The 220,029-nt window shown below is 70.3% G+C and carries 218 protein-coding genes, 3 pseudogenes and 1 riboswitch (1 of these 222 only partly in view); of the genes and pseudogenes, 94 read left to right on the top strand and 127 right to left on the bottom strand.

Going from position 1 to position 220,029, the window contains the following annotated elements:
* Positions 1–47, top strand: partial view of a cyclic pyranopterin monophosphate synthase MoaC gene (moaC, locus tag BHU06_RS13750; protein WP_302622819.1) — the end only. The gene continues 421 nt to the left of window position 1, outside the view; 47 of the gene's 468 nt are visible here — the last part of the coding sequence; the start codon falls outside the window, past its left edge; the stop codon is at positions 45–47.
* Between the two features lie 340 nt (positions 48–387).
* On the opposite strand, the gene BHU06_RS22140 is transcribed toward moaC, so the two are convergent.
* From BHU06_RS22140 to sucC, 7 genes are all read right to left on the bottom strand, one after another.
* A complete protein-coding gene (locus BHU06_RS22140) occupies positions 388–2,175 on the bottom strand; it encodes a PglL family O-oligosaccharyltransferase (protein WP_083293230.1) in 1,788 nt (595 codons plus the stop codon).
* Positions 2,175–2,657, bottom strand: a complete 483-nt coding sequence (locus tag BHU06_RS13745; RefSeq protein WP_070399867.1) for a pilin — start codon at positions 2,655–2,657, stop codon at positions 2,175–2,177. Before BHU06_RS13745 ends, BHU06_RS22140 begins: the two co-directional genes overlap by 1 nt.
* 187 nt (positions 2,658–2,844) lie before the next feature.
* Positions 2,845–3,636 carry an MBL fold metallo-hydrolase gene (locus tag BHU06_RS13740; protein WP_070399748.1) on the bottom strand — a complete coding sequence of 264 codons (792 nt, stop codon included), beginning with the start codon at positions 3,634–3,636 and terminating at the stop codon, positions 2,845–2,847.
* Between the two features lie 138 nt (positions 3,637–3,774).
* Positions 3,775–4,401 carry an FHA domain-containing protein gene (locus BHU06_RS13735; protein WP_070399747.1) on the bottom strand — a complete coding sequence of 209 codons (627 nt, stop codon included), beginning with the start codon at positions 4,399–4,401 and terminating at the stop codon, positions 3,775–3,777.
* Between the two features lie 50 nt (positions 4,402–4,451).
* Complete coding sequence (locus tag BHU06_RS13730) at positions 4,452–5,237, bottom strand: Stp1/IreP family PP2C-type Ser/Thr phosphatase (RefSeq protein WP_070399746.1); 786 nt, start codon at positions 5,235–5,237, stop codon at positions 4,452–4,454.
* A gap of 228 nt (positions 5,238–5,465) precedes the next feature.
* Positions 5,466–6,359, bottom strand: a complete 894-nt coding sequence (gene sucD, locus BHU06_RS13725; protein WP_070399745.1) for a succinate--CoA ligase subunit alpha — start codon at positions 6,357–6,359, stop codon at positions 5,466–5,468.
* 14 nt (positions 6,360–6,373) lie between these two features.
* The gene (gene sucC, locus BHU06_RS13720) at positions 6,374–7,537 is read right to left on the bottom strand and encodes an ADP-forming succinate--CoA ligase subunit beta (RefSeq protein WP_070399744.1); all 1,164 of its coding nucleotides are present in this window, start codon (positions 7,535–7,537) and stop codon (positions 6,374–6,376) included.
* A 168-nt stretch (positions 7,538–7,705) separates the two neighbouring features.
* Here sucC and argC point away from each other — a divergent pair, with 168 nt between their 5' ends.
* Positions 7,706–8,632 (top strand): N-acetyl-gamma-glutamyl-phosphate reductase, encoded by a 927-nt coding sequence (gene argC, locus BHU06_RS13715; RefSeq protein ID WP_070399743.1) that lies wholly within the window; start codon positions 7,706–7,708, stop codon positions 8,630–8,632.
* Positions 8,633–8,644: 12 nt separating this feature from the next.
* Here the strand turns inward: argC and BHU06_RS13710 are convergent, their stop codons facing one another.
* From BHU06_RS13710 to recA, 3 genes are all read right to left on the bottom strand, one after another.
* The gene (locus tag BHU06_RS13710) at positions 8,645–9,139 is read right to left on the bottom strand and encodes a hypothetical protein (protein WP_070399742.1); all 495 of its coding nucleotides are present in this window, start codon (positions 9,137–9,139) and stop codon (positions 8,645–8,647) included.
* Positions 9,140–9,214: 75 nt separating this feature from the next.
* On the bottom strand, positions 9,215–9,673 hold the full coding sequence (gene recX, locus BHU06_RS13705; RefSeq protein WP_070399741.1) for a recombination regulator RecX: 459 nt from the start codon (positions 9,671–9,673) through the stop codon (positions 9,215–9,217).
* A gap of 5 nt (positions 9,674–9,678) precedes the next feature.
* On the bottom strand, positions 9,679–10,803 hold the full coding sequence (gene recA, locus BHU06_RS13700; protein WP_070399740.1) for a recombinase RecA: 1,125 nt from the start codon (positions 10,801–10,803) through the stop codon (positions 9,679–9,681).
* A gap of 140 nt (positions 10,804–10,943) precedes the next feature.
* Here recA and BHU06_RS13695 point away from each other — a divergent pair, with 140 nt between their 5' ends.
* The 3 genes from BHU06_RS13695 to BHU06_RS13685 are packed head-to-tail and all read left to right on the top strand — an operon-like array spanning position 10,944 to position 13,623.
* A complete protein-coding gene (locus BHU06_RS13695; RefSeq protein ID WP_083293229.1) occupies positions 10,944–11,417 on the top strand; it encodes a MarR family transcriptional regulator in 474 nt (157 codons plus the stop codon).
* Between the two features lie 59 nt (positions 11,418–11,476).
* Positions 11,477–12,145, top strand: a complete 669-nt coding sequence (locus BHU06_RS13690) for a response regulator transcription factor (protein WP_070399738.1) — start codon at positions 11,477–11,479, stop codon at positions 12,143–12,145.
* Entirely contained in the window at positions 12,142–13,623 is a 1,482-nt protein-coding gene (locus BHU06_RS13685) for a sensor histidine kinase (RefSeq protein WP_083293228.1), read from the top strand. The genes BHU06_RS13690 and BHU06_RS13685 overlap by 4 nt, the downstream gene beginning before the upstream one ends.
* Positions 13,624–13,651: 28 nt before the next feature.
* Here the strand turns inward: BHU06_RS13685 and BHU06_RS13680 are convergent, their stop codons facing one another.
* Together BHU06_RS13680 and BHU06_RS13675 are read right to left on the bottom strand one after the other, a co-directional pair.
* Complete coding sequence (locus tag BHU06_RS13680; protein WP_070399737.1) at positions 13,652–14,296, bottom strand: glutathione S-transferase family protein; 645 nt, start codon at positions 14,294–14,296, stop codon at positions 13,652–13,654.
* A 31-nt stretch (positions 14,297–14,327) separates the two neighbouring features.
* The gene (locus BHU06_RS13675) at positions 14,328–17,267 is read right to left on the bottom strand and encodes a DNA topoisomerase III (RefSeq protein ID WP_070399736.1); all 2,940 of its coding nucleotides are present in this window, start codon (positions 17,265–17,267) and stop codon (positions 14,328–14,330) included.
* Between the two features lie 180 nt (positions 17,268–17,447).
* On the opposite strand from BHU06_RS13675, the gene BHU06_RS13670 reads away from it, so the two are divergent.
* From BHU06_RS13670 to BHU06_RS13660, 3 genes are read left to right on the top strand one after another with little or no spacing between them, the layout of a single operon-like run.
* Complete coding sequence (locus BHU06_RS13670) at positions 17,448–17,906, top strand: SET domain-containing protein (RefSeq protein WP_139147075.1); 459 nt, start codon at positions 17,448–17,450, stop codon at positions 17,904–17,906.
* A gap of 4 nt (positions 17,907–17,910) precedes the next feature.
* Positions 17,911–18,708 carry a biotin--[acetyl-CoA-carboxylase] ligase gene (locus tag BHU06_RS13665; protein WP_070399734.1) on the top strand — a complete coding sequence of 266 codons (798 nt, stop codon included), beginning with the start codon at positions 17,911–17,913 and terminating at the stop codon, positions 18,706–18,708.
* Positions 18,702–19,496 (top strand): SPOR domain-containing protein, encoded by a 795-nt coding sequence (locus tag BHU06_RS13660; protein ID WP_070399733.1) that lies wholly within the window; start codon positions 18,702–18,704, stop codon positions 19,494–19,496. The genes BHU06_RS13665 and BHU06_RS13660 overlap by 7 nt, the downstream gene beginning before the upstream one ends.
* A gap of 34 nt (positions 19,497–19,530) precedes the next feature.
* Here BHU06_RS13660 and BHU06_RS13655 read toward each other — a convergent pair whose 3' ends face one another.
* From BHU06_RS13655 to tkt, 5 genes are all read right to left on the bottom strand, one after another.
* Entirely contained in the window at positions 19,531–21,429 is a 1,899-nt protein-coding gene (locus BHU06_RS13655) for a S8 family peptidase (protein WP_083293227.1), read from the bottom strand.
* A gap of 94 nt (positions 21,430–21,523) precedes the next feature.
* The gene (locus BHU06_RS13650) at positions 21,524–22,426 is read right to left on the bottom strand and encodes an alpha/beta fold hydrolase (protein ID WP_070399731.1); all 903 of its coding nucleotides are present in this window, start codon (positions 22,424–22,426) and stop codon (positions 21,524–21,526) included.
* Complete coding sequence (locus BHU06_RS13645; protein ID WP_254668174.1) at positions 22,423–23,037, bottom strand: TetR/AcrR family transcriptional regulator; 615 nt, start codon at positions 23,035–23,037, stop codon at positions 22,423–22,425. Before BHU06_RS13645 ends, BHU06_RS13650 begins: the two co-directional genes overlap by 4 nt.
* A gap of 184 nt (positions 23,038–23,221) precedes the next feature.
* The gene (gene gap, locus BHU06_RS13640; protein ID WP_070399729.1) at positions 23,222–24,220 is read right to left on the bottom strand and encodes a type I glyceraldehyde-3-phosphate dehydrogenase; all 999 of its coding nucleotides are present in this window, start codon (positions 24,218–24,220) and stop codon (positions 23,222–23,224) included.
* A 42-nt stretch (positions 24,221–24,262) separates the two neighbouring features.
* Positions 24,263–26,311 (bottom strand): transketolase, encoded by a 2,049-nt coding sequence (gene tkt / locus BHU06_RS13635; protein ID WP_175442855.1) that lies wholly within the window; start codon positions 26,309–26,311, stop codon positions 24,263–24,265.
* 175 nt (positions 26,312–26,486) lie between these two features.
* Here tkt and BHU06_RS13630 point away from each other — a divergent pair, with 175 nt between their 5' ends.
* From BHU06_RS13630 to BHU06_RS13620, 3 genes are all read left to right on the top strand, one after another.
* On the top strand, positions 26,487–27,497 hold the full coding sequence (locus BHU06_RS13630) for a sodium:calcium antiporter (RefSeq protein WP_070399727.1): 1,011 nt from the start codon (positions 26,487–26,489) through the stop codon (positions 27,495–27,497).
* A gap of 42 nt (positions 27,498–27,539) precedes the next feature.
* The gene (locus tag BHU06_RS13625; protein ID WP_070399726.1) at positions 27,540–28,328 is read left to right on the top strand and encodes a nucleotidyltransferase family protein; all 789 of its coding nucleotides are present in this window, start codon (positions 27,540–27,542) and stop codon (positions 28,326–28,328) included.
* A 72-nt stretch (positions 28,329–28,400) separates the two neighbouring features.
* Entirely contained in the window at positions 28,401–29,798 is a 1,398-nt protein-coding gene (locus tag BHU06_RS13620; RefSeq protein ID WP_070399725.1) for an aminopeptidase P N-terminal domain-containing protein, read from the top strand.
* 5 nt (positions 29,799–29,803) lie between these two features.
* Here the strand turns inward: BHU06_RS13620 and BHU06_RS13615 are convergent, their stop codons facing one another.
* The gene (locus tag BHU06_RS13615) at positions 29,804–30,112 is read right to left on the bottom strand and encodes a hypothetical protein (RefSeq protein WP_139147070.1); all 309 of its coding nucleotides are present in this window, start codon (positions 30,110–30,112) and stop codon (positions 29,804–29,806) included.
* A 128-nt stretch (positions 30,113–30,240) separates the two neighbouring features.
* Here BHU06_RS13615 and bfr point away from each other — a divergent pair, with 128 nt between their 5' ends.
* The 5 genes and pseudogenes from bfr to BHU06_RS13590 all read left to right on the top strand — a co-directional run.
* Positions 30,241–30,717, top strand: coding sequence for a bacterioferritin (bfr, locus tag BHU06_RS13610; protein ID WP_070399723.1), 477 nt, complete (start codon positions 30,241–30,243; stop codon positions 30,715–30,717).
* A gap of 102 nt (positions 30,718–30,819) precedes the next feature.
* A complete protein-coding gene (locus BHU06_RS13605) occupies positions 30,820–31,044 on the top strand; it encodes a bacterioferritin-associated ferredoxin (protein WP_070399722.1) in 225 nt (74 codons plus the stop codon).
* Positions 31,045–31,197: 153 nt separating this feature from the next.
* Complete coding sequence (locus BHU06_RS13600; RefSeq protein ID WP_070399721.1) at positions 31,198–33,525, top strand: NADP-dependent malic enzyme; 2,328 nt, start codon at positions 31,198–31,200, stop codon at positions 33,523–33,525.
* A 178-nt stretch (positions 33,526–33,703) separates the two neighbouring features.
* Positions 33,704–34,132: a ribonuclease domain-containing protein gene (locus BHU06_RS13595; RefSeq protein ID WP_083293226.1), complete on the top strand. Its 429-nt coding sequence runs from the start codon at positions 33,704–33,706 to the stop codon at positions 34,130–34,132.
* A gap of 53 nt (positions 34,133–34,185) precedes the next feature.
* Positions 34,186–34,581 (top strand): annotated as a pseudogene (locus BHU06_RS13590) (barstar family protein); the annotation flags it as partial.
* A gap of 267 nt (positions 34,582–34,848) precedes the next feature.
* Here BHU06_RS13590 and rsmA read toward each other — a convergent pair.
* Genes rsmA through lptD form a run of 3 tightly spaced genes read right to left on the bottom strand, consistent with a single transcriptional unit; the run spans position 34,849 to position 39,357 of the window.
* Positions 34,849–35,610 (bottom strand): 16S rRNA (adenine(1518)-N(6)/adenine(1519)-N(6))-dimethyltransferase RsmA, encoded by a 762-nt coding sequence (rsmA, locus tag BHU06_RS13585; protein ID WP_070399719.1) that lies wholly within the window; start codon positions 35,608–35,610, stop codon positions 34,849–34,851.
* Positions 35,607–36,977 carry a peptidylprolyl isomerase gene (locus BHU06_RS13580; protein ID WP_070399718.1) on the bottom strand — a complete coding sequence of 457 codons (1,371 nt, stop codon included), beginning with the start codon at positions 36,975–36,977 and terminating at the stop codon, positions 35,607–35,609. The genes rsmA and BHU06_RS13580 overlap by 4 nt, the downstream gene beginning before the upstream one ends.
* Positions 36,970–39,357 carry an LPS-assembly protein LptD gene (lptD, locus tag BHU06_RS13575; RefSeq protein WP_070399717.1) on the bottom strand — a complete coding sequence of 796 codons (2,388 nt, stop codon included), beginning with the start codon at positions 39,355–39,357 and terminating at the stop codon, positions 36,970–36,972. The genes BHU06_RS13580 and lptD overlap by 8 nt, the downstream gene beginning before the upstream one ends.
* A gap of 120 nt (positions 39,358–39,477) precedes the next feature.
* Between lptD and BHU06_RS13570 the strand changes: the two genes are divergently transcribed.
* A complete protein-coding gene (locus BHU06_RS13570; RefSeq protein WP_070399716.1) occupies positions 39,478–40,569 on the top strand; it encodes an aminoglycoside phosphotransferase family protein in 1,092 nt (363 codons plus the stop codon).
* Between the two features lie 58 nt (positions 40,570–40,627).
* On the top strand, positions 40,628–41,332 hold the full coding sequence (locus BHU06_RS13565) for a 16S rRNA (uracil(1498)-N(3))-methyltransferase (protein ID WP_070399715.1): 705 nt from the start codon (positions 40,628–40,630) through the stop codon (positions 41,330–41,332).
* Positions 41,333–41,346: 14 nt separating this feature from the next.
* On the opposite strand, the gene BHU06_RS23135 is transcribed toward BHU06_RS13565, so the two are convergent.
* Entirely contained in the window at positions 41,347–42,900 is a 1,554-nt protein-coding gene (locus BHU06_RS23135) for a methyl-accepting chemotaxis protein (protein ID WP_070399714.1), read from the bottom strand.
* 248 nt (positions 42,901–43,148) lie between these two features.
* On the opposite strand from BHU06_RS23135, the gene BHU06_RS13555 reads away from it, so the two are divergent.
* Both BHU06_RS13555 and BHU06_RS13550 read left to right on the top strand, forming a co-directional pair.
* Positions 43,149–44,324 (top strand): MFS transporter, encoded by a 1,176-nt coding sequence (locus tag BHU06_RS13555; RefSeq protein ID WP_070399713.1) that lies wholly within the window; start codon positions 43,149–43,151, stop codon positions 44,322–44,324.
* Positions 44,325–44,357: 33 nt separating this feature from the next.
* On the top strand, positions 44,358–44,834 hold the full coding sequence (locus BHU06_RS13550; protein WP_070399712.1) for a YidB family protein: 477 nt from the start codon (positions 44,358–44,360) through the stop codon (positions 44,832–44,834).
* 45 nt (positions 44,835–44,879) lie between these two features.
* Here the strand turns inward: BHU06_RS13550 and BHU06_RS13545 are convergent, their stop codons facing one another.
* The 6 genes from BHU06_RS13545 to BHU06_RS13520 all read right to left on the bottom strand — a co-directional run bounded on the left by BHU06_RS13545 (position 44,880) and on the right by BHU06_RS13520 (position 53,150).
* Positions 44,880–45,737: an alpha/beta hydrolase gene (locus BHU06_RS13545; RefSeq protein WP_070399711.1), complete on the bottom strand. Its 858-nt coding sequence runs from the start codon at positions 45,735–45,737 to the stop codon at positions 44,880–44,882.
* A gap of 140 nt (positions 45,738–45,877) precedes the next feature.
* Positions 45,878–47,377: a M20 family metallopeptidase gene (locus tag BHU06_RS13540; RefSeq protein ID WP_070399710.1), complete on the bottom strand. Its 1,500-nt coding sequence runs from the start codon at positions 47,375–47,377 to the stop codon at positions 45,878–45,880.
* 112 nt (positions 47,378–47,489) lie between these two features.
* Positions 47,490–49,016 carry a methyl-accepting chemotaxis protein gene (locus BHU06_RS13535; RefSeq protein ID WP_070399709.1) on the bottom strand — a complete coding sequence of 509 codons (1,527 nt, stop codon included), beginning with the start codon at positions 49,014–49,016 and terminating at the stop codon, positions 47,490–47,492.
* A 10-nt stretch (positions 49,017–49,026) separates the two neighbouring features.
* Positions 49,027–50,586, bottom strand: a complete 1,560-nt coding sequence (locus tag BHU06_RS13530; RefSeq protein WP_070399708.1) for a methyl-accepting chemotaxis protein — start codon at positions 50,584–50,586, stop codon at positions 49,027–49,029.
* A 41-nt stretch (positions 50,587–50,627) separates the two neighbouring features.
* Positions 50,628–52,574 (bottom strand): methyl-accepting chemotaxis protein, encoded by a 1,947-nt coding sequence (locus BHU06_RS23130; RefSeq protein ID WP_070399707.1) that lies wholly within the window; start codon positions 52,572–52,574, stop codon positions 50,628–50,630.
* Between the two features lie 48 nt (positions 52,575–52,622).
* Positions 52,623–53,150, bottom strand: coding sequence for a chemotaxis protein CheW (locus BHU06_RS13520; RefSeq protein ID WP_070399706.1), 528 nt, complete (start codon positions 53,148–53,150; stop codon positions 52,623–52,625).
* A gap of 207 nt (positions 53,151–53,357) precedes the next feature.
* Between BHU06_RS13520 and BHU06_RS13515 the strand changes: the two genes are divergently transcribed.
* A complete protein-coding gene (locus BHU06_RS13515) occupies positions 53,358–54,017 on the top strand; it encodes a transglutaminase family protein (protein ID WP_070399705.1) in 660 nt (219 codons plus the stop codon).
* 9 nt (positions 54,018–54,026) lie between these two features.
* Here BHU06_RS13515 and metW read toward each other — a convergent pair whose 3' ends face one another.
* Positions 54,027–54,608, bottom strand: a complete 582-nt coding sequence (gene metW, locus BHU06_RS13510) for a methionine biosynthesis protein MetW (RefSeq protein ID WP_070399704.1) — start codon at positions 54,606–54,608, stop codon at positions 54,027–54,029.
* Entirely contained in the window at positions 54,605–55,855 is a 1,251-nt protein-coding gene (locus BHU06_RS13505; RefSeq protein WP_254668179.1) for a homoserine O-acetyltransferase, read from the bottom strand. The genes metW and BHU06_RS13505 overlap by 4 nt, the downstream gene beginning before the upstream one ends.
* Before the next feature lie 38 nt (positions 55,856–55,893).
* Positions 55,894–55,969: riboswitch (SAM riboswitch) on the bottom strand.
* A gap of 217 nt (positions 55,970–56,186) precedes the next feature.
* Between BHU06_RS13505 and BHU06_RS13500 the strand changes: the two genes are divergently transcribed.
* The gene (locus BHU06_RS13500) at positions 56,187–56,582 is read left to right on the top strand and encodes an RNA-binding protein (protein WP_070399703.1); all 396 of its coding nucleotides are present in this window, start codon (positions 56,187–56,189) and stop codon (positions 56,580–56,582) included.
* A gap of 64 nt (positions 56,583–56,646) precedes the next feature.
* Here BHU06_RS13500 and BHU06_RS13495 read toward each other — a convergent pair whose 3' ends face one another.
* The 4 genes from BHU06_RS13495 to BHU06_RS13480 are packed head-to-tail and all read right to left on the bottom strand — an operon-like array spanning position 56,647 to position 59,655.
* Positions 56,647–57,441, bottom strand: a complete 795-nt coding sequence (locus BHU06_RS13495; protein WP_070399702.1) for an SDR family oxidoreductase — start codon at positions 57,439–57,441, stop codon at positions 56,647–56,649.
* Positions 57,438–58,118, bottom strand: coding sequence for an LPS export ABC transporter periplasmic protein LptC (lptC, locus tag BHU06_RS13490; protein ID WP_239478211.1), 681 nt, complete (start codon positions 58,116–58,118; stop codon positions 57,438–57,440). The genes BHU06_RS13495 and lptC overlap by 4 nt, the downstream gene beginning before the upstream one ends.
* Entirely contained in the window at positions 58,115–58,660 is a 546-nt protein-coding gene (locus BHU06_RS13485; protein ID WP_070399701.1) for an HAD family hydrolase, read from the bottom strand. Before BHU06_RS13485 ends, lptC begins: the two co-directional genes overlap by 4 nt.
* Entirely contained in the window at positions 58,660–59,655 is a 996-nt protein-coding gene (locus tag BHU06_RS13480; protein WP_070399700.1) for an SIS domain-containing protein, read from the bottom strand. Before BHU06_RS13480 ends, BHU06_RS13485 begins: the two co-directional genes overlap by 1 nt.
* Positions 59,656–59,691: 36 nt before the next feature.
* On the opposite strand from BHU06_RS13480, the gene BHU06_RS13475 reads away from it, so the two are divergent.
* Positions 59,692–60,237, top strand: a complete 546-nt coding sequence (locus BHU06_RS13475; protein WP_070399699.1) for an adenine phosphoribosyltransferase — start codon at positions 59,692–59,694, stop codon at positions 60,235–60,237.
* Positions 60,238–60,264: 27 nt separating this feature from the next.
* Here the strand turns inward: BHU06_RS13475 and BHU06_RS13470 are convergent, their stop codons facing one another.
* From BHU06_RS13470 to rpmH, 7 genes are all read right to left on the bottom strand, one after another.
* Complete coding sequence (locus BHU06_RS13470) at positions 60,265–60,828, bottom strand: hypothetical protein (RefSeq protein WP_204743728.1); 564 nt, start codon at positions 60,826–60,828, stop codon at positions 60,265–60,267.
* Between the two features lie 175 nt (positions 60,829–61,003).
* On the bottom strand, positions 61,004–61,495 hold the full coding sequence (locus BHU06_RS13465; protein WP_070399863.1) for a Crp/Fnr family transcriptional regulator: 492 nt from the start codon (positions 61,493–61,495) through the stop codon (positions 61,004–61,006).
* A 107-nt stretch (positions 61,496–61,602) separates the two neighbouring features.
* Positions 61,603–62,982 carry a tRNA uridine-5-carboxymethylaminomethyl(34) synthesis GTPase MnmE gene (gene mnmE, locus BHU06_RS13460; protein WP_070399862.1) on the bottom strand — a complete coding sequence of 460 codons (1,380 nt, stop codon included), beginning with the start codon at positions 62,980–62,982 and terminating at the stop codon, positions 61,603–61,605.
* Between the two features lie 111 nt (positions 62,983–63,093).
* Positions 63,094–64,806, bottom strand: coding sequence for a membrane protein insertase YidC (gene yidC / locus BHU06_RS13455; protein WP_070399697.1), 1,713 nt, complete (start codon positions 64,804–64,806; stop codon positions 63,094–63,096).
* Positions 64,803–65,093, bottom strand: a complete 291-nt coding sequence (gene yidD / locus BHU06_RS13450) for a membrane protein insertion efficiency factor YidD (RefSeq protein WP_239478212.1) — start codon at positions 65,091–65,093, stop codon at positions 64,803–64,805. The genes yidC and yidD overlap by 4 nt, the downstream gene beginning before the upstream one ends.
* The gene (locus tag BHU06_RS13445) at positions 65,083–65,484 is read right to left on the bottom strand and encodes a ribonuclease P protein component (RefSeq protein ID WP_070399861.1); all 402 of its coding nucleotides are present in this window, start codon (positions 65,482–65,484) and stop codon (positions 65,083–65,085) included. The genes yidD and BHU06_RS13445 overlap by 11 nt, the downstream gene beginning before the upstream one ends.
* A 25-nt stretch (positions 65,485–65,509) precedes the next feature.
* Complete coding sequence (gene rpmH / locus BHU06_RS13440) at positions 65,510–65,644, bottom strand: 50S ribosomal protein L34 (protein WP_070399696.1); 135 nt, start codon at positions 65,642–65,644, stop codon at positions 65,510–65,512.
* 215 nt (positions 65,645–65,859) lie between these two features.
* Between rpmH and dnaA the strand changes: the two genes are divergently transcribed.
* The 6 genes from dnaA (at position 65,860) to BHU06_RS13410 (ending at position 73,844) form a co-directional block, all read left to right on the top strand.
* On the top strand, positions 65,860–67,272 hold the full coding sequence (gene dnaA, locus BHU06_RS13435; protein WP_070399695.1) for a chromosomal replication initiator protein DnaA: 1,413 nt from the start codon (positions 65,860–65,862) through the stop codon (positions 67,270–67,272).
* A gap of 114 nt (positions 67,273–67,386) precedes the next feature.
* Positions 67,387–68,493, top strand: a complete 1,107-nt coding sequence (gene dnaN / locus BHU06_RS13430) for a DNA polymerase III subunit beta (RefSeq protein WP_070399694.1) — start codon at positions 67,387–67,389, stop codon at positions 68,491–68,493.
* A 79-nt stretch (positions 68,494–68,572) separates the two neighbouring features.
* Positions 68,573–71,158, top strand: coding sequence for a DNA topoisomerase (ATP-hydrolyzing) subunit B (gene gyrB / locus BHU06_RS13425; protein ID WP_070399693.1), 2,586 nt, complete (start codon positions 68,573–68,575; stop codon positions 71,156–71,158).
* A 31-nt stretch (positions 71,159–71,189) separates the two neighbouring features.
* On the top strand, positions 71,190–71,777 hold the full coding sequence (locus BHU06_RS13420) for a TetR/AcrR family transcriptional regulator (protein ID WP_070399692.1): 588 nt from the start codon (positions 71,190–71,192) through the stop codon (positions 71,775–71,777).
* Between the two features lie 122 nt (positions 71,778–71,899).
* Positions 71,900–73,219: a sulfite dehydrogenase gene (soxC, locus tag BHU06_RS13415; RefSeq protein ID WP_254668173.1), complete on the top strand. Its 1,320-nt coding sequence runs from the start codon at positions 71,900–71,902 to the stop codon at positions 73,217–73,219.
* Entirely contained in the window at positions 73,206–73,844 is a 639-nt protein-coding gene (locus BHU06_RS13410) for a c-type cytochrome (protein ID WP_254668172.1), read from the top strand. Before soxC ends, BHU06_RS13410 begins: the two co-directional genes overlap by 14 nt.
* A 71-nt stretch (positions 73,845–73,915) precedes the next feature.
* Here the strand turns inward: BHU06_RS13410 and BHU06_RS13405 are convergent, their stop codons facing one another.
* From BHU06_RS13405 to BHU06_RS13370, 8 genes are read right to left on the bottom strand one after another with little or no spacing between them, the layout of a single operon-like run.
* The gene (locus BHU06_RS13405; RefSeq protein ID WP_239478217.1) at positions 73,916–74,854 is read right to left on the bottom strand and encodes a DMT family transporter; all 939 of its coding nucleotides are present in this window, start codon (positions 74,852–74,854) and stop codon (positions 73,916–73,918) included.
* A 1-nt stretch (position 74,855) separates the two neighbouring features.
* Complete coding sequence (locus BHU06_RS13400) at positions 74,856–75,545, bottom strand: EthD family reductase (RefSeq protein WP_070399690.1); 690 nt, start codon at positions 75,543–75,545, stop codon at positions 74,856–74,858.
* Positions 75,546–75,571: 26 nt separating this feature from the next.
* Positions 75,572–76,282 (bottom strand): ABC transporter ATP-binding protein, encoded by a 711-nt coding sequence (locus BHU06_RS13395; RefSeq protein ID WP_070399689.1) that lies wholly within the window; start codon positions 76,280–76,282, stop codon positions 75,572–75,574.
* Between the two features lie 11 nt (positions 76,283–76,293).
* Entirely contained in the window at positions 76,294–78,075 is a 1,782-nt protein-coding gene (locus BHU06_RS13390) for an ATP-binding cassette domain-containing protein (protein WP_070399688.1), read from the bottom strand.
* A 59-nt stretch (positions 78,076–78,134) separates the two neighbouring features.
* Entirely contained in the window at positions 78,135–79,058 is a 924-nt protein-coding gene (locus tag BHU06_RS13385; protein ID WP_070399687.1) for a branched-chain amino acid ABC transporter permease, read from the bottom strand.
* A 55-nt stretch (positions 79,059–79,113) separates the two neighbouring features.
* Entirely contained in the window at positions 79,114–80,307 is a 1,194-nt protein-coding gene (locus BHU06_RS13380) for an ABC transporter substrate-binding protein (RefSeq protein WP_070399686.1), read from the bottom strand.
* 56 nt (positions 80,308–80,363) lie between these two features.
* Positions 80,364–81,143: an SDR family NAD(P)-dependent oxidoreductase gene (locus tag BHU06_RS13375; RefSeq protein WP_070399685.1), complete on the bottom strand. Its 780-nt coding sequence runs from the start codon at positions 81,141–81,143 to the stop codon at positions 80,364–80,366.
* A gap of 9 nt (positions 81,144–81,152) precedes the next feature.
* Positions 81,153–82,913: an FAD-dependent oxidoreductase gene (locus tag BHU06_RS13370; protein WP_070399684.1), complete on the bottom strand. Its 1,761-nt coding sequence runs from the start codon at positions 82,911–82,913 to the stop codon at positions 81,153–81,155.
* Between the two features lie 159 nt (positions 82,914–83,072).
* Between BHU06_RS13370 and BHU06_RS13365 the strand changes: the two genes are divergently transcribed.
* On the top strand, positions 83,073–83,852 hold the full coding sequence (locus tag BHU06_RS13365; protein ID WP_254668171.1) for an IclR family transcriptional regulator: 780 nt from the start codon (positions 83,073–83,075) through the stop codon (positions 83,850–83,852).
* Here BHU06_RS13365 and hydA read toward each other — a convergent pair.
* From hydA to BHU06_RS13335, 6 genes are all read right to left on the bottom strand, one after another.
* Positions 83,824–85,272, bottom strand: coding sequence for a dihydropyrimidinase (gene hydA, locus BHU06_RS13360; RefSeq protein WP_070399682.1), 1,449 nt, complete (start codon positions 85,270–85,272; stop codon positions 83,824–83,826). The genes BHU06_RS13365 and hydA overlap by 29 nt on opposite strands.
* Before the next feature lie 61 nt (positions 85,273–85,333).
* Complete coding sequence (locus tag BHU06_RS13355) at positions 85,334–86,080, bottom strand: aspartate/glutamate racemase family protein (RefSeq protein ID WP_070399681.1); 747 nt, start codon at positions 86,078–86,080, stop codon at positions 85,334–85,336.
* Entirely contained in the window at positions 86,077–87,477 is a 1,401-nt protein-coding gene (locus BHU06_RS13350; RefSeq protein ID WP_070399680.1) for an amidohydrolase family protein, read from the bottom strand. The genes BHU06_RS13355 and BHU06_RS13350 overlap by 4 nt, the downstream gene beginning before the upstream one ends.
* Before the next feature lie 9 nt (positions 87,478–87,486).
* Positions 87,487–88,767: a TRAP transporter large permease gene (locus BHU06_RS13345; protein ID WP_070399679.1), complete on the bottom strand. Its 1,281-nt coding sequence runs from the start codon at positions 88,765–88,767 to the stop codon at positions 87,487–87,489.
* A complete protein-coding gene (locus BHU06_RS13340) occupies positions 88,764–89,318 on the bottom strand; it encodes a TRAP transporter small permease (protein ID WP_083293225.1) in 555 nt (184 codons plus the stop codon). The genes BHU06_RS13345 and BHU06_RS13340 overlap by 4 nt, the downstream gene beginning before the upstream one ends.
* Positions 89,315–90,310: a TRAP transporter substrate-binding protein gene (locus BHU06_RS13335; protein ID WP_070399678.1), complete on the bottom strand. Its 996-nt coding sequence runs from the start codon at positions 90,308–90,310 to the stop codon at positions 89,315–89,317. Before BHU06_RS13335 ends, BHU06_RS13340 begins: the two co-directional genes overlap by 4 nt.
* Positions 90,311–90,528: 218 nt before the next feature.
* On the opposite strand from BHU06_RS13335, the gene BHU06_RS13330 reads away from it, so the two are divergent.
* Entirely contained in the window at positions 90,529–91,260 is a 732-nt protein-coding gene (locus BHU06_RS13330) for a GntR family transcriptional regulator (RefSeq protein ID WP_175442854.1), read from the top strand.
* Between the two features lie 20 nt (positions 91,261–91,280).
* Here the strand turns inward: BHU06_RS13330 and BHU06_RS13325 are convergent, their stop codons facing one another.
* The 13 genes from BHU06_RS13325 to BHU06_RS13265 form a co-directional block, all read right to left on the bottom strand.
* Positions 91,281–92,957, bottom strand: a complete 1,677-nt coding sequence (locus tag BHU06_RS13325) for an FAD-dependent oxidoreductase (protein WP_070399676.1) — start codon at positions 92,955–92,957, stop codon at positions 91,281–91,283.
* The gene (locus tag BHU06_RS13320) at positions 92,947–94,386 is read right to left on the bottom strand and encodes an amidase (protein ID WP_254668170.1); all 1,440 of its coding nucleotides are present in this window, start codon (positions 94,384–94,386) and stop codon (positions 92,947–92,949) included. The genes BHU06_RS13325 and BHU06_RS13320 overlap by 11 nt, the downstream gene beginning before the upstream one ends.
* A 61-nt stretch (positions 94,387–94,447) precedes the next feature.
* Positions 94,448–95,911, bottom strand: a complete 1,464-nt coding sequence (locus tag BHU06_RS13315) for a mandelate racemase (protein WP_070399674.1) — start codon at positions 95,909–95,911, stop codon at positions 94,448–94,450.
* Entirely contained in the window at positions 95,912–96,739 is an 828-nt protein-coding gene (locus BHU06_RS13310; protein WP_070399673.1) for a sugar phosphate isomerase/epimerase, read from the bottom strand.
* Between the two features lie 29 nt (positions 96,740–96,768).
* Positions 96,769–97,584: an ABC transporter ATP-binding protein gene (locus BHU06_RS13305; protein WP_239478220.1), complete on the bottom strand. Its 816-nt coding sequence runs from the start codon at positions 97,582–97,584 to the stop codon at positions 96,769–96,771.
* Between the two features lie 5 nt (positions 97,585–97,589).
* Positions 97,590–98,606 (bottom strand): ABC transporter substrate-binding protein, encoded by a 1,017-nt coding sequence (locus BHU06_RS13300; protein WP_070399672.1) that lies wholly within the window; start codon positions 98,604–98,606, stop codon positions 97,590–97,592.
* A 61-nt stretch (positions 98,607–98,667) separates the two neighbouring features.
* Positions 98,668–99,444 (bottom strand): ABC transporter permease, encoded by a 777-nt coding sequence (locus BHU06_RS13295; protein ID WP_070399671.1) that lies wholly within the window; start codon positions 99,442–99,444, stop codon positions 98,668–98,670.
* Positions 99,445–99,467: 23 nt separating this feature from the next.
* On the bottom strand, positions 99,468–100,532 hold the full coding sequence (locus BHU06_RS13290; protein WP_083293224.1) for a dihydrodipicolinate synthase family protein: 1,065 nt from the start codon (positions 100,530–100,532) through the stop codon (positions 99,468–99,470).
* Between the two features lie 67 nt (positions 100,533–100,599).
* Positions 100,600–101,436 carry a GNAT family N-acetyltransferase gene (locus BHU06_RS13285; RefSeq protein WP_070399670.1) on the bottom strand — a complete coding sequence of 279 codons (837 nt, stop codon included), beginning with the start codon at positions 101,434–101,436 and terminating at the stop codon, positions 100,600–100,602.
* On the bottom strand, positions 101,423–102,502 hold the full coding sequence (locus tag BHU06_RS13280; protein ID WP_139147068.1) for an NAD(P)-dependent oxidoreductase: 1,080 nt from the start codon (positions 102,500–102,502) through the stop codon (positions 101,423–101,425). Before BHU06_RS13280 ends, BHU06_RS13285 begins: the two co-directional genes overlap by 14 nt.
* 129 nt (positions 102,503–102,631) lie before the next feature.
* Positions 102,632–103,282, bottom strand: coding sequence for a TetR/AcrR family transcriptional regulator (locus BHU06_RS13275; RefSeq protein WP_070399669.1), 651 nt, complete (start codon positions 103,280–103,282; stop codon positions 102,632–102,634).
* A gap of 92 nt (positions 103,283–103,374) precedes the next feature.
* Positions 103,375–103,773 carry a DoxX family protein gene (locus BHU06_RS13270; protein WP_070399668.1) on the bottom strand — a complete coding sequence of 133 codons (399 nt, stop codon included), beginning with the start codon at positions 103,771–103,773 and terminating at the stop codon, positions 103,375–103,377.
* A gap of 131 nt (positions 103,774–103,904) precedes the next feature.
* Positions 103,905–104,411: a hemerythrin domain-containing protein gene (locus tag BHU06_RS13265; protein WP_254668169.1), complete on the bottom strand. Its 507-nt coding sequence runs from the start codon at positions 104,409–104,411 to the stop codon at positions 103,905–103,907.
* A 139-nt stretch (positions 104,412–104,550) separates the two neighbouring features.
* On the opposite strand from BHU06_RS13265, the gene BHU06_RS13260 reads away from it, so the two are divergent.
* Positions 104,551–104,907, top strand: coding sequence for a hypothetical protein (locus BHU06_RS13260; protein ID WP_070399852.1), 357 nt, complete (start codon positions 104,551–104,553; stop codon positions 104,905–104,907).
* 6 nt (positions 104,908–104,913) lie between these two features.
* Here the strand turns inward: BHU06_RS13260 and BHU06_RS13255 are convergent, their stop codons facing one another.
* The gene (locus BHU06_RS13255) at positions 104,914–105,105 is read right to left on the bottom strand and encodes a hypothetical protein (RefSeq protein ID WP_083293222.1); all 192 of its coding nucleotides are present in this window, start codon (positions 105,103–105,105) and stop codon (positions 104,914–104,916) included.
* A gap of 2 nt (positions 105,106–105,107) precedes the next feature.
* Here BHU06_RS13255 and rhuM point away from each other — a divergent pair, with 2 nt between their 5' ends.
* Positions 105,108–105,518, top strand: coding sequence for a RhuM family protein (rhuM, locus tag BHU06_RS22535; RefSeq protein WP_139147067.1), 411 nt, complete (start codon positions 105,108–105,110; stop codon positions 105,516–105,518).
* Between the two features lie 330 nt (positions 105,519–105,848).
* The gene (locus tag BHU06_RS13245) at positions 105,849–106,427 is read left to right on the top strand and encodes a nucleotidyltransferase family protein (protein ID WP_070399666.1); all 579 of its coding nucleotides are present in this window, start codon (positions 105,849–105,851) and stop codon (positions 106,425–106,427) included.
* A 15-nt stretch (positions 106,428–106,442) separates the two neighbouring features.
* Here the strand turns inward: BHU06_RS13245 and BHU06_RS13240 are convergent, their stop codons facing one another.
* Positions 106,443–106,844, bottom strand: a complete 402-nt coding sequence (locus BHU06_RS13240) for a VOC family protein (protein WP_070399665.1) — start codon at positions 106,842–106,844, stop codon at positions 106,443–106,445.
* A gap of 103 nt (positions 106,845–106,947) precedes the next feature.
* Here BHU06_RS13240 and BHU06_RS13235 point away from each other — a divergent pair, with 103 nt between their 5' ends.
* Positions 106,948–107,451, top strand: a complete 504-nt coding sequence (locus tag BHU06_RS13235) for a GNAT family N-acetyltransferase (protein WP_070399664.1) — start codon at positions 106,948–106,950, stop codon at positions 107,449–107,451.
* A gap of 14 nt (positions 107,452–107,465) precedes the next feature.
* Here BHU06_RS13235 and BHU06_RS13230 read toward each other — a convergent pair whose 3' ends face one another.
* The 7 genes and pseudogenes from BHU06_RS13230 to BHU06_RS13200 form a co-directional block, all read right to left on the bottom strand.
* Entirely contained in the window at positions 107,466–108,386 is a 921-nt protein-coding gene (locus BHU06_RS13230; protein ID WP_070399663.1) for a MurR/RpiR family transcriptional regulator, read from the bottom strand.
* A 23-nt stretch (positions 108,387–108,409) separates the two neighbouring features.
* Positions 108,410–109,444 carry a C45 family peptidase gene (locus BHU06_RS13225; protein WP_070399662.1) on the bottom strand — a complete coding sequence of 345 codons (1,035 nt, stop codon included), beginning with the start codon at positions 109,442–109,444 and terminating at the stop codon, positions 108,410–108,412.
* Positions 109,445–109,452: 8 nt separating this feature from the next.
* A pseudogene (gene glnQ, locus BHU06_RS13220) lies at positions 109,453–110,179 on the bottom strand (glutamine ABC transporter ATP-binding protein GlnQ).
* Positions 110,176–110,832, bottom strand: a complete 657-nt coding sequence (glnP, locus tag BHU06_RS13215; protein WP_070399661.1) for a glutamine ABC transporter permease GlnP — start codon at positions 110,830–110,832, stop codon at positions 110,176–110,178. Before glnP ends, glnQ begins: the two are co-directional and overlap by 4 nt.
* 37 nt (positions 110,833–110,869) lie before the next feature.
* Entirely contained in the window at positions 110,870–111,622 is a 753-nt protein-coding gene (gene glnH / locus BHU06_RS13210; RefSeq protein WP_070399660.1) for a glutamine ABC transporter substrate-binding protein GlnH, read from the bottom strand.
* 182 nt (positions 111,623–111,804) lie between these two features.
* Positions 111,805–112,386, bottom strand: a complete 582-nt coding sequence (locus tag BHU06_RS13205) for a flavin reductase family protein (protein ID WP_070399659.1) — start codon at positions 112,384–112,386, stop codon at positions 111,805–111,807.
* A complete protein-coding gene (locus BHU06_RS13200) occupies positions 112,383–112,826 on the bottom strand; it encodes a VOC family protein (RefSeq protein ID WP_070399851.1) in 444 nt (147 codons plus the stop codon). The genes BHU06_RS13205 and BHU06_RS13200 overlap by 4 nt, the downstream gene beginning before the upstream one ends.
* 133 nt (positions 112,827–112,959) lie before the next feature.
* Here BHU06_RS13200 and BHU06_RS13195 point away from each other — a divergent pair, with 133 nt between their 5' ends.
* The gene (locus BHU06_RS13195; RefSeq protein ID WP_070399658.1) at positions 112,960–113,841 is read left to right on the top strand and encodes a LysR family transcriptional regulator; all 882 of its coding nucleotides are present in this window, start codon (positions 112,960–112,962) and stop codon (positions 113,839–113,841) included.
* A 45-nt stretch (positions 113,842–113,886) separates the two neighbouring features.
* Here the strand turns inward: BHU06_RS13195 and BHU06_RS13190 are convergent, their stop codons facing one another.
* From BHU06_RS13190 to BHU06_RS13175, 4 genes are all read right to left on the bottom strand, one after another.
* Positions 113,887–115,581: an AMP-binding protein gene (locus tag BHU06_RS13190; protein ID WP_070399657.1), complete on the bottom strand. Its 1,695-nt coding sequence runs from the start codon at positions 115,579–115,581 to the stop codon at positions 113,887–113,889.
* Between the two features lie 189 nt (positions 115,582–115,770).
* Complete coding sequence (locus BHU06_RS13185) at positions 115,771–116,382, bottom strand: DNA-3-methyladenine glycosylase I (protein ID WP_070399656.1); 612 nt, start codon at positions 116,380–116,382, stop codon at positions 115,771–115,773.
* A 52-nt stretch (positions 116,383–116,434) separates the two neighbouring features.
* Entirely contained in the window at positions 116,435–117,736 is a 1,302-nt protein-coding gene (locus BHU06_RS13180; RefSeq protein ID WP_070399655.1) for a TRAP transporter large permease, read from the bottom strand.
* A 16-nt stretch (positions 117,737–117,752) separates the two neighbouring features.
* On the bottom strand, positions 117,753–118,289 hold the full coding sequence (locus BHU06_RS13175; RefSeq protein ID WP_070399654.1) for a TRAP transporter small permease subunit: 537 nt from the start codon (positions 118,287–118,289) through the stop codon (positions 117,753–117,755).
* A 115-nt stretch (positions 118,290–118,404) separates the two neighbouring features.
* Between BHU06_RS13175 and BHU06_RS13170 the strand changes: the two genes are divergently transcribed.
* On the top strand, positions 118,405–119,358 hold the full coding sequence (locus BHU06_RS13170) for a LysR family transcriptional regulator (RefSeq protein ID WP_070399653.1): 954 nt from the start codon (positions 118,405–118,407) through the stop codon (positions 119,356–119,358).
* A gap of 29 nt (positions 119,359–119,387) precedes the next feature.
* Here the strand turns inward: BHU06_RS13170 and BHU06_RS13165 are convergent, their stop codons facing one another.
* Both BHU06_RS13165 and BHU06_RS13160 read right to left on the bottom strand, forming a co-directional pair.
* Positions 119,388–120,446, bottom strand: a complete 1,059-nt coding sequence (locus tag BHU06_RS13165; protein WP_083293220.1) for a TRAP transporter substrate-binding protein — start codon at positions 120,444–120,446, stop codon at positions 119,388–119,390.
* A 50-nt stretch (positions 120,447–120,496) separates the two neighbouring features.
* On the bottom strand, positions 120,497–121,720 hold the full coding sequence (locus BHU06_RS13160; RefSeq protein ID WP_070399651.1) for an aromatic ring-hydroxylating dioxygenase subunit alpha: 1,224 nt from the start codon (positions 121,718–121,720) through the stop codon (positions 120,497–120,499).
* Between the two features lie 203 nt (positions 121,721–121,923).
* Here BHU06_RS13160 and BHU06_RS13155 point away from each other — a divergent pair, with 203 nt between their 5' ends.
* Complete coding sequence (locus BHU06_RS13155; RefSeq protein WP_070399650.1) at positions 121,924–124,659, top strand: cation-transporting P-type ATPase; 2,736 nt, start codon at positions 121,924–121,926, stop codon at positions 124,657–124,659.
* Here the strand turns inward: BHU06_RS13155 and pncB are convergent.
* From pncB to BHU06_RS13130, 5 genes are all read right to left on the bottom strand, one after another.
* Positions 124,634–125,857, bottom strand: coding sequence for a nicotinate phosphoribosyltransferase (pncB, locus tag BHU06_RS13150; protein WP_070399649.1), 1,224 nt, complete (start codon positions 125,855–125,857; stop codon positions 124,634–124,636). The two genes, BHU06_RS13155 and pncB, sit on opposite strands and share 26 nt — an antisense overlap.
* A 54-nt stretch (positions 125,858–125,911) precedes the next feature.
* The gene (locus BHU06_RS13145) at positions 125,912–126,334 is read right to left on the bottom strand and encodes a VOC family protein (RefSeq protein WP_070399648.1); all 423 of its coding nucleotides are present in this window, start codon (positions 126,332–126,334) and stop codon (positions 125,912–125,914) included.
* A 62-nt stretch (positions 126,335–126,396) separates the two neighbouring features.
* Positions 126,397–127,374, bottom strand: a complete 978-nt coding sequence (locus BHU06_RS13140; RefSeq protein ID WP_070399647.1) for a tripartite tricarboxylate transporter substrate binding protein — start codon at positions 127,372–127,374, stop codon at positions 126,397–126,399.
* Positions 127,371–128,300, bottom strand: a complete 930-nt coding sequence (locus tag BHU06_RS13135; protein ID WP_070399646.1) for an alpha/beta fold hydrolase — start codon at positions 128,298–128,300, stop codon at positions 127,371–127,373. The genes BHU06_RS13140 and BHU06_RS13135 overlap by 4 nt, the downstream gene beginning before the upstream one ends.
* Positions 128,300–129,142, bottom strand: coding sequence for a TauD/TfdA family dioxygenase (locus BHU06_RS13130; RefSeq protein WP_070399645.1), 843 nt, complete (start codon positions 129,140–129,142; stop codon positions 128,300–128,302). The genes BHU06_RS13135 and BHU06_RS13130 overlap by 1 nt, the downstream gene beginning before the upstream one ends.
* 112 nt (positions 129,143–129,254) lie before the next feature.
* Between BHU06_RS13130 and BHU06_RS13125 the strand changes: the two genes are divergently transcribed.
* Both BHU06_RS13125 and BHU06_RS13120 read left to right on the top strand, forming a co-directional pair.
* Entirely contained in the window at positions 129,255–130,052 is a 798-nt protein-coding gene (locus BHU06_RS13125; protein ID WP_070399644.1) for an IclR family transcriptional regulator C-terminal domain-containing protein, read from the top strand.
* 53 nt (positions 130,053–130,105) lie between these two features.
* Positions 130,106–131,218: an HPP family protein gene (locus BHU06_RS13120; protein WP_175442859.1), complete on the top strand. Its 1,113-nt coding sequence runs from the start codon at positions 130,106–130,108 to the stop codon at positions 131,216–131,218.
* Here the strand turns inward: BHU06_RS13120 and BHU06_RS13115 are convergent.
* Both BHU06_RS13115 and BHU06_RS13110 read right to left on the bottom strand, forming a co-directional pair.
* Positions 131,215–131,964: a transporter substrate-binding domain-containing protein gene (locus tag BHU06_RS13115; protein ID WP_070399850.1), complete on the bottom strand. Its 750-nt coding sequence runs from the start codon at positions 131,962–131,964 to the stop codon at positions 131,215–131,217. The genes BHU06_RS13120 and BHU06_RS13115 overlap by 4 nt on opposite strands.
* 5 nt (positions 131,965–131,969) lie before the next feature.
* The gene (locus BHU06_RS13110; protein WP_070399643.1) at positions 131,970–132,965 is read right to left on the bottom strand and encodes a tripartite tricarboxylate transporter substrate binding protein; all 996 of its coding nucleotides are present in this window, start codon (positions 132,963–132,965) and stop codon (positions 131,970–131,972) included.
* Between the two features lie 229 nt (positions 132,966–133,194).
* Between BHU06_RS13110 and BHU06_RS13105 the strand changes: the two genes are divergently transcribed.
* From BHU06_RS13105 to BHU06_RS13085, 5 genes are read left to right on the top strand one after another with little or no spacing between them, the layout of a single operon-like run.
* Complete coding sequence (locus BHU06_RS13105) at positions 133,195–134,016, top strand: alpha/beta fold hydrolase (protein WP_070399642.1); 822 nt, start codon at positions 133,195–133,197, stop codon at positions 134,014–134,016.
* Positions 134,013–134,882: a xanthine dehydrogenase family protein subunit M gene (locus tag BHU06_RS13100; RefSeq protein WP_070399641.1), complete on the top strand. Its 870-nt coding sequence runs from the start codon at positions 134,013–134,015 to the stop codon at positions 134,880–134,882. The genes BHU06_RS13105 and BHU06_RS13100 overlap by 4 nt, the downstream gene beginning before the upstream one ends.
* Positions 134,879–137,179, top strand: a complete 2,301-nt coding sequence (locus BHU06_RS13095; RefSeq protein WP_070399640.1) for a xanthine dehydrogenase family protein molybdopterin-binding subunit — start codon at positions 134,879–134,881, stop codon at positions 137,177–137,179. The genes BHU06_RS13100 and BHU06_RS13095 overlap by 4 nt, the downstream gene beginning before the upstream one ends.
* 14 nt (positions 137,180–137,193) lie before the next feature.
* Positions 137,194–137,688, top strand: a complete 495-nt coding sequence (locus BHU06_RS13090; protein WP_070399639.1) for a (2Fe-2S)-binding protein — start codon at positions 137,194–137,196, stop codon at positions 137,686–137,688.
* Positions 137,689–137,707: 19 nt separating this feature from the next.
* The gene (locus BHU06_RS13085) at positions 137,708–138,370 is read left to right on the top strand and encodes a carbon monoxide dehydrogenase subunit G (protein WP_070399638.1); all 663 of its coding nucleotides are present in this window, start codon (positions 137,708–137,710) and stop codon (positions 138,368–138,370) included.
* Positions 138,371–138,498: 128 nt separating this feature from the next.
* Here BHU06_RS13085 and BHU06_RS13080 read toward each other — a convergent pair whose 3' ends face one another.
* The 4 genes from BHU06_RS13080 to BHU06_RS13065 all read right to left on the bottom strand — a co-directional run bounded on the left by BHU06_RS13080 (position 138,499) and on the right by BHU06_RS13065 (position 143,326).
* The gene (locus tag BHU06_RS13080) at positions 138,499–140,112 is read right to left on the bottom strand and encodes a GMC family oxidoreductase (RefSeq protein ID WP_070399637.1); all 1,614 of its coding nucleotides are present in this window, start codon (positions 140,110–140,112) and stop codon (positions 138,499–138,501) included.
* Positions 140,113–140,120: 8 nt separating this feature from the next.
* Positions 140,121–141,620, bottom strand: a complete 1,500-nt coding sequence (locus BHU06_RS13075; RefSeq protein WP_070399636.1) for an aldehyde dehydrogenase — start codon at positions 141,618–141,620, stop codon at positions 140,121–140,123.
* A gap of 104 nt (positions 141,621–141,724) precedes the next feature.
* On the bottom strand, positions 141,725–142,108 hold the full coding sequence (locus BHU06_RS13070) for a RidA family protein (protein ID WP_070399635.1): 384 nt from the start codon (positions 142,106–142,108) through the stop codon (positions 141,725–141,727).
* Positions 142,109–143,326: an ABC transporter substrate-binding protein gene (locus BHU06_RS13065; RefSeq protein WP_070399848.1), complete on the bottom strand. Its 1,218-nt coding sequence runs from the start codon at positions 143,324–143,326 to the stop codon at positions 142,109–142,111.
* Between the two features lie 229 nt (positions 143,327–143,555).
* Between BHU06_RS13065 and BHU06_RS13060 the strand changes: the two genes are divergently transcribed.
* The 4 genes from BHU06_RS13060 to BHU06_RS13045 all read left to right on the top strand — a co-directional run bounded on the left by BHU06_RS13060 (position 143,556) and on the right by BHU06_RS13045 (position 148,194).
* Entirely contained in the window at positions 143,556–143,963 is a 408-nt protein-coding gene (locus BHU06_RS13060) for a PaaI family thioesterase (protein WP_070399634.1), read from the top strand.
* Positions 143,964–144,123: 160 nt separating this feature from the next.
* The gene (locus tag BHU06_RS13055) at positions 144,124–145,056 is read left to right on the top strand and encodes a LysR substrate-binding domain-containing protein (RefSeq protein WP_070399633.1); all 933 of its coding nucleotides are present in this window, start codon (positions 144,124–144,126) and stop codon (positions 145,054–145,056) included.
* Between the two features lie 15 nt (positions 145,057–145,071).
* Positions 145,072–146,631 carry a class I adenylate-forming enzyme family protein gene (locus BHU06_RS13050; protein WP_070399632.1) on the top strand — a complete coding sequence of 520 codons (1,560 nt, stop codon included), beginning with the start codon at positions 145,072–145,074 and terminating at the stop codon, positions 146,629–146,631.
* A gap of 117 nt (positions 146,632–146,748) precedes the next feature.
* Positions 146,749–148,194 (top strand): NAD-dependent succinate-semialdehyde dehydrogenase, encoded by a 1,446-nt coding sequence (locus tag BHU06_RS13045; RefSeq protein WP_070399631.1) that lies wholly within the window; start codon positions 146,749–146,751, stop codon positions 148,192–148,194.
* Positions 148,195–148,218: 24 nt separating this feature from the next.
* Here BHU06_RS13045 and BHU06_RS13040 read toward each other — a convergent pair whose 3' ends face one another.
* From BHU06_RS13040 to BHU06_RS13000, 9 genes are all read right to left on the bottom strand, one after another.
* Positions 148,219–149,049: a TOBE domain-containing protein gene (locus tag BHU06_RS13040; protein WP_070399630.1), complete on the bottom strand. Its 831-nt coding sequence runs from the start codon at positions 149,047–149,049 to the stop codon at positions 148,219–148,221.
* Between the two features lie 40 nt (positions 149,050–149,089).
* Positions 149,090–149,779: an ATP-binding cassette domain-containing protein gene (locus BHU06_RS13035; RefSeq protein WP_070399629.1), complete on the bottom strand. Its 690-nt coding sequence runs from the start codon at positions 149,777–149,779 to the stop codon at positions 149,090–149,092.
* 10 nt (positions 149,780–149,789) lie between these two features.
* Positions 149,790–150,461 carry a molybdate ABC transporter permease subunit gene (gene modB / locus BHU06_RS13030; protein ID WP_070399628.1) on the bottom strand — a complete coding sequence of 224 codons (672 nt, stop codon included), beginning with the start codon at positions 150,459–150,461 and terminating at the stop codon, positions 149,790–149,792.
* Between the two features lie 21 nt (positions 150,462–150,482).
* Positions 150,483–151,238: a molybdate ABC transporter substrate-binding protein gene (gene modA, locus BHU06_RS13025; RefSeq protein WP_070399627.1), complete on the bottom strand. Its 756-nt coding sequence runs from the start codon at positions 151,236–151,238 to the stop codon at positions 150,483–150,485.
* 134 nt (positions 151,239–151,372) lie between these two features.
* Positions 151,373–152,191, bottom strand: a complete 819-nt coding sequence (locus BHU06_RS13020) for an alpha/beta fold hydrolase (protein ID WP_070399626.1) — start codon at positions 152,189–152,191, stop codon at positions 151,373–151,375.
* A gap of 86 nt (positions 152,192–152,277) precedes the next feature.
* A complete protein-coding gene (locus BHU06_RS13015; RefSeq protein ID WP_070399625.1) occupies positions 152,278–153,231 on the bottom strand; it encodes a branched-chain amino acid ABC transporter permease in 954 nt (317 codons plus the stop codon).
* 1 nt (position 153,232) lies between these two features.
* Entirely contained in the window at positions 153,233–154,117 is an 885-nt protein-coding gene (locus tag BHU06_RS13010) for a branched-chain amino acid ABC transporter permease (RefSeq protein ID WP_070399847.1), read from the bottom strand.
* Positions 154,118–154,122: 5 nt separating this feature from the next.
* Positions 154,123–154,842, bottom strand: coding sequence for an ABC transporter ATP-binding protein (locus BHU06_RS13005; RefSeq protein WP_070399624.1), 720 nt, complete (start codon positions 154,840–154,842; stop codon positions 154,123–154,125).
* Positions 154,842–155,612 (bottom strand): ABC transporter ATP-binding protein, encoded by a 771-nt coding sequence (locus tag BHU06_RS13000; protein ID WP_070399623.1) that lies wholly within the window; start codon positions 155,610–155,612, stop codon positions 154,842–154,844. The genes BHU06_RS13005 and BHU06_RS13000 overlap by 1 nt, the downstream gene beginning before the upstream one ends.
* A 255-nt stretch (positions 155,613–155,867) precedes the next feature.
* Here BHU06_RS13000 and BHU06_RS12995 point away from each other — a divergent pair, with 255 nt between their 5' ends.
* The 18 genes from BHU06_RS12995 to BHU06_RS12910 all read left to right on the top strand — a co-directional run bounded on the left by BHU06_RS12995 (position 155,868) and on the right by BHU06_RS12910 (position 174,056).
* On the top strand, positions 155,868–156,980 hold the full coding sequence (locus BHU06_RS12995; protein ID WP_175442852.1) for an aromatic ring-hydroxylating dioxygenase subunit alpha: 1,113 nt from the start codon (positions 155,868–155,870) through the stop codon (positions 156,978–156,980).
* Positions 156,977–157,984: a PDR/VanB family oxidoreductase gene (locus tag BHU06_RS12990; RefSeq protein ID WP_083293215.1), complete on the top strand. Its 1,008-nt coding sequence runs from the start codon at positions 156,977–156,979 to the stop codon at positions 157,982–157,984. The genes BHU06_RS12995 and BHU06_RS12990 overlap by 4 nt, the downstream gene beginning before the upstream one ends.
* A gap of 164 nt (positions 157,985–158,148) precedes the next feature.
* Positions 158,149–160,470 (top strand): hydrogen gas-evolving membrane-bound hydrogenase subunit E, encoded by a 2,322-nt coding sequence (mbhE, locus tag BHU06_RS12985; protein ID WP_070399622.1) that lies wholly within the window; start codon positions 158,149–158,151, stop codon positions 160,468–160,470.
* Positions 160,467–160,880, top strand: a complete 414-nt coding sequence (locus BHU06_RS12980; RefSeq protein WP_070399621.1) for an MnhB domain-containing protein — start codon at positions 160,467–160,469, stop codon at positions 160,878–160,880. The genes mbhE and BHU06_RS12980 overlap by 4 nt, the downstream gene beginning before the upstream one ends.
* The gene (locus BHU06_RS12975; protein WP_070399620.1) at positions 160,880–161,275 is read left to right on the top strand and encodes an NADH-quinone oxidoreductase subunit K; all 396 of its coding nucleotides are present in this window, start codon (positions 160,880–160,882) and stop codon (positions 161,273–161,275) included. Before BHU06_RS12980 ends, BHU06_RS12975 begins: the two co-directional genes overlap by 1 nt.
* The gene (locus BHU06_RS12970; RefSeq protein WP_070399619.1) at positions 161,272–162,840 is read left to right on the top strand and encodes a proton-conducting transporter membrane subunit; all 1,569 of its coding nucleotides are present in this window, start codon (positions 161,272–161,274) and stop codon (positions 162,838–162,840) included. The genes BHU06_RS12975 and BHU06_RS12970 overlap by 4 nt, the downstream gene beginning before the upstream one ends.
* Entirely contained in the window at positions 162,837–163,169 is a 333-nt protein-coding gene (locus BHU06_RS12965) for a Na+/H+ antiporter subunit E (RefSeq protein WP_070399618.1), read from the top strand. The genes BHU06_RS12970 and BHU06_RS12965 overlap by 4 nt, the downstream gene beginning before the upstream one ends.
* The gene (locus BHU06_RS12960) at positions 163,166–163,462 is read left to right on the top strand and encodes a monovalent cation/H+ antiporter complex subunit F (RefSeq protein ID WP_070399617.1); all 297 of its coding nucleotides are present in this window, start codon (positions 163,166–163,168) and stop codon (positions 163,460–163,462) included. Before BHU06_RS12965 ends, BHU06_RS12960 begins: the two co-directional genes overlap by 4 nt.
* Entirely contained in the window at positions 163,459–164,271 is an 813-nt protein-coding gene (gene mnhG / locus BHU06_RS12955) for a monovalent cation/H(+) antiporter subunit G (RefSeq protein ID WP_070399616.1), read from the top strand. Before BHU06_RS12960 ends, mnhG begins: the two co-directional genes overlap by 4 nt.
* Positions 164,272–164,311: 40 nt before the next feature.
* Positions 164,312–165,763, top strand: coding sequence for a sensor histidine kinase (locus BHU06_RS12950; protein ID WP_175442851.1), 1,452 nt, complete (start codon positions 164,312–164,314; stop codon positions 165,761–165,763).
* Positions 165,760–167,094 carry a sigma-54 dependent transcriptional regulator gene (locus tag BHU06_RS12945; protein ID WP_070399615.1) on the top strand — a complete coding sequence of 445 codons (1,335 nt, stop codon included), beginning with the start codon at positions 165,760–165,762 and terminating at the stop codon, positions 167,092–167,094. The genes BHU06_RS12950 and BHU06_RS12945 overlap by 4 nt, the downstream gene beginning before the upstream one ends.
* Positions 167,095–167,158: 64 nt before the next feature.
* Positions 167,159–170,080, top strand: a complete 2,922-nt coding sequence (locus tag BHU06_RS12940; protein WP_070399614.1) for a monovalent cation/H+ antiporter subunit A — start codon at positions 167,159–167,161, stop codon at positions 170,078–170,080.
* Positions 170,080–170,424, top strand: a complete 345-nt coding sequence (locus BHU06_RS12935; protein WP_070399613.1) for a Na+/H+ antiporter subunit C — start codon at positions 170,080–170,082, stop codon at positions 170,422–170,424. Before BHU06_RS12940 ends, BHU06_RS12935 begins: the two co-directional genes overlap by 1 nt.
* Positions 170,425–170,521: 97 nt before the next feature.
* Positions 170,522–172,165, top strand: coding sequence for a monovalent cation/H+ antiporter subunit D (locus BHU06_RS12930; RefSeq protein WP_070399843.1), 1,644 nt, complete (start codon positions 170,522–170,524; stop codon positions 172,163–172,165).
* Positions 172,162–172,710 carry a Na+/H+ antiporter subunit E gene (locus tag BHU06_RS12925; RefSeq protein ID WP_083293213.1) on the top strand — a complete coding sequence of 183 codons (549 nt, stop codon included), beginning with the start codon at positions 172,162–172,164 and terminating at the stop codon, positions 172,708–172,710. Before BHU06_RS12930 ends, BHU06_RS12925 begins: the two co-directional genes overlap by 4 nt.
* A 58-nt stretch (positions 172,711–172,768) precedes the next feature.
* Entirely contained in the window at positions 172,769–173,047 is a 279-nt protein-coding gene (locus tag BHU06_RS12920) for a K+/H+ antiporter subunit F (protein ID WP_070399611.1), read from the top strand.
* Positions 173,048–173,108: 61 nt separating this feature from the next.
* Positions 173,109–173,459, top strand: coding sequence for a Na+/H+ antiporter subunit G (locus BHU06_RS12915; RefSeq protein WP_070399610.1), 351 nt, complete (start codon positions 173,109–173,111; stop codon positions 173,457–173,459).
* Positions 173,460–173,495: 36 nt separating this feature from the next.
* Positions 173,496–174,056, top strand: coding sequence for a hypothetical protein (locus tag BHU06_RS12910; RefSeq protein ID WP_070399609.1), 561 nt, complete (start codon positions 173,496–173,498; stop codon positions 174,054–174,056).
* Between the two features lie 18 nt (positions 174,057–174,074).
* On the opposite strand, the gene BHU06_RS12905 is transcribed toward BHU06_RS12910, so the two are convergent.
* Both BHU06_RS12905 and cadR read right to left on the bottom strand, forming a co-directional pair.
* Positions 174,075–174,530: an AAC(3)-I family aminoglycoside N-acetyltransferase gene (locus BHU06_RS12905; protein WP_070399608.1), complete on the bottom strand. Its 456-nt coding sequence runs from the start codon at positions 174,528–174,530 to the stop codon at positions 174,075–174,077.
* A 1-nt stretch (position 174,531) separates the two neighbouring features.
* Positions 174,532–174,969: a Cd(II)/Pb(II)-responsive transcriptional regulator gene (cadR, locus tag BHU06_RS12900; protein WP_070399607.1), complete on the bottom strand. Its 438-nt coding sequence runs from the start codon at positions 174,967–174,969 to the stop codon at positions 174,532–174,534.
* Between the two features lie 117 nt (positions 174,970–175,086).
* Here cadR and BHU06_RS12895 point away from each other — a divergent pair, with 117 nt between their 5' ends.
* Together BHU06_RS12895 and BHU06_RS12890 are read left to right on the top strand one after the other, a co-directional pair.
* Entirely contained in the window at positions 175,087–175,407 is a 321-nt protein-coding gene (locus BHU06_RS12895; protein WP_070399606.1) for a YnfA family protein, read from the top strand.
* Positions 175,408–175,491: 84 nt separating this feature from the next.
* Positions 175,492–176,790 (top strand): NAD(P)/FAD-dependent oxidoreductase, encoded by a 1,299-nt coding sequence (locus tag BHU06_RS12890; protein WP_070399605.1) that lies wholly within the window; start codon positions 175,492–175,494, stop codon positions 176,788–176,790.
* A 15-nt stretch (positions 176,791–176,805) separates the two neighbouring features.
* Here the strand turns inward: BHU06_RS12890 and BHU06_RS12885 are convergent, their stop codons facing one another.
* The 9 genes from BHU06_RS12885 to BHU06_RS12845 all read right to left on the bottom strand — a co-directional run bounded on the left by BHU06_RS12885 (position 176,806) and on the right by BHU06_RS12845 (position 182,113).
* Positions 176,806–177,435 (bottom strand): LysE family transporter, encoded by a 630-nt coding sequence (locus BHU06_RS12885; RefSeq protein ID WP_070399604.1) that lies wholly within the window; start codon positions 177,433–177,435, stop codon positions 176,806–176,808.
* 87 nt (positions 177,436–177,522) lie between these two features.
* Positions 177,523–178,041: a hypothetical protein gene (locus BHU06_RS12880; RefSeq protein ID WP_175442850.1), complete on the bottom strand. Its 519-nt coding sequence runs from the start codon at positions 178,039–178,041 to the stop codon at positions 177,523–177,525.
* A gap of 128 nt (positions 178,042–178,169) precedes the next feature.
* Positions 178,170–178,421, bottom strand: coding sequence for a translation initiation factor IF-1 (gene infA, locus BHU06_RS12875; protein ID WP_035622498.1), 252 nt, complete (start codon positions 178,419–178,421; stop codon positions 178,170–178,172).
* 179 nt (positions 178,422–178,600) lie between these two features.
* Positions 178,601–178,861, bottom strand: coding sequence for a cell division topological specificity factor MinE (gene minE, locus BHU06_RS12870; protein WP_070399603.1), 261 nt, complete (start codon positions 178,859–178,861; stop codon positions 178,601–178,603).
* Between the two features lie 3 nt (positions 178,862–178,864).
* A complete protein-coding gene (gene minD, locus BHU06_RS12865) occupies positions 178,865–179,680 on the bottom strand; it encodes a septum site-determining protein MinD (protein ID WP_070399602.1) in 816 nt (271 codons plus the stop codon).
* A 31-nt stretch (positions 179,681–179,711) separates the two neighbouring features.
* Positions 179,712–180,473, bottom strand: a complete 762-nt coding sequence (gene minC, locus BHU06_RS12860) for a septum site-determining protein MinC (protein ID WP_070399601.1) — start codon at positions 180,471–180,473, stop codon at positions 179,712–179,714.
* A gap of 306 nt (positions 180,474–180,779) precedes the next feature.
* Positions 180,780–181,388 (bottom strand): Spy/CpxP family protein refolding chaperone, encoded by a 609-nt coding sequence (locus tag BHU06_RS12855; RefSeq protein ID WP_070399600.1) that lies wholly within the window; start codon positions 181,386–181,388, stop codon positions 180,780–180,782.
* 45 nt (positions 181,389–181,433) lie between these two features.
* A complete protein-coding gene (gene cueR, locus BHU06_RS12850; RefSeq protein WP_070399599.1) occupies positions 181,434–181,916 on the bottom strand; it encodes a Cu(I)-responsive transcriptional regulator in 483 nt (160 codons plus the stop codon).
* Positions 181,916–182,113 carry a heavy-metal-associated domain-containing protein gene (locus tag BHU06_RS12845; RefSeq protein ID WP_070399598.1) on the bottom strand — a complete coding sequence of 66 codons (198 nt, stop codon included), beginning with the start codon at positions 182,111–182,113 and terminating at the stop codon, positions 181,916–181,918. The genes cueR and BHU06_RS12845 overlap by 1 nt, the downstream gene beginning before the upstream one ends.
* Positions 182,114–182,270: 157 nt before the next feature.
* Here BHU06_RS12845 and BHU06_RS12840 point away from each other — a divergent pair, with 157 nt between their 5' ends.
* On the top strand, positions 182,271–182,852 hold the full coding sequence (locus BHU06_RS12840; protein ID WP_070399597.1) for a hemerythrin domain-containing protein: 582 nt from the start codon (positions 182,271–182,273) through the stop codon (positions 182,850–182,852).
* A gap of 3 nt (positions 182,853–182,855) precedes the next feature.
* Here BHU06_RS12840 and BHU06_RS12835 read toward each other — a convergent pair whose 3' ends face one another.
* Positions 182,856–184,220 (bottom strand): transaminase, encoded by a 1,365-nt coding sequence (locus BHU06_RS12835; protein WP_070399596.1) that lies wholly within the window; start codon positions 184,218–184,220, stop codon positions 182,856–182,858.
* Between the two features lie 129 nt (positions 184,221–184,349).
* Here BHU06_RS12835 and BHU06_RS12830 point away from each other — a divergent pair, with 129 nt between their 5' ends.
* From BHU06_RS12830 to BHU06_RS12820, 3 genes are all read left to right on the top strand, one after another.
* Positions 184,350–185,654, top strand: coding sequence for an AsmA family protein (locus BHU06_RS12830; protein ID WP_070399595.1), 1,305 nt, complete (start codon positions 184,350–184,352; stop codon positions 185,652–185,654).
* Positions 185,655–185,896: 242 nt separating this feature from the next.
* The gene (gene speB / locus BHU06_RS12825; RefSeq protein ID WP_070399594.1) at positions 185,897–186,820 is read left to right on the top strand and encodes an agmatinase; all 924 of its coding nucleotides are present in this window, start codon (positions 185,897–185,899) and stop codon (positions 186,818–186,820) included.
* A 108-nt stretch (positions 186,821–186,928) separates the two neighbouring features.
* Positions 186,929–188,239, top strand: coding sequence for an FAD-binding oxidoreductase (locus BHU06_RS12820; RefSeq protein ID WP_070399593.1), 1,311 nt, complete (start codon positions 186,929–186,931; stop codon positions 188,237–188,239).
* Positions 188,240–188,297: 58 nt separating this feature from the next.
* On the opposite strand, the gene BHU06_RS12815 is transcribed toward BHU06_RS12820, so the two are convergent.
* Positions 188,298–189,785 carry a PLP-dependent aminotransferase family protein gene (locus BHU06_RS12815; protein ID WP_070399592.1) on the bottom strand — a complete coding sequence of 496 codons (1,488 nt, stop codon included), beginning with the start codon at positions 189,783–189,785 and terminating at the stop codon, positions 188,298–188,300.
* Positions 189,786–189,898: 113 nt separating this feature from the next.
* Between BHU06_RS12815 and BHU06_RS12810 the strand changes: the two genes are divergently transcribed.
* From BHU06_RS12810 to BHU06_RS12760, 11 genes are all read left to right on the top strand, one after another.
* The gene (locus tag BHU06_RS12810; RefSeq protein WP_070399591.1) at positions 189,899–190,699 is read left to right on the top strand and encodes a gamma-glutamyl-gamma-aminobutyrate hydrolase family protein; all 801 of its coding nucleotides are present in this window, start codon (positions 189,899–189,901) and stop codon (positions 190,697–190,699) included.
* Between the two features lie 56 nt (positions 190,700–190,755).
* Complete coding sequence (locus tag BHU06_RS12805; protein WP_070399590.1) at positions 190,756–192,117, top strand: glutamine synthetase family protein; 1,362 nt, start codon at positions 190,756–190,758, stop codon at positions 192,115–192,117.
* 15 nt (positions 192,118–192,132) lie between these two features.
* On the top strand, positions 192,133–193,572 hold the full coding sequence (locus BHU06_RS12800) for an aspartate aminotransferase family protein (protein ID WP_070399589.1): 1,440 nt from the start codon (positions 192,133–192,135) through the stop codon (positions 193,570–193,572).
* A 148-nt stretch (positions 193,573–193,720) separates the two neighbouring features.
* The gene (locus BHU06_RS12795; protein WP_070399588.1) at positions 193,721–194,896 is read left to right on the top strand and encodes an extracellular solute-binding protein; all 1,176 of its coding nucleotides are present in this window, start codon (positions 193,721–193,723) and stop codon (positions 194,894–194,896) included.
* 80 nt (positions 194,897–194,976) lie between these two features.
* Positions 194,977–196,074: an ABC transporter ATP-binding protein gene (gene potA / locus BHU06_RS12790; protein ID WP_070399587.1), complete on the top strand. Its 1,098-nt coding sequence runs from the start codon at positions 194,977–194,979 to the stop codon at positions 196,072–196,074.
* A 14-nt stretch (positions 196,075–196,088) separates the two neighbouring features.
* Positions 196,089–196,994, top strand: a complete 906-nt coding sequence (locus tag BHU06_RS12785) for an ABC transporter permease (protein WP_070399586.1) — start codon at positions 196,089–196,091, stop codon at positions 196,992–196,994.
* Between the two features lie 12 nt (positions 196,995–197,006).
* The gene (locus BHU06_RS12780; RefSeq protein WP_070399585.1) at positions 197,007–197,843 is read left to right on the top strand and encodes an ABC transporter permease; all 837 of its coding nucleotides are present in this window, start codon (positions 197,007–197,009) and stop codon (positions 197,841–197,843) included.
* Between the two features lie 104 nt (positions 197,844–197,947).
* Positions 197,948–199,438 carry an aldehyde dehydrogenase gene (locus BHU06_RS12775; protein ID WP_070399584.1) on the top strand — a complete coding sequence of 497 codons (1,491 nt, stop codon included), beginning with the start codon at positions 197,948–197,950 and terminating at the stop codon, positions 199,436–199,438.
* A 10-nt stretch (positions 199,439–199,448) separates the two neighbouring features.
* Entirely contained in the window at positions 199,449–200,756 is a 1,308-nt protein-coding gene (gene gabT, locus BHU06_RS12770) for a 4-aminobutyrate--2-oxoglutarate transaminase (protein WP_139147065.1), read from the top strand.
* Positions 200,753–202,129: a type III glutamate--ammonia ligase gene (locus BHU06_RS12765; protein WP_070399583.1), complete on the top strand. Its 1,377-nt coding sequence runs from the start codon at positions 200,753–200,755 to the stop codon at positions 202,127–202,129. Before gabT ends, BHU06_RS12765 begins: the two co-directional genes overlap by 4 nt.
* A gap of 37 nt (positions 202,130–202,166) precedes the next feature.
* Entirely contained in the window at positions 202,167–202,913 is a 747-nt protein-coding gene (locus BHU06_RS12760; RefSeq protein ID WP_070399582.1) for a hypothetical protein, read from the top strand.
* A gap of 16 nt (positions 202,914–202,929) precedes the next feature.
* On the opposite strand, the gene BHU06_RS12755 is transcribed toward BHU06_RS12760, so the two are convergent.
* From BHU06_RS12755 to BHU06_RS12745, 4 genes are all read right to left on the bottom strand, one after another.
* Positions 202,930–203,700, bottom strand: coding sequence for a class II aldolase/adducin family protein (locus BHU06_RS12755; RefSeq protein WP_070399581.1), 771 nt, complete (start codon positions 203,698–203,700; stop codon positions 202,930–202,932).
* 97 nt (positions 203,701–203,797) lie between these two features.
* Positions 203,798–203,989 carry a DUF2892 domain-containing protein gene (locus tag BHU06_RS12750; protein ID WP_070399580.1) on the bottom strand — a complete coding sequence of 64 codons (192 nt, stop codon included), beginning with the start codon at positions 203,987–203,989 and terminating at the stop codon, positions 203,798–203,800.
* A gap of 74 nt (positions 203,990–204,063) precedes the next feature.
* Complete coding sequence (locus BHU06_RS23005) at positions 204,064–204,318, bottom strand: zinc/iron-chelating domain-containing protein (protein ID WP_083293211.1); 255 nt, start codon at positions 204,316–204,318, stop codon at positions 204,064–204,066.
* An 11-nt stretch (positions 204,319–204,329) separates the two neighbouring features.
* Positions 204,330–204,926, bottom strand: a complete 597-nt coding sequence (locus BHU06_RS12745) for an NADPH-dependent FMN reductase (RefSeq protein WP_070399579.1) — start codon at positions 204,924–204,926, stop codon at positions 204,330–204,332.
* Positions 204,927–205,051: 125 nt separating this feature from the next.
* On the opposite strand from BHU06_RS12745, the gene mnmG reads away from it, so the two are divergent.
* The 6 genes from mnmG (at position 205,052) to BHU06_RS12715 (ending at position 210,636) form a co-directional block, all read left to right on the top strand.
* Positions 205,052–207,034, top strand: coding sequence for a tRNA uridine-5-carboxymethylaminomethyl(34) synthesis enzyme MnmG (gene mnmG / locus BHU06_RS12740; protein ID WP_070399578.1), 1,983 nt, complete (start codon positions 205,052–205,054; stop codon positions 207,032–207,034).
* Positions 207,031–207,693 (top strand): 16S rRNA (guanine(527)-N(7))-methyltransferase RsmG, encoded by a 663-nt coding sequence (gene rsmG / locus BHU06_RS12735; protein ID WP_070399577.1) that lies wholly within the window; start codon positions 207,031–207,033, stop codon positions 207,691–207,693. Before mnmG ends, rsmG begins: the two co-directional genes overlap by 4 nt.
* 68 nt (positions 207,694–207,761) lie before the next feature.
* Positions 207,762–208,376: a LysE family translocator gene (locus BHU06_RS12730; RefSeq protein ID WP_070399576.1), complete on the top strand. Its 615-nt coding sequence runs from the start codon at positions 207,762–207,764 to the stop codon at positions 208,374–208,376.
* A gap of 6 nt (positions 208,377–208,382) precedes the next feature.
* The gene (locus BHU06_RS12725; protein WP_070399575.1) at positions 208,383–209,153 is read left to right on the top strand and encodes a ParA family protein; all 771 of its coding nucleotides are present in this window, start codon (positions 208,383–208,385) and stop codon (positions 209,151–209,153) included.
* A gap of 16 nt (positions 209,154–209,169) precedes the next feature.
* Entirely contained in the window at positions 209,170–209,715 is a 546-nt protein-coding gene (locus tag BHU06_RS12720; protein ID WP_070399840.1) for an alpha/beta hydrolase, read from the top strand.
* A complete protein-coding gene (locus BHU06_RS12715; protein WP_070399574.1) occupies positions 209,716–210,636 on the top strand; it encodes a ParB/RepB/Spo0J family partition protein in 921 nt (306 codons plus the stop codon).
* A gap of 20 nt (positions 210,637–210,656) precedes the next feature.
* Here BHU06_RS12715 and BHU06_RS12710 read toward each other — a convergent pair whose 3' ends face one another.
* The gene (locus BHU06_RS12710; protein ID WP_070399573.1) at positions 210,657–211,160 is read right to left on the bottom strand and encodes a cupin domain-containing protein; all 504 of its coding nucleotides are present in this window, start codon (positions 211,158–211,160) and stop codon (positions 210,657–210,659) included.
* Between the two features lie 176 nt (positions 211,161–211,336).
* Between BHU06_RS12710 and BHU06_RS12705 the strand changes: the two genes are divergently transcribed.
* Positions 211,337–212,251 (top strand): helix-turn-helix domain-containing protein, encoded by a 915-nt coding sequence (locus BHU06_RS12705; RefSeq protein ID WP_070399572.1) that lies wholly within the window; start codon positions 211,337–211,339, stop codon positions 212,249–212,251.
* A gap of 25 nt (positions 212,252–212,276) precedes the next feature.
* On the opposite strand, the gene BHU06_RS12700 is transcribed toward BHU06_RS12705, so the two are convergent.
* Both BHU06_RS12700 and BHU06_RS12695 read right to left on the bottom strand, forming a co-directional pair.
* Complete coding sequence (locus BHU06_RS12700; protein WP_070399571.1) at positions 212,277–213,704, bottom strand: FAD-binding oxidoreductase; 1,428 nt, start codon at positions 213,702–213,704, stop codon at positions 212,277–212,279.
* A 53-nt stretch (positions 213,705–213,757) separates the two neighbouring features.
* On the bottom strand, positions 213,758–213,970 hold the full coding sequence (locus tag BHU06_RS12695; RefSeq protein ID WP_070399570.1) for a hypothetical protein: 213 nt from the start codon (positions 213,968–213,970) through the stop codon (positions 213,758–213,760).
* A 193-nt stretch (positions 213,971–214,163) separates the two neighbouring features.
* Between BHU06_RS12695 and BHU06_RS12690 the strand changes: the two genes are divergently transcribed.
* Both BHU06_RS12690 and BHU06_RS12685 read left to right on the top strand, forming a co-directional pair.
* Positions 214,164–214,730 (top strand): cob(I)yrinic acid a,c-diamide adenosyltransferase, encoded by a 567-nt coding sequence (locus BHU06_RS12690; RefSeq protein ID WP_070399569.1) that lies wholly within the window; start codon positions 214,164–214,166, stop codon positions 214,728–214,730.
* Positions 214,727–215,059 carry a hypothetical protein gene (locus BHU06_RS12685; RefSeq protein WP_070399568.1) on the top strand — a complete coding sequence of 111 codons (333 nt, stop codon included), beginning with the start codon at positions 214,727–214,729 and terminating at the stop codon, positions 215,057–215,059. The genes BHU06_RS12690 and BHU06_RS12685 overlap by 4 nt, the downstream gene beginning before the upstream one ends.
* A gap of 88 nt (positions 215,060–215,147) precedes the next feature.
* Here the strand turns inward: BHU06_RS12685 and BHU06_RS12680 are convergent, their stop codons facing one another.
* The 3 genes from BHU06_RS12680 to BHU06_RS12670 all read right to left on the bottom strand — a co-directional run bounded on the left by BHU06_RS12680 (position 215,148) and on the right by BHU06_RS12670 (position 217,653).
* The gene (locus tag BHU06_RS12680; protein WP_070399567.1) at positions 215,148–215,579 is read right to left on the bottom strand and encodes a hotdog fold thioesterase; all 432 of its coding nucleotides are present in this window, start codon (positions 215,577–215,579) and stop codon (positions 215,148–215,150) included.
* 2 nt (positions 215,580–215,581) lie between these two features.
* A complete protein-coding gene (locus tag BHU06_RS12675) occupies positions 215,582–216,874 on the bottom strand; it encodes a solute carrier family 23 protein (RefSeq protein WP_070399566.1) in 1,293 nt (430 codons plus the stop codon).
* Positions 216,875–216,963: 89 nt separating this feature from the next.
* Positions 216,964–217,653, bottom strand: a complete 690-nt coding sequence (locus BHU06_RS12670; RefSeq protein WP_070399565.1) for a TetR/AcrR family transcriptional regulator — start codon at positions 217,651–217,653, stop codon at positions 216,964–216,966.
* Here BHU06_RS12670 and BHU06_RS12665 point away from each other — a divergent pair.
* On the top strand, positions 217,647–219,908 hold the full coding sequence (locus BHU06_RS12665) for an acetoacetate--CoA ligase (protein WP_175442849.1): 2,262 nt from the start codon (positions 217,647–217,649) through the stop codon (positions 219,906–219,908). The two genes, BHU06_RS12670 and BHU06_RS12665, sit on opposite strands and share 7 nt — an antisense overlap.
* Here BHU06_RS12665 and BHU06_RS22530 read toward each other — a convergent pair.
* Positions 219,905–220,029: pseudogene (locus BHU06_RS22530) on the bottom strand (IS481 family transposase); the annotation flags it as partial. The gene BHU06_RS12665 and the pseudogene BHU06_RS22530 overlap by 4 nt on opposite strands.

The following is a 220,029-nucleotide window of genomic DNA, read 5'->3' as shown; positions in this document are numbered from 1 at the left end:
TGAGGGAGAAGAGAGGGGGGAAGAGCGGCGTGTTTTTTGCGAATTGACCAACACCGGAATTCCTTGAACACATGCACCAAGGGAATCCGTAAGAATTCCATCTTGCACAGGAGGGGATTCATTTAGTTTTTTTGCAGTCGATGTCACACCACGGATCAAACGGCGCGTTAGCGTCGCGGCATGAAGCACATAGCAAGAATGCTCTGGTCATATGCCTCAACAAACATACCTTCATAAGTTCATATTTGCGTTTGGATGGTGCCCGAACGCCACGCAAAGCCGCGATCGAAATTTCAACCACACAGAAACAAAAACAGCCTCACCAATTAAGCCTGCCGCGCACATGAGGCGCACGAACCAAGAGAGGCAGAATCATCGCCCAGATCCTCAACTTGGCGGCAATTTCCAGACCAACCCCAGACGTTGAATATCGGCCTCCACTTGCGCCCTCAATGTGTCATGGAGCTTTTGCCCATGCTGAACGCGAAGAATGCGAAGCTGTCGCGCCGCTTCATCAACCTGACCATTAAGCGCCAACGCTGTCGCATATCGATAGCGGGTACCAGACCATGGATAATGCTCTGAAGCCAGCCTTAGGGCAGCAATATCGGCTTCACTCATGTTTGGCGACAACGCACCACGAGCGGCTCTATTTATTATCTCGAGCTGCGTGAGCAGGACGTACTTTGGTCGCTCTTGAGGAGGGTGAAGCACTCCGATACGAAGCATCGCGAAGCGAGTCGCACGAAAACTCGACTCCATGCGCAAATAGTCGACGACCGACCAGACTGCCACGGCGGACATCAATACCAATGCAACGACTACACCATTTACCGGCCACCGGATTGGACGCAAGCGACTGGCGTTAGCCTCCACAAGACCTGCGCCAATTAAAGCCGGAAACAGCAGATATGCATATGCAAAGGGAAACTCAAGCAGCGAGTGAACAACAAGCGGCAAAAGCAGAGCGAAGCCATACCAAGACAAAGACGATCTAACCAATAGGGCGCGGGTATAAAGCCAGTACAGCGAGGCGCCCAAAACCAGGAGCGCGAGCGGCCAGCCCAACCAAATTGCCAAATCGATAACAAGATTGTGACTGTATGTCAGGGGCAGACTTTGCACATACGCATCCAGCACGGCTGAATGTGCAGCAGCCGTATTGCGCACTCCCCACCCCCACAATGGTTTCTGCAGACTGGCCTCCAGCAACTGGGGCCAAATAGTCATACGCGCGTCGCCAATGGCTCCATCAACAGCAATGCGACTACCCTCGTATAGCACACCACCAAGCGCCTTGAAAACGCTCGGCCAAAGTGCCAGTATTATTAGATAAAAAACCACAAAGGGAAGCACTTTGAACCAATGCACGCGAGGAGAAATCAATGACTTTTTGCACATCCACCAAGCGGCAATCACAAACACACAAACCAAGCCGGTGCGCGACTCGGTGATGGCCAACCCCAATAATATATAAGCCAGCAATATGCCCACCGACATTGTCGACAGCCTGCCAAGCGAGCATAAATAGCTCACGCCAACTATCGCCATGATCAGCAATGTTGACAAATGATTTGGTTGCCCTAGATTTCCGCCCGGCCTTCGAATACCCGGACTTCTCAGTATCCACTCGCTGGACTCCCAAACCCGAAGCACTTGGGCCAACTCAATTCCAACCTGACAAATGGCGTTTGCCAGCAGCGCCCAGGCCAAGGTTTCTGCCAGGAGCGACGAGGCCGCACCACCATTATTCACTCCGTGGGCGCTGAAAGATGTGGCACCCCAAGTCACGCAAATCACCGCGAAGCAAAGATACAACGCGACAACCGCGGCTGTTCCAGAAAACGAGATCTTTCCATACAACCATTGCCCTCCCACAATCGCCAGCAACGCGATGAGCGCAAAAGCGATCCTGGGGATTTCGACGACCCGCAGCGACTGGAGCGGATGACGCCAAGCCCTAACAGCCGCCACCCATGCGGCGCTTATAGCCGCCAGAAAGAACGGCAGTTCGGAATGCCAACTCACCCATGGTGTGAAATGATTGGTTGTCAACCAACCGCTGAGCATCAGGATCGTCAGAGGAACCATGGGCCAGTACCGCATCAACAAAAAACGCCCCATAGGGGCGTTTTTAACTGCGGTATCTGCCTGCACAGAGGCCGCGAATTGCATTACGGCGTAGTAGCAACGAACGGACCGGCCGTGGCACCCACCGTCGTATCACGGCAGGAACCAGGCAAGAATTTTGCCTCCACAGTGCCAGGGCCGCACAGCCAAGCAGTCACCGTATCGCCACCCGCCGAGATTTGCGGGACCAGGAACACCGTGCCATTGGCGCCCGAGCCAATTGCTTGAGAGGTCACGCGCACAGCACCATCCGCGTTGGTGGCGATCTCTCTCACATATTGAGAGGTCGACACAGAGGCTTCGCAGCCCCAAGCGCCTGCTGCAGGAAGGGAAGCGGAAGTGTTCGACTGATAAATCTCAGTAATGCTGGTGCGGCACGCCGATGCCGCCAGAATCACCTCGGACATCTTGGCGCGCTTGGTGTAGTCCTGATACGCCGGCAGCGCCACAGCCGCCAGGATGCCGATGATGGCCACCACGATCATCAGTTCGATCAGGGTGAAACCTTTTTGAATCGTACGCTTCATTGAGAACTCCTCCAGAAGGGGGGTTGGGTTGAGACCCCTGCTCTTCTGCAGATGGCGTGCCAGCTTCGTGGACCGGATGAGCGTACCGGCTGCGAGGATGACCGGCCAATAGGCGATCAGACTCATCCTTTTGGCCTAATTTTGTCGGACAAATTTCGTCACCTCGCCGGGTGATCGACAGAATTTGTCAAACCTCGAAAACCTGCCCCGCGCTGAGCCAACGGATGTCTTGCGGCACGCCGGCGCCCAAGCGACGGATGTCGTCCGCGATCAATTCGGTTTCCGCCGGCTTGGTGTGGGTGATGTGGATCGGGTAGCGCCGGCCGGGCGCGATCTGGCCCAGCTCTTCGGCCAGCAACACGGGCGCCAGGTGCTGGCTGCGGCGCGCCAGTTCCGCTTCGCGGTCGCTGAAGGCGGTCTCGATGACCAGTTGCGCCACGTCGAGCTGATTGACCCGGCGCCAGAACGCCGGGTTGCGTCCGGTATCGCCGCTGAACACCCAGTGCGGGCCGCCACTGTCCCGCGCCACGGCGAAGCCCACCGCCGGCACCGTGTGCACCGCCGGCAGGGCTTCGAAGCACTTGCCATTGACCTTCACCACATCGCCCACGTCGAAAGAGGTGAAACGCATCAGCGGCGCCCCCTCCGATGGAATGCGTGAGAAATCCGGCCAGATGAGGTCATTGAAGATGTGCGCCCTCAGCGCCGCGATGGTGCCGGGCAGCGCGTGCACCTGCAGCGCCGGCCGGCCGCTGGCCAGACGGCGCGACGCCACTGCGTCCAGCATGAGCGGCAGCGAGGCCACGTGATCGAGGTGGGCGTGCGTGAGCAGCACATGGTCGATGCGCAACATCTCGTCGACGCGCAGGTCGCCGACGCCCGTGCCCGCGTCGATGAGCGTGTCGTCGTCGATCAGAAAGGCGGTGGTCCGGCATCCCTGGGCGATGGCACCGGAACACCCGAGTACGCGAACCCTCATCGGCATCGGGTGGAAAACATGGAGGGCCCCGAGGGTACCCCCCACCGCCCGCTCGGGATGTGACTTATTCCTCGGCACGCGCCCGCGCGTGGCGTTTCGGCGGTCGCGCCGGGATGGGCGCGAAGCGCCCCCTTGGGCTCAAGGCTGGACGAACTGCATCTGCGTACCGGCCAACTCCAGCAGGTCGCCGTTGTGCAGGTCGATCCCATCGGTGCCCAGCGGTTTGCCATTGACCGTGGGCTTGACCGTGCCTTCCACCATGGCCACCACGTAGCCATGCGGGCGGCGGGTGATGGCAGCCACCGCCACGCCGGGCTTGCCGATGGTGGTGACGACCTTGGTCAGCGCCACCTCGCGACCAGCGGCCGAGCCGCTGACCACCTTGATGGCCGCCGGGCCCAGGGCCGCGCCGGCAGGTTCCGCGCCAGACACCACCGTGCCGGCGTTGATCACCGTGGTCTTCTCCTGGGACTCGGCGCCGTCGTTGACAAACTTGATCTTGTACTTGCCGATCTCGACCGTGTCGCCGCCCTGCAACTGCTGCTTCTTGATCGCCTTGCCGTTGACGTAGGTGCCGTTGGTGCTGTTGAGGTCCTCCAGGAAGACGTCGGCGCCCGACATTTGCAGCACGGCGTGCTCGCCGCTGACGGCCAGGTTGTCGATGACGATGTCGTTGTAAGGACGGCGACCCAGGGTGGTCCGGTCCTTCGTGAGCTGGACCTCCTTGATGACGACGCCGTCAATGGAAACGATCATTTTCGGCATGGCCGACTCCTCTGGGATTCCTGTAGGACTTGGTGTGGGATCAGAGCGGATTATTGACCCAGCATGCGCGACAGCAGGCCGCGGCGGGTGGGTCGGGCGCGAGCAAACGCCAGTATCACAGAAATATTGTCGCGCCCGCCCGCGCCATTGGCGGCCTCCACCAGGGCCGTTGCCTTTTCCTCCAATGTGCCGGCGGTGACCAGCAGCGCGGCAATGCGTTCGTCGCTGAGCATGTCGTTCAGGCCGTCGGAGCAGAAGAGGTAGAGGTCGCCGTCCTCGACACGGTATTCGTTGACTTCGAGCAGCACGGTGTCTTCCACGCCGAGCGCGCGCGTGACCAGGTTGCGGTGCGTGGCGAACTGCGCCTGCTCCATCGAGATCAGGCCGGCGTCGATCTGCTCCTGCAGCAGGGAATGGTCGCGCGTCATCTGCACGAACTCGCCGCGGCGCAGGCGGTAGCAGCGGGAGTCGCCGACGTGGCCGATCATCACGCGGCCGTCGAGGAACACGCCCATCACCAGGGTGGTGCCCATGCCGGCGTACTGCGCGTTGGCGTTGGCGGCGTTGAAGATGGAGCGGTTGGCGTTGTCGATGCAGATTTCCATCGCCCGCTTCAGCTCGCGCGCGCTGGACTCGAAGCCGCCGTCGGCGATCCAACGCCCGAGTTCCGTCTTGATGAAGGTGGTGGCCATGGCGCTGGCCACCTCGCCCGCGTTGTAGCCGCCCATGCCATCGGCGAGGATGGCCAGGCGGTTGTCGGGGTCGAGCGCCACCGAGTCCTCGTTGTTGTCCCTGACGAGTCCTGGATCGGTCAGGGCGTGAAACTCGAAATTCATGAAGGTGGCGTTATACCGATGGGGGGATCGAGACGCGTTCGTCGGCGGACGACCGCTGGGGCTGGGGGCGCCGAAGGCAGGGCCGGCCGACGCGGCCCGAAAGGTGTTGCATTTTGTTGCAGCCACCCTCGCGGCGACAAGCTGTATCGGTGACAAGCGTCACGTTGCGCGCAACAGGCGAAAAAAAAGGCAACGCGCGCGTTGCCTTTTGCACACCCATACCGGTGATCAGATCAGGGCCTTGAGCAGCTTGGCCATCTCGGACGGGTTGCGCGTGACCTTGAAGCCGCACTCTTCCATGATGGCCAGCTTGGCATCGGCCGTGTCGGCGCCGCCGCTGATTAGCGCGCCCGCGTGGCCCATGCGCTTGCCGGGGGGCGCGGTGACACCGGCGATGAAGCCGACCACGGGCTTCTTCATGTTCGCCTTGCACCACAGCGCGGCTTCGGCCTCATCGGGACCACCGATCTCGCCGATCATGATCACGGCGTCGGTGTCCGGGTCGTCGTTGAAGGCCTTCATCACGTCGATGTGCTTCAGGCCGTTGATGGGGTCGCCACCGATGCCCACGGCACTGGACTGGCCCAGGCCGATTTCGGTGAGCTGCGCCACGGCTTCATAGGTCAGCGTGCCCGAGCGGGACACGACGCCGATGCGGCCCTTGCGGTGGATGTGGCCGGGCATGATGCCGATCTTGATCTCGTCGGGCGTGATCAGGCCCGGGCAGTTGGGGCCCAGCAGCAGGGTCTTCTTGCCGCCGGCGGCCTCCTTGGCCTTCATCTTGTTGCGCACTTCCAGCATGTCGCGCACGGGGATGCCTTCGGTGATGCAGATCGCCAGGTCCAGGTCGGCCTCGACGGCTTCCCAGATGGCGGCCGCCGCGCCCGCGGGCGGCACGTAGATCACCGAGACGGTGGCGCCGGTCTGCTTCGCGGCTTCCTTCACCGAGGCGTAGATCGGGATGTTGAAGATCGACTCGCCGGCCTTCTTGGGGTTCACGCCCGCGACGAAGCAGTTCTTGCCGTTCGCGTATTCCTGGCACTTCTCGGTGTGGAACTGACCCGTCTTGCCCGTGATGCCTTGGGTGATGACCTTGGTGTCTTTGTTGATGTAGATCGACATGGTTGTTCCTCGGCTCAGGCTTTGACGGCGGCGACGACCTTCTGGGCCGCTTCGGCCATGGAGTCGGCGCTGATGATGGGCAGGCCCGATTCGGCCAGCATCTTCTTGCCCAGTTCTTCGTTGGTGCCCTTCATGCGCACCACCAGCGGCACCTTCAGGTCCACCGCCTTGCTCGCGGTGATGACACCGGTGGCGATGGTGTCGCACTTCATGATGCCGCCGAAGATATTGACCAGGATGGCCTTGACCTTGGGGTTCTTGAGCATGATCTTGAAGGCCTCGGTCACCTTCTCGGGCGTGGCGCCGCCGCCCACGTCGAGGAAGTTGGCCGGCTCGGCGCCGAACAGCTTGATGGTGTCCATGGTGGCCATGGCCAGGCCGGCGCCGTTGACCAGGCAGCCGATGTTGCCGTCCAGGCTGATGTAGGCCAGGTCAAACTTGGAGGCCTCGATCTCGGCCGGGTCTTCCTCGTCCAGGTCGCGCAGCGCCACGATTTCGGGGTGGCGGAACAGGGCGTTCGAGTCAAAGTTGAACTTGGCGTCCAGGGCGATGATGTTGCCCTTGCCGTCGCGGTTGAGCGGGTTGATCTCGACCAGCGAGGCGTCCGTCTCCATGTAGCACTTGTAGAGCTTCTTGCAGACGTCGGTGAACTGCGCCTCGGAGTCGGCCGGCAGGTTGATACCCTTGGCGAGCTCCTTGGCCTGCGCGTCGGTCAGGCCGATCAGCGGATCGACGAAGACCTTGATGATCTTCTCGGGCGTGGCGTGCGCCACTTCCTCGATGTCCATGCCGCCCTCGCTGGAGGCGATGAAGGCCACCTTCTGCGTGCCACGGTCGGTGACGACGGAGAGGTAGTACTCCTTCTGGATGTCGGCACCGTCTTCGATGTACAGGCGGCGCACCTTCTGGCCTTCGGGGCCGGTCTGGTGGGTCTTGAGCTGCATGCCCAGGATCTGGCCGGCCAGCTCTTTCACCTGGTCGATGGTCTTGGCGACCTTCACGCCACCGCCCTTGCCGCGTCCCCCCGCGTGGATCTGCGCCTTGACGACCCACACGGGCCCGCCGAGCTTCTGCGCGGCTTCCACCGCCTCTTGCACCGTGAACGCGGGAATGCCGCGCGGCACGGGCACACCAAATTGGCGCAGGATTTCCTTGCCTTGGTATTCGTGAATCTTCATGAGGTCTCTCTCAGGGATGGATCGTGTGTCCGGCGCGGCAGCGGCGGCCGGTAGACGGGCTCTCGGACGGAGCAACCAGGGAATGTATCATGGTGCATCGCACCAATCCGGGTAGCGGCGGCGCCCGCCCAGGGCATTCGTCGGCCCGTCCCGCCACAGGAACCGCGCATGGCCCACCAGATTTTCATCGACGGCGAAGCCGGCACCACCGGCCTGCAGATCCGCGAGCGGCTCGTGCAGGAGCCGGGCGTGCAGCTGCTCAGCATCGCGCCCGAACACCGCAAGGACCCCGAAGCCAAGCGCGAACTCATGGCGCAAGCCGACCTGGTGGTGCTGTGCCTGCACGACGACGCGGCGCGCGAATCGGTCGCGATGGTCGACGCCTTGCCCGGCCACAAACCGCGCATCATCGACGCCTCCACCGCGCACCGCACCGCGGCGGGCTGGGTCTACGGCTTTCCCGAACTCACCGCCACGCAGGCGCAGGCCGTGCAGCGGGCCGACCGCGTGGCCAACCCCGGCTGCTATGCCACCGGCGCCATCGCGCTGATCCGCCCCCTGGTCGATGCCGGCCTGATTCCCCCGGATTTCCCGCTGTCGCTGCCCTCGGTCAGCGGCTATTCGGGCGGCGGCCGCTCCATGATCGAGGCCTACGAGGCCGGCACCGCGCCGCTGTTCGAGGCCTATGCGCTGGGCCTGTCGCACAAGCACCTGCCCGAGATCATGGCGCTCACGGGCCTGCAGCGCCGCCCCATCTTCATCCCGGCCGTGGGCAACTTCCGCCAGGGCATGCTGGTGCAACTGCCGCTGCACCTGGACGCGCTGCCGGGCCAGCCCAAGGCCGCCGACCTGCACGAGGCACTGCGCAAGCACTACGCCGCGAGCGCGGCCGCCGGCGGCTTCGTGAAGGTGCTGCCGCCCACGGACGACGGCAAACTCGACGCCACCGCGCTCAACGACACCAACCTGATCGAGCTGCGCGTGTTCGCCAACGAAGCGCACCGCCACGCGGTGCTGATCGCGCGCCTGGACAACCTGGGCAAGGGCGCCAGCGGCGCGGCGGTGCAGAACCTCAAGCTGATGCTCGGGCTGTGAGCGAAGGCCGGTTCAGAACCGGCTGAAGGCCGCCTCCGGGCTCAGCGCCAGCACGCCCGCGAAGCAGCGCTGCCAGGCCTGGTCGCGCTCCTGCGTGCCGCGCACGATGTTCTCCGCATAGGCCGCCAGCTTGCTTCGCTCGAGCGCGGCGTCGAGCGGCACCGGGGTGTCCTCGCAGGCCCACCGCGGCTCCCCTTCCTTGGTTTGGCACACGCGGCGGTTGCCCTGCGTTTCGCACACCTCCGTGGTGGCCGTCGCCACCCGGCGGCACTGCCGGTGTACGAGGTAACCGCGATCGAGCGCGGCCTGCGTCTGCGCGTGCAGCCGGTGCCATTCGGCCAGGCGCATGTCCTGCGCGCGGATGGCCGTGTCGCGTTCGCAGACGAGCTGCGCGCGCTGCTCGGGCGAATAGCGCCGGAAGTCGTCAATGGTGGTGCAGGCCAGCAGGCCGCACAGCCCCGGCAGGACAAGGCCGCGGCGCAGGGCGCGAAGGGGAGGCGGTTTCATGGGGCAGGGCGGTGAACAAACCGCCTGTGTGGCAGGACGCCCGGCCATCTATCCCAGCCGAATGACCAGTACCCCTCAGGGCATGTCGTCGCGCCCCGCGTCGCCGATGATGCGCCGCGCCACCCCGGCGTCGAAGCCGCGCGCCACCAGAAAGCGCGCCTGGCGCGCCCAGTCGGCCGCGTCGGCCGGGGCGCGGCCGAATTTCTTGCGCCAGACCTCGCGCGCGCGCTCCAGCTCGCTGCCGCGCAGGCCGTCCACGGCCTGGGCCACCGCCTCGGCCGGCAGGCCTTTGGCCTGCAGTTCCTGCCGCACGCGCGAGGCCCCCAGGCGGGCGGCGCGGCGGTGGATCACCGACTCGATGACCCGCTGCTCGTCGATGAAGCCCCTGGCCTGCAGCTCGTCGAGCGCCTGCGCCAGTTCACCGGGCGTTTCCTCGTGCGAGGCCAGCTTGCGCTGCAGCTCCGCGCGCGAGTGCTCGCGCTGCGCCAGCAGGCGCAGCGCGCGGCCCTTGAGGGAGGGCTTGTCGAAGCCCACGGCGCTCAGGCGTCGGCCGCCTCGGCGTCGGCGGCGTCGGCCTTGGCCTTGGATTTGCGGGCCTTGGCGGGCGCCACCTCTTCCTCGCCCGAAGCGCCATCCAGCGGCAGCAGCGGCACACCCAGGGCTTCGCGCACCTTGTTCTCGATCTCGACGCGCAACTCGACGTTTTCCTTGAGGAACTCGCGCGCGTTGTCGCGGCCCTGGCCGATCTTCTCGCCGTTGTAGGCGTACCAGGCACCGGACTTCTCGACCACGCGGTGCACCACGCCCAAGTCGAGGATCTCGCCCTCGCGGCTGATGCCCTCGCCGAACAGGATGTCGAACTCGGCCGTCTTGAATGGCGGCGAGACCTTGTTCTTCACCACCTTGACCTTGGTCTCGTTGCCGATGGCCTCGTCGCCCTTTTTGATGGTGCCGGTGCGGCGGATGTCCAGGCGCACCGAGGCGTAGAACTTGAGCGCGTTGCCGCCGGTGGTGGTCTCGGGGCTGCCGAACATCACGCCGATCTTCATGCGGATCTGGTTGATGAAGATGACCGTGCAGTTGGTCTTCTTGATGGTCGCCGTGAGCTTGCGCAGGGCCTGGCTCATGAGCCGCGCCTGCAGGCCGGGCAGCTGGTCGCCCATCTCGCCCTCGATCTCGGCCTTGGGCGTGAGCGCGGCCACCGAGTCGATGACGACCAGGTCCACCGCACCGGAACGCACCAGCGAGTCGACGATCTCCAGCGCCTGTTCGCCGGTGTCGGGCTGGCTGATCAGCAGCTCGGGCAGGTTCACGCCGAGTTTTTGCGCGTACTGCACGTCCAGGGCGTGCTCGGCGTCGACGAAGGCGCAGGTGCCGTTCAGGCGCTGCATCTCGGCGATGACCTGCAGCGTGAGCGTGGTCTTGCCGGACGATTCCGGGCCGTAGATTTCGATCACGCGGCCGCGCGGCAGGCCGCCGACGCCCAGGGCGATGTCCAGGCCCAGCGAGCCGGTGGAGACCACCTGGATGTCCTCGATCTGCTCACCCTCGCCGAGCTTCATGATCGTGCCCTTGCCGAACTGCTTTTCGATCTGGGCCAGCGCGGCCTGCAGGGCCTTGGCCTTTTCGCTGTTGAGGGCGGCGTTTTTCACGGGTGCGTCCATCGGTGGCTCCTGAGCGGTGAGTGGGTGTTGACTTAGGCTGACTGTGATCGCATCCAGTACTGGATGCATGGCCAGCAGTTTAGCCGCGTATTTCTCGCCGACAAGCCAATCTTTGGTCAGTTTGCCTGACAATCAGCGCCATGGTTTCCTTGCCCGACGACCGCTGGCGCGGCGGCCACCTGGGCCGCCTGCTGGGCGAGGCCCTGCGCCGCTTCGACGCCCGCGTGCTGCACCTGATGGCGCACGACGCCGAGGTGCCGCTGGCCCTGTCCAACCTGGCGGCGCGCCAGCAGGTCGGCGCGGCGCACGTGCACATCACGCGGCACCTGTCGCTGCGCGGCTCGCGGCTCACCGAGCTGGCGCAGGCGGCCGGCATGAGCAAGCAGGCCATGGGCGACCTGGTCGCGCAGTGCGAGGCCTGGGGCCTGGTGCGGCGCGAAAGCGACCCGAGGGACGCGCGCGCGCGCCGCATCGTCTTCACGCCCGACGGCCTGCTCTGGCTGGACGCCTTTCGCCGCGCCGTCGCCCAGGCCGAGGCCGAGTTCGCCGCCCAGGTGGGCCAGGAGGTGGCCACGGTGGTGGCGATCGGCCTGGAAGCCTATGCGCAGGCCTGAAGCGCCGCTCGGGGCGCGGCGCCGTCCCTACAATGCCCGACGACCTGAGGAGACAAGCCATGCGCATCCTGATCGCGGAGGATGACCACGTCCTGGCCGACGGCCTGCTGCGCAGCCTGCGCGCGGCCGGCGCGGCGGTCGATCACGTGGCCAGCGGCACCGAGGCCGATGCGGCCCTGATGACCAATAACGAGTTCGACCTGCTCATCCTCGACCTGGGCCTGCCGCGGCTGCACGGCCTCGAAGTGCTCAAGCGGCTGCGCTCGCGCGGCTCGGCCATGCCGGTGTTGATCCTCACCGCGGCCGACAGCGTGGAAGAGCGCGTCAAGGGCCTGGATTTCGGCGCCGACGACTACATGGCCAAGCCCTTCTCGCTGCAGGAGCTGGAGGCGCGCGTGCGCGCCCTCACCCGCCGCGGCATGGGCGGCAGCACCAACTTCATCCGCCACGGCCCGCTGGAGTACGACCAGGCCGGCCGCGTGGCCACCATCGACGGCAAGCCGATCGAGCTGTCGGCGCGCGAGCTGGGCCTGCTGGAGGTGCTGCTGCAGCGCGCGGGCCGCCTGGTCAGCAAAGACCAACTGGTCGAGCGCCTGTGCGAATGGGGCGAAGAAGTCAGCACCAACGCGATCGAGGTCTACATCCACCGCCTGCGCAAGAAGATCGAGAAGGGCCCGATCCGCATCGCCACCGTGCGTGGCCTCGGCTACTGCCTGGAGAAGGTGTGAGCCAGCCCGCGCCGGACGACGGCACGGCGCGCCAGACCACCCCCATCTCCTTCGGCCTGTTCCAGCGCGAGCAGCGCAGCCTGTTCGGCGAGATCCTGGACTGGATGCTCACGCCGCTGCTGCTGCTGTGGCCGCTGTCGCTCGCGCTCACCTGGGTGGTGGCGCAGGGCATCGCCAACAAGCCCTTCGACCGCGCGCTCGAATACAACCTGCAGGCGCTGGCGCAGCTGGTGGTGGTGGAGAACGGCGCGCTGCGCTTCGCGCTCGACCCGCAAACGCGCGACCTGCTGCGCGCCGATGACTCCGACCTGGTGTACTTCCAGCTCGTCGACGGGCATGGCCAGTTCGTCAGCGGCGAGGTCGAGCTGCCCGCACCGCCCCCCGACGAGGCGCCCGAGGCCGGGCGCGTGCGCCAGCGCGACGACGTGCTGCGCGGCGATGCGGTGCGCGTGGCCTATACCTGGCTCGCGCGGCCCGACCCGCGGCAGCCGGTGCTGCTGCAGGTGGCCGAAACCACGGGCCGGCGCTCCACGCTGGCCAACGAGATCATCAAGGGCGTGATGGTCCCGCAGTTCGTCATCCTGCCGCTGGCGGTGCTGCTGGTCTGGCTGGCGCTGGTGCGCGGCATCCGCCCGCTGTCGGACCTGGAGCAGCGCATCCGCGCGCGCCGCCCGGACGACCTGAGCCCGATCGAGGAGGCCGACATCCCGCAGGAGGTGGCCCCCCTGGTGTCCTCGATCAACGACCTGCTGGCGCGACTGAAGGCCTCGCTGACCACGCAGCGCCGCTTCCTGGCCGACGCCGCGCACCAGCTCAAGACGCCGCTGGCTGGCCTGCGCATGCAGGCCGAGCTGGCGCAGCGCGAGTCCGACCCGGCCGGCCTGCGCGGCTCGCTGCAGCAGATCGCGCGCGCCAGCGCCCGCGCCACGCACACCGTGAACCAGCTGCTGGCGCTGGCACGCGCCGAAACCACCGGCCGCACCCTGCCGAGCGCGCGCGTCGATCTGGCGCGGCTGGTCGCCACCGTGGTGCGCGACACCGTGCCGCGCGCGCTGGAGCTGGGTGTGGACCTGGGTGTGGAAGGCGACCACGAGGTGCCCGAGGAGTTGCAGCTCACCGGCAACCCCACCCTGCTGCAGGAAATGGTGCGCAACCTCGTGGACAACGCCATGGCCTACAGCGGGCCCAAGGGCGTGGTGACGGCGCGCGTGCTGGTGGACCGCTTCAGCGGCGTGCAGCTGGTGCAGGTGGAGGACAACGGCCCGGGCATCCCGGTGAGCGAACGGGCGCTGGTGATGCAGCCCTTCTACCGCGCGCTGGGCACCGACGTGGACGGCTCGGGCCTGGGCCTGGCCATCGTGCAGGAGATCGCCCAGCAGCACGGCGCCACCGTGCACATGGAAGATGCGCACCCGGAGCGGGGCCGCCCGGGGCTGCGTGTGTCGGTGCGCTTCGTGGCGAAGCAGGCGAGCGAGTGAAGCCCGCCGCCCGCCGCCCGCCGCCGCTTCAGCCTTTGTAGACGTTGAGCTCCAGGCGCTCGCGCTCCATGGCGCGCGCCACCGCCGGCAGCGCCGCGAAGCGCTGCACCAGCGCCCAGGTGGCGGGCAGGCTGTTGGGGTCGATGCCGGCGAAGCCGCCCCAGCGCAGCAGGGTGAGCGCGTAGGCGTCGAGCGCGCCGGGCTTGTCGCCGCCGAGCCAGGGGCTGGCCTTCTGGGCCAGCGCCTCGAGCTCGCCGAGCAGGCCGCGGTAGACCTCGACCGCGTGCGCCTTCACGGCCTTCTGCGCGGCCTCGTCGGCGGTGAACTTCTGCGGCATGAACACGTGCGTGAAGGTGGGGTGCACGGTGTTGTTCATCCAGGCCAGGGTCTGCAGCGCGCGCGTGCGCGCCACGCCCGAGGCGGGCAGCAGGCCGGCCTCGGGGAACCGGGCGTCCAGGTAGAGCACGATCGCCGGGATCTGGGTGATGACCTCGTCGCCGTCCACCAGCACCGGCACCTGGCCGCGCGGGTTGATGGCCAGGTACTCGGGCGCGCGCTGCTCGCCCTTGTGCAGCTTGACCGGCGACGGCTCGAAGCTGGCGCCAGCGAGCTCGAGCGAGCTGTGCGGAACGAAGGAACACGCGCCGGACGCGTAATAGAGCTTGAGGCCCATGGGATCGGTCTCCTGGAAGTGTTGAAGAAATTCAGCTCAGGTGATCGCCGACCAGGCCGGCGATCTCGAACATGGTGACGGCGTCCTTGCCGAAGACCGGGCGCAGCTTGGCGTCGGCCTTGATGCGGCGCTTGTCCGCCGGGTCCTGCAGGCCATTGGCCTTGATGTAGTCCCACAGCTTCTTGACCACCTCGGGCCGCGACACCGGCCCTTCGCCGATGACGGCGGCCAGCGCCGCGCTGGGCTGCTTGCCGGTGGCGGCGGTGGCCTTGCGCGGGGCCTTCTTCTCGGCCGGCGCCTTCTTGGCGGCGGCCTTCTTCGCCGGCGCGGTGGCCTTGGCGGCCGGGCGCGCGCCCGCCTTGCGCGGCGGGTACTTGCTGTCGCGCGGCTCGAATTCGAAGTTCACCTTGCCGGCCTCGGCGTCCCAGGCCAGGAAGGCCTTGAACGAGCGGCGCGTGCGCATGGAGACGAACTTGTCGAGCAGGTCGGTCTTGCCGGTGGCCAGCAGCTTGCTCATCTGCTCGCGCGCCACCGGCTGCTGCAGGATGACCTTGCCGCTCTTGAAATCGCAGCTCGGCGTGGGCTGCTGCGCCGTGGGCACGGCGCGCTCGCACACGTAGTTGGCGCCGTGCTCGTGCACCGCGCCGCCGCACTTGGGGCAGGCGCCCAGCGATTCGCTGCCGGAGAAGTCGACCAGTTCACCGGTCTCCTCGTCCTTGCGGTCGTCGCCGAAGTCGAATTCGAGCTTCCAGTTGCGGTCTTCCTCGCTGTGCTTGAGCACGAGCTCGGCCACGAACGGCCAGCCCGCCTTGGAGCGAAAGCCCTCGAGCGGGCCGATGCGCTTGTCGCGCAGGAAGGCGTCGGCCTCGGTGGTTTCGAAGGTGCGCCCGGCGGGCGACTTGGTGAACGAGAAGCCGCAGCCCTCGCCGGTGCCGTCGGCGCCGGTGCAGGCGAAGCGGCGGTAGTTCTCCTTCACCACGCCGCCGCAGTTGGGGCAGGGCGTGGACAGCGTGGCGTAGTCGCCCGGCACGGTGTCGCGGTCGTACTCCTTGGCCTTCTTCACCAGGCGCTCGGTCATGGACGCGATCTCGGCCATGAAGGCGTCGCGCGACAGCTTGCCGTGCTCCATCTGCGCGAGCTTGTATTCCCATTCGCCGGTGAGCTCGGGCTTGGACAGCTCCTCCACCTCCAGGCCGCGCAGCAGCGTCATGAGCTGGAAGGCCTTGGCGGTGGGGATGAGTTCGCGGCCCTCGCGCAGCATGTACTTCTCGGCCAGCAGGCCTTCGATGATGGCCGCGCGCGTGGCCGGCGTGCCCAGGCCCTTTTCGTGCATGGCCTCGCGCAACTCCTCGTCGTCGATGAGCTTGCCGGCGCCTTCCATGGCGGCCAGCAGCGTGGCTTCGCTGTAGCGCGCGGGCGGACGGGTCTGCAGGCCCTTGTGCTCCACCGACTCGGTGCGCACGGTCTCGCCTTCGCGCACCGGCACCAGGTTCTGGCCCTTCTCACCGGGCTTGGCGCCTTCCACCTCGTCGGCGGCTTCCTTGCCGTAGACCGCCATCCAGCCCGGGTTGACCAGCACCTTGCCTTCGGTCTTGAAGTGGTGGTTGAGCACGCTGCTGATGCGCGTGGTCACGGTGAACTCCGCGCTGGGGAAGAACACCGCGATGAAGCGGCGCACCACCAGGTCGTAGAGCTTCTGCTCGGCCTCGGACAGGCCACTGGGTGCCTGCAGCGTGGGGATGATGGCAAAGTGGTCCGAGACCTTGCTGTTGTCGAAGATGCGCTTGCTCGGGCGGATGTAGCCCTTGCTCAGCGCCGTCTTGGCGTGCGGTGCCAGGTGGCCCATGCCGCTGCCGGCCAGCATCTCGAAGGTGTCCTTGACCGTGCCCAGGTAGTCCTCGGGCAGGGCGCGCGAATCGGTTCGCGGGTAGGTCAGGGCCTTGTGGCGTTCGTACAGGCTTTGCGCGAGCTGCAGCGTGGTCTTGGCCGAGAAGCCGAAGCGGCCGTTGGCCTCGCGCTGCAGGCTGGTCAGGTCGTAGAGCTGGCCGCAGGCCTGGGTGGTGGGCTTGCTCTCTTCCTTCACGCTGGCGGCCTTGCCGCGCACCGCGTCCACGATGGCCTGCGCCTCCTGCAGGCTCCAGACGCGGTCGGCGCGCAGATCGGCGTCGGCGTCCTCGCCCGTGGGCTTCTTGAAGTCGGGGTTGAACCACTTGCCGGGGTACTCGCCGGCCTCGGCCAGGAAGCTGGCGTGGACCTCCCAGTAGTCGCGCGGGCGGTGCGCGCGGATCTTTTCCTCGCGCTCCACGACGATGGACAAGGTAGGCGTCTGCACCCGGCCCACCGTGGTGAGGAAGAAGCCGCCATCGCGCGAGTTGAAGGCGGTCATGGCGCGCGTGCCGTTGATGCCCACCAGCCAGTCGGCCTCGGAGCGGCTGCGCGCCGCGTCGGCCAGGCCGCGCATCTGCGCGTCGCTGCGCAGCTTGTCGAAGCCCTCGCGGATCGCGGCCGGTGTCATGGACTGCAGCCACAGCCGGCGCACCGGCTTGCCCAGGCCCTGGTACTGGCCACCCTTCTGGCCGCCGGCGTACTGCTCGATCAGGCGGAAGATCAGCTCGCCCTCGCGGCCCGCGTCGCAGGCGTTGATGAGATCGCCGACGTCCTTGCGCCGCGCCAGCTTGACCACCGCGTTGAGCCGCGACTTCGCCTTGTCGATCGGCTTGAGCTCGAAGTACGGCGGCAGCACCGGCAGGTGGGCGAAGCTCCACTTGCCGCGCTTGACGTCGAACTGCTCGGGCGCGGCGATCTCCACCAGGTGGCCCACGGCGGAGGTCACGACATAGCGCTCGTTTTCGAAGTGCTCGTCGTGCTTGTCGAACTTGCCCGCCACCGGCGTGAGCGCGCGCACGATGTCCTGCGCCACGGACGGCTTCTCGGCAATGACCAGTGTTTTGGCAGAACCTTCGGTTTTCATCTCTACAATCCGCTCCCACGCGCGCTCGCGCATGCACACACGTGCGCGCGCTTGTCGTGCGCGCACCCACGCGCGCACTCGCATGAAACAACCTTACCAAAGAAATCCGACGTGACGAAAACCCCGCGCTCGCCCTCGGCACGCACCCCATCCCCGGCCAAGTCCAGCGACGCGCGCCGCATCCAGACGCGCCGCTCCGGGGTGCACGGCAAGGGCGTCTTCGCGCTGGTGGACATCGCGCCGGGCGAAACGCTGATCGAGTACACGGGCGAGGTCATCACCTGGGCGGAAGCGCTGGACCGCCACCCGCACGACCCGAGCGACCCCAACCACACCTTCTACTTCCACATCGACGAAGAACATGTGATCGATGCGAAGTACGGCGGCAACTCGGCGCGCTGGATCAACCACAGCTGCAAGCCCAACTGCGAGGCCGACATCGAGGATGGCCGCGTGTTCATCCGCAGCCTGCGCGCCATCGAGGCCGGCGAGGAGCTGTTCTACGACTACGGCCTCGTCATCGACGAGCCGCTCACGCCCAAGCTCAAGGCCCAGTACCCCTGCTGGTGCGGCGCCAAGAAGTGCCGCGGCACGCTGCTGGCGCCCAAGCGCGGCGGGCGCGCCACCAAGCTGGGGTAAGACCATGAGCGCCTCGCTCGCGGGCGGTGCCGAGGCCATCTGGCAGGCGGTGGTGCCCGACCTGCCCGGCTTCACGGTCGAGGTGCTGGAAGAGGTCGATTCCACCAACACCGAGCTCATGCGCCGCGCGCGCACCGCGCCGCTGGACCCGGTGCTGCTGGTGGCCGAGCGCCAGACCGCCGGGCGCGGTCGGCTGGGACGCGGCTGGCACAGCCGGCCCGGCCAGTCGCTCACGTTTTCGCTCGGCCTGTCGCTGGCGCCGCGCAGCTGGTCGGGTCTGTCGCTCGCGGTGGGCCTGGTGCTGGCCGAGCAACTGCACCCGGACGTGCGCATCAAGTGGCCGAACGACCTCTGGCTCATGGGCCGCAAGCTCGGCGGCATCCTGGTCGAAACGGCGGGCCACGCCGATGACCGCGAAGGGCCACGCTCGGTGGTGATCGGCGCGGGCATCAACGTCGCGCGGCCGGCCGAATCGGCGCTCGCTGGCGCACCCGCCAGCCCCATGGGGGGCGTGCCGCCGGCCGGGCTGGCCGAGGTGGAAGTGGGCGTGACCCCCGCCGAGCTGCTGCCCCGGCTGGTGCCACCGCTGGTGCGCGGGGTGCTGAGCTTCGCCAGCGAAGGTTTTGCACCGTTCGCCGCGCGCTACGCGGCGCGCGACGCGCTGAAAGACCGCGAGCTGCGCCTGAGCGATGGCAGCACCGGCAGCGCCTGCGGCGTGGCCGAGGACGGCGCGCTGCTGGTGCGCGTGAACGGCCAGTTGCGCCGCGTGGACAGTGCGGAAGTGAGCGTGCGCCCATGTTGAGGTGGACGATCGCCGTGCTGCTGGCGGCCAACGGCCTGTATTTCGCCTGGACGCAGGGTCACCTCGCGGCCATCGGCTTCCCACCGACCAGCGAGCCGCGCGAACCGCAGCGCCTGACGCAGCAGATCGCGCCCGAGCACGTGCGCCTGCTCAATGGGCCGCGCGGCGCTGAGCCGCCCACCACGCCGGCCCCGGCGCCCGCGCCCGAATCCGCCATCCCGGCCCACCCTGCCGTGGCCGCGGCGCCAGCGTCCGTGGAGGCGCCGCCCCTCACGGCCCCGGCGGCGCCCACGGCCACGCCGACCGCTGCCGCACCGGCCGCGGCCAATGAGCCGCGCGCCTGCTGGCAAGCCAGCGGATTCAGCCCCGAGCAGGCCGAGCTGCTGCGCGCCGAGCTGCGCCTGCTCGGCCTGGGCGGCAGCGACTGGCAACTCACCGAAACACGCAGCCCCGGGCGCTGGATCGTCTACATGGGGCGCTACGACAGCGCCGAACAGGCCGCCCGCAAGAAGGCCGAGCTGCGCGCCATGGGTGTGGAATTCCGTGACGTCAACACCAGCGGCCTGGCGCCCGGCATCGCGCTGGGCACGTTTTCCAGCGAGGAAGCGGCGCGGGAAGGCCTGCAGCTGGCCGAGCGGCGCAACGTGCGCACGGCCCGCGTGGTGCAGGAGCGCGCCGAGGGCCTGAGTTATTCGCTGCGTCTGCCGGCCATCGGCGAGACCGTGCGCGCGCGCATCGAGGCCCTGGGCCCGGCCATGGCGGGCCGCAGCCTGCAACGCTGCAACTGACGCGTCCGATCCGGCGCGCGAAACCGGGTGGCGCTCAACGGCGGCGGCGCGAAGCCCGCGCCACGCCCAAGCCCCACAACGCCAGCCCCAGGCCCCACCAGGCCCCGAAGGCGCCGCCGCCGCCCCCCGTGGCTGGCGGCGTGGGCGGGGCCACCGCGCGCACGACGACGGCGTCGCTGCCGGTGCCGCCGTTGCTGTCGGTAACCTTGAGCCGGAACACCCAGCGGCCCTCCACGGCGGGCAGTTGCACGCCGGTCACGGACTGGGTGTTGTTGGGGATGGCGACGGCGGTGGTGCCGCTGTCCTGGGTCCATTGGTAGCCCGTGAGGGTCGCTGGCGCGAGCGCCACGCTGGCCTGGCCATCGAGCGTGACAAAAGCGCCCGGCACCACGACGTTCACCGCCTGGATCACGGCGGCAGGGCCCGTGGCCAGCTGCAAGGACCGGTCCGCGTCCAGCAGGCCGGCGCCGCAGGTGGTGGGGGTGCACTGGCACACCCCACCGTTGGCCGGGCCGCAGGCCAGCCCGCCCGCCACGGTGTGCGACCGCACCCCGGCCTGCATGCGCTCCATCAGCGCCTGCGGGGTGAGGTGGGGGTTGAGGGCGAGCATGAGGCTGGCCACGCCGGCGGCCTGGGGCGCGGCGAAGCTGGTGCCTTTCTTGTAGCCATAGGTGTCGCCGCCCGGCCCGGTGAAGCCGGCGTTCGTGGTCGAGTAGAGGTTGTCGGGGTCCAGGGGCGTGGTGCCCGACCCGCCCGGCGCGGCCAGGGCCACGTTGGCCCCGAAGTTGGAATAGTCCGCCTTGGCGCCGTCGCGCTGCACCGAGGCCACGGCCATCACCCCCTGGCAATCGGCCGGGCGCGTGAGCGGGCCCGACTCGTTGCCTGCGGCCACCACCAGCAAGGCGCCCGCCGCCCGCACGTCGTCCACGGTGGTCTGGTACGCCGGGCTGCAGGCCGAGCTGCCACTGAAACTCAGGTTGATCACACGCGCCGGCGTGGGATTGGCCGGCACCCCGGCCACCGGCAGGCCGGCGGCCCAGCGCACACCGTCGAGCAGGTCGGACACCAGGGCGCCGCACTTGCCCGACACCCGCACGGGCAGGATGCGCGCCTCCCAGTTGAGGCCCGCCACCCCGATGCCGTTGTCGGTCGCCGCGGCGATCTGGCCGGCGATGAAGGTGCCGTGCCAGGAACTGAAGGCCAGGTCGCAGCCGGAGAACAAGGGGTTGCCGAGATCGGTCGGAGAGATCCAGTCGCCGGGGTCGGTCGCATCGGCGTCCCGGCCGTTGCCGTCGTTGGCCACCTGCAACTCGCTCACGAAGTCGTACCCCGCGAGCAACTTGCCGGCCAGGTCGGGGTGGCTGAAGCGCACGCCGCTGTCCACCACGGCCACGACCGTGGATTGGAGTCCGGTGCGGAGATCCCACGCGGGCGGCAGGTTGAGCCCCGCCGGTTCGCCGTCGCCCGGGCCGCGCAGGTGCCACTGCAAGCCGTAGTTCGCGTCGTTGGGCACCAACTGCGGGCGCACGAGGACGTTGGGCTCGACCCAGGCCACATCCGGGTGCAGGCGCACGCGGCGCAGGGCGTCGGCCAGCGCGCGGCCCTGCATCGGGCGGTCGAAGCGCAGCAGGGCCGCGCGGCCCGCCTCGCCGACGGAGACGGCGCGCACACCGGTGTCGCGCGCCAGCCGCTCGGTTTGTTCGCGCGAGCGCTGGGTCGCCCGTTGCCAGGCGCCGGCCAGGCGGGCCTCGCGGTCGGCCCAGGGGCCGCGGTCGGTTTCCTCGCGGCTCAGCGGATTGGCGCCGTCGCGGTAGCCAACGATGAGGCCGAAGGCCGGTGCATCGCCACTGGCCACCGGCTGCGCGGCCAACACGTTCCCCAAGACCAGAGCGGCCAGGGCCAGCACACATCCGCGCAACAGCTTTGAAACCATGGGCGGGTTGTAGCACGCGGGCACACCAAATTTTCGGCGCCTCCGACCGGGCCCATGCGGAGTTACCCCAGAAGGAATTTGCAATTCCTTTTCATCACATGGCCGACGCCATTCTTTGGCCGTCGAACCAGGCCAGGGCCTCGTTCCAGAGGGGCTGGGCGCGCGGGCGGAAGTAGCCCATGTGCCCGATGGGACCCAGACCGTCGCGGCGCGAGTCCAGGGTCACGGCCTTCACGGGCGCGTTGCGGTAGCCGGCCATGAAGGCGTCGCGCGAGGCCGGCGGCGCCCAGGCGTCGTCGAGCGCATTGACCGCCACGATCGGAAAGCGCACGGCGTCGAAGCGCGCGGTCACCTCGCGCATCTGCGGGTCGTCGAAGAAGTAGCGCGGGAAGCGGCACCAGTGGCGCCACTGGCGGTAGACGTCGATCGGCAGGTCCTCGCCCATGCCGAGCTTGCTCCAGGGCAGGTAGCCGGCCAGGCGCGTGGCCACGGGGCCGATGAGGTTCCACATGATCTGCACGCGCAGGCGCTCGAGCGGCGGCATCCAGCCGTGCCAGCCGGCGCCGGTGGCGAAGGTGTAGGCCGCGTCCACGTGCTCCGGGTGCGGCAGCAGGCCCAGGGCGTGCCCGCCGTAGGAATGGCCCACCAGCCACAGCGGCACGCCGGGCGCGCGCATGGCGGCCACGGCCGCGGCCAGGTCGAGCCGGCCCCAGTCGAGGTAGTCCATGCGAAAGCCCTTGAGGCTGTTCGGCGCCGAGCGGCCGATGCCGCGGTAGTCGAGCGTGAGCACGTCGACGCCTTGCGCGGCCACGTGCTGCGCGAAGCGCTTGTAGAAACCCTGGGGCACCGCCGTGGCGCCGCCCACCACGAGGTGCGCGCGCGGCGGCGCCGGGCCGCGGTAGCGGTGGGCCGCCAGCGGGTAGCCGTCGGCGGCGTGCAGGGTCAGGGACTCGATGCGCACGGCGTCGGCCGCGCGGTCCTGGGTGAGGGGGTTCATGGCGAGGGCTCCTGAAAAGGGGCGCAGGACGGGTCGGCCGACAGCAGGGCCAACAGGGTGTCGGTGGCGCGCTGTATGGGCTCGGCGCTGTGCGCGACGCGCGACTGCAGCAGGCCACCTTCGTAGGCAGCGACGATGAGCGCGGCCAGGCCCTGGGCGCGCTCGGCGGGCAGGCCGGCGCCGGCCAGGCCCTGGGCGATGCGTTCGCGCACGCGCCCGAAGGCGCGCGCCAGGGCCTCGCGCAGGGCGCGGTCCTCGGGCCCGGATTCCAGCGCCACCGTGGCCAGCGGGCAGCCGGCCTCGAAGCCGGTCTCCTGCAGTCGGGCGGTGGCGCCGGCGATCCAGCGGCGCAGGGCCAGCAGCGGGTCGGGCGTGCCGGCGAGCAGCTTGTCCAGGCCGGCGGTCATGCGCTCCACCACCTGGTCGATGGCGGCCACGGCCAGCTCGGTCTTGCCGCCCGGGAAGTGGTGGTAGAGCACGCCCTTGGGCGCCTGGGCCGCCCGCAGCAGCTCGGTCAGGCCAATGCCGTGCAGGCCGCGCCGGCGCAGGGCGTCGGTCATGGCGGCGATGAGGCGCTCGCGGGCGGGCTCGACAGGCGGTGGGGCGGGCATGCGAGCCATTCTCTAGACCGATCGGTCTAGCGTCAATGACCCCCGGCGGTCAAGCTGTCGTCTGGGCGACGCGGCGACCGGTGCCGAGGCGAAGCGCCGGTCGCCGCTGTCTTGGCTGCTCCGGGCCTTTCCGCCCACAAAAAAAGCGCCCGAAGGCGCCTTTTCTGCGGACGCGAGCGACGGCTTACTTGGCCACCACGCGCGCCATTTCCAGGCACTTGTTGGAGTAGCCCCACTCGTTGTCGTACCAGCTCACCACCTTGATGAAGGTGCCGTCGAGCGCGATGCCGGCGTCGGCGTCGAAGATCGAGGTGCGGGCGTCGCCGCGGAAGTCGGTGGCGACCACCTTGTCCTCGGTGTAGCCCAGCACGCCCTTGAGCTTGCCCTCGCTCTGCGCCTTCATCTCGGCGCAGATCTCGGCGTAGGTGGCGGCGCTGTTGAGTTCCACCGTCAGATCGACCACGGACACGTCGCTGGTCGGCACGCGGAAGCTCATGCCGGTGAGCTTCTTGTTGAGCTCGGGGATCACGACGCCCACCGCCTTGGCCGCGCCAGTGCTGCTGGGGATGATGTTCTCCAGGATGCCGCGGCCGCCGCGCCAGTCCTTGTTGCTGGGGCCGTCCACGGTTTTCTGCGTGGCGGTGGCGGCGTGCACGGTGGTCATGAGGCCGCGCTTGATGCCCCACTTGTCGTTGAGCACCTTGGCCACCGGGGCCAGGCAGTTGGTGGTGCAGCTGGCGTTGCTGATGATGGCCTGGCCGGCGTAGGTCTCGTGGTTCACGCCGTAGACGAACATGGGCGTGTCGTCCTTGCTGGGCGCGGACATGATGACCTTCTTGGCGCCCGCGGCCAGGTGCTTCTCGGCGCCGGCCTTGTCCAGGAAGATGCCGGTGGACTCGATCACCACGTCGGCGCCAACCTCGCCCCACTTGAGCTCGGCCGGGTCTTTCACCGCGGTCAGGCGGATCTTCTTGCCGTTGACGATGAGGCTGGAGCCCTCGACCTTCACGTCACCGTCGAAGCGGCCGTGCACGCTGTCGTACTTGAGCATGTAGGCCAGGTAGTCGGGTTCGAGCAGGTCGTTGATGGCGACCACTTCGATGTCCTTGAAGTTGGCGACCGCCGCGCGGAACACCATGCGCCCGATGCGCCCGAAACCGTTGATACCGACCTTGATCGTCATGCTGTCATCTCCAGGGGTTGATTCGGAAAAACCGGAAAAGGATCACTGCCCGGCGAGCACGGCGCGCACCGTGTCCGCCACGTTCTGCTCGGTGAAGCCGAAGTGCTTGAACAGCACCGGCGCGGGCGCCGACTCGCCATAGGTGTCGATGCCGACCACGGCCGAGACACCGTACTTCCACCAAAAATCGGTGACGCCCATCTCGACCGCGATGCGCGGCAGGCCGGCGGGCAGCACGGCCTTCTTGTAGGCGGCGGCCTGGCGGTCGAAGCGGGTGGTGCTGGGCATGGACACCACGCGCACCGCGATGCCGTGCTCCTGGGCCAGCAGCGCCTGCGCCTTGAGCGCGAGTTGCACCTCGGAGCCGGTGGCGATGATCACCGCCTGGGCTTTCTGCTTGCCGGCGGGTTCGGCCAGCACGTAGGCGCCCTTGGCGATGTCGCCCAGGCCGTTCTTGGGCAGGTAGGGCAGGTTCTGGCGCGACAGCAGCAGCGCCGTGGGCCGGTCGCGGTTCTCCAGCGCCACGGTCCAGGCCACGGCGGTTTCCGCGGTGTCGGCGGGGCGCCAGACGTCCAGGCCCGGGATCAGGCGCAGGCTGGCGGCGTGCTCGATCGACTGGTGCGTGGGGCCGTCCTCGCCCAGGCCGATGGAGTCGTGCGTGAAGACGTGGACCACGCGCTGCTTCATCAGCGCGGCCATGCGAATGGCGTTGCGCGAGTAGTCGCTGAAGGTGAGGAAGGTGCCGCCGTAGGGGATGTAGCCACCGTGCAGGGCCACGCCGTTCATGATGGCGGCCATGCCGAACTCGCGCACGCCGTAGTTGATGTGGCGGCCCAGGCGGCCGGCCTCGTCGCGCACCACGTTGCCGGCGATGTCCAGGCGCAGCGGCGGCGTGGATTTGGTATTGGTGAGGTTGGAGCCGGTGAGGTCGGCGCTGCCGCCCAGCAGTTCGGGCAGCGCGGCGGTGAAGTGCTCCAGCGCGAGCTGGCTGGCCTTGCGGCTGGCCACGGTCTCGGCCTTGGCGTGGGCCTGGCGGGCCGCGTCGGCGGCCAGCGCGGCGAAGTCCTTCGGCAGCTCGCCCTTCATGCGGCGCTCGAACTCGGCGGCCAGCTCGGGGTGGGCGGCGCGGTAGGCGCGAAAGCGCGCGGTCCAGTCGGCCTCGGCCTCGGCGCCGGCGGCTTTCGCGTCCCAGGCGGCGTAGACCTCGTCGGGCACCACGAAGGGCGCGTGCGGCCAACCCAGGGCCTCGCGCGTGAGCTGGATTTCCTCGGCGCCCAGCGGCTCGCCGTGCGCCTTCGCGGTGTTGGCGCGGTTCGGGCTGCCCTTGCCGATGTGCGTCTTGCAGACGATCAGCGTGGGCTGCTCGGGGTGGCGGCGCGCCTGGGCGATGGCCTGGTCCACCGCGTCCGCGTCGTGGCCGTCGATGGGGCCGATGACGTTCCAGCCGCAGGCCACGAAGCGCAGGGCGGTGTTGTCGATGAACCAGGGCGTGACCTTGCCGTCGATGGAAATGCCGTTGTCGTCGTACAGCGCGATGAGCTTGTTGAGTTTCCAGGCGCCGGCCAGGGCCACGGCCTCGTGGCTGATGCCCTCCATGAGGCAGCCGTCGCCCAGGAACACGTAGGTGTGGTGGTCGACGACGGTGTGGCCGGGGCGGTTGAATTCGGCGGCCAGCAGCTTCTCGGCCAGGGCCATGCCCACGGCGTTGGTGATGCCCTGGCCCAGCGGGCCGGTGGTGGTTTCCACGCCGGGCGTGATGCCCACCTCGGGGTGGCCGGCGGTCTTGCTGTGCAGCTGGCGGAAATGCTTCAGCTCCTGCAGGGGCAGCGCGTAGCCCGTGAGGTGCAGCAGCGAGTAGATGAGCATGGAGCCGTGCCCGTTGGACAGCACGAAGCGGTCGCGGTCGGCCCAGTGCGGGTTCACCGGGTTGTGCTTGAGGTGGCGGCCCCAGAGCGCGACGGCCATGTCGGCCATGCCCATGGGTGCGCCGGGGTGGCCGGAGTTGGCGGCCTGCACGGCGTCCATCGCCAGAGCGCGGATGGCGTTGGCCATGACCAGGGGAGAGACGGTGACGCCGGCGGAGTCGCTCATGAAGACCTCGGGTGGGGTGGGGGCGCGGCGTGGGCGCGTCGCGCGCCGCCCAGCCTGGGGAAAACCCCGGATTTTAGCGACTGGGCCCGCGCCGGCCGCTCGCGCGGGGGGTATCGGCCCTGGCGGCCGGGCGCGCGGCCCACCGTACGATGGCCGCCACCGCCCACCCGAGCCCATGACCGATCTGCCTTCCCCCGCGCTGCTGGCGATCTTCGCCGGCGCGGCGCTGGTCGTGTGGTGGGCCGGCGTGCGGCTCACCCAGGCCACCGACCGATTGGACCAGGCCTTCGGCTGGGGCGACGAGATGGGCGGGCTGGTGTTGCTGGCGCTGGTGACCAACCTGCCCGAGATCGCCATCACCGCCAGCGCCGCGCTGGGCGGGCGCGTCGAGGTGGCCGTGGCCAACCTGCTGGGCGGCGTGGCCATCCAGACCCTGCTGCTGGCGCTGTTCGACGCCGTGGGCCACCGCGGCGCGGTGCCGCTGTCCACCCGCGTGGCCTCGCCCCAGGCGCTGGCCGAGGCGCTGATGGTGGTGGCGCTGCTGGCCCTGGTGCTGCTGGGCCACTGGCTGCCGGCCGACGCCCTCCGTTTCGGCGTCACGCCGGACGGCGCGCTGACCGTCTTCGCCTGGCTGGGTGGCCTGTTGCTGGTGCGCCGGCTCAGCCAACGCCCCTCGGCCGCGCCCCGCCGCCCTACCCGCCGTCCGTCGGACGGCCTGCGCGGCGCTGGTCTGCTGTTCGCCGCCTGCGCCTTGCTCACGCTCATCGGCGGCGTGCTGCTCGAGCGCAGCGGCGACGCCTTGGCCCGGCACTGGGGCATCGACGGCGTGCTCTTCGGCGCCACCGTGCTCGCCGCGTCCACCGCCTTGCCCGAGGTCGCCACCGGCCTGGCGGCCATGCGGCGCGACGAGCCCGCGCTGGCGGTGAGCGACATCCTGGGCGGCAACGCCCTGCTGCCCGTGCTGCTGGTGCTGGCCACGGCGCTGGCCGGCCAGGCCGTGATGCCTGGTGCCAGCGCCGAGACGCTGTACGTCACCGCCCTGGGCCTGCTGATGACCGGCGTCGTCGCGGCCGGCCTGCTGTGGCGCCCGCGCCGCAAGCGCCTGGGCATGGGGCCGGACAGTTGGGCGCTGCTGCTGGTCTACGCGGCCGGCATGGCCGGCCTGTTCGCCCTGACCGGTCGCTGAGCCACCGCAGGGCGGCTACAGTCGGGACCTAGCCCCTCCACCATGGCCCACCCTGCCCACGCCATCCTCCTGGCCGCCGGCCGCGGCAACCGCATGCGGCCGCTGACCGACCAGTTGCCCAAGCCCCTGCTGGTCGTGCAGGGCAAGCCGCTGCTGCAATGGCACGTGGACGCCCTGGCCGAGGCCGGCTGCGCCGACCTGGTGATCAACACCGCCTGGCTCGGCGAGCAGATCCCCGCGCATTTCGGCCCATACCCACGCAGCAGCGAAGGCCTGGCGCTGGACATCGCCTACTCGGCCGAGGGCGAGGACTTCGGCTACGCGCTGGAGACCGCTGGCGGCATCGCGCGCGCGCTGCCGCTGCTGGACGAGGTGTTCTGGGTCGTCGCGGGCGACGTCTTCGCGCCCGGCTTCCCCTTCGCGCCCGAGGCGCTGGAGCGCTTCGCGCGGGGCGAGCGCCTGGCCCACCTGTGGCTGGTGCCCAACCCCGAGCACAACCCCCGCGGCGACTTCGGCCTCAGCCCCGAAGGCCTCGCGCTCAACCTCGTTGCAGGCGCCGAGGCCCCGCGCCACACCTACAGCACCATCGGCCTGTACCGGCGCGCGCTGTTCGAGGCGCCGTGGTTCGACATCCCGCCCGGCAACCCGCAGGGCCGCGCCGAGCCGCTGGCGCCGCTGCTGCGCCGGGCCATGGACGCCGGCCGCGTGAGCGCCGAGCTGTACCCGGGGCCCTGGACGGATGTGGGAACGCCCCAGCGTCTGGCCGAGTTGAACCGGCAGGAGCCCCCACGCTCCACGGCGGCGCGGGTCGCGCCCCCCCAAGGGCGCTGATCCGGCGGCGGGCGGGCGGCGCCGGATCGCCTCTGGACCCCGCGCCCCGGCGCTTGCCGCCACAATGGCGCGATGGACGCTTCGACCCACTTCCGCCTCTACGCCGAGCGCCGCGCGCGCCTGGCCTCGCAACTCGGCCCCGGCGGCATCGCCATCGTGCCCACCGCGCTGGAACGTCCGCGCAACCGAGACACCGACTTCATCTACCGGCACGACAGCTACTTCTACTACCTGAGTGGCTTCGCCGAGCCGCAGGCCTGGCTCTTGATCACCGCCGAGGGCCGCACCACGCTGTTTTGCCAGCCCAAGGACCTGGAGCGCGAGATCTGGGACGGCATCCGCCTGGGCCCCGAGGCCGCGCCGGCCGCGCTGGGCGTGGACGAGGCCTTCTCCGTCGCCGAACTCGACCAGCGCCTGCCCCGGCTGCTGGAGAACCGCGCGGTGGTCTGGTACCCCTTCGCCACCCACACGGGCCTGGAGGGCCGCATCGACGGCTGGCTGCAGAAGGTGCGCGCGCGCGTGCGCTACGGCGCCCTGTGCCCCGAAAGCCAGCGCGACCTGTGCACCCCGCTCGACGAGATGCGCCTGGTGAAGGACGCGCACGAACTGGACATCATGCGCCGCGCCTCGCGCATCAGCGCGCGCGGTCACATCCGCGCCATGCAGCGCAGCGCCGCCATGCTGCGCGCCGGGCAGGACGTGCGCGAGTACCACCTCGACGCCGAGCTGCTGCACGAGTTCCGCCAGGGCGGCTCGCAGTACCCGGCCTACGGCAGCATCGTGGCGGCCGGCGCCAACGCCTGCATCCTGCACTACCGCGCCGACGCCGCGCCCATCCGCGACGGCGAGCTGGTGCTGATCGACGCCGGCTGCGAGCTCGACGGCTACGCCAGCGACATCACGCGCACCTTCCCCGCCAACGGCCGCTTCACCGGTCCGCAGCGCGCGGTCTATGAGCTGGTGCTGGCCAGCCAGGAGGCGGCCGTGGCCGCCACCAAAGCCGGCGCGCGTTTCATCGATCCGCACGAGGCCACCGTCAAGGTGCTCGCCCAGGGCCTGCTCGACCTGGGCCTGCTCGACAAGAACAAGGTGGGCGCGGTGGACGACGTGATCGCCCAGCGCGCGTACTTTCCGTTCTACATGCACCGCACCGGCCACTGGCTGGGCATGGACGTGCACGATTGCGGCAGCTACGTCGAGCCGTCCGAGGTCGGCCAGGTCAGCGAGCGCCAGGACCCGCTGTCCGGCGAGACCATCAAGGACCGCCCGAGCCGCATCCTGCGCCCGGGCATGGTGCTCACCATCGAGCCGGGGCTGTACATCCGCCCCGCCGAAGGCGTGCCCGAGCGCTTCTGGAACATCGGCATCCGCATCGAGGACGACGCCGTGGTCACCGAAACCGGCTGCGAACTGATCACCCGCGACGTGCCGGTGGCGCCCGACGCCATCGAGGCCCTGATGCGGGGCTGAGCCGACTACTGCAGCGTGCGGTGCTCCGGCAGGAGGGGCATCAGCCCGGCGGCGGGCGCCGCGGCGCTGCCCAGCTCCAGCAGCCAACGCGAACTCAGCCGGCCCAGCAACACCCGCATGGGCCGCGACAGCGCCGGGTGCTGCGCCATCTCGGTGAGATTGCTCACCACCTTGCCGACCATCAGTTCGCGCTGGCACACCGGACCGCTGTGCTGGGCGCAACCGGTCATGAGCGCGAGCGTGCCGGCCAGCAGCGCCTCGACGGGCGGCAGGCTGTATTCCTCGTCGGCGTGGGTCGGAAAGGACGGCTTCATGGGGTGCTCCGGCGGTGACAGGCTGGCCATCATGTGAGAACAATTCTCATTTGCAAAGGCCGCACCCCTTTTCCCCAGCGGCGATGGGCTCACAATCCCCCGGCCGCAACAACGACAAGGAGAGTCACATGCAAGGCGACAAGAAAGTGATTGCCCACCTTCAGGCGCAACTGAAGAACGAGCTGACGGCGATCAACCAGTACTTCGTGCACTACCGCATGCTCAAACACTGGGGCCTGGACAAGCTCGCGAGCAAGGAATACGAGGAATCGATCGGCGAGATGAAGCACGCCGACAAGCTGATGGACCGCATCTTCATGCTCGACGGCCTGCCCAACCTGCAGGATCTGGGCAAGCTCGGCATCGGCGAGGACGTGCCCGAGATCCTGCGCTGCGACCTCACGCTCGAGCAAGGCGCGCAGGCCACCATCAAGGAAGGCATCGCGCACTGCGAGGCCGTGCGCGACTACGTCTCGCGCGACCTGCTCCAGACCATTCTGGACGACACCGAGGAACACATCGACTTCCTGGAGACGCAGATCGAGCTGGTCGAGAAGGTCGGCCTGCAGAACTACCTGCAAAGCCAGATGGGTTCGGTGAGCTGAGGCGACTCAGGGGAGAAGCCGCCCGTCGGGCGGTTTTCAAGAAGGCTTGCGCAATGAATGCGATCCATTATCATTTGCAGAAGTTTCTTGGTACCCAACCCCATGATCGTCTGCGTTTGCCACCGCGTCAGTGACAAGACCATCGCCCAGTGCGCCCGGTCCGGCATGGCGTTTGACGACATCCAGCTCGAACTCGGCGTGGCCACGCAGTGCGGCCAATGCGAAGGCTGCGCGCGCTCGGTCTTCGCCGAATGCGCCCCGGGCCAGGTCGTGGCCCACCTGCAGCGACAGACCGCCGAACAGGCCCGCCAGGTCGAACGCGCCTGAGCCCGCTCGCCCGCCCAGGGCGAGCCCATTCCCCCCTTCCCAGTCACAAGCCCTTCACCCGGGACGCCCTGTGTGCTCTCCCGGGTTTCGGTGTGCCCGACTTAGAATGCGAATTCGCCTTTCGCATGGCAAAAATCAAGGCCGGAGACGTGCATGACCGCATCGAACACCCCTGAGGACAAACGCGCCGAACTGCGCCGCGCCGCGCTGCAGTACCACGAGCAGCCCCTGCCCGGCAAAGTGGCCATTGCCGCCACCAAGCCCTTGTCGAACCAGCGCGACCTGGCCCTGGCCTATTCGCCCGGCGTGGCCGCCCCCTGCGAAGAAATCGTGGCCGACCCGGTCAACGCCTTCAAGTACACCGCCCGCGGCAACCTGGTGGCGGTCATCACCAACGGCACGGCCGTGCTGGGCCTGGGCGACATCGGCCCGCTCGCCGCCAAGCCGGTGATGGAAGGCAAAGGCGTGCTGTTCAAGAAGTTCTCGGGCATCGACGTCTTCGACATCGAGATCAACGAAAAGGACCCGGACAAGCTGGTCGAGGTCATCGCCGCGCTGGAGCCCACCTTCGGCGGCATCAACCTCGAGGACATCAAGGCACCCGATTGCTTCTACGTCGAGCGCAAGCTGCGCGAGCGCATGAAGATCCCGGTCTTCCACGACGACCAGCATGGCACCGCCATCGTCGTCGGCGCGGCCATCCTCAACGGCCTGAAGGTGGTGGGCAAGGACCTCAAGGCGGTCAAGCTGGTGACCTCAGGCGCTGGCGCCGCCGCCCTCGCCTGCCTGGGCCTGCTGGTCAAGCTGGGCCTGCCGCGCGAAAACATCTGGGTGACCGACCTGGCCGGTGTGGTCTACGAGGGCCGCACCGAGCTGATGGACGAGGACAAGGTGCAGTTCGCGCAGAAGACCAGCGCACGCACCTTGGCCGAGGTCGTCGCGGGCGCCGACATCTTCCTGGGCCTGTCGGCCGGCGGCGTGCTCAAGCCCGAGATGGTCAAGTCCATGGCGGCACAACCGATCATCCTGGCGTTGGCCAATCCGAACCCCGAAATCCTGCCGGAAGACGTGAAGGCCGTGCGCGACGACGCCATCATGGCCACCGGCCGCACGGATTACCCGAACCAGGTCAACAACGTCCTGTGCTTCCCCTACATCTTCCGTGGCGCGCTCGACTCGGGCGCCACCACCATCACGGACGAGATGGAGATCGCCTCCGTGCACGCCATCGCCGAGCTGGCGCAGGCCGAGCAGAGCGAAGTCGTGGCCGCCGCGTACGCGGGCGAGAAGCTGGCTTTCGGCCCCGAATACCTGATCCCCAAGCCCTTCGACCCGCGGCTGATGATCAAGATCGCGCCCGCGGTGGCGCAGGCCGCGGCCGACAGCGGCGTGGCCTTGCGCCCCATCACGGACATGGCCGCCTACCGCGAGAAGCTGCAGGGTTTCGTGTTCGCCTCCGGCACCGTCATGCGGCCCATCTTCTCGGCCGCCAAGCTGGCGCAGCGCAAGCGCGTGGCCTACGCCGAGGGCGAAGAGGAGCGCGTGCTGCGCGCTTGCCAGATCGTGGTGGACGAGGGCCTGGCGCGGCCCACGCTGATCGGCCGCCCGGCCATCATTGCCCAGCGCATCGAGAAGTTCGGCCTGCGCCTGAAGGAGGGACTGGACTATGACGTGGTCAACGTCGAGCAGGACCACCGCTACCGCGACTTCTGGCAGACCTACCACCGCATGACCGAACGCAAGGGCGTCACCCAGCAGCTCGCCAAGATCGAGATGCGCCGCCGCCTCACGCTCATCGGCACCATGCTGCTGCACAAGGGCGAGGTCGACGGCCTCATCTGCGGCACCTGGGGCACCACCCAAGGCCACCTGCACTACATCGACCAGGTCATCGGCAAACGCGCGGGCGGCAGCCCCAGCACCGCGCAGGACGTGCGCGTTTATGCCTGCATGAACGGACTGATGCTGCCGGGTCGCCAGGTCTTCCTGGTCGACACCCACGTCAACCACGACCCCACGCCCGAGGAGCTCTGCGAGATCACGGTCATGGCGGCCGAAGAGATGCTGCGCTTCGGCATCCAGCCCAAAGCGGCCCTGCTGTCGCACTCCAGTTTCGGCTCCTCCAACGAGCCCTCCGCCGTCAAGATGCGCCGCACGCTCGACCTGCTGCGCGACCAGGCGCCCTGGCTGGAGGTGGACGGCGAGATGCACGGCGACGTGGCGCTGGACCCGGTCGCGCGCGCCGCGCTCATGCCCAATTCCACCCTCAAGGGCGTGGCCAACCTGCTGGTGCTGCCGAACATCGATGCGGCCAACATCGCCTACAACCTGCTGAAGACGGCGGCCGGCGGCAACATCGCCATCGGCCCGGTGCTGCTCGGTGCCGCTCAGCCGGTGCACATCCTGACGCCCAGCGCCACCGTGCGCCGCATCGTCAACATGACGGCCCTGACAGTGGCGGACGCCAACGTGGCACGCTAGGGCATTCAAGCAAAGCGGGCGCTAACTTTTTTTGACGGTTTTCGCCCTGCCGACTGCCTGTTTTTTAGGCATTCGCTTGCGTTTTGGCGCCGGTTAGGGCACACTCTCGCGCTTGAATTCAGGGTTAACCCCAGGACATTGGCCCAGGGTTGACCCGCATCAGGAGCAAGCCAACCTCATGGATTTGCGGCGGGTACGCCAGCACTGGGGCAGGGGAAAAGCCGGCTTATTTGCGGCTGTCGCGGCCACTGTGGTCGCCAGCGCAAGCACCTTTTTGGTGCAGGCCCGCGGCCCCGAGTCCCCCGTCCTCGCCCCTGCCGCGTCCATGTCGGTATCGGCCCTGCCAACGCAGGGTCAGCAGGTTCTGGGCCAGATCCGCCAGGGTGGGCCCTTTCGCTACGAAAAAGACGGCACTGTCTTCTTCAATCGCGAGGGTCTGCTGCCCAGGGAACAGCGGGGGTACTACCGGGAATACACCGTACCCACTCCGGGTTTGAACCACCGGGGAGCGCGGCGTATTGTGTGTGGCGGCGCGCGGCCCGCCGCGCCTGATGCCTGTTATTACACCGAGGACCACTACTCGAGCTTCAAGCGCATCGTGCAGTGAGCCTCCGGCGATCGATCGGTATTTCAACCTTTGACTGTGAAAGAGACGCGGAGATGGACACGCCACTTCGTAATGTGCGACCCAACATCGTTCAGTCGATTCGCGCCTATGGCGTGAAAGACCTGCAAGCGGCGGCCGAGTACCTCGGCCACCACTTCCTCTACGCCAACCTGGCCAAGGCGCAGAGCAAGCAGGACGTGCTGGAGTTGATCGCCGCCCAGTACACCTTGCCCGCGCACTTCGGCAAGAACTTCGATGCGCTGTACGACTGCATGACCGACATGGTCCACAAGTCCGGCCCGCAGACCGGCTTCATCGTGGTGCTTGAGCACATCCCCGCGCACAGCAAGTTCGACAAGGAAGCGCGTGAGCAGTTGCTCGACATCTTCCGCGACGCCGCCGACTACTGGAGCGACCGCAAGATCCCGTTCCGCTGCTTCTATTCCTTCTCGGTGGCGCGCAGCCCCAAGGGGGAGGAGCCGATCGAAGTGCAGAACGAGGAACCCATGCCGACGGACAAAATCCTCGACGTGAGCCCGCAGGCGCTGCGCATGAGCAGCCCATTCAACGCCGGGTACTGGCTCGCCGCGGCGTGAACAACGCCCCCCGCGCCGCGCCAGCGGCGCGTCACTCCCCACGGGGGGGCGGCACCTGAGGACCGGCGAAGCCGGATCCTCGGTGCCACTGGATGAGCCCCGACACTTGTCGGGGCTTTTTCATGCCTGCGTGGTTTGCGCCAGTGCGACGTATTCGCCCACGGACACTTCCTCGGCCCGGCGCTGCAGATCGAAACTTCCGGCCGCGTTGCGCTGCTCCAGCCACTTGCCCAGCGTGTGACGCAGCAGCTTGCGGCGCTGGCTGAAGGCGACTTGCACGAGTTCGGCCAAGTGCTTCGGATCAAGAACCGGTGGCTCGGCCAAGGGCAACATGCGCACCACGGCGCTGTCGACGCGCGGCGGTGGATCGAAGGCCTCAGGCGGCACGAACAGCACGTTCTCCATGGCGTAGCGCCACTGCAGCATCACCGACAGGCGCCCGTAGTCGGCCGTGGCGGGCGCGGCGACCATGCGGTCGATGACCTCCTTCTGCAGCATGAAGTGCTGGTCCTGCACGGCAGCGACGTGCTCGAGCAGGTGAAAGAGGATAGGCGTGGAGATGTTGTAAGGCAGGTTGCCGACCACCCGCAAGGGGCCGGACGCGGCCGCGCGCAAGGCGCTGAAATCCACCTGCAGCACGTCGGACTCGACCACGTCCAGCTGACCGTGGTCGCGCAGCCGCGCCGCAAGATCGCGGTCGAGTTCGATCACCGTCAAGCGGCCGAGCCGCTCGACCAGCGGCTGCGTGAGCGCCGCCAGGCCCGGGCCGATCTCGACCATGGGCTGGCCGGGACGCGGATCGATTGCTCGCACGATGGCGTCGATGACGCCGGTGTCGGTGAGGAAGTGCTGCCCGAAGCGCTTGCGCGCGATGTGCTTCACGGCTGCGGGTCTTCGCGCATCTCGACGTAGGCGCGCGAGCGCACGTCGCGCGCCCACAGCGCCAGGGCCTCGTCCATCTTCTGCTCGCGCACGACCATGCGCAGGCGCTCGCGCTGCTGCTTCTCGTCGAGTTGCACGTTGCGGCGCTCGTCGACGCGAATGAGGTGCACGCCGAAGCGCGAGACGATGGGTTCGGAAACCTCACCCGGGCGCAGGCGGTTCATGGCCTCTTCGAACTCAGGCACGAACTGGCCGGGCAGGGCCCAGCCCAGACTGCCGCCGTTGGCGGCCGAGCCGTCCTGGCTGTTCTCGCGCGCCAGCGTTTCGAAGTTGGCCGTGCCTGCCGCGATGCGCTGGCGGAAATCGCTCAGGCGCGCGATGGCGGCCTCGGGCGTGAGCTGCGCGCTCGGCCGCAGCAGGATGTGGCTGGCGCGCGTCTGCGTCACGCTCATGGAGGGCATGCCGGCCTGGCGCTTGTCGTTCACCTTGAGCACGTGAAAACCGGCCGGGCTGCGCAGCGGGCCGGCGATGGCGCCCGGCGCCAGGTCGCGCGTGCTGCTCACGAAAAGATCGGGCAGCCGGCTGGCCGAGCGCCAGCCAAACTCGCCGCCATTGACGCGCTCGGCGGCGTCGGAGAACTCACGCGCGAGCGCGGCGAAGTCCTCGCCGGCGCGGGCGCGCTCGGCCACGCGCTGCGCGCGCGCCTGGCGCTCGGCCACCAAGGCCTCGCTGGCGTTCTCGGGCACCAGCACCAGCACGTGACTGAGGTTGAGTTCGAGGTTTTCGATGCCGCTGCTGCCCTTCTGTTCGCGCAGGTACTCGTCGATGTCGGCGTCGGTGACCCGCACGCGCGAATCGACTTCGCGGTCGCGCAGGCGCTGCAGCAGCTGCTGCTGGCGCAGCTCCTCGCGGAAGCGGTTGATGTCGTAGCCATCGGCGCGCAGCCGCCGGCGGAACTCTTCGTGGCTCAGGCTGTTCTGGGCGGCGATGTTCTGCTCGGCCTGATCGATCTCGGCGTCGCTCACACGCAGGCCGCTTTCGCGGGCCAGGTGCAGCTGCGCTCGCTCGTTGATGAGCTGCTCGACCACCTGGCGCAGCAGCACCTCGCGCGGCGGGGCGTTGGTGATGTTGCGCTGGGCGATGGTCTGCTCGACCTGGCGCAGGCGCTGGCGCACCTCGTGGTTGGTGACGGGCTCGGAATTGACCAGGGCGACGATGTAGTCGGCCGTGCGGCTGCCCGCGGCGGGCGCGGTGGCCGAGGGCAGGGTGAGGCCGCCCGGGGTGCGCAGGGTCTGCGCCGGCAGGGCGGCGGGCCACAGCAGGGCCAGGCCCAGGGCAAGAGCGGTCAGGAAGGGGCGGTCAGTCATAACGTTGGAACCGGCTCGGCGGGTTGATTTCTTCGCGCAGGTATTGGTAGCGCGGCACGTTGTCCCTGAGGGTCTGCAGCGGGTTGGAGCCGAGGCGCGTGAAGCCCGTGAATTCGAGCTGGAACAGGATGCGTTGGTTCGCCGAGGCCGCGCTGCGCTGGAGCCTTTCGAGCACCACGCGCCCGATCCAGCAGCCGGCATCGTACTCAAAGCCAGCCACCAGATCGACGATCTTGCGGTCGGGCACGCTGTAGTTGACGCGACCCACGCCATACCACTGGCCGGGGCCGAGGGCCTGGCCGGGCACGGCCTCGGGGCTGCGGCCGAAGATGCCGCTCAGCGGCCACTGCCAGCCAATGTCGAACTGCTCGGAGGCGCCTCGCTGCAGGCGCCAGGCGGCGCTGAGCACGCGGTAGGGCCCGGGCGTGTAGCGCGCGCTCACGGTGGTGCGCACGGACTCGTTGCTGCTGGGGTTGTACTGGAAGGTGGTGTCGAGCAGCCAGCGCGGCGTCCACTGCACGCGCGCGGCCAGCAGCACGTCGCTGAAGCGCTCCTGCACGGGGGTGCCGCCGGGCAGCGTGACGTCCTGGTCGGCCAGCAGGTAGCGCTGCGCGATGCCCAGGCGCACGATCTCGGCACCGGTGCCGGGGTCGAGCAGGCGCGAGCTCACGCCCAGGGTGACACCGCGCGTGTCGGAGATGCGGTCGTTGCCGGTGAAGACGTTGTCGGAGTAGATGGTCGCGAGGTTGAAGTCGGTCGCGGCCGAGTCGTAGTTGGGCAGGAAGCTCTGGTCGCGGTAGGGCGTCCAGGTGAAGTAGGCGCGCGGCTCCAGGGTCTGCAGGAAGGCGCGGCCGAAGTAGCTGGCGTCGCGCTCGAAGACCAGGCCGCTGTCCAGGCTGACGGTGGGCACGGCGCGCGAGGCGCTGCGCTGGCCGTTGGCCAGGGGCTGGTCGAAGTTGTACTGCGTGCTGTGCAGCCGCGCGCGCGGCTCGATGAACCAACCCGGCGTCTGGAAGCGGTGGCTGATGGTCGCGACGGCCATTGCGCGCTCGCCGTTGGGCTGGCCGGTGAGCAGGGGATCGGACTCGAAGCGGGTGTACTCGCCGTAAACCGACACCGCGCCGCGGCCCGACAGGCCGCCCCAGTTCAGGTCGCTCAGGCCGTAGTTCAGGCCCAGCGAGGGCAGGCGGTCGTAGGGCGGCGTGATCGGCGTATCGATGTCCTGCAGCGTCTGCCAGGTGTAGACACCGGCCGAGGCCGACCAGGGGCCCTTGCCCCAGCTGACCACGGCGTCGCTGGGCAGCAAGCGCTGCGTCAGCGTGGCCGAGGCGCGCGGGAAGTCGCGCCAGTAGTTGTCGTCGCTCACCCGGTTGAGGTTGAGCGACAGGCCGGAACTGCCACTGCCGCCCAGGCGGTTGAGGGCGTTGCTCAGGGCCTGCGTGTGCTGCAGCGTGTAGCTCCAGCGGTCCTCGCCGCGCAGGCGGTCCGAGGGCATGAACGAGCCGCGCAGGCGGCCGGTGTAGTCGGGCTGCAGGTAGCGGAACTCGGCGCCGATGTCGATCCCGCGCTTGGTCATCAGCGTGGGGAACAGCGTCAGGTCGTAGTTCGGCGCCAGGTTGAGGTAGTAGGGCAGCGTGAGCTCGAGGCCGCTCAGGTTGTCCAGGTTGATGGCCGGCGGCAGCAGGCCCGACTTGCGCTGGTCGCTCAGCGGGAAGGTGAAGTAGGGCGCCCCCAGGATGGGCACGCCCTTGAATTCGAGCGCGCCGCCATAGGCCGTGCCGACCTGCTCCACGTTGTCGAACTCGATGCGGTTGGCGCGCACCAGCCAGGCCGGCATCCAGTCGGCGCCCGGCACGCGCGGGCAGGTGCTGTAGCGGGCCTGGTGCGCGGTGGAATGGTCCTGGTCCTGGAAGTCCATGCGCGCGGCGTCGCCGCGGCCATTGTTGTTGAGCAGCTCGAACTGCGGCTGGTCGAAGTAGCCCTTGAAGGTGTCCACGTTGAGCCGCAGCTCGGGGCCCATGAACCGGTCGCCACTGCGGTTGACGAGCACGTTGCCTTCGGCATGGGCCTCGCGCGTGCCCTCGTCGAAGCTCAGGCGGTCGGCGCGGATCACGGTGTCGTGGCGGCGCAGCTCGGCCTCGCCCTCGACGGTGGTGGACTCGCCGGTGTGGCCTTCGATGCGCTGGCCGGAGACGAACGTGGGCGTCTGGCTGCGCACGTCGGCCGGCAACTGCTCCTGCAAGCGCAGGCTGGGGCGCAGCGTGAGGCCCTTGTCCTGCGCCTGCGCGGCGCTGGCCAGGCAGGCGCCGACCACCGCCGCGGCCACCGGCGCGAGCGCGTACCGGACAGGAGAACGAGACAGAAGGGTGCGGCGTTTCAAGATCGGGCCCGGCGGCGTTCGGGCCGCGCACGCTGGCGTTGGAGGCGTTTGTAGAATCCGCCGGATTATTCCACGGGGCCCGTCGCGGGCCTGGCGCCCAGCCCCCCACCTCCCCCAGCCATGACCCCGCCGCCGACGACCGTCGCGTGGGCCGACCCGCAGCGCGAGGCGGCCTTCCATTCCTGGCTCGCGCCGCTGGCGCGCCAACATCGCCTGGTCCCCGCCAGCCTGCGCCCGGCCTCGGCCGACGCGAGCTTTCGCCGCTACCTGCGGCTGGACGACGAGGCCGGTGGCAGCGCGATCGTGATGGACGCGCCGCCCGACAAGGAAAACAGCGAGCCCTTCGTGCGCATCGCCGAGCTGATGCGCGCGGCCGGCCTGCGCGTGCCGCAGGTGCTTGACTGGGACCGGGCCCACGGCTTCCTGCTGCTCGACGACCTGGGCACGCAGACCATGCTGGACGTCATCGACGCCGCGCAACCCCAGGCCAACGCGGACCTCTACCGCGACGCCCTGGCCGCCTTGCTGCCCTGGCAGCAGGCCAGCCGCCCCGGCGTGCTGCCACCCTACGACGAGGCCGTGCTGCGCCGCGAACTGCAGCTCTTCCCCGACTGGTACCTCGGGCAACACAAGGGCCTCGTGCTGGACGACAGCCAGCAGCAGGTCCTGCGAAAAACCTTCGACCTGATCGTGGCCCGCGTGCTGGCCATGCCCATGGTCTACGTGCACCGCGACTTCATGCCGCGCAACCTGATGGTGCTGCGCGAGCGCGGCGATACGCCGGCCACGCAGCTCGGCGTGCTCGACTTCCAGGACGCGCTGCACGGCCCGATCGCCTACGACATCGCCAGCCTCATGCGCGACGCCTTCCTCAGCTGGGAGGAGGACTTCGTCATCGATGTCACCGTGCGTTACTGGGAACAGGCGCGCAAGCTTGGCCTCATGGACTTCGAGGACTGGCACGCCGACTTCGGTGCCTTCTACCGCGCGGTGGAGTGGATGGGCCTGCAACGCCACCTCAAGGTCGCGGGCATCTTCGCGCGCCTCACGCTGCGCGACGGCAAGCCCAAGTACCTGGCCGATGCGCCGCGCTTCATCGCCTACATCCGCGCCACCGCCCACCGCTACCGCGAGCTGGCGCCGCTGCTGCGCCTGATCGACGGGGTGGAGGGCCTGCAGGCGGCCAGCGGCTGGTCCTTCGGCAGGACATGAGGCCACACCCCCGCTGCGCCGCTGGGTGAGTCCGCTTCTCGCACCGCGAAGGGTTCACATGCCACGCTTTTTCTGCGACGCCGCGCTCGCCCCTGGGGCCGAGCTCGCGCTGCCCCCGGGCGCCGCGCGCCACGTGCAGGTACTGCGCCTGCAGCCGGGCGAGGCCATCACCCTGTTCAATGGGCAGGGCGGCCAGTGGTCGGCGCGCATCGCGCGCATGGGCCGCAGCGAGGTCGCGGTGCGGGTGGAGGCGCACGAGGCGATCGAGCGCGAGGCGGCGCGCGAGCTCACGCTGGCCATTGGCATGCCCGCCAACGAGCGCATGGACTGGCTGGTGGAAAAGGCCACCGAGCTCGGCGTGGCGCGGCTCGCGCCGCTGCACACGCAACACGGCGTGCTGCGCCTGTCGGGCGAGCGGGCGCTGAAGAAGCAGGCGCACTGGCGGGCCATCGCGCAGGCCGCCTGCGAGCAGTGCGGCCGCAACCGCGTACCCACCATCGAACCGGTGCGCGACTTCGCGGCCTTCCTGCGCGAGGCCGCTGGCGCGCGCGTGGTGCTCTCGCTGGCCGAGGGCGGCGCGCCCGCGCCCCAGGCGCTGGGCGGCAAGGCGCCGCTCACGGTGCTGGTCGGCCCCGAAGGCGGCCTGAGCGCCGCCGAGGACGCGCAGGCCCGCGCGGCGGGCTTCGCCCCCACGCACCTGGGCGCGCGCGTGCTGCGCGCCGAGACCGCGGCCCTGGCGGCGCTGACGCTGGCGCTCGCCTGAGCCCGCGACCCGGCTCAGGCCAGCCGGAACACCGCCACCGCCTCGCTGAGGCGCTCGGCCTGCTCCTTCAGGCTCTGGGCGGCGGCCGCGCTCTGCTCCACCAGCGCCGCGTTCTGCTGCGTCATCTGGTCGAGCTGGTTCACCGCCACGTTCACCTGGCCGATCCCCTCGCTCTGCTCCCCCGCCGCCGCCGTGATCTCACCAATGATGTCGCTCACCCGCTGCACCGAGCCCACGATCTCGCTCATCGTCTGCCCCGCATCGGCCACCAGCCGCGAGCCCGCGTCCACTCGCTCCACGCTCGCCCCGATCAAACCCTTGATCTCCTTGGCCGCCTCCGCGCTGCGCTGCGCCAGGTTCCTCACCTCGCCCGCCACCACCGCAAAGCCCCGCCCCTGCTCGCCCGCCCTGGCCGCCTCCACCGCCGCGTTGAGCGCCAGGATGTTCGTCTGGAACGCGATCCCGTCGATCACGCCAATGATGTCGTTGATCTTGCGCGAGCTGTGGTTGATCTCGTCCATCGTCGTGACCACCTGCGAGACCACCGAGCCCCCCCGCGCGGCCACCTCCGCCGCCGTCGCCGCCAGCTGGTTCGCCTGGCGCGCCGAGTCCGCGCTCTGGCGCACCGTGCCCGTCAGCTGCTCCATGCTCGCCGCCGTCTCCTGCAGGTTGCTCGCCGTCTGCTCCGTGCGCGCACTCAGGTCCTGGTTGCCTCGCGCGATCTCGCTGCTCGCCACGCCCAGGCCGCCCACGCCCTGGCGGATCTCGCCCACGATGCGCGCCAGGCCGTCTTGCATGCGCGCGATGCCCGCGAGCACACGCGCCGTCTCGTCGCGGCCCAAGGCCTGCACCCGAGCGGTGAGATCGCCCGCCGCCACGCGCTCGATGGCGCGCGCCGCTTCGTCCAGCGGCCGCGTGATGCGCCCGCTGATCACGTAGCCCAGTCCCAGGGCCAGCCCCAGCACCACCAGCGCGGCCAGCACGGTCGCGCGCATGGCCTGGCGCTGCAGGCGGGCCAGGGCGTCCACCATGCCGTCCACCCGGCCGCTCACGGCCGCGCTGATCTCATTGAAGGCCTCGTCGGCCGCGCGCACGTCGTTCTTCGCCGGCTCCAGGGCCTGGTTGGCGCGCCAGGGGTCGTTGATCTCGCCGCGGTTGATGCCGGTGTGGATGGCGTTCACCGCGTCGCGGTACTGCCCCAGGCCCGCGGCCATGCGGTCCAGCGCCGCCTGCTCCGCCGGCAGCAGCATGGGCCGCAGCTGCGCCAGGCGCGCCAGCCCCGAGGCCACCTGGGCCGTCCAGGCCTGGTGATAGCGCTCCAGCGCCGCCTCGTCGGCCAGGTTGAGGAACAGGTCCTTCTCGAAGCGGCGCATGTTGCCCACGTCGGCGCGCACCTCGCCCAGCGCGCGCAGGGCGCTCACCTCGGTTTGCACCAGCCGCTGGCTGGCCGCGACGGCGCGGTCCAGGCTGACGAAGGCCGACGCGGCCACGGCGAAGATGCCCAGCGCGCACAGCGCGAGCAGCAGCGCCAGCTTGGCGCGAACGGAAATGTGGGACAGCCAGTTCATGGGAAACACCGATCAGGGACAACGCGGCACGCGCGGGTGCCGACCCCCGCTTCTTCGGAGGCGGCCCCCGCATCTTGAGGACCGCCCGTCGCGGCGACGCCTGCCCGGCCGCCGTCATTGGCTTGACACATATGCCATGGCTGCTTTTATTTTCATAGCAATCGGGTCACCCAGGTGTCGTCCGCACGTCAGGCCATTGGCCCCGCCGCCACCGGGGCCGGGGGCCGCGACTGTATAAACGCTCGCTTATGAACCGCAACCTCTGGCTCCTGGCCGCCGCCCAAGGCCTGTTCCTCACCAACAACGTGGTGTTCATCACCATCAACGGGCTGGTGGGCCTGGCGCTGGCGCCGCTGGGCTGGATGGCCACGCTGCCGGTGATGGGCTACGTGGTGGGGGGTGCCCTGAGCACGCCGCTGGTGGCGCGAGCGCAGCGCCGCTTCGGGCGCCAGGCCTCGTTCCAACTCGGCCTGCTGGTGGCCCTGCTGTCGGCGCTGCTGTGCGCCTGGGCCATCTCCCGGGGCTCGTTCGGGCTGCTCATCCTGGGCACGGTGGTGGCGGGCTACTACAGCGCCAACGGCCAGCTCTACCGCTTCGCGGCCGCCGAACTGGCGGCGCCGGCCTTTCGCGAAAAGGCGGTCTCGCTGGTGCTGGCGGGCGGCCTGATCGGCGCCGTGCTGGGCCCCAACCTGGCGGCGCGCACGCGCGGCCTGACCGAGGCGCCCTTCGCCGGCGCCTACCTGGCGCTGACCGTGGTGGCCCTGCTGTCCATGGCGGTGATGGCCTTCGTGCGCTTTCCCCCCGTCCCCGCGCGCGCGGCCGATGCGCCGCAGGGCCGGCCGCTGGGCGAGATCGTGCGCCAGCCGGTGTTCATCGTCGCCGCGCTGGGCGCCGCCTTGGGCTACGGCGTGATGAACCTGCTGATGGCGGCCACGCCGCTGGCCATGCAGGTCTGCGGCCTGCCCTTCGAGGACGTGGCCCTGGTGCTGGAGTGGCACGTGATCGGCATGTTCGCGCCCGGCTTCTTCACCGGCCACCTGATCCGCCGCTTCGGCGTGCTGCCCATCATGGGCGTGGGCGTGGCGCTCAACCTGGCCTGCGTCGCCGTCGCGCTCTCGGGCGTGGACCTGCACCAGTTCCTCATCGCCCTGTTCCTGCTCGGCGTGGGCTGGAACTTCCTCTTCACCGGCAGCACCACGCTGGCGCTGCAGGCCTGGCGGCCGGAGGAAAAGGACCGCGCCCAGGCCGCCATCAACTTCGGCGTGTTCGCCACCATGGCGCTGACCTCCTTCGCCTCGGGCGCGCTGGTCACCACGCAGGGCTGGACCTGGCTCAACCTGGGCTCGCTGCTGCCGGTGGCGCTGCTGGGCCTCTCCCTGCTCTGGCTTGCCCGCCGGCGGGGGGCCGCCCACAATGCCGCCTGACGCGCGGAGCGGTTCCGCGCCCTGGAGCACTACATGGGACTTCTGGATGCAATGCTGGGCGGATCAGGCAACGGCTCGAACGCCGCCGGTGGCTTCGACGCGCAGCAGGTGATGGCGCTGGTGGCGCAGCTGCTGCAGCAATCGGGTGGCATCGAAGGCCTGCTGGCCAAGCTGCAGGCCGGCGGCCTGGGCGAGGCCGCGCAGTCCTGGGTGGGCACGGGCGCCAACCAGCCGGTGTCGGGCGAGCAGCTCGGCGGCGCGCTGGGCCCCGACCTCATGGGCGCGCTGGGCGGCCTGCTCGGCGGCAACGGCCAGCAGGCCTCGTCGGTGCTGGCGCAGGTGCTGCCCGGGCTGATCGACCAGCTCACGCCGCAGGGCCGCGTGCCAGCGGCGGGTGAGGCCGGCAGCAACCCCCTGGACGCGCTCGGCGGCCTGCTGGGCGGCGGCGCCGCAGGGGGCGGTGGCCTGGGCGATCTGGGCGGCCTGCTCGGCGGCCTGATGCGGCGCTGAGGCGCCGCCGCCCGGGGCCGGCCGGAACCAACCCCAGCGGGGCGCTCAGCCCCGCGCGGGCGCCAGGCGGTCCAGCCACTGCCGCAGGGTGTCGAACACCGCGGCGTTGTCGCGCTCGTTGAAGATCTCGTGGTACAGGCCGTCGAAGCGGCGCGCCACCACCATGGGGGCCGGCGCGGCGTTCGCGAAGGCCACGCTGCCGGCCGGGTCCACCAGGTGGTCGTCGCCCGCGAACATCAGCAGAGTGGGCACTGGCCAGCGCGCCGCCGCCGCGCGCACCCGGGGGCCGTTGTCGTCGATGAACCGCGCCAGCCGCGCGCTGATGCGGTCGTGCACGCGCCGGTCGCGCTGGTAGGCCTTCACCACGGCCGGGTCGTGCGAGATCTTCTCCGCGTCCAGCCCATTGCCCAGGGTGGTGTCGGGCGACAGCCGCATCATCAGCCCGATCAACCAGCGCTTGAAGCCCGAGAGCCCGGCGTCCAGCGCGGGCGAGGAGAGCACCAGCGCGTCCACCCGGGCCATGCCGCGCTGCACGAAGGTGGCGCTGACCAGGCCGCCCATGCTGTGGCCGAGCAGGATCAGCGGGCAGGACCAGGGCTCGGCGATGTGGCGCCGCGTGTCGTCCACCATTTCGTGCAGGTCGTCGAGCAGGGCGTCGTCGTCGGGCAATACGCCGGGGGCGCCGCCCGAGTCGCCGTGGCCGCGCTGGTCGTAGGCGCGCACGAAGAAGCCCCATTCGTTGAGACGGTGCGCCAGGTCGTTGTAGCGCCAGGCGTGCTCGCCCAGGCCGTGCACGATGAGCACCACGCCGCGCGGGCGCACGCGCGAAGGCAGGGGCCAGTCGTAGAGCGCGAGGTTGAGTCCGTCGCGGGCGGTGAACGGGGCTTGCGTGGTGTCGCTCATCTCTTCATCGTCCGTCGGCGTTCGCCAAACACGCCGCGCACGGCGTGCGCAACCGAGGAATGCCACGGAACCGGCTGTGCCGAGCCGCAGGCATGGCCCCCTGGAGGGGGTCGCGCGAAGCGCGGCGGGGGTGTTCCATTTCAGGGCATGCGAGCGATGACCTGGGCCACACTGGCGGTGAGCCGGCGCGCGTAGTCCAGGTGCAGGAACTCGTTGGGCCCGTGCGCGTTGCTCTTGGGGCCGAGCACGCCGCAGACCATCATCTGCGCCGTGGGGAAACCCCGGCTGAGCAGGTTCATGAGCGGGATGGTGCCGCCCTGGCCGATGGTGCCGCAGGCGGCGCCGAAGTGCGCCTGCGAGGCGTCCTGCAGGGCGCGCTCGAACCAGTCGGTGGTGGGCGGTGCGTTCCAGCCGCTGGCAGCGCCCTCGCCGGCGAAGGTGACCTTGGCCTGGTAGGGCGCGTTGTCTTCCAGCAGGGCCTTGAGCTCCTGCACGGCGGCGGCGGCGTCCACCAGCGGCGGCAGGCGCAGGCTCAGCTTGAAGGCGGTGTAGGGGCGCAGCACGTTGCCCGCGTCCTTGAGCGCGGGAAAGCCCTCGGCGCCGGTGACGCTCAGCGTGGGGCGCCAGGTGCGGTTGATCAGGGCCTCCACCGGGTCGGTGGTGGTAGGCAGGGCGAACAGGGTGCTGCCGCCGCAGTCGTGGTGGGCCCAGGGGAAGCGCTTGTAGATCTCGTCGCCCAGGATGGCGGCGGTGGCGCGCGCCTGCTCCAGCCGCTCGGCCGGCACCTCGCAGTGGAAGCTGGCGGGCAGCAGGCGGCCGGTGGCGCTGTCCTCCAGCCGGTCCAGCACCTGGCGCATGATGCGAAAGCTCGAGGGCACCAGGCCCGAGGCGTCGCCCGAGTGGATGCCCTCGGTGAGGACCTCGACCTTGAGCACACCGGCGGCCATGCCGCGCAGACTGGTGGTGAGCCAGAGCTGGTCGTAGTTACCAGCGCCGCTGTCCAGGCAGATCACCAGGCCCACGTCGCCCAGGCGCGGCCGCAGGGCGTCCACATAGGGCAGCAGGTCGCCGGAGCCGCTTTCCTCGCAGGTCTCGATGATCCCCACGATGCGCGGATGCGCCGCGCCCTGCGCCTGAATGGCCTGGATCGCTGCCACGCTGGCGTAGACCGCGTAGCCGTCGTCGGCGCCACCGCGGCCATAGAGCTTGCCGTCGTCGATCTTGGGGGTCCAGGGGCCCAGGTCGCTGCGCCAGCCGGTGAACTCGGGCTGCTTGTCCAGGTGGCCATACATCAGCACGGTCTGGCCCGAGGCCGGGGCCGGGGTGCCGTCCTGGCCCGCGCTGGCCGGCAGCTCGAAGAACAGCACCGGCGTGCGCGGGCGGCCGTGCGCGTCGTTCAGGCGCACGATCTCCAGCGTGAGGCCGGGCACGCGCTGCGCGCTCACCCAGTCGGCGGCCGATTGCAGCACACGCTCGAGCAGGCCGTGGGCGGCCCAGTCGGCGTCGAACGCGGGGGATTTGGCCGGGACGGCCACGTAGTCGAGCAGCGCGGGCACGATGCGATCGCGCCAGCTGGCATCGACATGGGATTGCAGGGCCGCCGCGTCGAGCGGCAGCGGCTGGGGCAGGCGGGCGTTCATGGCGATCTCCATCGGGATCGCCCCGGTGTGGGCACGCTGCCCCTCCCAGGTGAACCCTGGGGGGAGTATAGGCAGGAGCGGCGCCGCGCGACGTCGCCGCGCGGCCGTTTCCTCAAGCTGTGGTACGGAAGCGGCCGACCACCAGGGCGAGCTGCTCGGCCTGCTCCTTCAGGCTCTGAGCGGCGGCCGCGCTCTGCTCCACCAGCGCCGCGTTCTGCTGCGTCATCTGGTCGAGCTGGTTCACCGCCACGTTCACCTGGCCGATCCCCTCGCTCTGCTCCCCCGCCGCCGCCGTGATCTCACCAATGATGTCGCTCACCCGCTGCACCGAGCCCACGATCTCGCTCATCGTCTGCCCCGCATCGGCCACCAGCCGCGAGCCCGCGTCCACTCGCTCCACGCTCGCCCCGATCAAACCCTTGATCTCCTTGGCCGCCTCCGCGCTGCGCTGCGCCAGGTTCCTCACCTCGCCCGCCACCACCGCAAAGCCCCGCCCCTGCTCGCCCGCCCTGGCCGCCTCCACCGCCGCGTTGAGCGCCAGGATGTTCGTCTGGAACGCGATCCCGTCGATCACGCCAATGATGTCGTTGATCTTGCGCGAGCTGTGGTTGATCTCGTCCATCGTCGTGACCACCTGCGAGACCACCGAGCCCCCCCGCGCGGCCACCTCCGCCGCCGTCGCCGCCAGCTGGTTCGCCTGGCGCGCCGAGTCCGCGCTCTGGCGCACCGTGCCCGTCAGCTGCTCCATGCTCGCCGCCGTCTCCTGCAGGTTGCTCGCCGTCTGCTCCGTGCGCGCGCTCAGGTCCTGGTTGCCTCGCGCGATCTCGCTGCTCGCCACCTCGATGCCCTGGCTGGACTGGTGCACCTGACCCACCAGCGCGCGCATGGCGTTCTGCATGGTCGCCAGGGCGCCCACCAGGCTGTGCGGGTAGGCGCTCTCGGGCATGGTGCCGGTGAGGTCGCCGTCGGCGATGCGGTGCACGGCCTGGCGCGCGGCGGCCGGGTCACCGCCCAGCTCCTGGCGCAGGGTGCGCACCACCATGAAACCCAGGCCCACGGCCACCGCCACCGCCAGCAGGGCCAGCGACAGCGCGACCACGCGCGCGCGATCGGCGCTGGCGTTCACGGCCGAGTGCGTCTGTGCCGACAGCTCGCGCGAGGCCTTCACCTGCTCCAGCAGCGCGCCGCGCAGCTTGCGCCAGGCGGGCGTCTCTTCGGCATTGAGCGCCGCCACCGCCTCGGCGGCGCTGGTCTTGACCAGCGTCAGCACCTTGTCCTGCGCCTTCGCCTGCTCGGCGCGCAGCCCGGCCAGCGGCGCCAGCGCGGCCTGGGCCGGCGTGCCGCGCGCGGCCTCCAGCGTGCCCTTGTGCGCGGCGTCGAACGCCTCGCGCGCGGCCTCCAGGTTCTTGAAAGCCTGCGGGTTGTTCGGGTCGAGCACGATGTTGCGCAGCGCCTGGCCCATCTGCAGGCCCTGGGCGTACATCTCCTGCACACCGCTGGCCACGGCCTGTTCGGTGTTGATGTACCGGTCGAACTGCGACTGGGTCTGCGTGAGCGACCAGATGCTGCCGCCCAGGCCGGCCACGAACAGCACGGCCGGCGCCACGAAGGCCAGCACGAGGCGTTGGTTGAAGTTCATGGCGGGCCTCTTACGCCGCGACGCGGAACACCTGAACCGCGGCGGCCAGACGGCCGGCCTGCTCGCGCAGGCTTTCGGCCGCGGCCGCGCTCTGCTCCACCAGGGCCGCGTTCTGCTGCGTCATCTGGTCCAGCTGGCCCACGGCGGTGTTCACCTGACCGATGCCGTCGCTCTGCTCTTGCGCGGCCGTGGTGATGTCGGTGACGAAGGCCGAGATCTTCTGCGCGTTGTCCACGATCTCGCCAATGGTGCTGCCGGCCTGCGCCACGAGCTGCGTGCCGGTCTGCACCTTGTCCACGCTGTCACCGATGAGGGACTTGATCTCTTTCGCCGCCTCGGCGCTGCGCTGCGCCAGGCTGCGCACCTCGGCCGCCACCACCGCGAAGCCGCGGCCCTGTTCGCCCGCGCGCGCCGCTTCCACGGCGGCGTTGAGCGCCAGGATGTTGGTCTGGAAGGCAATGCCGTCGATGACGCCGATGATGTCGCCGATCTTCTGGCTGCTGGATTGGATCTCCTGCATGGTGGTGACCACCTGGCCCACCACCTCGCCGCCGCGCGCGGCCACTTCGGCGTTGGCCGCCGCCATGGCGCTGGCCTGGCGCGCGGCGTCGGCGCTCTGGCGCACGGTGCCGCTGAGCTGCTCCATGCTGGCCGCCGTCTGCTGCAGGTTGCTGGCGGTCTGTTCGGTGCGCGAGCTCAGGTCTTGGTTGCCGGTGGCGATTTCCTGCGAGGCGGTGCCGATGCTGTCGCTGCTGAGGCGCACGTCACCGACGATGCGCGACAGCGAGGTCTGCATGCGGCCCAGCGAGCGCAGCAGCTCGGCGAGTTCGTCGCGGCCCGCGGCCTGCACCGGGCGCGTCAGATCGCCCTCGGCGATGGCGTCGGCCAGGTGGCGCGCCTGGTCCACGGGCGCGCAGATGCTGTGCATGTTGGCCAGGGTGGTGGGTACCACCACCAGCGCGGCCAGCGCCAGCGCGACGCCGAAGATCCACAGGGTCTGCTGGCTCGCCGCCTTGCCGCGCGCGCTCAGACCGGCCACGTCCTCGCCCATCACCTGCTCCACCTGGGTGAGCAGTTCCGACAGGGCCTTGTGCTGCTCGTGCGCGCGCCCGAGCATGCGGTTGGCGATGGTGGCCGTTTCATAGCCGCCGCTCTCCAGCTGGTGCGACACCGGCTCGATCGCGGCCATGTAGGCCTTCAGGCGCTCCTGCGCCTGGGTCACCAGCGCGTCGCGCGAGGCGTCGCGGCCGGAGAGCAGGCTGTCCATGGTCACGGCCGTCTTGTCGGCTTCGGTCTTCCAGCGCGCCTTGGCCGCGACCACCAGGTCGGGCTTCTCGTAGGCAATGATCATGTCCTTCTCATGGCGCGTCATCGCGCCCATGGAGGCCTTGAGCTGCGAGAGCACGAGCGTTTCCTGGTACGCGCGCTCGGTGAACTCGGTGGCCACATGCGAGAGGCGCCACATGCCCCAGAGGCCGGCGCCGCCGACGGCGCCCAGAAGGGCCAGCACCACGGCGATGGCGCCGATCATGCGCTGGCGCACGGTGAATTGCCGCATGAATGCTTGCATGTCTGTCTCTCCTTGGTCTTCTGGTTGTCTGGTCGGCCGCTTCAGTGCGCGAGGCGGAACACCTGCACCACTTCCGTCAGCCGGCCGGCCTGATCGCGCAGGCTCTGGGCGGCGGCCGCGCTCTGCTCCACCAGCGCCGCGTTCTGCTGCGTCATCTGGTCCAGCTGGTTCACCGCCACGTTCACCTGACCGATCCCCTCGCTCTGCTCACCCGCCGCCGCCGTGATCTCACCAATGATGTCGCTCACCCGCTGCACCGAGCCCACGATCTCGCTCATCGTCTGCCCCGCATCGGCCACCAGCCGCGAGCCCGCGTCCACTCGCTCCACGCTCGCCCCGATCAAACCCTTGATCTCCTTGGCCGCCTCCGCGCTGCGCTGCGCCAGGTTCCTCACCTCGCCCGCCACCACCGCAAAGCCCCGCCCCTGCTCGCCCGCCCTGGCCGCCTCCACCGCCGCGTTGAGCGCCAGGATGTTCGTCTGGAACGCGATCCCGTCGATCACGCCAATGATGTCGTTGATCTTGCGCGAGCTGTGGTTGATCTCGTCCATCGTCGTGACCACCTGCGAGACCACCGAGCCCCCCCGCGCGGCCACCTCCGCCGCCGTCGCCGCCAGCTGGTTCGCCTGGCGCGCCGAGTCCGCGCTCTGGCGCACCGTGCCCGTCAGCTGCTCCATGCTCGCCGCCGTCTCCTGCAGGTTGCTCGCCGTCTGCTCCGTGCGCGCACTCAGGTCCTGGTTGCCCGTGGCGATTTCCTGCGAGGCGGTGTTGATGCTGTCCGCCGCCGTGCGCAGCTGGCGCATCATGTCCAGGAAGCGCTGGCGCATGGCCTCGACCTCGGTCACCAGCGTGCCGAGCTCGTCGCGCCGCGTGGTGTGGAAGGCCTGCGTGAGGTCGCCCTGGGACACGGTGGTCACGGCGTTGGTGAGCTCGCGCAGCGGCGCGCTCACGCTGCGGCGGATCAGCACGAACAGTCCGCCGCCGAGCAGCAGGGTCGTGAGCAGCAACAGGCCCCAGAACAGGTACATCATGCGCCAGTGCGAGGCCATGGCCTCGTCGTCGGACACCTCGGCGATGACCCACCAGCCGCTGGCGCTGGTGTCTCGCTTGACCGCCCAGGGCCGGGCGATCTGCGGGTTCAGCAGGGCGCTGGCGTGGCGCACGAACACGTCCTGACCCGCGCGCATTTCGTCCAGCATGGGGCCGGCCTCGGGGTTCACCTCCAGCACCTTCTTGCCCGCCAGCGCGGGCGGCGAGACGAACAAGGCCTCGGCATTGGCCGCGCGCGGATCGATGATCAGCGTGCCCCCCGACTGGAAGTAGGTGGCGTCGGTCACGAGCTTGTCCAGCGAGGCCTGGAAGTCGCGGATGTCGAAGCCGATGAACAGGATGCCGACCACCTGGCCGGCGGCGTCCTTCACGGGCTCGTAGTGCGCCATGTAGGCGGTGCCGAAAAGCACGTCGCGGCCGGTGAAGGGCTTGCCCTGCAGCATCAGCGGGTACGCCGGGTGGTTGCGCGCCAGCGTGGTGCCGACGGCACGTTCACCGTTCTCCTTCTTCTGCGAGGTGCTGATCCGCTCGAAGTCGTCGCCCTTGCGCATGAAGATGGTGGCCACGCCGCCGTTGGCCAGGTGGAAGGAGTCGGCCTCGCTGTGGTCGCCGTTGAGCAGCATGCCCCAGCTCTTGAGCATGCCGTTGGCGACGTCGAGCTCGAAATGCTCGGCGAATTTCTTGCGATAGGGCTGGTAGGCCCGCTCGGTCATCATGCGCGCCGTCGCGTCGAAGGCGTCGACCGAGTCGGCCAGGGCCGCGGCTTTGTCGCCGGCGGCGTCGGCCAGGCGCGTGCGCGAATTGCCTTCGACCACGAAGGCCAAACTGATGCTGATGATGGCCAGCGTACCAGCCAGCAGCGCCACGGCCTGCAGGGACAGGCGGCGTGCCACCGAGGCGCCGCTCTTGTTCTCTTGGGTGTTCTTGGCGGGGAACATGGTCTGGTGTCTCCTTCCACGGGATGGCCTCGAGGGCCGGAGTCGGGCTTACTGCAGCGACTGGGCGCCTTCGATCAGGCCCATGTCGGCGCTGGACATGAGGGCCTCGATGTCCATGAGGATCAGCATGCGTTCGCCCACGCTGGCGATGCCGGTGATGAAGCTGGTGTCGACCGAGGCGCTCATCTCGGGCGCCGGCTTGATCAGGTCGCCAGCGAGCTCCAGCACGTCGGACACCGAATCGACCACGGCGCCGACCACGCGGCCGCGCACGTTGAGCACGATGACCACGGTGAAGCCGTTGTATTCGACCTTCTCGCAGCCCAGCTTGATGCGCAGGTCCACCACCGGCACGATCACGCCGCGCAGGTTGACCACGCCCTTGATGAAGCTCGGCGCGTTGGCGATGCGCGTGGGCTCCTCGTAGGAACGGATTTCCTGTACGCGCAGGATGTCGATGCCGTACTCCTCCGCGCCCAGGCGGAAGGTCAGGAACTCCGCGCTGGCGGCGGCCTGGGCGGCGGAGCGCGCGCCGTCTTCGCGGGCGATGTGGGTGGCTTCGTTGCGCATGTCCATGGCTGGCTGTCCTCTTGCAAGAAAGGAATGGGAATAGGGGTGAAGGGACTATCGGCCGAGGCGGCGTGGTCTGAAGTCGGAAAAAGGACGACAAACCCGGGCCTATCGGGCAGCGGCGCGGCCACTTGGCGTCTATCTGAGTACCAAAGCATTCGCCGGATCGCCCTGGCGGCCACCGGGGCGCGCGGCCTCTGCTAACTTCCGGCCATGCCCACCCACCTCGACCCCACCCCCGCCATCGACAGCGACCACCCGGCGATCCGTGCGTTTGCGCACGAACACGCGCGCGGCGACTCGGTGCGCGAACGTTCGGTGGCGCTGTACCTGGCCGTGCGCGACCGGGTCCGCTACGACCCCTACCGCATCGACCTCTCGCCCGCCGGCATGCGCGCCAGCACCACGCTGGGCCTGGGGTATGGCTGGTGCGTGCCCAAGGCGGTGCTGATGGCGGCCGTGGCGCGCGCCGCCGGCATCCCGGCCCGGCTGGGCTTCGCCGACGTCAAGAACCACATGAGCACCGAGAAACTGCGCCGCACCATGGGCAGCGACGTCTTCGTGTGGCACGGCTACACCGAACTCTGGATCGACGGCGCCTGGCGCAAGGCCACGCCGGCCTTCAACCTGTCCCTGTGCGAGAAGTTCGGCCTGCTGCCGCTGGAATTCGACGGCGTGAACGACTCTCTGTACCACCCCTATGACCGGGCCGGCCAACGCCACATGGAGTACGTGAACGAGCGCGGCAGCTTCGACGACCTGCCGCTGGAGCGCATCACCGCCGACTTCGCGGTGATCTACCCGGGCTTCGGCCAGGCCGCGCCCGAAGGCGACTTCGCCGAGGACGCGGCGCGCGAGAACGCCGCGCCCTGAGGCCGCCCTTTACTTTGAGAAGCGGAACACCGCGGTGCTGGCCATCAGGTTGGGCAACACGCGTACCTCGCGGCCTTCGTGCAGGCCGAAGCCATCCTCCACCGTGAGGCCGTTGCGCCGCGCCAGCACCTCGAAGTCGGCGTAGGTGCCGACGCGGATGTTGGGCGTGTCGTACCACTGGTAAGGCAGGCGCTTGGTCACCGGCATGCGGCCCTGCAGCACGGCCAGGCGGTTGGGCCAGTGCGCGAAGTTGGGAAAGGCCACCACGCCGATGCGGCCCACGCGCGCGGTCTCGCGCAGCATGGTCTCGGCGTTGCGCAGGTGCTGCAGGGTGTCGATCTGCAGGACCACGTCGAAAGCGTTGTCGCCGAACATGGTCAGGCCCTCTTCGAGGTTGAGCTGCAGCACGTTGACGCCGCGCTGCAGGCAGGCCTGCACCTCGGCGTCGTCGATCTCCACGCCGTAGCCCGTGCAGCCGCGCGTGGCCTGCAGGTGGGCCAGCATGGCGCCGTCGCCGCAACCCAGGTCGAGCACGCGCGAGCCCGGGGGCACCAAGCGTGCGATGGAGTGAAGCACATGGCGTTCGGTCATGGCGAAACCTCCGCGCCGGGCGCCGCGGCGTGAGCGCCGTCGGGTGGCCGGGCGGCGCCCACCGCGCCCCCACCAACGGTGTGCTGGAAGAAGCTGCGAACGGCCGCGTGGTAGCGCGGGTCGTCGAGCAGGAAGGCGTCGTGGCCGTGCGGCGCGTCGATCTCGCAGTAGCTGACCTCGCGGCGGTTGTCGAGCAGGGCCTTGACGATCTCGCGGCTGCGCGCGGGGGAGAAGCGCCAGTCGGTGCTGAAGCTCACGAGCAGGAACTTGGCCTGCGCGCGCGCCAGCGCGGCCGCCAGCCGGCCACCGTGCTCGCGCGCGGGGTCGAAGTAGTCGAGCGCGCGCGTGATGAGCAGGTAGGTGTTGGCGTCGAAGTACTCGCTGAACTTGTCGCCCTGGTAGCGCAGGTAGCTCTCGATCTGGAACTCCACGTCCTGGGTCGTGTAGCGGTAGGCCAACTCGGCCACGCCTGCCGGGTCCTCGCCGTCGGCGGCGCGCAGCGCACGGCCGAACTTCTCGTTCATCACGTCGTCGCTGAGGTAGGTGATGTGGCCGATCATGCGGGCGATGCGCAGGCCACGACGCGGCAGGGTGCCGTGGCGCTGGTAGTGGCCGCCGTGGAAATCCGGGTCGGTCACGATGGCGCGGCGCGCCACCTCGTTGAACGCGATGTTCTCGGCCGTGAGGTTGGGCGCGCTGGCCACCACCACGGCGTGGCGCACGCGCTGCGGGTGCTGCAGCGTCCAGGCCAGTGCCTGCATGCCACCCAGGCTGCCCCCCATCACGGCGGCCAGGGTGTCGATGCCCATGGCGTCGAGCAGGCGGGCCTGCGCCTCCACCCAGTCCTCCACCGTGACGACGGGAAAGTCCGCGCCCCAGGCCTGGCCGGTGGCCGGGTTGGTGTGCGTGGGCCCGGTGGAGCCGAAACACGAGCCCAGGTTGTTGACGCCGATGACGAAAAAGCGGTCGGTATCTACGGGTTTACCCGGACCAATCATGTTGTTCCACCAGCCCTCGCTGCGCGCGAGCGGCTGGCCGCTGGCGTCGGCGTGCCAGCCAGCGACGTGGTGCGAGGCGTTCAGCGCGTGGCAGACCAGCACGGCATTGGAATTGTCGGCGTTGAGGCTGCCGTAGGTCTCGACCACCAGCTCGTAGGCCGGCAGCACGGCCCCGCTGCGCAGGGCAAGCGGCTGGTCGAAGCGGTAGGTGACGGGGGTGACGATCAAGCTCGTTCCCTGCTCGCGCAGGGCCTGGAAACAGAAAACCCGGTGAGCCAAAAGGCAGACCGGGCATCTCCGAGCTCCCTTTAGCGGCATTTGTTGAGCGCCCGCAATCCGGATCAAATCGGCGCTGGACGGCAGTATACGCGCCCGGCATGTTGTAACCACGCATCGGCAGGGGGTTTGACTTGCATCCTCCGGAAATTTGTCACCGACTTTCCGACGATCGGCGCATAATGCCTTGGCGTGCCGCCAGATCGGCCGCATGTCAAGTGATCGGTTGGTTTCGTGCGCTGCATTCCTGTGCCGGACGACGGGGCTCCATCGCTTCTTACCTTGTGTTTTAGGAGTCCCTCGAATGGGCAACAAACTTTATGTCGGCAACCTGCCGTACACGGTGCGCGACGAAGACCTGCAACAGGCCTTCTCGGCTTACGGTGCTGTCAACAGCGCCAAAGTCATGATGGAGCGCGAGACCGGCCGCTCCAAGGGCTTCGGCTTTGTCGAGATGGGCAGCGACGCTGAGGCGCAGTCGGCCATTCAGGGCATGAACGGCCAGTCGCTCGGCGGCCGCAGCCTGGTGGTCAACGAAGCGCGCCCGATGGAGCCGCGTCCCCCGCGCAGCGGTGGCGGCGGCTTCGGCGGCGGCCGTCGCGAAGGCGGCTTCGGTGGTGGCGGCCAAGACGGCGGCTTCCGCAGCCCCTACGGCGGTGGTGGTCGTCGCGACGGCGGCGGTGGCCGCGGCGGCTACTGATCCCCGAGCGAGCGAACCCCGCTCACCGGCAAACCCCGCGACGACCTCGCGGGGTTTTTGTTTTTCAGCGCCCTTCGCCCGCGCGGTGCTTGCGCGGGCGACCCTGCAAGGCGCGGTCGAACCAGGCGTTGGGCAGCAGGCGCAGCAGCTTGGCGAGCACGCCCATCTGCCAGGGAATGACGCGGTAGCTGACGCCCTCGGCGATGGCCCGAAAAGCGCGCTCGGCGAAGGCCTCGGGCGTCATGAGAAAGGGCATGGGGTAGCGGTTCTCGCGCGTGAGCGGCGTGTCCACGTAGCCGGGCAGCAGGGTCACCACCGCCACCCCGCTGCCGCGCAGCTCGCCGCGCAGGCTCTCGCAGTAGCTCACGACGGCGGCTTTGCTGCCGCAGTAGGCGCCGTGCCCCGGCAGGCCGCGGATGGCGGCCACGCTGGCGATGCCCACGAGCGCCCCGCTGCCGCGCGCGCGCATGGCCCGCACGAAGGGGTGGAAGGTGGCGGCCATGCCCACGTTGTTGGTGGCGAAGGTGCGGCTCAGCACGTCCAGGTCGTCGCGCTCGCCGGTGTCCATGCCCACGCTGATACCGGCGTTGGCGATCACCACGTCCGGCAGGCCCTGTGCCGCCAGACAGGCCTGGCCGGCGGCCACGATGCTGTCGGTCTGCGCGACGTCGGCGCCGTAGACGCGGCAACGCTCGGCCCCGTATCCCTGGGCGTCGGCCCAGGCCTGCAATTCGGCGGTGCGGCGCGCCACCAGGGCGAGGCGGTAGCCGGCCCGGGCGAAGCGCGCGGCCAGCGCCTGGCCGATGCCGCTCGAGGCGCCGGTGATGAAGACCAGGGGAGCGGCGTTGGCGGGCGTCATGGCGGGGTCCGGGGCAGGAGCTGGACGCGCACGCGCCCGCGGAAGTCGGCGATCTGCTGATCGCCGCGGTAGTCCAGGGTCTGCGCGGTGATGCGGTCGCCGTTGCGCAGCAGCTCGACCGGGTGGTCCGAGGTCACGCGCTCGACCGGCTCGAGCTCCACGCGCAGGAAGTCGCCGCGAAACTCCAGTCGCGGCAGGGGATCGCCGGCCTGGGACTTGCCCCCTTCGCGCACCACCACCGCGTCGCCCTCCAGCACGAAGACGGTGTTGTCGGCGTTCGTGGTCACGCGGTGCGCGGTGGCGCGCATCACGGCGCCCGACTCGGCCAGGTTGCGGATGCGCGCGTTGTCGATCTCCACCCGGTCGTCGTCGGGATGGTGGCGGGCTTCATCGCCCACCACCTCGGCCCGCAGCTGGCCGGCCAGGTCGAAGGACTTCACCGAGAAGCGGCGCATGAAGTAGTCGGGCTCGCCGCTCACCGGCCGCTCGGGCTGCGGCTCGGGCGCGGGGGGCGTGGCGCGCAGCAACCAGTACGAGGCCAGCGCCAGCAGGCCCATGAGCATGATGGGCAGGTAGATGGACAGCCGGTCCCACCACGGAGCGGGGCGCCGGCGCGGCGCGGGCGGCGCGCTGCGGTCCAGGCCCGGGATGAGGTCAAAATCGTCGTCGGCGCTCACCGGGCGGCGGCCTCGAGCTCGGCCGCGTAGGCGCCACGCGCCATGAGCAGCAGGTCGCAGAACTCGCGCGCGGCGCCTTCACCGGCGGCGCGGCGCGTGACGTGATGAGCGATCGCGCGCACCTCGTCGTGTGCGGCCGGTGGCGCGGCGGCCAGGGCGGCGCGACGCAGCAGGGGCAGATCGGGCCAGTCGTCGCCCATGGCCGCGGCGGCCTCCCAGCCCAGGCCCAGCTCGGCCAGGATGGATTCGGCGGCGGGCGCCTTGTCTTCGGTGCCCAAGCGCAAGTGGGTGACGCCGAGCGCGGACAGGCGCTGGCGCAGGGGTTTGCCGTCGCGCCCGCTGACCACGGCGGGCGTGATGCCGTGGCGTTGCAGCAGCTTCAGGCCGTGGCCGTCGAGCGTGTGGAAGCGCTTGAGCGTTTCGCCCGATTCGCCGAAGTACAGGCCACCATCGGTGAGCACGCCGTCGACGTCGAAGAAGGCCACGCGCACGGGCTGGGCGCGCAGCAGCAGCTCGGGGGAAAACAGCAACACCGGCGCCATCAGATCACCTTCGCGCGCATGAGGTCGTTGCTGTTGAGCGCGCCGACGAGGCGGCCGGCCTCGTCCACCACCAGCAGGCTGGTGATGCTGTGCGCCTCCATGAGTTCGGCGGCCTCCACCGCCAGGGCGTCCTCGCGCACGGTGCGCGGTCCGGCGTGCATGACCTCGCGCGCGCTGAGCGCGCGCAGGTCGGCACCGCTGCCCGCGCGCTCGATCAGGCGGCGCAGGTCGCCGTCGGTGAAGACGCCGACGGCGCGCTCGCCGTCGACGATGGCGCTCATGCCCAGGCCCTTGGCGCTGATCTCGCGCATGAGGTCCATCAGCGGCGCCTCAGGCACCACGCGCGGCACGGCTTCGCCTCGGCGCATCACGTCGCCCACGTGCGTGAGCAGCTTGCGGCCCAGCGCGCCGCCCGGGTGCGAGCGCGCGAAGTCGTCGGCGCGAAAGCCGCGCGCGTCGAGCAGCGAGACCGCCAGCGCATCGCCCAGCGCGAGCTGGGCCGTGGTACTGGCCGTGGGCGCGAGGTTGTGCGGGCAGGCTTCCTTGTCGACCGAGGTGTCGAGCACCACGTCGGCGTGGCGCCCCAGCGTGGACGCCGCGCGGCCGGTGAGCGCCACCAGCGGCACGCCCATGCGCTTGATCAGCGGCAGGATGGCGGTGAGCTCCTCGCTCTCGCCGCTGTTGCTGATCGCCAGCACCAGGTCGTGGGCGGTGATCATGCCCAGGTCGCCATGGCTGGCCTCGGCGGGGTGCACGAACATGGCGGGCGTGCCGGTGGAGGCCAGGGTGGCGGCGATCTTGCGACCGATGTGGCCGCTTTTGCCCATGCCCATCACGACCACGCGGCCGGTGCAGGCGAACATGCGCCGCACGGCATCGGCGAAGCGGTCGTCGACGCGCCCGGCCAGGGCCGCGACGGCGGAGGCCTCGATGGCCAGGGTGTCGCGCGCGAGGCGCTGGGCGCGTTCGGGGTCGACGGCGGGGGCGGCGGGCATCGAGGGATTATCGCGTCGTCTCCGATAATCCCCGGCATGGACACCGCCGCCTACCTGCGTTCGCACATCCGCACCGTGCCCGACTGGCCCGCCCCGGGCGTGATGTTTCGCGACATCACCCCGCTGCTGCAGGACCCCAAGGTGTTTCGCGTGCTCATCGACACCTTCGTGCACCGCTACATGGACCCGGCCCTGCGCCCGACCGTGGTGGCGGGCCTGGACGCGCGCGGCTTCATCATCGGCTCGGTGCTGGCCTACGAGCTGGGCGTGGGCTTCGTGCCCATCCGCAAGAAGGGCAAGCTGCCCTTCAACACGGTGGAAGAGACCTACGAGCTGGAATACGGCAGCGCCACGGTGGAGCTGCACACCGACGCCGTGAAAGCCGGCGACCGCGTGCTGCTGATCGACGACCTGATCGCCACCGGCGGCACCATGATGGCCGGCCGCCGCCTGCTGGAGAAGCTGGGCGCCGAGGTGACCGAGGGCGCGGCCATCGTCGACCTGCCGGAACTGGGCGGCTCGGCCAAGCTGCGCGACAGCGGCCTGGCGCTGTTCACGCTGATCGACTTCGCCGGGCACTGAGCGGCGACCCGGGCCGCTCGGTGCGGCTCAGAGCTTGCCGTGCTGCGTGTCGCTGAGCGCGGCGAAGTCGCTCACCGCCTCGGGCGTGGGCATGGGCAGCTGGGGCTCCTTGGGGTGCCGCATGGTCGCGGCGGGCAGGGACGTGATGGCCTCGCGGAAGGCGCGCACCTCGTCCTCGCTCACGGCCTGCGCGGGCGCGCGGCTGGCGGACACGCTGGGGCGCGGGATGGAGGTGTCCGGCGCCTCGCGGCGCGTCTGCGCCGGCACCGCCGCGCGCAGTGCCTGCCCCACCTGCTCGGGCGTGGCCTTGCGGCGCCAGTACACGCCGCGCACGTCCATCACGTGCCGGCTCTTGGCGCTTTGCTGGATCCAGCGCTCGATTTCGAGCAGAAATTCGTCGGGCATGGCCTGGGCCGGCAGCGCCAGGTCCACCAGTGCGATGAAGGTGTCGCCGTTGGCGTCGAGGTTGAGCACCTTGAACGAGTAGCTGGTGGACAGCACGCCGCCCCGGATGAGCGATTCGCGCACCACCCCGAACAGCTGCTCGCGCCGCAGCAGGCGCCGGCCCCGCCGCGGCGAAATCAGTGGCATGGTGGTTTCGCGAAAGGCGTGGCGCGCGCGCGCGAAAGCGCCTTTGCCCGAAAACGGTTTGCGGGCCGACAACCAGTTCAGAAACGACATGTTGAGGGTGGAGATCACGTGGCGACGGGTTCGAGGAAGGTACGGGGCCGGAACACCAGGGAGCGGTCAGCAGCCATCGAGTGCCTCAGGTCACGGCCACGCGCTTGGGTTTGTTGTACATGCGCCGCGCCAGCACGGCCGACATGGCCACGGTCAGTTCCAGGGCGATCTGCGGATGCCGCACGCTCAGCTCGCGAAAGCGCAACGGCGTGAGGCACCAGAGCCGGCAGTCGCTGCCCGCGTTGACGGTGGCGCTGCGTGGCAGGTGACTGAAGAAGGCGCCTTCACCCAGCAGCGAGCCCGCGCCCACCACGGCGATGCGCACGCGCTCTTTCGCGTCCTCGTAGTGCACGGTGAGGGTGCCGCTCTCGACGAAGTAGACGGTGCGGTCCTTCACGCCCTGTTCGATGAGCACCTGGCCCTGCTGCAAGGCCACCGGCTGCATGTAGTTGGCCAGCGTCACCCAGTGCGCGTCGCTCAGGTTCAAGGGCACCGCGTCCAGGGCGCTGCTGTGGCGCATGGCCTGCGCCAGGTGCTGGATGTCGAAGCGCGCGGGGGCGGCGGTGGGGGCACTCATGCGCGAAGTGAACCGCAGCGCGGCGCCCGGCGCAACACCGGCGTAACCCATCCTTACAGATCGGTTCCCAGCGGCGCGGCACAACCCGTGAACGGTGGCACGGAAAGCTATTTGCCGATGCAAAAACGCGAAAAGATGACGCCCAGCAGATCGTCGGCCGTGAACTCGCCGGTGATTTCGCCCAGCGCCTGTTGCGCGAGGCGCAGCTCCTCGGCGAGCAGATCGAGCTGCGCGGCGGCCTCGCGCAGGCGCGCATCGGCCTGCTCCAGGTGCCCGTCGACGCGCGCGAGCGCCTGCAGGTGCCGCTCGCGCGCCATGAAGAGGCCGTCGCCGCCGGGCTGCCAGCCCGCGAGCCGCAGCAGGCGCTGGCGCAGCGCGTCCAGTCCCGTGCCGCGCTTGGCGGACAGGGCAATGTCATCGGGGCCCTGCGGCGCGCCGCCGGCCTGGTCGAGCTTGTTCCACACGTGCAGCACGGGCACGCCGGCGGGCAGGCCGCGCGCGATGTTGGCGTCGGCGTAGCGGTAGCGCGGCTCGCCCCAGCGCGTGAGGTCGTGCAGGAACAGCACCGCATCGGCGCCCCGGATGCGCTGCCAGGCGCGCTCGATGCCGATGCGCTCGACCTCGTCCACCTCGGGGCTGTCGCGCAGGCCGGCGGTGTCGGTCACGTGCAGGGGCACGCCCTCGATCTGGATGGTCTGCTGCACCACGTCGCGCGTGGTGCCCGCGATCGGCGTGACGATGGCCAGCTCGGCCCCCGCCAGCGCGTTGAGCAGCGAGCTCTTGCCCGCATTGGGCTGACCAGCGATCACCACCTGCAGGCCGTCGCGCAGCAGGGCGCCCTGGCGCGCCTCGGCGCGCAGCACGGCCAGCGCCTCGCGCAGGCGATCGAGCTGGCCCTGGGCGTCGGCCTTCTGCAGGAAGTCGATGTCTTCCTCGGGAAAGTCCAGCGTCGCCTCGACCAGCATGCGCAGATTCGTGAGCGCCTCCTGCAGGGTGTGCACACGCCGCGAGAACGCGCCGTCCAGCGAACGCGCGGCGCTGCGCGCGGCGGCCTCGGTGCTGGCGTCGATCAAGTCGGCCACGGCCTCGGCCTGCGCGAGATCGAGCTTGTCGTTGAGGAAGGCGCGCTCGGTGAACTCGCCCGCGCGCGCCAGCCGCAGGCTGGGCAGGGCGGTGGGTGCCACTTCCAGGCAACGCGCCAGCAGCAACTGCAGCACCACGGGGCCGCCATGGCCCTGCAGTTCGAGCACGTCTTCGCCGGTGTACGAGTGGGGCGCGGGGAACCACAAGGAGAGCCCGTGGTCGATGGGCTGGCCGTCGGCCCCGCGCCAGGGCCCGTAGGTGGCCTCGCGCGGCTTCAGGTCGCGCCCGAGCAGCGCGCGCACAAAAGGCGCCAGACCCTTGCCCGAGACCCGCACGATGCCTACGCCGCCCCGGCCGGGGGCCGTGGCGATGGCGGCGATGGGATCGGCGTGGTGCGGGAGCATGAAAAAGCGGGGGTGCGCCACCCCTTCACCGAGGGACACCGCGGAACCGGCTTCGCCGGGCCGCAAGTGTCGTCCCCCTGCATGGGGGAAGCCGCGCAGCGGCGCAGGGGCTTACTTGAACTTCGGCAGGTTGAACTTCAGCGGCACACCCATGCGGCGGTTGATGTGCGCCTGCTGCGCGATCGTCAGTACGTTGTTCGTGATCCAGTAGAGCACCAGGCCCGACGGGAAGAAGAAGAACATCACCGAGAACACCAGCGGCATCATCCACATCAGCTTGGCCTGCAGCGGGTCGGGCGGCAGCGGATTCAGCGCCGTCTGCACCATGGTGGTGATGGCCATCACCAGCGGCAAGATGTAGAACGGGTCGGGCGAGGACAGGTCGTGGATCCAGCCGATGAAGGGGGCGTTGCGCATCTCCACGCTGGACAGCAGCACCCAGTAGAGCGCGATGAACACGGGGATCTGGATCAGGATGGGGAAGCAGCCGCCCAGGGGATTGACCTTCTCCTCGCGGTAGATCTTCATCATCTCCTGCTGCATCTGCTGCGGGTTGCTCTTGAGGCGCTCGCGCATTTCCATGATGCGCGGGTTGATCGCCTTCATCTTGGCCATGCTGCGGTAGGCGCTGGCGTTGAGCCAGTAGAACGCCGCCTTGATCAGCACCACCAGCAGCACGATGGCCCAGCCCCAGTTGCCCACGAACCCGTGGATCTTCTCAAGCAGCCAGTACAGCGGCTTGGCCAGGATGGTGAGCCAGCCGTAGTCCTTGACCAGTTCCAGGCCGGGGGCCAGGGTCTCGAGCTTCTTCTCGTCCTGCGGGCCCACGAACAGACGCGCCTGCACGGTCTGCGACTGGCCCGGCGCGATGGCCGGCAGCGAGGCCAGGCTGCCCACGGAGTAGAGGTTGTCGGCCACCTGGCGCACGAAGTTCTCGCGCGCCACGCCGGCGTCGAGCAGCCAGGCGGTGGCGAAGTAGTGCTGCACCATGGCCACGTAGCCGTCGGTGGCGTTCTTCACGTAGGTGGCCTTGTCGCCCGCCACGTTCTTGAACTCGATCTTCTGGAACTTGTGCTCCGTCGTGTACACGGCGGGGCCGGTGAAGGTCGAGTAGAAGGGCGTCTGGCTTTCCACGGTGCTGCCGTCGCGCACCAGCTGGCGGTAGAGCTGCGGGCTGACCGGCGCACCGCCGACGTTGCGCACCTCATGCTGCACGCCGATGTCGTAGTGGCCGCGCTTGAGCGTGTAGGTGGTGATCAGTTGCACGCCGCCCACCTCGGCCGATTCGTAGCGCACCTGCAGCGAATCCTGGCCGTCAGCCAGGGCCGTGGGCGCGCCACCCACCAGCGCCATCGGCGTCTTGTGGGTGGGGAAGTTGCCACCCACCAGGCCGCTCTGCGCCACGTAGGTGCGTTGGGCGGTCTGCGACAGCAGGGTGAAGGGCGTCTTGATGTCGCGGTCGGCACCACCGGAGGCCTGCGCGTGCTTGAGCAGCTGCGCACCCACCAGGGCGCCGCCTTCGCTGCTGAAGCTCAGACGCAGGACGTCGGTGGTGACCTCGTGGCGCGTGGCCGCGGCCGGCGCGCTGGCTTCGGCGCCCGGCACCGCGCTGGCGCCGGCCGAGGCCGGATTGCTCGAGGCGCTGGGCAGCGACGCGTCGGCCTTTGGCGCGGGCGCGCCCTGGGCGGGCGCGGTCACGGCCGGCGGCGTGCTGCTGGGAAAGAACGTGGCGGGCTTGCCGTTGTGGATCTGCCATTTGTCCCAGATGAGGACCATGGCGAAACCGAACACCACCCACAGGATGGAGCGACGAATGTCATTCATGACGCGTTCTTGTTTTCGGGGTTTCGGGGGAGCAGGCGCGTGAACAGGCCGTCGGGCCGCTCGGCGGGCACCGGGTCGTGGCCGCCCTCGCACCAGGGGTGGCAGCGCGCCAGCCGGCCCAGCGTGAGCCGGCTGCCCGTGAGCGCACCGTGGCGCCGCAGCGCGTCCAGCGCGTAGGCGGAGCAGGTGGGTTCAAAGCGGCAGCCGCTGCCCAGCCAGGGACTGAGCAGCAGCCGGTAGCCCTGCACGAGGGCGATCAGCGCGCGGCGGGGCAGGTCACGCCACATGGCCGCGGGGCGGGTTGGGCGCGGACGCGCGCGACCACAGGCTGATCAGCTCGGCGCGCACGGCGCTGCGCAGCGCGTCGGATCGGGCGCTGATGAAGCGTTTCGGATCGAAGGCTCCGCGCAGGCGCACCACATGCGCGGCCACGGGCAAACCCGCCGCCGCTGGCGCGGTGGCGTAGATCTGGCGGCGGATGGTGTTGCGGGTGACCGCCCGGCGGGCCCAGCGCTTGGGAATCAGCACGCCGAGCCAGGGGTCGGCGACAGGAAACAGCGCGGCCTGAACCTCGGCCTCGTCAAGAACGAGGCGGTGGAGGGCGAAATGGGGGGTCTTGGCCACCGGGGCGCTGGCCAGCACAGCCTGGAACTGGGGCCGGGTCCGCAGCCGCTGGATCACCGGCGGGCGAGGCTGAACCGACTCAGACCGACAGGCGCTTGCGGCCCTTGGCGCGGCGGGCGTTGATGACCGCTCGGCCGCCGCGCGTCTTCATGCGCACGAGGAAGCCGTGGGTGCGGGCGCGGCGGATCTTGGAGGGTTGATAGGTGCGTTTCATGATGAGGGCTCTGAAATCGGGGAAACCCGCAATTATCGCCAGAAACCCCCCTTCGCGGCAAGCCAATGCGGATAGCCCTGTATCCGGCCGGCGCGGCGTCGGGCGCCCTGAGATCGCCCGGTGGCGCTTGTGGATAACTGCCGCGCGTGCCTACAATGCGCGCCCTGGGGCCACGCCCCTTGTCCACAACTACAAACCGTCTCCCGTCTTCCCGAATGTCCGAGGGCCCCCCCCCTTCTGCCGCGCTGCGCGACGACCGTTCGCTGTGGTCGGCGTGCATCGAACGCCTGGCCCAGGAAATCCCCGAGCAGCAGTTCAACACCTGGATCCGCCCCCTGAGCGCCACCGTCGCGCCGGACGATTCCAAGGTCGTCCTGGCCGTGGGCAACCGCTTCAAGCTCGACTGGATCCGCGCCCAGTACGCCCCCCGCATCAGCGCCTTGCTGGAAAGTGTTCGAGGCGCGCCCGTCACACTTGAGTTAGCGCTCGCTCCTCGCGAAGCCCCCGCGCGGACGATGCCCGCCAACCGCCCTGTGTTCGACGCACCAGCCGATTCCGTGCTCGCCGAGATGGCCGACGTGGCCCCCCTGGAGCCCGCCAGCGCGCCCAAGACGCGGCTCAACCCCTCGCTCACCTTCGGCTCGCTGGTGGAGGGTTCGGCCAACCGCATGGCACGCGCCGCGGCCATGCACGTGGCCGGCAGCCTCGGCCAGCTGTACAACCCCCTGTTCATCTACGGCGGGGTCGGCCTGGGCAAGACCCACCTGGTGCACGCCATCGGCAACCACCTGCTGGCCGAGCGGCCCCAGGCCAAAGTTCTCTACATCCACGCCGAGCAGTTCGTCTCGGATGTGGTTAAGGCCTATCAGCGCAAGACCTTCGATGAGTTCAAGGCCCGCTACCACTCGCTGGACCTGCTGCTGATCGACGATGTGCAGTTCTTCGCCAACAAGGACCGCACCCAGGAAGAGTTCTTCAATGCCTTCGAGGCGCTGCTGGCCCGCAAGAGCCACATCGTGCTCACCAGCGACACCTACCCCAAGGGCCTGGCCGACATCACCGAGCGCCTGATCTCGCGCTTCGATTCCGGCCTGACGGTGGCCATCGAGCCGCCCGAGCTGGAAATGCGCGTGGCCATCCTGATCAACAAAGCCGCCGCCGAGGCCGCCGTGATGCCCGAGGAAGTGGCCTTCTTCGTCGCCAAGAACGTGCGCTCCAACGTGCGCGAGCTCGAAGGCGCGCTGCGCAAGATCCTGGCCTATTCGCGCTTCAACCAGAAGGACATTTCCATCCAGCTGGCGCGCGACGCCCTGAAAGACCTGCTGTCCATCCAGAACCGGCAGATCAGCGTGGAAAACATCCAGAAGACGGTGGCCGACTTCTACAAGATCAAGGTCGCCGACATGTATTCCAAGAAGCGCCCGGCCAGCATCGCCCGGCCGCGCCAGATCGCCATGTTCCTGGCCAAGGAGCTCACCCAGAAGAGCCTGCCCGAGATCGGGGAACTGTTTGGCGGGCGAGACCACACCACCGTGCTGCACGCCGTGCGCAAGATCGCCGGCGAGCGCCAGCAGAACACCGAACTCAATCAGCAGCTGCATGTGCTGGAGCAGACCCTGAAAGGCTGAGCCCGCGCCAGGTGCAACCGCTGGTAAACAGCGTTCAAAAAGGGCGAGAATAGGGGGGTTTTGGCCCGCCGATCCCGCTCCGGGAGACACCTTCAAATAACGAAAGAGCCGCAGATGATCGTTTTCAAATCCTCGCAGGACAAGGTTCTGGCCGCGCTGCAGTCGGTCTCGGGCATCGTGGAGCGGCGCCACACCCTGCCCATCCTGGCCAACGTGCTGCTGCGAAAGACGGGCTCGCAGCTGCAGCTCACCACCAGCGACCTGGAAATCCAGATCCGCACCACGGCCGAGCTCGACGGCGACAGCGGCAGCTTCGCCACCACCCTGGGCGCGCGCAAGCTCATCGACATCCTGCGCACCATGCCGGGCGACCAGACCGTGAGCCTGGAGCAGACCGGGGGCAAGCTCATCCTCAAGGGCGGCAAGAGCCGCTTCACCCTGCAAAGCCTGCCGGCCGAAGACTTTCCGCTGGTGCAGGAATCGGCCAGCTTCGGCCCCGCGTTCAGCGTGCCGCAGAAGACGCTCAAGGGCCTGCTGGGCCAGGTGTCCTTCGCCATGGCGGTGCACGACATCCGCTACTACCTCAACGGCATCCTGTTCGTGGCCGAGGGCCAGCAGCTCAGCCTGGTGGCCACCGACGGCCACCGCCTGGCCTTCGCCTCCGCCACGCTGGACGTGGAAGTGCCCAAGCAGGAGGTCATCCTGCCGCGCAAGACCGTGCTGGAGCTGCAGCGCCTGCTGTCCGACAAGGACGGTGCCATCGAGATGCAGTTCGCGGCCAACCAGGCCAAGTTCAGCTTCGACGGCATGGAGTTCGTCACCAAGCTGGTCGAGGGCAAGTTCCCCGACTACAACCGCGTCATCCCCAAGAACCACAAGAACATCGTCACCCTGGGCCGCGCGCCGCTGCTGGCCAGCCTGCAGCGCACCGCCATCATGACGAGCGAGAAGTTCAAGGGCGTGCGCCTCAACGTCGAGCCCGGCACGCTGCGCGTGGCCTCGAGCAACGCCGAGCAGGAAGAGGCGGTCGACGAACTCGACATCGACTACGGTGGCGACACCATCGAGATCGGCTTCAACGTCACCTACCTGATCGACGCGCTGCAGAACATGGGCCAGGAGATGGTCCGTGTGGAGCTGGCCGACGGCAACAGCTCGGCCCTCGTCACCAACCCCGACGACAACGCCTTCAAATACGTTGTCATGCCCATGCGCATCTGAGCGCAGCGCTCCCGACCCGATATCGAGCCCGACCCGCTGAACAGCGGGTTTGGCGTTTCTAGCGATCGAGAAAGTTCCTATGTCCGACGAGTCCACGAGCCCCGAAAGCTCCAATTTCCAGCCCAAGATCGATCCGAACCAGGCCGGGGCGAGCGAGGGTTACGGCGAGGGCTCGATCCAGATCCTCGAAGGCCTGGAGGCGGTGCGCAAGCGCCCGGGCATGTACATCGGCGACACCTCCGACGGCACCGGCCTGCACCACCTGGTGTTCGAGGTGGTCGACAACTCCATCGACGAAGCGCTCGCCGGCCACTGCGACGACATCGTCGTCACCATCCACACCGACAACTCCATCAGCGTGGTCGACAACGGCCGCGGCATCCCCACCGGGGTGAAGATGGACGACAAGCATGAACCCAAGCGCAGCGCGGCCGAGATCGCGCTGACCGAACTGCACGCCGGCGGCAAGTTCAACCAGAACAGCTACAAGGTCTCGGGCGGCCTGCACGGCGTGGGCGTGAGCTGCGTGAACGCGCTCAGCAAGTGGCTGCGCCTGACGGTGCGCCGCGAAGGCAAGGTGCACCAGCTGGAGTTCGCGCGCGGCTTCGTGCAGAACCGCATCCTGGAAGACCAGAGCGGCATCGAGATCTCGCCCATGAAGGTGACCGGCGCCACCGAGAAGCGCGGCACCGAGGTGCACTTCCTGCCCGACACCGAGATCTTCAAAGAGAACAACGACTTCCACTACGAGATCCTGAGCAAGCGCCTGCGCGAGCTCAGCTTCCTCAACAACGGCGTGCGCATCCGCCTGCACGACGAGCGCAGCGGCAAGCAGGACGACTTCTCCGGTGCGGGCGGCGTGAAGGGCTTCGTCGAGTTCATCAACAAGGGCAAAACCGTCCTGCACCCGAACATCTTCCACGCCACGGGCGACCGCCAGAGCGACCAGGGCACCAACATCGGTGTCGAGGTGGCCATGCAGTGGAACAGCGGCTACAACGAGCAGGTGCTCTGCTTCACCAACAACATCCCGCAGCGCGACGGTGGCACCCACCTGACCGGCCTGCGCGCGGCCATGACGCGCGTCATCAACAAGTACATCGAAGAAAACGAGCTGGCCAAGAAGGCCAAGGTCGAGGTCAGCGGTGACGACATGCGCGAGGGCCTGTGCTGCGTGCTCAGCGTGAAGGTGCCCGAGCCCAAGTTCAGCAGCCAGACCAAGGACAAGCTGGTCTCCAGCGAGGTGCGCGGCCCGGTGGAAGACGTGGTGGCCCGCCTGCTGACCGACTACCTGCAGGAGCGGCCGAACGACGCCAAGATCATCTGCGGCAAGATCATCGAGGCCGCGCGAGCGCGCGAAGCCGCGCGCAAGGCGCGCGAGATGACGCGCCGCAAGGGCGTGCTCGACGGCATGGGCCTGCCCGGCAAGCTCGCCGACTGCCAGGAGAAAGACCCGGCGCTGTGCGAGATCTACATCGTGGAGGGCGACTCCGCCGGCGGCTCGGCCAAGCAAGGCCGCGACCGAAAGTTCCAGGCGATCCTGCCGCTGCGCGGCAAGATCCTCAACGTGGAGAAGGCGCGCTACGAGAAGCTGCTGAGTTCCAACGAGATCCTCACGCTGATCACCGCGCTGGGCACGGGCATCGGCAAGGCCGGCAGTGCCGGCGACGGCAAGAGCGGCGCCGACGATTTTGATGTGGCCAAGCTGCGCTACCACCGCATCATCATCATGACCGACGCCGACGTCGACGGCGCCCACATCCGCACCCTGCTGCTCACCTTCTTCTACCGCCAGATGCCCGAGCTGGTGGAGCGCGGCCACATCTACATCGCGCAGCCGCCGCTGTACAAGGTGAAGAGCGGCAAGGAAGAGCTGTACCTGAAGGACGCCGCCGCGCTCGACGGCTTCCTGCTGCGCATCGCGCTGAAAGATGCCAAGGTGATGACCGGCGGCGCGTCCAACGCCACCCTCGAAGGCGCCACCCTGGAAGAGCTCGCGCGCAAGCACCAGGTGGCCGAACACGTGATCGCACGCCTGTCGGCTTTCATGGACGCCGAGGCGCTGCGCGCCGTGGCCGACGGCGTGGCCCTCGGCCTGGACGACATGGAGGCCGCGTCCGCCAGCGCGCAGGACCTGCAGACCAAGCTGCGCGAGCTCAGCACCACCGGCGTGCCCGCCACGGTGACGGCCGAGTTCGACCAGCGCACCGACAAGCCCGTGCTGCGCATCAGCCGCCGCCACCACGGCAACATCAAGAGCAGCGTCATCACGCAAGACTTCGTGCACGGCGCCGACTACGCCGCCCTGGCCGAGGCCGCCAACACCTTCCGCGGCCTGCTGGGCGACGGCGCCAAGGTCATGCGCGGCGAGGGCGACAAGCAGAAGGAAGAGCGCGTGAGCGACTTCCGCACCGCCATGCAATGGCTCATCAGCGAAGCCGAACGCACCACCGCGCGCCAGCGCTACAAGGGCCTGGGCGAGATGAACCCCGAGCAGCTCTGGGAAACCACCATGGACCCCGAAGTGCGCCGCCTGCTGCGCGTGCAGATCGACGACGCGATCGAGGCTGACCGCGTGTTCACCATGCTGATGGGCGACGAGGTGGAGCCGCGGCGCGACTTCATCGAGACCAACGCGCTGAGGGCCGGCAACATCGACGTCTGACCGGCCTTGCGATCGCCGGCACCGCCCTGCCATGGATGTGACCGACTACCCCGAGTTGCCGCAGCGGGCGCGCATCGTGAAGATCGCGGCCCAGCTGTTCGCGCAGCGCGGGTACCACGCGGTCGGCATGAGCGACATCCAGGACGCGGTGAAGCTCGGCCGCGGGGCGCTCTACCACCACATCCGCAGCAAGGAAGACCTGCTGTACGACGTGACCCGTGAGTACATCACCGAGCTGGCCGACAGCGCGCTGCGCCTCAAGGCCGAGGAAAGCGACCCGGTCGCGCGGCTGACCCGGCTCGGCTCGGTCCTGGTGCACAAGGTGGCCTCGCACCAGGCCGAGCTGACGGTCTGCTTCCGGGACGTTCAGTCGCTCTCCACCGAACGCTGCAACGAGGTCATGGGCTGGCACGGCCGCTACGAACAGGTGTGGCGCGACACCATGATCGAAGGCGCGGAACAAGGCGTGTTCCGGCCCTTCGATGCGCTCGTGCTCAAGGGCGTGCTGGGCATGTACTACTACTGCTACCTCTGGATGAAGCCGCAACGGCCCGAGGGCGCACAGGCCATCGCCGAGCGCTTCAACGACCTGACGCTGCGCATGCTGCGCGCCACCTGACGCGGCGGGCCGCGGCCTGCACGGGTAAACCCCAGTGATCTTCCTTGGCGATTGCCGCCATAGTGACTTGTACCGATCGGTCGGTTGGTAGACATCCCACAACACCCCACTGGAGACAAGCCGTGAGCAAGGAAGACCCAGGCCAGCGCTTGGTGCGGCAGGCCCAATCGGAGCTGGCGACCACGCGGTCCATCACCCACCCGCGGCAACCCGCACGGCGACAGCTGTTCGCGCAGACGGCGGCGGCCGCCGCCGGCCTGGCGGGCCTGGCCGCGGTCGGCCCGGCCCGGGCCGCGCTGCCGGTGCCGCCATCCAACCTGCGCCCGGGCACGCCGATCCCCGAGAACGAATACGGCATGCCGTCCAAGTTCGAGGCGCACGTCAAACGCCGGCGCACCGACGTGCTGGTGAACAAGCAGAACTTTTCCGACTGGAGCTTCACGCCGGTCCACCAGCAGCACGGCATCGTCACGCCCAACGGGCTGATCTACGAGCGCCACCACAACGGGGTGCCGGAAATCGATCCGGAGCAGCACCGGTTCGCCATCCACGGCATGGTCCGCCAGCCGCTGGTGTTCACCATGAGCGACCTCATGCGCTACCCCTCGGTGTCGCGCTTCTACTTCATGGAATGCTCGGGCAACGGCCTGACCGACTGGCTCAAACCGGCCTCCAAGACCGTGCAGCAAACGCACGGCCTGCTCTCGTGCACGCAATGGACGGGCGTGCCGCTGTCCGTGCTGCTGGACGAGGCCGGCGTCGACCCCAAGGCCACCTGGGGCCTGGCCGAAGGCGCCGATGGCTCGGCCCACGCCCGCAGCCTGCCCATCAAAAAGCTGATGGACGACGCCCTGCTGGTGTACGCCACGGGCGGTGAAATGCTGCGCGCCGAGAACGGCTACCCGCTGCGGCTGTTCATCCCCGGCTGGGAGGGCAACGTCAGCATCAAGTGGCTGCGCCGCCTGAAGATGGGCGACCAGCCCTGGCACCTGCGCAGCGAAACCGCGCGCTACACCGACCCCATGCCCAACGGCAAATGGCGCCAGTTCAGCTTCGCCATGGAGGCCAAGTCGGTGATCACCTCGCCCTCGGGTTCGATGAAGGTGCAGCGCGGCCCGGTGGAAATCATCGGCTTCGCCTGGTCGGGCCTGGGCAAGATCCGGGCGGTGGACGTCACCGTGGACGGCGGGCGGACCTGGCGCCAGGCCGAGCTGGAAGAACCGGTGCTCGACAAATGCCTGACGCGCTTTCGCCTGCGCTGGAACTGGGACGGATCGCCCGCCAAGATCGCCAGCCGCGCGGTGGATTCGACGGGCTATGTGCAACCCACCGTGGAAGACATCCAGAAGGTGCGCGCCATCACCGGCTTCGTGCAGCACCACAACGGCATCTTCCCGTGGACCATCAACACCGCCGGGGAGGTGAGCAATGCGATCGCTTAACACCCTCGTTCCCCTGGGCTGCGCCATGGCCTGCGCCTGGCTGCTGGCGGGCAGCGCGCAGGCCGCACAGCCCACACAGCCCAAGGGTCCCGGTGCGCACGCCACCGCGGCGCCGGCGGTCAAGGCCGCGTTCGGCCAACCCATTACCGAGGCCGAACTGGCCAGCTGGAACATCGACATCCGCACCACCGACGGCGCGGGCCTGCCGGACGGCAGCGGCACCATCGCCCAGGGACAGGCGGTGTACGACGGCAAGTGCGCGTCCTGCCACGGCGCCAAGGCCGAGGGCGGCATCATGTTCGGCACCATGGTCGGCGGCATCGGCTCCTTTACCACCGAACGCCGCCTCCTGACCCCGGGCAGCATGTACCCGTTCGCACCCGTGCTCTTCGACTACGTGCGCCGGGCCATGCCGCTCACCCAGCCGCAGTCCCTGAGCAACGACGAGGTCTACGCCGTCACGGGCTACATCCTGCACCTCAACGGCCTGCTGCCGGCCGACGCTGTGGTGAACGCCACCACGCTCAAGGCGCTCAAGATGCCCAACCGCGACGGCTTCATCGTCGACGACCGGCCCGACACCAAGGCCGTGCGTTGCATGAAGGACTGCAAGGTTTTGAGATGAAGTACTGAGCGACTGGCCTCGTGGGTGCAAGGCCCACGGGGCCACGGTGAGTACCGCTCATCCCCGTCGCGTCAGCCCCGCCGCGCGAACCCCAGCCGCGACCCCAGGATCACGCTCGCCAGCCCCAGCGCGTGCCACCCCGTCAGCGCCTCGCCCATGAAGGCCACCGCGAAGGCCACGCCGAAGATCGGCACCCAGTAGAAGCCCATCGCCGTGCGCGCGATGCCCAGGCGCGCGATGGACAGGTTCCACACCAGGGCCGCCACGCCCGTGGCCAGCATGCCCGAGTACAGCACCAGCGACCAGGTCGTCAGCGAGGCCTGGGCCAGGTCCGACAGGCGCGCCTCGGGCGACAGGGCCGCGTGCAGCACCAGCAGCGTGGCGCCAATGACGTGCACCACCCAGCTGATCTGCAGCGCCGTGAAGGCCCGGGACAGGCGCTGCACCGCGATGCCGCCCGAGGCGAAGCACACCACCGAGGCGATGATGAGCGCGTCGCCCCAGGAGCCGCCGCCCAGCTGCGCGCCCGGCCGGTTCAGCACCACCAGGGCCACGCCGGCAAAGCCGATGGCCACGCCGGCCAGGCGGCGCGCGCCCAGGCGTTCGCGAAAGACCAGGGCCGCCAGCAGGGCCGACACCAGCGGCCCCAGCGACATGATCAGGGCGCCGTTGGTGGCGGTGCTGCGCGCCAGCCCGGCCGAGAACAGGATCTGGTTGCCATAGACCATGACCAGCGCGCAGCCCGTGAGCGCGAGCAAGGCGCGCGCGCTCAGCACGGGCAGGCGCTCGCGCCGCAGGAACAGCAGGGCCGTGAGCGCGAGCGCCGCGACGACCATGCGCACGGCCGCCACGGTCAGCACGTCGAGCGAGCCCGTGAGCGCCTTCACCACCGAGAGGTTGACGCCCCAGATGGCCATGGCGCCCAGCAGCAGGGCGTAGGCGCGCCGGCCTTCGCCGCCGCCGTTCAGGCCCGCGTGGGAGGACGCTCCGCTCGCCGCGCCGCCGGCCACGTCAGCCCACCACCACGTGGCGCTCGACCAGGAAGGTGGTGATCTCGGCGATGAACTCGCGCGCGTGCGACATCAGGGTCTGGCCTTTGGGCGAGGCAAAGGCCTGGTCCAGCGAATCGGTGTCGTCGAACCAGAGCTCGACGATGCCGTCGATGGGCCAGGCCTCGCGCGACACCGGGTGGCCCTTGGGCGCCTCGCGGCCCACGATGAGGTTCTGCCGGTAGCCGCGCACGCCGGCCACGCGCTTCACCAGGTGGGCGTGCTCCTGCCGCCATTCGCGTTGGAATTCCTCGGCCGAGACGTCCTCGCGCCGGCGCAGCAGCGACATGCGTTTGAGCAGCGGGCGGCCCGCGTCCGGTGATATCACCTCCATCTGGTCGATGGTGACGATGCGCAGGTCGCCGATGAAGCGCTGCTCGTCGGCGATGAGCGCTTGGCCGGCGTCGGTCCGCAGGGCCTCGCGCATGGCGGCTTCGCTGTCGAACCAGAGCATGGAAAAGCCGTCGAGCCGCTCCGGCCCGCGCGGGTAGCTGAAGCCGCGCTGCTGGCTGTCGACGACGGGGTTTTGTTCGTAGCGGCGCAGGCCGGGCAGCTGGGCCGCCAGGGCGCCGTGGTGCCCGCGCCAGTGGCGGCGGAAGTCCTCGTCGCTCCAGCCCGCCTGCTTCTGGATCAAACCCGATCGCACGATCATGGAACAGTCCTCCGGGTGGGGCGCGCTCAGTGCGCGCCGAGGTAGGCGGCTTTCACCTTGGGATCGTTCAACAGCTGCGCGCCCGAACCTTGCAGGGTGATGCGGCCGGTCTCGAGCACGTAGGCGCGGTCGGCCACGCCCAGCGCCTGCTTGGCCATCTGCTCGACCAGCAGGATGGTCAGGCCCGATTCGCGCAGCTGGCGGATGGCGTTGAAGATGTCCTTGATGATGAGCGGCGCCAGGCCCAGCGAGGGCTCGTCGAGCAGCAGCAGGCGCGGCTCGCTCATGAGCGCGCGCGAGATGGCGAGCATCTGCTGCTCGCCGCCCGAGAGCGTGCCCGCGAGCTGGTCCTGGCGTTCGCGCAGGCGCGGGAAGCGCCCGAACTCGCGCTCGATGGAGCGCATCACGCCGGCCTTGTCCTGGCGGCGCGCGTAGGCGCCGAGCATCAGGTTCTCGCGCACGGTCTGGTCGGGGAAAACGCCGCGGCCCTCGGGCGACAGGGCCACGCCCAGGCCCACGCGCCGGTGCGGCGCCAGGCGCGTGCAGTCGGTGTCGGCGATGCGGATGCTGCCGCCGGCGGCCGGCTCCAGGCCGGCGATGCAGCGCAGCAGGCTGCTCTTGCCCGCGCCGTTGGCGCCGATGATGGCGATCACTTCGCCGGCCTTCACTTCCAGGCTGACGCCTTTGACGGCCTGGATGGCGCCGTAGGCCACCTCGAGCTGATCGATCTTGAGCATGTGGTGTTCCCTCAGGCCGCCGACGGGGCGGCCTCGTCCTCGACGCCGAGGTAGGCCTCGATCACGCGCGGGTTGTTCTGGATCTCGGCCGGCTTGCCTTCGGCGATCTTGATGCCGTAGTCGAGCACGATGACGTGGTCGGAGATAGACATGACCAGGTCCATGTGGTGCTCCACCATCAGGATGGAGATGCCGCAGCGCGCGATCTTGAGCAGCAGTTGGCCCAGCTCGGCGGTCTCCTGCGGGTTGAGGCCGGCCGCGGGCTCGTCGAGCAGCAGCAGCTGCGGTTCGGTGGCCAGGGCGCGCGCCAGCTCCACGCGGCGCTGCAGGCCATAGGGCAGGCTGCCGGCGGGCGAATGGGCCAGGGGCAGCAGGTCCACCAGCGCCAGCAGCTGCAGCGCGCGCTCGGTGGTGCGCGCCTCTTCGCGCCGCGCCGATGGCAAGGCCAGCAGCGAGGCGAAGAAGCCGTTGCGCATGCGCGTGTGGTGGCCGAGCTTGACGTTGTCCAGCACCGAGAGCTCGGCGAACAGCCGCAGGTTCTGGAAGGTGCGGCCCATGCCCAGCTGGCAGATGGCGTGCGCGGGCCGGCCGCCGAGGTTCTGGCCCAGGAAGCAGATCGTGCCCGCGCTGGGGTCGAGCACACCCGTGACCATGTTGATCATGGTGGACTTGCCGGCGCCGTTGGGGCCGATCAGCGCGTGCACGTGGCCGCGCTGCAGGCGAAAGCTCACGTCCTGCGCGGGCTTGACGCCACCGAAGGACTTGGAGACGTTCTCGATCACCAGCAGGTCGCCCGTGGCGTCCTCCGAGGCCGGGCGGTAGGCGCGTGGCTGGCTGTCCAGCGGCGGCTCAGGCGTTTTGCGCCAGCGCGCGAACACGGCGTTCAACAGCCCCATCACGCCGCCCGGCATGGCGTACAGCGCGAACAGCAGCAGGAAACCGTAGAGGAAGTGCTGCGCGGCGGGCCAGCGCGCCAGGGCCGCGTCGATGGCGGTGAGGATCACCGTGCCCACCAGCGGCCCGTACTGGGAGCCCGCACCGCCGAACAGCACCAGCAGCAGGATGAAGATCGACAGGTGGAAGGTGATGAAGTCGGAGTTGATGTACTGGTTCTGCTGCGCCACCAGCGCGCCCGCGATGCCGCAGGTGACGGCGGCGACCACGAAGGCGATGACCTTGGCGCGGTAGACCCGCACGCCCACCGAGGACGAGGCGATCTCGTCGGCCTGCAGCGAGAGCAGGGCGCGGCCGAAGCGCCCGCCCACCAGGTTGCGCAGCAACAGGTGGGTGATGGCGCACAGCGCGACCGTGAGCCAGACCCACTGCTGCGTGCTCAGCGGGTTGTCGCCCCAGGTGAGCGGGCGGATGCCATAGACGCCCTGCGCGCCGCCGAACACCTCGGTCCACTCGCTCACGAGTTTTTCCACCACGATGCCGAAGGCCAGGGTCACCATCGCCAGGTAGGGGCCCTTCACGCGCAGCGAAGGCAGGGCGATGAGCACGCCGAACACGCCCGAGACCACGGCCGCCAGCGCCAGCGCGATCCAGGGGCTGATCTCGGTGCGCGTGGTCAGCAGGGCCACGGCGTAGGCGCCGGCCGCGAACAGGCCGGCCTGGCCCAGCGACTTCTGGCCCGCGTAGCCCACCAGCACGTTCATGCCGGCCGCGCACAGGTAGTACACGCCCATCATGAACAGGATGCGCAGGTAGTAGTCGTTGTTCAGCGCGAAGCTGAGGCCGACCACCAGGGCCACGGCCAGCAGCACGCCGGCGATGTGCGGGACACGGGTCATGGGACGACTCGGTGCGCTGTGCGCTGCGATGCGAGCCCCTTCGGGCGGCCGTGCGGGGCTCATACCTTCTCCACCGTGCGTGCGCCGAACAGGCCGGTCGGGCGGAAGGCCAGCACCAGGATGACGAGCGCGAAGATCGCCACCTCGCGCCACTGCGCCTGCCAGAGGTTCACCATCGACTCGATGACGCCCAGCGCAAAGCCGCCGATGACGCAGCCGCGCGGGTTGCTCAGGCCGCCGATCATGGCGCCCGAGAAGCCCTTGAGGCCCACGGTCAGGCCCATGAAGAGCGAGGCCTGGGCGATGGGCGCCAGCAGGAAGCCCGAGAGCCCCGCGAGCGCGGAGCTGACGACGAAGGCGATCACCATGATCGCCTTGGTGTTGATGCCCATGAGGCTGGCGACGGCGCCGTTGGCGGCCACCGCGCGCATGGCCTTGCCGAGCAGGGTGCGGTTCATGACGAAGTCGAAACCGACCATCACCACCACGGCCAGGCCCAGCATGAGCAGCTCTTGCGGCCGCACGCCCACGCCCATGAAGCGGATGATGTGGTCGCCCACGGGGCTGGGCACCACCACGGGCTTGGGGCCCCAGATGGCCAGGCCGATGCTCTGCAGGATGACGCCGAAGCCCAGGGTGCTCATGACCCAGGCCATGCCGGGGCGCCCGGCGAAGGGCCGCACGCCGATGGCGTAGAGCAGCCAGCCCAGCAGGCCCATGACGCCCAGGGCGCCGAGCAGGGCCATCAGCTGCGCCGCGGCGCCGGGCTCGGCGTCGCCGAAGCTGGTGGCCGTCAGCGGTTTGCCGATGGCGAGGAACAGCACGCTCATGCCGACGAAGGCGCCGGCCGACACGAACTCACCGTGCGAGAAGTTGAGGGTCTTGGTGGTCGTGAAGGTAACGCTGAACCCCAGCGCGACCAGGGCGTAGGCACCGCCCACGCACAGCCCGCTGAGAACCGCCTGCAAGAGCGCTTCTGTCATGTCTGTCTCCGGGAGAAGGGCGATCGGACCATCGCGGGCCCGATCGCCCGGCCGCTCACTGCTTGAAGTCCGCCGCGGTCAGGGATTTCAGGATGGGGTCGCTGTAGGGCAGCAGCTTGCCGTCCTTCCAGCGGATCCAGACGAAGTCCTCGGCGGTCAGCGCTTCGCGGTCGGTCTTGCTGAAGGGCTTGTTGTAGGTCTTGAGCACGCCCTGCACCGGGGCCTTGAGGTCTTCCAGCGCGGCGCGCACGGCGGCGCCGTCGGTGCTGTTGGCCTGCTTGGCGGCGGCGGCGTAGAGCAGCACCGAGTCGTAGCCGTGCAGCGCGAAGGAGAAGGCGCTCGGGGCCTTCAGTTTCGAGCCGATGCGGTCGTACAGCTTCTGCTGCGCGGGCGTCTTCTCCTCGCTCACGGTGCGCATGAAGATGGGCTTCTCGGCCAGGGTCTTGCCGGCGGCGTCATAGAAGGTGATGTTGTCCGCCGCCCACGAGGTCAGCGTGAGCGGGAAGTAGTTCACCTTCTCCATGCTGCGCACCAGCTGGGCGATGGGCGTGCCCTGGGCCCAGACGACCACGGTGTCCACACCGGCGGCCTTCATCTTGTTGAGCTGCGAGGTCATGTCGGTGTCGCCGACGCCGAAGTGCTCGGTGGCGACGATCTTGATGCCCTGCTTCTCGGCCAGCTCCTGCATGTCCTTCAGGCCGCCCTGGCCGTAGCCGGTGGTCTCGGCCATCAGGCCCACGCTTTTCGCGGCGCTGTTCTTCTTCACGTAGGCCATGAGCGCGGCCACCTGCTCGCGGTCGACCATGGAGACGCGGAACATGTAGTTGTCGCCCGAGCCCATGGGCGCGGTGATGGCGGTGCCCGAGCCCACGTTGCCGATCACCGGCACCTTCTTCTGGTTGGCGATGTGCTTCCAGGCCATGGCGTTGCCCGAGTTGGTGGGGCCGAACACGGCGACCACCTTCTCGTTGTCGATCAGGTCGGTCATGTTCTGGATGGACTTGGGCGGCGCCGAGGCGTCGTCGCGCACCACCAGCGCCAGCTTCTTGCCCAGCACACCGCCAGCGGCGTTGATGTCGGCGATGGCCGCCTCCATGCCGATGACGGCGGCCTGGCCGCTCTGCGCCGAGGGCGAGGCCGAGAGGTCGCCGTTGTAGCCGAGCTTGATGTCCTGGGCCTGGGCGCCGCCCGCGAAGGCCGCGAGGGCGATGGCCGACAGCGCGGCGCCCCAGTAACGCTTGATGTTCATCTTTCTTGTCTCCTGTGGTCGATTGAGGTGGCGGGAAGGGTGGCTGGGCGCGGGTGTCACACCGCGAGGAAACCGCCGTCCACCGGCAGCGTGATGCCGGTGACGTAGCGGGACATGTCGGAAGCCAGGAAGACGATCGGACCGACGAGGTCCTCCGTCTGGCCCACGCGGCCCATGGGGATGCGCGTCATGAAGCCCTGCAGGCGCGACGGGTCCTCGCGCGTGGCGGCGGTCATGGGCGTTTCGATGACGCCCGGCGCCAGCGCGTTGACGCGCACGCCGAAGGGCGCGAGCTCCTGCGCCAGCGACTGCGTCAGCAGCTTGATGGCGCCCTTGGAAGGCGCGTAGCCGAGCGAGGCGCCCTGGCCCGCGTAGGCGGCGATGGAGGCCATGTTGACGATGCAGCCGCGCGTGGCCTTGAGGGCGTCGAGAAAGGCGTGCGTGACGTTGAAGGTGCCGTGCACGTTCACGTCCAGGGTCTTCTTGAAGTTCTCGGCCGCGCGCGGGCTGGCGGTGGTCTCGCGGATGATGATGCCGGCGTTGTTCACCAGCAGGTCGACGGCGCCCACCTCGTGAGCGACCCGGGCCGCGAGCTCGCGGCAGGCCTCGGCCGAGGTCACGTCCAGCGCGAAGGACCAGGCCTCGCCGCCGGCCTCGCGCACCAGGCGCGCGGTTTCTTCCACGGCCACGGCGTTCATGTCGGTGGCGACGATGCGCGCGCCGGCCTGCGCCAGGCCCAGGCAGAAGGCCCGGCCGTTGCCCTGGCCGGCGCCGGTGACGAAGGCCAGGCGGCCCTGCAGCAGGCGCGGCGCGAGCGTGTCGGGGTAGGTGGGCATGGCGTCTCCTCAGGCGGTGGGGGCCAGTTGTTCGCGCGCGCTGGCCGCGGGCGCGGTGGCGGGCGGCGCCAGCGGCGCGGCCTTGGCCAGCTCCTGGCCCGCGATGTAGCCGAAGGTGATGGCCGGGCCCAGGGTGATGCCCGCGCCGGGGTAGTTGCCGCCCATCACGCTGGCGGCGTCGTTGCCCACCGCGTACAGGCCGGCGATGGGCTGGCCCGCCGCGTCCAGCACGCGCGTCTTCTCGTCGGTGACCAGGCCGGCGAAGGTGCCGATGTCGCCAATGACCAGCCGGATGGCGTAGTACGGGCCGTGTTCCAGCGGGGCCACGCAGGGGTTGGGCGTGACGGTGGCGTCGCCCTGGTAGCGGTTGTAGGCCTTGCTGCCCTTGCCGAAGGCCGGGTCCTCGCCCTTCGCCGCGTGGCGGTTGAACTCGGCCACGGTCTGCTCCAGCGTGGCCGGCGCGATGCCCAGCTGGGTGGCCAGCTCGGCCAGGCTGGCGCCGGACTTCAGGTAGCCGTTGCGCAGGTGGCGGCCGATGGGCAGGGGCGCGGGCGCCACGCAGCCCAGGCCGTAGCTGCGCAGGGCCTTGTGGTCGCACAGCAGCCAGGCGAAGACCTCGGGCCGGCCTTCGCAGGTCTTGACCATGGCCTGCACGAAGTCGTGGTACGAGTTGCCTTCGTTGGTGAAGCGCCGGCCCTCGGGGTTGACCGCGATCACGCCGGGCTTGGCGCGGTCGATGAAGTGCGGCATCACGCCCGCGCTGCCGTCCGGGCGGGTGGTGACGGAGGCCGGCACCCACGCGGCCGCGTGGGGAATGGTGCCGTCCACGCGCCCGCCCACGGCCTCGGCCAGGCGCAGGCCGTCGCCCGTGTTGGTGGAGGGCGAGGGCGAGAAGTGCTCGCGGCCCGTGGGCGCGTGCGGGAACAGCTGCTGGCGGCGCTCCACGTCGTAGGGGAAGCCGCCCGCGGCCAGCACCACGCCGCGGCGCGCCACCACGCGCACCGGCCGGCCCTCGCGCTCGACCAGCGCGCCGGTGACCGCGCCGCCCTCGACCAGCAGCTGTTTCACCGGCGAGGACAACCACACGGGGATGTCGCGGTCCATGGCGGCCTTGGCCAGGCGGCCCGCGAGCGCGTTGCCGTTGGTCAGCGTCATGCCGCGGCCGTGGATGAGCACGTCGAAGAAATGGCGCGTCAGCCGCTTGGTCACGTACCAGAAGGACGTGGGCGACTTGAAGACCCGCATGAAGTGGCGGATCTCGGGGCCCGAGCCCAGCATCATCCCGAACACCGTGAGCTCGGGCAGCGGCGGCGCCAGCAGCTTGATGCGCGGGCCGAGCTCGCGGCCGTCGTAGGGCCGGGTCACCATGGAGCGCCCGCCCGGCAGGCCGCCGGGGGCTTCGGCGTGGTAGTCGGGAAAGACCGGCGGCAGGTCGAAGCGCAGCGGGGTCTGGCTGGTGAAGAACTCGATGGCCTTGGGGCCGTTCTCCAGGAAAGCGTCGACGCGGCGCTCGTCGTAGTGCGTGGTGGCCTCGTGCTTCAGGTAGGCCTTGGCCGCGCCGGGCGGCTCCTCGATGCCCTGCTCCTTGGCCAGGTGGGTGCCGGGGATCCACAGCCAGCCGCCCGAGCGCGCCGTGGTACCGCCGAACTGTGGCTGCTTGTCCACCACCAGCACCTGCAGCCCCTGCGCGGCGGCGGTGACGGCCGTGGCCATGCCCGATGCGCCGGTACCGATCACCAGTACGTCGACGGCTTGTGTCTCCTGTGACATGCCTTGCTCCTTGTCAGTGGGGGCGATTCTAGAAGCCCTATCTGACTATGGTCAATGCGTTTGATAATATCTTTTCGTCTGATTGGGTCGTAGCCGTTTGAAATAATCAGGGAAAACCCTATGGATACACTTGCCCGCGCCCCCACCGCCCACGTCCCCATGGAAGAAAAGAGCCGTCGAGGTATCCAGTCGATCGAGATCGGCAGCGCCCTGCTGCTGGAGCTCGCGCGCAAGGTGCGCCCGGTGGCCCTGAAGGACCTGGCCAAGGCGGCCGGCATGACGGCGGGCAAGGCCCACCCGTACATGGTCAGCTTCCTCAAGGTGGGCTTCGTGTCGCAGAACGACGCCGGGCAGTACGAGCTGGGGCCGCTGGCCCTGCAGTTGGGCCTGATCAAGCTGCAGCGCATGGACCCGGTCAAGGAGGCGTCCGCCGTGCTGGAGCAGCTCGCGCACGCCACGGGGCAGAGCGTGGCCCTGGTGGTCTGGGGCAACCTGGGGCCGACCATCGTGCGCATGGAAGAACCCATCCAGCCGCTGCACGTGAACCTGCGCACCGGCACCGTGATGTCGCTGACCAACACGGCCACCGGCCGGCTGTTCGCGGCCTACCTGCCGCCCAAGGTGGTGGAGCGGCTGCTGGCGGAGGACCTGGCGCGCTCGAACTACGGCACCGCGCCCAAGCCGGTGCACACCATCCAGGACCTGGAGCCCACGCTGGCCGAGATCCGCCAGCACGGCCTCTCGCGCACGCTCGGTCAGCCGATCCCGGGCATCGACGCGCTGTGCGCGCCGGTGTTCGACGCCGAGGGCCACATCGTGCTCGGCGTGCTGGTGATGGGCCCGTCGGCCACCTTCGACACCGCGTGGAACGGGCGCATCGCCAAGCCCCTGCTGGCCTGCGCCGCCGAGATCACGCGGCGTGTGGGGGGAGCGAAGTAGGCCGGACCGGCAACAGGCTCGGCCGGCCGCGCCGCAGGTAGCGGCCCTGGCCCCGGCGCGGGTGGAAGGCCTGCCCGTCCCACACCACCTCGCCGCTGGCGATGGTCACGCCCGGCCAGGCGCGCAGGGCCATGCCTTCGTAGGGCGTGTAGTCCACGTCGTGGTGCAGGGCGGCGTTGCGCACCGTGCGCTCGCCCTCGTCCCAGATCACCAGGTCGGCGTCGCTGCCGATGGCGATGGTGCCCTTGCGCGGGTGCAGGCCGTAGGCCTTGGCCGGGTTGGTGGACGTGAGCTCGACGAAGCGCTGCAGCGTGATGCGCCCGCCCAGCACGCCCTCCGAGTACAGCAGCGGCAGGCGCGTCTCGATGCCGGGGATGCCGTTGGGGATGTGCTGGAAGGCCACCTCTTCGCCGTTCGGCTTCTTGCCCTCGGTGCCGTCGTAGCGGAACGGCGCGTGGTCGGACGAGAACACGGTGAACAGGCCGTCGCTCAGGCCGTCCCAGATCACCTGCTGGTTCTGCTTGTCGCGCGGCGGCGGGCTGCAGACGCAGCGCGCGCCCTTGTAGCTGTCGTCGATGCCGAGGTCCTCGGCGGTGAGGAAGAGGTACTGCGGGCAGGTCTCGGCGAACACCTTGAGCCCCTGCGCGCGCGCCCAGCGGATCTGCTCCACCGCCTCGCGGCCCGAGACGTGCACGATGAGGATGGGCACGTCGATCAGCTCGGCCAGCGAGATCGCGCGGTGCGTGGCCTCGCGCTCCACCAGCATGGGCCGCGCGTGCGCGTGAAAGCGCGGCGCGGTGCGGCCCGCCGCCTCCAGCCGGCGCGTGAGCCAGGCGATGCAGTCGGCGTTTTCGGCGTGGATCATGGCCATGGCGTCGTGGCGCCGCGCGACCTCGAGCACGTCCAGGATCTGGCCGTCGTCGAGCTTGAGGTCGTCGTAGGTCATGTAGATCTTGAACGAGGTGTAGCCCTCGCGGATCAGCTCGGGCAGCTCGCGGCCCAGCACCTCGGGCGTGGGGTCGCTCACGATCAGGTGGAAGGCGTGGTCGATGTGCGCGCGGCCCTCGGCGCGCGCGTGGTAGTCGTCCACCGCGGCGCGCAGCGACTGGCCCTTGACCTGCGCCGCGAAGGGAATGACGGTGGTGGTGCCGCCGCAGGCCGCGGCCCGCGTGCCGCTGTCGAAGTCGTCGGCCATGCGCACCGGCGGCGCCATGGGCTGGTCGAGGTGGCAGTGCGCGTCCACGCCGCCCGGCGTGACCACGCGGCCCGCCGCGTCGATCTCGCGCGCGCCGGCGGCGAGCCCGTGGCCCAGTTGCTGAATCACGCCATCGCGTATGCCGATGTCGCTGACGAAGCTGTCCGAGGCCGTCGCCACGCGGGCGTTGCGGACCACGAGGTCGAAACTCGGGCGATCGCTCATGGCAGGGTCCTCCGTGCTGCGCGCTGCGGGGCTGAGCGCCTGGGGAACGGTCCGGCGGCGCTCACGGCTGGCGCCCGATCAGGCTGGCCAGGCCGTCCTTCAGGCCCTGGTGGGCCTTGGCCGGCGGCGGCGACATCGCGCCGCTGCGCCGCGGCGTGTAGCCGGCGCGGCCCAGGGCCTCGGCCATGCGGATGGCGCTGCCCACGCCATCGATCAGGGGCACGGGCACGTCGGCGGCGATCTCGCGCGCCAGACCGGCCAGCGGCGCGCCGGCCAGGATGATGCTGTCGGCGCCGTCCTGCTCCACGCAGCTCAGGCACATCTCGCGCAGCACGTCGCGCGCTTCCTGCTGCACCGTGCCCACGCTGGCGAAGCCCTGCTTGAGCCCGCGGTAGCCGGTCATGCGCGAGGACAGGCCCAGCTGCTCCACGGTCTGCACGTACCAGGCGCCGATGCGCTGCGAGATGCCCACGATGGCGAAGCGCCCGCCAAGCAGGAAGGCCGCCGCCACCGCCGATTCGGTGAGCCCGACCACGGGAATGTCCAGCAGCTCCTTGGCCGCCGCCACGCCGGGGTCGCCGAAGGCGGCGATGACGGCCACGTCGTGATCCGCCTGCTGCTGCGCCAGCAGCTGCAGCGTGGCGTAGGCGCCCACGGCGGCCTCGCCCGGCGTCTCGATGTAGGCCACGCCGAAGGGCGCGGTGGCCATGGTGATGCGCGTGTCGGGCAGGGCCGCGCGGCGCGCCTCGTTGTGGATCAGCTCGGTGACGCTGAGGGAAATGTTGGGGTTGATGACGAGGATGTTCAAGCGTTTCTCCGGGGCTCGACTTGCGCACGGGCCCGCTCCCACAAGGCGGCCGCCGCCTGTTGGGCGTCGGCCAGGATGCTGTCTTGGTCGACGCGCAGGGCGCGACCGCCTTCCACCACGATCTCGCCGTGCACCAGCACCATGGCCACGTCGCGGCCCTGGCCGGTGTGCACGAGGTTGCCCAGCGGGTTGATGTTGGGCACCAGGTGCGGGCGGCGCATGTCCACGCAGACCATGTCGGCCAGCTTGCCGGCCTCCAGGCTGCCCAGGTGCTCGCCCAGGCCCATGGCGTGCGCGCCGTTGTAGGTGGCCATGCGCAGCATGTCCGCCGGCTGCCAGCCGTCGTCGATGCCGCCGGTCTGTATGCGGCCGAGGTTGAGCGCCCAGCGCATGACCTCGATCATGTCGGCGTGCATGTTGTCGGTGGCCAGCGCCAGGCGGATGCCGGCGTCCTGCATGGCCCGCGTGGGCGCGATGCGCCCGCCGGTGGCGTTGCCCTTGGGCACGTGCGCGAGGTTCATGCGCGCCTCACCGGCGCGGCGCATGTCCGACTCGCTCATGTACATGCCGTGCGCGGCGATCAGCGAGGGGCCGAGCAGGCCGGTGCGCTCCAGCAGCTCGCAGGGCGTGCAGCCATCGCGCTCCTGCACGCGCTGGTTCTCCATGCGGCTTTGCGACAGGTGCGTGGTGACCACGCCGCCGTGGCGCTCGCGGTGGTCGGCGACCCGCCGCAGCAGGCCCTGCGAGCAGGTGTCCGGCGCGTGCGGCGTGAGGTGCACGCCGGTGCGGCCCTCGGGCCCGCCGTGCCAGCGCCCGTGCAGGGCCAGGGCCTCGCCCAGGGTGCGCTCGCCGATGGCCTCGTCGTGCCGCCACTCGCCCAGGTGCACGCGGGAGAAGTCCACGTCGTGGATGCGCCCGCAGGCGTAGGCGCGCAGGCCCACGTCGGCCATCGCGGGCAGGGTCAGGTCGGCGTGCACGTAGCTGTCGTTGATGACGGTGGAGCCGAACATCAGGGCCTCCAGCGCGCCCAGGCGCGCCAGGGCCACGGCCTCGTCCGGCGTGACCTCATGGCCATGCGGCACGCCGGGCGTGTAGGCCGGCGCGAAGCCCATGTCCTCGGCCACGCCCCGCACCATGGTGAGGATGGTGTGGGTGTGCACGTTGACGAAGCCCGGCAGCACCAGGTGCCCGCGCAGGTCGATGGTCCGGCGCGCGTCCACGCGCGGCGCGTCGCCGGCCCGGGCCACGAAGGCGATGCGCGGGCCGGCGATGCCGATGACCGCGTTCTCGATGACCTCCAGCTGCGGGCGCGTGTGCACCACCGTGGCGCCGGTAATCAGCAGGTCCAGCCGGTCCATTGGGCCCGGCGCCGCCGGGCTGGATGCGTCCAGTGACATGGCCACCCCTTAGAAGCCCAGCGCGCGCGGCAGCGCCGTGACGATGGACGGAAAGGCCACGCACAGCAGCAGCATCGCGAACTGGAAGATCACGAAGGGCATGGACTCGCGGATGATCGCGCCCATGGGCACGCGGGTGATGCCGCTCATGACGAAGAACAGCACGCCCACCGGCGGCGTCATCATCCCGATCACCAGGTTGAACATGAACAGGAAGCCGAACCACAGCGGGTCCAGGCCGAAGGCGTCGGCGATCGGCACGAACAGCGGCACCAGCATGATGTAGGCCGCGTTCGACTCCATGAACATGCCCACCACCACCAGCAGCAGCATGGTCAGCAGCACGAACACCATGGGATCGGCGGTCATGCTTTTCACCCAGTCCGCCAACTGCTGCGGCACCATGTCCACGGTGAGCAGGAAGGTCACGGTGGCGGCCAGCGCGATCAGCGCGCCCACCATCGAGGCCGTGACGGCCGCACGGAACAGACAGCCCGGCAGGTCCGACAGGCTCAGCTTGCGCGTGACCAGCAGGCCCACCACGCCCGAGTAGATCACCGCGATGGCGGCGCCCTCGGTGGCCGTGAACACGCCGCCGATGATGCCGCCCACCACGATGATGGGCATGAACAGGATGATGTGCGCCTTGCGGAACTGCACCCAGGCGTTGCGCGCGTTGAAGGCCTCGCCCGTGGGCGGGTACTTGCGCCGCCAGGAGATGAAGCTGGCGATGCCGATGAAGCCCAGCGCCAGCAGCACGCCCGGCACGATGCCGGCCATGAACAGCCCGCCCACCGACACCGAGGAACCGGCCATCAGGGCGTAGACGATCATGGCGTTGGACGGCGGAATCACCGGCCCCAGGTTGGCCGCCGAGGCGATCACCGCGCAGTTGAAGCTGTCCGGGTAGTGCTTGCGCAGCGCGGGCACCAGGGCGCTGCCCAAGGCGCTGGCCGAGGCCACGGCCGCGCCGCTGACCGAGGCGAGGATGGTGCCGGCGATGATGGTCACGTGGGCCAGGCCCCCGTGCACGCGCCCGACCAGGCTGTTGGCGAAGGCCACCAGCCGCTCCATCATGCCGGCCTTGACCATCAGCTCGCCGGCCAGCATGAACAGCGGGATGGCCATCAGCGGAAAGTTGTCCACCGCGTGCAGCATGCGCTGCGCCAGCATCACCAGCTCGAAGTCGGCGGCGTACAGGGCGGCCAGGGACGCGAAGCCCAGCGCGAACGCCAGGGGCATGCCCGCGAAAGCGAGCACGCAGAAGACGATGATCACGAGCCAGGTCATGACAACCTTCCTTCCCAGATGCGCGAACCCAGCCAGGCGTGCAGCACGAGGTGGATGAACGAATGGGCCGCGCAGATCAGCACGGCGACGTAGTAGATGCCGGCGGTGATGGGCAGGGTCGGCATGAGCTCCTGCCACTTGTCCAGCGTGGCCACCCAGGCGGCCCAGAAGATCGCCGCCATCAGCACCGCGCTGGCCACGCACACCACGCGGAACAGCCGTTCCTTGTTGCGCGGCGACAGGGCCATGAGCAGCAGGTCGATGCCGACGTGCACCGCGTACTTGATGCCGTGCGGGATCGCCAGGAAGATGACCCAGACGAAGAACAGGCGCGAGACCTCGTCGGCCGAGTCGATGGACGAGCTCAGCACGTAGCGCCAGAACACCTGCAGGGACACCATCAGCGTCATGGCGGCCATGGCCAGCACGATCACCACCATGGACACGCGGTCGAGGGCCTCGACCCAGCGCCGGATGGCGGGCCAGATCGGGGGCAGTCCGTTGTCGCCGGGCGGCGGGGCCGCCTCGGCGGCGCTCGCGCCCTGCGTCACTTGTTCGCCTCGGTGACGACGGCTTCGATCAGCTTGGGATCGATGCGCTTCTTGAGCGACTCCACCACGCCCGCGGTGCTGCGGCGGAAGTCGGCGCGGCCCTGCGGGGTGATCGCCGTGAAGGTCATGCCGGCCTTCACCAGCTGCTGGCGCCAGCGCTCATCCTCGCGGGCGGCTTCCGCGCGCTGCCAGGTCATGGCCTCTTTCATGGAGGCCATGACCGCCTCCTGCTGCGGCTTGCTCAGGCGCTCGAACAGGCGCTTGTTGGCGGCCGCGTTGATGAAGTCGTAGAAGTGGCCGGTGTCGGACAGGTGCTTCTGCACCTCGTTGAAGCGGCGGCTGGCGATGATGTTGTAGGGGTTCTCGTGGCCGTCGAGCACGCCCTGCTGCATGGCCGAGTAGACCTCCTTCACGTCCATGGCGACCGGGTTGGCGCCCAGCGCGCGGAAAGTGTCCAGGTGCACTTCGTTGGGCTGCAGGCGGATCTTCAGGCCCTTGAAGTCGGCCGAGGAGGTGATGGGCCGCACGTTGTTCGTCACGTGGCGAAAGCCCAGCTCGCCGTAGCCCAGGCTGATGAAGCCCTTCTGCGCCATGCGCTCGTCGAACAGCTTGCCGACCGGGCCGTCCATGACGCGGAAGGCGGCCTCGCGCGAGCTGAACAGGAAGGGCAGGCTGACGGCCTCGTACTCCGGCACGATGCGGGTGAAGTAGGCGATGGAGGTGACGATGGCGAACACCGTGCCGGAGCGCACCTGGTCGACGTTCTCGGCCGCGCCGCCCAGCTGCATGTTGGGGAACAGGTCGACTTGGAGCTCGCCCTTGGTGCGCGCCTCCACCTCCTTCTTGAAGATCTCCATCACCTTGGTGGCCGTGTGGTCCGCGGGGAAGTTGCCCGCCACGCGCAGCCGCTGCTGGGCCATGGAGGGGGCGTGAAGGCCCACGAGGGTCAGGGCGGCGACGGCCGAGAGAACAAGGGATCGGCGAAACTTCATGGCAATTCCTTCGCTGGGGTCAGCGGATGGGTTACAGGGGATGACGACCTGGAAAATGCAAGAACCGTGCAAGTGCATTATCTTTTCGACTATTCCCCTGTCAACAGGGTATTTACGCACTCAATTGGTGCTCATGCGACTGAATTTGCCTTAACCTCGCACTAAGATAATTCACTTTTGGCCGATTCGGCCAGGTTTGCATTCAAATGGGGAAGGCCGTGGACAAGCCGCTGACTGGGTCCCTGCAAGAGACCGCCCCCGCGCCGGGCGCGGAAGAGCCGCCCGGCGCGGAGGAGCGGCGCCGGCGTGGCGTGCACGCCGACGTCTGCGGGCACATCCGCAACCTGATCGTGCACGGCGAGCTCGCCTCGGGCGAGCGCATCAACGAGGTGGGGCTCAGCGAGGCCCTGGGCGTGTCGCGCACGCCCATCCGCGAGGCCTTGAAGGTGCTGGCGGCCGAGGGCCTGGTCGAGTTGCTGCCCAATCGGGGCTCGCGCGTGACCACGCCGTCGACGGACGAGATCGTCAACCTGTTCGCGGTGATCGCGGCCCTGGAGCGCCTGGCGGTGGAGACGGTGACGCTGCAGGCCTCGGCGCCGGCCCTGGCCCGACTGCGCGCGCTGCACGACGAGATGCTGCGGCACCACGCCGAGGGCGACCGCGACCGCTACTTCGAGCTCAACCACCGCATCCATGAAACCATCATCGAGATGGCGGACAACCCGCAGCTCAGCCGCACGCACGCCGACCTGATGACACGCGCCCGGCGCCCGCGCTTCATCGCCATCACCACCGACGGGCGCTGGGACGAGTCGGTGAAGGAGCACGAGTTGGTGATGTCGGCCATGGAGCTGCGCGACGCGCGCTTCGCTGGCGAGATCCTGTTCCGCCACGTGCTCAAGACGGGCACCGCCTACACCCAGTCGCTGGCCGCCGCGCGCGCGGCCTGAGCCCGCGGCGGCGCACCGGTTCAGGCCGGCGCCGCCGCGTGCCTCACCGCGCGCCAGGCGAACACCAGCGCCGGCCCCAGGGTGACGCCCGGCCCGGGGTAGCGCCCGCGCATGATGGACCCCATGTCGGCGCCGCAGGCGTACAGGCCATCGATCGCCTGGCCATCGGGCCGCAGCACCCGGGCGTCGGCGTCGGTGCTCAGGCCCACGCTCATGCCGGCGTCGCCCGGCCACACGCTCACCGCGTAGAACGGCGCGGTGGCGATCGGGCCCAGGCAGGGGTTGGGGCCGTGGTCCGGGTCGCCGTTGAAGCGGTTGAGCCCGCTCGTGCCCTTGCCGAACTCCTCGTCGACTCCCGTGGCCGCGAAGCGGTTGTGGCGCGCCACCGTGGCCTGCAGACCCTCGGCGTCCACGCCGAGCTGCGCCGCCAGCGCGGCCAGGGTCGGCGCGCGGCGCAGGTAGCCGTCGCGCACGAATGGGCCCAGCCGCCAGGCACCGGGGCGCACCAGGCCCAGGCCGTAGCGGCGCAGGAAGCGGGCGTCGCAGATCAGGTGCGCGGGCACGGCCGACGCGTCCTGCATGGCTAGCACGAAGTCGTGGTACGAGTCGCCCTCGTTGACGAAGCGCCGGCCGCGCGCGTCGACGGCGATCAGGCCCGGCTTGGCGCGGTCCAGCGCGAAGTGCGGGAAGCGCTGCGGCGCGCCGTCCGCGCCCTGCCGCACCGACACCGGCGCCCAGAAGGCCGGCGCGCGGTGCCCGGTCTCATCGACCGCGGCGCCCACGGCCTGTGCCAGCCGCAGGCCGTCGCCCGTGTTGCCCTCGGCCATCAGCGAATGCGTGTGCGCGGGCTGGGGCAGGAGGCGCTGGCGCCAGTCGGGCGCGTGCCCGAAGCCGCCGCAGGCCAGCACCACGCCGCGGCGCGCGCGCACGCGGCGCTCGCGGCCGCCGTGCGTCAGCGTGGCGCCGGTCACGGCGCCGCCTTCCTGGTGCAGCGCGCGCACGTCCACGCCGGTGAGCGGGTCCACGCCGCGCTGGCGCAGGCTGTGCAGCAGGCGCGCGATGAGCGCATTGCCCATCACCAGCCGCGTGCCGCGCGGGTGGCTCAGGCGGTCGCGCGCGTGCCGGGCCAGCAGGGCCAGCACATGGCGCAGCGCGCGCCAGGAGGCGAACGGGCGCAGCAGCGGCGCGACGTCGTCCTTGCTGACCGACAGGCCACCCAGCACCATCATGTGGCGCAGGGGCGGGCGCAGCCGCGCGAAGTCGGCGCCCAGCAGGCGCCCGTCGAAGGGGCGCGCCACCAGGGCCCGCCCGCCGATGGCCGCGCCGGCATGCCGGTCGTGGTAGTCGGGGTGGCGCGCGGCGGGCGCGAACACCACGTCGGAATGCCGCTCCAGGTAGTCCAGCACGCGCGGGCCGGTGGCGAGGAAGGCCTCGCGCAGGTCGGCCCCGCTGTCGGTGTCGATCTCGGCCGCCAGGTAGCGGCGCGCGCCCTCCAGCGGGTCGGCCAGGCCGGCGCGCTGGCTCTGGCTGCTGCCCGGCACCCACACCGTGCCGGCCGAACTGGCCGCCGTGCCACCCAGCTGACCGGTCTTCTCGCACACCAGCACGCTCAGGCCTTCGATGGCCGCCACCAGCGCGGCCGTCAGCCCCGCCACGCCGCCGCCGATGACCAGCAGGTCGACCTCGTCAGTGTCCATGCGCCAGCCCGCTCACCGGCGGGCGCCGGTGGAACCAGGGGCGGGCCGCTTCGAGCTGCGCGCACAGGCGCAGCAGCAGGCCCTCTTCGCCGTAGCGCGCCGCGAACTGGCAGCCGATCGGCAGCCCCTGCGGCGTCCAGTGCAGCGGCACCGAGGCGGCCGGCTGGCCGGTGACGTTGAAGGGGTAGGTGAAGGGCAGGTAGGCGGCCAGCCGGTCCATCCAGGCGCGCACGTCGCTGGAGCGGATGTCGAACCAGCCCAGCGGGCGCGGCGTCTGCGCCAGCGTGGGTGTGAGCCAGATGTCGTGGCGCTCGAAGAAACCGGCGATGCGCCGTGCCTGGCGGTGCAGCGCGTGCAGGTTGAGGATGTAGTCGCTCGCGCTCACGCCGCGCCCGGCCTCGGCCAGCGCGTAGGTCAGCGGCTCCACCAGCTCGCGGTCGGGCAATGCGCCGCCAGTGGCGCGCGCGATGTTGGCCATGGTGTTGGTGGCGAACACCATTTCGAAGCCGCGCTCCAGCGCGGGGGCGTCGAAGTCGGGCGAGGCCTCTTCCACGTGGTGGCCCAGCTGCTCGCACAGGCGCGCGGCGTCTTCCACCGCCGCCACGCAGGCCGGGTCCACGGGCACGCCGGTGGGCGCGGTCCGGGCGAAGGCGATGCGCAGGCGCCCGGGCGCGCGGCCCACTTCGTCGAGGTAGGGCCGCTCGGGCGGCGGCGCCTGGTAGGGGTCGCCCGGCATCGGCCCGGCCAGGGCGTCGAGCAGGGCCGCGCTGTCGCGCACGCTGCGGCTCACCACGTGCTGGTGGGCCAGGCCGCTCAGGCCCTCGCCGCCTTCGGGCCCGGCGCTGATGCGCGCGCGCGTGGGCTTGAGGCCGAACAGGCCGCAGCACGAGGCCGGGATGCGGATGGAGCCGCCGCCGTCGGTGGCGTGGGCCGCCGGCACCATGCCCGAGGCCACGGCCGCCGCCGCGCCGCCGCTGGAGCCGCCGGGCGTGAGCGCGGTGTCCCAGGGGTTGCGGGTGACGCCGTAGAGCATCGACTCGGTGGCCGGCGACAGGCCGAACTCCGGCGAGTTGGTCTTGCCCACGATCACCAGCCCCGCGCGGCGCATGCGGGCCACGATCTCGCTGTCGGCCGCCGGCATCTGCCGCGCGAACAGGCGCGAGGACGCGGTGGTGGCGGCCCCGGCCACCGAGGCCACCAGCTCCTTTACCAGGAAGGGCACGCCCTGGAAGGGACCGGGCGGCAGGCCGCGCGCGACCTCGGCGCGCGCCGCGTCGTGCAGCGGCGTGACCACGGCGTTGAGCCGCGGGTTGTGGCGCTGAATGCGCGCGAGCGCGGCGTCCAGCAGTTCCTGCGGCGCCACCTCGCCCCGGCGCACCAGCGCGGCCAGGCCCAGGCCGTCGTGTTCTTCGTAGCGGTCGATGCTCACGGGGCACACCTCCATGCGGCGCAGGGCGGGGCCGAGCCCCGGGGGAACGGTGCGGCGGGGCTCATGCGTGCTCCGGCGCGGCGGGGGGCCAGTCGGCGCGCGCCATGGGCGCGGTGCCGTCCAGCACGGGGTCCACGGCGGAGCCGAAGCCCGCGGCCGCCAGCGAGCCCAGGGCCAGTTGCCCGCGCCGAATGCGCAGGCGCACGTGGCCGTTCTGCTCGTGGTACAGGTCCGGGTGCGCGGCACCATAGGCCTGGGCCTCGGCCGGCGGGCGGCCGTTGAAGCCGTCGATGAAGTGGTGCGCGTTGCGCTCCACGTGCGCGATGCCCAGCAGGCTGACCAGCGCCAGGTCCTGCTGCACGGAGATGCCGGGCTGCGTGGTCAGGTCCTCGGCCGACATGAAGTACACCGGCCGGCCCTCGGCCCGGTTCCACACCTGGCAGCGCGCCAGGTTCAGCACCGACTTGTAGAAGCCCTTGCAGGCCTTGGACGAGACGCCGGTGTAGCCCAGGGCGCGCGCGCGTGCAAAGGCGTCGAGGTCGCCGTCGGACTCGTCGATGATGACCGGCTTGTGGCGCGCCAGCGCCGCCACCGGCTGGGCCAGCGCCACCTGGCGCCGGATGGGCTGCTCGATCAGCAGCGTGGCCTCGCACAGGCGGCGCAGCGCGGGATCGGCCGCCATGCGCCGCCACAGATCGGCGATGGCCTCGGCGTCGCCGTACTGCTCGTTGCCGTCCAGGGTCGCGAAATAGGGTTCATCCAGGCGATCGAGCACCGAGGCGATGCGGCGCAGGCGCTCCAGGTCGGCCTCGGCCTGGCCCGAAACCTTGAGCTTGAAGTAGCGGTTGCCGTAGGTGGCCACCACCTCTTCCAGGGTTTCGGGCAGGCCGTCGTTGACGCGCGCGCCGATCGCCTGGTCGGCCGCCACGATGGGGTCGAGCAGGCCGACGGTGTGCCGCACCGCCAGCGTGTGCAGCGGTTCCAGGCCGCGCAGGAAGGTCGCGAACTCGAAGCCCTTGAGGTCGGGCGCGATGGCGTGCGCGCGCAGGCCGGGCCGGTTGTGCCGCATGGCCTGCCAGAAGCTCAGGCCCTCGATGCGGCAGAGCGCGTCGAGCACGGCGCGGTCCAGCAGGGCCGGGCCGTAGCTGGTAACCAACGGGTTCAGGCCGATGGCGGCGCCGGCGTCCAGCAGCGGGCGGTAGTGCTCGGCGTACAGGTCGAAGGCGCTGAGCGCGGGCGCCGCGAGGTAGGCGTCTTCGCACAGCTCCAAGGCCTTGCGCAGCTGGTCGAGGTTCTGCGCGTCGCTCAGCGCGGGGTTCTTGTCGAACCACTTGGCGCCCAGGGCCTCGGCGGCGTAGCCCGTGCCCTCGCGCCCGTCCTCGTGGCGCACGCGCACGCGCACGATGGCCTGGCGGCCCTCGGTCACGGTGATGACGCCGAAGCGAAACGGCAGGCGCAGCCGGTAGGGCGACTCGAAGCGCTCGACGGACAGCACGTTCAGGCGGGGGGCGGGCGTGTCGTTCATTCAGTCCAGGGCCTCCAGCAGGCCGCGCAGGTAGCCGATGGCGCGCGCGGCGGCGGCCGGGCCATCGGGGTGGTGGTCGAAGGGCTCCACGGCCAGCCAGCCGGCGTAGCCGTGCCGGCGCAGTGCGCGAAGGATGTCGGCGAAGCCCAGCGCGCCCTGGCCGGGGCCGCGCCCGTTCGGGTCGTTCACCTGCACGTGGGCCAGCAGGCCGCTGGGCAGCCAGCGCGCCAGCAGCCCGTGCACCGGCTCGGCCTCGGCGCGCGCGGCGGCGCAGCAGTCGAGCATGGTGCGCAGCGCGGGCCGGTCGATGGCGCGCACGAGGGCGGCGGCTTCGGCCAAGGTGTGGACGAAGTCGGCCTCCGGCGGCGCCAGGGGCTCGATGCAGTAGGTGACGCCCGCCGCCTGCGCGTGTTCCGCGACCGCGGCGAAGACCTCGGCGGCGCGCTCGCGCGCGCCGGCCGCGTCGCGCGGCGTCAGGCGCCGCTGCGCGGGCGAGCCGTGCACCAGCACCTCGCCGCCGAGTTCGGCGCAGAGATCGACCAGGCCGCGCAGCACTTGCAGCGTGCGCGCGCGCACGGCGGCGTCGGGCGAGGTGATGGACAGGCCCTCGGGCTGGCGCAGCAGCCAGTGCAGGCCCGAGACCCGGATGCCCGCGTCGCTGGCGGCGCGGCGCAGGGCGGTGCGTTCGCTGGCCGGCAGGCGCCACGCGGTCTCGCCCAGCGTGAACGGCGCCAGCTCCAGCCCCTGGTAACCCACGGCCGCGGCCCACTCGCACTGGCGCGCGAAGGGCCAGGGCGCGAGGACCTCGTTGCACAGGGCAAGGCGCACGGGGCCGGTCCTTCAGCGCCGCGCGCGGCTCACCACTGCGGGCCGGCCCGGGTCTCGCGCCGGCCGGTGGCGCCCGAGAGTTCGGTGTAGAGCTCGAAGGACAGGCGGCCGAGCGCCGGGTCGGCCCGCGTCTCGGCGGTGCGCGGGCGCGCAATGTCCACCGCGCGGATGTTGGCCACGCGGCCGGGGCGCGGCGACATGACGACCACGCGGTCGGCGAGGAACACCGCCTCGGGGATGGAGTGGGTGACGAAGACGATGGTCTTGCGCGCGCCGCCGCCGGCGCTTTCGCCCCAGATGCGCAGCAGCTCGATGTTCATCTCGTCGCGCGTCATGGCGTCCAGGGCGCCGAAGGGCTCGTCCATCAGCAGGATGGGCGGGTCCATGATGAGGGCGCGGCACAGCGAGGCGCGCTGCTGCATGCCGCCGGAGAGCTCGCCCGGGCGCTTGTCGGCGAAGTCGCCCAGGCCAACCATCTTGAGCAGCGCGTGGGCGCGCTCGCGGTACTGCGCGGGGTTGCCGCCGGACAGCTCCACCGGCAGCAGCACGTTGTCCAGCACCGTGCGCCACTTGAGCAGCAGCGCGGCCTGGAACACCATGCCCACCTGCGGGATGGGCTTGTCCACCGGCACGCCGTCCACCACGATGCGCCCGCTGGTCACCGGGCGCAGGCCGGCGATGGCGCGCATCAGCGTGGACTTGCCGCAGCCGCTGGGGCCCACGAGGGCGACGAACTCGCCCTCGTGGATGCGCAGGGAGATGTCGCGCAGGGCTTCCACCGGGCCGCTGTCGGCCTGGTAGACCATGCCCGCCTGGTCGACTTCGATGAGGACCCGTGCGTTCACTGCGCTCACTTGACCGCCAGCGGCATCGCCACCTTGGTGAAGAAGGCGGGGTTGAACACGTCCTTGCAGTCCACCTTCTTCGGCAGGCCCATGTAGGTGTTCACGATGTCGGTGGACGCGCACATCTTCTTCTCGTCGATCCAGCCGATGCCGTTGTCGGCGTAGTTCTTGGTGCGCATCAGGTCGAAGCCCATCTGCATGTTGGCCTCGATGATGGCCACGTCGATCTCGGGCACGCGCTTCTTGAAGATGGCCAGGGCCTCCTTGGGGTTGGCCATCACGTCGCGCCAGCCCATGTAGGAGGCCTCGAGGAAGGCCTTGAGCTGCTGCGGCTTCTCGGCCATGGTCTTCTCACCCGCGATGATGGACATGGCGTAGAGGTCGAAGCCGTAGTCGGCCCATTGCAGGCGCACGGCCTTGCCCGGGCCCATGGCCTTGTCGTAGAAGGGCTGGCCGGTGGTGTAGTCGGCCACGCCGTCCACCCGCTTCTCGGCGATGGAAGCCACCTTGGCGGTGGGCTCGATGTTGACCCAGGTCACCTTGGCCGGGTCGATCTGGTTCAGGCGCGCGAAGGCGGGAAAGGCCAGGCGCTGGCTGTCGCCGGCGGGCGCGGCCACGGTCTTGCCTTCCAGGTCCTTGGGCTTGAGCAGCGGCTTGTCGGCGTGGCTGAAGAAGGTCATGGGCGTCTTGTCGAACACCATGCCGACCATCTTCACGCGCGCGCCGCGCGAGTTGGCCGAGATCACCGGCACCGCGTCGGCCAGGCCGGCGTCGGCGCGGCCGGTGTCGACCTTGGCGATGGAGTCGCCCGAGCCCTTGGAGTTTTCCAGCGTCACGTCCAGGCCGCGCTGGGCGTAGTAGCCCTTGTCGAGCGCCACCCAGTAGGCGGCGTGGTCGCCCACGGCGAACCAGTTGAGGGCGAAGGTGAACTTTTCCTTCGCCTGCGCGCTGGCCGCGGTGGGCAGCAGCGCGAGCAGCGCCGCGCAGACGGCGGCGAGGGGGGCGGCGATCCGGGTGGTCATGGTGTGTTCCTTTCGGAGGACGGGGTGGGGGGCGGACGGGGATCTGAACAGTGGGATGCGCTCAGCGCGGCGCCTCTTCGGCCCAGGGCGCGAGCAGGCGCGACAGCAGGGCCACCAGGCCATACAGCAGCAGGCCCAGCACGGAGATCCACACCAGCGCGGCGAAGGCGGCCGGCGTGTTCATGCTGCTTTGCGTGGTGATGATCACGTAGCCCAGGCCCTTCTGCGAGGCCACGAACTCGCCCACCACGGCGCCCACCACCGCCGAGGTGGCGGTGACCTTGAGCGCGCTCAGGATGTAGGGGTAGGCGTTGGGGATGCGGATCTTCAGGAACACCTTCCACTTGGGCGCGCTGAACACGCGGCCCAGGTCCACCAGGTCCTGGTCGATCTGGGTCAGGCCCACGGCGGTGTTGATGACCACCGGGAAGAAGCCGATGAGCGCGCCGATCAGCATGTTGGGCAGGATGCCGTAGCCCAGCCACATGAGGAACAGCGGCGCGATCGCCACCTTGGGCAGGGTGTTCACGAACACCAGGAAAGGCGTGAGCGCGCGCGAGATGCCCTGCGACCACGCGATGGCCATGCCCAGCGCCACGCCGGCCACGCCGGCCAGCAGGAAGGCGCCGAGGATCTCCACGCCCGTGATCCAGGCGTGGCTGAGCCAGGGGATCTCGTCGCTGAGCATGGACTGCCACACGGCGTACGGACCGGGCAGCAGGTACTCGCGGATGCCGAACACCGACACCGCCAGTTGCCACAGCAGGATGAAGCCCGCGAACAGGCCGATGGCGGGCAGGTAGTGAAGGGTCCAGCGCAGGGCCTTGTTCTGGTTCATGGGTGCTCCTGTGGGCGCGGCCGTCACGCGAGCCAGCGGCTCAGCCCCTGGGCCACGAAGGCGTCGTCGGCCAGGTCGGCGTGCTGGGCGCAGACGCGGTCGATGGCTTCCTTCTGCCCGGGGCTTAGGCCTTCGTTGGGGTCCAGGCACCAGATGCCTTCGAGCAGGCCCTGGCGGCGCAGCACCTCGTGGCAGCCGGCGATGCAGCCGTGGAAGTTGTTGGCAACGTCGAAGAAAGCGCTGTTGCAGTCGGTGACGCGGCTGTCGAGCGCCAGCATCTCGGCCGAGACCGCCGGCTCGCGCGCCGCCGCCTGGCATTGCTCGAGCAAACGCACCGCGCCCGAGGTCCAGACCGACCAGTGGCCGAGCAGGCCGCCGCGAAAGCGCACGGTCACCGGCTGACCGTCGCGCATGACGGTGAAGGGCGTGAGCAGGTCCAGCACGATGTGGTCGTCGTTGCCGGTGTAGAGCGTCACGCGGTCTTCGGCGCGCGCCTCGACCAGGCCACGCACCACGTCGAGCGTGCGGTAGCGGTGGAAGGGCGCGACCTTGATCGCCACCACGTTGGGGATGGCGGCGAAGCGCGCCCAGAAGGCGGCGCTCAGGCCCATGCCGCCCACGGCGGGCTGAAGGTAGAAGCCCACCAGCGGGATCTCCTGCGCCACGGCCTCGCAGTGGGCGATCAGGGCGTCCTCGCTCTGGCCCTTCATGGCGGCCAGGCTCAGCAGGCCGGCGTTGTAGCCCAGGCCCAGGGCCAGGCGGGCTTCGGCCACGGCCTGTTCGGTGCGGCCGCAGACGCCGGCCACCATGGCCAGCGGGCGGCTGGCCGGCACCCAGGCGCGCGCGTTGTCTATCGCCAGGCGCAGCACCTCCTCGAACAGGCCGACCTCGCGGATCGCGAACTGCGTGGTGTGCACGCCCACGGCCAGGCCGCCCGCGCCGGCGTCGAGGTAGTAGCGGCTGAGCGCGCGCTGGCGGCGCACGTCGAGCTGGCGTTGCGCGTTCAGCGCCAGCGGGTGGGCCGGGATGGCCAGGCCGCGCTGCAGCAGCGCCCGGGTGTGTTGGACTTGGGTGGCGCTCAGGCTCACTGGGTAACCTCCGTGCGGTGCACTGCGGGGCGAGCCCCTTCGGGCGCTCGGGTGGGGCTCATGGGACTCAACCAAATTCGGGGCCGGCGACGACGAACAGCCGCGGGTGGACGGCGGCGATGGGGGCGGCGCCGAGCGCCATGCGCGCAAAGCCGCGCTGGCGGACGAAGCCGTTGTGCTGCAGCCAGGCCGTCAGCGCGGTCCAGCGCTCGGGCACGTCGAGGAACACGGGGCCGCGCAGATCGGCCAGCGCGCGCCGCAGCAGCGACAGGGCCGAGGCCTCGTCGGGCGCCACCAGCGGCCCCAGCTGCGTGGCGCACAGGCCCTGGCGGGCCAGCACGAAGCCATGGCCGTCCGGCTCGACCCAGGCGCGCGTGCCGGGGCGGCGCAGAAAGTCGATCAGCAGCGCGCCGCGGTCGCAGCCATTGGCCAGCGCATCGAGCCGCGCGATGGTGATCGCGTCGGCCAGGCCGGTGCCGGGCGCCGGCGGCGCGGCCGCCAGCACGCCTTCCCAGCGCGCCAGCGCGAAGCCGGCCTCGAAGCCCAGGCGCGCGTAGGCCGGTTGACCGGCCGGCGTGGCGTCCAGCACCGGCGTCGCGTCCAGCGCGCGCAGGTGGGCGATGCCGTGCTGCACGAGCTGGGTGGCCAGGCCCTGGTGGCGCCACTCGGGCGCGACCAGCACCATGGAGATCCAGCCCAGGCCGCCGGCGTAGGGCAGCGCGGCCGCGGTGGCGACCAGGCGGTTCGCCTCGTTTTCGCGCAGGCCAAAAACCCGGCCCTGGCGCACGAACAGGCGCCAGTCCTCGGCGGTCTGGTTCCAGCCCGCCGCCTCCGACAAGGCCAGGCCATCCGGCGCGTCGGCCGGGCCCAGCACGACCAGGGTCAGGGCCTCAGAAGGCGCCATCCCTGACCTCGAACTTGGTCGGCTTGTTGAAGGCGGGCTGTTCGCGCTTCACCCAGTCGGCCACCCAGTCGAGCATGGCGCCCAGCGGCACCAGCGGGTAGCCGAACAGGCGGCAGGCCAGCGTGGTGTCCGACAGCAGGGCGGTGCTCGCCTCCTGGCCGACCACGCGGGCCGGCACGCCCAGGCGCGCCGCGAACTCGTCCACCAGCCAGCGCACCGACAGGGTCTCGGGCCCGGTGCAGTTGATCGGCGTGGCCGGCACCGTGCAGTGGCGCAGGGACCGCAGCACCTGCGCGTTGGCGTCGCCCTGCCAGATCACGTTCACGTGGCCCATGGTCACGTCCACGGCCTCGCCGCGGTGCACCTTGGAGGCGATGTCGTACAGCACGCCGTAGCGCATGTCGATGGCGTAGTTCAGGCGGAACAGGCGCCCGGGCGAGCCGTGCTGGGCCGAAAAGTACTCGAACATGCGCTCGCGCCCGATGCAGGACTGCGCGTACTCGCCCAGGGGCGCGGGCGGCGTCTTCTCGCTGGCGCCCTGGCGCCCCACGGTGGTGAGCGGGTAGATGTTGCCGGTGGAAAACCCCACGATGCGCGCGCCGCGGAAGGTGTCGGCCACCAGGGCCGGCACGTGCGTGTTCATGGCCCAGGTCAGGGCCTGGTTGTCCTTGGCCCCGAACTTGTGGCCGGCCGCGAAGACGATGTTGGGCACGCGCGGCAGGGCCTCGATGGCGGCGCGGTCCAGCAGGTTGGCGGTGATGGTCTCGATGCCCCAGGCCTCCAGGCGCTGGCGCACCTCGGGGTCGCTGAAGCGCGCCACGCCGATCACGCGCTTGTGCGGCGCGGCGTTCTTGGCCAGGCGCGCGAGCGTGGGGCCCATCTTGCCGGCCACGCCCAGGATCATGAGGTCGCCGTCCACCTGCGCGAGGTCGTCGATCAGGGCCTGGCTGGGCCGCGACAGGAACTCCTCCAGCGCCTCGACCGACTCGAAGCGCTCGGGCAGCTGCGCCGGGTCCAGCAGCGCGACACGGTGCTGGGGCGTTCCCCCGGATGGCTGGCTGTGCATGGAATCGCCCTTTCTCAAACTCGATGGAATGAGCATATGGGCGCGTTCCGGCGGCGTCAACCGTTTGGTTGAAATCGGGGATTGGGGTATGCGAGCATGGACGCCCGCCCCCGGCGGTGGCCTGACGGATCAGACGCGCAGGCCGGCCATGGCGAAGGCCACGACGTGCGCGCGGTAGGCGCTGACCGCGGCCGCCGACTGCAGCTCGCGATCGAAGATCGAGGCCAGGGTAAGGCGGTTGGAGAAGAAGAAGTACGACATGCCCGCGACCGAGATGTACAGCTCCACCGGATCGATGCCGCGGCGGAACACCTTGGCCCGGATGCCGCGCGCCAGGGTCTTGGCGATCAGCTCGATCAGCGGCGAGTTGGTGTCGCGGATGGCACTGGAGTCGCGCACGTGCGGCGCGCCCTGCGCGTTCTCGTGGTTGAGCAGGCCGATGAAGTCGGGGTGCTGCGCGAGGTAGTCGAAGGAGAAGCCGATGAGCGCGGCCATGGCCTCCTCGGGCTTCATGTCGCCCAGGTTCAGGCTGCGCTCCTGCGTCCGGATCTCGGTGTAGACCACCTCCAGCGCCGTGCGGTACAGGTCTTCCTTGCTGCCGAAGTAGTAGTAGATGAGCTGCTTGTTGACGCCGGCGCGCGCCGCGATCTCGTTGACGCGCGCGCCCGTCAGGCCCTTGGCGGAAAACTCCGCGCGGGCCGCCGCGAGGATGGCCGCGCGGGCCGCGCTGCTGTCGGCGTCGGGGTGGCTGGGGGCGGCGGCGCGGCGTGGGGCGGGCATCGTGGTCGGCGGCGGTGCGGGTGCGGTGCGCCGGATTATCGGCCGGGCCTTTTGCGCAGGGGGCGCGGCGTGTGCGGGCCCGCCGCGCCCGCTCAGCGCTGCGGGCCGAGCCGGTGCGTGAACGCCACCACCAGCGCGCTCACCAGGAAGAAGGCCTGCAGCTCCAGGCGCCAGCCGCCGCTGCTGGCCAGGCCCAGGAAGTGGCCCGAATGCACCAGCACCAGCGCCACCACCATGTTGATGGCCACCACCAGCGCGGCCGGCACCACCCAGAAACCCACCAGCAGCATCAGCGGCGCCACCACCTCGCCCAGGTACACCGCGTAGCCCAGGAAGCCCGGCAGCCCATGCGCGCTGACCATGCCCACGATGCCCGAGACACCGCCCGTGATCTTGGCCCAGCCATGGAACAGCATGAGGATGGCCAGGGTCCAGCGCAGCAGCAGCACACCGAAGCGCGGTTGATCGAAGAGGGCGTTGAGAGCGTTCATGAAACCTGAGAGCGGAAAAGGGAGAGACCGTCGGAAGTGACGAGGGGGCAGAGCATGCCACGGCCGAACGGTTCCCCGACCGCCGCGCTCGGCGACACCACCCTTTGCGTGACAGGCCCGCCGGCGCCGCCTCAGCTGGCGGCTGGCACCACCGCGCCCTGGCGGTCCACGGCCAGGCTCTTGTAGGCCTGCGCGTAGTGCTGGCGCATGTGCACCAGGTCCTTGAGGTAGCTGCGGCCCAGGGTCAGCTTGTCCGCCTCGCTGATGAGCTTGCCCGCGAGCTGGAAGAACTTGCGCTCCTCCTCGCGCAGGTGGTGGTGCACCTTGTCGCTCAGCCGCTTGGCCGTCGCCAGCCAGGCCGCGGTGCCTTTGTCGGGCACGCTCAGGTCCTCGCACAGCTCTTCGATGGTGTGGTGCTCGGCCAGGGCGTGGCGCGAGGCGCTGAGGCCGGGGTTGGTCATCAGCATCGGCACGTACAGGAAACGTTCCTCGGCCGCGGCGTGGGCCTCCAGCTCGACCTTCAATGTGAGGAAGACCGTGTCGCGGTCCTGGGGTTTGATGCGCACGAGCCGGCGGCACAGGCGGCGCTGCAGGTCGTGGCTCTGGCCCAGGGCGTCGAAGAGGGTCATGGAGGCCATGGAGCGGTGTTTGTGACAAAAGGGTTCCGTGTGACTTGATCGTCTCCACGCGACAGTCGCCCGTGCGTCGGACAGGTCCGACCCCGCCGTCGGCCCGCGCGCCGTGACGGCGTGCGCCGATTCCGACATCATTCGCGCCATGGACGACGCTTCCCAGATTCACATACCCGAGAGCTTCATTCGCCTGCAGACGCGCCCGGGCCAGCGGCCCGCCCCGCTGGCCCAGCACATCGCCCGCCGCTTCGAGGTCTGCGACGACATGGCCAACGCCCTCGTCACGCGCGCCCAGGAGGTTCAGTTCAAGCTCGGCATCACCGAGCCCGACGTGATCGACAAGGTGCTGGAGGGCCTGCTCGAACTGGCGGGCGAAGAGCCCGACAGCGTGCTTTCGCCCCCCGAGGCCCGCTGGGTGGTGTGCCACATGGCCGAGCAGCTGGGCTGGACCGAGCACCTGAGCCCCGAACTGCGGGCCATGGCCGGCGGGCTGCTGCAGTAAGCCGCCTCAGCCGATCAGCGCACAGCTTCGCCCGCATTCCGGCAGCGTGAGCAGGTGGTCGGTCCAGCCGTCCGCCCGCCGCGTGCGCAGGTAGGGCGTGTGCCCCGGCTCGCGCACCACCGCGAGGCGCAGGCGCTCGCCCGTCTTTCGGTCGAGCAGGTAGTACCCCTCGGTCCCCGACTCGATGCGCCGGACCATGGATTCGAGCGACAGCCGCCAGTGGTTGGCGATGTGGCCCAGGTGGCCGCGTCCGCAAGGCCGACGTGACCGTGGCCAAGAACTACCTCACAGCGGACGAGCTCGACCAGCTCAACCGGATCGTCGGCATGACCCTGGATTTTGCGGAGCTAAGGGCCAAGCAGCGCCAGAACCTGCGCATGGCCGACTGGCGGTCATACGTCGACAAGTTTTTGACATTCAACGAACAGCCCATCCTGCAAGGCAAGCCCCTACGCTCCGGGTGCAACAGTTGCTTGAGCAAATCCGGGAGCAAGGTGAACGTCCAGACGCTCGAGTTCGCCTCCCGACTTCGTGGAGCGAGTTTTTGGATTGGAGTAGCGAGACCCTTGAGGGCCGCGTGGTGCTATCTGCGCGGGCGCGTCGAGAAGTGAAAACTGCCGAGTATGAAGACCCGTCCTCTGCCGCAAACTGTCTGTTGTGGCTTGCGAACGAATACCGCGATTCGAGAATGAATGGAGCGGATGGAGATCTGCGCAAGCCACTAGGAGACGGCATACACAATGATCGATGCGGTTCAGATAGCTTTGAAATCGATTGGAACGATGGTCGAGTCTTGGTCGAATGGCATATCAAGAACGGGGGCAACACACGCGATCCTCGCCGCTGCCTGCGCATCTACTACTTCTGGGATGAGGCCGCTCAAACGGTAGTAGTAGCGTCAATGCCGGCGCATCTTCGCACTGGCGCAACCTAAGCATTCGATGAGTAAGTCGACATTCGTTGCAGACATTCTCTCGAATACCCGCAATCGTGCTGTCCTAGCCGCTTGGTCCCAGCTCGCCCTGCCCGATGGCTGGCTCGTTGCCGGCTGCCTGTTCCAGACCGTGTGGAACCTCAGTAGCGGGCGACCTGCGGAGGAAGGCATCAAGGACTACGACATTTTCTATTTCGATGGCGATGACTTGTCCGAAGCCGCCGAGGCTGCGGTGCAGGCCCGCGTGGATCGGGCGCTGGGCCACCTGGGCGTGAACATCGAAGTGAAGAACCAGGCCCGCGTACACCTCTGGTACCCGGAGCACTTTGGCCACCCGTACCCGCGCCTGCGACGCACCCAGGACGGGATCGACCGCTTCCTGGTCCCCGCCACCTGCGTGGCCGTCCGCCCCGCCAACGGGAGCGTCGAGGTCTATGCACCCCACGGCTTGGACGGTCTGTACGCGGGCGTGCTCACGCCCAACCCGCTGACGGACCACCGCGATCTCTTCCGCGCCAAGGCCGCTTCCTACCAGACGCGCTGGCCCTGGCTGCGGATCGAGGAAGCGGCGGCCGGTGCCCGTTGACCGCGCGGCGCGGCCTCACATCGCGATCTCGCCCCCCGGCGCCAAGTCCTCGTGCAGGCACAGGAAATTCCCCTCCGGGTCCTTGAACCACGCCGCCTTCTCTGCCCCCAGCACGCACACGTGGTCGACCGTCTTGAAGTCGGGGAAGTCGTAGTCCTCGAACACCACGCCGGTGCGCTTCAGGGCGTCGATGGTGGCGGCGATGTCCGCCACCTGGAAGCTGATGGCGGTGTGTTCGGCCTTCGTGCCCTCGGGTTTCGGGAACAGCGCCAGCGTGCTGCCGCCCACGCGGTAGACGAACTTGCCGTCCGGTCGCAAGCCGCCGGGCACCAGGCCCAGGCGCTTCTCGTAGAACTCACGCGCCCGCGCCATGTCGATGACCGGGAGCATGGTGGTAACCGTCGCATTGGCCAACATACCCACTCCTTTCGCCGGGTTCAGGGGCGCTGCGCCGCAGGAGCCGCCGGGCTCGTGGAGCCAGCACGCCAGCATAGGCCTGTCGGAGCGGACAATCCAGCCCATGCAGCTGCGCCCCGAACACCCCACCGACGCCCCCGCCATCGCCTCGCTGCTCGCCCAGGCCTTCGCCAACCACCCCCACAGCGCCGGCACCGAACCGGCCATCGTGCGCGAGCTGCGCGCGGCCGGCGCGCTCACGCTCTCGCTGGTGGCCGTGGACGGGGCCGATGGCCTCGTCGGTCACGTCGCCTTCTCGCCGGTCACCATCGCCGGCCGCGCCGGGCGCTGGTACGGCCTGGGGCCGATCTCGGTGCGGCCGTCGCGGCAGCGCTCGGGCATCGGCGCCCGCCTGATGGACGAAGGGCTGGCGCGCCTGCGGGCCCTGGGCGCCGAGGGCTGCGTGGTGCTGGGCGAACCGGCCTACTACGGCCGCTGGGGTTTCGTGGTGCACGAGGGCCTGGTCTGTCCCGGCGTGCCGCCCGAGTACTTCATGGCCCTGGCCTTCGGCGGCGCCGCGCCGCGCGGCGAGGTGGCGTACCACGCGGCGTTCTCGGCCACCGCCTGATCGGTCGGCGGCGCTCAGCCGGTCTCGATCCCCAGGCCCTCGATGAAGCCCTCGCGGCGCGCCAGCGCCTGCAGGGCCTTGTCGCCCAGTTCGCGCGCCACCAGGTTGATCAGGCCTTCGCAGAACACCACGTAGGCGCCCATGCTGTTGCTGATGAAGCTGCTCTCGTGCGGGATGAAGAAGGCGTGGCGCGCGGGCGGCGCCAGCGGCGAGGCGCGCGTGTCGGTGATGGCGATGACGTGCACGCCGGCGGCGGCGGCGGCGCGCGCCACGTCGGCCACCATGCGGGTATAGGGCGCCACGCTGCAGACGATGAGGGCGTCGCCCGGCGACATCTGGGCCAGGCTTTCGGCCACGCCCAGGCCCGGGCCGTCGGCCAGCGCGACCTCGGCGCGCAGCATGCCCAGGCCGTAGGTGAGGAAGCTGGCGATGGAGTGGATCTGCCGCAGGCCCAGGATGCGCACGTGCGGCGCGCGCGCCAGCAGGCGCGCGGCCTTGCCGAGTTCGGCCTCGTCGAGCTGGCCCAGGAAGGCGTCGACATTGCGGATGGATTCCTGCGCCAGCTTGGCCACCACGCCGCGCGCGGTGCGCGGGCTGTCGGCCGAGGCGTCTTCCAGCAGGCGGTGCGCCTGCTGCGTGTAGAAGTGCGGCCCGCCCTGCAAGGCGTGCTCGCGGAACACGGCCTGGAAGTCGGTGAAGCCGCCGAAGCCCAGGCGGGTGGCCAGGCGCGTGAGGGTGGAGGGGTTCACGCCCATGCGCTCGCCCAGCTCGGTGATGGTGCTGAGCGCCACGTCCTTGGGCTGCTCGACCAGCCGCGCCAGCACCGCCAGCGCCTTGCCGCCGAGCGAGACGCTGGCGTCGCCGCGGCCGATGGCGACGACGAGCGCGCGCAGCCCGTCCACGGTGGTCGCCACGGGCGGAGCGGGTTTCGGCATGGGTGGGGGCGGCGCGGTGAGGGCTACAGGCGAAGGGCGTCGCGCATCCTAAACGAGGTTTCGCGGCGGCCGCCCGTGCGCACCACCCAGTCCACCTGCGTGGGCCCGAGCGTGAAGCTCGCGGTGGCCAGGGTGTTCTCGTGGTCGCTGTCGTCGGCCCGGTCGCGGTAGATCGGGTAGCGCGGGTCCTCGGCGTCGAACAGGATGTCGAGCGGGTCGACGGGCCCGGCCCCGCGCTGGCGCAGCAGCTCGTCGCCGCGCAGCTGGCGGTGGCCGGACGAGCCGGTGACGATCTGCGACCGGTGCGCCATGGCCGCATGCACCATGTGGTTGGCGTGCACCGCCGGCCGCTCCACGGCCTGCACCGAGACCAGGGCGTCGTTGAATTCCACGCTGACGATGCCGGGCCGCCCGGCCTGCGCCAGCGTGAGGTGGAAGCCGCCCGCGCGCGGCGCGGCGCGCAGGCCCTCCAGCGCCGCGTCCACGCCGGGCGCGTCCAGCAGCGCGCGGGTCAGCACCATGCGCGGCAGGCCCGTGCCCGCTTCCAGCGCGCGCAGGTTGTTCACCGTCACCACCAGGCCGCCGGCCGTGGCCGCGAAGGTGTGGCCCGGCAGCGAGCCAGGGTAGACGAACGAGGCGAAGCGCGCGCCGCCGCGGACCACGACCTGCGCGATGGCGCAGTGGCCCTGGAAGGCCGGGTCGCCGTCTTCGTTGTGGGCCACCACGGGCGCGGCGCCGGGCGCTGCGGGGGGCAGCTGCACCGTGGTGCAGCCGTCGGGCGCCATGGCCCAGAGGTCGCCGCGGCAGTTCCACAGGAACACCTCGTCGGCGGGCAGGCCCAGGCCATCGGCCAGGCCCTGCAGCTCCTGCCAGATGGCGGGGTGGTGGGCGCGCACCAGCGCGGCCATGGCGGTCACGCGCGGGTGGCCGCGCCAGCGCATGACCGTGGCCCAGGCGGGCGAGGCCTGCGCGTAGCGTTGCAGGGCGGCCGCGCCGAAGCGGCCCAGGGCCTGGCCCACCTCGAACGGGGAGCCTTCGAGTTGCAGATGAGCGAGCATGCGGTCCGCTATTCGACGTGCTGCAGGAATTCGCGCAGCCGGGGGTTGCTGGGTTGGTCGAGCAGTTCGGCCGGCGGGCCGTCGACGGCGATGTGGCCGTGCTCCATGAAGATGAGGCGCGTGCCGACCTTGCGCGCGAAGGCGATCTCGTGCGTGACCACGATCATGGTCATGCCCTCTTCGGCCAGGGACTGCATCACGCGCAGCACCTCCTGGCGCAGCTCGGGGTCGAGCGCGGAGGTGGGTTCGTCGAACAGCATGAGCTTGGGCTTGACCGCGAGCGCGCGCGATGGCCACGCGCTGCTGCTGGCCGCCCGAGAGTTCGCTCGGGTAGTGGTGCTGGCGCTCGGCCAGGCCCACCTTCTTCAGCAGGGCCTGGGCCTCCTGCTCGGCCTGCGCGCGCGGCGTGCCGCGCACCTGGCGCGGGCCGAAGGCCACGTTCTGCAGCGCGGTCATCTGCGGGAACAGGTTGAACTGCTGGAACACCATGCCGGCTTCCTGGCGGATCTCGCGCACCGTGGACGGGCCGCCGCGCACGCTGCGGCCGTCGACGATCAGGTCGCCGCCGTCGATGGTCTCCAGCGCGTTGATGCAGCGCAGCAGCGTGGACTTGCCCGAACCCGAGGGGCCGATGAGCACCACCACCTCGCCCTGGCCGATGCTGAGGTCGACGCCGTCGAGCACCACAGTGGCGCCGAAGCGCTTGCTGACCTTCTGGAACTCGACCATCTTCATAGGATGCGCATCCGTTTCTCGACCGTGCGCAGCGCGAAGGTGAGCGCGCCGATCAGGCACAGGTAGATGAGGGCCACGGCGCTCCAGATCTCCACCGCGCGGAAGTTCGCGGCCATGATCTCCTGGCCCTGGCGCGTGAGCTCGCCCACGCCGATGACGATGAACAGCGAGGTGTCCTTCAGGCTGACGATGAACTGGTTGCCCAGCGGCGGCGTCATGCGGCGAAAGGCCACCGGGCCGATGACGAAGGCCAGCACGCGCCACGAGGGCAGGCCCAGCGCCAGCCCGGCCTCGCGCAGGCCCTTGGGCACCGACAGGAAGGCGCCGCGCACGATCTCGGCGATGTACGCGCCCGAGTTGACGACGATGGAGGTGACCGCCGCCGTCATCGGGTCGACACGGATGTCGGCCAGCACCGGCAGCGCGAAGTAGATGAACATGACCTGCACCACGATGGGCGTGCCGCGGACCAGTTCGATGTAGAGGAAGCCCAGGGTGTTGAGCAGGCGGTTGCCGTAGGCCCGCATGAGGCCGAAGACCAGCCCCACCACGGTGCCGCCCAGCAGACCCGCCACGGTGATGAGCACCGTGAGCTTGGCGCCCTGCAGCAGCGCCGGCAGGGCGTTGACGATCACCGAGACGTCGAAATCCATGGTGAAGCTCTGGCGTGAGGTGCGCGCGCTCGGGCGATCAGGGCTTGGGCGGCTCGGTGCCGAACCACTTCTTGTAGATGGCGGTGTAGCGGCCATCGGCCTTGATCTTGGCCAGCGCGCCGTTCACCTTGGGCACCAGCGGGCTGCCTTTGGGGAAGCCGATGCCGTACTGGTGGGCCATCATCTGCGTGCCCACCACCTTGACCTTGCCCTTGCCCGCCGTGTTGGCGAAGTACAGGACGTTGGGCGTGTCATGCATGGCGGCGTCCACGCGGCCGGTCATGAGCTCGAGGTAGGCGTTGTCGATGTTGGGAAACTGGCGCAGCTCGGTGCCCTGGAAGTTGGCCTTGGCGTAGTCGGCGGCCGAGGTGCCGGTCTTGATGGCCAGGCTCTTGCCCTTGAGGTCCTGCGCGCCGTTCACCTGGCTGTTGGCCGGCACCAGGATCATGAAGCCGCTGTCGTAGTAGCCGTCGGAGAAGTCGATGACCTTCTTGCGCTCGTCCTTGATGGTGATGCCGGCGAGCGCCACGTCCACGTTCTTGGTCTGCAGCGCGGGCAGGATGCCGTTGAAGTCCATGGGCTGCAGGCGGTAGCTCAGGCCCAGCTCTTTGGCCACGGCGTCCCACAGGTCGATGTCGAAGCCCACGTACTTGTCGCCCTGCTTGAACTCGAAGGGCACGAAGGCGGTGTCGGTGGCGACCACGAGGGTCTGGGCCTGGGCGAGGGCGGTGGTGCCGCCCAGGGCGGCACACAGGGCGGCCGCGAGCAGAACTCGGCGATGGGTCTTCATGCGGGAATCCTCGGGAAGGGTGGAACGCGCATCAAAACGGGGAGTTCTTGATGCACCAAGACGATGCACTTGAAATTTGCAAGACCATCGACTACGCAAATTTACTTGCATTGCCAGCCAAATGCAAGCGCCGCGTGCAGGACACGCGGCGCCCGAGGCGAGCAGGGGTTTCGGCGCGGGGCTTACAGCGCCCGGGCCTGCACCGTGCCCCCGGAGCGCACGAACAGGCCCGCGCCCAGGTGGTGGATGGTCTGCAGTTCGGCGTTGCGCTCGTCGAACCGCCAGCGCCCCTCGGCGAAGATGCGCGGGTCGGCCGCGGCGGCCACCACCTCGGCGAAGCAGGTGTCGTAGGCGTCCTCGGTGTGCCGCTCGGGGATCAGGCGGCATTCGAGCCAGGCCGCGCAGCCCTGCTCGATGAGGGGCAGGCCGAGCACCGGGCCGGTGACGGTGCCGATGCCGTAGCGCGCGAACTTGTCGCCCTCGCGCCCGCTGTGCTGGCCGACGCTGTAGGTGAGGTCCGCGAGCGCGAGGCCCGGCAGGCACAGGCCGAAGCCGCCGCTGGCCTGCGCGAGTTCGCGCGTGAAGGTGCTTTTGTCGATCACCACCGCGATGCGCGGCGGTGTGAATTCCACGGGCATCGACCAGGCCGCCGCCATCACATTGCGCCGCCCGCCGTGCGCGCTGGTCACCAGTACGGTGGGACCATGGTTGATGAGGCGGCTGGCGTGCTCGGGCCGCACAGGCTCGAAGCGGCTGGCGTTCACTTGGCGAACAGCTTGTTGATGTCGCCGAAGGCCTTCACCTCGATGGCGTTGCCCGAGGGGTCGAGGAAGAACATGGTGGCCTGCTCACCGGGCTGGCCCTTGAAGCGGATGTAGGGCTCGATCACGAAGGTCGTGCCCAGGCTCTTGAGGCGCTCGGCCATGGCCTCCCAGTCGGCCAGGGGCAGCACGATACCGAAGTGGCGCACCGGCACGCCGTGGCCGTCGACCGCGTTCACCGCCGCGCCGCCGCAGGCCTCGGGCGCGAGGTGGGCCACGATCTGGTGGCCGTAGAAGTTGAAGTCGATCCACTCGGGCGAGCTGCGGCCCTCGGGGCAGCCCAGCATGTCGCCGTAGAAGCGGCGCGCGGCGGCCAGGTCGTGCACCGGGAAGGCGAGGTGAAAGGGCGACATCGGCGCGGGGTTGGTGCTGGGCGCGCGCATGGTGGGGGCGGGGGCGGCGGTGGCGGTGTTCATCGGCGGTCTCGTGGGTGGGATGGAAAGCCGCGATGCTAGGCCCTGCCGAGCCAAAAGAAAATCAATCGTTTTTTGAACCGAGCACAAGTATTCTTTGTGCATGATCCGCGAACTCAAGACCTTCGTTGCCGTGGCCCGCGAGGGCACCTTCGCCGCCGCTGGCCAGCAGATCGGCCTGACGCAGGCGGCCGTGAGCGCGCAGATGAAGCGGCTGGAAGACGAACTGGGCTTCACCCTGTTCGACCGCACCGGCCGCGCGGCGCGGCTGAACCGGCGCGGGCGGCAGACGCTGGCGCAGGCGCAGGCCCTGATCCAGCTCTACGGCCAGCTCGGCTCGCGCCAGCGCACCCAGGCGCCGGCGGTGTTCGTGGCGCTGGGCGCCATCGCCTCGGTGCAGCAGGCCGTGCTGCCGCAGGCCCTGGTGAAGTTCCACCGCCAGCTGCCGGGCAGCCGCACGCGCGTGGTGCCCGGCGTGTCGACCACGCTGCTCAACGCGGTGGACGCCGGCGATCTCGACGCGGCGCTCATCATCCGCCCGCCCTTCGCGCTGCACAGCGACCTGCGCTGGACGCCGCTGGCGCGCGAGCCCTTTCGCCTGCTGGTGCCACGCGCCGCGCCACCGGGCGACTGGCGCGCGCTGATCGCGGGCCTGCCCTTCATCCGCTACGACCGCAGCTCCTTCGGCGGCCGGCAGGTGGACCGTTTCCTGCGCGCCCAGGGTCTGGCGGTGCGGGAGGTGTGCGAACTCGACGAACAGGAGGCCATCGTGCGGCTGGTGGCGGCGGGCCTGGGCGCGACCCTGGTGCCGCAGACCACCGACCGGCGCCGCTGGCCCGCCGGCGTGCGCGCGCTGGACCTGGGCGCGCACACCTTCCACCGCGACATCGGCATCGTGCACCGCGCGGACCTGCCCGAGGCCACGCGCCTGCTGGCGGACCTGATCGCCGAGGCCTACCGGGAGCCGCCGGGCCGCGCGGGCTGAGACCACGCCACCGGGCCACGCCGCGGCGCCGCGTGTGGGGTTCGCTCAGGCCGTGGCCGCCGCCGTCAGCCCCAGCTTCTTGGCCATCTGCTCGCGCAGCACGAACTTCTGGATCTTGCCGGTGATGGTCATGGGCAGGGCGTCGACGAACTCGACGTACGCCGGCACCTTGTAGTGCGCGATCTGCCCCTGCGCGAACGCGCGCAGCTCGTCGGCGCTGGCCTGCTGGCCGGGCTTGAGCACGATGCAGGCGCACAGCACCTCGCCGTACCTGGGGTCGGGCACGCCGACCACCTGCACGTCCTGCACCTTGGGGTGGCGGTAGTAGAACTCTTCCACCTCGCGCGGGTACACGTTCTCGCCGCCACGGATCACCATGTCCTTGAGGCGACCCACGATGTTGACGAAGCCCGCCTCGTCCATGGTGGCCAGGTCGCCGGTGTGCATCCAGCCCTCGCTGTCGATGGCCTCGGCGGTCTTCTCCGCGTCGCCCCAGTAGCCCTGCATCACCGAGTAGCCGCGCGTACAGAACTCGCCCACGGCCCCGCGCGGCACGGTGCGGCCCTCGGTGTCGACGATCTTGATCTCCAGGTGCGGCTGCACGCGGCCCACGGTGGACACGCGCCGCTCCAGCGGGTCGTCCACCGCGCTTTGCGTGGACACCGGCGAGGTCTCGGTCATGCCGTAGGCGATGGTCACCTCGCCCATGTGCATCTGGCTCTGCACGCGCTTCATCACCTCGATGGGGCAGGGCGAGCCGGCCATGATGCCGGTGCGCAGCGTGCCCAGGTCGGTGCCGGCGAAGTCCGGGTGCTCGAGCACGGCAATGAACATGGTGGGCACGCCATAGAGCACGGTGCAGCGCTCGGCCTGCACGGTGCGCAGCACGGCCTGCGGGTCGAAGGACTCGCTTGGGTAGACCATGGTGCTGCCGTGCGTGACGCAGGCCAGGTTGCCCATGACCATGCCGAAGCAGTGGTACAGCGGCACGGGAATGCACAGCCGGTCGGCCGCCTGCAAGCGGATGGCCTCGCCCACGAAGTAGCCGTTGTTGAGGATGTTGCGGTGCGTGAGCGTGGCGCCCTTGGGGTGGCCCGTGGTGCCGGAGGTGAACTGGATGTTGATCGGGTCGCGCGCCTTCAGGCGCGGGCCGATGGCGGCCAGGCGCTCGCGCAGCGCGGGCGTGGCGCGCGCGCCCACGTCGGCGAAGTTGAGCATGCCGGGCGTGCGCTCCTCGCCCAGGCGGATCACCCAGCGCAGCTCGGGCAGCGCGGCGGCCTGCAGCTGCCCGGGCGCGCAGCGGTCGAGTTCGGGCGCGACGCCGCGCAGGATGGCCAGGCAGTCGCTGCTCTTGATCGCGGGCGCCAGCACCAGGGCGCGGCAGCCCACCTTGTGCAGCGCGTAGGCGAGTTCGCTGGCGCGGTAGGCGGGGTTGATGTTGACCAGGATGAGCCCGGCGCGCGCGGTGGCGAACTGCGTGAGCGCCCAGGCGCTGCAGTTGGGCGCCCAGATGCCCACGCGGTCGCCCGGCTGCAGGCCCAGGGACAGCAGGCCGGCGGCCCATTCGTCGGCGCGCTCGCGCAGTTCGGCCCAGGTCCAGCGCACGTCTTCCTGGGGAATCACCAGCGCCTCGCGGTTCGCGTGCTCGCGCGCGGTGGCGTCCAGCGCGGCGCCAATGGTGTCTTCGCGCAGCGGCGGCTGGCTGGCGCCGCGGGCAAGGGATTCGGTCTCGGTGCTCATGGTATTCACCTCCGTTCGGTGCAGGGCGGGGCTGGCCGCCTGGAGAGCGGTCTGGCGGCGCCCATGGGCTTCTCTGGGGCGAATGGGCATGTTCGCGCCGGCGCCGCGCGGGCGCACCCTCGGGCAATCCCCAGGCCCGGGTGTTCCGTGCTGGAACACCCCGTGGCGTCCCGTGTCGCGAGGTGGAACTCAGCGGCCGGGGCGACGGAAGGCGCGGCGCGCCCGGTCCACCGGAGCCCGCACCACGCAGCCTTCGGCGTGGTCGTTGATCAGGCCCATGGCCTGCAGGAAGGCGTAGACGGTGGTCGGGCCGACGAACTTCCATCCGCGCTTCTTCAGGTCCTTGGACAGCGCGATGGACGTGGCCGAGGTGGAGGCCGTCTGAGGCAGCGCCAGTTCGCCGGGCCCGGGTTCGTGGCGCCAGAAATAGGCGGCGAGCGAGCCCTCGGCCTTCACCATCTCCTGCGCGCAGCGCGCGTTGTGGATCACGGCCTCGATCTTGCCCCGGTGCCGCACGATGCCCTGGTCGGCCAGCAGGCGTTCGACGTCGCGCTCGCCGAAGCGCGCCACGCGGTGGAAGTCGAAGCCCTCGAAAGCGGCGCGGAAGTTCTCGCGCTTGGCGAGGATGGTTCGCCAGCTCAGGCCCGACTGGAACGCCTCCAGGCTGAGCTTCTCGAACAGGCGCTGGTCGTCGCCGACCGGAAAGCCCCATTCGGTGTCGTGGTAGGGCAGGAACTCGGGCACGCCCGCGCACCAGCGGCAGCGCGGGCGGCCATCGGGGCCGTTGATGGTCTGGCTCATGGGGGCGGCGTTGAAGAACGGGGACGGCGCGATTGTGGCGCGCCGCGCGCGATCAACGCAGGGCCGCGGGCAACCAGGTGGCGATCAGCGGGAAGGCCACCAGCAGGCCCAGTCGCAGGAAATCGGCCAGCAGGAAGGGCAGCACGCCCACGTACATGCGGCGCAGGGGCACGTTGCGCACCAGGCCGTGCATCACCATCACGTTCAGGCCAATGGGTGGGCAGAACAGGCCGATCATGATGACGGTGACGTTGACGATGCCCCACCACAGCGGGTCGTAGCCCCAGGACACAATCAGCGGCAGCACGAAGGGCAGCGTGATCAGCATGGTGGCCACCTCGTCGAAGAAGGCGCCGAGAACGATGTAGACCACGAGGATCATGGCGATCACGCCCCAGGGTGGCAGGCTGGTGGCATTGACCGCCGCCATGAACAGATCGGCCACGCCGCTGACGGTGACGAAGTAGTTGAACGCCGAGGCGCCGATCACCATCACGTAGATCATGCCGGTGACGCTGGCCGTCTCGCCGATGAGCTTGAACACCTCGGCGCGCTGCCAGCCGCGACGCAACAGGTAGGCGGAGAAAGACAGCACCGCGCCCACCGAGGCCGCCTCCAGCGCGGTGAAGACGCCGGCATAGATGCCGCCGATGACCAGGCCGGCGAGCGCGATGACAAAGAGCGACTGGCGCACGGCGACCAGGCGCTCGGCCCAGCTCAGGCGCGGGCCGGCGGGCATGGCGTCGCGGCGGAGCAGGCCGTAGAGGATCACCGCCACACCGTAGAACACCACGGCCATGAGCGCGGGCAACAGGGCGGCGATGTAGAGGTCGATGACGAAGGTCTCGGCCAGCACCGAGTACACCACCAGGATGATGGAGGGCGGCACCAGGATGCCCAGCGTGCCGCCCACCGCGATGGTGCCGGCCGCGAAGTGCGGCGGGTAGCCGCGCGCCAGCATTTCGGGATAGGCCACGCGGTGCATGGTGCCGACGGTGGCCAGCGACGAGCCGCACAGCGCGCCGAAGCCCGCGCAGCCACCCAGGGTGGCCAGGGCCAGGCCGCCGCGCCGGTGGCCCACGAAGGCGTCGGCCAGGCGGTAGAGGTCGGTGGACAGGCCGGCCGCGCTGGCGAAGTTGCCCATCAGCAGGAAGATGGGGATCAGCGCGAGATCGGCGCTGGCAAAGGACGACGCGACTTCGCCGCCGAACATCGAGAGCGCGGGCTGCACGCCCACGATCGCGGCGAAGCCCGCGGCGCCCGAGACCATCATGGCCACGCCGATGGGCACCTGCAGGAGGATGAGCGCGAACAGGCCGACAAAGCCGAACAGGATGATGGTGGTGGAGGACATGGTGTGCGGCCTGGGCTCAGAGCATGTTGGCGGATTCGGCGGGCGTGGCGGTATCGGGTGGCACCGCACCGAGCGCGACCCTGGCGGAGCGCAGCAGGTTGAGCGCTTCGAGCAGGGCGTTGAAGCTCATGGCCAGCGCCACGAAGGTCCAGAACGGCGCGACCCGCACGCCGCGCAGTTGCGACAGGGTCTGGTGCGTGGCGTCCATCTCGGCCGCGTGGGCCCAGAGCTGCCAGGCCAGCACGCACCACACCGCCAGCTTGAGCAGTGCGGCCAGGCCCTCCAGCGCGGCGTAGGGGCGGGGCGCGAGCCGCTCCTCGAACGGTTTGATCGTGATGTGCCGCATCTGCGCGGTGGCCGCGGGCACGCAGCAGGCGGCGGCCAGGATGTAGATCAGGCCGGAGACGTCGCTGAGCCGGTCGATTGGCGTGGCGAACAGGGTGCGGCCCAGCACGTCGAGCACGGTGGCGATGGCGTTGAGGAAGAGCAGGCACAGGCCGGCGGCCGCCAGCCAGTAGGCGAAGCGGCGCAGCGCGGCGTCGATGGCGTTCATGGGGTGTCTCCTGTTCTGTGGTTGGGCGATGGCAGGGTCATGCCCTATGCCCTTCGATGGGGGTCCCGGTCCAGAATCGCCGCTCCCTCACGACGGTCCACACGACAGCGCCCGCATGAGCAAGCCCCCCCGCATCGACCTGCGCGCCCTCGACATCGGCATGCTGCGCACCTTCGACGCGCTGATGCGCGAGCGCAGCGTGTCGCGCGCGGCGGCGCGCCTGTTCCTGAGCCAGCCGGCGGTGAGCGGCTCGCTGGCCAAGCTGCGCCGCACCTTTGGCGACCCGCTGTTCAAGCGCACGCCCCACGGCGTGTCGCCCACGCCGCTGGCGCTGTCCATGGCCGACGCGGTGGCCGACCTGCTGCTGCGCATGGGCCGCCTGCTGGAGAACGGCCACAGTTTCGACCCGACGGGTTCCGACCGCATCTTCCGCATCGCCGGCAGCGACTACAGCAGCCGCCTGATCCTGGCGCCGCTGATGGCGCGGCTGCACGCCACGAACGCGAGCGTGCGCATCGCCTGGGAGCCGCCGCAGTTCCACACGCTGTTCGAGCGCATCCGCCGCGGCGACGTGGACCTGGGTTGCGCGCCCGAGCCGAGCATGCGCTCGGGCCTGAACTCGGCCGTGCTGTTCGAGGAGCATTTCGTGCTCGTCACGCGCAAGGGGCACCCCGGGTTCACGGGCAGCGAAGACCCGCTGGAAGCGTTCTGCCAATGGCCACATGTGTTCTTCGGCTTCCGTTACCCCAACATCGAGAGCGTGCTCGAGGACAGCGTGGCGCGGCATGGGCGCCACTGCCTGGTGCGCCTGTCCATGCCCAGCTTCGATCAGGCGGCGGACGTGATCTCGCGCAGCGACATGATTTCGGTGTTCCCCGCGCGGCTGGCCCGCCTGTTCGGCGATCGGCTGCAGACCCTGCCGCTGCCGGTGCACCTGGAGGGTTACCGCTCCTGCCTGTACTGGGACCGGGGCACCGAGGAGGACCCGGGCCTGCGCTGGCTGCGCGAGGAGATCCGGCAGGTGGCGCACGCCGCCGCCGCCGAAGCCGCCGCCCCCATGGCGGCCTGAGCCGGCGCCGGGCGCGCGCCCGGCGGCCATCACTTCATGCCCAGTTCGCCGCGCACCTGCGCGCGGGTCTTGGTGAAGGCCTGCCAGAGGCGCTCGTTGGTGGCGTCGCGCTGGCGCCAGTCCTGCACCACGGTGCCCATGGCCTGGTCCCAGCGCGCGCGCTCCTCGGGCGGCAGGGTGATCACCTGGCGCTTCTTGTCGTCCACCGTCTCCTTGTGCTTGGCGTCGGTGTACTCGTCGAACAGCTTGCCGGCCATGCGCACGAAGGGCTCGCCGCTGAAGCGGTCGATGGCGGCGCGGGCCTTGGGCGAGAGGCTGTCGTACTTGGCGCGGTTGAGCGCGAACATGATGGTGGACGCGCCCATGGGGATGTTCACGTGGTGCGCGGTGGCGTCGGCGATGCGGAAGGAGTGCAGGGCCAGCCAGTCCTTGGGCGTGCCGTCGACCACGCCGCGGCTGATGGCCTCGGCCGCCTCGCGCACGGACACCGTGCCCACCGGCGTCGCACCCAGGGCGCGGATCAGCTCCTGCTGCTCGGCGCCACTGGCCTGCAGGCGCAGGCCGCGCAGGTCCTCCACCTTCTTCACCGGGCCTTTGGTGTGCAGCACGTTGGGCGGGTTCACCAGCAGGCCGATGATGTAGAAGGACTTGTCGTCGTAGCCGCGCATCAGGCCCTGCTCGTGCAGTTTCCAGAAGGTGAGCGAGCCCTCGGCCGCGCTCTCGCTCACGGGCAGGCCGAAGAGGTTGTCGTCGGGAAAACGCCCCGGCGTGGTGGACGGAATGACGAAGGCGATGTCGGCGATGCCGTCGGTGACGAGCTTGAGCTGCGCGCCGGGGTTGCGGCCCGCCGCACCCAGGGTGCCGCCCGGCAGGATCTGGATCTTCACCTCGCCGCCCGAGGCCTCCTCGACCGACTTGGCCCAGCGGCCCATGACGCCATCGTCCTTGGTGAACAGGCCGCCTGGGGGCAGGAAGGTGGCGTAGCGCAAGGTGACCGGCCCCTGCGCGTGGGCGGCGCTCGCGCCGATGAGGCCGGCGCAGGCGGTGGCCGCCGCGAGCACGGCCCCCATGAGTTGGCGTCGTTGCATGGCTTGTCTCCTGTCGTGTCGTGTCTTGTGGTGGGACGGGAACGCGGGGATCACCTGGCCGGCTCGGTCGGTTCGGCGGGTTCGACATACTGGCCCGCTTCGAGCCGGACGTAGGCCGAGGCCTCGTCGAAGTGCACGCCGACGGGGTCGTCGCCGCGCTCGACCGCTTCGACCTGGCGCGCGAGCAACCGGCGCAGCATGACGATGCCGCGGTCGGTGGTGGCCAGGTGCTCCTCGCCGTGCAGCGTGATGGGGCCCTGGCCGACCTGGGCCTCCCAGTCGTTGGGGAAGTCGCGGCGCTGCTCGGGCGTCATCTGGTCCCAGCGCGGGCGGGTCGCGGCGTCGGGCGCGCGCGGCAGGATCTCGCCCTTCTTCGTCACGCGCGCGGCGGTGTAGATGCGGTAGTGCGTGTCGTCGATGGGCACGGTCCAGCCGATGGACTCGACCTTGCCGTATTTGCCCACGTAAGGGTTGGGCACCACGCGCAGCGTGGGCAGCACCACCTCGGTGGTGCGCTTCATCACCTGGCCGCCGTCGAGCTGGCGCGTGCTGAACACCTTGACGCCGCGCTCGGTGAGGTCGAACTTCACCTGCGGCATGAGGTTCATGGTGGGCGTGAACTGCGTGCCGCTGAAGTTGCCGTGCAGGATGGGCACATGGAACGGATCGATCACGTTCTCGTAGTGCTGCAACCAGTTGCAGGGCGCGATCGCGCCACCGCCGCTACCGATGCTGGTGTCGTCCACGTCGATGAACTCTCCGGGGTCGAGCTCCTCCAGCGCGTCGTAGCGCGGCAGCACGGGCTTGCGCTCGGGCGGCCCCATGTAGGCAAAGATGAGGCCGTAGCGCTCCTGCACGGGGTACCAGGGCTGGCGCACCTTGCCGCGGTGTGCGGCGCCGCCCTCGGGTTCGCAGGGCTGCTCCAGGCAGCGGCCCTCGGCGTCGAACAGCCAGCCGTGGTAGCAGCAGCGGATGCCTTCTTCCTCCACGCGGCCGTAGTAGAGCGTGGTGCCCCGGTGGCAGCAGCGGTTGTGCAGCAGGCCGGGGCGGCCTTTCTTGTCGCGGTAGAGCACCAGGTCCTCGCCGAGGATGCGCACCTCGCGCGGCGTGTCGGTGGCGTGCGAGGACAGCCCCACGGGGTGCCAGTAGCGGCGCAGCAGCTCGCCCATCGGCGTGCCGCGGCCCACCTCGGTGAGCCGGCCATCGTGCGACACGCGCTTGCGCTGGTAGCCGGTGCCCTCGTCCAGCGGCACGGCCCGGATGGGGATGCTCATGTCTTGTCTCCGCCTTGTGTATCGGTTGGCGACGGAGACTAGAAGCCCCCCCGGCCGGGGACAAGTCGGAAATTCGGATACGTGATATGGCCGCGACCAATAACGCAATGGCGGCGCGGCGGCGCAAAGACTGTGCGCGGCGCTCGCCTTTGGGGATGCGGCGGCGCGCTCGCCGCGCGAACATGCCGGCAGGAGGACCTGCGGTGGCAACGAAGGATTGGCGAGATGGAACGGCCCCGGCGGACGCGGCGCCCGCCTGGCACGCCAGCACGCCCGAGGCGGCGCTGGCGCGGCTGTCGGCCCGGCGCGAGGGCCTGTCCGCGCGCGAGGCGGCCGAACGCCTGGCGCGCCACGGCTCCAACCGGCTGGAGGGCGCGCGCCGGCGCGGCCCCTGGGCACGCCTGCTGGCGCAGTTCCACAACGTGCTGCTGTACGTCATGCTGGGCGCGGCCGCGATCACCGCCTTCCTGGGCCATTGGGTGGACACGGGCGTGCTGCTGGCCGCCGTGCTGATCAACGCCTTCATCGGCTTTGTCCAGGAAGGCAAGGCCGAGACTGCCCTGGAGGCGATACGCGCCATGCTCTCGCCGCGGGCGGTGGTGCTGCGCGACGGCCTGCGGCAAGAGATCGACGCGGCCGAGCTGGTGCCCGGCGACGTGGTGCTCCTGGCCTCGGGCGACCGCGTGCCGGCCGACCTGCGCTTGATCCAGGTCAAGGGACTGCGTTGCGACGAATCCACGCTCACGGGCGAATCGCTGCCGGCGGCGAAGGACACCGGCGCCGTGGCGGCTGATGCGGCGCTGGGCGACCGCCGGGGCATGGCCTATGCCGGCACCCTGGTGGGCTACGGCCAGGCCAGCGGCCTGGTGGTGGCCACCGGCCGCGACACCGAGATCGGCCGCATCGACCAGCTGCTCGCCGGCGTGGCCACGGGCGCCACGCCGCTGCTGCGCCAGATCGACCGCTTCGGGCGCGCGCTCGCCCTGGCCATCCTGGCGCTGGCGCTGCTCACCTTCGCCGTCGGCGTGTGGCTGCGCGGCCACCCGGCGGCCGACATGTTCATGATGATCGTGGCCCTGGTGGCCTCGGCGATCCCCGAAGGCCTGCCCGCCATCATGACCATCACGCTCGCGCTCGGCGTGCAGCGCATGGCGCGCCGCCAGGCCATCGTGCGCCACCTGCCGGCGGTGGAGGCGCTGGGCTCGGTCACCGTCATCTGCTCGGACAAGACCGGCACCCTCACGCGCAACGAAATGACGGTGCAGCGCGTGGTGTGCGCGGGACTGGACGTGCGCGTGAGCGGCGCCGGCTACGCGCCCGAGGGCGAGTTCCGCGTGGGCGAACGCACGATCGACGCCGATCACCACCCCGCGCTGGCGCTGGCGCTGCGCGCGGGCGTGCTGTGCAACGACGCGCGCATGGCCGGCGAGGCCGGGCAGTGGACGGTGGTGGGCGATCCCACCGAAGGCGCCCTGCTGGTGCTGGGCCACAAGGCGGGCCTGCTGCATGGGCACACCCAGGCCGCCTGGCCGCGCGCCGACGCCATTCCCTTCGAGTCGCAGCACCGCTTCATGGCCACCGCACACCACGACGACGAAGGCCAGCCCTGGATCTTCGTGAAGGGCGCGCCCGAGAAGATGCTCGAGATCAGCGCGCGCGAGTGGGGCCCCGAGGGCGAACGGGCGATCGACGTCGACACCTGGCGGCGCATGGCCACCGACATGGCCGCGCGCGGCCTGCGCCTGCTCGGGCTGGCCTGCAAGCGCGCGGCCCCGGCGGGCACGGGCCTGGCCTTCGAGGACGTGGCCGCGGGCTACACCCTGCTCGCGCTGGTGGGCATCGCCGACCCGCCGCGCGAGGAGGCGGTGCGCGCCGTGGCCGACTGCCACGCGGCGGGCATCCGCGTGAAGATGATCACCGGCGACCACGGCGAGACCGCGCGCGCGATCGGCGCACAGCTCGCCATCGGCGCGGGCAAGCCGGCCATCACGGGCGCGGAGATCGAGCTGATGGACGACGAGGCCCTGCAGCGCGTGGCGCTGGACGTGGACGTGTTCGCGCGCGCCAGCCCCGAGCACAAGCTGCGGCTGGTGAACGCCTTGCAGCGCCACGGCCAGGTGGTGGCCATGACCGGCGACGGCGTGAACGACGCGCCCGCGCTCAAGCGCGCCGACGTCGGCGTGGCCATGGGCCGCAAGGGAACGGAAGCCGCCAAGGAAGCCGCCGACGTGGTGCTGGCCGACGACAACTTCGCCACCATCGCCGCCGCGGTGCGCGAGGGCCGCGCGGTGTACGACAACATCCGCAAGTTCATCCTGTTCATGCTGCCCACCAACGGCGGCGAGGCGCTGGTGGTGATCGCCGCCATCCTGTTCGGCCTCACGCTGCCCATGACGCCCGCGCAGGTGCTGTGGATCAACATGGTCACGTCCAGCACGCTCGGTCTGGCCCTGGCCTTCGAGCCGGGCGAGGGCGACCTCATGCGCCGCCCGCCGCGCGCGCCGGGCGAGCCGCTGCTCTCGCGCTTCTTCGCCTGGCGCGTGCTCATGGTGTCCGTGCTCATGATGGCGGCGGCGCTCGGCCTGTTCCTGTGGGAGCTGGAGCGCGGCACGGCGCTGGAGACCGCGCGCACGATGGCGGTCAGCACCATCGTGGTGGCCGAGATGTTCTACCTGCTCAACAGCCGCTTCGTGCTGGCGCCCGCGCTGGGCCGCGCCGGCCTGGGGGGCAACCCCGCGGTGGCCTGGGCGCTGGGCGCCTGCCTGCTGCTGCAGCTGGCCTTCGTCTACCTGCCGCCGCTGCAGGCGGTGTTCGGCACCACGGCCCTGGGCGCGCGCGAGTGGGTCGCGGTGGGCTCGGCCGGGCTGGGGGTGTTCGTCGTCGCCGAACTGGAGAAGGCGGCGGCGCGCGCCCTTATTCGCCAGGGTGCGCCGGGCTGAGGGCCGGCGCACCGGCCGGCACCTGGAACACCTGGCGCAGGTAGGCCAGAAAGGTGGCGTCGTCGCACAGGGCCTTGCCCGGCGTGTCCGAGATCTTGGCCACCGGCTGGCCATTGGCCGAGCGCAGCTTCATCACGATGCTCAGCGGCTCCAGGCCCATGTCGTTGGTGAGGTGGGTGCCGATGCCGAAGCCCATCTGCGTGCGGTCGGCGAAGTGGCGGTAGATGGCCAGCGCGCGCCGCAGGTCCAGGCCGTCGGAGAACACCAGGCGCTTGGTGGCCGGGTCGACGCGCAGGCGCGCGTAGTGCGCCAGGGCCTTCTCGCCCCATTCGATGGGGTCGCCCGAGTCGTGGCGCAGGCCGTCGAAGAGCTTGGCGAAGTAGAGGTCGAAGTCGGCCAGAAAGGCGTCCATGGTGATGACGTCGGTGAGCGCGATGCCGAGGTCGCCGCGGAACTCCTGCACCCAGTCCTCCAGCGCGGCCTTCTGGAAGTCGCGCAGGCGCACGCCCAGGGTCTGGTAGGTCTGCAGGTACTCGTGCGCCATGGTGCCGATGGGCGCCAGGCCCAGCTCCTTGGCGAGCAGCACGTTGGAGGTGCCCTTGAAGAAGCGCGGCGCCCCGTCGCGCAGCGTGCTCACCACCTCGCGCTGCCAGGCGCCGCTGTAGCGGCGGCGCACGCCGAAGTCGGAGAGCTCGAAGGGGTGGCGGCGCTCGGGCTCGCGCCCGAAATCGCGCAACAGATCGAGCTTGCCGGCCAGGCGGCGGCGCCCTTCGGCCAGCGCGGCCGTGGCGTCGAAGCGGCGGAAGTACAGCTCGTTGACGATGGCCAGCACGAAGATCTCGAAGGCCATGACGTGCACCTGCGGGCCACGGGCCACGATGTCCAGCGAATCGCCCTGGGCGCGCACCTCGATGAACTCGCGCTGGAAACGGAAGATGCGCAGGAAGTCGACGAAGTCGGAGGTGAGGTAGCGCAGGCCCTTGAGGTAGGCGAGCTCGTCGGGCCGAAAGCTCAGCGAGCACAGGTGGTCCAGCTCGCGGTTCACCTCGGGCACCAGTTCGGCGAGCGGGTAGGCGCTGGTGTTGCGGCAGACGAAGCTGTAGCGGGCCTGGGTGGTGGGGTGGCGGTGCAGCAGGGCCTGCCACATCGAGAACTTGTAGAGGTCGGTGTCGAGCAGGCTGTGGATGATGGGGGTCATGGAGGGGTGCCCTCGGGCGGGGGAAACCCCGCGATCATGGACCAGCGGCGCCGCTCACGTCGGCAAGGGCCAGGCCGGGTTCCAGGCCACTTCCCACAAGTGGCCATCCGGGTCCATGAAGTAGCCCGCGTGGCCACCCCAGAAGGTGTCCTGGGCGGGCTTGACGATGCGCGCGCCGGCGGCCTCGGCCTCGCGCATCACGGCGCCCACCGCCTCGCGCGAGCCCACGTTGTGGGCCAGGCTCAGGCTCGAGGGGCTGGGCGGCCCGGGCGGGAGGCCGGCGTCGTGGCACAGGCTCTCGCGTGGGAACAGCGCAAGCTTGAGGCCGGGCTGCAGGTCGAAGAACGCGACGGCGCCGTGCGCGATGTCCTGGCCGACGATGCCCTCGGTGGGCAGGCCCAGGCCGTCGCGGTAGAAGCGCAGCGCACGCTCGAGGTCGGCGACGGCCAGGGTGATGAGGGAGAGGTAGGGTTTCATGGCGGGCTCCTGCGGGGGCGATGATCGGCCATCACCCCCCGAGCCGCCAAGGCCCCGAAGGCTCACTCGATGCGGATGCCGCGCTTCTTGATGAGCGCGCCCCAGCGCTCGGTCTCGCGGGCCAGGTAGCGTCGGAACTCCTCGGGCGTGCCGCCGCCCGCGCTGGCGCCGATGGCTTCCAGCTTGGGCGTCACGTCGGGCGAACGCACGGCCCAGGTCACGTCGCTCGCGATCTGCTGAACCACGGCGCCGGGCGTGCCGCCGGTGGTGAAGATGCCGTACCAGGCCTCCGTCTCGTAGCCCGCCAGGCCTTGCTCGGCCACGGTCGGCACCTCGGGCAGCCAGGGCAGGCGCTTGGCCGAGGTGACGCCCAGGGGCACCACCTTGCCCGACTTGATGTGCTGCAGCACGCCGTTGTCGAACATGATGGGCACGCGCCCGCCCAGCAGGTCCTGGTGCGCGGGCGCGCTGCCTTTGTAGGGCACGTGGGTGATGGCCACGTCGGCCATGCTGGCAAAGAGCTCGCCCGAGAGGTGGGTGGAGGTGGCCGTGCCGGTGGAGGCGAAGCTGATCGAGCCTGGCGCCGACTTGGCCTTCTGGATCAGCTCCGGCACGTTCTTCACGCCCAGCGAGGGGTGCGCCACCAGAACGTTGGTGATGGTCGCCAGCACCGTGACGGGCGCGAGGTCCTTGGCCGAGTCGTAGGGCAGCTTGTCGAGCAGGAAGGGGTTGAGCGCGAAGGGCATCGCGGTCAGCAGCAGGGTGTGACCGTCGGGCGCGGCCTTGGCGACGAGATCGGTGGCGATGACCGTGTTGCCACCGGGCCGGTTCTCGACGATGACGGGCTGGCCCCAGCGCTCCGAGAGCTTCTGGCCGACCAGGCGCGCCTGCGTGTCGGTGGCGCCGCCGGGCGGGTAGGCCACGATCAGGCGCACCGGTTTGTTGGGCCATTTCGCGGCCTGCGCGAACGCCGGAGCGGCCAGGTGGCTGGCCAGCAGCAGGCCGGCGGCCAGCGAGGCGAGGAGGGTCTTGCGTTTCATGGGGTGTCTCCTGTGTGTGTGGGATGAGAGAGGTCGCGGCCGTCGATCCAGGCGGCGATCGGCCCGACCCAGGGGCCGGGGTCGAGCAGCAGGGCCTGGTGGCCGTAGGGGGTGGACACGGTGCCCGCCTGCGCGGGGCGGTCGGCCGTCGGGGGAAACAGCGCGTCTGACGCGGCCTGCAGCAGCGCGGCGTCGCTGGGCCAGGCCGGCAGCGAGAACGTGGCGGCCGCGGCGCGCAGCCGCCAGAGCGCGGCGGGCGTGAATTCCTGCGCCCATTGCCGAACCCGGCCGAGTTCCCGCGCCAGCGCCTGCGGACCCTGGTCGTGCGCCCATGGCGCCAGGCCGTTTCGCATCAGCGTGTCGACGCGAAAGGCATAGCGCTTGTCCGGGTCGTCCAGGCGGCGCAAGGCGTCGAGCCCGTCCAGCGAGCCCCGGCCCTGGCGCGCGCTGCACAAGGCCAGCGCGCGCCGCACGCGCGAGGGCCGCGCGGCGCGCAGCTGCAGGGCGACGTAGCCGCCGAAGGAATAGCCGATCGCGCCGTCGAGGCGCGCGATGCCCAGCGCGTCGAGCAGGCCACAGGCCGCGTCGGCCATGGCCGCCACGCTGGCGTGGGCGCTGTCGGCGCTGTCGGCGCCGTCCCAGCCGGAGCCATAGGCCGAGCCGGGCAGGTTCATGGTGAGCACCCGGTGGCGCCGCGTGTCCAGTGCCTTGCCGGGACCGGCCCAGGCCGCGGCCCAGCCAGCGTCGGCGGCAGGGCCGTTCGGATCGAGCGCGAAGTGGCTGCCGGTGTAGCCGTGCAGCAGCAGGTAGGCCGGCGCATCCTCTGGTCCCTGGCTCGTGTAGGCCAGGCGGGCACGCACCACGTGGCCGTCGGCGAGCCGCAGGTCGAGTTCGCGGGTACCAGCGTCGCTGGGCGCGTCCACCATCAAACCGGCCTTTCGCCCCGCACGGTGGTCCGGTACAGCGTGCGGTACTGGCCGGCGGGCAGGTCCCGCGTCGTGGCGCTGTGCATGGTGGAGCGGTTGTCCCACATGACCACGTCGCCGGGGCTCCAGCGGAAGTCGTAGCGGAACTGGGGCTGCACCGTGTGGGCGAACAGGAACTCCAGGATCTCGCGGCTTTCTTGCGGCGTCTTGCCGATCACCTCGGCCGTCATGCCCGGGTGGGCGAAGATGGCCTTGCGGCCCGAGTCGGGGTTGGTGCGGACCAGGGGATGGTCCACGTCGGGCGTCTGCTGCTTCTGCGCCTCGGTCATCTCGACCCGCGTCGATTGCGCCGCGTCCGCCTTGCGGCGGTAGCGGTGCACCGCGCGCAGACCCTCCAGCCGCGCCTTCCATTCATCGGACAAGGCCTCATAGGCGGCCTCCATGTCGGCGAACAGGGTGTCGCCGCCCTCCGGCGGGATCTCCAGCGCGTTCAGGATGGTCGCCTTCGCGGGGCGCTCCTGGAAGGCGAGATCGGAATGCCAGTACGAGCCACCGTCGGCGATGCCCATGGGTTGGCCGTCCACCACCCGGTTGGACAGCCGGAAGATCTCCGGATGCTCGGGGTGGTTGTACTGGGACAGGACGTGCACTTCCAAGGGGCCGAAGCGCTGGCTGAACGCCAGCTGCGCCGCGGCGGACAGGTTCTGGTTCTTGAAGCAGAGCAGTTTGCTCTCCACGAACAGGCGGTGGATGGCGCCGAACGCCTCGTCGTCGAAATCGCGCGACAGGTCGAGATCGCGCACTTCGGCGCCGAAGCGCGCGGACAGCGGCTGGACTTGCATAGGACTGAACCCCTCAATTATCGAACAAATGTTCGCCAGTTAATCTACCGGACCGGCCGCGGCCTGTCAACGCGCTACATTCGGCGCGCCGGATTCATTGCGTGGAGCGCAGATGCGAGACAAAGAGGTGCAGGACGACAACAGCGAGGGCAAGCGGGAGTTTCTCGATGCCCTGGCCAACGGGCTTCGCCTGTTGAACGCGTACGACGAGAACACGCGCGCCTTCAGCATCCAGTCGGCGGCGGAACTGCTGGGGGTGACGCGGGCCGCCTCGCGGCGCATCCTGCTGACGCTCAGCGAGCTGGGTTACCTGCGCCAGGACAAGCGCGACTTCGAGCTATCGCCCAAGGCCATCGAACTGGGCTACCGCTATTTCCGTTCGCTGGGCCTGTCGGCGGCGGTGCGGCCGCAGCTGCTGGAGCTGTCGCGCCAGTTGAACGTGGGGGCGGCGATCGGCGTGCTGGCGGGCACCGACGTGCTGTTCGTCGAGCGCGTGGAGGCCGACCGGCTGATCAAGCTCGACCTGCGGGCCGGCGACCGCCTGCCGGCCTACGCCCACTCGCTGGGCCGCGCGCTGCTGGCCCAGCTGCCGCCCCAGCGGCTGGCCGAGCACCTGCCCGCGGGCACCATGGCCCGCCATTCCCAGCACACGGTCACCGAGCGCAAGGCGCTGAACGCCGAGCTCGCGCTGGCGCGCCAGCGGGGCTGGAGCTTCGCCAACAGCGAACTGGTGGCGGGCCTGTTCGGCGTCGCCATCGAGATCCCCTCGTGCACGGGCGAGGCCCGGTTCGGCCTGAACGTCAGCTCGATCGGGCAGCCCTGGAGCGTCTCGCACATCGAGCGCCACATCGTCCCGGCGCTGCGCGCCTGCGCCCAGCGCCTGCAGATGCTGACGGACACGCTGGGTTGAACGCGCTGGTGCGACAGGGCCGGCAGGCGCTGCAGCGCCTGCTGCCCGAACTCCTGCTCTCGCTGCGCGCGCTCTGGCCCGCCGCGCCTGGCATCGACGCGCGCGAGAAATGGCGCGCCTGCATCGGCGCCGCGCTGGGCATCCTCGTCGCCGGCCTGGGCGCCACCTGGCTGGCGCCCGGCAACGGCCACCCCGCGCTGGCCACCGCGCTGGTGGCGCCGCTGGGCGCCAGCGCGGTGCTGGTCTTCGTGGTGCCGTCGAGCCAGCTGGCCCAGCCCTGGTCGGTGATCGGGGGCAACACCTTGTCGGCCCTGGTGGGCGTGGCCTGCGCCCTCTGGGTGCCGCACCCGGCCGTGGGCGCGGCGCTGGCGGTGGGCCTGTCCATCGCGCTCATGCTGGCGCTGCGCTGCCTGCACCCGCCGGGCGGCGCCTCGGCCCTGCTGATGGTGCTGATGGGCAGCCACGACTTCGGCGTCGCGCTGCAGCCCGTGCTGTTGGACTCGGCGTTGATGGTGGCGGCCGGCCTGCTCTACAACAACCTCACGCGGCGGCGCTGGCCGCACGTGCACCACCCGGTGCCCACCGAGCCCGGCGGCGCGCGCCTGACCAGCCGCGACCTCGACGCCGCGCTGGCCCACTACAACCAGGTGCTCGACATCAGCCGCGAAGACCTGCAGGACCTGATGCAGTACGCCGAGGCCGCGGCCTATCAGCGCACCATGGGCGAGCTGCGCTGCACCGACGTGATGACGCCCGACCCCGTGACCGCGCGCCCCGAGATGCCGCTGCGCCAGGCCTGGGCGCTGATCCGCCAGCACCGCGTGAAGGCGCTGCCCGTGGTGGACCGGCAGCACCACCTGGTGGGCATCGTCACGGTGTCCGATTTCATGCGCCAGGTGGACATGGACGTGCACGAGGGCGTGAACTTCCGCCTGCGCGCCCTGCTGCGCCAGATGCACCGGCCGGCGCCCCGGCACACGGTGGGCGAGATCATGACGCGCCAGGTGCGCGTGGCCAGCAGCGACCGACCGCTCACCGAGCTGGTGCCGGTGTTCTCCGACGGCGGGCACCGCCACCTGCCCATCATCGACGCCGAGCGCCGGCTGGTGGGCATCGTCACGCAGTCGGACCTGATCCGTGCGATGGACGCGGCGGTGCGGGGCTAGGAATTGAGTGGTGGCGCCACCCGGGCACCGGTGATGCCGTGGCGCTCCAACGCTTGCGCCACGAAGCCGCTGGCCTTCATGTCCTCGACGAAATCCCGCACCACCGCCAGCGCCCCATCGCTGCGGTCCACCGGCACCGCCATCGCCTGCTGGATCACCATGAAGTTGCCCGGCAACAGGCGCAGGCGCGCCGTCGACAGGCGCTGCTGGTCCGCCAGCAGCTGCTGGCGCACGCCCGCCGCCACCTCCGCGCCCTGGCGCAGGAATTCGTCCACCACCGTGGGCGACGTGGCGGCGCGCACGAGGCTGGCGTGTTGGAGCTCGCGCGTAAGGAAGAGATCGTAGGCGCTGCCCTGGCCCACCACCACGCGGATGCCTTCGCGGTCCACCTCATCCCGGTGGGTGAGCGGCGAATCCTCCAGCACCAGGTAGGCGCCTTCAATCAGCACATAAGGCGCGGCGAAGCGCAGTTGCGCGGCGCGCTGCGGGTCCAGTGCGAAGAAGCCGATGTCGGCCTGCGCGCGCGCGATGGCGGCCACGGACTCGCCCGCGCTCTCGAACAGCACGGTCTGCAGCGCCAGGCCCAGCCGCTGCGCGAGCGACTGCGCCAGATCCAGCGAGACGCCGCGCGCCTGGCCGCTGTCCGGGTCGCGCGACGCCAGCACGGGATTGCCGAAGTTGATGGCGGCGCGCAACGCGCCGGTGGGGGCGATCTGGCGGACGAGCGAGGCGTCGATGGTGGGCATGGGCGTCATTCCGGCCGGATGTTGGCCTTCTGCACGATGTCCTTGAAGCGCGTGGCGTCGCTGCGGATGCGCTGAGCGAAGTCGGCGGAGGACATGCCCCCCAGTTCGGCGCCCGCGTCGGCAAAGCGCTTCTTCACGTCGGGCTGCTCCAAGGTCTTCACCACCTCGGCGTGCAGACGGGCCACGGTGTCGGCCGGCACCCCTTTGGGTGCGAACAGGCCCACCCAGTTGGACGCATCCACGTTCTTCACGCCCGCCTCGTTGGCGGTGACCCAGTCCTTGTTGAAGCTGGAACGGCGCGCGGTCGTCAGGCCCAACACCTTCACGCGGCCCGACTGCATGTGCGGGATGACGGCCGGAATGGCCACCACGCCCAGCACCACCTCGCCCGAGGCCACGGCCGCCGCGGCGGGCGCGCCGCCGCGGTAGGGCACATGCAGCAACCTGGCCCCCGCCTCCATGGCGAACCATTCGCCCGCCAGGTGGTTGATGCTGCCGTTGCCCGGCGACGAGAAGGTGATGCTGCCGGGCGCCTTCTTCGCGGCGGCCACCAACTCCTGCACGGTGTTGAAGGGCTGCTGCGCGTTGGCCACCAGCAGCATGGGGGTGTCGCTGATCATGGTGATGGGCGCGAAGTCGCGGTCAAGCTCGTAGGGAACCTGGGGGAACAGCGCGGGGTTCACCGCGAATTCGCCGGTGTGGGCCGCCAGCAGGGTGTACCCGTCGGCCGGGGCCTTGGCGGCGGCGGTGACGGCGATGAAGCCGTTGCCGCCCGGCTTGTTCTCCACCACGAAGTTCCAGCCCAGGCGCTCGCTCAGTTTCTGCGTGAGCAGGCGCGCAGTGGTGTCGACCACGCCGCCGGGAGCGAAGGGCACGATGACGCGGATGGGGCGGGTGGGGTAGTCCTGCGCGAACGCGGACGCGGGCAGCAGGGCGGGCGCGGCCATCAGCGCGGCACAAGCCAGCAGTGCTGAGCGGCGGCTCTGGGTCGAACGGGTCATGCGATGTCTCCTCTGTGGGTGTGTGGGTGAATCCGGGCCGCGATGCTTTTGGAGACGGCGCGAGCGCGCAAACGATTTCCATTGCTTGCCGCCATGAAGCGTTTTCATGGCGTGTGGCCAGCCCCGGCACCCACCAGGGCGCCGATGGTGAGGCATGAAAGACTTTCATTCGCTCCACCGAAATTTCTCGTTTGAAAGGGCGCGGGGCGACGGCCAGAATCCGCGCCCTATGACGAACGAAGGACCCGGCGCGACCCACCGCGCCAGCGATGGCCCGACCATCGCTTACAGCGCTCACCTGGTGGCGAAGGACCGGCCGGTGATGGCCCTTGTGCACTCGCTGGGCATGGACCACAGCTTCTGGCAGGCGGTCAGCGACGGGGTGGGTGAGCGGGCTTCGGTGGTGGCCATCGACGCGCGCGGCCATGGCCGCTCGGGCGTGGGCACGCCGCCTCTCACGGCCGGGCGCATGGCGCTGGACCTGCGCGAGGTGCTGGACCACCTGGGCATCGAGCGCGTGGTGGTGGGCGGCGCGTCCATGGGTGGCTGCGTGGCCTTGCAGTTCGCGCTCGACCACCCCGAGCGCAGCGCGGCGCTTGCGCTGATCGACACCACGGCCTGGTACGGCCCCACGGCGCCAGCCGACTGGGAGGGGCGCGCCCAGAAAGCCATGGCCCATGGCCTGGCCTCGCTGACCGACTTCCAGGTGACGCGCTGGTTCAGCGACGCTTACCGCGAGCGCGAACCCGAGGCCGTGAAGCATTGGGTGAATGTGTTCCTGCGCAACGACATGCAAGGCTATGTGGAAGCTTGCCGCATGCTGGGTTCTTTCGACGCGCGCGCGCGCCTGGGCACGCTGCGCTTGCCCACGCTGGTGCAGGTCGGCGAAGAAGACTTCGCCGCGCCGGTGGCGATGTCGCAAGCCTTGCACGAGGCCATCGCTGGCTCGACGCTGGACGTGATTCCCGGCGCGCGCCACCTCACGCCGCTGGAGGTGCCCCAGCGGGTCGCCGACGGCCTTCTGGAACTTTGCGCACAGGTGCGGTCATGACACCGTTTGAATTCCTGCTCCCGTACTCGCTGGACGAGGCCTTGTCGCTGCTCGACCCCGAAGACCCGAACGTGCGCCCCGTGGGCGGCGGCACCGCGGTGATGCTGATGATGAAGGCCGGCGTGCTGCGGCCCACGCGCCTGGTGAGCCTGCAGCGCATCGGCGAGCGGCACTCGCGCGTCGAGCGGCGCGCCGATGGTTCGCTGCTGATCGGCGGCTTGGCTCGATTGGCCGACATCGAAGCGAATGCCACGGTGCGCGAGGGCTGGCCCCTGCTGGCGCAGGCGCTGCGCGGTGTGGCCAATCCGCGCGTGCGCGCGGTGGCCACCCTCGGCGGCAACCTGAGCCACGCCGACCCGCACATGGACATGCCACCGGTGATGGCGGCGCTGGGCGCGACGGTGGTGATCACCGGCCCGAGCGGATCGCGCGAAGTACCCGCCGACGCACTGTGCACCGGGTACTACGAGACCGTGGTCAGGCGCGACGAGCTCATCACCGAACTGCGCGTGCCGCCGCAGGCCGGACCGGGCGCGTACCTCAAGCTCACCACGCGGGCCGCGCACGACTGGCCCGCGCTGGGCCTGGCCGTGGTGCTGGGCCTGCAGGGTGAGCGCGTCACCAGCGCGAGCATCCTCACCGGTGCCGCCACCGACAGCCCGACCCGGTTGCGCAACGCGCAGTCCATCCTGGTGCAGCGCGGCCTGAGCGCGCCGGTGCTGCGCGAAGCGGCCGAGGCCGCCGTGGCCGAGGCGCCGCTGGTGGCCGATGCGCATGGCAGCGCCGCCTACAAGCGCCAGCTGCTGCGCGTGGCCTTGCCGCGCGCCGTGCAGGCCGCCCTGAACCGCACGCGGAGCCACGCATGACCGCCAACCCCAACGCCACCCTGTCACCCGAGCCGCAAATCGGCCGGCGCCTGGACCGCCTCGAGTCGGTGGCCAAGGTCACCGGCGCCGCCGACTACACGCACAACCTGGAGTTGCCGCGCATGCTGCACGCCAAGGTCGTGCGCAGCCCGCACGCGCACGCGCGCATCCTGGGCATCGATACGCGCGAGGCCGCGGCCATGCCGGGCGTGGTGCACGTGGTGACGGCGCGCGAGGTGATGCGGCTCATTCCCGACCCGCACTACGGCCCGGCCTTTCACGACCAGCCCATCCTCGCCATCGAGAAGGTGCGCCATGTGGGCGAGCCGGTGGCCGTGGTGCTGGCCAATGACCCGCACGTCGCGGAGGCCGCAGCCGGCCTGGTGATCGTGGACTACGAGGTGCTGCCCGCCGTGTTCGACGAGGTCGAGGCCGCGGCATCGAAGGTCCTGGTGCACGACGCGCTCAAGCCCGCCGGCACTTTCCCCGACCTGAAGCACCTGGCGGGCCGCAAGGGCACCAACGTGGCCCTGGACTACCACCTGCGCCACGGCGACGTGGACAAGGCCTTCGCCGAGGCCGCGCACGTGTTCGACCACACCTTCAAGACCCAGCAGGTGATGCACGTGCCCATGGAACCCATGGTGACCGTGGCCGAGCCGCAGGACGGCGGCCTGCTGATCCACACCGCCTCGCAGAGCCCCTCGTTCGTGCGCATCGAGATCGCGCGCCTGCTGGGCTGGCCCGAGAACCGCGTGCAGGTGAAGACACGGCTGCTGGGCGGCGGGTTCGGCGCCAAGCTCTACATCAAGCTCGAGGCCCTGGCCGTGGCGCTGGCCCTCATCGCGCGCCGCCCGGTGCGCGTGGCGCTGACGATGGAAGAGCAGTTCTACACCATCACCAAACACGCCACCACCTTCCGCATCCGCAGCGCGGTCAATGCCGAAGGCCGCATCACCGGCCGCCGCTGCGAGGTGTGGTGGAACGGCGGCGCATACGCCGACATCGGCCCGCGCGTGACGCAGAAATCCGGCTTCACGGCCGGCGGCCCTTACGACATCGCCAACCTCGACATCGATTCGTACCAGGTCTACACGCACCTGCCGCCGGCCGGCGCGTTCCGCGGCTTCGGCATCACGCAGGTGGTGTGGGGCTACGAATGCCAGGCGGACCTGATCGCGCGCGAACTGGGCATGGACCCGCTGGACTTTCGCCGCCTGAACCTGCTGGAGAACGGTCGCCCGCACGCGACCGGCACGGTGATGAAGGACGCCGCGCTGCGCCTGGTGCTGGACACGGTGGCCAAGCGCATGCAATGGGACCGCCCGATCGAACGCGGCACCGGCACCCTGCGACGCGGGCGCGGCATCGGCCTGGGGTTCAAGGCCCTGGTGGCACCCACAACGTCGGTGGCCACCATCAACCTGGGCGGCGATGGCAGTTGTGTGCTGCTCATCAGCACGGTGGACATGGGCCAGGCCTCGGACACGGCGATGGCCATGGTCGCGGCCGACGCGCTGGGCCTCAAGGCCGAGCAGATCCGCGTGGTGCACCCCGACACCGACGTGACGCCCTACGACATGGCCACGCTGGGCTCGCGCTCCACCTTCCACATGGGCAACGCGGTCAAGCTCGCCGCGCAAGACCTTCTGGCCCAGCTCGCGGCCCTGGCCGACGAACTGGGCCAGCCATTCAACGGCATCGCCGACGCCGGCGCGCTGCTGCGCAAGAAGTACGGCATGCCCGCGGGCACGCTCGTCGGCACAGGCACCTTCATGCCACCGTACCAGTCACCCGACGCGGATGGCCGCTCGCCCGACATCACGCCCAACTGGATGATTGGCGGCACCGGCGTGGAGGTGGAGGTGGACACCGAGACCGGTCACTTCCGCCTGCTGCGCATCGAGAACGTGGTGGACTGCGGCACGCCCCTCAACCCCAAGGTGGTCGAGACCCAGATCTCGGGCGCGGCCATCATGCAGCTGGGCATGGTGCACCTGGAGAAGATGGCGTTCGACGCCGAGGGCCGGCTGCGCAACGCGTCCTTCTCCGAATACAAGATCCCGGGCATCCACGACATCCCCGAACACTTCGGCTGCGAGGCCGTGGACGCGCAACAGGGCACCGGCCCCTACGGCGCCAAGGGCCTGGGCGAAAGCGGCTGCTTCGGCGTGGCATCGGCCGTGGCCGATGCCATCCACGACGCCGTGGGCGTGCGCCTGTTCTCGCTGCCCATCACGCCCGAGGCGGTGATGCGCGCACTGCTCGCGCAGCGCGGCGAATCGCTCGGCGACTGACCTTCCCCAACACCATGAGCACCACCAGCACCCTCATCCAGTTCCGGCTGAACGGCGAGCCCATGGCCCGCCAGGTCGAGTCCTTCCACACACTGGTCGAAGTCGTGCGCGGCTGCGGCCTGCACGGCGCGCGCGAAAGTTGCGGCCAGGGCCTGTGCGGCTGCTGCACCGTCGTGGTCGATGGCCAGGCCGTCACGGGCTGCATCTACCCGGCGCTGCACGCCGACGGCGCCGACATCGCCACCATCGAAGGCGTGGCAAAAGACGGCCGACTCGACCCGGTGCAACAAGCCTTCATCGACGCCGGCGCCTTCCAGTGCGGTTTCTGCACGCCGGGCTTCATCCTGATGGCTCGCCAGCTGCTGGCAAACAACCCCGACCCAAGCGAACACGAGATCCGCCACTACCTGGCGGGCAATCTGTGCCGCTGCGGCGCGTACCCCGAAATCGTGAAGGCCGTGCGACTGGCCGCCGAGCGCCTGCGCGCGCCGGCCGCCGCGGGCCAGTGACCCACTCGAACAGAACACCATGGATATCCAAGGCGAAAAAATTCTCCAGGCCGATCGCGCGAGCGTCTGGCGCGCGCTCAACGACCCCCAGGTGCTGCAGCGGTGCCTGGCCGGCTGCGACACCTTCGAGCCCGATGGCGAGAACCGCTACCGCGTGGCGATGGCCGCCACTGTGGGCCCGGTGCGCGCGCGCTTCGCGGGCAAGCTGGCGCTGCGCGACGTGAACCCACCGACGTCCTACGCGCTGAGCTTCGAGGGCTCGGGCGGCGTGGCCGGCTTCGGCAAGGGCGAGGCATCGGTGGTGCTGGACGACATGGCCGAGGGCACGCGGCTGCGCTACACGGCGCAGGCCCAGGTGGGCGGGCGCCTGGCACAGGTGGGCGCGCGGCTCATCGATGGCGTGACCCGGCGCATGGCGGACGACTTCTTCACGCGCTTCGTGCGGGAGCTGGGGCGGGGTGACGAGGCCCCGGTGGCCGACACGGGTGCTGCGGTCGCCGCCACCAGTCCGACGGCTGGGGCAATGGCTTCGACGCCCCGCGCCGCGCCGGCGGCGGGCGTCGAGGCGCCAGCGGCTACGCGGACCCCAGCCACGGCGATCGCCGTCGTCGCGGCCGCGGTGTCGGCCACAGCGGCTTCGGTGGCGGTGCTGGCGGCGGTGTTGGCGATGCGGGCGGGCTGACGCCCTCCCGGCGTTTGTCATCCAAGCCCCGGTAGGCGTGAGCCACCGGGGCTTGTCGCATGGGCCATTTCCCATGCGCCGGTTCGACGGGATCTCAAGGCCCAGCCGCTCCTGGGCCTGGACTTGCGTCAGCTTCGCGCGTCCGCCTCGATCATGTCCGCGGCCTTCTCCCCGATCATGATGGCCGTGGCATTGGTGTTGCCCGAGATGATCTTCGGCATGATGGACGCGTCCACCACGCGCAAGCCCTGGAGACCGTGCACGCGCAGGCGCGCGTCGACCACGGCGCGCTCGCCGGTGCCCATGGCGCAGGTGCCCACGGGGTGGAAGATGGTGCCGGCCATCTTGCGGATGCCGTCGAGCAGCTCGGCCTCGTCCTGGATCTCTCGGCCCGGCAGAAACTCCTCGGGCGCATAGCGCTGCATGGCGGGCGCGTTGCACACCTCGCGCAACATGCGCAGGCCCTTCACCACGGTGCGGCAATCAGCCTCGGTGTCGAGGAAGTTCAGGTGGATCGCCGGCGCGGCCAGCGGGTCGGGGCTCTTGAGCGTGACGCTGCCCCGGCTTTCGGGGTGCAGCATGCACACGCCCGCCGTGAAACCCGGGAAGGCGTGTGGCGGATCGCCGAGCTTGTCGTAGGTGATGGGGTAGCAGACGAACTGCAGGTCCGGCGTGGGCTGCGAGGGATCGCTGCGCACGAAGGCGTTCACCAGCGCGGGCGGAATGGTCAGGGGGCCGCGGCGGCGCAGCGCGTAGTCGATGCCCATCCACATCTTTCCCCACAGGCTGTTGGCCTGCTGGTTGAGCGTGACGGTGTCCTTCACGCGCAGCATGGTGCGCGCGGCGATGTGGTCCTGCAGGTTGGCGCCCACGCCGGGCAGGTGGCGCACGCTGGCAATGCCCAGGCGCTGCAAAGCGGCGCCGTCGCCCACGCCCGAGAGCTGCAGCACCTGGGCCGAGCCGATGGTGCCGCCCGACAGGATCACCTCACGCGCCGCCTCGATGCGCCACTCGCGGCCGCCGCGCCGCACCACCAGGCCGCTGGCGCGTGTGCCGTCGAAGCTCACGCGGGTCACCTGCGTTTTCGTCAAGACCTCGAGGTTGGGACGGCTTCGCGCCGGCTTGAGGAAAGCGCGCGCGGTGCTCATGCGCACCCCGTTCTTCTGCGTGACCTCGAAGTAGCCCACGCCTTCGTTGTCGCCCGAGTTGAAGTCCTCGCTGCGCGGAATGCCGCACTGCACGGCCGCGTCGCAAAACGCGTCGAGAACGTCCCAGTGGGCGCGCAGGCCCTCGACGCGCAACTCGCCACCCGCGCCGTGCGTGTCGCTTGACCCGCGGTGGTAGTCCTCGGACTTCTTGAAGTACGGCAGCACCTCGGCCCAGGACCATCCCTGGTTGCCCATGGCGGACCAGCCGTCGAAATCCGCGGCCTGGCCCCGGATGTAGACCATGGCGTTGATGGACGAAGAGCCGCCGAGCACGCGGCCGCGCGGGTACTTGATGCCACGGCCGCCCAGATTCGCGTCGGGCTCGGCCACGTAACACCAGTCGGTGCGCGGGTTGTTGATGGTGTAGAAATAGCCGATCGGCACGTGAATCCACGGGTACCAGTCGGTCTCGCCGGCTTCCACCAGGCACACGCGCACCGAAGGGTCGGCGCTCAGGCGGTTGGCCAACACGCAGCCGGCCGAGCCGGCCCCGACGATCACGTAGTCGAAACGGCCAAGAGATTCCTGCGTCATCGTGCGCTTCAGCCCAGCTTGAACGGGTCGCGCAGCGCGCCGCTGAGCTCCACCCACACGGTCTTGGTCTCGAGGAATTCGTTCATGCCTTCGTGGCCGTTCTCGCGGCCGACGCCGCTGTGCTTGAAGCCGCCGAAGGGCGCGAAAGGCGCGGTGACGCGGTAGGCGTTGATCCACACGCTGCCCGCGCGCAGTTGTCCCGCCACACGGTGCGCGCGCTGAACGTTCTGCGTCCAGATGCCAGCGGCCAGGCCGTAGCGGGTGTCGTTGGCGATCTTCACGGCCTCTTCCTCGGTGTCGAAGGGAATGACCGCGAGCACGGGGCCGAACACCTCTTCGCGCGCGATGTCCATCCGGTTGTGCACCTGGGTGAGCACGGTGGGCTGCACGAAGAAGCCGCCCTGCGGCGCCTGTCGGCCACCATAGGCCAGCGTGGCGCCTTCGGCCTCGGCCGACCTCACCATCGACAGGATCTTCTGGAATTGCTGGCCGGTGGCGGCCGGGCCCATTTCGCTGGCCATGTCCAGCGGGTCGCCGAGCTTGATGGCGCTCACGCGCGCCACCAGGTGCTTGACCACTTCGTCGTGGATGGCGCGGTGCACGATGAGGCGCGAGCCGGCCATGCAGGTCTGGCCGGTGGCCGCGTACACACCCGAGATCACGCCGTTGACGGCCGCCTCGATGTCGCAGTCGTCGAACACCACCTGCGGCGACTTGCCCCCGAGTTCGAGGGAGACGCGCGTGAAGTTCTCGGCGCCCGCGCGTGCGATGGCCTTGCCCACGCCGTCGGAGCCGGTGAAGCTGATCTTGTCGATGTCGGGGCTGGAGACCAGCCAGCGGCCCGCGTCGGCCCCGCCGGTGACGACGTTGAACACGCCGGGCGGAAAGCCCGCCTCTTCCACCAGCTCGGCGAAGCGCAAGGTGGACACCGGCGTGTGCTCGGACGGCTTGACGACGAAGGTGCACCCCGCCGCCAGCCCGGGCGCGAGCTTGAACATCAGCAGCAGGCAGGGCGAGTTCCAGGGCGTGATGGCCGCGACCACGCCGATGGGCTCCTTGCGCGTGAAAGCGATGAAATTGGGGCGGTCGCTGGGCAGCACCTCGCCCTGGCTCTGCGTGGCCTGGCCGGCAAAGTAGTACATCCACTCGGGCAGGTACTTCCACTGACCCAGCATTTCGCGCAGCAGCTTGCCGTTGTCCATGGACTCGATGCGCGCCATGCGCTCGGCGTCGCGCGCGATCAGGTCACCCAGTTTGCGCATCAGCGCGGCGCGCTGCTGCGGCGTGGTCTGACGCCAGGGGCCGTTGTCGAAGGCCTCGCGCGCGGCAGCGACGGCCGCCTTCACGTCGGCCTCGCTGGCGTCGGGTACCGTGGCCCAGACTTTCTGCGTGTAGGGATTGAGGCTGTCCAGCGTCTGGCCGCTGGTGCCAGCGACCCACTGGCCGCCGATGTACATCTGCAGGCGTTCGGTGGCGTCGGCGGCGGGGCTGTTGGTTCGGGTGTCCATTGGTGTTCGAGGAAGTGGCTACGGGGAGAAGAGACCGACCCGCAGTCTAGGAGGCGCGGCGCCTGGGTGCGAGCGATGCTTTTTCATCGCCGCATGAGGGACTCTCATTGCGCGGGCGCGGGCGCGCCGTCGCGCGCGACGGCGATGAGCTGGATCTCCACCAGGCAACCGTGGTGCAGCTCGGGCACCGGCACCACGGCACGCGCGGGGCGGTGATCGCCCAGCACCCTGGCGTACACGGCATTGAACGCGGGCCAGTGCGCCACCCCCACCACATAGGCGGTGCACTGGACCACGTCGGTCCAGCCACAACCGGCGGCGCGCAGCACCCGCGCGCAACGGTCCAGCGCGTCGAGCGCCTGGGCCTCGAAACCTTCGGTGTCGGGCGAGGGCAGCACGCCCGAGACGAAGACGAAGCCATTGGCCACCACGGCCTGGGCGTAGTGGCCCGCGGGCGCAGGCAGATCAGGCGCCTGGAGGAAGCGCATTCACTTCCAGAGCGCGCACTTGGACTCGGCCTTGGTGTTGAAGGCGTCCTCGCCTTTCACCGTGGCCACCAGGTTGTAGTAATCCCATGGGTACTTGGACTCGGACGGCTTCTTCACCTGCATCAGGTAGTAGTCGTGCACCATGCGGCCATCGGGGCGGATGTAGCCGTCCTTGGCGAAGAAGTCGTTGATCTTCGCGCTCTTGAGCCGCGCCATCACCTTGTCGGCGTTGTCCGTGCCCACGGCCTTCACGGCGTTCAGGTAGGTCATGGTGGCCGAGTAGGCCCCGGCCTGCAGCACGGTGGGCATGCGCTTGGTCTTCTCGAAGTAGCGGCGCGACCACTTGCGGGAGTCTTCGTTGAGGTCCCAGTACCAGGCCTCGGACAGGTACATGCCCTGCGTGGCTTGCAGGCCCATGGTGTGGGTGTCGGAGAGAAACTGCATCATGGCCGTCATGCGCATCTTGCGGTTGACGCCGAATTCGGCGGCGGCTTTCACCGAGTTGTGCAGATCGCTGCCGGCATTGGCCAGCCCCAGCACCTGCGACTGGGACGCCTGGGCCTGCATGAGGAACGACGAAAAGTCCGACGCCGACACCGGGTGGCGCACCGAACCCTTGACCTGACCGCCAGCGGCCTTGATGACCTCGGTGGTGTCCTTCTCCAGCGAATGGCCGAAGGCGTAGTCGGCCACCAGGAAGTACCACGACTTGCCGCCCGCCTCGGTCACGGCCCGTCCGGCCACCCGGGCCTGGGCGATGGTGTCCAGCGCGTAGTTGATGGTGTAGGGCGTGCACTCCTCGTTGGTCAGGCGCGCGGTGCCGGCGCCCACCGAGATGTAGACCGTCTTCTTCTCGGCCGAGACCTTGGACATGGCCAGGCCCACGGCGGAGTTCACGCCGCCCAGCAGCAGGTCGACCTGGTTCACGTCGATCCACTCGCGCGCCTTGGTGGAGGCGATGTCGGGCTTGTTCTGGTGGTCTACGAACATCAGCTCGATCTTCTTGCCGCCGACCTGGCCACCGAAGTCTGCGATGGCCATGCGCACGGCCTCGACGCCGCCCGCGCCGTCGATGTCGGAGAAGAGGCCGGACATGTCGGTGGCGAAGCCGATCTTGACGGTGTCCTGGGTGTACTGGGCCTGGGCGGGCGCGGCGGCGGCCAGGCACAGGGCCGCGCCGAGGGACAAGGCGGACTTGGCGCCGGGAAAGGTTTGCATGGTCATCTCCTGCTGCTCGTTCGTGAATGGGTCCCGTGTCCGCCCCTGCGGGTGGGGGTGCTGCATCGGGTGCGGCGCAGAGTAGCGTCGGGGTATGGGCGGCGCGAGCGATAGTTTTTCATCCGGCCATGAGGGGCCCTCATTCGCGGCGCCGTCACCCGGTTTCATCTCATGGCCCCATGAATGGCTTTCAGTGGTGGCCATCGGCGGCCTTGCCTAAGCTCCCCCCATGCGCACGCCCAGCCCGATCACGCTCGACAACCCTTTCCTCGAGCACATCGGCGTGCGCCTGGCCGAATGGCACGAGGGCTACAGCGAGTTCCATCTGCCCGTGCGGGCTGAACTGCTCAACCGCCAGGGCGTTCTGCAGGGCGGCGTACTGTCCACGCTGCTGGACGTGGCCTGCGGCTACGCGGGCCTGTACAGCCCGCCCATGCACGAGCCCACGCACGGCCACACGGTCTCGCTCACGGTCAACTTCATCAACAAGGCGTCGAGCGGCCTGGTGGTCACCAAGGGCTTCCTGGTGCAGCGCACGCGCACGCTGTTCTTCGCGCGCGCCGAGGCCTGGCACGAAGGCACGCTGCTGCTGGCCAGCGCGCAGGGCAGCTTCAAGCTCACGGGCCGCTCGCGATGAACCCCCGCCGTCTCCCCGCCGCGCACGCGGCGCAGCCGGTAACATCGCGTCGCTGGCTTATTCAGGAATGCAGGGGTTGGACGAAAGCGCCGCTGGACGGCGCGCCGCAGAGTTCCCATACGGCGCACGACGCCGGGGCGCAGCAGCCGAGAACCCACGCATGAGACCCTTTATCCCTTCGCTGCAAAGCCTGCTGGCCTTCGAATCGGCCGCGCGCCACCTGAGCTTCACGCGCGCTGCGCAGGAGCTATCGGTCACCCAGACCGCCATCAGCCACCAGATCAAGGCCCTGGAAGAGCGCCTGGAGATCAAGCTGTTCACGCGCAAGCGCAACACGCTGGCGCTCACGCCCGCCGCCTCCGAGTACCTGCGCTCGGTGAGCGAGGCGATCAGCATGCTGGCCATCGCCAGCGACAACACGCGCAAGAAGGTCGTCAACACGGTGCTGGTGATCGCCTGTCTGCCGGCCTATGCGGTGCACTGCCTGATTCCGCGCCTGCCGGACTTCCAGCGCCAGCACCCGGACATCACGGTGCACCTGTCCACCAGCGCCAACTTCGACGAGTTCGACAACAACACGCACGACGTGGCCATCCGCTATGGCTCGGGCCGCTGGAGCGGCATGCGCACCGACCTGCTGCACGGCGAGGAGTTCTTCCCGGTGTGCTCGCCCCGGTTGCTGGACACGATCGGCACCGAGGGCAGCGAGGCCGAGCGTCTGGCGCGCTTCGTGCGCATCCGCACCTACTTCTATTCGCTCTACCAGGACGACTGGCCAGCCTGGCTGGACGCGGCCGGCCACAGCCACGTGCGCTTCGCGGGCGAGTCGGTGTTCCAGCTGCAGTTCACTTCGCAGGCGGCCGCCGTGGAAGGCATGGGCCTGGCCATCGGCCGCACGCCGCTGATCGACCGCGAACTCGCGCGCGGCACGCTGGTGGCGCCCTTCGGCACGCGCGTGGCCTCCAGCTCCAGCTACTTCCTCACCTCGACAACGGCCAAGGCCAAGCTGCGCCGCGTGGAACTCTTCCGTGAATGGGCCCTGGCCAACCTGAGCCTGCCGCCACCGCCGCCCGCGCAGGCCACGGCCGGCTGAGCCCGGCGCCCGCGCATGGAGCCACGCCACGCAGCGTCCGACTGGCTGTCGCCCGCGCAATGGCTCGAGCGCCACGCGGCGCGCGACCCGCTGCGCGCCGCGGTGGTCGACGTCGATCGCGACCAGCGCATCCGCTACGGTGAACTGGCGGCCGTGGTGGACAGCGTGGCCCTGCAACTGCGCGAACGCGGTGTGGGCCACGGCAGCCGGGTGGTGCTGATCATCGACGGCGGCATCGAAACCGTGGTGATGTGGCTCGCCCTGTGGCGCCTGGCCGCTGTGGTGTGCCCCTTCGACATTTCCCAGATCGGCGCCACCGCGACACAAGTCGCCTTCAACACCCTGAAGCCGGCGCTGCTGCTGCACGGCCAGCGCCTGGGCGAGGCCGACATCCCCGCCGGCATGGGCCCGCACCTGCGCTTCGGCCAATGGCCACCGGCGCCCGGCGAACTGGCGGCGATCCGCCTGGAAGCCGCGGCGCACGCACCGCATCAGCGGGCCGCGCTGCACTGGGCCGGGCCGCGCGCGCAGGATCTGGCCGCGGCCTGCTGCACCTCGGGCAGCACCGGGCGCATGAAGATCGTGTTGCACGACCACGCCTCGTACGCGCTCAACGGCCTGGCCAGCACCCACCTTCTCGATCTGCGCCAGAGCGACCACTTGCTCGACTACCGCTCCTTCAGCTGGTATTCGCCGCAGATCCTGAGCCTCATGCCCTTCCTGCAACTGGGGTTCACCTTGCACCTCGCGCGCCAGTTCTCGGCCTCGCGCTTCCCCGAGTGGATCGCCCGCCACGGCATCACCGTGGCGGCGGGCGTGCCCACGGTGCTCAACATCCTGCTGGGCCACCCGCTGGAGCGCCTGCGCGCCAGCTCGGCCAGCCTGCGCGTGATGTCTTCGAGCTCGGCGCCGCTGGCCGCGAGTACCTGGGCGCGCTTCGAACGCGAGACGGGCATTTCCATCATCAACCTCTATGGCTCGTCCGAAGGAGGCTGGATCTGCGGCAACCGGCTGGTGGACCGGCGCATCGGTTCGGTGGGCCGGCCGGTGCCGGGCATGGACGTGCACATCCTGGACACACAAGGCGCGCCCTGCGCGGATGGCGAGCCCGGCGAGGTGGTGATCGAGGGCGCCAAGCTCGCGCTGGGCACCTTGCAGCCCGATGGCACGCTGCGTCCCATCCGCGGCCAGGCGTTCCGCACGCGCGACCTCGCGGTGCGCGAGGCCGACGGCGTGGTGCGCCTGCTGGGCCGCATGGACGACCTGGTGATTCGCGGCGGCGTGAAGGTGTCACCCGGCGAGATCGAGGATGCGCTGCTGGCCCACCCCGGCGTGGCCGAGGCCGCCGCCGTGGGCGTGCCCGATGCGATCTACGGCCAGGAGGTGGTGGCCTTCGTGGTGGCGCGCGAGGACGCGGTGCTCGATTCGCCGGCCCTGCAGGCCCATGCGGCGGAACAGCTGCCGCGCGCGAAGCGGCCCCTGGCGGTGTGCATCATCGACGCGCTGCCGCGCAACGCGCGCGGCAAACTGCGGCCCGACGCGCTCCAGGCGCTCTGGCGGGAGATGGTGGGCTAGCCGGGGCGGCGGGCGCGGGCGCGCCCGCCGCCCACCGCGCCCGGTTATGCCGTTTGCGATAGGGTACGGGGCCCGGCCGACGCCGGCCGGCCCCCGTCGACGTACACCACCGCTGCCATGACCACCACCGCCTACCCCAGCACCCAACTCCTCATCGCCAACCAGTGGGTCGACGCCGCCAGCGGCAAGACCATCGACGTACGCAACCCGGCCACGGGCCAGATCATCGGCACGGTGGCGCACGCCGGCATCGAGGACCTGGAGCGCGCGCTGGCGGCCGCGCAGAAGGGCTTCGAGACCTGGCGCGACACGTCGGTCTACGAACGCGCGGCCCTGATGCGCCGCGCCACCGCGCTGCTGCGCGAACGCGCCAGCGACATCGCGCGCGTGCTCACGCAGGAGCAGGGCAAGCCGCTGGCCGAGGCCCGGGGCGAGGTCCTCGCCGGCGCGGACATCCTCGACTGGTTCGCCGACGAGGGCCGCCGCGTCTACGGGCGCCTGGTGCCGGGCCGCAACACGGCCGCGCAGCAGATGGTCATCAAGGAGCCCGTGGGCCCGGTGGCGGCCTTCACGCCCTGGAACTTCCCGGTCAACCAGATCGTGCGCAAGATGGGCGCGGCCCTGGCCACGGGCTGCTCCTTCCTGTGCAAGGCGCCCGAGGAAACCCCCGCGTCGCCAGCCGCGCTGCTGCGCTGTTTCGTCGACGCCGGCCTGCCGCCTGGGGTGGTGGGTCTGGTGTTCGGCGACCCGGCCGAGATCTCCGGTCACCTGATCCCGCACCCCGTGATCCGCAAGGTCACCTTCACCGGCTCCACCGCGGTGGGCAAGCAGCTCGCGGCCCTGGCCGGGCGGCACATGAAGCGCGTGACCATGGAACTGGGCGGCCACGCGCCGGTGATCGTGGCCGAGGACGCCGACGTGGCGCTGGCCGTAAAGGCCGCGGGCGCGGCCAAGTTCCGCAATGCGGGCCAGGTCTGCATCTCGCCCACGCGCTTCCTGGTGCACAGCAGCCTGGTGGAGGACTTCTCGCGCGCGCTCACGCAGCACGCGCAGGGCCTCAAGCTGGGCGATGGCCTGGCCGAGGGCACCACGCTGGGGCCGCTGGCCAATGCGCGCCGCGTGACGGCCATGGCCCAGGTGGTGAAGGACGCGGCCGAGCATGGCGCCGAGGTCCTCACGGGCGGCGAGCGCGTGGGCGAGGCCGGCAACTTCTTCGCGCCCACCATCATCCGCTCGGTGCCGCTGAAGGCCGACCTCTTCAACAACGAACCCTTCGGCCCGATCGCGGGCATCCGCGCCTTCGACCGGCTGGAGGAGGCGATCGCCGAAGCCAACCGCCTGCCGTATGGACTGGCGGCCTACGCCTTCACGCGCTCTTACAAGAACGTGCAGCTGCTGGCCAACCGAGTGGAAGCGGGCATGGTGTGGATCAACCAGCCGGCCACGCCCTCGGCCGAGCTGCCCTTCGGCGGCATCAAGGACTCGGGCTACGGCACCGAGGGCGGTCCCGAGGCGATGGAGGCCTACCTCAACACCAAGGCGGTGTCGGTGGTGGGGATCTGAACGGCGTCTGGCGGGGGCGGGCCTTCAGCTCACCACCGCCAGGATCACGTCCGAGGCCTTGATCAGCGCCGTGGCCTCGGCGCCCGGCGCCAGGCCCAACTCGGCCACGGCGGCCTGCGGCACCACGGCCACCACCTCCAGGCCGCCGTCGCAGCGCAGCAGCACCTCGGCGTTCACCGCCCCGGGCGTCACCGACAGCACGCGGCCGGGGAAGCGGTTGCGCGCCGACACGCGCGCGCCGGCCAGGTCCACCGCCAGCAGCACGGCCGAGGACTTCACCAGGGCGATCACCGCCATCTGCGGGCGCAGCGCCAGCGATTCGGTGCTGCCGCGCGTGACGATGGCCGACAGGCGCAGGCCGCCGGGCAGGCTCAGTTCGATGTCGTCGTTCACCGCGCCGGCCCGCACGGCCGCGACGGTGCCCAACCACTGGTTGCGCGCGCTGGTCTTCATATTCAGTACCTTCAGCAGCGAGAACTCCTGGTCCAGATCCATGGCGTCCTGTTCGATCAGGCGCAGGAAGCGCTGGTGCACCGTGTGCACCAGCTCGTAGCGGTCGATGAGGCGTTGGCCGAAGTCGGTGAGCCGCGTGGCGCCGCCGCCCTTGCCGCCGATCACGCGCTCCACCACCGGCGCGCTGGCGCGCTGATTCATGGTGTCGATGGCGTCCCACGCGGCCTTGTAGCTCATGCCGAAGGCCTTGGCCGCCCGCGTGATGGAGCCGTGCTCGGCCACGGCGCGCAGCAGTTCGATGCGGCCATGGCCGGCCAGGCTGGCGCCACCGGACGACAACCAGAGCGCGCCGTGCACCTCCAGCGGGTTTTTGCTTCTGCGCTTGATTTTCGTCGTCGCCATCGGGGCCGCTCCTGCTGCCATCTCGCTGGCGGCGAGGATATCAGCCGCCCTTCAGGGCGTCGGCACACGCCACCACGCGACCGGCGTCCAGGCAGACCACGTCTTCGGCGAGGTGGCGCACGTCCTGCTCGTCGTGGGTGATCAGCAGCAGCGGCAGCTTCAATTCCGTCTGCAGGTCCTTGAGCTCGTCGCGCAGGCGCTGCCGCAGGGCCTTGTCCAGGGCGGCGAAGGGCTCGTCCAGCAGCAGCGCCGCGGGCCGCGACACCAAGGCGCGCGCCAGTGCCGTGCGCTGGCGCTGGCCGCCCGAGATCTGGTGCGGGTGGTGGCCAGCGACGGCGTTCAGGCCGAAGCTGGCGAGCCAGCGGTCAACGTCGGCGTTCGCTTCGTCCTTGGCCGGGTTGCGCAGGCCCCGCCGCGCCGCGAAGGCCACGTTCTGCCGCACCGTGAGGTGCGGGAACAGGGCGTAGTCCTGGAACATGTAGGCCAGGCGGCGCTGCTGCGCGCTGCTGCGCACGCCGCGCTCGCTGTCGAACAGCACGCGGCCGGCGATGGCGATGCGGCCCGCCTCGGGCGCCAGGATGCCCGCGACCATCTTGAGCGTCAGCGTCTTGCCCGCGCCCGAGGGGCCAAACAGCACCACGCGCGGCGCGGGCGAGCGGAACGCCAGGTCCAGCTCGAAGCGCGCGTGGCCTTGCCGCAGGGTCTTGCGCAGGGTGATGTCCCAGGTCAAGGCCGGCCCCTCATCGCGACGCCACGCGGCCCGGCACCAACTGGCCGGCGAGCAGCAGCACCGCCACGCACACGGCCGAGGCGACGAGCACCAGGACATTGGCCGTGCCGTCCTGCCCCGCCTGCACCGCCTCGTAGACGGCGATGGAGAGCGTCTGCGTCTTGCCAACGATGCTGCCCGCCACCATGAGCGTGGCGCCGAACTCGCCCAGCGCGCGCGCAAAGGCCAGCAGCAGGCCGGCGAGGATGCCGCGCCAGGCCAGCGGCAGCGTCACGCGAAAGAAGATCGGCCATTCGCCGAGGCCCAGGGTGCGCGCGGCGTCCTCGAGCTGCGGGTCCACCGTTTCGAAGGCGGCGCGCGCGGCCTTGAACACCAGCGGGAAGGCCACGATGGTGGCGGCGATGATGGCCGCCTCCACCGTGAAGATGAGCCGGACGCCGAAGTGCTGCAGCAGCCAGGCGCCGATCACGCCCTGGCTGCCGATGACCACCAGCAGGTAGTAGCCCAGCACGGTGGGCGGCATCACCAGGGGCAGGGTGAGCGCGGCGTCCAGCACGTCGCGGCCGGGGAAACGAAGGCGCGCCAGCGCGTAGCCCACCGCCGTGCCCAGGAACAGGTTGAGCGCGGTGGCCCAACCCGCCACCTTCAAGGTGAGCAGCAGGGGGGTCCAGGCCTCGGCCACGGCAGGTACCGACGCGCGGGTTCAGGGTCTGCCGAAGCCGTACCTGGACAGCACCGCCTGGGCCGGCGGCGTGAACAGGAAGTCGACGAACTTCTCGCCCATGGCGGCGTTCGGCCCCGCGGGCAACGGGGCCACGGGGTAGAGGATGGCCTTGGGCGTGGGCACGGTCAGCGCCACCTTGACCTTGTCGGCCATCAGCGCGGCGTCGGTGGCGTACACAAAGCCCGCGTCGACCTCGCCGCGCTGCACGTAGTCCAGCGCCTGGCGCACGTTGGTGGCGCCCACCATCTTGGACTCGATGGCGCCCCACAGGCCGGCCCCTTCGAGCACGTCCCTGGTGTAGCGGCCCACGGGCACGCTGGCGGGCAGGCCGATGGCGATGCGGGCGTATTCCGGCCGAGTGAGATCGGCCACCGACCGGGGCCGCAGGGCGCTGGCCTGGGGCACGATGACCACCAGGCTGTTGGAGACGAAGTCGCGGCGCTGCGTGGGCTTGATGAGGTTCTGGGCCTGCGCCCGGTCCATGGTTTCCTGGTCGGCGCTGGCGAACACGTCGACCGGCGCGCCTTTGGCGATCTGCTGCAGCAGCACGCCGGAGGCCGCGAAGTTCAGTTGCACCTTGGTGCCGGCGTGGGCGGCCTCGAACAGCGGCGCGATGTCCTTGAAGGCGTTCGTCAGGCTGGCGGCGGCCGAGACGGTGAGGTCGGCGGCTTGCGCGGCGAGGGACAGGCCGGCGGTGAGGACGACGGCCAGGGTGTGGGTCAGGCGGTGGTGCATGCGGAAGCCTCGGTCACGATCGCTATATATGACTGAATATAGCGTATAGCCAGGCATGGCCACCGGCCCTCCGCTGAGGTTTCTGAAGCCGCGGGGAATCCGGCGCTTGCCTGGCGCTGTCGCGCAGCCCGCGCTCAGGCGCTCGCCGTCACCCGCTCCAGCAGGCGCATGACCATCGCGGCCACCGCGTCGGGCCGCTCGATCTGCACCAGATGCCGCGCAGCGGGGATCACCGTCAGGCGCGCCTCCCGGATGCCGCGCTGCAGCGCCTGCGACATGGCCACCGGCGTGGCGAAGTCCTCTTCGCCCACGATGATGGACGTGGGCACCCGGATGCGCGGCAACAGGTGGCGACCGTCGAAGCGTCCCAGCATTTCCGACAGCGCGGCGAACGCGGTCACGTCGTTGCCCAGGAAGGTGCGCACGCAGCGCTCGACCACGTCGGGCCGGCTGACCCGAAATGCGTCGCTGAACCAGCGGGTTTCCTGGAAGGGGATCATGGCCGCCAGGCCTTCCTCGCGGGCGCGGCGCGCGCGGGCGTTCCAGTTCAGGCCCGCGTCGGGGCCGTACCAGGCGGTGCTGTCCACCAGGCCCAAGGCTTGCACGCGCTCGGCGTGGTGGGCCACGAAGTCCAGCGATACGCAGCCGCCGAGCGAGGCGCCGACGAGCACGGTGCGCGCCCAGCCCACGTGGTCGAGCACGTCGCGCAAGTCGCGCGCCAGGCGCTCGGTGCCGTAAGGCGGCGGGGGTTTGTCGGAGCGGCCGTGGCCGCGCATGTCCAGGCAGAGCAGGCTGGCCAGACCGGCCAGGCGCTCGCTCACCGGGCCCCACAGCGCGTGGTCCATGCCCAGGGAATGCAGGAAGGCGATGCGCGGCAGGCCGGGGGCGGCCTCGCGCAGGCTGAAGGCGATGCGCGTGCCGTCGTCGGCGCGGGCGTGCTGCAGCGCCGGCATCCGCACGCGTTCCGGCGCCGAGCCGGCCCTGGCCGGGTGGGCCCCCTCGGGAGGCAGTGGGCCGCGGGGCGGTGGCGCCTGGGCGCTCATGACTTCCAGCCCATGATGCCCTTTCGGAACAACAGCACCGAGAAGATGAACAGCACGCCCATGGCGGTGGTGACCGACTCGCCCAGCGCGGTAAAGCCGCTCCAGCCGCTCAGGTGGGTGAGCGCCTGGCCCAGCTGACCGAGCTTGCCCTCGAGCAGCAGGATGGCGCTGGCGCCCACGAGCGGGCCGGTGAGCGTGCCCACCCCACCGATCATCGTCATGAGGATGACCTGGCCCGAGGCCAGCCAGTGCACGTCGGTCAGCGACGCGAAGCCGAGCACCAGGGTCTTGAGCGAACCGGCCAGGCCCGCGAGCGCCGCCGACAGCACGAAGGCCATGAGCTTCACGCGGTCGGCGTCGTAGCCCAGCGACGTGGCGCGCGGCTCGTTCTCGCGCACGCCCTTGAGCACCTGGCCGAAAGGCGAGGCGATGGCGCGCGCGATGAGCAGGAAGGCGCCGGTCGCGATGGCCACCGTCAGGTAGTACATGTTCAGATCGTCTCGCAAGTCGATGAAGCCGAACAGCACGCCGCGCGGCACGCCCTGCAGGCCGTCCTCGCCGCCCGTGGCCGGGATCTGCACCGCCACGAAGTACACCAGCTGCGCGAGCGCGAGCGTGATCATCGAGAAGTAGATGCCCTGGCGGCGGATGGCCAGCACGCCGAACACCCAGCCCAGCAGCGCGCCGGCCGCGGTGCCCGCGAGCAGACCCAGCTCGGGCGGCAGGCCCCAGGCCTTCATGGCGAGGCCAGCCACGTAGGCCGAGCCGCCGAAGAACGCTGCGTGGCCGAAGGACAGCAGGCCCGCGTAGCCCAGCAGCAGGTTAAAGGCCGAGGCGAACAGCGCGAAGCACAGCAGCTTCATGAGGAAGATGGGATACGCCCCGAGGAATGGGGCCGCAAACAGGCCCGCGAGCAGCAGGCCATAGCCGATGGTGGGCAGGCGCTTCATGTCAACGCTCCTTTCCGAACAGGCCGGCGGGACGCAGCAACAGCACGATCGCCATCACCACGAAGACCACGGTGGCCGATGCCTCGGGGTACACGACCTTGGTGAGGCCCTCGAGCACGCCCAGGCCGAGCCCGGTGAGGATGGCACCCATGATCGACCCCATGCCGCCGATCACCACCACCGCGAAAACCACGATGATCAGGTTCTGCCCCATGAGGGGCGAGACCTGCATCACTGGCGCCGCGAGCACGCCCGCGAAGGCCGCCAGGCCCACGCCGAACGCGTAGGTGAGCATCACCATCAGGGGCACGTTGATGCCGAAGGCCTCGACGAGCTTGGGGTTCTCGGTGCCGGCGCGCAGGTAGGCGCCCAGGCGCGTGCGCTCGATGAGGTACCAGGTGGCGAAGCACACCGTGAGCGAGGCCACCACCACCCAGATGCGGTAGTTGGGCAAAAACATGAAACCCAGCTGCGTGGCGCCTTGCAGGGCTTCGGGCGCGTTGTAGGGCAGGCCCGAGGCACCGAAGATGGCACGCAGCACGCCCTCCAGTACCAGGGTGATGCCCAGCGTGAGCAACATGCCGTACAGGTGGTCGAGCCGGTAGATCCAGCGCAGCAAGGTGCGCTCGATGGCGATGCCGAAGGCCCCCACCAGCAGCGGCGCCAGCAGCAGCATGGCCCAGTAGTTGATGCCGAAGTGGTTGAGGCCGATCCAGGTGAGCACCGCGCCCAGCATGAACAGCGCGCCGTGCGCGAAGTTGATGACGTGCAGCAGACCGAAGATGACCGCCAGGCCCAGGCTGAGGATGGCGTAGAAGGAGCCGTTGACCAGGCCCAGCAGCAACTGGCTGAGCAGGACGGGCAGGGGGATGTCGAGTAGTGGCATGGGGTTCACACGCCGAGCAGCTCGTTGAGCAGCGGCATCTTGGCCTGGAGGTCGGTGGCGCCGAAGGCCTCCACCACGCGGCCGTGCTCCATCACGTAGAAGCGGTCGGCCAGGGGCGCGGCGAACCGGAAGTTCTGCTCCACCATGAGCACGGTGTATCCCTTGGCCCTCAGGGTGCGGATCATCTGGGCGAGCGCCTGCACGATCACCGGCGCCAGGCCTTCCGATATCTCGTCGAGCAGCAGCAGCCGCGCGCCCGTGCGCAGGATGCGGCCCACGGCCAGCATCTGCTGCTCGCCGCCGGACAGGCGCGTGCCCGGGCTCTGGCGGCGCTCCGCGAGGTTGGGGAACATGGCGTAGATCTCGTCCTCGCTCATGGCGGCCCCCGCACCGATCCGCCCCCCTTTGAGCCGGGGCGGCAGCAGCAGGTTTTCCTCCACCGACAGGCTGGCAAAGATGCCGCGCTCCTCGGGGCAGTAGCCGATGCCCAGCGGCGCGATGCGGAAAGTGGGCAGGGCGATGGTTTCCTGGCCGAAGACCTGGATGCTGCCCTGGCGCGCACCCGTCAGGCCCATGATGGCGCGCAGCGTCGAGGTGCGGCCCGCGCCATTGCGCCCCAACAGCGTGACGACCTCGCCCTCGCGGACTTCCATCTCCACACCGTGCAGCACGTGCGATTCGCCGTACCAGGCGTGCAGGTCCCGGATGCGCAGCGCGGCGGCCATCAGTGCGCTCCCTCGAGCGCCGTCGCCTCGGCGCCCATGTAGGCCTCCAGCACGCGCGGGTCGGTGGATACCTCGGCGTAGCGGCCCTCGGCCAGCACGGCGCCGCGCTGAAGCACGGTGATGGTGTCGGCGATGGTGGAGACCACGGCCATGTTGTGCTCCACCATGAGCACGGTGCGCCCCACCGCCACGCGGCGGATGAGTTCGGTGACGCGGTGCACGTCTTCGTGGCCCATGCCCTGCGTGGGCTCGTCCAGGAGCATGAGCTTGGGGTCCATGGCCAGTGTGGTGGCGATCTCCAGCGCCCGCTTGCGGCCGTAGGACAGGTTCACGCAGGTCTCGTGCGCGAAGGATTCGAGGCCCACCTCGGCGAGCAGCTCCATGGCGCGGCCGTGCAGGTGGTGCAGCGAGCGCTCGGGCTTCCAGAAGTGGTAGGTGCTGCCCAGCGCGCGCTGCAGGCCCAGGCGCACGTTCTCCAGCACCGTGAGGTGGGGGAACACGGCGGAGATCTGGAACGAGCGGATGACGCCACGGCGAGCGATGTCGGCGGGCTTCTCGCGGGTGATGTCACGGCCCTGGAAAAAGATGCTGCCGCTGCTGGGCTCCAGGAACTTGGTGAGCAGGTTGAAGCAGGTCGTCTTGCCCGCGCCATTGGGGCCGATGAGCGCGTGGATGCTGCCCTCGCGCACGCTGAGGTTCACGTCGCTCACGGCGGCGAAGCCCTTGAACGCTTTGGTGAGGTGGTGGGTTTGCAGAATGATCGGGGGCATCGGCGCTGGCGGCGTGGGGACGGCGTCTCGTTCTCGAATGGGCGCGGATGCTAGCCATGGGGGCGATGGGGCGCCAACGAGAGTTTTTCATGCGGGCATGAGCCCCGCACGGCCGCCCGAACTCCGACTCATGGCCCCATGAAGAACTCTCGTTTGCGGCACCTTCGTCGCTCGGCTAGCCTTTCGCAGCCCCGGAATTCCCTTCAGGGAACCACCGACCGCACCGCTGACGAGAAGAGACAAGGACACCACGCCATGACCCAAGCCGCCCCCACCCTCACCGAGAAGCCGCTGGTTCGCGCCGCCGCGGCACCTGCCACCAGCCGCTTCATCCGCAACACCTGGTACGTGGCCATGTGGTCCGCCGATCTGGAGCCGGGAAAGCTGGTCTCGCGCACCCTCCTCAACGAGCCCATCGTGTTCTTTCGCAAGGAGGACGGCGGCATCGCCGCCATGACCGATCGTTGCTCGCACCGCTTCGCGCCGCTGTCCATGGGCAAGCTCATGTCCGGCGACCGCGTGCAGTGCATCTACCACGGCCTGGAGTTCGGCGCCGACGGCCAATGCGTGAAGAACCCGCACGGCAACTGCACCATCCCGGCCGCGGCCCACCTGAAGTCCTACACCGTGATCGAGCGCCACACCCTGCTGTGGATCTGGATGGGCGACAAGGCGCCCGATCCGGCGAAGATCCCCGACTACAGCTGTCTGGACGACCGGCCCGCGATGCACATCACCAAGCCGGGTTACCTGACGGTGGACGCCGGCTACGAACTGGTGGTGGACAACCTGCTGGACCTGAGCCACACCTCCTACGTGCACGCAGGCATCCTGGGCAACGCCGACACGGTGGAGGCCGACATCAAGGTCGAACAGAAGGGCGACGTGGTGGCCGTGAGCCGGCCCTCCAAGAACGCCGACACCCCGGGCATCCTGAAGATGATGAGCCCGCCCGGCTTCGAGCGTGGCGACCAGTGGAGCACCATCAGCTGGTACGCGCCCTGCTACATGATCCTGGAGTTCGGCGTGAGCAAGCCGGGCGAGCCCAAGGAGAAGGGCACGGGCTACTTCGCGCTGCACCTGCTCACGCCCGAGACCGAGCGCACCACGCACTACCACTACTCGGCCGCGCGCTGGAACGTGCTGACCGAAGGCGACGAGAAGAACAGCGCCATCCGCGAAAAGATCTTCGAGATGCGCACCTTCGCCTTTGCCGAGCAGGACGTGCCCGTGATCGAGGCGCAGCAGCGGCTGATGGACCAGTCGCGCGAGCCCTTGTCGCCGGTGCTGCTGGCAATCGACGCCGGCCCGACGCGCTACCGCCGCGTGCTGGAGCGCCTGCTGAGCGAAGACGCCAAGCCGGAATGAGCCCGCCGGTGAATGCCCCGGTGAGCGACGCCGCCATCGACGCCGACGCGCGCCCCGGCGCCCCCCTGGACGTTCGCATTGCGCGCCGCGAAGACACCGCCACCGACACCGTGGCGCTGGAGCTGGTGGCGCTCGACGGCGGCGAGCTGCCGCCCTTCGAGGCCGGTGCGCACGTGGACGTGGTGGTGGCGCCTGGCCTGATGCGCCAGTACTCGCTGTGCAACGACCCGCGCGAGCGCCACCGCTACCGCCTGGGCGTGCTGCGGGACCCTACTTCGCGGGGAGGCTCCGAGAGCGTGCACCGGCACTTCGCCGAAGGGCAGGTCATCCGCATTGGCCGCCCCCGTTGCAACTTTCCCCTGGCCGCGGACGACCGCCCCGCCGTGCTGGTGGCCGGCGGCATCGGCATCACGCCGCTGCTGTCCATGGCGCACGCGCTGCACGCGCGCGGCACACCCTTCGTGCTGCACCACTGCGCGCGCAGCGCGGACCGCGCCGCCTTCGCGCACGAACTCGCGGCCAGCGCCTTCGCGCCGTCGGTGCGATCGCACCACGACGATGGCCCGCCCGCGCAGCGCTTCGCGCTCGACGAGGCCCTGGCCGACACCCGCGGGCATCTGTATGTGTGCGGCCCCGAGGGCTTCATCGAATTCGTCACCCAGGGCGCGGCCGCGCGCGGCTGGCCCGCGGAGCGGGTGCACGTGGAGCACTTCAAGGCCGGGGTCTCGCAGACCGGCACCGCTTTCACCGTGGTGGCGGCGCGCAGCGGCGTGTCGGTGCAGGTGCCCGAAGGCAGGAGCGTGGCGCAGGCGCTGATCGAGGCGGGCGTGGACATTCCGCTGTCCTGCGAGCAGGGCATTTGCGGCACCTGCCTGGTGCCGGTGCTGGAGGGCACGCCCGAGCACCGCGACGAGTACCAGACCGACGAGGAAAAAGCCGCCAACACGCACATGACGCCGTGCTGCTCGCGGGCGCGCTCGGCGCGGCTGGTGCTGGACGTCTGACGGCGTTCATTTCGCGCGACGCGGCGCGGCGCCGACGTTCACTCGGCTGAACACGCGCGGGCGGCCCACCCACGCAAGTGCTTGATTCACAAGGCCCGCGCGGCGCGCGATGAGGCGGCACGGCGCTTGCGCCAGTGCAGGCAGGGACTTCACCCCGCCTGCCCATGCCGCTCACCCTGCTCGTCCTCACCGCCCTGTTGTCCGCGCCCCTGCTGTGGGCGCTGCTGCGCTGGCGCGCGCCCCTGGCCGCGCTGGCCTGGCTGCTGCCGGCCGCGCTGTGCGCCGGCTTCGCCGGCCTGCTGCCCGAGGTGCTGGCCCACGGCGCGCGCGTGGAGGTCACGCCGTGGATCCCCAGCCTGGGCGTCGCCCTGGCGCTGCGGGCCGACGGCCTGTCGCTGCTGTTCGCGCTGCTGATCACGGGCATCGGCAGCTTCATCTTCCTGTACGCCGCCCGCTACCTCGCGGGGCACGCGGACATCGCGCGCTTCTTCGCGCGGCTCACGCTGTTCATGGGCGCGATGCTGGGCGCGGTGCTGGCCGACGACCTGATCGCGCTGCTGGTGTTCTGGGAGCTCACCAGCCTGGCGTCCTTCCTGCTGATCGGCTTCACACCCGAGCAGGCGGCGTCGCGGCGCGCGGCCCAGCAGGGCCTGCTCATCACCGTGAGCGGCGGACTGGCGCTGCTGGCCGGCGCCCTCCTGCTGGGGCAGGCCGCGGGCACGTTCCGGATCTCGGAGATCCTGGCCATGGACGGGCTCGCTTCGCACGCGAACACGGCCTGGGTGATCGCGCTGGTGGCGCTGGGCGCCTTCGCCAAGTCGGCCCAGGTGCCGCTGCACGCCTGGCTGCCCAACGCCATGGTGGCGCCCACGCCGGTGTCGGCCTTCCTGCACTCGGCCACCATGGTCAAGCTGGGGGTGTACCTGCTGGCGCGCCTGAACCCCGTGTATGGCGAGCATCCGCTGTGGACCGGCCTGCTGCTCACGGCCGGCCTGGCCACCATGCTCACCGGCGCGCTGCTGTCGCTGCGCGAGACCGACCTCAAGCGCGTGCTGGCGTATTCGACGGTGGTGTCGCTGGGCACCCTGGTCACGCTGATCGCGCTGCCGCACCCGCTGGCGGCCACGGCCATGGTGGCCTTCCTCATCGTGCACGCGCTCTACAAGGCCTGCCTGTTCATGGTGGCGGGCATCGTGGACCACGAGGCCGGCACGCGCGACAGCACGCGCCTGGGCGGCCTGGCGCGGCGCATGCCGCTGACGGCGGCCACCGCGCTGCTGGCCGGCCTGTCCATGGCCGGGCTGCCGCCCTTCGTGGGCTTCGTGGCCAAGGAGCTGGTGTACGAGGCCCAGCTCAGCGGCAGCGCGTCCTGGCTGCCGGTGGCGGTGGCCATCGTGGCCAACGCGGTGATGGTGGCAGTGGCCGGCGTGGTCACGGTGCGCGCTTTCTGGGGACCGCTGCGTCCCACGCCCCACACGCCGCACGACCCGCCGCTGGCCATGTGGATCGGCCCCGCGCTGCTGGCCGCGCTGGGCCTGCTGCTGGGCCTGGCGCCCGGACTGGCCGGCGATCTGGTGCAGGCCGCCGCGAGCGCCGTGGCCGGCCGCGCCACCGCGGCCACGCTGTCGCTGTGGCACGGCCTCACGCCCATGCTGGCGCTGAGCGCCTTCACCCTGGCCTTGGGCCTGGCGATCTACCGCGGCTGGAACCGCCTGCACCGCACCCTGGCGGCGCGCGAGGCCATCGCCACCCACGGCCCCGATGCGGCCTACGACCGCGCCATGGCCGCGCTGCCGCGCCTGGCCCTGTGGCAGACGCAAGCCATCCAGTCGGGCAGCCTGCGCCGCTACCTGGGCGCCACGCTGGCGGTGGTGGGCGGGGCGGTGGGCCTGACGGCGTTCGCGCGCGGCGCGCTGGCCTGGCCCGGCCTGGACGGCGCGGCGTCGCTGTACGCGCTGCTGCCGGCGCTGCTGCTGCTGGCGGCCTGGGCCGTGGTGCGCGCGCGCGGCTTCCTGCGCGGCATGGTGGCGGCGGGCATGGTGGGCTTCGGCCTGGCGCTGGTGTTCCTGTTCCATGGCGCGCCGGACCTGGCGTTCACCCAGTTCTCGGTGGAGGCGGTGGCCATCGTGGTGCTGCTGGCCGTCGTGGGGCGTTTGCCCTTCGCGCGCGAGGACGCGCGCACCGCGCCGCAGCGCCGGGTGGACGCGGCCATCGCCATCGGCTTCGGCGCGGTGGCCTCGCTGCTGCTGCTGTCGGTGCTGGCCACGCCCTTCGATGAGCGCCTGTCCGACTTCTTCCGCGCCGCGAGCGTGCCCGAGGCCCATGGCCGCAACCTGGTGAACGTGATCATCGTGGACTTCCGCGCCCTGGACACGCTGGGCGAGATCACGGTGCTGGCGCTGGCCGCGCTGGCGGCGGCCGCGGTGTTGGCGGGCACGCGGCGCTCGCGCGGCGCCGCCGATGAGCCAGAGGAGAGCGCGGCATGAACTCCCCCATCCTGAGCGTGGCCGGGCGCATGCTCTTGCCCCTGGCCCTGCTGTTCTCGCTGTACCTGCTCTGGCGCGGCCACAACGCGCCCGGCGGCGGCTTCGTCGGCGGCCTGGTGGCGGCGGCCGGCTTCACGGTGCACGCGCTGCCGCGCGGGCGCGCGGCCCTGCTGAAGGCCCTGCGCTGGCCACCGGCCTCGATCGCGGGCACCGGCCTGTTGCTGGCCCTGGCCTCGGGCCTGCCCGCGCTGCTTTTGCAGACGCCGTTCCTCACGCACCAGTGGCAGTTCTGGGACAAGGGCTTCGCGCTGAGCACGGCGCTGGTGTTTGACATCGGCGTGTACCTCGCGGTGCTGGGCGCGGTGTGCGCGTTTGTGGGTTACTACCTCGGCGAGGAGGCCGATCACTGATGGAAACCCTCTACGCCCTGAGCTTCGGCGCCTTGCTCGCCGCCGCGCTGTACCTGCTCATGTCGCGCCAGCTGCTGCGCATGGTGCTGGGCCTGCTGCTGCTCGGCAACGCGGTGAACCTGGCCATCTTCGTCGCTGGCCGGCTGTCGTCCAACACGCCGCCGCTCGTGCCCGACGGCGCGCTCGGCATGGCCACCAGCGCCAACCCGCTGCCGCAGGCGCTGATCCTCACCGCCATCGTCATCTCCTTCTCGCTCGTCGCCTTCACCGTGGTGCTGTTCGAGCGCGCCCACCGCGCCCTCGGCACCCTGGACCCCGACGCCATGCGCGAGGCCGAGCCGCGCGCCGAGGACACGCCCGCGCGCGCCGCCGCACCACAGGGGCTCGTCCAGTGACGCCGCACCTGCTGCTCACCCTGCCCGTGGCCGTGCCCCTGGCCACGCTGGCCCTGTGCGCCCTGCTGCAGTCCAGGCCCGCGTTGCAACGCGCCATCAGCCTGCTGGGCAGCGCCGGCCTGCTGATCGCCAGCGGACTGCTGCTGCGCGCCGTGCTCGACGGCACCGTGCTCGCCACCCAGTTCGGCAGCTGGGCCGCGCCCTTCGGCATCAGCTTCGTGGCCGACCGCTTCGCCGCCGCCATGGTGGTCATCACCGGCCTCATGGCCGTGGCGGTGTCGGTCTACGCGCTGGCCAGCGGCGCCAGGGAACGCGAAAGGGCCTGGTTCCACCCGCTGTACCACGGCCTGCTGCTGGGCGTCACCGGCGCCTTCCTCACGGGCGACATCTTCAACCTCTACGTGTGGTTCGAGATCATGCTGATCGCGTCCTTCGGGCTGCTGGTGCAGGGCGGCACGCGCGCGCAGCTCGACGCGGGCGTGAAGTACGTGGTGCTCAACCTGCTGGTCACCACGCTGTTCCTGCTGGGCGTGGGCCTGCTCTATGGCCTCACCGGCACGCTCAACATGGCGGACCTGTCGCTGGCCCTGCCCGAGGTGCCGAACCAGGGCCTGGTGGCCACGCTGGCGCTGCTGTTCCTGCTGGCCTTCGGCGCCAAGGCGGCGGTGTTCCCGCTGTTCTTCTGGCTGCCGGCCGCGTACCACACGGCCAGCGCGCCGGTGGTGACGATCTTCGCGGCCCTGCTCACCAAGGTGGGCGTGTACGCCATCCTGCGCTGCTTCACGCTGGTGTTCGGCGGCACGCTGGACTTCATCGGCCCCATCGTGGGCGCGCTGGCCGCGCTGACCATGGTCACGGGCGTGCTGGGCGCGGCGGCGCACTACGACGTGCGGCGCATCCTGTCCTTTCACATCATCAGCCAGATCGGCTACATGCTGGTGGGCCTGGCCGTGGCCACGCCGCTGGCGATCGCGGGCGCGGTGCTCTATGTGCTGCACCACATCGTGGTGAAGGCCAACCTGTTCCTGATCGCGGGCGCGATCCGCCTGGCCGGCGGCTCGTACGAACTCAAGCGCATCGGCGGCCTGCACCGCAGCGCGCCGCTGCTGGCCCTGCTGTTCGTGGTGCCCGCGCTGTCGCTCGCGGGGCTGCCGCCGCTGTCCGGCTTCTGGGCCAAGTTCCTGGTCATCCGCGCCAGCCTGGAAGCCGGCCACGTGGCGCTGGCCGTGGTGGCGCTGGTGGTGGGCGCGCTCACGCTGTACTCCATGCTCAAGATCTGGAACGAGGCCTTCTGGAAGGCGCCGAGCGAGCTGTCGATGCGCGCCGCGGGCGAGTGGCGCGCGCGCGGTGCGGCGCGCGCGGTGTTGCTGCTGCCCATCGCCGCGCTGGCCGCCCTCACGCTGACGATCGGCCTGTGGACCGAGCCCTTCGTCGACTTCTCCCTGCGCGCGGCCGAACAGATGCTGGGCCGCGAGGCCTATGTGCAGGCCGTGCTGGGCGCCGCCGCGCCCGCCCCGGCCCTCCCGCCCCTCTTGCCCCCCTTGCCCGAAGGAGCCGCCCCATGAAACCTCTGCTGCGCCGCGCGCGCGCCTGGCTGGTGCTGGCCGGCCTGTTCGCGCGCGAACTCACGCTGTCGGTGCACGACGTGCTGCGCGCCGTGCTGCGGCCTTCGCGCGTGCAGCGCAGCGGTATCGTTGCCGTGCCGCTGAGCCTGCAGGGCGACACCGCCATCGCGCTGCTGGCCAACCTGGTGACGCTCACGCCGGGCACCACCAGCCTGCACCTGTCCGAGGACAGGGGCGTGCTCTACGTGCACGCCATGAACCTGAGCGACGAGACCGTCGCGCAAATCCAGAGCGGCTTCGAGCGCCGCGTGAAGGAGTGCCTGGAATGAACCCCACCCTGTTCGATGGCGTGCTGACGCTCAGCGCGCTGCTGCTGGCGGGAGCGGTGCTGGCCGCGGGCGTGCGCATCGTGCGCGGACCGGCCGCCGCCGACCGCGTGATCGCGCTGGACATGCTGGGCCTGATCGGCGTGGCCGCCGCCGGGCTGGCCGCGCTGGTGGCGGACGCGCCGGCCTTCGTGGACATCGCCCTGGGCGTGGCGCTGGTGGGCTTCCTGGCCACCGTGGCCTTCGCCGGTTTCATCGCGCGCGCCGCGCGGCCCACCGGGGAGGAACGGCCATGAGCGGGTGGATCGGATCGGCGCTGCTGCTGGGCGGCGCGCTGTTGTGCCTGCTCGCGGCGCTGGGCGTGCTGCGCCTGCCCGACTTCTTCATGCGCATGCACGCGGCCACCAAGGCTGGCGTGGCCGGCAGCGGCCTGGTGCTGCTGGGCGTGGCGGCGCTGCAGGGCGACACGGCAACCTGGGTCAAGGCCGCGCTGGCGGTGCTGTTCCTGCTGCTCACCACGCCGGTGGCGGGCCACCTCATCGGCCGCGCGGGCTACGTGAGCGGCGTACCGCTGTGGCGCGGCACGCGCGAGGACGCGCTGCGCGGCGTGCTGCCGCGCGGCGGCCTGGACGAGCACGCCCCCGCGGACGCGGTACCGGTCCGGCGCGTGGTGCTGGCGCTGGCCGCCGGGCCGCACATCGACGCCGCCATCGCGCAGGCGGTGGCCCTGGCGCGGCGCCATGGCGCCGAGCTGTGCGGCGTGGCGGTGATCGATCTGCCGCGCCTGCAGAACGTGGGGCCGGTGCCGATCGGCGCGGGCTGGCACGCGCAGCGTCTGCGCGAGCACCGCATCGCCCAGGCCCGCCAGGCGGCGGCCGACGTGATCGAGCGCTTCGAATCCGCCGCCCGCGCCAGCGGCCTGGCCTGGTCGGCGCGGCTGGAGGAGGGCCGGCCGCGCGCCGTGCTGCGCGCCTGCTGCGACGACGCCACCGTGCTCACGGTGGCCGCCGAGGGCTGGTTCGACCAGGGCGTGCTGGACCTGCGCGTGGACGTGGCCAGCCGCCTCGACCTGCCCGGCCTGCGGCCGCCGCGCGTGCTGCGCTGAGCGCGGGCCTACGATCGGGGGCCCCATGCCCCGATCGCCCATGACCCGCTGGATCCACCGCCTGCCCATGACCGCGCGCCTGTCCCTCGCGGTCGTCGCCGTCATCCTGGTGACGGCGCTGGGCACCACGCAGATCGCCATGCAGGGTCTGCTGCGCCAGGTGGAGCGCCAGATCGAGCGCACCGGACAGATCTACCTCGATGGCCTGGCCGCCGCGCTGCTGCCGCCGGCGATCGCCAACGACGCACCCGGCATCCAGCGCGCGCTCGACGAAGCCTTGCGCATGCACCAGGGCCTGGTGGACCGGCACCTGTTTCTGCTCGACACGGGCGGCCGCACCCTGGCGCGCGCCGACCGCGTGGGCCTGCCCGAGGCGCCGCTGCCCGGGGCCATCGCCGAGCGCGCCCGCGGCGACAAGATCGATACGAACGACGGCAGTTACTGGGTGTGGCGCCCGCTCAGCGACGAGCGCCTGTTGGCCGGCGAACGCGCCGGCGCGCTCACCGTCGTGGCCAACCTGGACTTGGCCGACTACGTGGCCGAGCGCCAGCGCCTGTGGTGGCGCGTGGTGGTGTTCAACCTGGGCCTGGGCGGGGTCTGCGCGCTGCTGGGGGTGCTGGTGATGCGCCGGCTGCAGCGCCCGCTGGACCTGCTCACGCGCCACCTGCAGCGCACCGGCGAGGCCGGGCCCGAGCCGGTGGCCGAGGCACTCATCCCGCCCCACGACGGCGAGAACGCGCGGCTGCTGCGCGCCTACAACCGCATGGCCGGCGCCGCGCGCGAGCGCGAGGCCCTGATCGCGCGCCTGGCCGAGCAGGAGCGCGAGGCCGTGCTGGGCCGCCTGTCGGCCACGCTGGCGCACGAGGTGCGCAACCCGCTGGCCGGCGTGCTCACCGCCGTCGACACGCTGCGCCGCTTCGGCGAGCGCCCCGAGGCGCGCGCCGAAGCGCTGGACTTCATGGAACGCGGCCTGCGCGCGATCGGCGGCGTGGTCGACGCCACCCTGGCCACGCACCGCCCCAGCGCGGAGGAGCCCGCCTTCGGTCCGCGCGACCTGCAGGACGTGCAGCGCCTGCTGGCGCCGCAGGCGCGCCGCGTGGGCGTGGCGCTGGTGCTCGAATCCCGCCTGAGCGAGGCCGTGCCGCTGGCCGGTGGCGAGGTGCGCCAGGTGCTGCTGAACCTGCTGCTCAACGCCATCCAGGCCTCGGTGGAGGGCGCGCGCGTGACGCTGCGCTGCGAGCCGCGCGAGAACCACCTGTGGCTGGAGGTGGCCGACGAGGGCGCGGGCCTGCCGGGGCCGCTGGCCGCCAGCCTGGAGCGGGGCGAGGCCCCCGCGCCGGGCGCCGGCCTGGGCGTGGCCGTGGTGGTGCGCCTGGTGCAGCGCCTGCGCGGGCGCGTGGCGGTGCAGGCACACTCGGGCCGGGGCACGCGCATCACGCTCGAGCTGCCGTTCGACGGCGGCGGCCCCCCCGACCCACCGCCCGCGCCATGACCCACGCCCCCCCCGCCATCCATGTGCTGCTGATCGAGGACGACGCCGTGCTCGGCGGCGCGCTGGTGCAGCGCCTGCGGCTGGAGGGCTTCGAGGTGGTCCACGCCAGCGACGGCGCGCAGGCCCTGGCCGCGCTGCGCCGCGCGCGGCCCGATTTCGTGCTCAGCGACATCCGCCTGCCCGACGGCTCGGGCGAGGCGCTGTACCGCCGCGCGCTGCCCTACCTGGGGCGCACGCCCATCGTCTTCGCCACCGCCTTCGCCGACGTCGGCCAGGCCGTGCGCCTGGTGCGCGCGGGCGCCGACGACTACCTCACCAAGCCCTTCGACGTCGACGCGCTGGTCGAGCGCATCCGCGCCCTGGTGCCTGCGGCCGGCGGCGACGGGCCGGCGCTGGGTTTCGGCCTGTCGCCCGCCACCGAGCGCCTGGCGGGCGACCTGGAGCGGCTGGCCGCGCGCGACGTGCCGGTGCTGCTGCTGGGCGAGACCGGCGTCGGCAAGGAGGTGGCGGCGCGCCAGCTGCACGAGCGCTCGGCGCGCGCGGGCGAGCCCTTCGTGGCGGTGAACTGCGGCGCGGTGCCGCGCGAGCTGATGGAGAGCCAGTTCTTCGGCCACGAGCGCGGCGCCTTCACCGGCGCCAGCGGCGCGCACGCCGGCTGGTTCGAGGAGGCCGGCGGCGGCACCCTGTTCCTGGACGAGATCGGCGAACTCGACCCGCGCCTGCAGACCGCGCTGCTGCGCGTGCTGCAGGACGGCCACTTCCGCCGCCTCGGCGCGCGCCAGGACCAGCGCTTTCGCGGGCGGGTGGTGGCCGCCACCAACGCCGACCTGCGCGCGCGCATCGCCGACCGAAGCTTTCGCGAAGACCTGTACTACCGCCTCGCGGTGGTCGAGCTGCGCGTGCCGCCGCTGCGCGAGCGCCCGGACGAGGTGCTGCCGCTGGCGCGCGGCTTCCTGCGCCAGGCCGCCGAGCGCCAGGGCCTGGCGCCGCCCGCGCTGGCGACCGAGGCCGAGGCCGCGCTGCGCGCGCACGCCTGGCCCGGGAACGTGCGCGAGCTGCGCAACCGCATCGAGCGCGCCATGGCCTTGGGCGAGGGACCGGCCCTGGGGGCGGCCGATCTGTTCCCCGAGCGCGCGCTCGACGAGCCGGGGCCCGCGGCCACGCTGGCCGACGCGCGCGAGCGCGCCGAGCTGGCGCAGATCGAGCGCGCGCTGGAGCAGTCGGGCGGGCGCCTGGCCGAGGCCGCGGCGCGCCTGGGCGTCTCGCGCACCACGCTGTGGAAGCGGCGCAAGAAGCTGCAGGGCGGGGAAGGCGAGGGCGGCGCGGCCTGACACAGGGGAAACGCGCGCCCGGTTTTTTCGCGTGAGGGCCGCGAGCGTCCCCTAGACTTGGGCCATGTCCTTGTTTTTCCTGCTGATATTGCCCTTCGTGGGCTGCGTGGTCGCGGCGCTGCTGCCGACGAACGCACGCAACCTCGAATCGTCCTGGGCAGCGCTGGTGGCCCTGGGGGTGGCCGTCCCGCTGGTCCTGATCTACCCCGAGGTGCGCGATGGCGCCGTGCTGATCGAGCGATTGGGCTGGCTGCCCGCGCTGGGCATCGACCTGATCGTGCGCATCGACGGCTTCGCCTGGATGTTCGCCATGCTGGTCAGCGCCATGGGCCTGCTGGTCATCGTCTACGCGCGCTACTACCTCTCGGCCGAAGACCCGGCGGCGCGCTTCTATTCGCTGCTGCTGGGCTTCATGGGCGCCATGCTGGGTGTGGTGCTCTCGGGCAACCTGGTGCAGCTGGTGGTGTTCTGGGAGCTCACCAGCGTCTTTTCCTTCCTGCTGATCGGCTACTGGACGCACCGCAAGGACGCGCGGCGCGGCGCGCGCATGGCCTTCACCGTCACGGCCACCGGCGGGCTGGCGCTGCTGGCGGGCGTGCTGCTGCTGGGCCACATCGTGGGCAGCCTGGAGCTGGAGGTGGTGCTGGCGGCCGGCGAGCGCATCCGCGAGCACCCGCTGTACACGCCGGCGCTGGTGCTCATCCTGCTGGGCGCGCTCACCAAGAGCGCGCAATTCCCCTTCCATTTCTGGCTGCCGCACGCCATGGCCGCGCCCACGCCGGTGTCGGCGTACCTGCACTCGGCCACCATGGTCAAGGCCGGCGTGTTCCTGCTGGCGCGGCTGTGGCCCGCGTTGGCGGGCACGCCGGAGTGGTTCTGGATCGTCGGCGGCGCGGGCCTGGCCACGCTGCTGCTGGGCGCCTACGCGGCCATGTTCCAGAACGATCTCAAAGGCCTGCTGGCCTATTCCACCATCAGCCACCTGGGCCTGATCACGCTGCTGCTGGGCCTCAACAGCCCGCTGGCCGCGGTGGCGGCGGTCTTCCACATGATGAACCACGCGACCTTCAAGGCCTCGCTGTTCATGTCGGTGGGCATCATCGACCACGAGACCGGCACGCGCGACATGCGCCGCCTGGACGGCCTGTTCCGCTCCATGCCCATCACCGGCACCCTGGCCATCGTGGCCTGCGCGGCCATGGCGGGCGTGCCGCTGCTCAACGGCTTCCTCTCCAAGGAAATGTTCTTCGCCGAGACGGTGTTCGTGAGCGCCAGCCCGGTCATCGAATACGGCCTGCCCGCGCTGGCCACGCTGGCCGGTGTGTTCGCGGTGGTGTATTCGCTGCGCTTCGCGCACGATGTGTTCTTCGGCGCGCCGCCCGACTGCCCGCGCCAGCCGCACGAGCCCGTGCACTGGATGCGCGTGCCGGTGGAGCTGCTGGTGCTGGCCTGCATCGTGGTGGGCACGCTGCCGGCCTGGTCCGTGGGGCCGCTGCTGGCCATGGCCGCCACGCCGGTGGTGGGCGGCGACCTGCCAGCGTACAGCCTGGCGGTCTGGCACGGCTTCAACACGCCGCTGGTGATGAGCCTGATCGCTACCGGGGGCGGCGTGCTGGCCTACCTGCTGTTCGGCCAGTGGCTGAAGCGGCGCGACAGCATCCGCGCGCCGGGCCTGCTGGGGCTGGACGGACGCGCCGTGTTCGACAGCGCCCTGACCGCACTGACCCGGCTGGCGCGCTGGCTGCAGCGCCTGCTGGGCACGCAGCGGCTGCAGCCGCAGCTGTTCTGGATGGTGCTGATCGCCGGCCTGGCCGGCTTGGGCTCGGCCCTGGTGGTGCCGCTGAGCTGGGGCGATCGCCCGCGCATCCCGGCCACGCCCGGCTTCGTGCTGCTGTGGGCGATCGGCGTGACCTGCGCCATCGGCGCCGCGTGGCAGGCCAAGTTCCACCGCCTGGCGGCGCTGATCATGCTCAGCGTGGTCGGCCTGTGTCTGTGCATCACCTTCGCCTGGTTCTCGGCGCCCGATCTGGCGCTCACCCAGCTCGCGGTCGAGGTGGTGACCACGGTGCTGTTCCTGCTGGGCCTGCGCTGGATGCCCAAGCGCGTGCAGGAGGACGACCCGCTCTACCTGCGGCGCACCTTCTGGCGCCGCCGCCGCGACCTGGTGGTGGCGGTGCTGATCGGCGCCGGCCTGGCCGTGCTGTCCTACGCCATGCTCACGCGCACCGCACCGATGTCGATCTCGCCCTTCTTCATCGACAACGCGCTGCCGCAGGGCGGCGGCACCAACATCGTCAACGTGATGCTGGTGGACTTCCGGGCCTTCGATACGCTGGGCGAGATCACGGTGCTGGGCATCGTGGGCATCACCGTGTACGCGCTGCTGCGGCGCTTCCGCCCGCCGGTGGAGGTGATCGACCGCCCCGCGCAGCAGCGCGCGGTGCCGCAGCACATCGAAAGCGACCTGGTCACGCGCGAGGACGGCGACACGCCGCAGCGCTACCTGGAGGTGCCCGCCGTGCTGGTGCGCCTGCTGCTGCCCGTGGCCGCGGTGTTCGCCTTTCACCTGTTCATGCGCGGCCACAACGAACCGGGCGGCGGCTTCGTCGCCGGCCTGGTGGTGGCCATCGCCTTCATCGCGCAGTACATGGTGAGCGGCACGCGCTGGGTGGAAGACCGCATGCGCCTGGTGCCGCCGCGCTGGATCGCCTTCGGCCTGAGCGTGGCGCTGGCCACGGGCCTGGGCTCGCTGGCGCTGGGCTACCCCTTCCTCACCACGCACACCGCGCACCTGACCTGGCCGCTGGTGGGCGAGGTGCACGTTCCCAGCGCGGCGCTGTTCGACCTCGGCGTGTTCACGGTGGTGGTGGGCTCCACGCTGCTGCTGCTCACGGCCATCGCCCACCAGTCGCTGCGCGCGCGCCGCCAGCAGGCGGCGCAGGAAGACGACGAAACCGGACAGGCACAAGAGAAAGGGGCCCACTGATGGAACTGATCGTCTCGATCGCCATTGGCGTGATGGCCGGCGCCGGCGTCTGGCTGGTGCTGCGGCCGCGCACCTTCCAGGTCCTGATCGGCCTGTCGCTGCTGTCGTACGCCGTCAACCTGTTCATCTTCAGCGTGGGCAGCCTGTCGGTGGACGCCGAACCCATCGTGCGCCCCGGCCTGCCGGCCGACCTGCAGCACTACACCGACCCACTGCCGCAGTCGCTGGTGCTGACGGCCATCGTCATCGGCTTCGCCACCACGGCGCTGTTCCTGGTGGTGCTGCTGGCGCTGCGCGGCCTGTCCGGCGGCGACCACGTCGATGGCCGGGAGGAGGGGCCATGAAACACCCCCGCCGCGCTTCGCGCGACCCCCTCAAGGGGGCAATGCCTACGGCCCGGCAAAGCCGGTTCCGTGGCCTTCCTGGAAGGAACAACCGATGATGCCCGCCACCGAACACCTGCTGGTGGCGCCCGTGCTGCTGCCGCTGGGCACGGCCGCCCTCATGCTCATGCTGGGCGAGGGTCGCCGGCGCACCAAGGCGGCGATCAACACCGCCTCCACCGCGCTGGGCCTGGCGCTGGCCATCTGGCTGCTGATGCGCGTGCAGGCGGGCGGCCCCACCGTCTTTGGCGTCTACCTGCCGGGCAACTGGCCGGTGCCTTTCGGCATCGTGCTGGTGGCCGACCCGCTGGCCGCCTTCATGGCGGTGCTGGCGGGCGCGGTGGGCCTGGCCGCGCTGCTCTACGCCCTGGCGCGCTGGCAGCACGCGGGCGTGTACTTCCATGTGCTGTTCCAGCTGCAGCTGATGGGCCTGTACGGCGCCTTCCTCACGGGCGACCTGTTCAACCTGTTCGTGTTCTTCGAGGTGCTGCTGGCCGCCAGCTACGGCCTGCTGCTGCACGGCGGCGGCATCGCGCGCGTGCGCGCCGGCCTGCACTACATCGCGATCAACCTGTTCGCCTCGCTGCTGTTCCTGATCGGCGTGGCGCTGCTGTATGGGGTCACCGGCACGCTGAACATGGCCGACATCGCCGACAAGCTCAGCCTGGTGGCCGATCGCGACCGCGGCCTGCTGCACGCGGGCGCGGCCATCCTGGCCATCGCCTTCCTGGCCAAGGCCGCGCTGTGGCCGCTCAACTTCTGGCTACCGCCGGCCTACGGCGCGGCCAGCGCGCCGGCGGCCGCGGTGTTCGCCATCCTCACCAAGGTGGGCGTGTACGCCGTGCTGCGGCTGTGGACGCTGTGCTTCCCCGCCGACGCCGGCAGCTCGGCCGGCTTCGGCGGCACGGTGCTGATCTGGGGCGGCCTGGCCACGCTGGCCTTCGGCGCCATCGGCATGCTGGCCTCGCAGCAGCTCAACCGCCTGGCCGGCTTCAGCGTGATCGCGTCCTCCGGCACGCTGATCGCGGCCATCGGCTTCGATGCACCCGCGCTCAGCAGCGGGGCGCTGTTCTACCTGGCCAGCTCCACCCTGGCCGGCTGCGCGCTGTACCTGCTGGTGGAGCTGCTGGAGCGCGCGCGCCAGGTGCCGGAGGGCCCCGAGGACTGGGACGACGGCAACTACGCGCTGCCGGCTTTCCTGGACGCCGAGCCGCCGCGCGGCATCAATCTCGACGACAACGAGGAAGAGCTCATCGGCCGCGCCATTCCGGCCGCACTGGCCTTCCTCGGCGTGGCCTTCACCCTGTGCGCCATGGTGATCGCCGGCCTGCCGCCGTTCTCGGGCTTCGTCAGCAAGCTGGCCATGCTGGGCGCGCTGCTCGAGCTGCGCGGCGCCGCGGCCTGGACGCTGTTCGCGCTGCTCATCGTGTCGGGCCTGTTCGCGGCCATTTCGCTCATGCGCGTGGGCATGCGCCACTTCTGGACCACGCAGGACCGGCCCGCGCCGCGCCTGCGCGTGGCCGAGACCCTGCCCATCGCCGCGCTGCTGGGCGCGTCCCTGCTGATGGTGGGCCAGGCCGAAACCGTGCTGGGCTACACCCGCGCCATGGCCGACGCGCTGCACGAGCCGCAGCGCTACATCGACGCGGTGCGCGGCGCGATCACCGTCCCGCATCCCACGGTTCGCGGAGGCACGCCATGAAGCGTCCCACCGATGCAGCGTCGCCCGTGGCCCCGAAACGGGCGCGGTCGGGCGTCCGGGCGGCGCTCATGCCGTCTCCCTGGCTGTCGCTGGGCCTGTTCGGCGGCTGGCTGCTGCTCACGCGCAGCCTGGGCTGGGGCCAGATCGGGCTGGGCCTGCTGGTGGCGGTGGTGGTGCCGCTGCTGATGGCGCCGCTGCGCCCCACGCCCGGGCCATTGCGGCACTGGGGCACGCTGATCCGCCTCATCCTGCGCGTGGGCCGCGACGTGGTGCGCTCGGCGATCGACGTGGCGCTGGGCGTCGCGCACTCGCGGCGCGACCCGCCGCGCGGGCGCTTCGTGGTGATCCCGCTGGACCTGCGCAACGTGCACGGCCTGGCGGCGCTGTCCATGATCACCGCCGTGATCCCCGGCACCGTGTGGTGCGAACTCGCGCCCGACTGCGCGGCGCTGCTGCTGCACGTGTTCGACCTGGACGACGAAGCGGCCTTCATCGCCCACTACAAGGCCGACTACGAGCTGCCCCTGAAGGAGGTTTTTGGATGAACAAGGCACGGCCGCCCGAAGCGGCTCGCACCGCAGCACGCTGCGCGGAGGTTTCCCCATGAGTTCCCTGCTGACAACGGCGATCACCGCCACCGTGGTGATGTACCTGCTGGCCATGGGGCTGGGCCTGGCGCGGCTGCTGCGCGGCCCCAGCGCGCAGGACCGCGTGCTGGCGGTCGACTTTCTCTACGTGGTGGGCATGCTGGTGATGCTGGTGCTGGCCATCCGCTACGACAGCGACATGTACTTCGAGGGCGCGCTGCTGATGGTGCTGTTCGGCTTCGTCGGCTCGGTGGCGCTGGCCAAGTTCCTGCTGCGCGGGGAGGTCATCGAATGAGCGCCGCCGGACCGCTCCCAAGGCGCTCAGCCCCGCAGTGCGCGGCACGGAGGGTCGTGCAATGAACCTGGCCGACATCCCTCCCTGGACCGAGATTCTGGTCGCCGCGCTGCTGCTGGCCAGCGGCGTGGTGGTGCTGGTGGCGGCGCTGGGCCTGTGGCGCCTGCCCGACTTCTTCCTGCGCATGCACGCGCCAGCGCTGGCCTCCACGCTGGGGGCCTGGATCGTCACCCTGGCGTCCATCGTGCACTTCACCGCGCACGCCGAGGGCCTGGCCCTGCACGTGTGGCTGATCATCATCGTGCTGTCCATCACCGCACCGGTCACCACCATCGTGCTGGCGCGCGCGGCGCTGTTCCGCCGCCGCCAGGCCGGCGACCCACTGCCTCCCCCACTGGCGGGACGGCGCTGAACGGGCGTGCCCGGCTTCGGCGCAGAATCTCGACCCATGGCACTCGACGACCCCGACGGCACCCCGCAGCGCCTGGCGCTGGGCTCGGGGCTGGACGCCCTGCCCACCGAACTGCACCGCCTGGTGCTCACGCTCAACCTGGCCGACGGCAGCGGCGAGGGCCTGGGCCGCTGCGTGGAAGACCTGCTGCACCTGTCGGACAACACCATCCGCGTGGAGCAGCTCACCGCGGGCGTGTACTTCGCCTTCAGCGGGCTGGACCGCGACCCGCGCCAGGTGCACACCATCCCCGAGTGCCGCGACATGCTGCGCGCCCTGCACGAGCGCTGGCCGTACTGGCTGCACTTCCTGGCGCCAGTGCCCGAGCTGTGGACGGTGCTGCTGCTGTGCCTGCTGCCGCTGGGGCCGGGCGTGCGCCTGCCCAACGGCCGCATCGGCCACGAGCTGGACCGCAAGGCCCTGAAGAACCTGATGCTGGACCTGACCATCGCCCTCAACGACCTGCACGAGCAGCACAAGGTGAAGCTGGCCGACCGCCAGCGCATCTTCAAGGCCGCGATGCAGGCGATCGAGCAGGCGACGGGCTCGCGGGTCTGAGCCCGTGCGGCCGCGCGCTCAGTCCAGCGGCAGATCGAAGTGCATGACGTCCTCGCGCACACCGAGCTTGGTGTACAGCGCGATCGCGGGTTCATCGCCGTGGTCGGCCTGCACATACACCACCCAGGCGCCGCGCTCGCGCGCGATGGCGCGCAAGTGGTCGATGAGTTGCGTGGCGATGCCCTGGCGGCGGTGCGCCTCTGCCACGGCCAGGTCGTACAGGTAGACCTCGCGGCGGCGGCGTTCCAGCTTGTCGAGCTCGTAGGCCACCAGACCGCCGACCACCGCCTCGCCATCGAGGGCCACCAGCGCGATCAGGCCCGGGCGGCCCAGGGCCTCGCGCGCCCAGGCCTCGTCGGGCGGGGCGCCCGTGTAGGTCTCATCGTCGTCAAAGGCCTCGGCGAACATCGCGTTCAGGCGCAGCAGCAGGGCGTGGTCGTCCGGTCCGAGCCGGTGCAGGGTGGGGGCCGCCATCTCAGGCCCCCGCCGTCTGGGCGTGGCAGGCGCAGGCCTCGCCATGCGCGGCCGACACCAGCTCGTCCAGGATGCCGCAGCTCGAACCGTCCTCGCCGTCCTGGCAGCGCTCGCGCAGGCGCAGCAGCTGCTTTTCCAGCGCGCGCAGGCTCTTGAGTCGGGCGCGCACGCGCGCCAGTTGCTCGTCCACCAGGCCGTCCACGTGGCGGCAGTGCGAATCGGGGTCGTCCAGGAAACCCAGCAGGCGCTGCACGTCGGCCAGGGGCATGTCCAGCGCGCGGCAGTGGCGGATGAAGGCCAGGCGCTCCAGGTGCTCGGAGGCGTAGTCGCGGTAGCCGTTGTCGCGCCGCGCGGGCTCGGGCAGCAGGCCCTGCTTCTCGTAGTAGCGGATGGTTTCGATATCGACGCCGGTGGCGCGGGAGAGGTCCTTGATCTGCATGGCCGGGCTCCTGGTAGCGGTGGCTGACACTGTAGCCACTTCAGGGTGGGCCGGGGCATTTCAAGGCCCCGCGGGCGCTCTGGTCCAATCGGGCCGGGCCCATCGCGCCCGTCCCCGATGAAAACCCTGCTGCTCTACATCGTCACCGCCCTGGCCGAGATCCTCGGCTGCTTCCTGCCCCTGCTGTGGCTGCGCCAGCAGGCCGCCGGCTGGTGGGCGCTGCCGCTGGCGGCGCTGAGCCTGGCGGTCTTCGTGTGGCTGCTCACGCTGCACGACGCGCCGTCGGGGCGGGTGTACGCGGCCTACGGCGGCGTGTACGTGAGCGTGGCCATCGCCTGGCTGTGGGCCGTGGACGGCGTGCGGCCCAGCGCCTGGGACGTGGCGGGCGTGGCGATCGCGCTGGCGGGCATGGCGCTGATCGCGTTCCAGCCGCGCTGAGGCCACACGCGCGCGAAAAGGCGGCGGCGGGCCTTTGGCATGATGGGCGCAGTGCGGCGCCCTTTTGCCGCGAAGGACCTTGGCATGAACCACCCCATCGTGATCGTCGGCGGCGGCGCCGGCGGCCTGGAACTCGCCTGCAAGCTGGGCCGTCAGTTGGGCCCCGAGCGCGTGACCCTGGTCGACCGCCAGCTCTTCCACATCTGGAAGCCCTCGCTGCACGAGGTGGCCGCCGGCACGCTGGACATCCACCAGGAGGGCCTGTCGTACGAGATGCTGGCGCACGACAACCGCTTCACCTTCTGCCTGGGCGCGTTCAAGGGCCTGAACGCCGGGCAGCGGATGATCACCGTGGACGCCGTGCACGACGAGCACGGCGAGCTGCTCATCCCCGAGCGCACGCTGGTCTATGGCCAGCTGGTGCTGGCGCTGGGCAGCACCGCCAACCATTTCAACGTGCCCGGCGCGGCCGAGCACACCATGTCGCTCAACCAGCCGGCCGACGCCGAGCGTTTCCGCCAGCGCATGCTCAAGCTGCTGACGGCGGCCGAACTGCGCAAGAGCGCGGGCGTGGAGGCGGCGGTGCGCGTGGTCATCATCGGCGGCGGCGCCACCGGCGTGGAGCTGGCGGCCGAGCTGCGCGAGGCCAGCCAGGTGCATACGCGCTACGGCTTTCGCCGCCTCGACGGCCTGCGCGACGTGCAGCTCACCCTGATCGAGGGCGCGGACCGCATCCTGGCGCCGCTGCCGGAGCGCGTGTCGGCCTCGGCCACGGCCTTGCTGCGCGAACGCGCGGTGAACGTGGTCACGTCCTGCCGCGTGGCCGGCGTGGCGCCCGACGCCGTGACCGACACCGAGGGCCGCCGCTTTCCCGCCGACCTGGTGGTCTGGGCCGCGGGCATCAAGGCGCCGGCGCTGCTGGGTGAGCAGGGTCTGCCGGTGACCCGCTCAGGCCAGGTGGAGGTGGAGCCCGACCTGCGCGTGAAGGGCCAGGAGGCCATCCATGCGCTGGGCGATTGCGCGGCCTGCGTCCTGCCGGGTGGCGGCCTCGTGCCACCGCGCGCGCAGGCGGCGCACCAGCAGGCCAGCTACCTGGCCAAGCGCCTGCGCCAGCTGGCCGAAGGCCGCCCGCCCGGCCAGGCGCCATACCGCTACCACGACCACGGCTCGCTGGTGTCGCTGGGCACCCAGAGCTCGGTGGGCAGCCTCATGGGCAAGCTGTTCGGCCCGAGCTGGTTCGTGCAGGGCCTGTTGGCGCGGGTGATGTACACCAGCCTGCACCTGATGCACCACCAGGCGGTGCTGGGCACGGCGCGCACGGCCACGCTGGCGGTGGCGCGCTTCCTGGTGAAGCGCGCGACGCCGCTGGTGAAGCTGCACTGAGCGGCGGGGCGGCGCTCAGGCGCTGCGCTTGAACATCGCCAGCAGGCCGCCCGCGACCACGAACAGCGTGCCGAACACACGGTTGAGCGCGCGGATGTGCGCGGTCGACTTGAGCGTGCGCAGCAGGCGCGCGGCCAACGCCGTGTAGCCCGCCATCACCACCAGGTCGGTGAAGCCCAGGGTCAGGCCGATCACCAGGTACTGCGGCGCCAGCGGCTGCGCCAGGTCGAGGAACTGCGGCACCACGGCCAGCAGGAAGACCGTGCCCTTGGGGTTGAGCGCGTTGATGATCCAGCCGCGCGCGATGAGGTCGCGCGCGCGCCGGCTGGTGGCCGCCTCGTCGCCGCTGGCCAGGGGCCGCGCGGGCGCGCGCCATTGCTGGATGCCCAGCCACACCAGGTAGGCCACGCCGGCCCACTTGACGACCAGGAAGGCGGTGCTGGACGCCGTGACCAGCGCGCCCAGGCCCACCGAGACCACCAGCATCTGCGTCCAGATGCCCAGCACCAGGCCCAGGGTGGTGAGGTAGCCGCGGCGAAAACCATGCGAGAGCCCGGCGCTCATGGCGGCCACGGCACCCGCGCCCGGCGAGATGCTGATGGCCCAGGAGGCGGCGAAGAAGGCGAGCCAGGTGGCGAATTCCATGGTGGATGCTCGGTGGAAGGCGAAGCCGGTAATGCTAGCGCCAGGCGGTCGGCCCCGCGCGGCCATGGGTCGCCGCCCGGGCCCGATTCAGTGCAGGCGCAGCTTGAACTGCAGCACCACCGCGCCGTCCACGTCCTTCATCGAGGGAATGAGACCCAGGTTGACGCCGAAGCGCCGGCCTTCGATGGAGGCCATGGGCAGGGCGGCGAAAAAGGTGCCGCCGCGCTTCATCGCCGGGTAGCCATTCATGAGGCCGACCGCCGCGCCCAGCTTGACCGGGCCCAGGCTCCAGGGCTGCCAGTTGGCCGCCAGGTACTGGGAATGCTTGCCGACGCTGTTGTCGTACACACCGGCCATGTACGACAACTCGGGCGAAGTGCGCCACTCGATACCGAAGCCGAAGTTGCGCTCGTTGTGGTGCTTGCTGCGGTCGAAGTGGCGCGAAAAGCCGCCCACGTTGATCCAGATCTGGGCCGCTGGGGTGGCCGGCGCCGGGGGCGCAGCCCCATCCGGGGCGGCAAGGGCCAGCAGCGGCAGGCCCAGGGCCAGCACCAGCACCGAACGGGCTGGGCACCGGCCAGACAAGCGGGGGAAACGCACCAACATGGTTGACCTCGAACACGGCGGCTCCGGTGGAGCCCTGGCCATGTTCTCGGCCGATCAGGCGGTGCGCTGAATGCCGCCGATCGGGCGCTGTACGGCCCGACCGTGACATGCTGATGACTTTCCTGGTCTCAGCGGCGGCGCGGCGTCGCCGGGCCTCGGCCTTCCAGGTGGCGGAAGTTGATGCGGCCTTTGGTCAGGTCGTAGGGCGACAGCTCCAGCGACACACGGTCACCCGCGAGGATGCGGATGTGGTTCTTCTTCATCTTGCCGGCGGAATAGGCAATGAGCTGGTGCCCGTTGTCCAGGGTGACGCGAAAACGCGTGTCGGGCAACACCTCGTTGACGATACCCATCATGTCGATCAGTTCTTCCTTGGCCATGCGGTTCCTTTCCAGAGACGGCCACGCGCCAACAAGCCATCGCGCGACCGCCGGGCGGCCACGGGGCAGGGGAGCGTGAAAAAGGCCATCAGGGCGATGGCCAGCGGCAGGCCCGGGGCGGGAGTCCGGGCGGGCGCGCTGAGGAGCGCGCGAAACCTGGGGATTCTACCGGCCTGGGCTCAACGGTGCTCGGGCAGCTCGATCTTGACCTCGAGCACGTCGAGGTTGTCCTGGCGCTCGAGCTGGACCTTGATGTCGTCGGGATTGATGCGGATGTACTTGCCGATCACCGCCACCAGCTCGCGCTGCAGCGCGGGCAGGTAGTCGGGCTCGGCGGCGCTGCGACCGGAACGCTCGTGCGCCAGGATGATCTGCAAGCGCTCCTTGGCGACCGAAGCGGTCTTTTTCTTCTCACCCAGCAGGAAAGACAGCAGGGACATGCCTTATTTCCCTCCGAACAGGCGCTTGAAGAAGCCGGATTTTTCGGCTTCGATGAAGCGCAGCGGCTTGTCCTTGCCGAGGAAGCGGTCGATCACGTCGCCGTAGGCCTCGGCCACGTCGCTGCCCTTGAGGTGAATCGCCGGCGTGCCCTGGTTGGACGCGGTCAGCACCGATTCGCTCTCGGGGATCACGCCGATCAGCGGGATGCGCAGGATATCCTGGATGTCCTGCAGCGAGAGCATCTGGCCGTCGGCCACGCGGCTGGGGTTGTAGCGCGTGATGAGCAGGTGCTCCTTGATGGCTTCCTTGCCCTCGATGGCGCGGCGCGTCTTGCTGGAGAGCATGCCCAGGATGCGGTCGGAATCGCGCACGCTGGACACCTCGGGGTTGGTCACCACCAGGGCCTCGTCGGCGTAGTGCATGGCCATGAGCGCTCCGGATTCGATGCCGGCCGGCGAGTCGCAGACGATGTAATCGAAGCCCATGCCCGAGAGCTCGTCGAGCACGCGCTTGACGCCGTCTTGGTTGAGGGCGTCCTTGTCGCGCGTCTGGCTGGCGGCCAGGATGTACAGGTTGTCGACCTGCTTGTCCTTGATGAGCGCCTGGTTGAGGTTGGCCTCGCCCTGGATGACATTGATCAGGTCGTAGACCACGCGGCGCTCGCAGCCCATGATGAGGTCGAGGTTGCGCAGGCCGACGTCGAAGTCGATGACCGCGGTCTTGTGACCGCGCAGGGCCAGGCCGGTGGCAAAACTCGCGCTGGTGGTGGTCTTGCCCACCCCGCCCTTGCCGGACGTGACGACGACGATTCGGGTCATGGAATGGCTCCGTGGATTCGGTGGTTCGGTTTCAGGTGGACAGGGCGTCGATGACGAGGCGGTCGCCGTCGGCGGTGCTGTGCAAGCGCACCTGGGCGGGCCGGCCCAGCAGGGCCTGCGGCAGCGGCACCTCGCTGGTGCGGTAGACGCCCGCGATGGAAATCAGCTCGGGCGCCATGGCCAGGGAAAAGATGCGCGCCTGCGCGTGGCCGCGCGCGCCGGCCATGGCCTTGCCACGCAGCGGGGCATAGACGTGGATGTGGCCATCGGCGATGACCTCCGCGCCTGGGTTCACCATGGCCATGACCACCAGGTCGCCACCGCGCGCGTAGACCTGCTGGCCGGAGCGCAGGGGCTTGTCGATGACCAGGGCGCCCGGCGCGGGCACCGGCGGTGGCGGCGCAACGGCCACCGGGGCCGCACTGGCGGACGGCGCCGGCGCGTGGCCCTGGCGGGTGAGCAGCGGCGCGTCGGCCAGCGGCAGGCCGGCGGCCTGGGCGGCGGCGCGCTGGGCCTCGCTGGCCGCGTTCACGGCCACCGGGCGCAGGCGGTGCGCGCGCAGCAACTCGCTCACCTGCATCAGGTCGGGCAGGGCTTGCTCGCCGCTCAGGCCTTGCAGGTCGATGAGCAGCGGGTCGTGGTCGAAAAACTCGGGCTGGTCGCCGTAGCGCTGGCCGAACTCGCGGCGCAGCAACTCCATGTCGCCCGACTTGAGCAGCAGCGCCAGCAGCGGCAGGTGAACGCTCTTGAGATCGAAGCTGGCGGGCGCTTGGCCGCCGAGGGACACGGGCATTGCGAAAGGCGGGCGGGCGAAAGCCGCGCAGTGTAGCAGCGGGTGCCGAGGCCTTTCGTGAGCAACTGTCACCAGACTTTGGAACAAAGCTGTGGGTAATTCTGGAACAAGCCATGACTTGTCCACAGGAACGGCGGGCATTCGCGGTTTGTCCCCATTCGGGGTTCACGTTTGGCCGGGTGCTTCACACAGACTTGTCAGGATCGAAAAATCCTTGTCGCCAAAGGACAAGGGGCGCTTGTCCACAGAAGACAGCGCCCCTTATCTACTACCACTAATTTAAGTAATGGATTCAGTAGGAAGAAGTCAGAGGCGGGGTTGGCGCGGTTCGCCATGGCTTTTGAAGCCCTGGCCGCCGTGCCCGATGCGGTCGAAACGCTCCATGGGGCCGCGATGGCCCGCATGGCGCATGCCGCCCAGGCCCATGCCGCGCTGCGCGTCGAAGGCCTTTTGCTGCGGGGGCGTGAGCTGGGCGTAGAAGCGGCGGATCGCATCGTGGCGTTGCGCCACCTGGCGGTCGCGCTCGGCCTTCATCGCGTCCAGGCGGTCCAGGCGCTGGGGCGTGCTGAGCTTGGCCCAGTCCTCGCGGTTGGGGCGTTCACCCGCAGGCCGGGGGGGGGGCTTCATCTTCGCGACGAAATCGTTCCAGGCCGATTCCTGTTCGGGGCGCAGCTGCAGGCTGTCCTTCAGGCGGGATTGGTGCTCGGCCATGCGCTGCTGCAGGCGCTCCATGCGCTGGGCGTGGCGCTGCGGGTCGTGGCGGGGGGCTTGCGCCTGGGGTTGGGCGGCGCTGGTGGCGGGGGCCGGCTGGGCCGGCGCGCCGACGCCTTGGGCGACGGCGGTGAAGGACAGGGCCGTGATGGCGGTGGCAGCGGCAGTGACGGCAAAGGCGCGGCGGCTGAACGAGGGTTTCATGGGCACTCCTTGGTACGGTGGGACCACCGGCTGGTGGCGTGGGTCTCACTGTGGGCGGGATCTGTGCAGCAAAGTGGCAGGCTCTGTGTGGTTCTTGTAAAGATCCTTGTCGGCGCCGCCGCCGAGGTCGTCCAGGATGGGGCAGTCGGGCCGGTCGTTGCCAGGGCAGCGGACCACCAGGTCTTCCAGGGTGCGGCGCATCGCTTCCAGGGCGGCGATGCGCTCGGCCAGGTCGCCGATGTGCTTTTGCGCGATGCGCTTGACGGTGTCGCTGCTGCGCCGCCGGTTGTGCCAGAGGTTCACCAGGTCGCGGATCTCGTCGAGCGTGAAGCCCATGTCGCGCGCGCGGCGGATGAAACGCAGCGTGTGCACGTCGGATTCGGCGTACTGGCGGTAGTTGCTGTCGGTGCGCCGCACCTCGCCGAGCAGGCCCAGGCCTTCGTAGTGGCGCAGCATCTTGGGCGAGATGCCGCTGAGCTGCGCGGCCTGCCCGATGTTGACCGGCCAGGCGGTGGTGCGGGTGTCCATCAGGCCGCCACCGCGTAGCCTTCTTCGCGGATGGCCGCAGCGATCTTCTCGCGCGACTGGCTGCTGTGCACCTCGACGCGGTTCTGTGGCCGGTCGATGCGCACCTCGGCTTGGGGGTCGATCTGCTTGATGGCGTTGGTGACGCTGCGTTCGCAGTGGCCGCAGGTCATGCCTTGCACGGTAAAGGTCTGGTTCATGGAGAGGCTCCTGAGTTGGGGTAGAAGCATTCTCAAGCTTGACACGGTGTCAAGGTCAAGCGCGCGGTTTTGGGGCGCGGAGGCCTTGACCTGCATCAAGGCGCGTGCGGGCGCCGCGTGGGAAGCTGCGCGGGTTCCACCCTCGAGGAGATCCGCCATGAAATCCGACGCCCTGCGCACCGTCCGGGACGAACACGCCAGCCTGTCGGCGATGCTGCGCTCGATGCTGGTGATGATCGATCGAGGCCCCGAGACCGATGGCCCCGAGCGCTTCTTCGATGTGCTGCGGGCCATGCTGTTCTACATCGGCGAGTTTCCCGAGAAGCTGCACCACCCGAAGGAGTCGGACCTGCTGTTTCCACGCGTGGCGCGCGCCGCGCCGCACACGTTGGAGACCATCCAGCGCCTGGAAAAGGAGCACATGGGCGGCGAGGACCGCGTGCGCGAGTTGGTGCACCTGCTGATGGCCTGGGAGTACCTGGGCGAGCCCCGGCGCCAGGCTTTCGTGGACGAAGCCCAGGCCTACGTGCGCTTCTACCTGGCCCACATGAAGCTGGAGGAGCAGGTGGTGCTGCCGGCGGCGGAGCAACTGCTGGACGAAGCCGACCGCCGCGCGCTGGACGCCGCCTTCTCCAGCCATGTGGACCCGCTGAGCCCCGAGGGCCAGTGCGACCCGGCCTTTGACCGCCTGTTCACGCGCATCGTGCGGCTCGCGCCCTCACCCGTGGGCGTGGGCTGAGGTTCAGGTGGCGAGCGCCGTGAGCAGCTCGTCGAACACCGACAGCAGGCGTTCCACGTCGGCGGGCGTGGTGGCCGGGCTGGCAAGCATCATGCAGTGGAAGGGCGTGAGCAGCACGCCGCGGTTGAGCATGAACAGGTGGGTGAAGGATTCGAGCGCGCCCTGGGCGTGTTCACGCACGTCCTGGGCCTGGCGCGGGGTGCGCGGCATGAACTGCAGCTCGAGGCGGGCGCCGAGGCGCGTCACGGTCCAGGGCCGGTGGGCGGCGTGCAGGCGCTTGAGCAGGCCGTCCTGCAGCAGCGCGGCGATGGCCAGCATGTGCGCGTAGTTGGCCTCGGTGTGCAGGTGGGTGAGCGCCGCCTCCAGCGCGGCCAGGGTCAGCGGATTGCCCGACAGCGTGGTGCCGATGCCGCTGTGGCCTTCGGGTGCGCTGTCCTTGGCGCGCGCCATGCGCTGCGCGAGTTCGGCCGTCACGCCATAGACCGCGCAGGGCAGGCCGCCGGCCACGGCCTTGCCCACCACCAGGGCGTCGGGGTTCAGTTCGTGGGCGCGTGCGTAGCCGCCAAGCGCGGTGGAGAGGGTGTGCGTCTCGTCGACCACGAACAGCGTGCCGCGGCGGCGGCAGAGCTCGCGCGCGACGGGCCAGAAGCCCCGGTTGGGGGGCACCAGGCCGAAGTTGGTGAGCGCGGGTTCGGCCAGCAGGCAGGCCACGTCGCCGCGCGACAGCGCCGCCTCCAGCGCGGCCAGGTCGTTGAAGGGCACCACGCGGGTGAAGGCGTGGTGGTTGTGCACCTGGCCCAGCACCGAAGGGCGGCGCACGGTGGTGCCCGAGGCCGGGTCGAGATCGACCAGGGTGTCGTCCACCGCGCCGTGGTAGCAGCCATCGAACACCAGCACCTGGGGCCGGCCGGTGGCGGCGCGCGCCCAGCGCAGCATGAACCGGTTGGCGTCGCTGGCCGACAGCGCCAGCTGCCACACGGGCAGTCCGAACACGCGCTGCAAGGCCTCGCCCACGGCGAGTGCGTGCGTGGACGGCAGCATGCAGGTGAGGCCGCGCTCGGCCTGCTGCGCGATGGCCTGTGCCAGCGGTTCGGGGCTGTGGCCGAAGAGGGCGCCGCTGTCGCCGAGGCAGAAGTCGCTGTAGCGCAGGCCGTCGGCGCAGAACAGCGCGGCGCCTTGCGCGCGCTCGACCGCCAGCGTGGCGGGGCCGGGCCAGTCGCGCATCCAGTGCAACGGCACGCCGAACAGGTAGTGGGCGCGCGCCGCTTCGGCCTGGGCCATGGAGCGCGGGTGGGTGGCGATGAAGCGCTCGGATTCGGACCGGTGGAGCGCTGCGAGGCGCTCGGAAGGAATGGCGGAGGCGTTCATGCGGTCACTCTACGGCGCGGGGCGCGGTCCGCACAGGTCCAGTGACCGGCGGGCCCGGGGGACCGGCGCGACAGTGCCCGGCAAGGCTGGCGCCCCGGTGAAGCGCCACAGACTGGGCACAATTTCGGCATGCGCCGACCCCTTCGAATCGCCCTCTGGTGCCTTCTGCCCCTGCTGCTGCTCGCCGCCCTGTTGCTGGCCCTGCAGCGCTGGGTGGCGGGCGAGGCCTTTCGCGAGCGGCTGGCGGCCGAGGCGAGCGATGTGTTGGGCGCGCCGGTGCGCGCGCAGGCCATCGGCCTGGCGCTGTGGCCCGTGCCCGGCGTGGCGGTGAACGGGCTGAGCATCCAGGCGCGCACGCCTTTGTCGCTGCAGCGCGTGGAGCTGCGCCCCCGCTGGTGGGACCTGCTGGCTGGTCGGCTGCGCGTGCAGACGCTGGTGGTCCGGCAGGCGGTGCTGCCCGAGGCCACGGTCGCGCTGCTGGGCGCGCGGGCGCGGGCCGCACCGGCGTCCGCGCCGGCCGATGGCGAGGCCATCGATTTTTCGCTGCTGCCGCGCGAGCTGGTGCTCGACGAGGTGAGCTGGCTCGCGGCCGACGGCGCGCGCACGACGGTGAACGCCGAACTGCGCTTCGCCGACGACGGCTGGCCCGCCCAGGCCGAGCTGGCCATTGTGGGCGGCGCGCTGCGCGGCACCACGGCCACGCTGCGCCGCGAGGGCGAGGCCACGGCCTGGGCGCTGGATGCGCGCGTGGGCAGGGGCCGCGTGCGGGGTCCCCTCACGGTCACCTTGCCCGGCGCCGGCGCGAAGGAGCGGCGCGTGGTGCTGGATGGCCGGCTGCGAACCGAAGGTGTGGAGGTGTCGGCCCTGACCGCGCCGCGCCAGACGCTCACGGGCCGCCTGCAGGCCGACACCACGCTGGGCGCGCGCTTTCCCGAGCGCGTGAGCGCCGAGGCGCTGGTGAACGCCTTGCGCAGCGACACGCGCTTCACCGTCAGCGGCGCCACGCTGCATGGGCTGGACCTGTTGAAGGCGGCGAGCACCGTGGGCCTGTCCAGCGGCGGGCTGACCGAACTCGATACCCTGGCCGGTCAGGTGAGCACGCGCGGCAAGGCCATTCAGCTGTCGAACCTGGTGGCGAACTCGGGCCTGCTCGCGGCCACGGGCGAGGTGGCGATCTCGCCGGGCCGGGCGCTGTCGGGCCGCGTGCGCGTGGACGTGACCCGCGGGGCCACGGCCGGCGTGGTGGGCGTGCCGCTGGCGGTGGGCGGCACGCTGGACGACCCTCAAGTGACGCTCACGCGCGCCGCGCTGCTGGGCGCGGCCATCGGCACGGCGGTGATGCCGGGCGTGGGCACGGGGGCGGGCGCCAACATCGGCGATCGGCTGGGCGAAGGGCTCAAGGGTTTGTTCGGCGGCCGCGAGAAGGGGCGCTGAACCCGGGGTTCGGGCGGCATCGGGCCCGTCCTGGGCGACTTCCACGCCCCGCGGTTCCTCGGGCTCGCCCAGCAAACGCAGGGCCTGACGCGCGGACGCCGCCGCCCGTGTGGGATTTCGCCTGACGGGAACGCCGCGGGTGGACGCCGGGTTCGCGGTCCAAGTGGTCCCCTGTGGCGCCGGGGCGTGGCGCTATCGTCGCCCACCGCTTTGCGCTCCCTTCACCGACACCGTTTCCCACCATGGCCCTTGGTCAGTTCGCCTACGCCAACAACAGCAACCGTTTCCTGGCCTGCGCGCCGCTGGCTGAGCAGCCGTACGCGGTCTGCGGCATTCCCTTCGACGGCGTGGTGACCAACCGCCCTGGCGCGCGCTTCGGGCCGCAGGCCATCCGCGCCGCCAGCCTCATGCTGTGCGACGGCATCCACCCGGTGTTCGACGTCTCGCCGCTGGAGCACCTGGGCGACGCGCTGGACATGCGCCTGCCCAATGCCTCGCCCCTGGCCGAGGTGCGCGCGCACATCGAGCGCCAGGCCACGGCGCTGATGGACAAGCACCACTGCGTCTTTCTGGGCGGCGACCACTCGGTCACGCTCTCGCTGCTGCGCGCGGCCAAGGCGCGCCACGGCGGCGAGCCCCTGGCCCTGGTGCATTTCGACGCCCACTGCGACACCTGGAGCGACCACTTCGGCGAGCCCTCGGGCCACGGCACCTGGACCTACGAAGCCATCCAGGAAGGCCTGGTGAGCGCCGCGCACACGGTGCAGATCGGCACCCGCTCCAGCGGCGAGCGCGCCGCGCGTGACTACGTGGCCGACCAGGGCGGTCAGATCTTCACGGCGCGCGACCTGCGCGGGCTCGACGGCGCGGCCCTGGGGCCGGTGATCGGCGCCATCCGCGAGCGCCTGGCCGGGCGGCCGGCCTACCTCACGCTCGACATCGACGTGCTGGACCCGGCCTTCGCGCCCGGCACCGGCACGCCAGAGCCCGGCGGGCTCACGAGTTCTCAGGTGCTGAGCTTCCTGGAAGGCTTGGCCGATCTGAACTGGATCGGCATGGACTGCGTGGAGGTGGCGCCCGCCTACGACCACGCCGAGCTCACCAGCAACGCGGCCGCCTGCTTTGTGTGGACCTACCTGGCCGGCCGCGTGGCACAGCAGCGATGAGCGCGACCTGTCGCCATCGCGGGGCCCCGCGGAGCGGGCTTTGGCAGGCCGCAGGCACCGTCCCTTCTGCGGGGGGAACGCGCGCCGCGCAGCAGGGGGGCGGCTGATATGTGGGGCGCTTCGCTCATCGGCTCGGACACGCAACTCAACCAGCGCAGCTACTACGAAGCCAGCGTGCAGCGCGGGCCGGCGCGCGCGCCGCTGCAGGAACACCTCAAGGTGGACGCGGTGGTGGTGGGCGCGGGCTTCTCGGGCCTATCGGCGGCGCTGGAGATGGCGCGGCGCGGCCTGTCGGTGGCGGTGCTGGAGGCTGATCGCATCGGCAGCGGCGCCAGCGGGCGCAATGGCGGCCAGGCCATCGTGGGTTACGCGAGCGGGCAGGGCCCGTTCGAGCAGCAGCTGGGCCGCGAGGACGCCGAGCGCGCCTGGGCGATGTCGGTGGAGGCCGTGGACCTGATCGACCAGCGCATCGCCGAGCACGGCATCGCGTGCGACCGCCGCTTCGGCTATGTCTACGTGGCCGAGACCGCGCGCAAGGCGCGCGAGCTGCGCGCCGAGATGGACGGCCTGGCCGCGCGCGGCATCGCGGTGGACTGGGCCGAGGGCGCCGACGCGCGCCGCCTGATCGGCACCGACCACTACGCGGCGGCGGCGCGCGAACAGCGCAGCGGCCACCTGCACCCGCTGAAGTACGCCCTGGGCCTGGCGCGCGCCGCCGAGGCCGCGGGCGTGCGGATCTTTGAGCGCTCGGCCGTCACCGCGCTGCAGCGCGGCGACACCCTGGTGGCGCGCACGGCGCGCGGCCAGGTCTCGGCGCGCTTCGGCGTGCTGGCGGGCAACTGCATGCTGCCCGAGCACGGGCCCGAGGTGGCGCCCGAGATCGCGGCGCGCATCATGCCCGTGGGCACCTACATCCTGGGCACGGCGCCGGTGGACGCGGAACTGGCCGAGCGCCTGATTCCCGGTGACGCGGCGGTCTGCGACAACAACTTCGTGCTGGACTACTTCCGCTTCAGCGCCGACCGCCGCATGCTCTTCGGCGGCCGCGTGAGCTACACCACCATGACGCCGCGCCACCTGGAAAACACCATGCGCGCGCGCATGGCGACCGTGTTCCCCGAGCTGGGCTCCGTGCCGGTGGAACACCTGTGGGGCGGCTTCGTCGACATCAGCATGAACCGCGCGCCCGACTTCGGCCGCCTGGGCCACAACCTGTACTACCTGCAGGGCTTCAGCGGCCACGGCGTGGCGCTCACGGGCCTGGCGGGCCAGCTCGTGGCCGAGGCCGTGCTGGGCCAGGCCGGCCGCTTCGACCTCTACGCGCGCCTGAAGCACCACCGCTTCCCCGGCGGCGCGCTGCTGCGCACGCCCAGCCTGGCGCTGGGCATGTGGTGGCACCGCTTGCGCGACGTGGTGTGAGCGGGCGTTCCTGCCGACCGGGTATTCGATGTCGGATGTGTCAGGCGCGTGGCGTCGTTCAGCCCGCCACCGCCTGCTTCACCGCCGCCGCCACCACCGGCCCGCAGCGCCGGATCTCCTCCAGCGGCGCGTAGCCGTAGCCGATCACCAGCCCGCGCAAATCCTGCCGCCGCAGGCAGTAGGCCGACAGCGGGCGCACCGTCAGGCCCTGTTGCGCGAGGCGGCGCGCGATGGCCTGGTCGTCCACCGCGAGCGGCAGGCGCAGGCACAGGTGCAGGCCCTGCTCCGCGCCGCTGATGCGCGGGGCCTCGGGGCCCTCGCCCAGCACGGGCTTGAGCGCCTCCAGCAGGCACTGGCGGCGCTCGGCGTAGGTCTGGCGCGCGCGGCGCAGCGAGCTGGCGAAATGGCCCATCTCGATGAACTCGGCCAGCGCCGCCTGCGTGGGCATCTGGCCGGGGCGGTTGAGGTCGTAGTGGGCCTGGCGGAAGGCCTCGACCAGGCCCTTGGGCACCACCAGGTAGCCCAGCTTCAGGCCCGGGTAGAGCACCTTGGAGAAGGTGCCCATGTAGAGCACGCGCCCGTCCGGGTCCAGGCCTTCCAGGCTGGACAGCGGCGGGCCGCTGAAGCGGTACTCGCTGTCGTAGTCGTCCTCGATGACCCAGGCGCCGTGCGCGCGCGCGGTGGCCAGCAGCTGGTGGCGCCGCGCCAGCGACATGACCGCGCCCAGCGGGTACTGGTGCGAGGGCGTGGCGTAGATCAGGCGCGGCGGCTTCGGATCGTCGGCCGGGCCGGGGTTGATGCCCTGCTCGTCGGTGGCCACCGGGTGCACGGACAGGCCGGTGGCGATGAAGGCCTTCATGGCCCCCCAGTAGGCGGGGTCCTCCACCCACACGGTGTCGCCGTGGTCGGCCAGCAGGCGGGCGCACAGCTCCAGCGACTGCTGCGTGCCACTGGTGACGATGACCTGGTCGGCGTCCAGTTGCACGCTGCGGAACACGCGCAGGTAGTCGGCGATGGCGCGGCGCAGCGGCGCGTAGCCGCCCGAGGTGTTGTAGTCCAGCATGTCCGGGTAGGTCATGCGCCAGTGCTTGTTCTGCAGCCGCTGCCACAGCGTGAGCGGAAAGGCCGAGAAGTCGGCGATGCCGGGCGTGAAGGGCTGCACCTCCAGCGCGCCGGCGCTGAACTCGTGCGCCAGCGACTGCCCGCGCGTGGACAGGCGCGCCGGCTGCAGGTGCGGCGCCTGGCCTGGCGCGCGCGGGCCACGCGCCAGGCCGCCGCGCGGCACGTGGTCGTTCACGTAGGTGCCGCTGCCCACGCGGCTGGCCAGGTAGCCCTCCACGCTGAGCTGGTTGATGGCGGCCACCACGGTGTTGCGCGACAGGCCCAGGTCCTGCGCCAGGTCGCGGCTGGAGGGCAGGCGCTCGCCGGCGCCGAGCTTGCCGTCCAGCATGGCGCGGCGCAGGGCCTCGTAGAGCTGGCGGTGCAGGGGCAGAGCGTCTTGGGCGCCCAGGCGGTTCATTTCGGCCAGCAGGTATTCGGACAGCATGGGCGGGTGAGCAGTACCGGGGCAGGGTAAGTGGCACCCCAGGATGGGCACAACTGGCTCTCATTGTGATCCAATTTGCCCACCACAATGGACGCCGATTGCGTGGAGAACCCATGAACAAGCCGCCATGCATGGTCTGGCTGCCAGCCGACCATCGACTGCTGGGCGACCACGGGCACCAGATGCCCTTTCTGCTGCTGGGCGACAAGTACGCGCGGGCCGTGAAGGTCGGCGCCCAGGCCCAGCCCGTGATGTTCCCCCTGGCCGAGGTCGAGCAGATCGACGAGCTGCTCGGCATGGTCGATGGGGTGATGCTCACCGGCTCGCCCTCCAACGTGCACCCTTCGCATTTCCAGGAAGAGGTGGCCGACCCCAGCCTGCCGCTGGACGCCGACCGCGACCTGCTGACCCTGGCGCTGGTGAAGGCCTGCGTGCACCTGGGCGTGCCGCTGATGGGCATCTGCCGCGGCTTCCAGGAAATCAACGTGGCCCTGGGCGGCGCGCTGCACCAGCGCGTGCACCTGGTGCCTGGCATGAACGACCACCGCGAGCCCAAGACCGCGCCGCCCGACGAGCAGTACGCGCCGCGCCACGCCATCCGCATCGCCGAGGGCAGCGTGATGGCCGAGTGGGCGGGTGGCACCGAGGCGCAGGTCAATTCCCTGCACGGGCAGGGCATCGCGCGCCTGGCCGATGGGCTCACGCCGCTGGCCTGGGCGCCGGACGGCCTGGTCGAGGCCTTCTGGGTCAAGGGCGCGCGCACCTTCGCCTACGCCATGCAGTGGCACCCCGAGTGGCGCTGCTGGGACACCCCTTTCTACGCCGCGATCTTCGAGGCCTTCGGCCGCGCCTGTCGCCAGCGCCGCAGCCTGCGCCTGCAGGCCAACGACCTGGCGCGCAGCCAGCCGGGTTAGGTTCGCTCTCCGCCCTCCGCGAACCCGAACCAATACCCAAGCCAAGGAGCCCGGCCATGAGCGCCCCCAAGAACTTCAACGAGCTGGAAAGCTGGCTCAACGAGCACCGCGTCACCGAAGTCGAATGCCTGGTGCCCGACCTGACCGGCGTGGCGCGCGGCAAGATCCTGCCGCGCGAAAAATTCACCGAGGACCGCGGCATGCGACTGCCGCACGCCATCGTGGCCATGAGCGTGACGGGCGAGCAGCCCGCCAGCGGCCCCTACTACGACGTGGTGGAGCCCACCGACCGCGACATGCAGCTGCGGCCCGATCCCACCACCGTGCGCATCGTGCCCTGGGCCACCGACCCCACGGCGCAGGTCATCCACGACTGCTTCGACCACAAGGGCAAGCTGGTGCCCTACGCGCCGCGCAGCGTGCTGCGCCGCATCTGCGGCCTGTACGAGGCCGAGGGCTGGGACCCGGTGATCGCGCCCGAACTCGAGTTCTACCTGACCGCGCGCAACACCGACCCCAACACCCTGCTGCGCCCGCCCATTGGCCGCAGCGGGCGCGCCGAGACCTCGCGCCAGGCCTACTCCATCGACGCGGTGAACGAGTTCGACCCGCTGTTCGAGGAGATCTACGAGTACTGCAACCTCATGGGCCTGAACGTGGACACGCTGATCCACGAAATCGGCGCCGGGCAGATGGAGATCAACTTCTTCCACGACCACCCGCTGGGCCTGGCCGACGAGGTCTTCTTCTTCAAGCGCACCGTGCGCGAGGCCGCGCTGCGCCACGACATGTACGCCACCTTCATGGCCAAGCCCATCGCGGGCGAGCCGGGCAGCGCCATGCACATGCACCAGAGCGTGCTCAACAAGGACAGTGGCCAGAACATCTTCAGCAATGCCGACGGCACGGCCTCCGACGAGTTCTTCCATTACATCGGCGGCCTGCAGCGCTACATCCCGGCCGCGATGGCGCTGGTGGCGCCCTATGTGAACAGCTACCGGCGCCTGTCCCGCCACACGGCCGCGCCGATCAACATCGAATGGGGCCACGACAACCGCACCGTGGGCATCCGCTCGCCGATCGCCTCACCCGAGGCGCGCCGCGTGGAAAACCGCGTGATAGGCGCCGACGCCAACCCCTACGTGGCCATGGCCATGACCCTGGCCTGCGGCTACCTGGGCATGAAGAACAAGATCAAGCCCAAGCCCGAGATGAAGGGCGACGCCTACCTCTCGCCCTACGCGCTGCCGCGCAGCCTGGGCGAGGCGCTGGACTGGCTGCGCCGCGAGCCCGACCTGCACGAGGTGCTGGGCCATGAGTTCGTGACCATCTACACCGAGATCAAGGAGCTCGAGTTCGACGAGTTCATGAAAGTCATTTCGCCCTGGGAGCGCGAGCACCTCCTTTTGCATGTCTGACCTGGAATTCCCGCGATGAACCCGAACCCCCTGATCGCCCCGCCCGCGCTGGTGCGCCGCGCCGAGCGGCACGACACGAAAGCCATCCAGGCGCTGGACAGCGCGCACTACATCCACCCCTTCACCGACCACGCCGACCTGGCCACGCGCGGCGCGCGCGTGATCACGCAGGCCCAGGGCATCTACATCTGGGACTCCGAGGGCCAGAAGATCCTGGACGCCATGAGCGGCCTGTGGTGCGTGAACGCGGGCTACGGGCGCAAGGAGCTGGCCGACGCGGCCTACCAGCAGCTCATGACGCTGCCGTACTACAACAGCTTCTTCCAGACCACCAACGTGCCGGCGGTGCAGCTGGCGGCCAAGCTGGCCGCGCTGGCGCCCGAAGTGCGCGGGCGCCGCTTCGAGCACGTCTTCTTCAGCTCCAGCGGCAGCGAAAGCAACGACACCAACGTGCGCCTGGTGCGCCGCTACTGGGACCTGATGGGCCAGCCGCAGCGCAAGACCCTCATCGGCCGCCACAACGCGTACCACGGCTCCACCATGGCCGGGGCCTCGCTCGGCGGCATGAGCGGCATGCACGCGCAGGGCGACCTGCCGATCCCCGGCGTGGTGCACATCGAGCAGCCCTACTTCTTCGAGAACGGCCGGCCCGGCGAGAGCGAGGCCGAGTTCGGCCTGCGCGCGGCGCGCTGGCTGGAGGAAAAGATCCTGGCCGTCGGCCCGGACAAGGTGGCCGCCTTCATCGCCGAGCCGGTGCAGGGCGCCGGCGGCGTGATCATCCCGCCCTCGACCTACTGGCCCGAGATCCAGCGCATCGTCGACCAGTACGGCATCCTGCTCATCAGCGACGAGGTGATCTGCGCCTTTGGCCGCCTGGGCCACTGGTTCGCCTACGAGAAGTTCGGCTACCGCCCCGACCTGGTGACCTTCGCCAAGGGTGTCACCAGCGGCTACATCCCCCTGGGCGGCGTGATGGTGGGCGACCGGGTGGCGCAGGTGCTGATCGACAAGGGCGGCGAGTTCAACCACGGCTACACCTACAGCGGCCACCCCGTGGCCTGCGCCGTGGGCCTGGCCAACCTGGAGCTGATGGAGCGCGAAGACCTGCCGCGCAAGGTGCGCGAGGACCTGGCGCCCTACCTGGCCAAGCGCTTCGCCGAGATCGCCGAGCACCCGCTGGTGGGCCTGGCCGAGACCTGCGGCTTCGTGGCCGGTCTGGTGCTGGTGAAGGACAAGGCCTCCAAGGCGATGTACGACCCGGACCTGGCCGTCGGCATGATGTGCCGCGCCCACTGCTTCAGGAACGGGCTGATCATGCGCGCGGTGGGCGACCGCATGATCATCGCGCCGCCGCTGGTGATGACGCGCGAGCAGATCGACGAAATGGTGGCCCTGATCCAGCGCTGCCTGGACGACACCTTGACGGAACTGCGCCAAAAAGGGCTGCATGCATGACTAGAATGGCCGCCGGTCCCTTTTTTGGGGCATGGCGGTCACGGAACGGGCTTCCCGGGTCTGGAACTTGCATGCCCCGAGCAGGTCATCAGCCGCCCTGCGTCGGCGGTTTTGGTCCCAACCCACCTCCCTTGGAGTGAGCATCACCATGAAGAAGCACGTTCTGGTTCTCGCGATGGCGGCCGTGATGGTCGCCGCCTGCGGCAAGAAGGAGGAGCCCGCTCCTGCTCCCGCTCCGGCCCCCGTGGCCACCGCCCCGGCGCCGGCCCCCGCGCCCGCCGGCCCGGTGCTCGACGAGGAGAAGGTTCTCAACGTCTACAACTGGCCCGACTACATCACCGAGAACATGCTCGCCGACTTCGAGAAGGAGTACGGCGTCAAGGTCAACTACGACACCTTCGAGAACAACGAGGCCCTGCACGCCAAGCTCGTCGCGGGCAACTCGGGCTACGACATCGTGATCCCCACCGCCGGCTTCGCCAAGAAGCAGATCGATGGTGGCCTGTACCAGCCCATCGACAAGAGTCGGCTCACGAACTACGGCAACCTCGACCCGGACTTCATGAAGAAGATCGCTGGCGTCGACCCCGACAACAAGTACCTGGTGCCCTGGGCCTGGGGCTTCACCACCGTGGGCATCAACAAGCAGAAGGTCGAGAAGGCCCTGGGCGGCATGGCCATGCCCGAGAACGCCTGGGACCTGGTCTTCAAGCCCGAGTACGCCAACAAGCTGAAGTCCTGCGGCATCGCCTACCTGGACTCGCCCAGCGAGATCCTGCCGGTGGCGCTGCACTACGTGGGCAAGCCCGCGTACAGCGAGAACCCCGAGGACTTCAAGGCCGCGCTGGACATGCTCAAGAAGGTCCGCGGCAGCGTGCGCCTGTTCTCCAGCACCATGATCGACGACATCGCCAGCGGCAAGGCCTGCGCCTTCATCGGCTGGTCGGGCGACATCAACATCGCCGCCGGCCGCGTGAAGGAAACCGGTGGCAAGGACGAGATCGTGCCCCTGCTGCCCACCGGCGGCGGCCTGGTGTTCATCGACACCATGGCCATTCCGAAGGATGCCAAGCACGTGAACAACGCCTACGTGTTCATCGACTTCTACCTGCGCGCCGCCAACGCCGCCGCCATGGCCAACGAGATGAACTACCCGACCGGCAACAAGGCCGCGCTGGCCGACATCAAGGATGAGGTCAAGGGCAACAAGACCATCTTCCTGGGTCCCGAGGACACCGCGCGCCTGATCCCCACCGGCGGCTTCTCGAACGAGATCTCGAGCGTGCTCAACGACACCTACAACGCGTTCAAGCGCGGCAAGTAAACCGCCGGCGCCGCTCGGCACGCACCGGGGCTGTTCATCCACCAGGACGAACAGCCCTTTTTCTTTCTGGAGGCACTTTCATGACAGACCCCGCCGGCTTCCTGGTGACCGAAAAAGTGGTCAAGCGCTTCGACGATGCGCTGGCCGTCGACGAAGTTTCGCTGTCCATCCGCAAGGGCGAGATCTTCGCCCTGCTGGGCAGCTCGGGCTGCGGCAAGTCCACCCTGCTGCGCATGCTCGCGGGCTTCGAGACGCCCACCGCCGGGCGCATCCTGCTCGGCGGCCAGGACCTGGCCACGGTGCCGGCCTACGAGCGGCCGGTGAACATGATGTTCCAGAGCTACGCGCTGTTCCCGCACCTGTCGGTGTGGGAGAACGTGGCCTTCGGTCTGCGCCGCGAAGGCCTGTCCAAGGCCGAGATCCAGCAGCGCACCGACGAGATGCTGGCCCTGGTGCAGCTCACGCCCTACGCCAAGCGCAAGCCGCACCAGCTCTCGGGCGGCCAGCAGCAGCGCGTGGCCCTGGCGCGCAGCCTGGCCAAGCGGCCCAAGCTGCTGCTGCTGGATGAGCCCCTGGGCGCGCTGGACAAGAAGCTGCGCGAGCAGACGCAGTTCGAGCTGGTCAACATCATCGAGAAGGTGGGCGTGACCTGCGTGATGGTCACGCACGACCAGGAAGAGGCCATGACCATGGCCAGCCGCATCGCCATCATGAGCAAGGGCCGCGTGCTGCAGGTGGGCACGCCGTCCGAGATCTACGAGCACCCGGTGAACCGCTTCGTGGCCGACTTCATCGGCAACGTGAACCTCTTCGAGGGCAAGCTCAGCGTCGACGAACCCGACCGCTGCGCGGTGAGCAGCGGCATCGGCGAGATCCATGTGGGCCACGGCATGCCGGGCACGCTGGGCATGCCGGTGGCGCTGGCCGTGCGGCCCGAGAAGATCGAGATCAGCAAGGCGCCGCCGCCGGCCGATGCCGGCCCCAACGTGTTCAAGGGCAAGGTCAAGGAGATCGCCTACTTCGGCGCGCACAACACCTTCATCGTCGTGGCCAGCAACGGCCAGCGCGTGAAGATCACCGAGGCCAACACCTCGCGCCACGACCTCTCGGACATCACCTGGGAGGATGAGGTGTATTTCTGGTGGAGCGACACCGCCGGCGTGGTGCTGCGCGACTGAGCGGGAGAGCGACCATGAACCTTCCCATGCCCGGCAAGCGCTTCGTCATCGGCGTGCCCTATGGCTGGCTGCTGCTGTTCTTCTTCCTGCCCTTCCTGATCCTGCTGTACATCAGCTTCGTGGACATGGGCGGCGACATCAGCCCCTTCAAGCCGCTGTGGGACCCCGACACCGGCGTGCTGCGCCTGAAGTACGAGAACTACCTGGCCATCTTCCGCGCGGAAGAGGGCGCGCCGCTGTTCCGCACGCTCTACATCGACTCCTACCTGCGCTCGATCTGGTACGCGCTGCTCACGGCGGTGTTCTGCCTGGCCATCGGCTACCCCTTCGCGTACTTCATCGCGCGCTCGCCGGCCAGCGTGCGTCCGGCGCTGCTGCTGCTGGTGATGCTGCCGTTCTGGACCTCCTTCCTGCTGCGCGTCTACGCCTGGAAAGGCCTGCTGGCCGATCAGGGCGTGATCAACCGCTTCATGATGTTCGTCGGCATCAGCAGCGAGCCCATCCCCATGCTGTACACCAACGTGTCCATGCTGGTGGGCATGACCTACGTCTATCTGCCCTTCATGGTCCTGCCGCTGTACGCCAACCTGGTGAAGATGGACTTCCGCCTGCTCGAGGCCGCGTACGACCTGGGCACCACGCCCTTCAAGGCTTTCTGGCTGATCACGGTGCCGCTGTCCAAGGCCGGCATCATCGCGGGCTTCATGCTGGTGTTCATTCCCTGCGTGGGCGAGTTCGTGATCCCCTCGCTGCTGGGCGGTCCCGAGAACTACATGATCGGCCGCGTGGTGTGGGACGAGATGTTCACCGCCAACGACTGGCCCAAGGCCACCGCGCTCGCCGTGGTGATGATCGCGATCATCGTGGTCCCGCTGGCCTTCTACTACAAGTACGCTGGCGAGCAGGCCGAGCAGCGCTGAGGAGGCACCCGCATGAAACCCTTCCTCGAAAAACATTTCGGCAAGCTCTGGCTGCTGGTGGTCTTCGGCTTCCTCTACCTGCCGCTGGGCTTCATGGTGCTGTTCTCGTTCAACAGCACGCGCACCGACGCGCGCTTCACCGGCTTCTCGCTGCGCTGGTACGAGGCCCTGCTCAACGACAGCAAGATCGTCGACGGCTTCTTCCTCTCACTCCAGATCGCCGCCGTTACCGGTGTGCTGTCGGCCGTGCTGGCCACCTTCGCGGCCTTCGTGCTGGTGCGCTACCGCCGCTTTGCGGGCCGCACGGTGTTCAGCGGCATGGTGAACGCGCCGCTGGTCATGCCCGAGGTGATCATCGGCCTCTCGCTGCTGCTGCTGTTCGTGGGCGCGCAGAACCTGCTGGGCTGGCCGCAGCGCGGCATGCTCACCATCATCCTGGGCCACACGCTGCTGGGCATGGCCTATGGCATGGTGGTGATCCAGAGCCGGCTGCTGGAGATGGACCGCTCCATCGAGGAGGCCGCCAGGGACCTGGGCGCGCGCCCGCACCAGGTGTTCTTCCTGGTCACGCTGCCCAACATCTTCCAAGCCATCCTGGCCGCCTTCCTGCTGGCCTTCACGCTGTCCTTCGACGACGTGGTGATCACCGAATTCCTGAGCGGGCCGGGCGTGAGCACGCTGCCGCAGGTGATCTTCGGCTACGCGCGCCGGGGCATCAACCCGACCATCTACGCGGCGGCCACGATCCTCATCGTCACGGTCACCGCCGTGGTGGTGAGCTACGCGGTGTGGGTGGCGCGGGCCACGCGCCGGCGCGAGCGGGAGATGGCGGCGGCGGTGCGCGGCTGAGGCCCGCAGTGGACGGGCGGCCACCGCCGAAAGTGGCTGTTCACGCGGGTGGGCAAGGGGCGTAGCATGGGGCCGATCCCTCCGGCCTCCGCGACCCCCTTGCCATGACCACCACCGCCCTCCAAGCCCCCTCCCTGTCCCTCGACGGCCGCGCCTTCATCAACGGCGCGCGCACCGCCGCGCGCGACGGCCAGACCTTCGACTGCTTCTCGCCCGTGGACGGGCGGCTGCTGGCGCCCGTGGCGCGCGGCCAGGCCGCCGACATCGACGCCGCCGTGGCGGCCGCGCGCGCCGCCTTCGAGGACCGCCGCTGGGCCGGCCTGCCACCGGCCAGGCGCAAGCGCACCATGCTGGCCTTCGCGGACCAGATCCTGCAGCACGCCGACGAGCTCGCGCTCACGGAAACACTCGACATGGGCAAGCCCGTGCGCTACGCGCGCAGCGTGGACGTGAACAGCGCGGCCAACTGCATCCGCTGGTATGGCGAGGCGGTGGACAAGGTGTACGACGAGATCGCGCCCACGCCCGACACCGCCCTGGCCCTGATCACGCGCGAGCCCCTGGGCGTGGTGGGCGTGATCGTGCCCTGGAACTACCCCATGATCATGGCGGCCTGGAAGATCGCGCCGGCCCTGGCCGCGGGCAACTCGGTGGTGCTCAAGCCCAGCGAGAAGAGCCCGCTGACGGCGCTGCGCCTGGCCGAGCTGGCGCTGGCCGCGGGCATTCCGCCCGGCGTGTTCAACGTGGTGCCGGGCTTCGGCCCCGAGGCCGGCAGCCCGCTGGCCCTGCACATGGACGTGGACTGCATCGCCTTCACCGGCAGCACGCGCGTGGGCAAGCAGATCCACGTGATGGCGGGCCAGAGCAACCTCAAGCGCGCCTGGACCGAGCTGGGCGGCAAGTCGCCCAACATCGTGTTCGCCGACTGCCCCGACATCGACAAGGCCGTGGAGGCCGCGGTGGGCAGCATCTTCTTCAACCAGGGCGAGAGCTGCAACGCGCCCTCGCGCCTGTTCGTCGAGGCCTCGATCAAGGAGGCCTTCCTGGAGAAGGCGCTGAAGCTGGTGCCGCAGTACCAGCCGGGCAACCCGCTGGAGAAGGCCACGGTGATGGGCGCCATCGTCGACAAGACGCAGATGGACACCGTGCTGCGCTACATCGACTCGGGCAAGAAGGAGGGCGCCCAGCTGCTCGCGGGCGGCGAGGCGGCCGAGCCCGTGAAGGGCGGCTGCTACGTGCTGCCCACCATCTTCGACGGCGTGAAGAACGACATGACCATCGCGCGCGAGGAGATCTTTGGCCCGGTGCTGTCGGTGCTGTCCTTCACCGACGCCGCCGACGTGGTGAAGCAGGCCAACAGCAACATCTACGGTCTGCAGGCGGCGGTGTGGACGCGCGACATCAACAAGGCGCACGGCGTGGCGCGCGCGCTGCGCGCGGGCACGGTGCACGTGAACCAGTACGACGAGGACGACATCACCGTGCCCTTCGGAGGCTTCAAGCAGAGCGGCGTGGGCCGCGACAAGTCGCTGCACGCCTTCGACAAGTACACCGAGATCAAGACGACCTGGATACGGATCGACAGCCCCATTTGAGGAGAGCGCCATGAACGCCCCGCAAAAGCCCGAGACGCTGAACGCCCCGCACACCAACGCCGCCTGGCACCAGCGCCGGCTCGCGGCCACGCCGCGCGGCGTGGGCGTGTTCGGCGATTTCTTCATCGACCGCGCGAAGAACGCCGAGCTCTGGGACATCGAGGGCCGCCGCTTCATCGACTTCGCGGGTGGCATCGCGGTGCTCAACACCGGCCACGTGCACCCCAAGGTGCAGGCCGCGATCGCGGCGCAGCTGCAGCGCTTCACGCACAGCTGCTACCAGGTGGTGCCCTATGCCGAGTACGTGTCGCTGGCGGAGCGCATCAACGCCATCGTGCCCATCGACGGACCGGTGAAGACGGCCTTTTTCTCCACCGGCGCCGAGGCGATCGAGAACGCGATGAAGATCGCGCGCGCCGCCACCGGGCGCAGCGGCATCGTCGCCTTCGGCGGCGCCTTCCATGGCCGCAGCCTGTTCGCGGTCTCGCTCACGGGCAAGGTGCAGCCCTACAAGGCCGGCTTCGGGCCGTTCCCGCCCGAGGTCTACCACGTGCCCTTTCCGGTGTCGGCCGACAGTTTCGAGGACGCGAAGAAGGCCATGGTCCAGCTCTTCAAGGCCGACATCGAGCCCAGCCGCGTGGCGGCCATCGTGTTCGAGCCGGTGCAGGGCGAGGGGGGCTTCAACCCCATCCTGCCCGCCGCGGTGCAGTGGCTGCGCGAGCTGTGCGACGCGCACGGCATCCTGCTGATCGCCGACGAGGTGCAGACCGGCTTCGCGCGCACCGGCAGGATGTTCGCCATGGAGCACTTCGGCGTGCGACCCGACCTGATGACCCTGGCCAAGAGCATGGCCGGCGGCACCACGCTGTCGGCCGTGTGCGGCCGCGCGGCCGTGATGGACGGCCCCGCGCCCGGCGGCCTGGGCGGCACCTACGCTGGCCACCCGCTGGCCATCGCGGCCGCGCACGCGGTGCTGGACGTGATGGAAGAAGAGGGGCTTTGCGCGCGCGCGCAGCGCCTGGGCGACCAGCTCATCGCCACCCTGATCGCCAAGCGCGCGGCGCTCCAATGCATCGGCGACGTGCGCGGCCTGGGCGCCATGGTGGCCTGCGAGTTCGTGGACCCCAAGACCGGCGCGCCCGACGCCGACACGACGAAGCGGGTGCAGATGGCGGCGCTGCGGCGCGGTCTGCTGCTGCTCAGCTGCGGGGTCAACGCCAACGTGATCCGTTTCCTGTTCCCGCTCACCATCGAGGACGCGGTGTTCAACGAGGGCCTCGCGGTCTTCGACGCCGCGCTGGCCGAGGTGGTTGCTTGAACGACAGCGCCGGGCGCCTGGGCCAGGCGCTCGACGCGCTGGAGTCGCGCGCGGCCGAGCTGCGCGCGATGGGCGTGCACTCGGTGCTCGCCACCTTCACCGACCTGGCGGGCACGCCCAAGGGCAAGCTCGTGCCGCTGGAGGGCCTGGCCGGCGCGGTGGCCGTGGGCGCGGGCTTCGCCGGCCCCAGCATCGTGGGCACCGGGCTGCCGCGCATGGGCCCGCGCAGCGAGTACGTCGGCCGCGTGCTGCCCGAGACGCTGCGGCCCTTGCCCTTCATGCCCGGCGTGGCGCACGCCGTGTGCGAGGGCTTCGCGGGCGGTGAACCGCTGGACACCGACCCGCGCGGCGCGCTCCAGCGCCAGGTGGCGCGCCTGCGCGAGCGCGGCTGGACGCTGTGGGTGGGCATCGAGCCCGAGTTCTTTCTGCTCAAGCGCGGCGCCGATGGCCGCTGGGGCGTGGCCGATGCGCGCGACACGCTGGCCAAGCCCTCGTACGACCTGCGCGCCATCGGCCGCCAGCGGGGCTTCCTGGAGGACATGCGCCAGGCGCTCACGGCCCTGGGCTTTGGGCTGGAGCAGATGGACCACGAAGACGCGATCGGCCAGTACGAGATCAATTACCGGCACGACGAGGCGCTGGCCGCGGCCGATCGCTACCAGCTCTTCAAGCTCACGGCCCAGGCCGTGGCCGAGCGCCACGGCTGCGTGTTCTCCACCATGCCCAAGCCGCTGGCGGGCGCGCCGGGCAGCGGTCTGCACTTCCACCTGAGCCTGACGGACGACGGGATGTCCTCCGGCGCCGGCCGGCCGCTGATGGCCGACGGCGCGGGCGCGCTGGGCCTGAGCGAAACCGGCTGGCGCTTCGCGGCTGGCCTGCTGCGCCACGCCGACGCTCTGGCCGCGCTGTGCGCGCCCACGGTCAACAGCTACAAGCGGCTGGCGGCGAGCCGCAGCGCCTCGGGCACCACCTGGTCGCCGGTGTGGAAGGCCATCGGCGACAACAACCGCAGCTGCCTGCTGCGCGCGGTGGCGGGGCGGCTGGAGTGGCGGCTGCCGGACCCGAGCTGCAACGTGTACCTGGCGCTCGCGGCCACGCTGGCGGCCGGGCTCGACGGCATCGACCAGGGCCTGGTGGCGCCCCGGCCCTGCCGCGACGACCTGTACGAGCGCCACGCGCGTGGCGAGCCGATGCCCGCGCGCCTGCCGCGCGACCTGCACGACGCGTTGCTGGCGCTGGAGGGCGACGCCGAACTGCGCGCCGCGCTTGGCGAGCCGCTGGTGGCCCAGTTCCTGTCCCTCAAGCGCGCGGAGTGGGCCGAGTACCACGCGCAGGTGAGCGACTGGGAGCTGGAACGCTACGCCGAAGGCTGAGCCGGCGGGGCCCGGCGCGATCGGGATAATCGCGCGCGTGAGTTCCCCAAGCACCGCCGTCGACGGCACCAAGACCTGGACCAAGACCACCGACCGTCCGCTGCGCAGCTGGCGCAAGTCGGCGGGCGTGTGGCTGTTCGCGCATTTTGTGGGCGTGCCCATTCCCTGGGCGGCCGCGCGCCAGACCGATCCGCGCGCGCTGCTGGCCCATGAACACGAGCGCCTGCTGGCCCTGGCCGCCGTGGGCGAGTGCGTGCCGCGCGTGATCGGCTTCGATGGCCGCACCCTGGTCACCAGCGACGTGGGCACCACCCTGGACTACCTGCTGTTCCAGCGAGCGCCCGAAGAGCGCCTGCCGCTGATGTGCGCAGCCGCTGCCGACCTGGCGGGTTTTCACGCGCGCGGCCAGTGGCATGGCGGCGCGCAGGCGCGCAACATCACCTGGAACGGCGAGCGCTTCGCGCGGCTGGACTTCGAGGAGCCGCTGGTGCCCGGCCTGGCGCTGGACATGGTGCAGCGCTACGACGTGCTGCAGCTGGTGCTGTCGCTGGCGCGGCTGATCGAGCCCCTGGGGCCCGGCGCGGTGCACGCGGTGCTGCAGGCCTACGCGGCGGTGGACGCGGCGCAGGGCGAGGCGCTGCGCCGCTTCATTGCCCGCCTGCTGCCGCGCCTGCAGCGGATCTCGCGGCTGGCCTCGTGGTCGCGGCGGCTCGACACCTCGCGCGAGCTGATGCGCCTGCGCACGGTTCTGGAAGGCATGGCCGCCTTCGTGGCCGAGCGCTGAAGCCGCCGCACCGCGCTCAGGTTCTGTACGACGGGTCCAGGCGCTCCAGTTTTCGCAGCAGCGCGGGCCAGGCGATCTGCGCGCCCTGGCCGGCCGTGGCCACGCGCATCACCTCGGCCATGCCGGCGAGGATGCGCGGGTCCACCGGGGTCAGCTCGCTGCCGCCGGCCAGCGCGTCGACCTGGATGCGGCAGGCGTTCTCGAAGGTGTACATGGAGAGAAAGGCGTCGGCGATGGAGCGGCCCACGGTGAGCAGGCCGTGGTTGCGCAGCACCAGGTAGTTGGCTTGCCCCAGGTCGGCCTGCAGGCGCGGTATCTCGTCGGGGCGCAGGGCCACGCCTTCGTAGCCGTGGTACGCAAGCGAGCTCAGCACGAAGGTGCTCTGCTGGCTGATGGGCAGGATGCCGTGCTTCTGCGCGCTCACCGCCACGCCCGCGCGGGTGTGCGTGTGCAGCACGCACTGCGCCTCGGGCCGCGCGCTGTGCACGGCGCTGTGGATGACGAAGCCCGCCGGGTTCACGGGGAAGGGCGAGTCGTGCAGCTTGTTGCAGGCCATGTCCACCTTCACCAGGCTGCTGGCGGTGATCTCGTCGAACATCAGCCCGTAGGGGTTGATGAGGAACTGGTGCTCACCGCCGGTGAGGCTGTCGGGCAGCTTGGCGCTGATGTGGGTGAAGACCAGGTCGCTCCAGCCGTAGGCCGCCACCAGGCGGTAGCAGGCGGCAAGGTCGCAGCGCAGCGCCCACTCTTCGGCGCTGACGACTTCTTTCAGGGAGGGGATGTGCATGGCGTGTCTCCGGGCCGCCTCGGGACGGGCGGCCCGACACGCACTCTAGGCGCGCTGGCGCGGCTTGGGCTGTCCGTGCAGCGACAGGGCGGCGGATTCAGCCGCGCGTCTTGCAGGTGCTGATGCCGAACAGGGCGTAGGGCGGGCACCAGCCCACCACGCCGGTGAGCAGGGGCACCACGCCGAGCCAGCCCCACCAGCCCACCGTGCCGGTGGCGGCCAGGGCGATGAGGACAAGACCGACGAGGATGCGAACGGAACGGTCGATGCCGCCGACGTTGGGGGTCATGGAGGTCTCCATCAGTGAACGATGATGTTCAAGCCGATTGGACGCCGCCACGAAGGCAGCCGCTTTGATCCAGATCAGGGTGTCGTCGCGCGCTCGAGGTGTCCGAGCCATCGCATTGCATGTGAGCGCTCGCTACCGCACATTTCCCGGCTAGGCTTCAAGGAGGTGCAGACCGGGGGCCGCTCCGGCCGGCCGAACAGGCGACAGCGCAGGGCCGCGTCCAGGTGCGGGCAGGGCAGGCCGGCCGGCTTGCCCTGGGGCAGGCCCGGCATCGCGCTGCTGATCGAAGGCGCGGTGCAGCAGGCGGCGCAACCGGGGCGGCAGTCCATGGCCGGCGGGCTCAGTCCGGTGCGTTGAGCTTGCGCGCGGCCTGGATGGCCTGTTCCACCACGCCCTGCACGGCGGCCTGGGCGAGGCCGCTGATCAGCTGGCCCTGGTCGTCGAAGGCTTCGCCGGCCTTGCTCAGCGCGTACTGCTTGGGCGTCAGCCAGCACTGCAGGTTCAGCAGCAGGGGCGACAGGTGCGACAGGCTGCGCAGCCCGCCCAGGGCGCCGGGCGAAGCGCTGAGCAGGCCCACCACCTTGCCCGCGAAGGGCTTGGTGCCGCTGGACCATTCGGGGTCGCCCTTGATGGGGCTGGACACCCAGTCGATGGTGTTTTTGAGCAGACCGGTGTAGCTGCCGTTGTACTCGGGCGAGCAGATGACCCAGGCGGGGTGGGCATGGAAGATCGCTTTCAGGCGGCGGGCGGCCTCGGGGGTGCCACGCGCTTCGAGGTCGGCGTTGTAGAGCGGCAGTTCGTGGTCGGCCAGCTCCAGCAGCGTGACCTGGGCGCCGGCGGCGCGGCCGAGGTCGGCGGCGACCTGGGCGAGCCGTCGGTTGTGGGACTGCGCGCGGGTGCTGCCCGCGAAGACGAGGAGGGGGGTGGGCGGGGTCATGGGGGCGGATTCTGGCACCGCCGCCGCGCCGGATTCCTGCGCCTGCCCGGGGCTTGCCCCTTGATGGGACAATCGCGGGCTTGCCCGCGCCGACCGCCCCGTCGCCGCGGGCTTTGGAGTTCAAGATGCTGTACCCCCAGGAATTCGACGTCATCGTGGTCGGCGGCGGCCACGCCGGCACCGAGGCCGCGCTGGCCGCCGCCCGCATGGGCTGCGCCACGCTGCTGCTCACCCACAACATCGAGACGCTGGGCCAGATGAGCTGCAACCCCAGCATCGGCGGCATCGGCAAGGGCCACCTGGTGAAAGAGGTGGACGCGCTGGGCGGCGCCATGGCCATCGCCACGGACGAGGGTGGCATTCAGTTCCGCATTCTCAACAGCAGCAAGGGCCCGGCCGTGCGCGCCACGCGCGCCCAGGCCGACCGCGTGCTCTACAAGGCCGCCATCCGCCGCCGCCTGGAGAACCAACCAAACCTGTGGCTGTTCCAGCAGGCCGTGGACGACCTGATGGTGGAAGGCGACCGCGTAGTGGGCGCCGTCACGCAAGTGGGGATTCGCTTCCGCTCGCGCACGGTGGTGCTGACGGCCGGCACCTTCCTGGACGGCAAGATCCACGTGGGCCTGAACAACTACAGCGCGGGCCGCGCGGGCGATCCGCCGGCGGTCTCGCTGTCGGCGCGCCTGAAGGAGCTCAAGCTGCCCCAGGGCCGGCTGAAAACCGGCACGCCCCCGCGCCTGGACGGCCGCAGCATCGATTGGTCGAAGTGCACCGAGCAGCCCGGCGACGGCATGCCGGCGGCCGACGGCACGCCCCCGAGCACGCCGCTGCCGGTGTTCAGCTTCATGGGCAATGCGGCCTTGCACCCGCGCCAGATCTCCTGCTGGATCACGCACACCAATGAGCGCACGCACGAGATCATCCGCAGCGGCTTCGACCGCAGCCCCATGTTCACCGGCAAGATCGAGGGCGTGGGCCCGCGCTACTGCCCCAGCGTGGAAGACAAGATCAACCGCTTCGCCGACAAGGACAGCCACCAGATCTTCCTGGAGCCCGAGGGCCTGAGCACCCACGAGGTCTACCCCAACGGCATCTCCACCAGCCTGCCCTTCGATATCCAGTACGCCCTGGTGCGCAGCATGCCCGGCCTGGAGAACGCCCACATCCTGCGGCCGGGCTACGCCATCGAATACGACTACTTCGATCCGCGCTCGCTCAAGAGCAGCTTCGAAACCCAGCAGATCGCCGGCCTGTTCTTCGCGGGTCAGATCAACGGCACCACAGGCTACGAGGAGGCCGCGGCCCAGGGCCTGTTCGCCGGCATCAACGCCGCCTTGCAGTGCCGGGGCGAGGGCGCCTGGCTGCCGTCGCGCGACCAGGCCTACCTCGGCGTGCTGGTCGACGACCTCGTCACCCAGGGAGTGACCGAGCCCTACCGCATGTTCACCAGCCGCGCCGAGTTCCGCCTGCAGCTGCGCGAGGACAACGCCGACATGCGCCTCACCGAGACCGGGCGCCGCCTGGGCCTGGTCGACGACGCCCGCTGGGACGCCTTCAGCCGCAAGCGCGACGCGGTTTCACGTGAAACCGAGCGCCTCAAGTCCACCTGGGTGAATCCCAAGCTGCTGTCGGCGGCGGAAGGTGAGCGCGTGCTGGGCAAGGCCATCGAGCATGAGCACAACCTGTTCGACCTGCTGCGCCGCCCCGGCGTGAGCTACCAGTCCCTGGTCGGCATGAACGGCGGCGCCTTCGTCGACTCCGCGGTTTCACGTGAAACCCTGGGCGAGTTGGTGGCGCCGGTGATCGAGCAGGTGGAGATCGCGGCCAAGTACAGCGGCTACATCGACCGGCAGAAGGCCGAGGTGGAGCGCGCCGCCCACTACGAGCACCTGAAGCTGCCGGCGGACATCGACTACCTGAAGGTCACGTCCCTGTCCTTCGAGGCGCGGCAAAAGCTGGCCCGGCACCGGCCCGAAACCCTGGGCCAGGCCTCGCGCATCTCCGGCATCACGCCCGCCAGCATTTCCCTGCTGCTGATTCACCTGAAGAAGGGTGGCGGCGGTGGCCTGGCCTCGGCCCGCGGCGCCACCGCGACCGCAGCCCCATGACGGACGCGCTGCGAAACGAGCTGCAGATCGGCCTGCAGGCGCTCGACCTCTCGCTGGACGAGGAGCAGGTCGACATGCTGATGGCCTACATGGCGCTCATCCAGAAGTGGAACCGGGTCTACAACCTGACCGCCCTGCGCGAGCCGGCGGAGATGCTGACCCACCACCTGCTGGACAGTCTGGCGGTGGTCGGCCCCTTGCTGCGCGAAACCGACGGACGCCCGGTGCGGCTGCTGGACGTGGGCTCGGGCGCCGGCCTGCCGGGGGTGGTGATCGCCATCGCCTGCCCGCAGATCGAAGTGACCTGCGTGGACACGGTGGCCAAGAAGGCGGCTTTTGTCCGCCAGGTGTCGGCGGAGCTGGGCCTGGTGAACCTGCACGCGATGCACGCGCGGGTGGAGTCGCTGAGCCGGGGGCGGGGAGAAGAGGGCTACGACGTGGTCACGTCCCGCGCCTTTTCCTCCCTGGCGGACTTCATCCAGTGGTCGCGCTCGGCGCTGCAGATCGGGGGCATGTGGATGGCCCTGAAGGGCAAGCACCCGCTGGAGGAACTGCTGGCGCTGCCGGCGGACGTGGACGTGTTTCACGTGGAACCGGTGGCGGTGCCGGGCTTGAAGGCGGATCGCTGCATCGTGTGGATGCGGGAACGGATGGGCTGAGCGGCAAAGCCCGGGCCCGGCAGAACCCGTCACGTACACTCGACCCCTGCTTTCTGGGGGCCACCACCATGTTCGGCATCGCGGACTACGGCGCTTTCGTCGCCGCCATCGTAGTTTTTCTCGCCATTCCCGGTCCGGGCAACCTGGCCCTCATCACCTCCACCAGCAAGGGCGGCATGCGCGGCGGACTCGCCGCTACCCTGGGCGTCATCGCCGCCGACCAGGTGCTCATGTGGGCGGCCGTCGCCGGCGTCGCCGCCTTGCTGGCGGCCACCCCGACCCTGTTCGGCGCGGTCCAGTGGATCGGCGCCGCCTACCTGGCCTGGCTCGGCTGGAAAATGCTCACCGCCAAGCCGGGCGATGCCCCGGTCCTCAACATCCGCCCGCGCCAGTACTTCCAGCAGGCGGCCGCCATCACCCTGCTCAACCCCAAGGCCATCGTCTTCTACATGGCTTTCTTCCCCCTGTTCGTCGACCGCGCCCACCACCAGGGCTTGGTCACCTTCGGCGCCATGGCGGCCACCATTGCCGCGCTCACCTTCGCCTACGGCCTGGGCATGACGCTCATCGTGCATTTCCTGGCCGAGCGCCTGCGCGCCAACCCCCGCATCGGTCGCACGCTGGAAAAGCTCGCCGGCGTCTTCCTCATCGGCTTTGGCGTCAAGCTGGCCCTTTCCAAGTAAAGACCCATGGCGAAGATTTTTTGCGTGGCCAACCAGAAGGGCGGCGTCGGCAAAACCACCACCACCGTCAACCTGGCCGCTGGACTGGCCAAGGTCGGCCAGCGGGTGCTGATGGTGGACCTGGACCCGCAGGGCAACGCCACCATGGGTTCGGGCGTGGACAAGCGGGCCATGTCGCTGTCGGTGTACGACGTGCTGCTGGAATCCGCCTCGGTGGCCGAGGCGGCCCAGTGGTCCGACAAGTGCGGCTACCACGTGCTGGGCGCCAACCGCGAGCTCGCGGGCGCCGAGGTGGAACTGGTGGAGGTGGAGCGCCGCGAGCGCCGGCTCAAGCAGGCCCTGGCCGAGGTGGCCGACCAGTACGACTTCGTTCTGATCGATTGCCCGCCCTCGCTGAGCATGCTCACCCTCAATGGCCTGTGCTCGGCGCACGGCGTCATCGTGCCCATGCAGTGCGAGTACTTCGCGCTCGAAGGCCTGACCGACCTGGTCAACACCATCAAGCAGGTGCACGCCAACCTCAACAAGGACCTGCAGATCATCGGCCTGCTGCGTGTCATGTTCGACCCGCGCATCACCCTGCAGCAGCAGGTGAGCGACCAGCTCAAGGCCCATTTCGGCGACAAGGTGTTCGACACCGTGATCCCGCGCAACGTGCGCCTGGCCGAGGCCCCCAGCTACGGCCTGCCGGGCGTGGTGTTCGACCCCTCCGCGCGCGGCAGCCAGGCCTTCATCGCCTTTGCCGAGGAGATGGTCGAGCGCATCAAGAAGATGTGAGGGGAGGGTGTTCCACGTGAAACCGCAGAACGTCCTCGTCCTGCCCGGCTGGCAGAGCAGCGGGCCCGAACACTGGCAGAGCCGCTGGGAGGCGCGCTTCGGCTACCGCCGCGTCGAGCAGCACGACTGGATGCACCCGCAGCGCGGTGACTGGATGGCCCGCCTGGAAGACGTGGTGCTGGGCACCGACGGCCCGGTGCTGCTGGTGGCCCACAGCCTGGGCTGCATCCTGACGGCGGCCTGGGCCGCGCATTCCCGCCACACCGCCCGCGTGGTGGGTGCCCTGCTGGTGGCGCCGGGCGATTCGGAACGCGAGGACTTGCGCGAACTGCTGCCCAGCTGGTCGCCCATCGTGCGCCAGCGCCTGCCGTTCCCCGCCCACCTGATCGGCAGCCAAGACGACCCCTACTGCGGCTTCGAGCGCGCCCGGGGCCTCGCCGCCGACTGGGGAGCCGCCTTCACCGACCTTGGCCGTGCCGGCCACATCAACGCCGACTCCGGCCTGGGCGATTGGCCGCAGGGCCAGGCCTGGCTGGACGAACTCAAGAAAGACAAGCACTAGATGGTCACCAAAAAACCCAAGGGCCTGGGCCGCGGGCTCGAAGCGCTGCTCGGTCCCAAGGTCGAGGACAAGCCCACCGCCGAGGCTGCGCCCGCCGGCGCGCCGTCCACCCTGCCGCTGGACCAGCTGGTGCCCGGCCAGTACCAGCCACGCACCCGCATGGACGAGGGCGCCCTGTACGAACTGGCCGAGAGCATCAAGGCCCAGGGCATCATGCAGCCGATCCTGGTGCGCCGGCTGAACAGCGGCCCGGACGCCGGCAAGCACGAGATCATCGCGGGCGAGCGCCGCTTCCGGGCCTCGAAGCTGGCCGGCCTGAGCGAGGTGCCCGTGCTGGTGCGTGAGGTGCCGGATGAGTCGGCCGCCGCCATGGCGCTGATCGAGAACATCCAGCGCGAAGACCTGAACCCCTTGGAAGAGGCCCATGGCCTGCAACGGTTGGTGAAAGAGTTTGGACTCACTCACGAACAGGCGGCCCAGGCCGTGGGCCGCTCGCGCAGCGCCGCCAGCAACCTGCTGCGCCTGCTGCAGCTGGCCGAGCCGGTGCAGACCATGCTGATGGCCGGCGACATCGACATGGGCCACGCGCGCGCGCTGCTGCCGCTGGACAAGGCCACGCAGATCACCACGGCCAACCAGGTCGCGACCCGCAAGCTGTCGGTGCGCGAGGCCGAGAACCTGGTGAAAAAACTGGCGGCCGAGTTCACCCTGGCGCCGCAGAAACCGCGCAAGGAAAAGTCGCGCGACATCCGCCGCGTGGAAGAGGAGCTGGCCGACCTGCTGACCGCCGAGGTCGAGGTGCGCGTGAAGAAGCGCGTGAAGCGCCACGGCCGCGTCGAGGAGATGGGCGAGCTGGCGATCCAGTTCGGCTCGCTGGACGCGCTCAACGGACTCATCGAGCGGCTGCGCGCGGGGCACTGAGGCCCCGCCCCTTGCCGGGCTCAGGCCAGGGCCGGCGCCGGCTCCATGGACGGGCGGTGGATGTGGCCGGCCGCGCCGTTGGCCTTGGCCGCCTGGTAGTGCCATTCGATGTCCAGCACCCCGGCCAGCGAGCCGTCCTCGGCCAGGCCGCCGATGGGGCCGAACATGAAGCCCAGCAGGATCAGTCCGTTCGGACCGGTGAAGGGCTGGTGGGTGATGCCGCCCGCCTCGACCATGTAGTCGCCCGCGAACACCTCGCCGTGTTCGTAGCCGAAACCGCCTTCGACGATGTAGGCGTGCGCGGCGCCGAAGTGCTTGTGCACGCCGGCCACGGTGCCGGGCTCCACCTTGAGCAGGATCACCAACAGGCTGGAGGCGTCGTCGCAGTGCAGCAGCTTGAACTGCGTGCCCGGCATGCCCCAGGGGGTCCAGGGGATCTCCTTGGTGCGCACGATGAGTGAGCCGTCGGGGTAGCGCAGCGACACGCGCGGGTCGGTGCCGGTCTTGGCGTGGGTGATGGGCATGGGTGTCTCCGTAGGAATGGGGTCCGCGGCATCGGTGCCGCCGGCGCATGCTCGGCGGGGCTGGCGGCCCGGCGCTGCGGGAAAGCCCTGGGAAAGTGGTCGCCGGCCGCGCGCAATGCCGCTTTTTCGACAGAAACCCGCTAGGACGACAGGCCCGCCCGGCCTAGCATGGCGCCATGCACCCCCCGCTCGACAGCGCCCAGGACACGGCCCGGACCATCGGTCGCTTCGCGCACGCCGAACCCGAGCGCGTGCTGCGTGGCCCGTCGGGCGAGGTGGTGGGCGCCATCTGGTCGCACCCGCCCACGCACACGCGGGTGCAAGGCCTGGACCACCACGCGCTGGCGCTGCACCTGTCGGGCTGCACGCTGGTGGAGAAGTGGGCCGACGGCCGCTGCGTGGGGCACCGCTCCCGGGTGGGCAGCGTGAGCCTGGTGCCGGCGCGGCGCGATTCGGAGTGGACCATCGGCGGGCATTGCCGGGTGGCCCATGCCTACGTGCACCCGCAGGCGCTGAGCGACGCGGCCGAACGCCTGTCGCGGCCCTGGCCCGCCGACGGGCTGGGCGACTTCTTCGCGGCCGATGACGCCCAGCTCGCGCGCCTGCTGCACTGGCTGGTGCACGAGGCCCTGGTCGACGGGCTGGAACCGCTGGCGCTGGAGCAGTGGCAGGCCCTGCTGCTGGCGCACCTGATCCGCCGCGACGCCACCGGCGCCGGGGCCGCGCCCGAGCGCTCGGCGTCCCGCCTGGCGCTCACCGGGGCCACGCTGCGGCGGCTGTTCGCCCACATCGACGAGCACATCGAAGAGCGCCTGGCCGCGCGCCTGACGCTGAGCGCCCTGGCCGACATCGCCCACCTCTCGCCCGACCACTTCCTGCGCGCCTTCAAGCGGGCGGTGGGCCAGACGCCGCACCGCTACGTGCTGGAGCGGCGCCTGGTGCGCGCGCAGGACCTGCTGGCGCGCAGCCCGCTGGCCGTGGCCGACATCGCGCGCGACAGCGGCTTTCGCGGCCCCAGCCATTTCACCGCCGCGTTCCGGCGGCAGTACGGCCTCACGCCCAGCGCCTGGCGCGCCCAGCGGCGCGGCTGAGCCAGGCGCGGCACGGCCGCCGGCCTCAGGCCGAGAAGATCTTGCCCGGGTTGAGGATGTTGTCCGGGTCCAGCGCGCGCTTGAGCGTGCGCATCAGGTCCACCGCGCCGGCGCCGGCCTCATCGAGCAGGAAGCCCATCTTGTGCAGGCCCACGCCGTGTTCGCCGGTGCAGGTGCCTTCCAGCTGCAGCGCGCGCGTCACGAGCTTGACGTTGAGTTCCTCGGCCAGGCGGCGCTCGTCGGCGTTGTCGGGGTCGATCAGGTAGCCGAAGTGGAAGTTGCCGTCGCCCACGTGGCCGACGAGGAAGTAGGGCAGGCCGCTGGCGTCGGCCTCGGCCACGGAATCGAGCAGGCAGTCGGCCAGGCGGCTGATGGGCACGCAGGTGTCGGTGCTCACGGCGCGGCAGCCGGGCTTGGTCTGGATGGCCGCGAAGTAGGCGTTGTGCCGCGCGGTCCACAGGCGCGTGCGCTCCTCCGGCGTGGTGGCCCATTCGAAGGCATTGCCGCCGAACTCGCTGGCAATGTCCTGCACGGTCTCGGCCTGCTCTTTCACGCTGGCGGGCGAGCCGTGGAACTCCATCAGCAGCATGTGTTCCTCGCGCAGGCCCAGCTTGCTGTGGGCGTTGACCATGCGCACGGTGTTGGCGTCGATCAGTTCGCAGCGCGCGATCGGCACGCCCAGCTGGATGACCTGGATCACGCAGCGCACCGCCGCCTCGATGGTGGGGAAGGAGCAGACCGCGGCCGAGATCGCCTCGGGCAGCGGGTAGAGCTTGAGGGTGATCTCGGTGATCACGCCCAGCGTGCCTTCGCTGCCCACCATCAGGCGCGTGAGGTCGTAGCCGGCGGACGATTTCTTGGCGCGCGTGCCGGTGCGCACCACCTGGCCCTCGGCCGTGACCACCTCCAGCGCCAGCACGTTCTCGCGCATGGTGCCGTAGCGCACGGCGTTGGTGCCGCTGGCGCGCGTGGCGGTCATGCCGCCGATGGAGGCGTCGGCGCCGGGATCGATGGGGAAGAACAGGCCCTCGCTTTTCACCGCCTCGTTCAGGGCCTTGCGCGTCACGCCGGGCATCACCGTCACGGTCAGGTCTTCGGCGTTGATGGAGAGCACCTGGTTCATGCGGCCGACGTCGATGCTGATGCCGCCCTGCACCGCGAGCAGGTGGCCTTCGAGCGAGGAGCCCACGCCGAAGGGAATGACCGGCACCTTGTACTGAGCGCACAGCGCCACGGCGTCGGCCACGTCGCGCGTGGATTCGGCGAACACCACGGCCGCCGGCGGCGGCACGGTGACGAAGGCGGACTCGTCGCGGCCGTGCTGCTCGCGCACCGCCAGGGCGGTGGAGCACTGCGCGCCGAAGCGCTGCTTCAGCGCGGCCAGAAAGGCCTCGGGCACCTCGCGCTGCTCGACGGTGGGCAGCAAGTGGGCGACGTCGGTGGGGGCGTTCATGGGGGCGGTCTCCGGCGCGGTTTCTGAACCGCGCAGTGTACGCCCGGGGGTGTTCAGCGGCGGGGGCCGCGGGCCGTGGGGCCGGGCAGGGCGCCCTGGGCCGAGGGCAGGGACAGGCCGCTGGGCGTGGCGCCCTGGCGGGGTTTCTGCAGGAAGGGGCCGGTGGCGGCGGCGCCGGCGATCACCAGGGTCCAGGCGGCGAGCAGTTGCACGCTGCGCGCCTCGAAGCGCTGGGACAGCGCCTGGGTCTTGCGAGGTCGGTTCATTCGGTCTCCGTTGTCGCCCCAAGTTGCGGGCGATGCCCGCGATTGCAACGCCCCCGTGTGACAGAACCAAGTGCTTTTGCCGGCCGTTGCGCGCTTGACCGGCGCTTGACGCCCGTGACATTTCCCTGCGGGCGGTTACACCCGATCACTGGCGCACAATGCGGCGACGAGCCAGAAGAGGAGACGACCGTCCATGGGCAACCGACTCACCCAGATCGCCACGCGCACCGGCGACGCCGGCACCACCGGCCTCGGCGACAACACCCGCGTGTCCAAGAACCACCTGCGCGTGCACGCCATGGGCGACGTGGACGAGCTGAATTCGCACATCGGCGTGCTGCTGTGCGAAGAGCTGCCGGCCGGCGTGCGCGGGCTGCTGGTGGAGGTGCAGCACCAGCTGTTCAACCTGGGCGGTGAGCTGTCCATCCCGGGCTATGAACTGCTCAAGCCCGAGGCCGTGGCCGCACTCGACGAGGCCCTGGCCGAGCACAACGCGGCCCTGCCGCGCCTGCAGGAGTTCATCCTGCCGGCGGGCAACCGCGCGGCCAGCCAGGCGCACGTGTGCCGCACCGTGGCGCGCCGCGCCGAGCGCGCGGTGGTGGCCCTGGGCGACGTGGACGCGGTGCGCGAAGCGCCGCGCCAGTACCTCAACCGCCTGAGCGACCTGATGTTCGTGCTGGCGCGCGTGCTCAACCGCATGCACGGCGGCGACGACGTTTACTGGAAGAGCGAGCGCCTGCAGCGCGGGGCCGCCGAGTGAAGGCCCTGCCGGCGCTGGTCGTGGCGGCGCTGGTGCTGGCGCAGGCGCGCGCCGAACCCGCGCCGGGCGAGCAGGTGGTGCTGAGCTGCGACGCCGTCTACCTGCCCGCGCGCAGCGCCTGGGTGCGCGAGGTGCGCTTCACGCTCGATGAGCGCCGCATCCGCGGCGTGGCCATTGACGGCGTGCCGGTGTACAGCTTCTCGGTGTTCGACACCGTGCTGCTCACCGCGCTGGACAACGAGCGCATCCAGATCGACACCGCCACGCTCACCTGGCGCAGCGATTTCCGCGGGCAGGCCACCTCGGAAGGCCGCTGCACGAAAAAATAGCGCCCCCCGCCACGTTGCGCGCGTCCCCCCTCAAGGGGGCGGCACCGACGGCCCGGCGAAGCCGGCTCGGTGGCGCCCCTGGACGGGGTCACTTCGCGCGAGGCGCGAGGACCGACAGGGTGATGCGCGATACGCAGGTGAGCTCGCCCGCGTCGTTGCGCAGGTCGATGTGCCACACCTGCGTGCTGCGGCCGATGTGCACCGGCCGCGTGAGGCCCGTGACCCATCCTTGCGTGGCGCCCTTGAGGTGGTTGGCGTTGATGTCCAGGCCCACGGCGCGGTGGCCTTCGGGGCAGGTGAAGGCCGCGCCGCAGGAGCCCAGGGTCTCGGCCAGCACCACGCTCACGCCGCCGTGCAGCAGGCCATAGGGCTGGCGGGTGCGCGCGTCCACGGGCACGCGCGCGGCGATGAAGTCGTCCCCCACCTCGGTGAACTCGATGCCCAGCTGCCGCACGGCGGTGCCCTCGTGCAGCTGGTGCAGGATCTCGCAGGAGATGGGGCGGGTCCAGATCGCCGGCATGCTCAGGCCTTCCGGCCGCGGCCCAGCAGCCAGTACAGCACGATGGCGCCGAAGGTCGCGGTACCGATGCCGCCCAGCGCGAAGCCGCCGAACTTGAGCGTGTAGTCGCCCGTGCCCAGGATCAGGGGAATGGCCGCCACCAGCAGGTTGCGGTTGTCCGAGAAGTCGACCCGGTTGTCGACCCAGATCTTGGCGCCGGCGATGGCGATCAGGCCGAACACCACGATGGACACGCCCCCCATCACGGCCAGGGGAATGGTCTGGATCAGCGCGCCGAACTTGGGGCTGAAGCCCAGCACGATGGCGATCAGCGCGGCCACCACGAACATGGCGGTGGAATAGATCTTGGTCGCCGCCATCACGCCGATGTTCTCGGCGTAGGTGGTGACGCCGGTGCCGCCCGAGGCGCCGCTCACGATGGTGGCCACACCGTCGCCGATGAAGGCCTTGCCCAGGTAGGGGTTGAGGTCGCGGCCGGTCATGGCGCTCACGGCCTTCACGTGGCCCAGGTTCTCGGCCACCAGGATGATCGCCACCGGTGCGATCAGCAGCATGGCCTGGGCGCTGAACACCGGCGCGGCGAAGGAGGGCATGCCGAACCAGGCCGCGTTGGCCACGCCGCTGAAGTCGATCGGCTTGCCCAGGCCCAGGCCGTTGGTGAGCACGGCGTAGACCACGCTGGCCAGGATCAGGCCCACCAGGATGAGCAGGCGCTGCACCATGCCGCTCGCATACACGGCCACCAGGCCCACGCTGACGAAGGTGATGGCCTGCATCCAGGCGTCGAAGCCCGTGGGCGCCATGTTCTTGATCGGGATGGCCGCCAGGTTCAGGCCGATCACCGCCACCACCGTGCCAGTGACCACCGGCGGCATGAGCCGCTCGACCCAGCCGGTGCCGACGGCCTGCACCACGAAGCCGATCAGCGTGTAGAGCACGCCGCAGGCGATGATGCCGCCCAGCGCCACGCCCAGGTTGGCGTTGGGCCCGCCGCCGGCGTAGCCGCTGGCCGCGATCACCACGCCGATGAAGGCGAAGCTGGAGCCCAGGTAGCTGGGCACCTTGCCGCCGGTGATGAAGTAGAAGATCAGGGTGCCGATGCCGCTCATGAGGATGGCGACGTTCGGGTCGAAGCCCATGAGCAGCGGCGCCAGCACCGTGGCGCCGAACATGGCGATGACGTGCTGCACGCCCATCACCGTGGTTTGTGGCCAGGGCAGGCGTTCGTCGGGGGCGATCACGCCACCCTGCCCGAGGGTGCTCGCCGGTTTCTCCGTCCAGTTGAAAAGGCCCATCTCACTCGCTCCTCATGTTGTTGTCGTGCCGAAGTGGCACGCGATTGTGCAAGCAAGTGGCGTGCGCGGCGCGTCGCGCACGCGCGGGCTCAGGCCCGCTCGGCCGGCTGCGCGCGGACAGGCGTTGGCGCGGGAACCAGCACCGTGCGGATGCCATTGGCGATGAATTCGCTCAAGCGCTGGGCGCTGGCCGGGCCGGCGCGCGTGCTGGCCACGAGCCGGTCGAGCCGGTGCGCCGCCAGGTGCGCCTGCACCGCGCCCAGGGCGAAGCGCAGCGCGTCGGCCAGGTCGTGGCGCGAGGCCCTGGGCAAGGCGGCCTGCAGGGCGTCGAACAGGCGCTGCAGCAGGGGGTCGACGTGCTCCTGCAGCGCGGGCTCGGCCTCGGGCGCGGCCTGGGCCAGTTCGCGCGCGAGCAGTTGCGCGTAGTGCTGGCTGGCGCTGTGGTGGCGCCAGCGCAGCAGCGGCAGCACGAAGGCCTCGACCACGCGCCGCAGGCCGTCGGCTTCGCCGGGCGCGGCGGCGGCGCGGCGCGCGTCCTCCAGGGCGCGCATGGCCTCGTGGTGCAGCGGGCCGTGGTGCGCGAAGATGGCCCGGAACAAACCTTCCTTGTGGGCGAAGTAGTAGCCCACCAGGGCCAGCGGCACCTTGGCGGCCTCGGCGATCTGCCGCACCGTGACCGCGTGGAAGCCGCGCTGGGCGAAGAGCCGCTCGGCCGCGCGCAGGATGGCCTGCTGGCGGTCGTTGCGTGGCGTGAAAGAGGAGGAGCGTGGTGATGGCATGGCGGCGAAAGGTGGGCGCGTCGCGCAGGCGCGCCGCGGGGACTGACAGTGCGGCGGGACGGCGCTACGCTGCGGCCCGCAACCCCAGCAGGAGCCCCATGCCAACGCCTCCCTACGTGCCCCAGATCCGCCGCTACACCGATTGGCTCGCGCAGCACCGCGGCCTGCGCTTTGACGACTACCACGGGCTGTGGCAGTGGTCCGTCACCGATCTTCCGGCGTTCTGGAAATCGACGGAAGAGTACTTTGGATTGCATTTTGGATGCAATGAAGAGAATGTTTTGTTTCAAAACACCATGCCCGGCACCCAGTGGTTCGTGGGTGGGCGCGCCAACTACACGCGCCAGGTGTTCCGCCACGTGGCGCCGGCCCACGCGGCCGGCATGCCGGCGCTGATCGCCCGCAACGAAAAGGGCCGCCACACCGAACTGGGCTGGCCCGAGCTGCGCCGCCAGGTGGCCGCGCTGGCCCTGCACCTGAAGGCCCAGGGGGTGCGCCCGGGTGACCGCGTGGCCGCCTACCTGCCCAACATCCCCGAGACGGCCGTCGCCTTCCTGGCCGTGGTGGGCATCGGCGCGGTGTGGAGCGTCTGCGCGCCCGACATGGGCACCAACGCCGTGCTCGACCGCTTCCGCCAGATCGGGCCGGTGGCGCTGATCGCCTGCGACGGCGTCACCTACGGCCGGCGCGACATCGACCGCCTGGGCGTGGTGGCCGAGCTGCGCGCGGCCCTGCCCACGGTGCGCCACGTGCTGCTGCACACCAACCTGGCCGATACACCCGATGAGAAGGCGCGCGCGCTGGCGCAGGCCGCGCCCTGCGCGCACCTGGAGGCCGTGGTGGCCCGCGACGATGCCGAGACCGCGGCCTTCGAGCCCGAAGACCTGCCTTTCGACCACCCGCTGTGGATTGTCTATTCCAGCGGCACCACCGGCCTGCCCAAGCCCATCGTGCACGGCCATGGCGGTACGGTGCTGGTGGGCCTGGCGCTCAAGGGCCTGCACAACGACGTGGGTTGCAGCTACGAGCCCAACAGCTGGGGCGAGCGCTACCACTGGTACAGCTCCACCGGCTGGGTGATGTGGAACGCGCAGGTCAGCGGCCTGCTCAATGGCACCACCTGCGTCATCTACGACGGCAACCCGGGCGGCGCCAAGGACGCGCCCGACTGGACCACCCTCTGGCGTTTCGCGGCCGAGACCGGCGTCACCTTCTTCGGCGCCGGCGCGGCCTTCTACGCCAACTGCCTCAAGGCCGGCGTAGACCTGTCGCGCTGCGGCGATCTGTCGCGCGTGCGCGCCCTGGGCAGCACGGGCTCGCCGCTGTCGGAAGACGCGCAGCGCTGGGGCACCGAGCAGTTCCGTCGCCTGCGGGAGCGACCCCCCGCCGGGCCGCTCCCAGGGGGACCGGCCCCCTCAGAGGGCAGCGGGCCGCGCGAAGCGGGGGAGCGTGCGGGCGACATCTGGTGGTGCAACATCAGCGGCGGCACCGACTTCGCGGGCGCCTTCATCGGCGGCAACCGAGAGCTGCCGCAGACGCCCGGGCGCATGCAATGCCGGCTGCTGGGCTGCGCGGTGCAGGCCTGGAACGAGCGCGGTGAACCGGTGATCGACGAGGTGGGCGAGCTGGTCTGCACCCAGCCCATTCCCTCGATGCCGCTGTACTTCGTGGGCGACAAGGACAACCAGCGCCTGATCGGCAGCTACTTCGACGCCTACCCGCCCGGCCACGGGCGCCGGCCAGGGGGCGGTGACCTCGGCCCCGAGGCCGGCGCCGTCTGGCGCCACGGCGACTGGCTGCGCGTGCTGCCCGACGGCTCCTGCGTCATCTATGGCCGCTCCGACGCCACCATCAACCGCCACGGCCTGCGCATGGGCACGAGCGAGATCTACAGCGCCGTCGAGGCCCTGCCCGAGGTGCTCGATTCGATGGTGGTGGACCTGGAGTACCTGGGCCGCGAGAGCTGGATGCCGCTGTTCGTGGTGCTGCGCGAGGGGCACACGCTGGACGAGGCCCTGCGCCAGCGCCTGAACGCCGCGATCCGCCAGGCGCTGTCGCCGCGCTTCGTGCCCGACGCCATCTACCAGGTGGCGGAGGTCCCGCGCACGCTCTCGGGCAAGAAGCAGGAGCTGCCGATCAAGAAGCTGCTGCTGGGCCAGCCGATCGAGAAGGTCATCAACCGCGAGGCCATGGCCAACCCCGGCAGCCTGGACTGGTACGTGCGGCTGGCGCGCGAGCGCGGGGGGGCGGCCTAGGTGTTGAGTCTCAGGAGGTTGTTCATGCCCGGGATGCGGGTCATGGGCGGCTGATGGTGCAGAGCGGAGTGTGGCCGCAGCCAGTTGTAGTGGTCAATGAAGGGCTGCAGGGCGGCGTGGC

This window comes from Hydrogenophaga sp. PML113 (assembly GCF_001777155.1).
Classification (GTDB): domain Bacteria; phylum Pseudomonadota; class Gammaproteobacteria; order Burkholderiales; family Burkholderiaceae_C; genus Hydrogenophaga; species Hydrogenophaga borbori.
The sequence above is the reverse complement of the archived record's forward strand: the minus strand, read 5'-3'. Positions and strand labels throughout refer to the sequence as shown.

What these genes read in the sequence shown, in the direction of transcription:
- BHU06_RS22140 (WP_083293230.1), bottom strand. Translation starts at nt 2,175, where the DNA reads ATGCAATTCGCGGCCTCTGTGCAGGCAGATACCGCAGTTAAAAACGCC.
- BHU06_RS13745 (WP_070399867.1), bottom strand. Translation starts at nt 2,657, where the DNA reads ATGAAGCGTACGATTCAAAAAGGTTTCACCCTGATCGAACTGATGATC.
- BHU06_RS13740 (WP_070399748.1), bottom strand. Translation starts at nt 3,636, where the DNA reads ATGAGGGTTCGCGTACTCGGGTGTTCCGGTGCCATCGCCCAGGGATGC.
- BHU06_RS13735 (WP_070399747.1), bottom strand. Translation starts at nt 4,401, where the DNA reads ATGCCGAAAATGATCGTTTCCATTGACGGCGTCGTCATCAAGGAGGTC.
- BHU06_RS13730 (WP_070399746.1), bottom strand. Translation starts at nt 5,237, where the DNA reads ATGAATTTCGAGTTTCACGCCCTGACCGATCCAGGACTCGTCAGGGAC.
- sucD (WP_070399745.1), bottom strand. Translation starts at nt 6,359, where the DNA reads ATGTCGATCTACATCAACAAAGACACCAAGGTCATCACCCAAGGCATC.
- sucC (WP_070399744.1), bottom strand. Translation starts at nt 7,537, where the DNA reads ATGAAGATTCACGAATACCAAGGCAAGGAAATCCTGCGCCAATTTGGT.
- argC (WP_070399743.1), top strand. Translation starts at nt 7,706, where the DNA reads ATGGCCCACCAGATTTTCATCGACGGCGAAGCCGGCACCACCGGCCTG.
- BHU06_RS13710 (WP_070399742.1), bottom strand. Translation starts at nt 9,139, where the DNA reads ATGAAACCGCCTCCCCTTCGCGCCCTGCGCCGCGGCCTTGTCCTGCCG.
- recA (WP_070399740.1), bottom strand. Translation starts at nt 10,803, where the DNA reads ATGGACGCACCCGTGAAAAACGCCGCCCTCAACAGCGAAAAGGCCAAG.
- BHU06_RS13695 (WP_083293229.1), top strand. Translation starts at nt 10,944, where the DNA reads ATGGTTTCCTTGCCCGACGACCGCTGGCGCGGCGGCCACCTGGGCCGC.
- BHU06_RS13690 (WP_070399738.1), top strand. Translation starts at nt 11,477, where the DNA reads ATGCGCATCCTGATCGCGGAGGATGACCACGTCCTGGCCGACGGCCTG.
- BHU06_RS13680 (WP_070399737.1), bottom strand. Translation starts at nt 14,296, where the DNA reads ATGGGCCTCAAGCTCTATTACGCGTCCGGCGCGTGTTCCTTCGTTCCG.
- BHU06_RS13675 (WP_070399736.1), bottom strand. Translation starts at nt 17,267, where the DNA reads ATGAAAACCGAAGGTTCTGCCAAAACACTGGTCATTGCCGAGAAGCCG.
- BHU06_RS13665 (WP_070399734.1), top strand. Translation starts at nt 17,911, where the DNA reads ATGAGCGCCTCGCTCGCGGGCGGTGCCGAGGCCATCTGGCAGGCGGTG.
- BHU06_RS13660 (WP_070399733.1), top strand. Translation starts at nt 18,702, where the DNA reads ATGTTGAGGTGGACGATCGCCGTGCTGCTGGCGGCCAACGGCCTGTAT.
- BHU06_RS13655 (WP_083293227.1), bottom strand. Translation starts at nt 21,429, where the DNA reads ATGGTTTCAAAGCTGTTGCGCGGATGTGTGCTGGCCCTGGCCGCTCTG.
- BHU06_RS13650 (WP_070399731.1), bottom strand. Translation starts at nt 22,426, where the DNA reads ATGAACCCCCTCACCCAGGACCGCGCGGCCGACGCCGTGCGCATCGAG.
- BHU06_RS13645 (WP_254668174.1), bottom strand. Translation starts at nt 23,037, where the DNA reads ATGCCCGCCCCACCGCCTGTCGAGCCCGCCCGCGAGCGCCTCATCGCC.
- gap (WP_070399729.1), bottom strand. Translation starts at nt 24,220, where the DNA reads ATGACGATCAAGGTCGGTATCAACGGTTTCGGGCGCATCGGGCGCATG.
- tkt (WP_175442855.1), bottom strand. Translation starts at nt 26,311, where the DNA reads ATGAGCGACTCCGCCGGCGTCACCGTCTCTCCCCTGGTCATGGCCAAC.
- BHU06_RS13630 (WP_070399727.1), top strand. Translation starts at nt 26,487, where the DNA reads ATGACCGATCTGCCTTCCCCCGCGCTGCTGGCGATCTTCGCCGGCGCG.
- BHU06_RS13625 (WP_070399726.1), top strand. Translation starts at nt 27,540, where the DNA reads ATGGCCCACCCTGCCCACGCCATCCTCCTGGCCGCCGGCCGCGGCAAC.
- BHU06_RS13620 (WP_070399725.1), top strand. Translation starts at nt 28,401, where the DNA reads ATGGACGCTTCGACCCACTTCCGCCTCTACGCCGAGCGCCGCGCGCGC.
- BHU06_RS13615 (WP_139147070.1), bottom strand. Translation starts at nt 30,112, where the DNA reads ATGAAGCCGTCCTTTCCGACCCACGCCGACGAGGAATACAGCCTGCCG.
- bfr (WP_070399723.1), top strand. Translation starts at nt 30,241, where the DNA reads ATGCAAGGCGACAAGAAAGTGATTGCCCACCTTCAGGCGCAACTGAAG.
- BHU06_RS13605 (WP_070399722.1), top strand. Translation starts at nt 30,820, where the DNA reads ATGATCGTCTGCGTTTGCCACCGCGTCAGTGACAAGACCATCGCCCAG.
- BHU06_RS13600 (WP_070399721.1), top strand. Translation starts at nt 31,198, where the DNA reads ATGACCGCATCGAACACCCCTGAGGACAAACGCGCCGAACTGCGCCGC.
- BHU06_RS13595 (WP_083293226.1), top strand. Translation starts at nt 33,704, where the DNA reads ATGGATTTGCGGCGGGTACGCCAGCACTGGGGCAGGGGAAAAGCCGGC.
- BHU06_RS13580 (WP_070399718.1), bottom strand. Translation starts at nt 36,977, where the DNA reads ATGACTGACCGCCCCTTCCTGACCGCTCTTGCCCTGGGCCTGGCCCTG.
- BHU06_RS13570 (WP_070399716.1), top strand. Translation starts at nt 39,478, where the DNA reads ATGACCCCGCCGCCGACGACCGTCGCGTGGGCCGACCCGCAGCGCGAG.
- BHU06_RS13565 (WP_070399715.1), top strand. Translation starts at nt 40,628, where the DNA reads ATGCCACGCTTTTTCTGCGACGCCGCGCTCGCCCCTGGGGCCGAGCTC.
- BHU06_RS23135 (WP_070399714.1), bottom strand. Translation starts at nt 42,900, where the DNA reads ATGAACTGGCTGTCCCACATTTCCGTTCGCGCCAAGCTGGCGCTGCTG.
- BHU06_RS13555 (WP_070399713.1), top strand. Translation starts at nt 43,149, where the DNA reads ATGAACCGCAACCTCTGGCTCCTGGCCGCCGCCCAAGGCCTGTTCCTC.
- BHU06_RS13550 (WP_070399712.1), top strand. Translation starts at nt 44,358, where the DNA reads ATGGGACTTCTGGATGCAATGCTGGGCGGATCAGGCAACGGCTCGAAC.
- BHU06_RS13545 (WP_070399711.1), bottom strand. Translation starts at nt 45,737, where the DNA reads ATGAGCGACACCACGCAAGCCCCGTTCACCGCCCGCGACGGACTCAAC.
- BHU06_RS13540 (WP_070399710.1), bottom strand. Translation starts at nt 47,377, where the DNA reads ATGAACGCCCGCCTGCCCCAGCCGCTGCCGCTCGACGCGGCGGCCCTG.
- BHU06_RS13535 (WP_070399709.1), bottom strand. Translation starts at nt 49,016, where the DNA reads ATGAACTTCAACCAACGCCTCGTGCTGGCCTTCGTGGCGCCGGCCGTG.
- BHU06_RS13530 (WP_070399708.1), bottom strand. Translation starts at nt 50,586, where the DNA reads ATGCAAGCATTCATGCGGCAATTCACCGTGCGCCAGCGCATGATCGGC.
- BHU06_RS23130 (WP_070399707.1), bottom strand. Translation starts at nt 52,574, where the DNA reads ATGTTCCCCGCCAAGAACACCCAAGAGAACAAGAGCGGCGCCTCGGTG.
- BHU06_RS13520 (WP_070399706.1), bottom strand. Translation starts at nt 53,150, where the DNA reads ATGGACATGCGCAACGAAGCCACCCACATCGCCCGCGAAGACGGCGCG.
- BHU06_RS13515 (WP_070399705.1), top strand. Translation starts at nt 53,358, where the DNA reads ATGCCCACCCACCTCGACCCCACCCCCGCCATCGACAGCGACCACCCG.
- metW (WP_070399704.1), bottom strand. Translation starts at nt 54,608, where the DNA reads ATGACCGAACGCCATGTGCTTCACTCCATCGCACGCTTGGTGCCCCCG.
- BHU06_RS13500 (WP_070399703.1), top strand. Translation starts at nt 56,187, where the DNA reads ATGGGCAACAAACTTTATGTCGGCAACCTGCCGTACACGGTGCGCGAC.
- BHU06_RS13495 (WP_070399702.1), bottom strand. Translation starts at nt 57,441, where the DNA reads ATGACGCCCGCCAACGCCGCTCCCCTGGTCTTCATCACCGGCGCCTCG.
- BHU06_RS13485 (WP_070399701.1), bottom strand. Translation starts at nt 58,660, where the DNA reads ATGGCGCCGGTGTTGCTGTTTTCCCCCGAGCTGCTGCTGCGCGCCCAG.
- BHU06_RS13480 (WP_070399700.1), bottom strand. Translation starts at nt 59,655, where the DNA reads ATGCCCGCCGCCCCCGCCGTCGACCCCGAACGCGCCCAGCGCCTCGCG.
- BHU06_RS13475 (WP_070399699.1), top strand. Translation starts at nt 59,692, where the DNA reads ATGGACACCGCCGCCTACCTGCGTTCGCACATCCGCACCGTGCCCGAC.
- BHU06_RS13470 (WP_204743728.1), bottom strand. Translation starts at nt 60,828, where the DNA reads ATGCCACTGATTTCGCCGCGGCGGGGCCGGCGCCTGCTGCGGCGCGAG.
- BHU06_RS13465 (WP_070399863.1), bottom strand. Translation starts at nt 61,495, where the DNA reads ATGAGTGCCCCCACCGCCGCCCCCGCGCGCTTCGACATCCAGCACCTG.
- mnmE (WP_070399862.1), bottom strand. Translation starts at nt 62,982, where the DNA reads ATGCTCCCGCACCACGCCGATCCCATCGCCGCCATCGCCACGGCCCCC.
- yidC (WP_070399697.1), bottom strand. Translation starts at nt 64,806, where the DNA reads ATGAATGACATTCGTCGCTCCATCCTGTGGGTGGTGTTCGGTTTCGCC.
- yidD (WP_239478212.1), bottom strand. Translation starts at nt 65,093, where the DNA reads ATGTGGCGTGACCTGCCCCGCCGCGCGCTGATCGCCCTCGTGCAGGGC.
- rpmH (WP_070399696.1), bottom strand. Translation starts at nt 65,644, where the DNA reads ATGAAACGCACCTATCAACCCTCCAAGATCCGCCGCGCCCGCACCCAC.
- dnaA (WP_070399695.1), top strand. Translation starts at nt 65,860, where the DNA reads ATGTCCGAGGGCCCCCCCCCTTCTGCCGCGCTGCGCGACGACCGTTCG.
- dnaN (WP_070399694.1), top strand. Translation starts at nt 67,387, where the DNA reads ATGATCGTTTTCAAATCCTCGCAGGACAAGGTTCTGGCCGCGCTGCAG.
- gyrB (WP_070399693.1), top strand. Translation starts at nt 68,573, where the DNA reads ATGTCCGACGAGTCCACGAGCCCCGAAAGCTCCAATTTCCAGCCCAAG.
- BHU06_RS13420 (WP_070399692.1), top strand. Translation starts at nt 71,190, where the DNA reads ATGGATGTGACCGACTACCCCGAGTTGCCGCAGCGGGCGCGCATCGTG.
- BHU06_RS13410 (WP_254668172.1), top strand. Translation starts at nt 73,206, where the DNA reads ATGCGATCGCTTAACACCCTCGTTCCCCTGGGCTGCGCCATGGCCTGC.
- BHU06_RS13400 (WP_070399690.1), bottom strand. Translation starts at nt 75,545, where the DNA reads ATGATCGTGCGATCGGGTTTGATCCAGAAGCAGGCGGGCTGGAGCGAC.
- BHU06_RS13395 (WP_070399689.1), bottom strand. Translation starts at nt 76,282, where the DNA reads ATGCTCAAGATCGATCAGCTCGAGGTGGCCTACGGCGCCATCCAGGCC.
- BHU06_RS13390 (WP_070399688.1), bottom strand. Translation starts at nt 78,075, where the DNA reads ATGACCCGTGTCCCGCACATCGCCGGCGTGCTGCTGGCCGTGGCCCTG.
- BHU06_RS13385 (WP_070399687.1), bottom strand. Translation starts at nt 79,058, where the DNA reads ATGACAGAAGCGCTCTTGCAGGCGGTTCTCAGCGGGCTGTGCGTGGGC.
- BHU06_RS13380 (WP_070399686.1), bottom strand. Translation starts at nt 80,307, where the DNA reads ATGAACATCAAGCGTTACTGGGGCGCCGCGCTGTCGGCCATCGCCCTC.
- BHU06_RS13375 (WP_070399685.1), bottom strand. Translation starts at nt 81,143, where the DNA reads ATGCCCACCTACCCCGACACGCTCGCGCCGCGCCTGCTGCAGGGCCGC.
- BHU06_RS13370 (WP_070399684.1), bottom strand. Translation starts at nt 82,913, where the DNA reads ATGTCACAGGAGACACAAGCCGTCGACGTACTGGTGATCGGTACCGGC.
- BHU06_RS13365 (WP_254668171.1), top strand. Translation starts at nt 83,073, where the DNA reads ATGGAAGAAAAGAGCCGTCGAGGTATCCAGTCGATCGAGATCGGCAGC.
- hydA (WP_070399682.1), bottom strand. Translation starts at nt 85,272, where the DNA reads ATGAGCGATCGCCCGAGTTTCGACCTCGTGGTCCGCAACGCCCGCGTG.
- BHU06_RS13350 (WP_070399680.1), bottom strand. Translation starts at nt 87,477, where the DNA reads ATGTCACTGGACGCATCCAGCCCGGCGGCGCCGGGCCCAATGGACCGG.
- BHU06_RS13345 (WP_070399679.1), bottom strand. Translation starts at nt 88,767, where the DNA reads ATGACCTGGCTCGTGATCATCGTCTTCTGCGTGCTCGCTTTCGCGGGC.
- BHU06_RS13335 (WP_070399678.1), bottom strand. Translation starts at nt 90,310, where the DNA reads ATGAAGTTTCGCCGATCCCTTGTTCTCTCGGCCGTCGCCGCCCTGACC.
- BHU06_RS13325 (WP_070399676.1), bottom strand. Translation starts at nt 92,957, where the DNA reads ATGGACACTGACGAGGTCGACCTGCTGGTCATCGGCGGCGGCGTGGCG.
- BHU06_RS13315 (WP_070399674.1), bottom strand. Translation starts at nt 95,911, where the DNA reads ATGAACGACACGCCCGCCCCCCGCCTGAACGTGCTGTCCGTCGAGCGC.
- BHU06_RS13300 (WP_070399672.1), bottom strand. Translation starts at nt 98,606, where the DNA reads ATGACCACCCGGATCGCCGCCCCCCTCGCCGCCGTCTGCGCGGCGCTG.
- BHU06_RS13295 (WP_070399671.1), bottom strand. Translation starts at nt 99,444, where the DNA reads ATGAACCAGAACAAGGCCCTGCGCTGGACCCTTCACTACCTGCCCGCC.
- BHU06_RS13285 (WP_070399670.1), bottom strand. Translation starts at nt 101,436, where the DNA reads ATGGCGCCTTCTGAGGCCCTGACCCTGGTCGTGCTGGGCCCGGCCGAC.
- BHU06_RS13280 (WP_139147068.1), bottom strand. Translation starts at nt 102,502, where the DNA reads ATGCACAGCCAGCCATCCGGGGGAACGCCCCAGCACCGTGTCGCGCTG.
- BHU06_RS13275 (WP_070399669.1), bottom strand. Translation starts at nt 103,282, where the DNA reads ATGCCCGCCCCACGCCGCGCCGCCGCCCCCAGCCACCCCGACGCCGAC.
- BHU06_RS13270 (WP_070399668.1), bottom strand. Translation starts at nt 103,773, where the DNA reads ATGAACGCTCTCAACGCCCTCTTCGATCAACCGCGCTTCGGTGTGCTG.
- BHU06_RS13265 (WP_254668169.1), bottom strand. Translation starts at nt 104,411, where the DNA reads ATGGCCTCCATGACCCTCTTCGACGCCCTGGGCCAGAGCCACGACCTG.
- BHU06_RS13260 (WP_070399852.1), top strand. Translation starts at nt 104,551, where the DNA reads ATGGACGACGCTTCCCAGATTCACATACCCGAGAGCTTCATTCGCCTG.
- BHU06_RS13255 (WP_083293222.1), bottom strand. Translation starts at nt 105,105, where the DNA reads ATGGTCCGGCGCATCGAGTCGGGGACCGAGGGGTACTACCTGCTCGAC.
- BHU06_RS13245 (WP_070399666.1), top strand. Translation starts at nt 105,849, where the DNA reads ATGAGTAAGTCGACATTCGTTGCAGACATTCTCTCGAATACCCGCAAT.
- BHU06_RS13240 (WP_070399665.1), bottom strand. Translation starts at nt 106,844, where the DNA reads ATGTTGGCCAATGCGACGGTTACCACCATGCTCCCGGTCATCGACATG.
- BHU06_RS13235 (WP_070399664.1), top strand. Translation starts at nt 106,948, where the DNA reads ATGCAGCTGCGCCCCGAACACCCCACCGACGCCCCCGCCATCGCCTCG.
- BHU06_RS13230 (WP_070399663.1), bottom strand. Translation starts at nt 108,386, where the DNA reads ATGCCGAAACCCGCTCCGCCCGTGGCGACCACCGTGGACGGGCTGCGC.
- BHU06_RS13225 (WP_070399662.1), bottom strand. Translation starts at nt 109,444, where the DNA reads ATGCTCGCTCATCTGCAACTCGAAGGCTCCCCGTTCGAGGTGGGCCAG.
- glnP (WP_070399661.1), bottom strand. Translation starts at nt 110,832, where the DNA reads ATGGATTTCGACGTCTCGGTGATCGTCAACGCCCTGCCGGCGCTGCTG.
- glnH (WP_070399660.1), bottom strand. Translation starts at nt 111,622, where the DNA reads ATGAAGACCCATCGCCGAGTTCTGCTCGCGGCCGCCCTGTGTGCCGCC.
- BHU06_RS13200 (WP_070399851.1), bottom strand. Translation starts at nt 112,826, where the DNA reads ATGCGCGCGCCCAGCACCAACCCCGCGCCGATGTCGCCCTTTCACCTC.
- BHU06_RS13195 (WP_070399658.1), top strand. Translation starts at nt 112,960, where the DNA reads ATGATCCGCGAACTCAAGACCTTCGTTGCCGTGGCCCGCGAGGGCACC.
- BHU06_RS13190 (WP_070399657.1), bottom strand. Translation starts at nt 115,581, where the DNA reads ATGAGCACCGAGACCGAATCCCTTGCCCGCGGCGCCAGCCAGCCGCCG.
- BHU06_RS13185 (WP_070399656.1), bottom strand. Translation starts at nt 116,382, where the DNA reads ATGAGCCAGACCATCAACGGCCCCGATGGCCGCCCGCGCTGCCGCTGG.
- BHU06_RS13180 (WP_070399655.1), bottom strand. Translation starts at nt 117,736, where the DNA reads ATGTCCTCCACCACCATCATCCTGTTCGGCTTTGTCGGCCTGTTCGCG.
- BHU06_RS13175 (WP_070399654.1), bottom strand. Translation starts at nt 118,289, where the DNA reads ATGAACGCCATCGACGCCGCGCTGCGCCGCTTCGCCTACTGGCTGGCG.
- BHU06_RS13170 (WP_070399653.1), top strand. Translation starts at nt 118,405, where the DNA reads ATGAGCAAGCCCCCCCGCATCGACCTGCGCGCCCTCGACATCGGCATG.
- BHU06_RS13165 (WP_083293220.1), bottom strand. Translation starts at nt 120,446, where the DNA reads ATGCAACGACGCCAACTCATGGGGGCCGTGCTCGCGGCGGCCACCGCC.
- BHU06_RS13160 (WP_070399651.1), bottom strand. Translation starts at nt 121,720, where the DNA reads ATGAGCATCCCCATCCGGGCCGTGCCGCTGGACGAGGGCACCGGCTAC.
- pncB (WP_070399649.1), bottom strand. Translation starts at nt 125,857, where the DNA reads ATGACCCCCATCATCCACAGCCTGCTCGACACCGACCTCTACAAGTTC.
- BHU06_RS13145 (WP_070399648.1), bottom strand. Translation starts at nt 126,334, where the DNA reads ATGAAACCCTACCTCTCCCTCATCACCCTGGCCGTCGCCGACCTCGAG.
- BHU06_RS13140 (WP_070399647.1), bottom strand. Translation starts at nt 127,374, where the DNA reads ATGAAACGCAAGACCCTCCTCGCCTCGCTGGCCGCCGGCCTGCTGCTG.
- BHU06_RS13135 (WP_070399646.1), bottom strand. Translation starts at nt 128,300, where the DNA reads ATGGTGGACGCGCCCAGCGACGCTGGTACCCGCGAACTCGACCTGCGG.
- BHU06_RS13130 (WP_070399645.1), bottom strand. Translation starts at nt 129,142, where the DNA reads ATGCAAGTCCAGCCGCTGTCCGCGCGCTTCGGCGCCGAAGTGCGCGAT.
- BHU06_RS13125 (WP_070399644.1), top strand. Translation starts at nt 129,255, where the DNA reads ATGCGAGACAAAGAGGTGCAGGACGACAACAGCGAGGGCAAGCGGGAG.
- BHU06_RS13115 (WP_070399850.1), bottom strand. Translation starts at nt 131,964, where the DNA reads ATGCCCACCATCGACGCCTCGCTCGTCCGCCAGATCGCCCCCACCGGC.
- BHU06_RS13110 (WP_070399643.1), bottom strand. Translation starts at nt 132,965, where the DNA reads ATGACCCGTTCGACCCAGAGCCGCCGCTCAGCACTGCTGGCTTGTGCC.
- BHU06_RS13105 (WP_070399642.1), top strand. Translation starts at nt 133,195, where the DNA reads ATGACGAACGAAGGACCCGGCGCGACCCACCGCGCCAGCGATGGCCCG.
- BHU06_RS13100 (WP_070399641.1), top strand. Translation starts at nt 134,013, where the DNA reads ATGACACCGTTTGAATTCCTGCTCCCGTACTCGCTGGACGAGGCCTTG.
- BHU06_RS13095 (WP_070399640.1), top strand. Translation starts at nt 134,879, where the DNA reads ATGACCGCCAACCCCAACGCCACCCTGTCACCCGAGCCGCAAATCGGC.
- BHU06_RS13090 (WP_070399639.1), top strand. Translation starts at nt 137,194, where the DNA reads ATGAGCACCACCAGCACCCTCATCCAGTTCCGGCTGAACGGCGAGCCC.
- BHU06_RS13085 (WP_070399638.1), top strand. Translation starts at nt 137,708, where the DNA reads ATGGATATCCAAGGCGAAAAAATTCTCCAGGCCGATCGCGCGAGCGTC.
- BHU06_RS13080 (WP_070399637.1), bottom strand. Translation starts at nt 140,112, where the DNA reads ATGACGCAGGAATCTCTTGGCCGTTTCGACTACGTGATCGTCGGGGCC.
- BHU06_RS13075 (WP_070399636.1), bottom strand. Translation starts at nt 141,620, where the DNA reads ATGGACACCCGAACCAACAGCCCCGCCGCCGACGCCACCGAACGCCTG.
- BHU06_RS13070 (WP_070399635.1), bottom strand. Translation starts at nt 142,108, where the DNA reads ATGCGCTTCCTCCAGGCGCCTGATCTGCCTGCGCCCGCGGGCCACTAC.
- BHU06_RS13065 (WP_070399848.1), bottom strand. Translation starts at nt 143,326, where the DNA reads ATGCAAACCTTTCCCGGCGCCAAGTCCGCCTTGTCCCTCGGCGCGGCC.
- BHU06_RS13060 (WP_070399634.1), top strand. Translation starts at nt 143,556, where the DNA reads ATGCGCACGCCCAGCCCGATCACGCTCGACAACCCTTTCCTCGAGCAC.
- BHU06_RS13055 (WP_070399633.1), top strand. Translation starts at nt 144,124, where the DNA reads ATGAGACCCTTTATCCCTTCGCTGCAAAGCCTGCTGGCCTTCGAATCG.
- BHU06_RS13050 (WP_070399632.1), top strand. Translation starts at nt 145,072, where the DNA reads ATGGAGCCACGCCACGCAGCGTCCGACTGGCTGTCGCCCGCGCAATGG.
- BHU06_RS13045 (WP_070399631.1), top strand. Translation starts at nt 146,749, where the DNA reads ATGACCACCACCGCCTACCCCAGCACCCAACTCCTCATCGCCAACCAG.
- BHU06_RS13040 (WP_070399630.1), bottom strand. Translation starts at nt 149,049, where the DNA reads ATGGCGACGACGAAAATCAAGCGCAGAAGCAAAAACCCGCTGGAGGTG.
- modA (WP_070399627.1), bottom strand. Translation starts at nt 151,238, where the DNA reads ATGCACCACCGCCTGACCCACACCCTGGCCGTCGTCCTCACCGCCGGC.
- BHU06_RS13020 (WP_070399626.1), bottom strand. Translation starts at nt 152,191, where the DNA reads ATGCCGGCGCTGCAGCACGCCCGCGCCGACGACGGCACGCGCATCGCC.
- BHU06_RS13015 (WP_070399625.1), bottom strand. Translation starts at nt 153,231, where the DNA reads ATGAAGCGCCTGCCCACCATCGGCTATGGCCTGCTGCTCGCGGGCCTG.
- BHU06_RS13010 (WP_070399847.1), bottom strand. Translation starts at nt 154,117, where the DNA reads ATGCCACTACTCGACATCCCCCTGCCCGTCCTGCTCAGCCAGTTGCTG.
- BHU06_RS13005 (WP_070399624.1), bottom strand. Translation starts at nt 154,842, where the DNA reads ATGGCCGCCGCGCTGCGCATCCGGGACCTGCACGCCTGGTACGGCGAA.
- BHU06_RS13000 (WP_070399623.1), bottom strand. Translation starts at nt 155,612, where the DNA reads ATGCCCCCGATCATTCTGCAAACCCACCACCTCACCAAAGCGTTCAAG.
- BHU06_RS12995 (WP_175442852.1), top strand. Translation starts at nt 155,868, where the DNA reads ATGACCCAAGCCGCCCCCACCCTCACCGAGAAGCCGCTGGTTCGCGCC.
- BHU06_RS12990 (WP_083293215.1), top strand. Translation starts at nt 156,977, where the DNA reads ATGAGCCCGCCGGTGAATGCCCCGGTGAGCGACGCCGCCATCGACGCC.
- mbhE (WP_070399622.1), top strand. Translation starts at nt 158,149, where the DNA reads ATGCCGCTCACCCTGCTCGTCCTCACCGCCCTGTTGTCCGCGCCCCTG.
- BHU06_RS12980 (WP_070399621.1), top strand. Translation starts at nt 160,467, where the DNA reads ATGAACTCCCCCATCCTGAGCGTGGCCGGGCGCATGCTCTTGCCCCTG.
- BHU06_RS12975 (WP_070399620.1), top strand. Translation starts at nt 160,880, where the DNA reads ATGGAAACCCTCTACGCCCTGAGCTTCGGCGCCTTGCTCGCCGCCGCG.
- BHU06_RS12965 (WP_070399618.1), top strand. Translation starts at nt 162,837, where the DNA reads ATGAAACCTCTGCTGCGCCGCGCGCGCGCCTGGCTGGTGCTGGCCGGC.
- BHU06_RS12960 (WP_070399617.1), top strand. Translation starts at nt 163,166, where the DNA reads ATGAACCCCACCCTGTTCGATGGCGTGCTGACGCTCAGCGCGCTGCTG.
- mnhG (WP_070399616.1), top strand. Translation starts at nt 163,459, where the DNA reads ATGAGCGGGTGGATCGGATCGGCGCTGCTGCTGGGCGGCGCGCTGTTG.
- BHU06_RS12950 (WP_175442851.1), top strand. Translation starts at nt 164,312, where the DNA reads ATGACCCGCTGGATCCACCGCCTGCCCATGACCGCGCGCCTGTCCCTC.
- BHU06_RS12945 (WP_070399615.1), top strand. Translation starts at nt 165,760, where the DNA reads ATGACCCACGCCCCCCCCGCCATCCATGTGCTGCTGATCGAGGACGAC.
- BHU06_RS12940 (WP_070399614.1), top strand. Translation starts at nt 167,159, where the DNA reads ATGTCCTTGTTTTTCCTGCTGATATTGCCCTTCGTGGGCTGCGTGGTC.
- BHU06_RS12935 (WP_070399613.1), top strand. Translation starts at nt 170,080, where the DNA reads ATGGAACTGATCGTCTCGATCGCCATTGGCGTGATGGCCGGCGCCGGC.
- BHU06_RS12930 (WP_070399843.1), top strand. Translation starts at nt 170,522, where the DNA reads ATGCCCGCCACCGAACACCTGCTGGTGGCGCCCGTGCTGCTGCCGCTG.
- BHU06_RS12925 (WP_083293213.1), top strand. Translation starts at nt 172,162, where the DNA reads ATGAAGCGTCCCACCGATGCAGCGTCGCCCGTGGCCCCGAAACGGGCG.
- BHU06_RS12920 (WP_070399611.1), top strand. Translation starts at nt 172,769, where the DNA reads ATGAGTTCCCTGCTGACAACGGCGATCACCGCCACCGTGGTGATGTAC.
- BHU06_RS12915 (WP_070399610.1), top strand. Translation starts at nt 173,109, where the DNA reads ATGAACCTGGCCGACATCCCTCCCTGGACCGAGATTCTGGTCGCCGCG.
- BHU06_RS12910 (WP_070399609.1), top strand. Translation starts at nt 173,496, where the DNA reads ATGGCACTCGACGACCCCGACGGCACCCCGCAGCGCCTGGCGCTGGGC.
- BHU06_RS12905 (WP_070399608.1), bottom strand. Translation starts at nt 174,530, where the DNA reads ATGGCGGCCCCCACCCTGCACCGGCTCGGACCGGACGACCACGCCCTG.
- cadR (WP_070399607.1), bottom strand. Translation starts at nt 174,969, where the DNA reads ATGCAGATCAAGGACCTCTCCCGCGCCACCGGCGTCGATATCGAAACC.
- BHU06_RS12895 (WP_070399606.1), top strand. Translation starts at nt 175,087, where the DNA reads ATGAAAACCCTGCTGCTCTACATCGTCACCGCCCTGGCCGAGATCCTC.
- BHU06_RS12890 (WP_070399605.1), top strand. Translation starts at nt 175,492, where the DNA reads ATGAACCACCCCATCGTGATCGTCGGCGGCGGCGCCGGCGGCCTGGAA.
- BHU06_RS12885 (WP_070399604.1), bottom strand. Translation starts at nt 177,435, where the DNA reads ATGGAATTCGCCACCTGGCTCGCCTTCTTCGCCGCCTCCTGGGCCATC.
- BHU06_RS12880 (WP_175442850.1), bottom strand. Translation starts at nt 178,041, where the DNA reads ATGTTGGTGCGTTTCCCCCGCTTGTCTGGCCGGTGCCCAGCCCGTTCG.
- infA (WP_035622498.1), bottom strand. Translation starts at nt 178,421, where the DNA reads ATGGCCAAGGAAGAACTGATCGACATGATGGGTATCGTCAACGAGGTG.
- minE (WP_070399603.1), bottom strand. Translation starts at nt 178,861, where the DNA reads ATGTCCCTGCTGTCTTTCCTGCTGGGTGAGAAGAAAAAGACCGCTTCG.
- minD (WP_070399602.1), bottom strand. Translation starts at nt 179,680, where the DNA reads ATGACCCGAATCGTCGTCGTCACGTCCGGCAAGGGCGGGGTGGGCAAG.
- minC (WP_070399601.1), bottom strand. Translation starts at nt 180,473, where the DNA reads ATGCCCGTGTCCCTCGGCGGCCAAGCGCCCGCCAGCTTCGATCTCAAG.
- BHU06_RS12855 (WP_070399600.1), bottom strand. Translation starts at nt 181,388, where the DNA reads ATGAAACCCTCGTTCAGCCGCCGCGCCTTTGCCGTCACTGCCGCTGCC.
- cueR (WP_070399599.1), bottom strand. Translation starts at nt 181,916, where the DNA reads ATGGACACCCGCACCACCGCCTGGCCGGTCAACATCGGGCAGGCCGCG.
- BHU06_RS12845 (WP_070399598.1), bottom strand. Translation starts at nt 182,113, where the DNA reads ATGAACCAGACCTTTACCGTGCAAGGCATGACCTGCGGCCACTGCGAA.
- BHU06_RS12840 (WP_070399597.1), top strand. Translation starts at nt 182,271, where the DNA reads ATGAAATCCGACGCCCTGCGCACCGTCCGGGACGAACACGCCAGCCTG.
- BHU06_RS12835 (WP_070399596.1), bottom strand. Translation starts at nt 184,220, where the DNA reads ATGAACGCCTCCGCCATTCCTTCCGAGCGCCTCGCAGCGCTCCACCGG.
- BHU06_RS12830 (WP_070399595.1), top strand. Translation starts at nt 184,350, where the DNA reads ATGCGCCGACCCCTTCGAATCGCCCTCTGGTGCCTTCTGCCCCTGCTG.
- speB (WP_070399594.1), top strand. Translation starts at nt 185,897, where the DNA reads ATGGCCCTTGGTCAGTTCGCCTACGCCAACAACAGCAACCGTTTCCTG.
- BHU06_RS12820 (WP_070399593.1), top strand. Translation starts at nt 186,929, where the DNA reads ATGTGGGGCGCTTCGCTCATCGGCTCGGACACGCAACTCAACCAGCGC.
- BHU06_RS12815 (WP_070399592.1), bottom strand. Translation starts at nt 189,785, where the DNA reads ATGCTGTCCGAATACCTGCTGGCCGAAATGAACCGCCTGGGCGCCCAA.
- BHU06_RS12810 (WP_070399591.1), top strand. Translation starts at nt 189,899, where the DNA reads ATGAACAAGCCGCCATGCATGGTCTGGCTGCCAGCCGACCATCGACTG.
- BHU06_RS12805 (WP_070399590.1), top strand. Translation starts at nt 190,756, where the DNA reads ATGAGCGCCCCCAAGAACTTCAACGAGCTGGAAAGCTGGCTCAACGAG.
- BHU06_RS12800 (WP_070399589.1), top strand. Translation starts at nt 192,133, where the DNA reads ATGAACCCGAACCCCCTGATCGCCCCGCCCGCGCTGGTGCGCCGCGCC.
- BHU06_RS12795 (WP_070399588.1), top strand. Translation starts at nt 193,721, where the DNA reads ATGAAGAAGCACGTTCTGGTTCTCGCGATGGCGGCCGTGATGGTCGCC.
- potA (WP_070399587.1), top strand. Translation starts at nt 194,977, where the DNA reads ATGACAGACCCCGCCGGCTTCCTGGTGACCGAAAAAGTGGTCAAGCGC.
- BHU06_RS12785 (WP_070399586.1), top strand. Translation starts at nt 196,089, where the DNA reads ATGAACCTTCCCATGCCCGGCAAGCGCTTCGTCATCGGCGTGCCCTAT.
- BHU06_RS12780 (WP_070399585.1), top strand. Translation starts at nt 197,007, where the DNA reads ATGAAACCCTTCCTCGAAAAACATTTCGGCAAGCTCTGGCTGCTGGTG.
- BHU06_RS12775 (WP_070399584.1), top strand. Translation starts at nt 197,948, where the DNA reads ATGACCACCACCGCCCTCCAAGCCCCCTCCCTGTCCCTCGACGGCCGC.
- gabT (WP_139147065.1), top strand. Translation starts at nt 199,449, where the DNA reads ATGAACGCCCCGCAAAAGCCCGAGACGCTGAACGCCCCGCACACCAAC.
- BHU06_RS12755 (WP_070399581.1), bottom strand. Translation starts at nt 203,700, where the DNA reads ATGCACATCCCCTCCCTGAAAGAAGTCGTCAGCGCCGAAGAGTGGGCG.
- BHU06_RS12750 (WP_070399580.1), bottom strand. Translation starts at nt 203,989, where the DNA reads ATGACCCCCAACGTCGGCGGCATCGACCGTTCCGTTCGCATCCTCGTC.
- BHU06_RS23005 (WP_083293211.1), bottom strand. Translation starts at nt 204,318, where the DNA reads ATGGACTGCCGCCCCGGTTGCGCCGCCTGCTGCACCGCGCCTTCGATC.
- BHU06_RS12745 (WP_070399579.1), bottom strand. Translation starts at nt 204,926, where the DNA reads ATGACCCCGCCCACCCCCCTCCTCGTCTTCGCGGGCAGCACCCGCGCG.
- mnmG (WP_070399578.1), top strand. Translation starts at nt 205,052, where the DNA reads ATGCTGTACCCCCAGGAATTCGACGTCATCGTGGTCGGCGGCGGCCAC.
- rsmG (WP_070399577.1), top strand. Translation starts at nt 207,031, where the DNA reads ATGACGGACGCGCTGCGAAACGAGCTGCAGATCGGCCTGCAGGCGCTC.
- BHU06_RS12730 (WP_070399576.1), top strand. Translation starts at nt 207,762, where the DNA reads ATGTTCGGCATCGCGGACTACGGCGCTTTCGTCGCCGCCATCGTAGTT.
- BHU06_RS12725 (WP_070399575.1), top strand. Translation starts at nt 208,383, where the DNA reads ATGGCGAAGATTTTTTGCGTGGCCAACCAGAAGGGCGGCGTCGGCAAA.
- BHU06_RS12715 (WP_070399574.1), top strand. Translation starts at nt 209,716, where the DNA reads ATGGTCACCAAAAAACCCAAGGGCCTGGGCCGCGGGCTCGAAGCGCTG.
- BHU06_RS12710 (WP_070399573.1), bottom strand. Translation starts at nt 211,160, where the DNA reads ATGCCCATCACCCACGCCAAGACCGGCACCGACCCGCGCGTGTCGCTG.
- BHU06_RS12705 (WP_070399572.1), top strand. Translation starts at nt 211,337, where the DNA reads ATGCACCCCCCGCTCGACAGCGCCCAGGACACGGCCCGGACCATCGGT.
- BHU06_RS12700 (WP_070399571.1), bottom strand. Translation starts at nt 213,704, where the DNA reads ATGAACGCCCCCACCGACGTCGCCCACTTGCTGCCCACCGTCGAGCAG.
- BHU06_RS12695 (WP_070399570.1), bottom strand. Translation starts at nt 213,970, where the DNA reads ATGAACCGACCTCGCAAGACCCAGGCGCTGTCCCAGCGCTTCGAGGCG.
- BHU06_RS12690 (WP_070399569.1), top strand. Translation starts at nt 214,164, where the DNA reads ATGGGCAACCGACTCACCCAGATCGCCACGCGCACCGGCGACGCCGGC.
- BHU06_RS12680 (WP_070399567.1), bottom strand. Translation starts at nt 215,579, where the DNA reads ATGCCGGCGATCTGGACCCGCCCCATCTCCTGCGAGATCCTGCACCAG.
- BHU06_RS12675 (WP_070399566.1), bottom strand. Translation starts at nt 216,874, where the DNA reads ATGGGCCTTTTCAACTGGACGGAGAAACCGGCGAGCACCCTCGGGCAG.
- BHU06_RS12665 (WP_175442849.1), top strand. Translation starts at nt 217,647, where the DNA reads ATGGCATGGCGGCGAAAGGTGGGCGCGTCGCGCAGGCGCGCCGCGGGG.
- BHU06_RS12670 (WP_070399565.1), bottom strand. Translation starts at nt 217,653, where the DNA reads ATGCCATCACCACGCTCCTCCTCTTTCACGCCACGCAACGACCGCCAG.